Raw genomic sequence first — 230,686 nt, forward strand, 5'->3', positions numbered from 1 at the left:
TTGGGCGTAGCGGATAACAGATTCATAAATCTGTCTTACAGCTTGACAGATATGGCGAGCCGGACCTTAGGAGGATAATGTGGTCGCGACGCGAAGTGAGTATGATCTGCTGGGCACGAAGGATATTCCGGCCGAGGTTTATTGGGGGGTGCACACCGCACGCGCCGTGGAAAACTTCCAGGTAACGGGCACGCCGATCGGGCGTTACACGCATCTGATCCGCGGCCTCGCCTTCGTCAAGGAAGCCGCCGCCCTTGCCAACCATGAGCTTGGCCTGCTCGACAAGCAAAAGCTCGACGCCATTGTGCGGGCCTGCCGCGAAATTCGCGCCGGCGAGCTTCACGAGCAATTCGTCGTCGATGTCATCCAAGGCGGCGCCGGCACCTCGACCAACATGAACGCCAACGAGGTCATCGCCAATCGGGCGCTTGAGTTGCTCGGCTACACCAAGGGCGACTATGCCCATCTGCACCCGAACGACCATGTCAATCTCAGCCAGTCCACCAATGACGCCTATCCGACAGCCGTCAATGTCGCGCTGATCGAAGCAATCGACGGGCTGGCCTCGGCAATGGAGATCCTGCAATTGGCTTTCGCGCGTAAAGCCAGGGAATTCGATAGCATTCTGAAGGTCGGGCGCACGCAGCTACAGGACGCCGTGCCGATGACCCTCGGCCAGGAATTCCGGACCTTTGCCGTGATGCTCGGCGAAGACCGCTCACGCCTCATCGAATCCACAGCTCTGCTGCATGAAATCAATCTCGGCGCGACCGCCATCGGCACCGGCCTCAATGCGCCGGTCGGCTATGCAGCACTCGCCTGTAGTCATCTCGCACGGCTGACGGGCCGTCCGCTGGTGACAGCCAGCGATCTGATCGAGGCCACGCAGGATCCCGGCGCCTTCGTGCATCTCTCCGGCGTGCTGAAGCGTGTCGCGGTCAAATTGTCGAAGACCTGCAACGACTTGCGCCTGCTGTCTTCCGGCCCCCGCGCTGGCATCGGTGAAATCAACCTGCCGGCGATGCAGGCCGGATCGAGCATCATGCCGGGCAAGGTCAATCCGGTGATCCCGGAAATGGTCAACCAGGTCGCCTTCTCGGTGATCGGCAACGACATCACCGTGACCATGGCCGCAGAAGCAGGACAGCTGCAGCTCAACGCGTTCGAACCGATCATCGTGCGCTCACTGTCGGAAAGCATCACGCATTTGACGGCGGCCTGCCATATCCTTGCCGAACGTTGCGTCGACGGCATCACCGCCAACCCGGCCATCATGGCGCAGCGCCTGCAGGAATCGATCGGCCTTGCGACCGCGCTCAACCCGCTCATCGGCTATCAGGCGGCGACACAGGTCGCTCGCGAGGCGTTGGCAACCGGGCGCACCGTGCCCGAAATCGTGCTGGATCATGGACACCTGACCGCAGAGCAGCTTTTCGAAGCGCTCCGGCCAGAGCGGCTCGCCAACCTGCCCGCAGCCATCAACGGTGCGGCGGATCCTCACCTATAATGGTGGTCACCACCTGCTTGACCTGACCGAGATGGGCCTCCATCGCGGCGATGGCCTCCTGCTCCGAACCCGCCACGATCGCCTCGGCGATCTGGCGGTGCTCGACATTAGAGGCGACACGCCGTTGCGCCATCATGTTGACAAGCTCCGATTGCTGCATCAGCGCGTCGCGGGCATCCGTGACGATCTTGGCGAAGACGGCGTTTCCGGAGGCTTCCGCGATCATGCTGTGGAATTCGGAGTCGAGTTGCACCCACTTGTGAGGGTCTTCCTGGACGTCCATCTCGTCGCATAGTTCCAGCAATCGTGCCAGTTGAGCATCCGTGCGCCGCAACGCTGCCCAGCCGGCGGCCGGCACCTCGATGAAAGGCCGCGCCTCGATGAGATCGCGCGCCGAATAGCGGCCATAGTGCAATTCAGCGCTGGGTGCCGACGTGACCACGAAAGTGCCGCTGCCCGTGCGCGTCTGCGTAAGCCCCAAGGTCTGTAGCGAGCGCAGCGCTTCGCGGACGATGGGGCGGCTCACGCCATAGCGGCTCGCAAGCTGCGCCTCGGAGGGCAGCCGTGTTCCCACAGCCAACCGTCCCGATGTAATTGCCGAACGAATATCTTCGAACACCGCCTCAGCGGCGTTCTTCCGACTGATCGGACTTGTAAAAGATAACCAATCAGTCACTTCACCCATGACACTCAACCTTCATAAACATTCGATGCTTGTCAAGGATCGCGGCCGGAACTGCCGATTCCGTGGCACGCCCAACCTCAATCCGAATGATCGCCGGCATAGACGCGTTTCAGGAAACCGACAAAGGTTTTCAACTCCTTATCCGAGAAACGTTCGGTGAATTTGCGCTCATGCGCCGATATCAGCTGGCGACACGCGGTGAGCATATCCTGCCCGGCGCCTGTCAGGATCAATTGCTGGCGACGTCGATCGACTGGAGACGGCCGACGCTCCACCAGATCGCGATCTTCCAGCCGGTTGACCAGCGCCATCATCGTGGCACGGTCCATGCCGAGCGTTGCGGCGATATCGATCTGGCTCGCGCCCTCGTTCTCTGCGATCAGCTCCAGCACGGCGACCTGCTTCTGCGTCAAACCAAGCTCTTCCATGGCTTTGGAAAAGTCATGATAGAGCGCGACATTGGCCATGCGCAGGTGAAATCCAAGGACATTTTCCAGGCGGCCGAGATCGATCCGGCGCAGGTCGTCCACGCTTTCCGACCGTTGGCTTTTCTCATCGCTTTTTCCGGCCGCCATCATTCCTCCATGGCGGGTGCCGCCCGCGAACGCTGCTAGCCTTACAAGCATAATTTCATGTGCGCAGCAAATTTCCCTTGTGACGGATGGGATTATTATTGTATGTGTTACGTACAAATTTCGCTTGAGGAGAAGCGAAATGGAGGAGCACATGCAAGAGGTACCGCAACGGGTGCAGGCGGAAATCGGTCCGGTCGGATTGGAGACGGACGACCCTCTTGTCTTCCGGGCCAAAATCGCCCCAGACCATCAGGCGCTGATCGAGGCAGCGACAGGCAGAGAGTTGAGCTATGGCGAACTCGATGAGCTGGTGTCGCGCTGCGCGGGCTTCCTTGCAAAAGCCTTCCCTGACCGCGAAGACCATCCGCGCATTGCCTATCTCGGCCGCAACTCGATTGCCGAAATCGTCGCATGTATCGGTTGCCAGCGTCGTGGCGCAATCTTCATACCCCTTAATTGGCGGCTCAGCACAGCGGAGCTTCAGCAGATCCTTGCGGACTGCCGCCCGCATATGCTGATCGTCGATCAGGAATTCGGCGGTGTCGCCGGCGAGATCGGACCGACCTTGCCGCAAGTCCTGACTGTGGAGGGTGCCGAAGGGTTTCTCTCGCGCCTGAAGACTTCGGACCGCCATGCCGGCCCACAAATTCCGGCGGATACGCCCTGCATCATTCTCTACACCTCCGGCACGACAGGCACGCCGAAGGGCGTGATCATCACCCGGCGCAACGCCTTCTCCTCGTCGATCAATTTCGCTCTCGTCGGCGAGGTGACGGCGCGATCCGTGACGCTCTGCGACCTGCCCTTCTTCCACACGATCGGCATCATCGCCATCGCGCGCACGACGCTGCTCATGGGCGGACGGCTTGTGATCTCGGATCGCTTCCAGCCGGAGCGGACACTCTCCCTCCTCGCCGATCCCGCTCTCGGCGTGACGCATTATTTCGCCGTGCCACAGATGGCGTCGGCATTGCGCGCATCGCCCCATTGGAATCCCGCCGCTTTGAAAGCCTTAAGGGCCATCTTCATCGGCGGCGCCCCGCTTTCGCCTGCCCTGATCGAGGGATTTCTCCAGGATGATATTGCCCTCGTCAACGGCTACGGCATGAGCGAAGCGGGTACCGTCTTGCACATGCCGCTCGACAAGGACATGATCGCTGCCCATCGCGGCAGCGTCGGCTTTGCCGCACCACTGACCGATGTGCGCCTCGTGTCGCCGGACGGCACGGATGTTGCCGATGGTGAAGTGGGCGAGATCTGGCTGCGCGGGCCGGCCGTGACACCGGGATACTGGAACAAGCCGAAGGAGACGGCAGCCGCCTTTGTCGATGGATGGTATCGAACCGGCGATCTCGGCAGGCGTGACGAGACAGGCCTGATCTACATACCTGACCGGTTGAAAGACATGTTTATCAGCGGTGGCGAGAATGTCTTTCCGGCCGAAGTGGAAGCTGTCATCGCGACACATCCAGCCGTGCGCGATGTGGCCGTCATTGGCATTCCGGATGCGCGTTGGGGCGAGAGCGGTGTTGCTTTCGTCGTACCCGCCTCCCCCGAAACGATCGCTGAAGACATCCTCAGCCACTGCGCCGCCCGCCTTGCTACCTTCAAACGCCCGTTGCGCGTCGTCTTCGTTGAAACCATTCCGCGCACCGCATCCGGCAAGGCGCAGAAACACATCCTCAGGCAATCGCATGTCGACGCCGATCCGCGGCCGCTCTGACCGCCGGGCAAAATTCCAGAAACAACGAACATGTGCAGGAGAAACAGATGACGGAAACAGAGAAGACAACGGCCGATCCGGTGCTCGTCGAATTCGACGGCGGCATCGCCTTCGTGACACTCAATCGCCCCGATAAGCGCAATGCGATGAACCCCGCACTCAACAGGCGCATGCTCGAGGTGCTGGACGATCTCGAAGGTGACGAGCGTTGCGGTGTTCTCGTTCTGCGAGGTGCCGGCTCATCCTGGTCGGCCGGCATGGATCTGAAGGAATATTTCCGCGACAATGACGGCAAGCCGCGCGATGCGACGCTGAAGAGCCGCAGACAATCCGGCGGCTGGTGGAGCCGGCTGATGTATTTCGAGAAGCCAACGATTGCCATGGTCAACGGCTGGTGCTTCGGCGGCGCCTTCACGCCGCTTGTGGCGTGCGACCTGGCGATCGCGGCCGACGAAGCCACCTTCGGCCTTTCTGAGATCAACTGGGGCATCCTGCCCGGCGGCAACGTCACGCGCGCCGTTGCCGAAGTGATGAACCACCGCGATTCCCTCTACTACATCATGACCGGGGAAACCTTCGGCGGGCAAAAGGCCCGTGACATGGGCCTCATCAATGAATCCGTGCCGCTCGATCAGCTCGAAAGCCGCGTCCGCACCATCTGCTCGACACTTCTGGAAAAGAACCCGGTCGTGCTCAAGGCCGCAAAGGACACATTCAAACGCGTGCGCAACCTGCCCTGGGATCTGGCCGATGACTATATCTACGCCAAGCTCGAACAGATGCTGTTTCTCGACAAGACGAGAGGACGCGACGAGGGCCTCAAGCAGTTTCTCGACGACAAGGCCTATCGGCCGGGCCTTGGCGCCTACAAGCGCTAGCCGGTAGAGGTAGAATTCGCGGCGGCCAATCAGCCATTGGCCGCCGCAATTTCGTTCGCTCAGAATGGATAGTGCTGTGCCGAATCCTCGATGGTGATCCATCTGAGATCGGTGAACTCGGCAATTGCCGCCTTGCCACCGAAGCGGCCGTAGCCGCTGCCCTTGACGCCGCCGAAGGGCATCTGCGCTTCATCGTTCAGAGTCGGGCCGTTGATATGGCAAATGCCGGACTGGATGCGTCCGGCCACAGCAAGAGCCCGCTGCACATCACGGCTGAAGACAGCCGACGACAGGCCATATTCGGTGTCGTTGGCAACGCGCACTGCCTCGTCCTCGTTCGCCACACGGATGATCGGCTTTACCGGCCCGAAGGATTCTTCCGAGTAGACGCGCATGTCGGGCGTGACAAAGTCGAGCAGTGTTGCTTCGACCACGGTGCCCGTGCGCTTGCCGCCGGCCACCAGCTCGGCTCCCTTCGCCTGCGCGTCGGTGATCAGTTCTTCCATCTTCTTGGCTGCATCGAGGCTGATCAGCGAACCCAGCACCACATGGCCGCGCGGATCGCCGGCAGGCAGCGAGCTGGCACGGGCCGCAAGCTTGGCGACGAAGGCGCCGGCGATTGCCTGATGCACGATGATGCGCTCGGTCGACATGCAGATCTGGCCCTGATGCATGAAGGCGCCGAAGATCGCCGCGTTGACGGCGCCGTCAATATCGGCATCCTCAAGCACCACCAGCGGCGCCTTGCCGCCAAGTTCCAGCAGCGCCGGCTTCAGATGCTTGCCGCTGAGTTCGGCGATGATCTTGCCAACCTTGGTCGAGCCGGTGAAATTGACGCGCCGTATTGCCGGATGAGCGATCAGCGCCTCGACGATTTGAGGCGCGTCCTCCGGCGCATTGGTGATGACGTTGATGACGCCCGCCGGCAGGCCGGCTTCCGTCAGGGCCGTCGCGATCAGTCGCTGCGTGCCGGGGCATTGTTCGGAAGCCTTCAGGATCACCGTGTTGCCGCAGGCAATCGGCATGGCGATGGCGCGCGTTGCCAGGATGACAGGCGCATTCCACGGCGCGATCGCCAGGCAGACACCGGCCGCCTGACGAACGCCCATCGCAAGCGTGCCGGGCTTGTCGGACGGAATGATCTCGCCGCCGATCTGCGTCGTCATGGCCGCCGCCTCGCGCAGGATGTTGGCGGCAAGCATGACGTTGAAGCCGGCCCAGGGCGCCGTTGCCCCCGTCTCCTCCATCATCAGCGCCGTGAACTCGCCGACCTTGGCGTCCATGATATCGGCCGCCTTTGCCAAGATGGCGCGACGCTGGCCGGGGCCGGTGCTCGACCAGGCCGGAAAGGCATTGGATGCAGCTTCGATTGCTGCCGCCACATCCTCAAGCCCGGCCGCCGGCGCCCGGCTTGCCAGCTTTTCTGTGAAGGGGTCCAGGCGGTCATAGGTTCGGCCGCTAGCGGCTGGTCTGTCGACGCCATTGATGAGAAGGGAAATATTCATCTCGTGTCTCCTGATGCGAAGGATGTCTAAAAGCCGAGCACGTCGGCATTTATGGAGGCTTCCAGCCCGCCATCGGTGGGAAGATTGGCGCCATTGATCCAACGGGCGCCGTCCGAGCACAGAAACAGGACGGCCGGCGCGATGTCGGTCGACGTCCCTGCCCGACCGACGCGCGTGATGTCGCTATCGACGCGCGCGTCCCCGAGCACGGCGCGGAACTGCTTGAGGATCGGCGTTTCCACTGGCCCCGGGCTGACGGCATTGACGCGAATTCCGCGATCCCTGAAGAGAGGCTGGTGTGCGGCCCGCATGGTCCAGAGAAGCAGAAGCTCCTTGGACAGGGGATAACCCTCCTCATCCTTCAGCCCATGCTCGCTGACGAGAGAAGCGACATCGGGAAAGCCCTCGATTGCCGTCAACGCCTTCGCCCGCTCCAGATTGACCCGCCAGCCATAGCCGGCGATCGAGGCGACGTTGACGATCGCACCACCCTCGCGCAGGTGAGGCACGACGGCTTCCGATAGGGCGCGCAGGCCGTAGAAATTGACCGCGAGCGTTGCTGCCACGCCGGTATTTCCGGAAAGCCCAGCGACATTGGCCAGCGCATCGATGCGGTTGGGCAACTGCCGGGCGATGTCTGTGACGCCGCCGGCGGTCGAGATATCGCCCTTGATGAAGGAGCTGACGCCCGAGGACGGTTCGCGCATGTCTACGCCGATGACGTCGGCGCCCATTTGTCCCGCAAGTTCCGCGGTGCGCGCACCGATGCCCGAGGCGACCCCGGTAACGAGGATGGTCTTGCCGAAAAGCATAATTTCACCTTTCTCATAAAACACGACGACAGATGCCGCCGCTATTGTTTGTCCTTGAACAGATCCGAAAACGTCAGCCGATATCCCACAGGCAGCAGCTGCAGATCGAAGCGTCGCTCGATCGCGCCCCAGAGGCCCTGCGGTAGATAGAGCGAGAACAGCAGCGCTGCGGCGCCAAGGCCGACCAGATACCAGACGCCCGTTCCGCCGAAGACGGTCTCGACGACGAAGAACAGCACGGCGCCCAGGATCGCGCCCTCGAACTTGCCGATGCCGCCGACCAGGACCATGAAGATCATGTAGGCGGTCCATTGCACGCTGAAATAGGTCTTGGGTTGGAAGGTGACCGCGGTTGCCAGCCAGAGCCCGCCCGCAACGGCGATGCCGAAGGCGGCAAGCACGAAGAGCAACCGCTTGGTTGAGGCCACGCGCACGCCGACGGAGGTTGCCGCATCCTCATTGTCGCGGATCGCCTGCATCGCAGCCCCTGCCCGGCTGCGCATGAGGGCAAAGAGCGCGCCGAGCAAGGCAATCATGGCGGCAAGCGCCAGCCAGTAGATCACGACGCGACGCGTGCCGCTCTCATAGGCGTTGAGTGCGATGAGCGAAGTGCCCGTTTCTCCCTGGATGAGCCGGTCGAGATTGACAAGCAGATGGGCAAGCTCGGCGATCACCCACATGCCGATCGCAAACTCTCCGCCCTTCAGCCGCAGCATGAACCATGAAAGCGGAACGGAGAGAATGCCAGTGATAACAGCAGCCACGAAGAGCGACACGAAGGGATCGAGCCCCGCATCCGCCAGCCGGATGGTAAAATAGGCACCAAGGCCGAAGAAGACCTGTTGGCCGACGGAAACGAGGCCGCCGAAGCCTGCGAGCGCATTCCACATGGCAGCCAGGATCACGTAGATGAAGAGCGCCGTCATCCGATCGATAGCGCCGGCTCCCAGGAACGCGGGCGATGCGGCCAGCAGGATCGCCGCAATTGTCATGACAGCCAATGTCAGGCGGGACGATGCCGTCCAGCGTTCGACTGAAATTCCGGGTGCGATCACGGTCATGTCGGGCTCCGAAGAAGAGCACGGATCCTGCCGAGCCCGGGCATGCCGAACCGGTGGAGCCGAACGAAGAGAACGAGGAGAAAGGCGACATGGCCGCCGATCAGGAAGCCTTGCGGATGGATCTGTGCACCGAGGGATTGCGCCAAGCCGAGGACAATGCCGCCGACCAGAGTTCCCCACAGCGATCCCGCGCCGCCGATCACGGCCGCCTCGAAGGCGAACAATAATTGCGGGCCGCCCGAATAGGGATTGAAGGTCGCACGCATCGCCAGGAAGGCGCCGGCAATGCCGACCGTGACCATGGTGATCGCGGTTGCAACCGCCTTGACCTTGCGGGCATCGATACCGACCAGCCCCGCCGTATCCGGGTCCTCCGCCGTGGCGCGGATGGAACGGCCGAGCGCGAAACGGCTCAAGAAGAACTGAAGGCCGCCGAGGATGACGATCGCGGTCACCATCATCAGCACGGCGAGTTTGCCGACGAAGATATGGCCCGGCAATTGCCATGAGGCGTAGGACAGATTGCCAATGAATGGCGCCAGCGAGCGCGTGTCGGCGCCGAACTGCTCGAACAGCAGATTGTCGATGACGATCGACAGGCCAAAGGTCGTCAGGATCGGCAGCAGCGTGCCGCCGCGCGCACTGCGCTCGAGCACGAACCTCTGCAACAGCCAGCCGAGCACGGCCATGCCGGGCAAAACGATCAGTAGGCCGGCAAAGGGCGGGACGCCGAGTTTCGCGGCGAGCAGCCAAAGGCCGTAGGCGGCAACAACGGCAAGGCTGCCATGGGCGAGATTGATGATGCGCATGACCGAGAACATGAAGGACAGTCCACAGGCGATGACGGCATAATAGCCGCCGAGCAGAATGCCTTGAATGAGGGTGTTGATCATGAGGCATTCCTTTCAGCGGCGTGCCTGTGGAGCCCGAAATAGGCCTGAGTGACCTCCTCGCGCGTCACCCCATTGGCCGGCCTGTCGAGCACGATGCGCCCTTCGAGCATGCAGATGACACGGCTTGCGACGCCCATGGCGCGCGCCAGATCCTGCTCGACGAGAATGATCGTCGCGCCCGACGACAACAGGCTTTGCAGCTGCTGATAGACGCGGTCGACCACCAGCGGCGACAGGCCGAGCGACACTTCGTCGAGCAGCAGGATATCAGGATTGCTCATCAGCGCCCGGCCGATGGCGGTCGCCTGCTGCTCGCCGCCGGAGAGATGCCCGGTCTTGGCGTGGCGGCGCGGCTTCAGGTTCGGAAAGGCATGGAAGATCCGCTCGACAGTCCACTCGCCCTTGCGGCCGGCGCTTTTGCCGAGCAGCAGATTTTCCTCGACTGTCATTTGAGAAAACAGCCGCCTTCCCTCCGGCACCAGGGCAATGCCCCTGGCGATCCGCTTGTGCGAGGGAACTGCGGTAACATCCTCGCCATCGAGCATGATCTGGCCGCCGGCCGGAAGGTGAGCGCCGGCAATGGAGCGCAGCAGTGTCGTCTTGCCGGCGCCATTGGCACCGACGAGCGCCAGCACCTCACCCTTGGCCAGATTGAAGCTGACGTCGCGCACGGCCTGCAACAGGCCGTGGCGGACATCCAGATTGCGAATGGAAAGGATGCTCATGCGGGCGCTCCTCCAAGATAGGCGCGCACCACGTCGGCATCAGCCATCACAGCCTTTGGATCACCATCGGCAATGATCTTGCCGGCATCCATGCAGATCAGCCGTTCGACGACCTGCAGCAGAATGTGGACCATATGCTCGATCCAGACGATGCCAATGCCGCGCCGGCGTAGTTCAAGAATTGTCTCCACCAGCTCGCTCGCCTCGCCATCAGTCAACCCACCACCAATCTCGTCGAGCAGCAACAGCCGGGGGCCGGTCGCAAGCGCCCGGGCAAGCTCCAGACGTTTGCGATCGAGCAGGCCAAGCGTATCGGCACGGCGATTGGCAACGCCGAGCATGCCGCAGAGCCGCAGAGAATCGGCAACCCGTTCATAGGCCTCCTCGCGGCTTGATGTTTTGCCATGCGAGGCGGCAACAAAGACATTCTCGAAGGTCGTCATGCCGCTGAAGGGTTTCGGGATCTGATGCGTTCTGACAAGCCCGGAGCGGCAACGGTCCGCCGCCGTCAGCGCCGTGACGTTCTGGCCGCCAAAGGTGATGGTTCCCGCGTTCAGTGGAAATGCACCGGCCAGCGCGCTCAGGAAAGTCGTCTTGCCGGCACCGTTCGGACCGACAATGCCGACGGCATCGCCCTCGCCCATCGAGAAGTCGAGGTTTTCCAGAACCACAAGCGCTCCGAAGCGCTTGTGGATCCCTTTGGCTGACAGGAAATTCCGTCCCGGCCGCTGTTGTTCTCTAGCCTGCACCATGCGTTATCCGTTGTAAGCGATGAGTTTGGCGCCGACCGGCACGTTCGGATCGGTGGCGTGCTCGGTCACGACATAATCGAGCGCGAATTTCGAGCCGGCCGGCGCCTTGACCCATTGCGTGCCGATGATCGGTCCCGGAGAGACGTTGGCGACCGGCCCGCTGGTGAAATCGACCTTGCCGGCGATCGTCGTGGTCTTCAGCGTGCTCATTGCCTTAGCAACGGCCTCCTTGCTCTTGACATCGGAGGCGGCCTTCAGCGCGTCGAAGCCGGCATCAAGCAGCGACAGGCTGGCGCCAAGCTGCTGTGTCCATTGCTTGCCGCTCGCCGCCTCATAGCCGTCGGCCAGTTCGTTGCCGGAAACACCCGTCAGCGACGATTTGTAGGGGAAGGCCTTGTGCCAATAGGCGGCGCTGGCGATGTTCATGCCGAGGTCGCCCAGCGCCTCGATATCCGATGGGAAGAGGCCAGTCTTGGCGACCTGGCAGATCTTGATCTGCTGCGTCAGACCCTGCTGCGCCGCCTGCCGCCAGAAGGCCGCGAAATCCGGCGGGATCGGGAAGCTGTTGAAGATCTCCACGCCCTCCTGCCTAAAAAGCGCGATCTGCGAGGAGAAGTCGGTCGTGCCGGTCTCGTAGGCGCCGGGGTCGACGATGGTGAAGCCGGCCTTGGCAAGCGCCGGCGCCAGATTGGCGCGGATCGCATTGCCATCGGCATCGTTCGGATACATGACACCGACCTTCTTGTTGGTCTCGATCAGGTTCCACTGCGAAATATAGGTCTTGAGGAACTCACCGACGCCGAAGCCGAAATGATAGGTCCACTTGAACGGCGACGGCGCACCGGGCTTGGCGCCGCGGCCGAAGTACCAGGCTTCCCACGGCATGACTGTCGACAGGCAAGGCACGCCCGCCGCCTCGCAGGCATCTGCCACAGGATTGATTGTCTCAGGCGTCGAGACCACCAACATCAAGTCGATGGCCTGATTGTTGATCAGGTCCTTCGCCAGTTGTCCGGCGCGGGACGGATCGGATTGCGTATCGCGGTCGAGGATCTCCACCTTCCATGTCTTGCCGCCGGCCTGCAATCCGCCCGCGAGCGCCTTGCGCGCAAGCTCCAAAACATAGCCATCAGTCTCGCCGAAGCCTCCGAGCGGGCCGGTACGCGGGCTGATGAAGCCGACCTTCAGCGTGTCATCGGCTGCAAAGGCCTGCCGGCCGCCCAGGGCCATGGCGGCAGTGCCTGCTGCTGTGACGGCCATAAAGCCACGCCGTGTCATTCCACCGTTCAATATCGTCCTGTTGAAACTACCAGTCATGAAATAATCCTCCCTTGTTGTCGGAGCCCTCTTACTCCGCATGTCCCAGTCCTTTGCCGATCAGGCGCCCCGGAAGGCTCAGATCGGATATTGCCGTTTGCCCGATGCAAGCGTGATCCAGCGCAGTTCGGTGAATTCGTCGATTGCCCCTTTGCCACCGAAGCGGCCGTATCCGCTCGATTTGACACCGCCGAACGGCATTTGCGGCTCGTCGGCGACTGTGGCTTCGTTGATGTGGCAGATCCCGGTCTCGATGCGCCTTGCGACCGAAAGCGCCTGGTTTATATCGCGGCTGAACACAGCCGAAGACAGGCCGTATTCGTTGTCGTTGGCGACGGTGATCGCCTCGTCGATGCTCTCGACCCGGATGATCGCGGCGAGTGGTCCAAAGCTCTCCTCGCGGTAGATCCGCATCGCCGGCGTCACCTGGTCGATGACAGTAGCGTCGATCAGCGTGCCATGCGCCTGCCCTCCGCAAGCCACAACCGCACCTTTCTGCGTCGCGTCCTCCACCAGGGCACGAACGCGCCTTGCGGCCTCCGCAGTAATCATCGTTCCGAGCGGCGTGTTGCCATCGCGCGGATTGCCGGCAACAAGCGTCATAGCCTTTGCCTTGAACTTCTCGACGAACTCGTCGGCGATCTCTTCCATGAGGATGATACGCTCGGTCGACATGCAGATCTGGCCCTGATTCATGAAGGCGCCGAAAGCGGCGGCCCGCACCGCCTCGTCGATGTCGGCATCGGCAAGCACGATGAACGGCGCCTTGCCGCCAAGCTCCAGCAAACAGCGCTTGAGGTGGCGTGCCGACGCTTCTGCAATCAGCCGCCCGACGCGCGTCGAGCCGGTGAAATTGATCCGGCGCACGGCCGGATGCGCAATCAAGGTCTCGACGATCGCTGCCGCATCCTTGGGCGCATTGGTGATGACATTGACGACGCCCGGCGGAAAGCCGGCCTCGCGCATGACCTCGCCGATCAGGCAATGGGTGCGGGGGCAAAGTTCGGATGCTTTCAGGATAACGGTGTTGCCGCAGGCAAGTGGCAGGGCGATGGCACGTACGCCGAGGATGATCGGTGCATTCCACGGGGCGATGCCGAGGCAGACCCCGGCCGGCTGGCGCACCGCCATGGCGAGGCTGCCCGGCTCATTGGACGGGATGATTTCGCCCGCGACCTGCGTCGTCATAGCGGCTGCCTCGCGCAAGATATCAACGCCGAGATTGCAGTTGATCCCGGCCCAGAGCGCGGTCGCGCCGGTTTCACCGACCATCGCCTCGACAAAATCTGCCGTGCGGGCGGCGAGAATATCAGCAGCCTTGTTCAGAAGCGCCCGCCGTTCGCCCGGCCCTGTCTGCGACCAGGAAGGAAAGGCTGCGGCGGCAGCGCAGGCGGCGCGGGACGCGTCTGCAACGGAAGCGGCCGGCGCGATGGTTGCGACATCGCCGGTTGCCGGATCGAGGGATTCGAAGGTGGCGGCGTCGGACGCATCCAGCGCTTCATCATCGATTAGCAGTTTTGCCACGAACATGGCGCTCGTCCGCTGTTGGCAGGCTCTACCTGCATTGATCTGAATGAGAGAAAGCGCGCACGGTCAAACGCGGCCGGGATGCAGCCTTGCGTGACGAAATCTTTTGTGCGGAGGCCTCCTCCCAAAGGCTCATGGGGGAAGACTACGCCCTTGCTGCGTGCTTTGAATGTGATTTTCTGGGTTAATATTGTAATTACCTGGCAATCATGTCACGTTCTCGTCATGCCATGCAAAGGAGGATGCATTGGTTTCCGACAGCGGCATCCATCTTCATGCACGCGGAGAGTGGCGCGAGCCCTCGTTGACGCCTCGCACGATCCGTTTCCAAAATGGCCTCTACACCCAATTCCATCACCTGTTCCTGCTGCAGGTGGGGACGGCAACACTCATTCTCGAAGGTGAAGACCGAAGGGCCTTGCTTGGGCCGACCATCGCCTATCTGCCGCCTCAGTCACGCTGCGAGCTGCACATGGCGGCCGGTGCCGCCGGTTTCATCATCGGTGCCTCGCCGCAGATCGTGGTCGACGCGATCGGTGATCGGGCGGAATCCTACGCGCTTAGAATCTTCAGCGAAAAGCCCTGGTTCATGGCAGAGCCAGACGCCGCTGCCGTTGGCGAGGTGCAACCGCTCCTGGCCGGCGTCGTCCGCGAACTCGGTGATCCCGCGCGCGCATCATGGATGGCGATTGCAGCCTATATGCGCCTGATCCTGATGGCACTTTGGCGGGCCGGCGGCGCGGAAACCGCCGAGCAACGCGGACGCGGCGGAAGCGCATCGGTGCTGCAGAGATATCGGCAACTGGTGGAGACATGGTTCCGACAGCATCGACCGATGACGGATTATGCCCGCGAACTCGGCGTAACCACCGATCGCCTGCACTCCATCTGCCGCAGCGCGCTTGGCCGCTCGCCGGTGCAACTGCTGCATGAACGGCTCGTGCAGGAAGCGAAATTGCGGCTGGAGCGCTCGGCGCGAACGGTCCAGGAGATTTCCGATGGGCTCGGCTTTCGCGACCCCACCTATTTCAGCCACTTCTTCAAGAAGAAGACGGGTTTTTCGCCGGCCACCTATCGAGACGTCGCCCGTAAGAGCGAGGTCTCGGAAGGCACCCTCTCTTCGGGCTATGCCGACTGGCCGTGACGGCGGCTATCATCAAGCGATCAGCCCCTTCATGGGCAGGACATGGTCGGAGCCGGGGAAGACGTCGCGGGTCAATATCGCCGGCGAGGCACCGAGCAGATCGACGGCGATGCCCTTGATGACCGCGCGCAGATCGGTCGTGGCCGCCAGATCGCGGCCATCGCGCAGTTGCGCCTGCTTGAGGCCGGGCCAGTCGGCGATTACCCGGCCACCCTTGATCGCACCGCCGGCGAGGAATGCCGTCGTTCCCGTCCCGTGATCCGTACCCTCGGTGCCGTTGACCTGTGCGGTACGGCCAAACTCCGTCGCAACGACGATAGCCGTGTCCTTCCAGGCGGGACCGAGTTCCTGCTGGAACGCGGCAAATGAATTGTCGAGACCGACGAGCAGCTTGTTCAGCCGGTCGACCTCGCCGGCATGGGTATCCCATCCTTCAAAGGCAAGCGCTGCCACGCGAGGACCGTCATCCTGCGCCAGCAAGCGTGCGGCCCCCCTTGCCATCTGCTCCATCCCGGTGGGATCGCCGGGGCCGCCTCTTGCCTTGACATCAAGGCCGGCCGCAATTTTGCCGGTGGAAATGCCCTCGGCAAGGATCTTTGCGAACAGGGGGTCGGTGTGGTTATAGAGATCCATCAGGCGCGGCGGCAGATCGTCGCTGACGGGCTGCAGGTTGGACGGCGACCAGCCCAGCACCGGCGCCTTGCCGCGAATGACCAAAGGCGCATTGGCTCCGACAGACAATCCGCGGATGCCGGAAGAGCCGGGCGAGACCTTGTCGCCCTTGGGCAACCCTTCCAGCATCCGGTTCAACCAGCCCGAATCGACGCGACCGGGCATCTCATAACCGGATTCCAGCACATCCTGACCGTCGAAATGCGAGCGGTCGCGGTAGGGAGTGGCGCTGGCGTGAACGACGGCCGCCTGCCCTGCGCGGTAGAGGCCGTTGAAGTTCGGCATCGACGGATGCAGCGCGAAAAAGCTGTCGAGCGGCAGCGCCGCATGAGGGCCACTCGTGGTCATGGCGATTGCCTGACGCAGCGCTTCGTAGTCCGGATCGCCGACGGGTGGCACGGCCGTCAGGCCATCGAGCGCGCCACGCAGGATGATCGTGATGAAACGCGGATCGCGGCCACCGGCGGCATGGGCGAAACGGGGAATGAACGCCCAGGCAAACAAGGCGCCGGAAGCACCAAGAACGGCTCGGCGAGTGGGAGTCATGAGTTCGCAAGTCATGGTCAGCGCCTTTGAAATTCGGGGGAAAGATAGGCGATCGCAAAGCCCTGATTACGGGTCTCAGCGCGCGATACCGCCTGCAGTGTTTCATTGGAGAGAAGCGGGCCGAGACTGTCCGAGACGAAGCGCCTCGGATCGATCTGCGGCGGCACGGCATTGGCGATCATGCTGGCGACATCCATCCGCATGCTGAGGCTTTCGCTGGACGCCCACACATCGGCAGTATCGGCAAAGCCATTCGGACCGGCAGGAGCCCAAAATGGTTGGCCCATAGCAGTGAGGGTGCCGAGGATGACATTCGGCTTCGGAGTTTCACCGCTAGCCCGCAGCAGCGCCGCCATGAATTCCAGCGGCGAGCGGACCTTGACGAGAGCCGGGTTCCAGGCCTCTTCCGAGGCGAGCAAGGCCCGATAGACCGCCGAGAGATCACCGTCCGTCTTGGTGAAAGTTGCCGAAACGGTTTGCACGAGTGCCGGTGGCGGCACGTCGGCGATGAAATGCCGGACAAGCTTGGTCGCAATATGCTGGGCGGTTGCCGGATGACGGGCAAGGTCGCGCAGCGCTTCCCGCCCCTGCCCGACGCCGTTGTCGGCATAGGTCAGGCCGAGCAAAGTCTGGTCGCCTGGCTCGTGAGCCCCTGCATTGAAGACGAAGGTACCGGGCGTGCCGAGCTTTCCTTCCGCGCGTGCCACGGTCCAGCCGGTGATGATTTTCGCAAGCGTCGTCACATCGGTCTGTGTGTAACCGCCATTGACGCCGAGCGTGTGCAGCTCCAGCGTTTCGCGGGCAAGATTCTCGTTAAGGCCGCGCTTCTTGTTGGCGTTGGCTTTCGAGTTTGGACCGATCGACTGTTGATTGTCGAGGTATCCGAGCATGGCCGGATGCGTCTCGACCGCAAGCAGCATGTCGGCAAAGCGCCCGAAGACATATGGCCGGATGGCTTCGCGCTCGAAGGCACCTGCCAGAATGTGACATTCCTCGCTCTTCGATGTCGCGACGGCAAAATGATTTGCCCAGAACATGGCCAATCGTTCGCCGAAGCCGATCAGCGGTTGACGAATGGTGCCGTTGAAGCGCGCATCCGCTTCCGCCATCAAGATCTGCTGGGGAAGATAGGGCACCGAGGGTTTTTCCAGCTTCTCGACCACCTTGGTGATCGCGCCTGCCATCTCCTGAGCGGCAGGTTGTTTGGCGGCGAGCTGGGCGCGCATCGCGGCGGGGAGTTGCGGTCCCTGCTGCGGAGCCTGCCCCGGCTTGTCCGGCAGGGTGGCCGGCGCTGCGCTTTGCTGGCGGGCTTCCTTGCGTTGATCCTGGAAAGCATAGAGCGCAACAAGCAGATCAGAGGTCGACTGCAATTGCGGCCCGACCGGAACCGGGACGAAGCGCTCGGTAATTTCTTCAAGCAACGCACCGCGCGGATCCGATTGGATCGAAGCGATGCCGTTATGGTCCGCTCCTAGTCCAAACCGGGATAGAGCGAGCGCGGCATAAACATCATTCGACTGCTGAGCCATGTTCTTGCCAACTCCTGCATCAAACATGCTCCTTTAACGCAGGCGCCTTGCCGATCCGTCGGTCGGCAAGTGTGATCATTTTGTGGCAGCGGCCTTCGGCATGTTGCGGCGGATCAGGCTCCCGGCAAGCGCACGCCGTTCGTCATAGGATAGCGTTGCGGCGAAATCGACGGCACGCTGCTCTACCTTTGCCCTCAAGGCAACATCAGCATTGCGGGCCCTTGCCAGAGCCGCCGACAACGCTTCCGTATCCAGCACCGGCTGCCCAAGAAGAGACGCGGCATCGATCTTGGCCTGTTGCGCCTCAAGAATGGTTTGGCGCTCATCCCTACGCGCTTCGTTGAGGGCCGCACGCAGCGCCTTTTTCTGGGATGACGGCAGTTGCTCGCCGCCCAGGGGCATGAGGCCGGCTCCCGGCTGCGAATTGCGGATCCATGTCAATCCTCCACCGGCCAGTGCCCCGATCAGGAAGGTATTCAACACCAACAGGGATATGACCAATATTCGGAAGCTGCGGTCTGTCATTGGCTTTCCTGCGTTATGGTCACGTCGGGCCCGATATCGCCGAACATGGTGCTGGTTCCATCCGATACGACTGTTGTCTCCGATGTCAGGCTGGGTGCCAACACGGCGATCGCGACGCTACCCGCAAGAGCGCCGGCTATGCCGATGCCGACGAGGCCGACGCCGGCTGAGCCAAAGCGGAACCAGTTGCGGATCTTCGACCGGCGGGTGATCTGCGCAATTATCCGGGCGTCCAGGCCCTGATGTTTGGTTTTCACGACATAGGTATCGAGCAGCGCATCCAGATCGGCAGCGCGCGATAGCGCGCCGATCGCATCGGAATTTTCCGCATATTCGCGCGCAGCCGCGCGCTCCGTCTGCGGCCATCGGCCGATATCGCCACCATAGGCATCGGCCAATTCGGCAAACCGCTCCGCACTCATAGGACCTGCGACTTGTTCAGTCATCGCTCTGTTCCTTCAACAACAGCACCTGCAAGGAACGCCTTCCACGCGCCAGCAGGCTCTCCAACGCATCCACGCTCACGTCCATGATCGCAGCCGCTTCCGCATTCGACAGCGCCTGATAGTAAACCAGAACGATCGCCTCCCGCTGCCGGGGCGCAATCATCTGCATGGCGCGCTCCACCCGCCGCGACGGATCATCCTCATTCAGCAGCCCTGCATCCGGCGCCGGACCTTCGTATTCGATCTCGGGCGGATGTTCGGCAAGCACATCCTTGCGCCGGCGCAGCCGGTCGTAGCAAAGATTGATCGCCACGCGGTGCACCCAGGTGCTGAAGCGGGCGTTGCGCTGGCGCCAGCCGCCGGCATTTCGCCATACGCGCAGGAACGTCTCCTGGGCGACGTCCTCGGCCTCGGCGGCGTCGCCAAGCATACGGGTCGCCACCGAAAGGATCCTCGGCAATTGCCGTGTCACCATCGTACGCATCGCCGGAACGTCGCCGGCAGCGATGCGACCCAGCAAATCTCCATCCGGGTCGCCATTCTCGGGCGTGCGATCCGTTTTCATCGACAATCGCCACCGTTCCAATTTCGTGCGACATCCGCATTGCACGCCCCTTGGCCGCCGTTGACAAGAGGTCTTTGCCTATTCGTCATTTCCGGCGCATCGTACCAATCTGATCGCAGCGTCTCTTTCCTTCGACATCGAAGCATATGTTGTCGATGATTGAACGGGCCGTCTGCCGAAATCCGTCGCTCTCACATTATCGATTTGTTCATTTTTTCTGCGGCGGGCCAAACGGTTATCCGTGCCATGAGCAACGTCCGCGCGACAACCGGCCTTTTCAACACAATCCCGTGCGAGCGGGGCAACAAAAAGCCGGCACGCTTGGATGTGGAGGCCCCAACGTCTCTCGTCCAAGCTGCCGGCACATTCGCAAGGTCAGATGCGAAAGGTTTTTCGGTCAGAGTGAGAGCAGATCGCTCGTCGTCTGATCCTGTTCATTGAAGGCGTAAAGATTGTTGAAATCGGGCATCTGCGGCTGCTGCGCCTTCATAGCGGATTCGAACTGGCTCTGCGTCAGCGATCCAGAACCGGACGTATCCAGGCTCTTGAACAGGGTCGTCGCCTGATCCTGACTGACATCGGACGGACGGGCCGCCACGAATTCGGCTTCGCTTACACTGCCATCGCCGTTTGTATCCATCGAGGAAAACAGGCTGGAGAGCTGGTCATCGTTCGATTGTCCGCCATGATGTACGTGGTGACCCGACTGCATTGCGCTTGCCAGCTGCGAGTCGGTCAACGAACCAGTACCGTCCTTGTCGAAGCTTTCAAACAGCTTCTGAGCCTGGTCCTCGCTGACATTGGACGGCCGAGCGGCAACGAATTCCGCCTCGCTGATACTGCCATCGCCATTGGTATCCATGGCGCTGATTCTGTCGGTCAGCTTGCTGCTCTGCGTGGCGGTTGCCGAGGACTGCTGGGTGCTGGACGTCGAATCGACCGAATCACCACTGGAACTCGATGCAGAGCTGTCGCCGCTACCGCTGCTGCCGCCACCACTGTTCGCCTGAAGATTTAGGATGATGTTCATCAGCTGGGCAATCAGCTGCTCCGCCGCGGTGATCTGCGACTGGTCGTCCGACGAGGACGAAGAACTCGTGGTGGAAGAACTGCCGGACGAAGTGCCGGACAGTATCGAGGACGCAGAATCGTCTGACGATGACGTCGCCGAACGAGACGTCGGATACTGATAGTAATTGTTTGATAAGACCGAGGTAATGCTCGTCATGGGGCCTCCGGATACGAGCGTTGAGAGGGACTCGGATGGTTTACACATACGCGACTTGAACACATGACCGTCATGCCCGACCGCACGGATGCGGAGCCATGACTTCGATTATCGATATGAGCTGATGGAACTGCCGAACGCCGGAGACCAAATCTCTGCCGCGACCCGTCATGGTGAATGCACCACTCCGAGATGACTGGATTTACGATCGTCCGTAGCGAGCTTTCGCCCTCATGGCGCTATCGGCATCTGCACATTTTCGACTTTGCACTTCCCAACGCGTGAAAATTGCACGAGGAAACTTGCGCGTGGCTTATAGGTGCTTGACGAATACATCGCGTTGCGATTTCCTTTATCGATTTTGAGGAAACATCTAAACGCTGCTATGCTGCTGAATGTAGCCGGTATGGGGATCCCGGCTTTGACGCCGCATAGACGGAGCAAAAATATAAAAAGGGGCACAGCTTGAGAATCTGTTTCTGTGGAGAGCGGAATGAGGCGGACTAAGGAGGAGGCGGCAGAAACGAGGAGCGAGATTTTGCAATCGGCAAAAGCTCTGTTTCTCGACAAGGGCTATGAGAATGTCAGCCTCGAGGAGATAGCTGCATCCGCCGGAGTTACGCGCGGCGCGGTTCACTGGCATTTCAAGAACAAGCAGGGCCTCATGTTCGCGATACGCGATGAAGCCCAGCAGCCGTTTCAGGAATTGGCCGAGCGGATGTCGAAGGAATTGCCGCCCAATCCGCTCGATCTCGTTGCCGACGCGATTGCCGCGATATTCGAGGATGTTCAGCACGATCCGCGCAAGCGCAGCATGCTGAAGGTGATGATGCATCTCGATATGGCGTTCTGCGACGGAACCACAAGCCGCGCGAGCTCCTTCCGGCAGGACATGCACGACAACTTCGAGCGTATATTCACCTTGATGGATGCGAAGACGAAGTTGCCGGCACCCTGGACGCCGGATACGGCCGCCTCGTCGCTCACCGCCGTCATCGGTGGCCTCATCACGGAGTGGACCCTCGACAGGGGCAATTTCCAGCTCGTGCCCTGCGGGCAGATGTTCATCAAAATGGTCTTGAAGACTTGGTTCCCGTCGGCCCAGACGCGCGAAATGGCGACTTCAGCGGCTTAAGATAAAAAGCGGCTCAAAATAAAAAGGATCCGGAGGGAAAGCCGGATCCTTTCTCTTTGATCGGAGGTCAACCGATCACTGAAAGAAGCCTGACGGATTGGAACATCAGGCTTCTCTTACCCGGCACGAGGCCGGGTAATTCTTGATTAGAAGCTGCGCTCGAAGCGCATGATACCAGCCCACTGATCCTGGTTCACAGAATCGAAGTTGGTGTAGGAAACTTCCGGACGGAGCGTCAGGTTCTTAACCGGGTTCCAGGTGAGGTTCGTCGTAGCGGCGAAGATCTTGGAGTCGGTGTAAGCGAGCTGCAGGTTCCACTTCAGCTTGTCGTTGATCGGAACGCTACCGCCGCCCCAGACGGCCCAGTCGCCCCAGCCGCACTTCGAAGCATCGTTAACCGGGCAAGCCGAACGATCGAGGTTGGTGCCGGCGTACTTGTTGAGCTTGCTGCCGTCGGTGTTGTAACCGCCCATCAAGAAGGCCGAGAATACGCCGAAGTCAGCGTCTACACGAACCTTGACAGCGCCTTCTTCAACGATCGAGTCGTAACCGCCAACGACCTTGACGCCCCATGCGCCAGACTTGAAGCCGAGACCGGCGACAACGTCAGGAGCGTAATGGTTGGTCTTGTCGTCCGTCCACCAGCTCGCGCCGTAGGAAGACTTGTCCGAACCGCTGGAGTTCGAGTCTTCGAGCGAGACCATAGCCGTGAAGCCGTTGCCTGCATCGTAGTTGTAGGTCAGCTGGTTGAGTTCGTACGGGCCGTCATAGATCACGTCGTCGTTGATGACGTCGCCAGCGTAGCCGACATACAGGTTGTACTGCGAGTCGAGCTTACCAACGGTGAAGCCGCCGAGGCTGATGTTAGCAAACAGCAGCTTCGTGGAGGTCGCGCCGCCATCGTTCCAGTCCCAACGGAAAACCGTGTTGGTCTTCAGCGGGCCGTATTCGGTGTCGGTTGCGGTGTCGAGGCTCAGCTCAGCACGGGTGTGCCACAGCGTGCCAACCTTGCTGTTCGGGTTGTAAGCGTCGTACCATTCGCCTTCAGAACGGACACGTCCGCCGATCTTGAGGCAGGTCTCGGTACCCGGGATGAAGAAGTAGCCAGCACCATATGCGTCGCAGATGCGAACGTATTCCAACGGCTCCGGCTCAGCAGCAACGATAGCGTCAGCTGCATGGGCACCGGAAGCTGCAGCGAGCGCAGCAGCGGAGCCGAGAAGAAGGCTCTTGATGTTCATTATAAACTCCTGGTTGTAATATGCATTTCTTGTCTGCAGCGAGTACTGAGCTGGAATACCAACTCAGAGATCGGTTCGGCCTCAACACGAGCGGGTAGCCCGGCAAAATACGCACCTAATGTTGGCTTGAGTCCCCCCGAACCTTCATAATCGACCCCACAGCAAGGCCTTGAAATGCCTCTACCGATCCGGCCGATTACCCGACCGTAAGACAACTTATGTCCTGTATTTGACTTACAAACAGCCCGTATGTTTGTCAATTATGTGAAACCGCTTCAAGCGTTAGTCTTGATCTCTGTTGCCTAAATGCAACTGCCCTCAATAGGGCACAGGAGTTTCGCCCGCTGACGGCAGAAACGCGTCGATTCATGCCTTTAAGGAGCGAGATAGCGGCTCCGGCTGATGGCCTTGCCGTCAAAACCGGGTCTGCGCCTTCAAATTCCATGGGCCACTGACAGCCATTGGCATTGGAGCCGACGCCGGCCGACAATCTCTCTCCAGCAACATCCAGCAAACTTTCAGAAACAAAATTCAACAATTCGGTACACACAGAAATAGTGAATCTCCCTAGATTCTGGCGAATCGCACTTCCGGAAAGGAACCAACTGCGAATGACCGAGAATCGGCTGATCTTCATTGCGACTCCCTGTTTCGGCGGTCTCGTCACCAAGGATTATATGCAATCCATCTTCTCGCTCATGCAGCGAGGCGCTCAGGCAGGCATTCAGCTGACACTCGCCCTGCTCGGCAATGACGCGCTGATCACCCGCAGCCGCAACACGCTGGTGTCATCCTTCCTCAACGATACTGCGGCGACTCATCTGCTCTTCGTCGATGCGGACATCAGTTTCGAGCCCGATCAGGTCATGCGCCTGCTGGATGCCGACAAGGACGTCGTTGCCGCCATGTATCCGATCAAGGATTACGATTGGGAGACCGCCGCCCGCATCAATTCGCAGGATGGCTCGTCGCTTGCTGCAGCCGCTCTTCACTATGTCGGCACGCCCCTGGTGGGACAAAATGCGGAACGCGACGGCGATTTCGTCAGCGCCGTCTATGCCGGCACCGGCATGCTTCTCATCAAACGCGCGGTCCTGGAGCAGATGAGCGAATCCTACCCAGGGTTGCGCTACAATGCCATCCATGCCTATCCGAGCACCAAGGCTTCGCCGGGTACGCAATATGCGCTGTTCGAATGCATGATCGAGGAAGAAACCGGCCTTTATCTCAGCGAGGATTTCGCCTTCTGCCGCCGCTGGCGCGCCTTGGGTGGCAAGATCTGGCTCGATACGGCCAGCAAGCTGAACCATACCGGCCCTCATCGCTTCGTCGGCAATACCGCACCCCGCTACTGATCCGGCGCGAGATTACAACCACTCTCGGCTTTGTGCCTGCCGTGTAGCTGAAAAGCCGCTGCGCGCACTCTTGAGTTGTGGGTGGCGAAAGAGGTCGTAAGAACGACAATGGCTGCGGGGTTGACAGCAGCCGAAGAGAGAGCATAGCCTTTCGACATTCACCAGGGGGGTCCCGGCAAGGGGCTGAGATACTGCTGGACAATACGACTCTGTCGATTGTGGCGCAGTGACCCGTTGAACCTGATCCAGTTCATACTGGCGTAGGGACGGTGCAAGCGCTCGATGGCTTCGGATTCACGCGTGGAATCCATGCCGGCGTCTTTTCATCATTCCGGCTGATTGACTGGGTCTCCAACAACCACTTGGAGCCTCAAACCATGACCATTGCCGCAAAAAACCTCACCCCCACCGTTACCACCGGGCCGCTGCCGGCATCGCGGAAAATCTACATTCCGGGGGAGATCCACACCGATATCCGCGTCCCGATGCGCGAGATCAGCGTTCATCCAACCGCGGGCGAGCCGCCTGTCGTCGTCTATGATTCCTCCGGCCCCTATACGATCGAAGGCGCAGATATCCTTATCGAGCAAGGCCTCGCGCAGCTGCGGCGCGACTGGGTGCTCGCCCGCGGCGATGTCGAAGCCTATGAGGGTCGCCACATCCGCCCCGAAGACAATGGCTTCGTCAGCGCCGATCGGCTGACGCCGGAATTTCCCGCCAAACGCCAGCCATTGCGTGCCACGGGTGGCAAGGCCGTCACGCAGCTGGCCTATGCACGGGCCGGCATTATCACGCCGGAGATGGAATTCATCGCTATTCGCGAAAATCTCGGCCGCAAGGCAAAGGCCGAAGCCCTGATTCGCGACGGTGAGAGCTTCGGTGCCCATATTCCAGACCATGTGACGCCGGAATTCGTCCGCCAGGAAGTCGCTGCCGGTCGGTCGATCATCCCTGCCAACATCAACCACCCCGAGGCCGAACCGATGATCATCGGTCGGAACTTTCTGGTGAAGATCAACGCCAATATCGGCAATTCCGCCGTCACGTCGTCGATGGCGGAAGAGGTCGAGAAGATGGTCTGGGCCGCCCGCTGGGGCGCCGATACCGTCATGGACCTCTCAACCGGCCGCAACATCCACAACATCCGCGAATGGATCATCCGCAATTCGCCGCTGCCGATCGGCACCGTGCCGCTCTATCAGGCGCTGGAAAAGGTCAGCGGCATTGCCGAAGACCTGACCTGGGAGGTCTATCGCGACACGTTGATCGAACAGGCCGAACAGGGCGTCGATTATTTCACCATCCATGCCGGCGTGCGGCTGCATTACATCCCGCTAACGGTCAATCGTGTCACCGGCATCGTCTCGCGCGGCGGCTCGATCATGGCCAAGTGGTGTCTCCATCACCACCGCGAGAGCTTCCTTTACGAGCATTTCGAGGAGATCTGCGACATCTGCCGCGCCTACGACGTCTCCTTCTCGCTTGGCGACGGCCTTCGTCCCGGCTCGATCGCTGATGCCAACGACGCCGCGCAATTCGCCGAGCTGGAAACCCTCGGCGAATTGACCAAGATCGCCTGGGCCAAAGATTGCCAGGTGATGATCGAAGGCCCCGGCCATGTGCCGATGCACAAGATCAAGGAAAACATGGACAAGCAGCTGAAGGTCTGCGGCGAGGCACCCTTCTATACGCTCGGGCCGCTGACGACCGATATCGCGCCGGGTTACGATCACATCACCTCCGGCATAGGCGCTGCGATGATCGGCTGGTTCGGCACGGCGATGCTCTGCTATGTCACGCCGAAGGAACATCTCGGCCTGCCCGATCGCAATGACGTCAAGACCGGCGTTATCACCTACAAGATCGCCGCCCATGCCGCCGATCTTGCCAAGGGACATCCGGCCGCCCAGCTCCGTGACGATGCCCTGTCGCGGGCGCGATTCGAATTCCGCTGGGAAGATCAGTTCAACCTCTCGCTCGATCCCGATACGGCCCGTAGCTTCCATGACGAAACCTTGCCGAAGGAAGCGCACAAGGTCGCGCATTTCTGCTCGATGTGCGGTCCGAAATTCTGCTCGATGCGGATTTCGCACGACATTCGCGCCGAGGCCCAGAAGGAGGGCTTGGACGCGATGGCGGCAAAATATCGCGAGGGCGGGGATCTCTATATGCCCATCGAAAACCTTGCTCATCCGGCCGAGTGAGATGCGCGTCCTGATCAAAGGGGCCGGCGTTGCCGGCCTCACTCTCGCACATGAACTGAATGTCCGCGGCGCCGAAGTCACGGTCTTCGACCCGCGTCCGGAGTTCGGCAATGCCGCCTCCTGGCTCGCCGGCGGCATGCTGGCGCCATGGTGCGAACGGGAAAGCGCCGATGCGGCGGTACTCTCGCTCGGAATCGATGCCGCCGACCGGTGGGATACGATGCTGCCGGGAGAAGTCGTGCGCAACGGAACTCTCATTGTCGCGCCGACACGCGATCAGGTGGAGCTGAAACGATTCGCCGGCCGCACGAGCGGCTATCGCCGGGTCGAAGAAAGCGAAATCGCTGCCCTGGAGCCCGCTCTTGCGGGCCGCTTCAGGCATGGGTTGTTCTTTCCCGAGGAGGCCCATCTGGATCCGCGCCGGGCGTTGACCAGACTGAAAGGGGGACTTTTGGCGAAGGGTGTCGCCTTTGCCAGCGGTGATATCGACGAAAGCGGCTTCTCCGAGATCGCCGATTGCACGGGCTCCGCCCAAATCGGGCAAACCCATGATCTGCGCGGGGTGCGCGGCGAAATGCTCTATCTGCGTACGGAAGAAATCGCGCTTGCACGGCCCATCCGCCTGCTGCATCCACGCTTTCCGGTCTATATCGTGCCGCGCGGCAACGGCCTTTTCATGGTCGGTGCCACGATGATCGAAACCGAATTCGACGGGCCGATCACGGCGCGTTCGCTGATGGAACTGCTGAATGCGGCCTACGCGCTACACCCGGCCTTTGCCGACGCCGCTGTCGTCGAAACCGGCGCCGGCATCCGCCCAGCCTTCCCCGATAATCTCCCGAAAGTGACCCGGGAAGGCAACGTCACCATCCTCAACGGTTTTTACCGCCACGGCTTCCTGCTGGCGCCGGCAATGGCGGTGGAAGCTGCCGATCTCATCCTTTCCGAGCAGACGAAACAAGGGAGCTCCCTATGCGCCTGATCATCAACGGCGAAGCCCAGACGATCGCCGTTACCACGCTCACCCAGCTTCTCGTCGCACTCGACTATGAGGGCGACTGGCTGGCCACCGCCGTCAACGGCGAGCTCGTCCACCGCGAAGATCGCGACGACCATTCGCTTGATGACAATGACAGGATCGAGATCCTGACACCGATGCAGGGAGGCTGAGCCATGCTTGATCTTTATGGAAGCCAAGTCGGATCGCGGCTACTTCTTGGTACGGCTCGCTACCCCTCACCAGCCATCCTCGCCGAAGCGGTCAGGCGGTCGGGAACAGAGATCGTTACCGTCTCGCTGCGCCGTGAGACGGCGGGTGGACGCGGTGGCGGCGCGTTCTTCGACATGATCCGCGGCCTCGGCGTACGCGTTCTTCCCAACACGGCTGGCTGCCATGGTGTTTCGGAAGCGGTGCTGACGGCGAAAATGGCCCGCGAAGTGTTTCGAACCAACTGGATCAAGCTCGAGGTGATCGGCAATCACGACACGCTGCAGCCGGATGTCTTCGCGCTGGTGGAGGCGGCACGCATTCTCACCGAAGACGGCTTCGAGGTCTTTCCCTATACGACGGACGATCTTGTAGTCGCCGAACGCCTGATCGAAGCCGGTTGCAAGGTGCTGATGCCCTGGTGCGCGCCGATCGGCACGGCCGCGGGGCCGCTCAATCTCTCGGCCCTTCGCTCGATGCGCGCGCATTTTCCCGAGGTGCCGCTGATCGTGGACGCCGGTATCGGCCGCCCCTCGCATGCGACCACGGTCATGGAGCTGGGTTTCGATGCAGTGCTATTGAACACCGCCGTTGCCGGCGCGGCTGATCCCGCTGCGATGGCCGAAGCCTTCGCCAAGGCGATCGATGCCGGTAGGCAAGCATTCGGCGCGGGCATGCTGGAGCCGCGTGACATGGCGGTACCATCGACACCGGTCATCGGAAAGGCGGTTTTCGCATGAAACTCGACCCTTTCTACCTGATCGTCGATAGCGCCGCATGGATCGAAAGGCTGGTGCCGCTCGGCGTAAAACTGGTGCAGCTGCGTATCAAGGATCGCCCTCTCGCCGAGATACGCACGGACATTCAAGCTGCAAAGGCGATTTGTGCGGCACATGAGTGCCAGTTGATCATCAATGACTATTGGCAGCTTGCGATCGAAGAAGGCTGTGATTTCATTCACCTGGGACAGGAGGATCTGGCGTCGGCCGATGTCGGCGCCATCCGCAAGGCCGGTTTGAAGCTGGGGCTTTCGACACATGACGAGACCGAGCTGGCGACAGCTCTTACGGCAAGTCCCGATTATATCGCGCTCGGGCCGATCTACCCCACCATCCTCAAAGCCATGGCCTGGGCGCCGCAAGGTCTTGAGCGAATCGGCCAATGGAAGGCCGAAATAGGCAACATCCCGCTTGTCGCGATCGGCGGCCTCACGATTGCGCGTATTGCCGGCGTGTTCGAAAATGGCGCCGATATTGCCGCCGTCGTGACCGATATCACCCGCAATTCCGACCCCGAATCACGCACGCAGGAATGGATCAAGGCAACGCGTCCATGGCTTTCCAGCTGATCGATACGGCTGAAAATCATCGCCAGACGGCTGGTTTTCCGGGATTCGGCTGCGATGAACGATACATTCATAAAATATTCAGGTGAACATAATCATGCTTAGAACGTTGAATAAATGACTCGCGCATTCGCTGAGCATGAAGACTGCTTTGGAGGTAGTCATGATAAAGAAAACAGTTCTAACGGTTTTGCTGGCCGCTACGGTCGTAGGTGGCGCATTGGCGCCCGTCAGCAGCGCGCAGGCGCAGTATTACGACGGCCGGCCGCCCTATCGTGGCGACTGGCGCGGCCATGACGATTGGCGTGGCCATCGTCACCATGGCAATGGTGGCGCAATCGCCGGCGGCGTCGCCGCAGGCCTCATCGGCGGCCTGATCGTCGGTGGCGCGCTTGCCAACCGCGGTCCGGTGTATGAAGCACCACCCCCGCCGCCCAGATGCTGGTTGGAGAACCGTCAGGTTGAAAACCAGTATGACGACGGTTGGCACTACGAACGCGTCCGCGTCTGCAACTAAGCAGTCAGCCGAGTGTCGGCGACGAGCCGATGCTTGATTGGACAGTCATTTCAAATCGCCGGCGGCCAAACCGCCGGCGATTTATTTATTTGACCTCACAGATGCGAAGCGCTGCCAAACTTAAAGCCCATGCGTTCTCGGATACAGGCTGCGCTCCGGAAAGGCCCTACCCGCAAGACTTTCCGGATCAGGCCGCAAGATTTCCACCCGCAGCGGATAGCAGGGCGCCGCGTCGCTCGAATGGCCGCTTCCGCAATCGCCGCCTGGGCAGGCCGACAGCGCGCCCAGAAGATCGATCTCCGCGAAAAACTCGATGAAATCGCCTGGCCGCACCGGGCTTGCCTTCATGAAATACTGATGGGTGTCACGCGTGAACCCGGTGCACATGAAGACGTTCAGCACGTCATGAACATGCATTTCCGCTTCCTGGACGGGAATGTTCATTTCGGACGCGAGCGCCCGCGACAGGTTCGAATGGCAGCAATGATGGTAGTCGTCGCCCTTCAGCAGCCGGTTGGTATAGGGATCGCAGCGTGTGCCGATGACGTCGTGGACACCGGCTCCATCAGCGTCCCAGCCATACCAGCCGAGCGTGTCGTGGGTGATCGTCGCCATCGGCCGCAGATATGGCAGGGTACTCCACAGCCGATCGCCGAGGCCGACATGCGTGGCATGAAGAGCACGCGTCTTGCCGCTGAAAAAGCGTTCCGAAAGATCGTCGGCATTCCACAGATTGAGGTCGCCGACCTGCGATCCTTCCACGCTGATGATGCGAAAGAAATGCCCCTTCGGCACACGGAAACTGCCCGCTTCTCGCGGCGGCACGATGATCTCGCTGACCTTGGTCAAGCTTTGCCTTGCGGAATGGAGCACATCCAGATCCGCCGGAGGCAGCGTTTCATTGGGATAGACGACCACCGGCGGCTTGCCGCGCCGCTCCTCGGCATCGGGGGGAACGGGAATATCCATGGTCCTATGCATCACGATCCCTAGTCCTTTGTCAGTTCGTTTGCCGATTTCATTGTACCAATGGGGCCGCACTCTAACGAGATTGGCCTATTGCACAACGCTCATTGTTCTTGCTCTATGGCCAAGTATTACTTAGCCTTGGCCTATGCGCCAGTTTCCCCTCGCCTCCCTTCGCGCCTTTGAGGCAGCCTTCCGCCATCAGAGCTTCGTCAAGGCGGCCGCGGAACTCAATATGACGGCTACCGGTATCAGCCAGCATGTGCGGGCCATGGAAAACTGGCTCTGTGTTTCGCTATTCGTCCGCCATGCCCGCGGCGTAACGCTGACGGCGGCCGGACGCGAATTCGGGACGGCGGTGGCCAATGGGCTCGGGCATATCGAGATCGCCGCCCGGCAATTGAAGCTCGAGAGCCCGGAGCGGCCAGTGAGTGTCGCATGCATCGCTTCCGTCGCCACCCGCTGGCTAATCCCGCAATTGCCGGCATTCAGGCGAGAGCATCCAGATATCCGCATCAACATCGTCTATGCGCTCGATGCAAGAACGCCGGAAACCGCGAGCGTCGATCTGCTGATTCGGCATGGGACACAGCCCGGCACAAATGCCGTCGCTCTTTTGAGCGGCGAGACGCGACCCACCTGCTCGGCGGAATTCGCCCGACGCCACGGCCCGATCACCTCCCCCGCCGATCTGGTCGACGCCGATCTTCTGCACGATGAGACCACCGCCGCCTGGGGCCGCTGGTTCGCACTCACCGGCATCCGCCAGCCTCCAAAATCGGGGCCAATCTTTGCTGATTTCAGCTTGATGATCGGATCCGTCATGGGCGGACAGGGCATCGGCCTCTGCCCGACCGCGCTGATCGGTGACGAACTGGCCAATGGGACATTGGTCACCCTGTTCGACATGCCGCTGGACACGGAGAAATCCTATTGGCTCATCGAAGCCGCCAGGCTTTCCAGTGAGGCGGCGATATTCCGCGACTGGCTTATGACGGCAAGCTCAGCATCCCGAAACGCTCGGGAAAGCTGAGGCTTTTGCTCAGCCGAAGCGAGCCACGAGGAAATCGATCGCGCTGCGCAGCATCGCTGTGGGACGGCGATCCGACGCATAGACCAGATGCATCGGCGTCGGCTTGTAGGACCATTGCGGCAGCACCGGCTCCAGCCGCCCGGCATCAAGATCAGCGGCCAATAGCAGCTCAGGCTGGAGCACGATGCCGGCTCCGTGGAGCGCAGCAACCCGCAAGGCCCCGCCCTGGTTCGTTGTAAACCTGCCCCTTATGGCGATTTCGCGTGTTTCCCCTTCCGGGCCGACAAGATGCCAGCGTCCCTGCAGACGCCAATAGGAGTGGCCAAGGCATACGTGTTTCGTGAGGTCCTCGGGCGTTTCGGGCCTGCCATGGCGGGCAAGATAGTCAGGCGAAGCAGCAAGCATGCGCCGATACGGTTTCAAAGGCCGAGCCACCAGATTTGTATCCGTCAGCTCGCCAATATGGATGCCGAGTTCATAGCCCTCGCCAATCAGATCATGCGGATTGTTGTCGAGCGCCAGATCGACGCTGACATCGAGATTCTCGTGCAGATAATCGACAAGAGCCGGGACCAGGCTCTGGGTTCCGAAGCTGACGGGTGCGACGAGCCGAAGCTTGCCGCGCGGCGCCGATTGCAATTCCGACGCGGACGCCTCGGCCAGATCGACCTCTGTCAGTACGGTCTTGCAGCGCTCATAATAGAGCTTGCCCACCTCGGTCAGCTGATGGCGGCGGGTGGTGCGATGAAGCAATCGCGCGCCGAGGCGCTGTTCGATCGTCCGGATATGTTTGGCAACCATGGTGGCCGATACCTGGCTGATCTCCGCCGCGGCGGCAAAGCTGCCTTCCTCGACGACCCTGACAAACATCGCCATGCCAGCCAACTTGTCCATGATTGCATACCCAATGGTTCGGAATTAAGCAAATGGTAGCCTATTTATCCACCTACGGTTTTGCAAGATAGTCGGAACTGCCTAACATCAGGCTATATTCTCTCAAGGAGTCGTCATGCCCATCTTGCGCTTGGAAATGCATCCCGGACGTACACAGGACCAGAAGCGTGCCTTCATTCGTGAAGCCACCAAGGTCGTCGTCGAAACGCTGGTGTGCCCGCCGGAATCGGTGGAAATCATCATTACCGAGATTTCGAAGGATTCCTGGGCGACGGCGGGCAAACTGAAATCGGATAGCTGAGACGTTCCGATCGAACAAATCGAGCCTGACGGTGGCAGATCGGCCGTCAGGCCGGGCTTGTCGTCAAGCTTTGACGGCCCCAGGCCTCGGCCCAATCCATCAGACGGGTCAATTCCTGCTTGAGGGCGTGGGAGCGGATAATATCGGGGGCGTGATCACTATTGGTGCGCGGATTGTAAAATGCGCCGATCTCCTCGCCGCTTTCCCGCCTCGCCGCCTCAAGCCGGGTCTTTAGATCTTCCACTTCGGCCTTCACCGCAAAGTACCGCTTCATGACCTCAATAAGGTCGCGGTCGCTTGCATTCATTTCCATACATACTCCACCTTACTAAACTTAGCCCTCGGCACTGATCCGATTCGAATGGCGAAATCTAGATCGTTGTTGAGCCGGCAAGGTGGATTGCGATGAGTGTGCGGGAGCACAAAGGTGGTCGCCATCGGAATTGCGATGCGATTTTACGACCAGTTTTCCTTGACCGACTGCATCACTACATTGGTCGACGTGCTTGCCACGAAAGGCAGGCTGGAGATTTTTTCGCCCAGGACGATGCGGTAGCGCCGGATATCCGACGTGCGAACTTTCAGCAGATAATCGAAGCGCCCCGCGATCATATGGCACTCCTCAATTTCCTTGATTTTCTTGATGGCATTGTTGAAGCTGAGCAAGGCCTCCTCGCGGGTATCAGTCAGCTTCACTTCGGCGAAGGCGACATGATCGAGGCCGAGCTTGACCGGATTGAGCACAGCCTTGAAGCCATCGATATAGCCGGAATCGATCAATTTCTTCAGCCGCGCCTGGCACGGCGTCTTTGAAAGACCGACACGCTCGGAGAGCTCCGTGATCGACATGCGGCCGTCTTCGACCAGTGCATCGAGGATCTTTTGATCGAACTGGTCAATTTCACTGGATTTGATCATTTCTGTAGGCATTCCTATTTGAAATGGACGTTATTGAAGTCCAATATGACTGAAAAGCCGCAGTTTCAAGGCGGAACGCCTTTCGGGAATGAAGTATGTTCCGCAGCGAAGCAACGGGAGGGCCGCAGGGAGCGAAATCGCTCGCGCCTATGTGGTTACAGGGACCCTTGCACCTTGAGGTTATCATGACTGCTACTGTCGCACTCGCTACCGAAGAACCGTCCCCGGACGCTGCCCCGTTTTCACATTTCGCCCCTCCCATCCGTGAGCAAAGCCCACTTCGAAAGGCGATTACTGCGGCCTATCGGCGTCCGGAGACCGAATGCCTCCCCATGCTGGTCAAGGCGGCTACTTTGCCGGCACCCGTTCGTGAAGCTGCGAAGAATACGGCCAGGACGCTGATCGAGGCGCTTCGCGCCAAGCACAAGGGCACCGGCGTCGAAGGTCTGGTGCACGAATATTCGCTGTCGAGCCAGGAAGGCGTGGCGCTGATGTGCCTTGCCGAGGCACTGCTGCGCATTCCCGACACGGCAACGCGCGACGCGCTGATCCGCGACAAGATCGCCGGCGGCGACTGGAAGTCGCATCTGGGCGGTGGCCGCTCGATGTTCGTCAATGCCGCAACATGGGGACTGGTGGTTACCGGCAAGCTGACATCAACGGTCAGCGAAAGCGGGCTGTCGGCCTCGCTGACGCGGCTGATCGCGCGTGCTGGCGAGCCGGTGATCCGGCGCGGCGTCGACATGGCGATGCGGATGATGGGCGAGCAATTCGTCACGGGCGAGACGATCGACGAGGCACTGAAGCGTGCCCGCGCGCTCGAGGCCCAAGGCTTTCGCTATTCCTACGATATGCTCGGCGAGGCAGCGACGACACACGCCGATGCAGAACGCTACTATCGCGACTATGAAAACGCGATCCATGCTATCGGCAAGGCCTCGGCCGGCCGCGGCATCTATGAAGGCCCTGGCATCTCCATCAAGCTCTCCGCCCTGCATCCTCGCTATTCGCGCTCGCAGGTCGATCGGGTCATGGGCGAACTGCTGCCGAAGGTGAAAGCGCTCGCCCTTCTCTCCAAGAGTTACAATATCGGCCTGAATATCGACGCCGAGGAAGCTGACCGGCTGGAGCTGTCGCTCGACCTGCTGGAAGCACTTTGCCTCGATCCGGATCTCGACGGCTGGGATGGCATCGGCTTCGTCGTGCAGGCCTATGGCAAGCGTTGCCCCTTCGTCCTCGATTTCATCATCGATCTCGCCCGCCGCTCAGGCCACCGGCTGATGGTACGCCTCGTCAAGGGCGCCTATTGGGACGCCGAGATCAAACGCGCCCAGGTGGACGGCCTCGAAGGCTTCCCGGTCTACACCCGCAAGATCTATACCGATGTCTCCTATATCGCCTGCGCCAAGAAGCTGCTTTCGGCAACCGATGTGGTCTTCCCGCAGTTCGCCACCCACAATGCGCAGTCGCTGGCAACGATCTACCAGATGGCCGGAAGCGATTTTGCCGTTGGGAAATATGAATTCCAATGCCTGCACGGCATGGGCGAACCGCTTTACGAGGAAGTGGTCGGCGCCGAAAACCTGGATCGTCCCTGCCGGATCTATGCGCCCGTCGGTACGCACGAAACGCTGCTCGCCTATCTTGTGCGCCGCCTGCTCGAAAACGGCGCCAACTCTTCCTTCGTCAACAAGATCGCCGATCCGGCCGTTCCCGTCTCCGAACTGATCGCAGATCCTGTCGAGATCGTTAGTGCGATGCCCGTCATGGGCGCACAGCACGACAAGATCGTCCTTCCCGCCGATCTGTTCGAGGGCGCTCGGAAGAATTCAGCCGGCATAGATTTGTCGAATGAAGCGGCGCTCTCCGGGCTCTCCGCCGAACTGCACGCCTCCGCCGCCAGGAATTGGGTCGCAAAGCCGCTGCTCGCCGATGGCTCCGAGCGCGGCGAGGCGCGCCCGATCCTCAATCCCGCCGACCATTCCGACGTTGTCGGTGACGTCACCGAGCTTGGCTTGGATGACGCCGCCGACGTGATGCGCCTTGCGGCCGGCGCTGCTGGATCATGGGCGTCCGTCAGCCCGGATGCGCGCGCAGCGATCCTGGAGCGCGCCGCCGAACTGATGCAAAGCGAGATGCCCCTGCTTGTCGGCCTGACGATCCGCGAAGCGGGCAAGTCTGCAGCAAATGCCGTCGGCGAGGTCCGAGAGGCCATTGATTTCCTGCGCTATTACGCTGCGCAGGCGCGCAAAGTATTGAAGCCCGACAGCGTTCCGCTCGGTCCGGTCGTCTGCATCAGCCCGTGGAACTTCCCGCTGGCGATCTTCACCGGCCAGGTTGCCGCAGCACTGGTTGCCGGCAATCCGGTTGTCGCCAAGCCGGCTGGCAACACGCCGCTGATCGCCGCCCAGGGCATTCGTATCCTGCATGAAGCGGGCATTCCGCTCGACGTTCTCCAATTCGCGCCGGGTAGCGGCCGCATGGGGGCAGCCCTCGTCGGTGCGCCTGAAACCGCCGGCGTCATGTTCACCGGTTCGACGGAAGTCGCCCGCCTCATTCAGGCGCAGCTTGCCGAACGGCTCTCAAAATTCGGCAAGCCGATCCCGCTGATCGCCGAGACCGGCGGCCAGAACGGCATGATCGTCGACTCCTCGGCGCTCGCCGAACAGGTCGTCGCCGACGTCATCGCTTCTGCCTTCGATAGCGCCGGACAGCGCTGCTCGGCACTGCGCGTGCTGTGCCTGCAGGACGAAGTCGCCGATCGTACGCTGACCATGCTGCGCGGTGCGCTTCGCGAGCTCTCTGTCGGCCGTACCGACCGGCTTGCCATCGACATTGGGCCCGTCATCGACGACAACGCCAAGCGCGGCATCGATGAGCACATCGAGCGCATGCGTAAGCTTGGCTGCGCCGTCGAACAGCTCGACCTTCCGACAAGCGCCGCCAAGGGCACCTTCGTCGCCCCGACAATCATCGAGCTGAAGAAGCTCAGCGATCTGAAGCGGGAGGTGTTTGGGCCCGTCCTCCACATCATCCGCTATAAGCGCAAGGGGCTGGACAGGCTGATTGATGATGTCAACGCGTCCGGCTACGGCTTGACCTTCGGCCTGCACACCCGGCTGGATGACACGATCGCCCATGTCACCAGCCGCGTGAAAGCAGGCAATCTTTACGTCAACCGCAACATCATCGGCGCTGTCGTCGGTGTTCAGCCCTTCGGCGGCCGCGGCCTCTCCGGCACCGGCCCGAAGGCAGGCGGCCCGATGTATCTGCGTCGTCTGACCGCCTCATCGACTGAGCCGCTGCGCGACGAAACCGTACAAGTCGATCCGGCCGCTCAGGAGCTTCTTGCCTGGCTCGACAGCAAGGGAGCACCGACTGCAAAGCAGGCTCGCGCCGTTGCCGGCCAATCGTCGCTGAGCTTCAATGCCGAACTGCCCGGCCCGGTCGGTGAGTTGAACCTCTATGCGCTGCATCCGCGCGGCAGGGTCCTGCTCGTTCCAAAGACGGCGCTTGGCCTGCATGTCCAGGTCGCGGCCGCACTTGCGACGGGCAATTCGATCGTCATCGACGCTGCTTCGAGTCTGCAGGACGAACTCCAGAATCTGCCAGCGGTGGTTACGGCCCGCATCTCGTGGTCGAAGGATTGGGCTGCGGATGGCCCATTCGCCGGCGCTCTCATCGAAGGAGATGCCGCGCGTGTCCAGCAGGCCATCAAGACGATATCAGCTCTTCCTGGCCCGCTGCTGCTCACGCAAGCCGCCTCGAGCGAGGAAATCGCCGGGACCGCCGATGCTTACTGCCTGAACTGGCTGCTGGAAGAAGTGACGACATCGATCAACACGGCAGCCGCCGGCGGCAATGCCAGCCTGATGACGATCGGCTAACGCCGCGATATCGAATGAACTCGGCGGCCGGGATAGTCATGTCCCGGCCGCTTTTTTTGTGACTGCATCTGTCGGATCCATTCACGCTGCCTCAAACCTGATCCTTTGGCAGCCATGTGCTCATCCCTCCCGAACGTAATTTGATTGGCCGCTTAAAAAATTTTGAGAAAAGCTTTTCTCTTATTGACTCTGACGTTGAGAAAAGCTTTTCTCAAGAAAATCGAGTGGGAGAAGACATCTGGAAAATCAGCGTGCGAAAAGCGGACGCGCAACGATTCACGACGTTGCGGCGGCTGCAGGTGTGAGCATTTCGACAGCATCGAAAGCCCTCAACAATACCGGCCGCATGGGTGACGACACTCGCGAGCGGGTCAAGCGGGCCGCTGCCGAGATCGGCTTCCGGCCGAATGCTCTCGCCAAGGGGCTGCTCAGCAATCGCACCTTCACGATCGGTCTTCTGACCAACGACACATATGGCCGCTTCACGCTGCCGGTCATGGCCGGCATCACCGAAGCGCTCGTCGATCATGGGGTTTCGGTATTCCTCTGCACCATCGAGGATGATCCGGTGCTCGGAAAGGTTCACGTGGACGCGCTGCTGGACAAGCATGTTGACGGCATCATCGCCTCGGGCAAGCGGATCGACCGCCGCCTGCCGGTGGATCTGTCGAACCTGCCCGTACCCGTGGTCTACGCCTTCACAGAGGGTGCGCCTGATAGCGTCACCTTCTGCGCCGACGACTTTCAGGGAGCGGTGCTTGCCGTCGAATGGCTCCAGGGCCTCGGCCGACGCCGGATAGCCCATGTGACGGGGCCGGACAGCTTCGTCTCGGTGCGCGAGCGCGCCAAGGCCTATCGCGGCCTTGTCGGCGACGCGCTGCCGGTGATGTATGGCACCTGGTCCGAGGCCTGGGGTCACGAAGCAGTGGCTCAGCTATGGAATGCGGCCAGCGCAAAACCAGACGCGATCTTCTGCGGCAACGACCAGATCGCGCGGGCGGTCGTCGATGCGCTGCGCGAGCGCGGCGTGCGGGTGCCGGAGGATGTCTCGGTGGTTGGTTTCGACAATTGGGAGATCGTCGCCGCGCAAACAAGGCCGCCGCTGACGACGGTCGACATGAATCTCAAGGCGCTCGGAAGAGAGGCCGGACTGACGGTTCTGGCGCTCGCGGAAGGACGCAGCGTCGAACCGGGGATCAGGACATTGCCCTGCGAACTCGTCGTGCGGCAGTCGTGCGGGGGAGACCCCGAGCTTTAATCAAGAAAGGGCAATGGGAGTTGCCCCATGGGAGGAGAACATGATGAAGCGATTTCTGGCCGCAACCGGCCTCATATCCCTATGCTTGGCACCTGCCGCATCTGCTGAAAACATCTCCATGTGGGTGCGCAGCGGCATCGGCGATTCCTTCAAGAAGGTCGTCGAGGCCTATAATGCCGGCCATGACGACAAGGTCACGCTGACGGAAGTGCCTTTCGGCGAACTCGTGCAAAAATACGCGACAGCCATCGCAGGCGGTCAGGCGCCGGATGCGCTATCGATGGATCTCATCTATACGCCGGCCTTTGCCGCCGCCGGCCAGCTTGCAGATCTGACCGACTGGGCGAAAAGCCTGCCCTACTTCAACTCGCTCTCGCCATCGCATGTGAAGCTCGGCACCTATGACGGCCATATCTATGGCCTGCCACTCTCGGTCGAGACCTCCGTCTTTGCCTGGAACAAGGATCTCTACAAGAAGGCCGGCCTCGACCCGGAAAAGGCGCCGGCCACCTGGGAAGAGATCGAGCAGAATGCCGAAAAGATTCGCGCCCTCGGCGGCGACACCTACGGCTTCTATTTCTCCGGCGGTGGCTGTGGCGGCTGCATGATCTTCACCTTCACCCCGCTCGTCTGGGGCGCAGGGGCAGACATTCTTTCGGCCGACGGCAAGACAGCGACGCTCGACACGCCACAAATGCGCAAGGCAATCGGTATCTATCGCGACATGGTGAAAAAGGATCTGGTACCGGCAGGGGCGGCAAGCGATACCGGCGCCAATTTCCTGAGCATCAGCAATGGCAAGATCGGCCAGCAGAGCATCGGCGCCTTCTCGATCGGCACGCTGATCACGCAATATCCCGATATCCACTTCGGGGTGACTCTGATCCCCGGCGCTGACGGCAAGCCGTCGTCCTTTGCCGGCGGCGACAATTTCGTCATCTCCAAGGGCACCAAGAAGCTCGATGCAGTGAAGAAATTCCTCGAATACACCTATTCGCTCGAGGGGCAGAAGATCATGGCGAAATATGGCAGCCTGCCGACGCGCGGCGATATCGCTCAGCAGGTGCTTGAGGGCCTCGATCCGCGCATGCAGGTTGGCCTGAAAGCCATATCGATCGCCAAGACGCCCTATACGCTGCAGTTCAACGATCTGATCAACAGCGCCAACGGCCCCTGGGCAGGCTTTACCAATGCCGCGATCTTCGGAAGCGATGTCGACGGCGCCTTTGCCAATGCCCAATCGGAAATGCAGTCGATCATCGACACCGCCCAACAGCAATAAGCGCACGATTGCCGGGAGGCTTCACGCTTCCCGGTCCTTCCATCGCAACATCGGGAGCATTCCATGGCGGGTCCTGGAGCTATCGCAACCGCGCGGCTTCGCAAACGGCGAAGACGTGCCGGCTGGCACGGATTTCTCTACATCGCGCCGGCCATGGCGCTGGTCATCGTCTTCTTCATCCTGCCCGTTGTCTTCACCGTCTGGATGAGCCTGCATAACTGGCCGCTGCTCGGCAATCCGCGCTGGATCGGCTTCGGCAACTATATCCGCATGTTCTCCGACATACGCTTCATGGCGGCGCTACGCTTTACCGCCTATTACACGGTCGTCGTCACCATCGTGATTTTCGCCGTCGCCTTTCCGCTGGCACTCTATGTGGAGAAGCAGCGGCCATTCGTCGGCTTCTATCGGACGATCATCTTCCTTCCCGTCGTCGTCGGGCTTGCCACGGCCTCACTGCTCTGGGTCTGGCTCGCCAATGTCGATAGCGGCTTCTTCGCCCCGGTGGCGCTGGCGCTCGGTCTGGTCGACAAGAGGCCGAACCTACTTGCCGATTTCGACATGGCGTTTGCGACGATCGTCGTCATGGTGGTCTGGAAGATCGCCGGCTTCACCATGATCATCCTGCTGACCGGCCTGCAGGCGATCCCATCGGAACTCACCGAAGCCGCCCGCATCGATGGCGCGAGGCGCTGGCAGCGCTTCCGGCACCTGACCTTGCCGCTAATGCGCCGCACCATCGCGCTGGCGCTGATCATCTCCATCACCGGCTCGGTGCTCGCCTTCGACCAGTTCTACATCATGACATCAGGCGGCCCGCAGAACCGGATGATCTCCGTGGTTTACTACATCTTCAACCAGTCCTTCGTGTCCTTCAATCTCGGCTATGGCGCCGCACTGTCGATCGCGCTGCTCGTTATCCTCGTGCTGATCAGCATCGTCCAGCTCTGGCTGCTGCGCGGCGGGGAGGACCGGCCATGACTCTTGCGAGAGAACGCCGCGCAAGGCGCAAGCTCTGGGGCGGTATCGGCTATCACGGCATCGGCGTCATCATCGTCATTTTCTTCTTCGCGCCCTTTGCGATCGCGCTCCTTTCCTCATTCAGGCACGGTAGCGAAGCCAGCCTTCCGCCGTTGCCGCCCTGGCCCACGACCGGCTTCAGCTTCGATGCCTATCGCTCACTGAACGGATTCGGCGCCGGCGTTCTGCAACACACGCTGAATTCGCTGTTCGTCTCAGTCGGCACGGTAGTACTGACCGTCCTCGTCAGCCTGCTCGCCGGCTACGGCTTCTCGCGCTACCAATTCCCCTTCAAGGGCGCCCTCTTCATTCTCGTCATCGCAACGCTGATGATCCCCTTCCAGTCGATCCTGACGCCGCTTTTCATCATTCTGGCGAAGCTCGGCCTCAACAATTCGCTGATCGGCCTGACGCTGGTCTATGTGACGCTGCAATTGCCCTTCTCGGTCTTCATGATGCGCAACGCCTTCGACGCGGTGCCGAAGGAAATCGAGGAAGCTGCACGCATCGACGGCGCGCGCGATCTGAAACTCCTCTTCCGCGTGCTGTTTCCGCTGGTGCTTCCGGGCGTGGCGACAGTTGCGATCTTCGCCTTCCTGAATGCCTGGAACGAATTCCTGGCGGCGCTGATCCTTCTCTCCAGCAATGAGAAATTCACCCTGCCGGTGCTGATGATCGCTGTCAGGACCGGACGCCTCGGCGCCGTCAACTGGGGAGCGGTCCAGGCCGGCATCGCCGTCATGACCATCCCCTGCGTTATCGTCTTCCTGCTTTTGCAACGCTACTACATGCGCGGGCTGATGGCCGGCGCGGTGAAATGACCCCTTCAAACAAACGGATGAAAGCCATGTCAGACAAGCAAAGCCGCCAGTTCCGCCCCCTGCCCGTTCCAAATGTCGAGCTCGCCGGCCTGTTCGGCGACCGCCAGGATGCTATCTGCAATTCGACGGCCGCCACCCTGCTCGACCGCTGCGTCGAGGCCGGCATGATCCGCGCCATCGATGTCGGCCAGCCGAGCCCCGGCATCGTCATCCCCCTGCAGACATGGTCGGGCTCCACACAGATGTTCTGGGACAGCGATCTCGGCAAATCGATCGAGACCATCGCCTATTCGCTCTATCGCCGGCCCAATCCAGAGCTGGAGGCACGCGCCGACGCCATCATCGACATGTATGAAAAGATGCAGGAGAAGGATGGTTATCTGAACGCCTGGTTCCAGCGCGTCCAGCCCGGCCGCCGCTGGACCAACCTGCGCGACCACCATGAGCTCTATTGCGCCGGCCATCTGATCGAGGCGGCCGTCGCCTATTATCAGGCGACGGGCAAGCGCAAGCTGCTCGACATCATGAGCCGCTTTGCCGACTACATGCTGACCGTCTTCGGCCATGGCGAAGGACAGTTGCGCGGCTATTGCGGCCACGAGGAGGTAGAACTCGCGCTCGTCAAGCTCGCCCGCGTCACGGGTGAGAAGAAGTACCTGGATCTGGCCAAATACTTCATCGACGAGCGCGGCCAGCAGCCGCATTTCTTTACCGAGGAAGCGCTGCGCGATGGCCGCGACCCCAAGAACTTCGTGCAGAAGACCTATGAATACAGCCAGTCGCATCTGCCGGTGCGCGACCAGACCAAGGTGGTGGGGCATGCCGTGCGCGCCATGTACCTCTATTCCGGCATGGCCGACATCGCCACGGAATATAACGACGACACGCTAACTTCAGCGCTGGAGACACTCTGGGACGATCTCACGACCAAGCAGATGTATGTCACCGGCGGTATCGGCCCGGCCGCGTCCAACGAAGGCTTCACCGACTATTACGACCTGCCGAACGAAAGCGCCTATGCCGAGACCTGTGCCTCGGTCGGCCTCGTCTTCTGGGCCAACCGCATGCTCGGGCGCGGCCCGAACCGCCGCTATGCCGACATCATGGAACAGGCGCTCTATAACGGCGCGATGGCGGGATTGTCGCTCGACGGCAAGACCTTCTTCTATGAAAACCCGCTGGAGAGTGCCGGCAAGCATCATCGCTGGACCTGGCATCATTGCCCCTGCTGCCCGCCGAATATCGCCCGCCTGCTCGCCTCGGTCGGCTCCTACATGTATGCCGCAGCGGACAACGAAATCGCCGTGCATCTCTATGGCGAGAGCAAGGTCCGCGTGCCGTTGGCGAGCGGCGTGACCGTGACGCTTGCCCAGGCGACGCGCTATCCTTGGGATGGTGCCATCCATTTCGAGGTCAACCCGGATCGCAATGCCGAATTCGCACTGTCGCTGCGCATACCCGAATGGGCCGAGGGCGCAACGCTTGCGGTCAATGGCAAGACCATCGATCTCCCAGCGGTTACCGTCGACGGCTATGCCCGTATCGACCGCGAGTGGCAGGCCGGCGACAAGGTCGACCTCAACATTCCGCTGATCCCGCGCACCCTTTTCGCCAATCCCAGGGTCCGCCAGGATGCCGGGCGCGCCGCCCTGATGCGCGGCCCTCTCGTCTATTGCGTCGAGACAACGGATAACGGCCAAGACCTCAATGGCATTTCGTTCGCCGGCAACCCGGCATCTGCGAAGACAGCTGACATCGCCGCCCTCGAAGGTGCCGTCGCGCTCGATATTCCAGTCACACGCGACGAGGCGGACTGGGGATCGGATCTTTACCGGACAACGCCGCCGAAGAGCCGAGCCGCCATCGCACGCTTCGTGCCCTATCATCTCTGGGACAACCGCGAGCCGGGCGAAATGCTGGTCTGGATCCGCACCGAGCAAAGCCGCGGAGCCTGACATGACGAAGAACGGCATGAAGCTCACCGGCGTCCGCAAGAGCTTCGGCGGGCTGGAGGTCATTCACGGCATCGATCTCGATGTGCCGGAGGGTGCTTTCGTCGTCTTCGTCGGCCCGTCCGGCTGCGGCAAATCCACCCTGCTGCGGATGATTGCCGGGCTGGAAGAGGTCACGGACGGTGAGATCGCCATCAAGGGCCGCGATGTCACCGATCTCGATCCCTCCGAGCGCGGCATCGCCATGGTCTTTCAGTCCTATGCGCTCTATCCGCATATGAGTGTGCGCGATAATCTCGGTTTCGGGCTTAAAATGGCCCGGACCGATGCGGGCGAAATCGAGCAGCGCGTCGGCTCCGCCGCCGCGATCCTCAAGATCGATCATCTGCTCGATCGCCGGCCGGGCCAGCTCTCGGGCGGTCAGCGCCAGCGCGTCGCCATCGGCCGGGCGATCGTGCGCAAACCGGAGGTCTTCCTGTTCGATGAGCCGCTTTCCAATCTCGATGCCGAACTACGCGTCTCCATGCGCATCGAAATTGCCCGACTGCACCGCGAACTCGGCAATACCATGATCTACGTCACCCATGATCAGACCGAGGCCATGACGCTTGCCGACAAGATCGTCGTGCTGAAGGACGGTCGGATCGAACAGGTGGGCAGTCCGCGGGAGATCTATGAGGATCCGGCCAATAGTTTCGTTGCCGGATTCATCGGCTCGCCGCGCATGAACATGATCGAAGCCATATGGTCCGGCGAAGGGACAGCCAAGGTCGGCAATGGCACTGTCAGGGTCGATCTGGCGCGCCACAAGCCATCAGCCGGCGAAGACTTGCTGCTTGGCATGCGCCCGGAACATTTGATTGTGACGTCAGACCAGGAAGATGCTGTCCGGGTCACGGTCGACGTCACCGAATATCTGGGCGGCACGCGTTATCTCTATTGCCAGACGGAAGATGGCCAATCACTGATCGCCGAGTATCGCGAAGGGCCTGATATCGGGCGCGGCGACACGCTCCATCTGCGCTGCCCGCCCGAGCGGCGGCGCTATTTCGACAAGCAAGGCGAGCGGCTTCGCTAAGCCACGTATTTCCATCGCAACGACGCGCTAATCATTTGACGGACAAGGATGATTTGGAGAAGGTTGCTGATGGAGATTGCATGCCACGCACCCGCCCTATGCGGGACGATGCGCGATATCAAACCGGAGAGACCTTGTGGCGAAGACATATGATTTCATCATCGCCGGCGGCGGTTCGGCTGCCTGCGTTGCGGCCATGCGGCTCGTGCGTGACTTCGGCTTTTCGGTGCTCATCATCGAACGCGGCCCGCGCAACACCGCCAAGCTGATGGCCTTTCCCGCCGGCTACATGAAATATCTCGCCCGCGATGATTTCCTCGAAATGCATCATACGGTCGCCCAACCGCAGCTCGGTGGCCGCGGCCCGATCGTTCCGGTCGCCAAGGCGCTCGGCGGCGGCAGCGCCGTCAACGCCATGGTCTACATGCGCGGCCAGAAGGAGGATTATGATCATTGGGCCGCCCATCTGGGCAACGGCACCGAGTGGTCCTATGAAGACATGCTGCCTCATTTCAAAGGCATCGAAGGCAATACCCGCTTCAACGACGATTATCACGGCATATCAGGCAATCTGCGCGTTTCAGAGCCGCGCCATACCTGCGATACGACACAGGATTTCCTGCTCGCAGCCCAGGGCCTCGGCCACGCCTACAATCCCGATTTCAACGGCATCAGGCAAAACGGTGTCGGCATCATGCAGCACACCTACGGATTATGGGGTGGCAAGACGGAGCGTTCCGACGCGAAGAAAGCCTTTCTTGATCCGCTGGCTGACGACGAGCGACTGGATATCATCACCGACGCCCGCATCGATCGCATCGTCATCGAAAACGGCCGCGCAACCGGCGTCGGCTATGTGCAGAACGGGCAGACCTATACCGTCAGAGCCGCTCGCGAGGTTCTCGTGGCAGCCGGGACCTATAACAGCGCCAAGCTGATGATGCTCTCCGGCATCGGGCCGGCCGATCACCTTCGCGAGCATGGCATCGACGTCGCGCTCGATCTCCCCGGCGTCGGCGCCAATTTGCAGGACCATCACGAAGTCCCAGTCATCGCCACCACCAAGGGCAAATCCGGTTATTTCGGCGAGGACAAGGGCTGGCCGATGCTGCGCAACGGCCTGCAATATATCCTGTTCAACTCAGGTCCGGTAACGACGACGGGCATCGAATCCTGCCTGTTCTACGATCCCGATGGCGGCGAGCGGCCGACGATCCAGCTCTATTGCGCGCCAATCGTCTATCTCGACCGCGACGTCTCCTCGGCAAAACCGACCCACGGCGTTACCTTCACCTCCTGCCTGCTACGGCCGAAGGCGCGCGGTAGCGTCAAGCTACGCTCGGCAAACCCGGCAGACCAGCCCTTGGTCGACTGCAACTTCTTCGGCGATCCCGACGATCTGCGCCTGACGCTTGCCTCACTGAAAGTCGCCCGGCAACTACTCGAAACCGAGCCGTTCAAATCAAAGATCGCGGATGAGATCCTGCCCGGTCGGGCGCTGCAGGACGAGGAGTCGTTGGCCAAATTCGCCGGCCAGACAGTCAAGACCAACTACCATCCCTCCGGCAGCCTGCGTATGGGGCCGGAGAGCGATCCCATGTCCGTGGTCGACGGCAGGCTGCGCGTGCGTGGGATCGAGGGGTTGAGGGTTATCGATTGCTCGATCATTCCCTTCATCCCCTCGGGCAACACCAACGCGCCGGCGATGGCGATCGGCTCCAAGGCGGCGGAGATGATTGCCGGGGATTATTGACGCGCCAGGATTTCCAAGACGGCCACTTGAGTCAGTGGCCGCAGCGTCTAGCGACGTTTACGCAGCCTTGCTGATGCGCACCGGAATGGACTTATAGGAAGGCGTGCCGCTTTCCTTGTCCTGATAGTCGAGCGGGATCAGGCAGTTGGCCTCCGGATAATAGGCGGCGACGGAGCCTTCGGAGATATCATAGGAAATCGCCGTCAGCTGCAGCAGCCGCTTGCCACCGGAAGGGAGTGCCGTCTCGATCTCCACGAGATCGCCATGCTCCAATCCCTTGGCCGTCAGGTCCTTGTCATTCATGAACAGTACATCTCGGCGGCCGAAGACACCGCGATAGCGGTCATCGAGGCCGTAGATCGTCGTGTTGTACTGATCGTGGCTGCGGATCGTCGCGAGCTTGAGGATGCTGGTGTCGGAAAAGGAGATGTCCTCGTTGAGGCCGGAGAAAAGCTTGAACTCGGCTTTGCCGGAGGGCGTCTTCCAGACGCGTTCCGTCGCTGCCAGCGGCAGGCGAAAACCACCTGGCACAGCGATGCGCTCGTTGTAACGAGCAAAATCCGGGTAGACGATTTCGATCTTGTCGCGGATCAGAGCATAATCGTTGATGAGCTCCATCCAGGCGACCCTGCTTGCCGGCAAGGTGGCATGCGCCATGGCGGCAACGATGGCCGGCTCGGAACGCAGCTGGTCGGAGGCCGGTTTCAGCCTGCCTTGTGAGGCATGCACCATCGACATCGAATCCTCGATCGTCACAGCCTGCGGGCCGGTGGCCTGGACATCCACCTCGGTGCGGCCAAGTACCGGCAGCAGGAAGGATTCCTTGCCGATCAGCAGATTCGAGCGATTGAGCTTGGTGTTCATATGAACGGCGAGATCGAGCCTGCGCATGCCCTCGGCGCACAATTGCGGGTCCGGAAGCGCAATTGAAAAATTGCCGCCGAGGCTCAGCAATACCTTTGAGCGCCCCTCGGCCATCGCCTGCATCGCTGCAACCGCGTCATGGCCATGGTGAGCCGGAGACTTGAAACCAAAGGCACGCTCGATGCCCTCGATCAGCGCCGCATTCGGCTTCTCGGTGATCCCGACGGTGCGATTGCCCTGAACGTTGGAGTGACCGCGCAGCGGGCAGATGCCGGCGCCGGGCTTGCCGAAATTGCCGCGCAGCAGCAGAAGATTGGCGATCTGCTGCACATTGGCCGTGCCCTTCGCATGCTGCGTGATGCCCATGCCATAGGCTACGATCGTGGCCTTCGATTTGGCATAGGCGGCGGCGACCCGCTCCAGATCGGCGCGGGCAAGGCCTGAAACCCTCTCGATATCGGCCCATTCCGTCTGATTGAGATCTGCGACGAGAGCATCGAAGCCGCTGGTATGCTCCGCAATGAAGGCATGATCGAGCACGTCTTCCGAAGTCTCGGCAAGCGCCAGAACGCCCTTCATGATGCCCTTGAGTGCTGCCGCATCGCCGCCGATCTTCACCTGATAGTAGGAAGACGCGATGCGAGTCGATCCGAAGGTTCCCATTTCGATCGGGCTCTGCGGGTCGGCGAAGCGTTCGAGCGCCCGCTCCTTCAGCGGATTGAACACGATGATCGGCACGCCGCGGCGCGAACACTCGTGCAGCGTGCCCATCATGCGCGGGTGATTGGTGCCGGGATTATGTCCCATGGAGATAATCAGGTCGCACTCGTCGAAATCGTCGAGCGAGACCGTGCCCTTGCCGATGCCGATCGATTGCGGCAGGCCGACGCTGGTTGCCTCATGGCACATGTTCGAGCAATCGGGGAAATTGTTGGTACCATATTCGCGCGCAAAGATCTGGAAGAGGAAAGCCGCCTCGTTTGAGGCGCGGCCCGAGGTGTAGAACTCGACCATATCCGGATCGGGCATGCTGCGCATGACCTCGCCGATGCGGGCAAACGCATCCTCCCAGGTAATCGGCTTATAAGTGTCGGTTGCGGGATCATAGACCATCGGATGCGTCAGCCGACCGGAATTCTCCAGATCATAGTCGCTCCAGGTCAGGAGTTCGCTGACGGTATGTTCCGCGAAGAAATCCGGCGTCACGCGCTTGTTCGTCGCTTCCCAGGTGACAGCCTTGGCTCCGTTTTCACAAAACTGGAATGTGGACGTATGCTCCTTGTCGGGCCAGGCGCAGCCGGGGCAGTCAAAGCCTGTGGGCTTGTTGGTGCGCAGGAGCAGGCCGGGCGCCTCGGTCACGTCCATCTGGTTACGAACTGCTTTCGCAGTGGCTTTCAGCGCTCCCCAGCCGCCGGCCGGGCTGTTGTAGGGACGGATACCAGGGACTTCACGTTTCTGCACCATCGCATGCTCCTTCGGTTACCCAATGGCTTCCTCCCAAAGGCCGGGCCTTCAAGGAATAAGCGTGAGGCAGGAGGGTGTAAAGCACTACCAATAGGCACTTGACAAAACAATCGATACGCGCGGGTGTCCAAGGACATAGATATTGGGATATTCAAACTCAGTTCTTGAAGACGAGGCAGCTGCCGCCCTGCTGTCGAACCTGGGTGCAAACGGCATCCGCCTCGGCTCGCGTCTGGCGGCCGATACGGGCCGCGAAGCGGATGCGGCGGCCGAAATCGGCATTGCGCTGCCGCACGATCAACGGCTTTTCGGCATTGAGGGGAGATGGCAATTTCTGAACGTTCATTGCAAAGAGGCGACGAGCGGCATCGACTTGAAAGTGTTCAGCCAATTGAACACCCCAAGGCGCCCAGGGCCGCTCCTGTTCGAAGGGAACTTGCTTCAACCGCCGACTTCCAGCGAGTGCCACACAGGACTGAATGAAGGGCTTGCCCTTGTCCAGTGCCGGCGCGGCGACATCGGGCGGCCCATCCCGCCACTCTTCGACCGAGTGCGCGGTTATTGCACTCACATAGCTACGCGTCTCATACGGAAGATCGCCGGAGTTGAGGAAGTTCGCCAGGCCAGCCTCGCCGGCATTATAGGCAGCGGCCGCCAAGCCGAGATTACCGAAGCGGTTGCGCAGCTCATCGAGATAAGCAGCCGCCTTGCCAAGCGCCTCCAGCGCATCATAGCTGTCGCGGACGCCACGAAGCTTTGCCGTTCCCGGCATGAACTGCGCAATACCGCGTGCGCCTTTGGGGCTGATGGCATCCGAGCGAAAGGTGCTCTCACGCCAAACCAGCCGGGCCAGATAATCCGGCGGCAGGTGATTGATACCGGCGAAATAGTCGATGGCGGCGCAGAGATCGCTATTGTAGCTCTCCTTGCGGAGGCACAATGTCTCGCCGGTCTCTGTGATCATCGGGCCGGAGACGCAGACCGGCGGCGGTGCAACGCTCCATTCCGGCTGCGCGCTGGCGGGGCGAAAGGCTGAAATAGTCGCGACGCACAAAATGGCGAAGGCGACCATACCGCCGACAAAGCCTGCTCGCTGCTGCCTGCCTGCCATCCGTGCGATACCCGTCCACGCCAGTTCGATCGCAAAATTGCGATCTCTTCATAGCATCGATGGACTGTAGCGAAAACCTTTGACGGCGTGATGATGTCGCCGGCGGTTACACAGCCAGACGGCCGCCACGCATTGGCTCAGGCGCGCCGGTCGTGCCAGGGAAGCTGATCGGCAAGCCCCGCAGCACGCGCACGGCCAGAAATGCGAAGCATTCCGCTTCGACGGCATCGCCGCGCCACCCCAAATCTTCGGCAAAAATCGGCTCCACGCCGGCGCGGCTTTGCAACATCGACATGATCGTCGGGTTGTGACGCCCGCCGCCGCTGACGACGACTTTCTTTGGTCGGCGCGGCAACAGATCGAGCGCCTTGCCGACAGCACCGGCAGTGAAGGCAGACAGCGTTGCCGCACCATCTTCGGGGCTCAGGCCATCGGCCATCGATGCACCGAAATCGAAGCGGTCCAGCGACTTCGGATAGGAGGCGCTAAGATGAGGATGCTGCAGCAGCTTTTCGAGCCTCGCCTCATCGACCTTGCCGGCTCGTCCGAGCGCACCGTCGCGGTCCATTTCGCCGAGGCCATGCGACTTGATGAAATCATTGAGCGGAGCATTGGCCGGACCGGTGTCAAAGGCGACGAAATTGCCCTCTCCGTCCCACCAGGTGATATTGGCGACGCCACCAAGATTGAGGATTGCGGTCTCGCCAGCTGCGCCCGCGCCGCGCAGCAAGGCAGCGTGATAGGCAGCAGCAAGCGGCGCACCCTGACCGCCGGCGCGCATGTCGGCCGAGCGGAAATCATAGGCAACCTTGGTGCCGAGGATGGAGCGCATCAGCTCGCCATCGCCAAGCTGGCGCGTCTGTCCGAGGCGATCCTTCTGCGGCGCCCGGTGCAGCACGGTCTGGCCGTGAAAGCCGACGATACCGATATCGGCCATGGTCATGCCCTGGCTCTCGACCAGCTGCCTGACAGCCTCCGATTGCGCTCGCGTCAGAGCCTCCTCGGCTTCCTTGAAGATCGCCGGCTCCGAGCCGTCGAAATTCCAGACCCGCGCCTGCCGCAGGGTTTCTTCCAGAAGCGCGCGGATCCAATCGGGATAGGGGGCGAGAACATAGGGGCCGAATTCCTCGATCCGCTCGCCATCCGTCTTCAGCATGGCAACATCGATATTGCCGTCGAGGACGGTTCCGGTCATCAGACCGACTGCCCAGATTGGTTCCATGGTCAGGCTCCTATGCTGCATTGACGAGATCGCTGACGGTCTGACGAAGCGCCAGGATGCCGCTGTCGAAATGGCGTGTCGGATGAATGCGGTTGGTGAGCAGGGTCCAGGCCCTGCCCTTGGCGAAGTCGATCCAGAGAGCCGTGCCGGTGAAGCCGGTATGGCCGATCGTCTCCGGCGAACACAGCGCCCCGCCCGACCAGCCCTCATGGGGCCGCTCCCAGCCATGCGTCCGTGTGGCCGAAAGCGGTGCCCGCATCAGCGCGATCGAATTGGTGGAGGCTCCGCTGCCGTCGAGCAAGCCCTCGGCGAAATCGAGGACGGACGCTGCCGTTCCGAAAAGCCCGGCATGACCGGCGCCCTGAAGTGCGGAACAATTATCGTCATGAACTTCGCCAGACAGGATACGATGACGCCAGGTGCAGTCCTCCGTCGCGGCTGCCTGATCGGGCGCGGCGGAAAAGGCAAAGCCCGGCCCCGGATCCATGGCACGGATCGTCCGGCCCGACAGGCGCTCCAGCGCAAAGCCCAGCAGAATGAAGTTGATGTCGGAATAGACGGGCGGCCCTGCCCGCCATTCGCGCTGCAGGATGAAAGCGCGCAAAAGCTCCGGGTCACGGCCATAGGTGTAGATGGGCTCCACTGCCGGAAAGGGCGTCTGATGACCTAGGCACTGACGGAACGTCACTTTTCGCTCCCAGGCCTCGGCACTGTACTGGCGCAGATCCGGCAGAAGTGTCGTCAGCGGCGCATCGAGATCGATGGTGCCAGCCTCCGCCAGTGCCAGGATGCGCGGCGTCGTGAAAATGACCTTGGTGAGCGAGGCAAGATCGAACCATGTGTCCGTCAGCATCGGCCTGACGCTCGGGATCTTCTGCGCCGAACCGACCGCGCGCACCAGCCGATTGCCATCGAGATCGACCATGCCAAGCACACCGCCTGGAATGCGCGCGGACGCTATCGTCTCTTCGAGGGGCGCAAAGGCCCGATCGAAACGCTCTTCAAACTGCATGCTCCCCCCAGATGCCATGCTTGCCTCTCCACGCCCTTGCTTCAGGCTTCCGCCAGAGCGATGTGATCCGGCGCGAACCGGCGCCATTCAGGGGCGGCAGGCTCGAAACCGAGCGGACGCACCAGCGACGGCACCTGCCGCGTATCGAGCGTGAAATGTTCCTTTCGCCGCGCGACCGTCGGCACCGCCGAGATCAACCGCCTGGTATAGGAATGCTTCGGCTGCGACAAGATTGAGGCCGCGTCGCCGATCTCGACGATCTGCCCGGCATAGAGCACGGCGATGCGGTGGGCGATCCGCTCCACAACAGCCATGTCATGCGAGATGAACAGATAGGCAAGGCCATATTCCCGCTGAAGCTCGATCAGAAGGTTCAGAACCTGCGCCTGAACGGAGACATCGAGTGCGGAAACCGCCTCGTCCAGCACCAGCACGGACGGGTTCAGCATCAGGGCGCGAGCGATGCACAATCTCTGACGCTGGCCGCCCGAAAACTCATGCGGATAGCGCTCAAGGGCGTTTTCCGGCAATCCCACGCGCTTCAGCAGCATGGTCATTCGCTCTCGCGTATCTGCCGACAGACGACCGCCGGCGGCGATCACCGGTTCGGCGAGAATATTGTCGACCCTAAGCCGCGGATTGAGCGAGGCGTAAGGGTTCTGGAAGACCATCTGCACCGCGCTGGTGCGATCCGCGGCCTTGCCGCCACTGGTGGTGAACGTGCCGCGTGTCGATTTGACCAGCCCGAGGATTGCCCGCGCGGTCGTGGATTTGCCCGAGCCGCTCTCGCCGACGATCGCCAGCGTCTCGCCCGACATCAGATCGAATCCGACCCCTTCGACGGCGTGGACAGCGCCTGTCGTGCGGCGCAGGAAACTGCCCGACACCGCAAAACGAACGGTCAAGCCATCCACCTTCAGCGCCGGTTTGGCCTGTGCTTCATCGCGCTGGAAATCCGTGCGCGCGGCACTCCCCGCCGCGAAATGCGGAACGGAATGCAGCAAGTGCTGCGTATAGGGATGGGTGGGATTGTCGAGGATCTGGTTGAGTTCGCCCTGCTCGACCGCCTCCCCGGCCCGCATCACCATCACCTTGTCGGCGATGCCGGCGACAAGGCCGATATCGTGGGTGATGAAGATCATCGACATGCCGGTCTCGCGTTTCAACTCGGCGAGCAGCGCCATGATCTGCGCCTGCACGGTGACATCGAGCGCCGTCGTCGGCTCATCGGCGATCAGCAGGCGCGGATTGCAGGCAAGCGCCGTCGCGATCATCACCCGCTGCAGCATGCCGCCGGAAAGCTGGTTCGGGCAATAGGTCAGCCGTCGCGCCGCATCAGGAATGCGCACGCGATCGAGCGCATCCTTGGCGGCGGCCTTTGCCTGACTGCCGGTCAAGCCGCGATGCAGCCGGAACGATTCCTCGATCTGCGTGCCGATCGTCAGCACCGGATTGAGCGAGGTCATCGGCTCCTGGAAGATCATGCCGATCTCGCCGCCACGGATCTTCGTCAGCTGAGCTTCGCTGGCCTCGGTGAGGTCAAGAATGCTGTTGTCGGCACGTTTGAGCCGGATCGAGCCGCCGACGATGCGGCCGCCGCCGAAATCGACGAGGCGATTGATGGAGAGCGCCGTGACGGATTTGCCTGAACCGCTCTCACCAACGATTGCCAGCGTCTCGCCGGCTTCGACATCGAAGCTGACACCGCGAACGATAGGATTGGCCTGCGGATTGCGCCCGAAACCGACGCGAAGATCAGAGACCGATAGCAAAGGGTTCATGCCGTCGCCCTCCGCATTTTCGGATCGAGAATATCGCGCAGGGCATCGCCCAGCAGGTTGAAACCAAGAATGGAGATCATGATGATCACGCCGGGGAAGATCAGCAGCCAGGGCGCCGTCTCCATGAGGTTGCGGCTGTCGCTCAGCATCAAGCCCAATGAGGAGGCCGGCGGCTGGGTTCCAAGCCCGAGAAAGCTCAAGCCGGCTTCCGTCAAGAGCGACCAGGCAAGCGCCAGCGTCACCTGCACGGTCAGCGGTGCCACGAGATTGAGCAGCAGATGCCGCGTTAGGATATAGGATCGGCTGCTACCGAAGGTGCGGGCAGCGTCGACGAAATCGCGTCCCTTCAACGACAGCGCCGGACCGCGCACGACGCGGGTGAAGATCGGCGTATAGACGATGGCGATCGCCGCAACGCTGGTCCAGGTCCCTGGCCCGACGATGGAGATGATCAGAAGCGCGAGAAGGATGGCGGGGAAGGCCAGAAGCACATCCATCATGCGCATGATCACACCGTCCCACCGCTTGCCCGACCAGGCGGCGGTCAGGCCGAGTACGGTGCCGATCAAGGTCGCGGTGGCCACCGAAAGGAAGGCTACGGTGAAAGATTCGCCGATGCCGCGCATCAGACGGCTCGCCACGTCGCGGCCGAAGAGATCGGTGCCCATCCAATAGGTAAGGCTCGGGGCATGCAGGCGGTCGATGCGGTTCTGCATCAAGGGATCGTGCGGCGTCACGCCCAGCGTGCCGAGAATGGCAAGCACGATGTAGATGAGCACGATAACGCCGCCGATACGGCCGCTCATGTGTCCGAAAATCGCTTTGACGATCCGCATCAGCCTTCTCCCAGCCGCACGCGCGGATCGAGTGCGACATAGGCAAGATCGACGAGCAGATTGACGATCATGAAGTTGAAGGCGATGAACAGCACACTGCCCTGCACCAGGGCATAGTCTCGCTGCAGGATGGCGTCGAGCACCATGCGCCCCAGGCCGGGCAGAGCATAGATCTGCTCCACCAGCACCGCGCCGCCGAGCAGATAGCCGAATTCGACACCGCTCAGCGTCACCACCGGGATCAAAGCATTCGGCAAGGCATGCCGCCAGATGACACCACGCGCCGGCACGCCGCGACTGCGCGCCGTGCGGACATAATCATCGCTCAGAACATCGAGCATGGCCGAACGTACGACGCGCGTGACCGAGGCTGCGAAGGCAAAGCCGAGTGTCAGCGCCGGCAGGATCATCTGGCCGAGATTACCGAGCGGATCCTGCCAGATGGGCGTAAACTCACCCATGGTCGGCAGGACGCCGAAACCGGCCGACAAGGCATAGATCAGCAGGAGCCCGAGAACGAAATTCGGCGTGGACTGCCCGATCATGGCGACGATGCGCACAAGAAGATCGGACAGCTTTTCGTTTCGTGTCGCGGCAAAGACGCCCGCCGGCAGGCCGATGGCAAGCGCTATCACCATGGAGAGCAAGGCAAGCTCGAGCGTCAGCGGAAAACGCTCGAGGATGATATCGAGCACCGGCTTGCCGTAAGTGACGGAGAGGCCGAGATTGCCCTGGAACAGGCCGAGCAGCCAATGCCAGTACTGAACGGGCCAGGACTGATCGATGCCGAAATAGGCGGCTAGGGCCTGCCGCTGCTCTGGCGTCAGCAGGCCCGCATTGGTTCCGAGCATCGCCGTGATCGCATCGCCCGGCACCAGCCGGATGGCGACGAAGACGAAGATGGATACGCCCAGCATGATCAGCGGGAATATCATCAGCCGGCGCGTCAGGTATGCCATGGAACTTCCCTTAAATCTCGACTGCTGTCACTTGATCGAGACTTTGGCGAGGCCGAACAGCGAGCCAGTCGGCGTCGGCACGAAGCCTTCGACGTTTTTCTGCTCTGCCGTGTAGCCATAGGCCGTGTAGAGCCAGATCCAGGGCGAGACTTCGGCGATATGCTTCTCGAATTCGGCAAAGATCGCCTTACGCTTGGCCGGATCGGTTTCGGCGCGGCCCTTCTGCATCAGGCTGTCGAGCGTATCGTCGATGTAGTTGGCGACCTTCTGCAGATTGCCGGTCTTGGTCCAATAACGATTATACATCGAATAGGGATCGGCACTGCCGCCGTTGAGCGCCACTGCCATGTCGAAATTGCCCTTCAGCCAGGTATCGACGTAGACATTGAGTTCCATCACCTTGATGTCGAGCTTGATGCCGATTTCGGCGAGCTGCGATTGGATGACCTGCGCTTCGGCGGTGGCGGTTGGCGGTTCGCCGGTAGCGGCGATCACGGTCGCCGAGAAACCACTGGCAAGGCCGGCATCGGCCATCAGCTTCTTGGCCTTGGCCACATCGCGCGTATAGCAGAACAGTTGGCTAGGGTCGGTCGCATAGAGCGGCATCGTCAGCGGGCCGGTCACCTTGCCTTCGCCGAGTGCTGCGGTATCCATCACGTCTTTGCGGTCGATGGCGCAGGAGATCGCCTGGCGCACGGCAAGCTGATCCATCGGCTTTCGCGAGGGGTTGAGCTGCAGGACGTTATAGGACAGGACCGGCGTGCGGGTAAGCTGCAGCTTTGGCTCCTTGGGCACCAATGTTGCCACGAGCGGATCATTCAGAAGCGCAAAATCGATCTGGCCGGTGCGTAACGAGGCGAGGATTGCGGTTTCGTCCGGCAATACGCTGATGTTGATGCCATCGACGCCGACGGCGCCGCCAGCCCAATCCTTGTTGGCGCTCAGCACTTCCTTGGAGTTCGGAACCCAGCTGTCGAGCTTGAAGGGGCCAGAGCCGATCGCCTTCGTGCCGAGGGTGCCGGCGGTAATTTCGCTTGCCGGAACAATGGCGGCGTTGAGGCTCGTCATCGCCGTCAGCAGCGGAACGTCGGGCTGAGATAGGTTAAAAACTACGGTAGTGGCATCGGGCGTATCGATGTTCGCGATCGACAGGAAGTTGGCACGGGCAACGGCGCCGGTCGCCTGATCGAGAACGCGCTGGAAGGAAGCCTTCACGTCAGCCGACGTGACTGGGGCGCCGTTCTGGAACTTTGCCTTGGCGTTGAGCTTGAAGGTCAGCTGCTTGCCGTCGGCCGAAAACTGCCAGCTGTCGGCGATGCCAGGCACGATCTGCAGATTGCCGTCGAGGCGAACGAGCGGTTCGTAGATCAGTTCCAGCAAGCGGATGGAGGAGAAGGCCGTCTGCTTGTGCGGGTCGAGCCCGGTCGCATCCTGCGACCATGCCATGCGCAACGTCGCTGCTTCCACAGGCATCGCGACCGTCGCCAGGCCAATCCCCACGGCCAGCGCCATTCCCGAAATCAGCGTCTTTCCAAAATTCCCCTTCATTCCAATTCCTCCGAATTTTTTTAAATGTCCCCGGCCGATTTTGGCCCATTGATTGCCATCGCGGCTTGCCGCGACGTTCGTTCAAGCAGTTTTCGCATTGATGGCCTTGCGCAGGAATCCATCAGCGTTTTGCAATGCCGCGCGGGCTTCTTCAATGCCCATTCCGGTTATTTCCATGAGAATGGCAAGCTTGACGTCATTTCCCGTCAGGTCGAGGACGCGACGCGCCTCCTGCTGCGAAGAACCCGTCGCCTGCATGACGATGCGCGCGGCGCGCGCCACCAGCTTCTTGTTGCTGGCGCTGACGTCAACCATCAGATTCTGATAGCTTTTGCCGATGCGGATCATGCTGGCCGTCGTCAGCATATTGAGAATGAGCTTCTGTGCCGTGCCAGACTTCAGGCGCGTCGAACCCGTGAGGATTTCCGGTCCGACAACCGGGGAAATGGCCAGATCGGCAATGCCGGCGATGATGGAATTCGGATTGCAGGACAGGGCGACCGTAAAGGCGCCGATGCTTTTCGCATAATTCAAGCCGCCGATGACATAGGGGGTGCGGCCGCTGACGGCGATGCCGACGACGACATCAGCCTTCGTCAGCTTGATCTCTTCCAGCGTCTGGCGGCCCTGCTCCGGATCGTCCTCTGCCCCTTCGATTGAGCGCCGCAGCGCATCCGGACCGCCGGCAATCAGACCGACAACCATATCCGGAGGCACACTGAAGGTCGGGGGGCATTCGGAGGCATCGAGCACGCCAAGGCGGCCGCTGGTCCCCGCGCCCATATAGATCAACCTGCCGCCCTTCTGAAAGGCGGCGACGATCTGGTTGACGGCAGCGGCGATTGCCGGAATGACCTTTTCGACGGCAATCGGCACCGTCTGGTCCTCGTAATTCATCTCGCGCAGGATGTCGAAGGTCGGCAGCAGATCGATATGCATCGTATTCGGATTGCGGCCTTCGGAAACCAACTGCTCCAGTTCGGATATCAACTTCTGCTCTGTCATGGGACTGCTCTCGAAATGACGCTTCGATACCAATAGGTCAGGGATGGCGAGCTCGACCAATGGGGCGTCGGGCCTGCCGCGGCAAAATTCGGTTCTCAACACATCGGAAGGCTGACATCAGCCATGGCGCAGCAGCCCTTTTCGGCTTTGTTCCGCGCCCATTCCCTGTTTACCTAGGTTAACATTATGGCCATTTATTCCTTTCGTCAATCCAGAAAGGAATAAAATATTCCATATCGGCCGTGCGAAAATTCCAGCCCCGATCGTATCGTTCAATGTTGGCAAATCGCCCTTCTGGCAAGGATGATGGCACCCGATACGGCATCGCCGTCGATCGGCTTGAGACTGCGGCGCACATCCGGCGCAAGCCAAGGCTCCAGTGGGCTTGCAAGCCCGCCAAGCAGGCAGACGCGCGGCGCCCCCTTCTCGAACAGGGTGCGCACCAATGTGTCGATATGCCCAGCCGCATTCTGCACGATGCGCCGCGCCACGGAATCTCCCTGGTCTGCATGACGCAGAACCATGGGTGCGAGCGCGGCGTAATCGGTGGCGGAAGCGCGATCCATCCAGGCGACAGCCTCCGCCGGATCATTCTGGAAACGCTGCATGATCTCGGCCAGCAACGCCGTCTTCTGCTCGCGACCGTCATGAGCGCGCAGGGCAAGCTGCACGGCTTTCAGCCCGAGATAAGCGCCACTGCCTTCGTCCGAAATCGGAAAGCCGTAGCCGCCAACGCGCAATTGCCGACCCTCGACGAGACCGAGCCCGATGGACCCCGTGCCGGCAATGACGATCGCGCCATCGCGGCCGGAATGAGCGCCGAGGCAAGCCCCCTCGCCATCGCTGACAAAATCTATGCTGGCGAAGGGATGTTCTATGGCTCGAAGGGCAGCCAGAGCACCTTTGCGGCTGATCCCAGCCAGGCCGACGCCTGCATGGATATGCCTGATATCCGCTGCACTCAGACCTGCCTCCTCGATTGCCGCATCGAAAGCCCTCGTGATCGAAGCCCACGCCTGCTCAATGCCGAGACGGGTCGTCGCGGGGCCGGACAATCCCTGCCCCAATACCGTGCCGTCAGCATCCTCGATGCGGGCGCGGCAACCGGTGCCGCCGCCATCGACGCCAAGGAAATAATGGGCGCTTTTGGCTACATCGCTCATGACGTCAATCGCTCGATATCGGCGCCGCAAAGGCGAAGCTTGCGATCGAGCTGTTCGTAGCCGCGATCGAGATGATAGACGCGATTGACGATGGTCTCGCCCTCAGAGACGAGCGCCGCCAGCACCAGCGAGACCGAGGCGCGGAGGTCCGTCGCCATCACCTGCGCGCCCTTGAGCGGTGGACCGCCCCGCACGAGAGCCGTCGTGCCCTGCAGCGTGATATTCGCGCCGAGCCGCATCAGCTCCGGCACATGCATGAAGCGGTTTTCGAACACGGTCTCGCGGATCAGCGACGCACCCTCTGCGCAACAGGCAAGAGCCATGAATTGCGCCTGCACATCCGTCGGGAAACCCGGATAGGGTTCGGTGGTGAGGTCAGTGCCCTTGAGCGGCCGGTCGCTTGAGACAACAAGGCCGCGGTCGCTCGGCCAAACGCTGACGCCCATGGCTTCCAGCGCCTGCACGACCGAGGCCAGGTTTTCAAGGCGGGCATGGATAAGCTCCAGCTGTCCGCCGGTAATGGCCGCAGCCACGGCATAGGTGCCGGCCTCGATACGATCGGGGATGCCGTGGTGTTTGGCAGCACGCCAGCTGGTATCGCCGTCAATCAGGATGCGATGCGTGCCCGCCCCCTCGATCCGCGCGCCCATGGCGCTGAGGCAGGCGGCCAGATCCGCAACCTCTGGCTCGCGCGCGGCATTCAGGATTTCCGTCTCGCCCTTGGCGGCGCAAGCGGCCATCATGGCGGTCTCCGTCGCGCCGACCGATGGCGAGCTCAGTACGATGCGGGCGCCCTTGAGCCCATTCGTGGCAGAGGCGACGATCACGCCGCCTTCGATCGCAATATCGGCGCCGAGGGTTGCGAGCGCCTTGATGTGCATATCGACTGGCCGGGCACCGATGGCGCAGCCGCCGGGAAGGGAGACACGCGCCTGACCGAAACGGGCCAGCAGCGGCGCCAGCACCAGAACCGTTGCCCGCATACGCCGAACCGTATCGTAGGAGGTCTCCTTTGAAACGATGGCGCTCGAATCGATCATAGCGCTGTGTCCCGCGCGGGTGATCGTCGCGCCATGAAGCGCGATGACGCCAAGCATGTTCTCGACATCACTGACGACAGGCAGGTTGGTGAGTTCCAGTGGATGCGGGCTTAGAAGTGCAGCCGCGATCTGCGGCAAGGCGGCATTCTTGGCGCCGGAAATCGTTACGGCACCCTGCAACCTTTTGCCGCCAGAGATACGAAGTCTATCCATGATCAGAAACCCGTTGGGGAGAGGTGCGAAATCCCAAAGATAACCGCCGCCTGCTTCCCAACAAAGACTATTCACCCATTCCATCTTGTCAACGAGAATTGGAATTTTTTATTCCAACCCTCTGTGATAAAGTCGATTGCGCAGAGCATGGTTGCCCGGCTTCGCTCAAATGCTATTTTCGCGGTGCTTGTAGAGATGCGTGAATCGGCCTCGGCGGCCCGAAGGAACAGATGTCTATCCTGAAGAAAATCAGCGCGCAGCTCGAGACCATGGCGCCGGCCGACCGCCAGATCGGGCAATTCATCGTCGACAAACCCGACCAGATGCTGCGGCTCTCATCGGCGGCTCTTGCCGTCGAAACCGGCCGCAGCCAATCGAGCGTCGTCAAGTTCAGCCAAAAACTCGGCTATGCCGGCTATCAGGAACTGAAGCTCGCGGTCAGCGAGGCGAAGGCCCAGGAATGGCCGGCGCCCGCGGGCATGATCCACGGCACGATCGAAGTGGACGACGGCTATCTGACCATCCTGCAAAAGCTGCTTGGTAGTAAATTGCAGGCCATGCAACAGACCATCTCGGTCAACAACGAGGCCGATATCGAAAAGGCGCTGGAAGCCCTTCACGATGCCAGGCGCATCCACCTAGCCGGTGTCGGCGCCTCGTCCCTGGTCGCCCGAGACTTTTCTTATAAGCTGATGAAGCTCGGCCGCAATGTCCTGCACGATAGCGACAGCCATGTGCAGATGGCCAATGCGTCGACGCTCGGGCCGGACGATCTGCTCTTTGCCCTTTCCTATTCCGGCGCCAGCATCGAGACACTGCGGATCGCCGAGCTGGCAAGCCAACGCAAGGCGACCGTCATCGCCGTGACCGGACTTCAGGACAATCCGCTCGCCCGTGTCGCCGATATCCGCCTTCATACCGTCGGCGATGAGGACCGCGTTCGCTCTTCGTCGATCACGGCGCGCGATGCTCAGCTGATGCTGACGGATTTGCTGTTCATTCTGCTGGTACAGCGCCAGCCCGATGCCCACGACTACGTCCACAACAGCGAAACGGCCGTCTCCGTGCTGAAGGCCAAGCGCCTTTCATAGAGGCCGGTAAACAAGCTGTGACGGCGGCAAGTCTATACGCCACGGATTTACGGACGTAGCTTGCGAGCCCTTTCGCAATGCACCCGGAGATAGCTCATGGACCTCGGCCTCAAGGATAAAGTCGTTCTGATCACGGGCGGCTCGAAGGGCATCGGCTATGCCTGCGCCGAACTCTTCCTGTCGGAAGGCGCACGCGTTGCCATCTGCTCACGGTCGCAAGCCAATATCGACACGGCGCTTTCGAAACTCTCCGGGGCACGTGGTTATGCCGCCGACCTGATATCCGACGAGCAGGCACTCGCGGTCGTTGACAAGGTCGAGGCCGAAATCGGCCCCATCGATATTCTCGTCAACAGCGCAGGGGCTGCGGCACGCACGCCGGCAGACGAACTGACCCCCGCCATCTGGCGCGCCGCGATGGATGCGAAATACTTCTCTTACATCAACGTAATCGACCCCGTCATCAAGCGCATGGGCACGCGCGGCTCGGGCGCCGTCATCAATATCATCGGCAATGGCGGCAAGATCGCCTCGCCCTTCCATCTGGCCGGCGGCTCGGCCAATGCCGCCTTGATGCTCGCAAGCGTCGGGCTTGCCAATGCCTATGCCGGCAAGGGCGTGCGTGTCGTCGGCCTCAATCCCGGCCTGACGGAAACGGACCGCGTCGCCGAAGGCCTGAAGGCTGCAGCCAAAGCCACCGGCTCGACCGAGACGGAAGCACTCGCGGATGCCTTGAAGCGCATCCCGATCGGCCGCATGGCCGATCCGACCGACATTGCCAATGTCGTTGCCTTCCTGAGTTCGGCCAAGGCAAGCTACGTCACCGGCGTCGTCATCAGCATGGACGGCGCGCAGGTGCCCGTCGTGGTTTAGGAAGCCAGACGGCGGCTCAGGCCACCGCCTTCCAGTCCAGACCGATATCGAGCGTCGGCGCGCTATGCGTCAGCCATCCCGCGGAAATGAGATCGACGCCGGAGGCGGCGATGGCGGCAGCGGTTGCTGGCGTGATGCGGCCTGATGCCTCGGTGATGGCACGGCCGGCGACGATATCGACAGCAGCACGTAACTGATCCGGCGTCATATTGTCGAGCAACACGGCATCCACACCCTCGGCCATCGCTTCGCGAAGCTGTTCCAGCGTATCGACCTCGACTTGGATCTTGACCATATGCCCTACGCCCGCCTTGGCGCGGCGGATCGCCTCGACAACACCGCCGGCAATGGCGACATGATTGTCCTTGATCAGGACCGCATCATAGAGCGCGAAGCGATGGTTCATGCCGCCGCCGGCGCGGATTGCATATTTCTCCAGCGCCCGAAGACCCGGTGTTGTCTTGCGGGTGCAGACGATCGTCGCCTTCGTGCCCGCAATCGCCTCGACGATACCGCCCGTCACGGACGCAATGCCGGAGAGATGGCCGAGGAAGTTGAGCGCCGTGCGTTCCGCCGTCAGCAGACCGCGCGACGGTCCCTCGATCGTTGCGATCACTTCACCGACGTCAACCTTGGTCCCGTCTGGCACATGACGGGTCATGACGATCGCCGGATCGACGAGCTGGAAGGCGAGTTCGGAGGCATCAAGGCCGGCAATCACGCCCGGCTGGCGTGTCACCATCGCTACACGGGACCGATGTGTTGCGGGGATCACGGCTGTCGATGTGACGTCACCAGCAAGGCCGAGATCTTCGAGGAGCGCATTGCGCACCAGCGGCTCGACGATGAGGCGAGGAAGGGGAGCAAGGGTCATGTCAGGCACTCCGGGCAAGGGAATAAGGAGGAACGGATCTGGCGATATCGAGCGTATCGGACAGGCGCATGGTGCGGCGCTGCGCATGCGGCAACTTCAGCGGGAAATCCGTGCGGGCATGGGCCCCGCGCGATTCCGTCCGAAGGCTGGCAAAGACGGCGATCAACAGCGCGACAAGAGCCGGATCGGCTGACGCCCCGTCCGCATCGAACAATGGCAGGAGGGCCGCGATCGCGCCGTGAATGGCGCCAGCATTGCGCAGCACGCCGAGATGGCGCGAGACGATGGGCCGAACGAGCGACAGATCTGGCGCCGCAATGCTCGGATTGTCTCGCGGCAATTTCGCCTGGCTCGCATCGGCTTCGGCAATATCCCGCGCCGCCCGTATGCCCATGACGGCAGCTTCCAGCAAAGAGTTGCTGGCAAGACGGTTCGCGCCATGAAGACCGGTGGAAGCGGCTTCGCCGACAACCCAAAGGCCCGGCACAGAACTGCGACCAGCCTCATCCGTCGCAACGCCGCCCATGTGATAGTGAACGGCAGGGCGCACGGGGATAAGCTCGTGTGAAGGATCGACACCGGCCTCACCGCACAGCGCATCGATGATGGGGAAGCGCTGTGCAAAGTTGTTGCCAAGCGCCTGACGTGCATCGAGGAAAACCCGGCCGCCCCGCGCGATCTCCGCGCTGATGGCGCGCGCGACGACATCGCGGGGTGCAAGTTCCGCACCGTCGACTTCGGCCATGAAGCGCTCGCTCTTTTCATTCAGGAGCAAGGCACCCTCGCCGCGAACCGCCTCGCTGACGAGTGCCAGCGGCCACCGGCGGCTATCGAGCGCCGTCGGGTGGAACTGCACGAACTCCATGTCGGCCAGCAGCGCTCCGGCGCGGGCGGCAAGCGCGATCCCTTGACCGAAATTGCCGACCGGATTGGTCGTGGCGTCGTAAAGGCCGCCTATGCCGCCCGTCGCAAGCACGATGCGGGAGGATGGCAGGATGACCGTGCCCTTCTCCGTTACGCACAGGAGACCGGCAACATGATCGCCATCCAGCAACAGGCGTCTTGCTTCATAGCCTTCGAGCACCGTGATCGATGGCGTGCGGGCAACCGCTTCGACGAGCGCGCGAACGATGGTCGCGCCCGACCCGTCACCCTTGGCATGCACGATGCGGCGCAATGAATGAGCTGCTTCGAGACCCAGGGACAACTCGCCTGCACTATCGCGATCGAACTCGACGCCGGCCCGCTCAAGAGCCGCAATGGCCGAAGGTCCCTCCGCGAGGATTCTGGCCGCGACCTTCGCGTCGCAAAGACCATCGCCTGCGGCAAGTGTATCCGCCAGATGCAGCGCTGCGCTGTCATCTCGGCCGACGCAGGCAGCGATGCCGCCCTGTGCCCAACCGCTCGACGTTTCCGCGCCGACCGCAGCACGCGTTACGATTACAGTCGGCTCCGGCGCCAATGTCAGCGCCGTCATCAGCCCGGCAAGACCGCTGCCGACGATGACGATACGACCGCTTAATTCCTCAAGGATCTCGCTCATATCGCCAGCATCCTCTCCACTGCGCGCCGCGCGTCGACCGCAATGGCCGGATCGACGGTCACTTCATGCTGACCCTGTTCCAGCGCCTTGCGGATATTGCCGAGCGTGATGCGCTTCATGTGCGGGCAGAGATTGCAGGGCCGGATGAATTCCACATCCGGATGATGCACGGCGACATTGTCGCTCATCGAACATTCGGTCAGAAGCACGACGCGTGCCGGGCGCTTGTTGCCGACATAATCGGACATGACGGCGGTCGAGCCGGCGAAGTCTGCCGCTTCGACGACATCGGGCGGGCATTCGGGATGTGCAAGCACCGTCACGCCGGGATAGTTTTCGCGAAGCTGGCGAATATCATCGGCGGTGAAGAGTTCATGGACCTCGCAATGCCCATGCCAGGCAATGAGCTCGACATTGGTTTCGCGCGCGACGTTACGCGCCAGATATTCGTCGGGGAGCATCAGCACTTTCGGCACGCCGAGCGATTCCACCACTTGCTTAGCATTGCCCGAAGTGCAGCAGATATCCGAGGCTGCCTTAACGGCCGCCGACGTATTCACATAGGTGACGACGGGAACACCCGGATGCGCCTGCCGCAGTAGGGCGATATCCGCTGGCGTAATCGATTCCGCCAGCGAGCAACCGGCCTCCATATCCGGGATCAGAACTGTCTTGGTCGGGTTCAAGAGTTTCGCCGTCTCGGCCATGAAGTGCACGCCGGCAAGCACGATGACGTCGGCGTCCACTTCCACAGCCTTGCGGGCAAGAGCCAGACTGTCGCCCACGATATCAGCAACGCCGTGGAAGATTTCCGGCGTCTGGTAGTTGTGCGCGAGAATGACGGCATTGTGCCGTCGCTTCAGCTCGAGGATGGCCTCAACGTCATCCTGAAACGTCAGCCATTCGGCTTTCGGGATAACGCGGCTCACGCGCTCGTACAGGGAAGATGCGGATACGGGAAGATTCATGACCGGCTCCTTATTATACTCATTTTGAGTATATCATGCGCAAATAGATATTCTCGATATGAGCATATGTCAATTGCGGGAGAGCGGTAATTTCGTTCCGGAGAATTCGCGTTCTTCAAGGATGGCGCGGCGGAAGCGGAAGAGCTTGGCCGGACGGCCGCCAGTCTCGCTTTCAGTGCCGCCGGTCTCTTCCACGAGTTCCTGCTGTTCGATCAGCCGACGGAAATTCTGCTTGTGCAGCGTGAGGCCCGCCAATGCCTCGACGGTTTTCTGCAGTTGCAGAAGCGTGAAATTTTCGGGCAGGAGCTCGAACACAACGGGGCGATACTTGATCTTGGCCCGCAGCCGCGCCATGCCGGTGGCAAGGATACGGCGATGATCGGCAAACATCGTCCGGCCGAACGTCCGTGACCCGTCGCAACCCGCCTCTGCAACGAGACGCGCCTCGTAAAGCAGCTCATAGCGCTGCAGAACAAGATCTTCGTTCCATCCAGCCCCATTCATCCCGAAATCGAAGTCGACGCGGCGGCGGCGCTGACCGCTCCTTGCTGTATCCGCGTCGACCCATGCGGCCAGACCGGCAGCGATATCATCGAGAATGGCCGGACGGCCCTTGCGGTGGTCTTCCCAGGGTAGATATTCGTACCAGCCATGCCAACCCGGCAGACCGCCGCCTGGCGCCGCTTGCTCCCGCACGAGACCGAGATAGCTGATCGAAATCGTCCGTCCGCCAAGGATTTCGTTGTTCCGGTCGCGATCGGCGAAGGTGTAGAGCTGTTCGAGATAGCCGACCGGATGGGCCGTCTGCTCCCTGATCCATTCGCGCAGCCCGCTTTGCAGCGTTCGATGCCCAAGCTCGAACGGACCGGACGGCAAGGCTTCGCCCGAACGCACCGTCATCACCCGGGGATCATTCCCCGTAACGGCCGTCAGAACCGCGATCAGTTCGGCATGCGCAAGCCCTATGGTCAAGCGAACTCCATCATTCGTTTCACTATGGATGTTCTCGCATGAAGCGAGGCTCAAGCCAATGCGGGCGTTTGCGCACTCCACATCTGGCGAGAATGGATCGCGCTTAACGGCTCACATAGTCGGGATACTGCTCGCAGATCAGATCGATGATCGACAAGGTGCCGGATAGATGCTGGCGCAGCGCGGCCACGGCCGCCTCAGGATCGCCCAGGCGAACGGCATCGACGACGGCCTGATGATCGACGATGATCTGCTCCAGCTTGCCCGGCATCGGCAGGTTGAGCATGCGCAGCCGGTCGATATGCACGCCCTGGCGCCGGACAGTCGCCCACAGGCCGAGAATGTCCGCCCTCTCGTAAAGCACCCGATGAAAATCCTTGTCGAGCGTGTCGAAGAGATCATAGGTCTCCGGCGACACGACATGCTTCTGGCGAGACAGAACCGTTTCCAGAGCTGCTGCCGTCTCATCGGGCGACTCCAGCGTCAGCCGGCGGACCGCTTCAAGCTCGATCGACAGCCGCAGGAAATGCGCCTCGATCGCATTGCGGACATCGATCCTTGAGACAACCGTCGCATATTGCGGATAGACTTCGACCAGCCCTTCCTCCTCCAACCGGATCAGGGCATCGCGCACGGGCGTCTGACTGACGTTGAATTCGCTTTGCAGCGAGATGCGCGACAGAACAGTCGTTGGCGGCAAGCTCATGGAAAGAATACGGGATCGCAGGATTTCCAGGATCTGCGGCGCAACCTGCCGGGAACGGTCCAGGGCGAATTCTTTCGGGTTGAGCTTCACTGGCGGCCTTTCTGATCGAGAGCGTCGATCCATTAAGCACAGTTTGGGGCTTGATGCACTGATACATTAGTGCTTTAGTCTGATGAAACCAACTTTCTTTCTCAAGAGTTGGATCAATCGGGAGGGATAAATGAGAGGACTTCTTCACTGTCTGACTGCGGCCGGCATCTTCATTGCTGGCGCTTTTTCAGCAAGCGCCGCCGAGAAGACCACCATTTCGATCACGCGCCAGCCGGGCATTCTTTATCTCGCCAGCCACGTCATGGAGACGCAGAAGCTGATCGAGAAGCATGCGGCTGCCGATGGGCTGGCCGGTGTTGCAGTGGAATGGCGCACCTTCAGCGGCGGCGGGGCGCAGACCGATGCGCTACTGTCCGGCAATGTCGACATCGTCAATACCGGCACCGGCAATCTACTGCTGCTCTGGGACCGCACCAGGGGCAAGGTCAAGGGCATCGTTACGAATTCCGCCCAGCCGGTCATCATGGTCTCGCGCGATCCGCGGGTTCAGTCGCTGAAGGACATCCAGCCGGGCGACAAGATCGCGGTGCCGACGGTCGGCGTTTCGACACAGGCGATCCTGTTGCAGATGGCCGCCGCGCAGATGTATGGCAATGATCAGGTTCATAAATTCGATGCCAATACGGTGCAGCTCGGTCATCCCGATGCGATGGCCGCGCTCGCCAACCAGCCCCATGAGGTCAAGAACCACTTTTCCGCCCCGCCTTTCCAGTATCTGGAATTGAAGCAGGCCGGCGTCCACAAGGTCATCGATTCCCGCGACATCATCGGTGGCGAGCTGACCCAGGGCACCTTCTTCACCACGACACAGTTTGCCAGCGCAAATCCGACGATCATCAAGGCAGTGCGCGAGGCGACGGCGGAAGCGATCGATTTCATCAAGAAGGATCCGAAATCGGCGGTGGAGGCCTACAAGACCGTCAGCGGCGACAAAACGAGCGTCGAGAACCTGCTGGCGATCCTCAACGAGCCGCACATGATGGAATTCCGCATGGACCCGCAGGGCACCATGAAGTTCGCTGATCATCTCTACAAGACAGGTGTGTTGAAGACGATGCCCAAGGCCTGGACGGATTATTACCTGCCGGAAGCGGCCGATCTTAACGGCAACTGACGCTCGCGGGCGGCTTCAATGCCGCCTGCAAGCCATCTCTTGGAGGAGCCTTCATGCTTCAGGCAAACATTCCTGTCGATAGGCCGATGACAGAAACGACGATCGCCAAGCCTCTGTTGAATGTCGAGAAGGTGACGCTGCGTTACAAGACGCCGAACCTCCTCATCACTGCGACCGAAGACGTCAGCTTCTCGGTGGCCCAATCCGACCGTTTCGTGCTCCTCGGACCCTCGGGTTGTGGGAAGTCGACGCTGCTGAAGGCCATCGGTGGCTACATGACGCCGACGGCGGGCCGGATCGAGATCAAGGGGCAACAGGTCAGGAAGCCCGGCGCCGACCGCATGATGGTCTTCCAGGAATTCGACCAATTGCTGCCTTGGAAGACAGTGCTCGAAAACGTCATGTTTCCGCTGACGACGGCGCGCCGCCTTCCACGCAAGGAGGCGGAGATCATTGCCCGCGATTACATCGAGAAGGTGAAACTGACGCGCGCGGTGGACACCTATCCGCACATGCTTTCCGGCGGCATGAAGCAGCGCGTCGCGATTGCCCGCGGCATGGCGATGCAGCCCGATATACTCCTGATGGATGAGCCCTTTGCCGCGCTCGATGCCCTCACCCGTCGCCAGATGCAGGACGAATTGCTGCAGCTCTGGGAAGACACCCGTTTCACCGTCATCTTCGTGACCCATTCGATCGCCGAGGCGATCAAGATCTCCAACCGCATCCTGCTGCTGTCGCCACATCCCGGCCGCGTCAAAGCCGAAGTGCGCGATGTGGAATCGGTCCGTGACGATGCCGCGGCTGCCGCAAAGCTCGAGCAGGAAATCCATCACATGCTGTTTGCCGAACAGGGACACAGGGAGTGAGACCATGAGCGCACCGCAGATCATCCTTGCTCCTCAGGCAGCCGAAACGGCTGGCCATATCGCCGCCGTCGAACAGAAGCTCGGCACGCTCGAACTCCTCTGGCAGTCGAGCCTGTTCCGCAAATCCTTGCTGATCGTCGCCCTCGCCATCATCTGGGAAGCCTATGCCAGGCATCTCGACAATCCGCTGCTGTTCCCGACGCTCAGCGACACGCTGACCGCACTCTACGACCGTTTTGCCGATGGCGTCCTGCCGGCACGCATCTGGACGACGCTGAAGGTTCTGGTGACGGGTTACGTCTCGGGAACGGTGCTCGCCGCCGTCCTGACAGTCGTTGCGATCAACACCCGTATCGGCACCGATTTTCTGGAAACCATGACCGCAATGTTCAATCCGCTGCCGGCAATTTCGCTGCTGCCGCTCGCGCTCATCTGGTTCGGCCTCGGCCCGGCAAGCCTCGTTTTCGTGCTTATCCATTCGGTTCTTTGGGCTGTGGCGCTCAACACCCATGCCGGCTTCCTCGGCGTCTCCCGCACCCTGCGCATGGTCGGCGCCAATTATGGACTGACCGGGCTCTCCTATGTCTTCCGCATATTGATCCCCGCCGCCTTCCCCTCGATCCTCACCGGCTTGAAAATCGGCTGGGCCTTTTCCTGGCGCACGCTGATTGCCGCCGAGCTTGTGTTCGGTGTTTCCTCCGGCCAGGGCGGCCTTGGCTGGTTCATCTTCGAAAACCGCAATCTTCTCGACATTCCCTCGGTCTTTGCCGGCCTGCTGACTGTGATCGTCATCGGGCTTATTGTCGAAAACCTGGTCTTCCAGACGATCGAGCGTCGGACACTGCAAAAATGGGGCATGAAGGAATGACGCGGCACATCGATTTCTCGCTTCCACCAACATTCGGATATAAGGCTGGAATATAATGAGCAGCAGGAAAAAGCCCTCGGAACTACGCAGCGCCAGATGGTTCGCACCGGACGATCTTAGAAGCTCTGGCCATCGGTCGCGCACCATGCAGATGGGCTATGCGCCCGAAGAATGGGCAGACAAGCCCGTTATCGCCATCCTCAACACCTGGTCTGATGCCAACCCTTGCCATGCGCATTTCAAGCACCGCGTCGAGGATGTGAAGCGCGGCATCCTGCAGGCCGGCGGCTTCCCGTTGGAACTGCCCGCCCTGTCGCTTTCGGAAAGCTATGTGAAGCCGACGACCATGCTTTATCGCAACATGCTGGCGATGGAGGCGGAAGAGTTGCTGCGCTCACATCCGGTCGACGGCGCCGTGCTGATGGGCGGCTGCGACAAGACCACGCCCGGTCTGGTCATGGGTGCGCTTTCCATGGGTCTGCCGATGATCTATCTGCCGGCCGGCCCGATGCTGCGCGGCAACTATCGCGGCGAATATCTGGGCTCCGGCTCCGACGCCTGGAAGTTTTGGGACGAACGCCGCGCCGGCACCATTTCGGAGAAGGAATGGGTCGATGTCGAGGCCGGCATCGCCCGCTCCTACGGCCACTGCATGACCATGGGCACGGCGAGCACGATGACGGCGATCGCCGAAGCACTCGGCCTCACCCTGCCCGGCGCCAGCTCTATCCCCGCACCGGATGCCAACCATATCCGAATGTCCTCGGCCGTCGGCCGCCGCATCGTCGAGATGGTGTGGGAGGATCTCGTTCCCTCCAAGATTGTCACGGAAGCCGCTGTCAACAATGCCGTTGCTGTCGCGATGGCGACGGGCTGTTCCACCAATGCCGTCGTCCACCTCATCGCCATGGCGCGGCGAGCCGGCACCAATCTCTCGCTCGACGACCTCGACAGGGCCGGCCGCACCACTCCGGTACTCGCCAATATCCGACCAACCGGCAAGACCTATCTGATGGAGGATTTCTACTATGCCGGCGGCCTGCGGGCCTTGATGGCGAAACTTTCCTCCAAGCTCGATCTGTCGGCCCTCACCGTATCGGGCTTCACCCTCGGCGAAACGCTGGAGGGTGCGAAATGCTACAATGACGACGTCATCCGATCGCTCGACAATCCGGTCTATCATGAGGGTTCGCTTGCGGTGCTGAAGGGCAATCTCGCCCCGACAGGCGCCGTCATCAAACCCGCCGCCTGCGATCCGCGCTTCCATAAGCATCAGGGACCGGCGCTGGTCTTCGACACCTATCCAGAGATGAAGGCGGCAGTGGACGATGAAAATCTCGACATCACGCCCGACCACGTCATGGTGTTGCGCGGCGCCGGCCCACAAGGCGGCCCCGGCATGCCGGAATGGGGTATGCTACCGATCCCCAAGGCACTCTTGAAGCAGGGGCACCGCGACATGCTCCGCCTCTCCGACGCCCGCATGAGCGGAACCAGCTACGGCGCCTGCATCCTGCATGTCTCGCCTGAATCCTACGTCGGCGGCCCGCTGGCGCTTCTGCGCAACGGCGATATCATTCGTCTCGATCTCGAAGCACGCCGTATCGACATGCTTGTCGACGAGGATGAGTTGCAATGGCGGCGCGACGCGTGGGTCAAGCCGGCGGAAAAATTCGGCCGCGGCTATGGCTGGATGTTCTCGCGCCATGTGGCGCAGGCCGACACCGGCTGCGACTTCGACTTTCTGGAAGCCAGCTTCGGCCCGACGCCGGGCGAACCCGACATCTACTGATCACAGAGGATACATCGCATGAGCAATTACGTGCTGAGCAACGAGACGCGCGACAAGCTGAAGGGTGTCGCGACGCCGACGATCGCAACCGCCCTCTTCAGGCGCGGTCTGCGCAACCAGTTCATCCAGGATGTCCGGCCGCTTTCGCCGAAGAAGGCGAACATGGTCGGCCAAGCCTTTACGCTGCGCTATATTCCGGCGCGCGAGGACCTGAACACGCTTGAAGTCTTCCGCAACCCGGAACATCCGCAACGCGCCGCCGTCGAACAATGCCCGCCCGGTTTCATTCTGGTCATGGATAGCCGCAAGGATGCGCGAGCAGCCTCGGCGGGCTCGATCCTGATCTCGAGGCTGCAGGTGCGTGGCGTCGCAGGCGTCGTCACCGATGGCGGTTTCCGCGACAGCCCGGAAATTGCCGCCCTCGACATCCCCTCCTATCATCACCGCCCGTCCGCCCCGACAAACCTTACGCTGCATCAGGCAATCGAGATCAACGGCCCAATCGGCTGCGGCGATGTCGCAGTTTTCCCCGGCGACGTTCTGGTCGGCGACAATGAAGGCGTTATCGTCATTCCCGCCCATATCGCCGACGAGATTGCCGACGAGACGGTGGAGATGACGGCCTATGAGGACTTCGTCACCGAAGAGGTCTTGAACGGCGCCACGATCATCGGCCTTTATCCGGCGACCAGCGACGCTCCGAAGCTGAAATTCGCCGAATGGCGGAAAAAGAACGGTCGCTAATCCCTCATCGAACAAACGCAGCCGGCCGCACCGCCGGCTGCGTTCCTCACAGCCTATTCTTCCCTGACCAGTTTCAGAACGAGCTGCTGGAGATTGCCGCCGTCGCTGAATTCGACCTTGTCGAAGTCGACATTGCGCTGCCGCTCCTTTTTGGAAATCTCGCCGAGCCGCTTCGTCAGTTCCACGCGGATCTTGCTGCATTTCGGATCGTCGGGCACGGAAAAACCGACGCTCATGGCCTCGATCTCCTTGACCATGTCCTTGATATATCCGCCATGCACCCGCTCATGCGCCTCGACGCCGGCGATGAATTTCTGCCAGCTTCTGCGGGTCGAGGCAGGCAGCTGCCCGGTGGGTTTCGGTAAGGTGTAGGTGATGATCACCTTGGGAATGTTGGTGGTGATGGTGCAGGCACCATCCGGCTGCGGCTCGTATTTGCGGGTCCAGGTGAGCTTGAAATCCGTGTGGGCGATCGCCCTTATCTTAGGACCAAGCAGCGGACCGCGCTCGCCGATCGAATCATAAAGTTCGGCGCCGGACGTTCCGGTAATCGCATAGGTCTTGATAATCTCGATCGGCTGCCAATCGGCATAGGCAGTCATCGGCAGAAAAGCGATGCATAGCGCCATCGCCGGCAATCGAATAGCTGATCTCACAAACTTCCCCGTGCACGCTGCTCAAGCGCGGCAAGCTAGCTGGTGACCCACGCCATTTCAATGAGTGTCAGGCCTCAGAATGCCGAGGCAGAGTACAGCACCTCTTCTGCGTCCTCTCGCTCCATATCGAAAACCCGTTTGCCGATGGCGAAGCTGAAGCCGTTGCGGGCGAAGGCAGAGAGTTCCTTCGCCTTGCGCTTCTCGTCGAGATCGCCACGGCGAAAAGGCCCGAAACCACGCTTCCTGGCAAAGATGACGGCGGATTGGAGATCATCGACCTCCTCCACTGCCGCGACGACCGTCTCGCCGGCAATGCCTTTGGAGGCGAGCCTGAAGGCAATGGCTTTCTTCGACTTACCGGAGCGAACCGCCGAACGCGTGCTGATCTCGGCAAAGGCGACATCATCGAGCACCTTCAGCTCATAGGCGAATTTGACGGCAAAATCGGCAAGCGCCTTGATCTGGGTTTCGCTGATCTCCTCGAACTTCTGCTTCGCTTTCTTGGCGATCGCATCGAACAGCTGCTTCTCGGTCATCATCCGGCGTTCAAGACGATAGATCGTGGAGTTGCGCGCCCAGGAGAGCATGCGGCTGGTGGGCGGTGTTTCATCCATGAAAGAAGGCATTCGGCGAAAGAGGAATCATCACGGAGAATTTTACGCAAGCCATACCGTTCAGGCAATGAATGCCCTTGGTTATCATGGGATGATTGGTTAAGTTGGCGCTGCGGCGCTCGGCAGGAACATGTCGAGCGCCCAACCCCATCGACGGTGGAGGCCGTCTCAAGCATCACATTGCTATGGATTACGGAGCCTGCGGCTCTCCCGGCCGCGTTGCCGATCAGGCATCGGTGCTCCGTCAGAGGAGACAGAAATGGATTATCGCAAGCTCGGCCCAAGCGGGGCCGTCGTCACCGCCTATTGCCTTGGCACCATGACCTTCGGCGCGGAAGCGGACGAGGCCGCGTCCCACAAGCTGCTGGACGATTATTTCGCCTGGGGCGGCAATTTCATCGATACCGCCGACGTCTACAGCGCCGGCAAATCGGAAGAGATCATCGGGCGCTGGCTGAAGGCACGTCCGACCGAGGCTCGACAAGCCGTGGTCGCCACCAAGGGCCGTTTTCCTATGGGCAAGGGCCCGAACGATATCGGTCTGTCGCGCCGGCATCTGGGCCAAGCCCTGGACGACTCGCTGCGCCGACTCGGCATCGATCACATCGATCTCTACCAGATGCATGCCTGGGATGCCCTGACCCCGATCGAGGAGACGCTGCGCTTTCTCGACGATGCCGTGCGTGCCGGCAAGATCGGCTATTACGGCTTCTCCAACTATGTCGGCTGGCACATTGCCAAGGCGGCCGAGATCGCCAAAGCGCACGGATACACGCGGCCGGTGACGCTGCAGCCGCAATATAATCTGCTCGCCCGCGAGATCGAACTTGAGATCGTCGACGCGTGCCTGGATGCTGGCATGGGCCTTCTGCCGTGGTCGCCGCTCGGCGGTGGCTGGCTGACCGGCAAATACAAGCGCGACGAGACGCCAACAGGCGCCACCCGTCTCGGCGAGAACCCAAATCGCGGCAACGAATCCTATGCCGCCCGCAATGCACAGGAGCGGACCTGGGCGATCATCGATGCCGTTGCAGAGATCGCTAGGGCACGTGACGTCAGCATGGCGCAGGTGGCGCTTGCCTGGACGGCAGCGCGTCCAGCCGTGACCTCTGTCATCCTCGGCGCCCGTACGCGCGAGCAGCTTGCCGACAATCTCGGCTCGGCAGAACTGAAACTGTCGGAAGCGGAGATGGGCAGGCTGAACGACATCAGCGCACCGCAGGCAGCGGCCTACCCCTATGGCGAAGGCGGCAGGAACCAGCGCCACCGCAAGATCGAGGGTGGCCGGTAACACGAACTTGGCGGCGAAGATTGCTCTTCGCCGCCAGTTTTTTCACTCTGATATCGGAGTGGCGCAAGAATCTCCGGTCAGACCAGCGGCGGGTTGAGCCTGGCAAACCCTTCCTGCCGCCGATAGGGAAAATAGGGATAGGGCGCGGTCACGGCGCTCACCTGGTCCAGTTTTTCGATCTGCTCCCTGGAAAGCATCCAGCCGACGGCTCCGAGATTCTGGCGCAACTGCTCTTCATTGCGCGCGCCGATGATGACGCTCGATACCGTCGGGCGGCTCAAGAGCCAATTAATCGATATCTGCGGCACGCTCTTGCCGGTTTCGGCGGCAATCTCATCCAGCACTTCGACAATATCGAACAGCTTTTCGTCATCGACCGGCGGACCGAAGGTTGCGGTCTCGTGCAGGCGGCTTTTCTCCGGCAGCGGCTGACCACGGCGGATCTTGCCCGTCAGCCTGCCCCATGCAAGGGGGCTCCAGACCAGGGCGCCGACATTCTGATCAGCGCCAAGCGGCATTAACTCCCATTCATAATCACGGCCAGCAAGCGAATAATAGACCTGATGGGCGACGTAGCGCGCATAGGAATGCTGGTCGGAAATGGCGAGCGATTTCATCAGCTCCCAGCCAGCAAAGTTCGAAGCGCCGATGTAGCGGATCTTGCCCGCCTTCACGAGGGTGTCGAGCGTCGAGAGCGTCTCCTCGATCGGCGTCGAGGCATCGAAAGCATGTAACTGCAACAGGTCGATATAATCGGTGCCGAGGCGGCGCAGGGCAGCATCGACTGACTTGATCAAGCGGGAACGCGAAGTGCCCCAATCCGCCGGTCCGTCGCCCATCGGCAGAGCGGTCTTGGTCGAGATCAGCACCGCATCGCGCCGACCTTTGATCGCCTCGCCGAGGACTTCTTCCGAGGCACCGGCCGAATAGACATCGGCGGTGTCGAAGAGATTGACGCCGGCCTCGAGGCAGATATCGACGAGGCGCCGCGCCTCCGTCGCATCCGTCGAGCCCCAGGCGCTAAAGAGCGGCCCGCTGCCGGCAAACGTTCCAGCTCCGAAGCTGAGTACGGGGACCCTCAAACCGGAAGCACCAAGATTTCTGTAATCCATCGTCTGTCTCCTTTGCTTTCCCAATAGATAGACGCTCCCGCGCCGTTGATATAGATTGCCGACAAGAAACTGATTTGTGATTTCAATTCATCATGAGCCGTCAAGATATCAATCGCTCCGGTGAGATGGAGGTCTTCGTCCGCGCCGTGGAGCTCGGTGGCTTCACCGCCGCGGCCACAGCCTGCCGCATGACACCCTCAGCCGTCAGCAAACTGGTGGCAAGGCTGGAAAAACGCCTCGGCACGCGCCTCATCAACCGCTCGACGAGACGTCTGCAACTGACGCCCGAGGGGTGCGGCTTCTATGAGCGCAGCGTCGCAATTCTGGCCGACATGGCCGAGGCGGAACGTCATGCTTCGGCAGGTGAACGAGTAGCAGGGCATATCCGCATCAACACCAGCGGTTCCTTCGGTAATCATTTGCTCGCCCCGCTCATTCCCGCCTTCATGGCGCTCTATCCGGATGTCTCGCTTGAGGTCTTTCACACCGATCGTGTCGTGGATCTGATGGAAGAGCGGGCGGATGTCGCAATCCGCGCCGGCCCGCTGAAGAGTTCCAGCCTCACCGCACGCAAGCTCGGCACGACGCGCAGCATGATCGTCGCATCACCGGACTATTTGCAGCGGCATGGCGTCCCCCGCTCGCCGGAAGAGCTGAAAAAACATAGCCGCATCGACTTTTCTTATTCTCGGGCGATTGAAGGCTGGCCCCTGCGGCTCGGCAATGAGATGATGACGCTGCCCGCCCTGCGTGGCCTGCAGGTCGGCGACGGCGAAGCTATGCGCCATCTGGTGCTCGAGGGGGCCGGCATTGCGCGCCTTGCCACCTTCACCATCAAAGCCGATCTCGAAGCTGGACGGCTGCTTCCGATCCTGGAAGAGTTCAATCCGGGTGATGTCGAAGAATTCTACGCCGTTTATATCGGCCAGGGCGGACCGCTACCGGCTCGGGTGCGGGCGCTTCTGGAATTCCTGCGCGACAATGTCAGGCTATGAAAACGCGATGCGGCCCCTTGGGAGCCGCATCGCTCAATTTGAAAGCAATAGCCATCTATTCCTGATCAAGCCGCCGGTTGACGGGTCTTGCGCAGATAGGGCAATACCGTGTCGAACGAGCCGAAACGGGTGATTGCATCTTCGTTGGAGACGGCAGCCGTGATGATGACGTCTTCGCCCTGCTGCCAGTTTGCCGGCGTTGCCACCTGGTGCTTTGCCGTCAGCTGGATCGAGTCGATGGCGCGGAGAATTTCGCCGAAGTTGCGGCCTGTCGTCATCGGATAGGTGAGGATCAACTTGATCTTCTTGTCCGGGCCGATGACGAAGACGGAGCGAACGGTGGCGTTGTCAGCGGGCGTGCGCCCTTCCGAGCTTTCACCGGCACCTGCCGGCAGCATGTCGTAGAGTTTGGCGACCTTGAGATCCTTGTCGCCGATCAGCGGATATTCGACTTCGAAGCCGGTTGCCGTCTTGATGTCGCTCTTCCACTTGCTGTGGCTTTCGACCGGATCGACGGAAATGCCGATAACCTTGACACCGCGCCCGGCGAATTCCTGCTCCAGGCCAGCCATCGCCCCCAGTTCGGTGGTGCAGACGGGCGTGAAGTTCTTCGGGTGAGAGAACAGCACGGCCCAGCCGCCGCCAATCCAGTCATGGAACTGAATCTCGCCCTGCGTCGTCTCAGCGGTGAAATCAGGAGCAATATCGTTGATACGCAAACTCATTATAGTACCTCCAAAATGTGAGCCTCGCCGCATGCCTTGAAAGCTGGGCGAGAAACAGCACGGTCAAAAAAGTCGGCCGCACAATGACGTCGAATGCCTCGCATGAAAAGCCCTCTTTCAGGCGGATGCGGCGATCGCTGTCGAAAATCCGTGCGGCCTGCGATGCCTGGCACGCGCCTTCACCATTTCGAGGAAAGCGTAGCCGCTGGGCCACCGTCCAAAGCCGCTGGCGACATTGATATGGCCGGCCAGGCCAATATTGCGGATATCGGAGTTCCACAGCCGCCCGAACATTGTGAGACGATCCAGCCGCATATAGATGTCGTTCAGGCTGCCGATCGTCATGCTCGGGAAAGGCAGTGTTTCCGTCGGCATCGTTCCGAAGGAAAGATGGCCCGGATGAAGCGTCTCGGTCGCGGGAATATCGCAAGGCGCGACGAGAAGCGCACCCTTGATCCTTCGCGCAGCCGGGCGACCGGCCAACCTGGCCGTCAGCAGGCAACCGAGGCTGTGGGCGACGATATAGGCTTCGCCTGCCTCTTCCAGCGCTGCTTCCAGCCTTTCCCTCCAAATGCCGAGATTGGGAAAATCCCAATCATCCTGCTCGACAAGCCGTGCGTCAGGCTGGTCCTGCAGCCAATGGCGCTGCCAATGGCCTTCGCCCGACCCGAACAATCCCGGCACGATCAGCACTCTGGTCATGATACCCCCGCCGCCGATTTAAGCGAGAACCGTAGCTCGCGACACGAAACCAAAGGCAGCCCCTTCAATACCAGAGCGCCGGCATGGAGCACCAATAGTAGAGTTCATAATCGCGGGCTGAAGGCTCCCGGTCGTGAGAGACCGGCGCCGCCGCTTGCACGGACACGTCCCTCTTTCCATCCAACGGGAAGAAACCGAAAATCGTCTTCAGGCGACTGATGATATTAGATCTCATGCAACCCTCCATCACGTTGAATTCCGGCCCGATGCTCGCAGACCGCATCTCTCCAGGCACTATTCCGCAGCGACCAGCGCCGCTGCCCGATGCGGAAAGAAGGCGGCGAGCTCGCCGACAACCTCGTTGATCCGGTTGGCGAGCGGCTCCGAGGAAACTTTGTAATTGGTGAAATCGCGATCCGAGGCATAGACCGCGGTCGGCAGCGTATGGGCCATGAAGAAACCGAAGAGCGGCCGCAGCTGGTGCTCCACCATCAACGCGTGGCGATCGCCGCCGCCGGTGGCGGTGATGATGATCGGCTTGGCGCGCAGTTCATGCGGATCGATAAGGTCGATGAGATGTTTGAACAGGCCCGGATAAGATCCCTTATAGGTCGGCGAACCGATGATCAGCGCGTCCGACGAGACGATATCGTCGATCACACGCTTCGCCCGATCGTCAAGATCCTGGCGCGATAGCGCAAGGCCGAGCGAAGGGCCGACATCGTGCAGGTCGTGGACCTTGGCTGAGAACCCGTATCGGTCGCTCGCCAGATCGGCGACGGTCTGGACCAGTGCGTAGGTCTTCGATGGCCGGTTGAAGCTGCCGGCAATGCCGACCAGTTTAGGCGCACTCATTCTCATCCCTTTCAGAACGTCGGGCATGTTTTCGATAATGCGAATATTGTCCATAAAAATGGTAGATTAAAAGAAATAGCGATCTCTGAACGCACCGAAAACGAGAAATCTCTTTCCCGCGTCGCGGCGTCTGAAATCAGCGGGCCTTCCGTTCGTCAGGCTCAAAATCCAGAGGAAACCAATCGCAACAGGTCATTTCCTGTGGGAAAACTGCAAACTTCATCCGTCCAACACATGATGCCGGTGCACATGTGGCAGTAGTCCCCACGCATCCCGACCCCGATAGTGGATCGGGTTTACCCGGCGTAGCCTTACGCATCCGGGTATCGCAAAAGCGAATGGAGACAGTCCATTGGGTTCGCCCGTGGCAGCCTTCCAGAACAGCAACATCAGGACCTGGAGGTCTTAAATGAAGAAGCATATCGCTGCCGCCTTATTCGCCGCAGCACTCTATACCTTTGCCGGCGCCGCAAATGCCGATTGCGGCTCGGTATCGATTGCCGAAATGAACTGGGCGTCGGCGGGCGTCGCGGCAAATGTCGACAAGATCATCCTCCAGGAAGGTTATGGCTGCTCGGTAGAACTCGTCACCGGCGATACGTTGCCGACCTTCACCTCGATGAACGAGAAGGGACAGCCCGACATCGCTCCCGAGCTTTGGATCAATGCAGTCCGCACGCCGCTGGATCAGGCCGTCTCCGAAGGGCGTTTGGTCATCGCCGCCGGCATTCTCTCCGACGGCGGCCAGGACGGCTGGTGGATTCCGAAATTCCTCGCCGACGCTCATCCCGATATCAAGACCGTTCAACAGGCCCTGGAACATCCCGAACTCTTCCCCGCATCGGACGACCCGAAAAAGGGCGTCATCTACAATTGCCCGCCCGGCTGGCAGTGCCAGGCATCGCTCGGCAATCTCTTCAAGGCACTCGATGGAGAGAAGAAGGGCTTCGAAATCGTCGAGACCGGCTCCGCCGCGGCCCTTGACGGCACGATCGCCAACGCATTCGAGAGAAAGACCGGCTGGCTTGGCTACTATTGGTCGCCGACATCAATCCTCGGCAAGTACCCGATGGTTCGCCTCTCCTTCGGCGTACCCCACGACAAGGCGGAATGGGATGCCTGCACATCCGTCATCGACTGCGCCAATCCGAAGGTCAACTCCTATCCCGTCTCGGAAGTCTACACCGTCGTCACCAAGAAATTCGCCGAAAAGGCCGGGGTTGCGATGGACTATCTGAAGAAGCGGAAATGGGCCAACGACACGGTGAACAGCCTCCTTGCCTGGCAGACGGACAACCAGGGCACCAACGAAGACGCGGCCAAATATTTCCTGAAGACCCATGAAGACATCTGGACGACATGGGTGAGCCCGGAAATTGCCGCCAAGGTAAAGGCTTCCCTTTAAAAACCTCGAACATTGGCGACGCGATGAACGATCGCGTCGCCAGCCCTCGCCCCATGCTTGCGCACGCCCCAATCCCCTCTCGAATGGTGTGATGAAAAAACTTGTTCCAGGGGGTGGCAAAAAAATAAAGCACGCTATGTAACGCATATAAGTGGAGAGAAATATTAAGTCGGTGGAGGAGACAGCCCGGCACAAAGGAAGAGGTTTGCGATGCCCAATTCAGTTTTGAATGCCCTAGGCCAGCCACTCTACTATAGCGACACCTCGACGGGGTTCTTCTCCGCGACCGGTTCAGGCCCGACGCTCTACGGCACCAGCGGCAATGACTCCATGTGGGGCGACAGCTCCGTCAACGTGACCATGGTGGGTGGCACCGGCGACGATATCTACTACCTCTATTCGAGCCTCAATCACGCCTACGAAGCCCCCAATGCCGGTGTCGACACCATCAACACCTGGATGGACTATACCCTCCCCGAAAACTTCGAAAACCTGACGGTGACCGGCAACAACCGCCATGCCTATGGCAACGATGCCGATAACATCATCACCGGCGGCAGCGGCAGCCAGACCATCGACGGCGGCGCCGGCAACGATGTGCTGACGGGCGGCGGCGGGGCCGATACCTTCATCATCTCCAAGGGCAATGGCAGCGATCTCATCACCGATTTCAGTGATGACGACAAGGTGCGCCTCAACCAGTATGGCCTGACGTCCTTTGATCAAGTCATCAGCCATTCCAGCCAGGAAGGCGCGAATGTCCGTCTTGATCTCGGCAATGGCGAAAGCCTGGTTCTCGCCAACAAGACCGTTGCCGATCTGCACGAGGATCAATTCCAGCTCGGGCTGGACAGGTCTTCGCTGACGCAAACCTTTTCGGACGATTTCAACTCGCTCTCTCTGCATGAGGGAACACAGGGCACCTGGGATGCGAAATATTCCTGGGCGCCCGACAAAGGCAGCAGCCTGAACGACGAGCTGCAATGGTATATCAACCCGTCCTACGCGCCGACCGCATCGGCAAACCCGTTTTCCATATCTTCCGACGGTGTCCTGACCATCACGGCGAAACCGACGCCCGACGCATTGAAGACAATCGTCGAGGGCCATGACTATACATCCGGCATTCTGACGACCTATTCCTCCTTCTCGCAGACCTATGGCTATTTCGAAATGCGGGCCGAGATGCCGCATGACCAGGGCGTCTGGCCGGCCTTCTGGCTGCTGCCGGAGGACGGCTCCTGGCCGCCGGAACTCGATGTCGTGGAAATGCGCGGCCAGAATCCGAACACCGTCAACGTGACTGCCCATTCGAACGCCACCGGCGAACACACGATGACGTCCATTCCAGTCGAAGTGCCAAGCACGGACGGCTTCCACAATTACGGCGTGCTCTGGGAGAAAGATCAGATCACCTGGTATTTCGACGACGTCGCCGTCGCCCATGCCGCGACGCCCGCTGACATGCACAGCCCCATGTACATGATCGTCGATCTCGCCGTCGGCGGTGTGGCGGGCACGCCGTCAAATGGGCTTCCGAACGGGTCGGAGATGAAGATCGACTACATCAAGGCCTATTCGCTGGATGACCACGCGTCACAACTCGCCGCCTCGGCTCAAACAGCCCATACGTCGGACTGGCACATCTGAGATCCGGCAGTCAAATCCACGACGGGGGTGCCTCGCGGAGGCACCCTAATCCTCCTTGAATGCCCGCCGGATCTGATCGGTCATGGGCTTTGTCAGATAGGCCAGAACGCTTCTCTGGCCTGTTTGCATGAAAGCCTCTGCCGGCATGCCGGGCAGCGGCGTCAATTTCCCCAACCGATCCCACTCCTGCTTCGGCACCCTCGCCCGCACGATGTAGTAGCTCTGGCCTGAACGCTGATCCGTCGCCAGATCGGCAGAGACGGTTTCCACACGCCCGTTCAACTCTGGCGTAATCCGCTGATTGAAGGCCGGAAATCGCAGCGAGACCGGCTGTCCGACAGAAATCTGATCGATATCCTGGGGTGAAAGTTTCAGCTCGGCCACGAGCGCATCCTTGTCGGGGACGATCTGCATGACAGCTTCGGCAGGTGAAATCACGGCTCCCTCGGCGTGGATGCCCAGTTGATCAACGACACCGGCCTGCGGCGCCCTGATGTCCACCCGCTTCAAATCATCTTCCGCAGCAACCAGACGTTCCGAATATTGTCCCGTATCACTCTCCGCCTGTCGCAGCTGATCGGAAACCTGCGAACTCTGATCGGCGTCGATCTGGAGGATCTGCAGCTCGGTTTCCGCGATCTTGCCACGGGTCTGGGCGATCGACGAAACGACATTGCCGAGGTCGCCGTTCAGCGAAGCACTCTCCCTTTGCAACGAATAGACCTTGGTCGCCGAAATGATACCCTGGCTGAGCAGCCCTTCAAGACTGCCAAGCTCCTTGCCAATCAGCGCGATCTCGCTGCGTTTGCCCTGCTCCTGCGCCAGAAGTCCCTCGATCTCCTGCTGCAGCTGCTGGATTCGCTCGCGCAGCTGCGATTTCTGGCCATTGCGCGAAGTCTGGCGGTCTTGAAAGAGCCGCCGCTCCCCTGCCAGAATGGCTCCAACGTCTTCGTCGCTGGCGGAACGAAGCAGATCGGCCGGAAAGGCAATATCATCCTTGCCGTCACGCTCGGCGACCAGACGCGCGGTGCGGGCGGAGAGTTCATTTAGGCGCTTGCGAATGATCGCAAGATTTGCCCTGGTCTGCGTGTCGTCGAGCCGCACCAGCACCTGGCCTGCGTAGACATGGTCGCCGTTCTTCACGAAGATCGTCTTTGCGATGCCGCCCTTGAGATGCTTCACCGGCTTTACATAGCTGTCGACAACCAGGCTGCCGGAGGCAATCACCGCGCCGGAAATTTTCGTCGCGGCGGCAAGGCCGCCCATCACGCCGAACAGCAGTAATATCGCGGCTACGATCAGAAGGGACAGGCGGCGTATGGCGCGTTCGGTTGAGGGTGAAGGCCTGTCGTTCATCGTGCTTCTCCCCCGGCGATCGCGAGTGCCGCTGACCCCGCATGCTTGGGCGGCAACCCAAGGATCTCCTTCTTCGGACCGAATGCCTGCACCTGGCCGCCGGCAACGATCATCACCGTATCGGCAGCAGCAAGTGCGCTCGGCCTGTGGGCAATGACGATGGCGATGCCGCCACGCTCCCTCACGCCCGTCAGCGCCGCGCTCAGGCACGCCTCTCCTTCCGCATCGAGGTTGGAATTGGGCTCATCCAGCACCACCAGAAACGGATCGCCATAAAGTGCGCGCGCCAATGCGATGCGCTGCCTCTGGCCGGCCGAAAGCCGTGAGCCGCTTTCACCGATCACCGTATCGAACCCTTCGGGAAGCTTAACGATCATGTCGTAGACGCCGGCAGCCCTGGCGGCCGTTATGATTGGTTCGGGCGCCATATCCCTGGCGAAGCGGGAAATATTATCCGCGATCGACCCTTCGAGCAGACTGACATCCTGCGGCAGATAGCCGATATGCCGGCCGAGTTCATCCGAATCCCATTGCGACAGCGCTGCCTTGTCGAGCCTGACGCTGCCGATCGCAACCGGCCAAAGGCCGGTGATCGCGCGTGCCAGTGACGATTTTCCCGATGCACTCGGGCCGATGACGCCCAGCACCGTTCCCGCCGATATCTTGAACGAGACATTACGCAGGATGAGATCACGGCCACCGGGAGATGCCACACTGATGTTCTCGACGCTGAGCTCCTGCATTGGTGCCGGCAGCGTGAGCACGTGCTGCTCGACGGGTGCGACATCGATGAGTTTCGCAAGCCGCGCCCAGCCCTGACGCGCGGCAATGAAACCCTTCCATTGCCCGATTGCAAGCTCGACGGGCGCCAGCGCCCGCGTCACAAGGATAGAGCTGGCGATGATGATGCCGCCCGTCGCCTCTTGGCGAATGACGAGGATCGCGCCGACGGCCAGCACTGCGGATTGAAGCATCATGCGCGCGATCTTTGCCGTAATCGTCAGCGCGCCCACGATGGAGCCCGCGGCCGCTTGATGCTTCAGATAGTCATCATTCATGGCGACCCATTTCTCGGTCAGCCGGCCGGCAAAACCCATCGAGATCGCCGCCTCCCAGTTTCGCCGAGCAGCCTGGGCAAAACCAAGGCGCTGCGCTGAGGATTTGGCCGCTTCGAGCGCCGGCCGCCGCGACAATATTTCCGCGAGCAGGGTAATGCTGACCAGTAAAACAGCGCCACACAGGGCGGTGACGCCGATCCAGACATGGAACAGCGAGCAGAGGATCAGATAGAACGGCACCCAAGGCAGATCGAAGAGCGCCGTCGCGCCGCTGCCGGATAAAAACGTGCGGATCTGCTCGAGATCGCGGACAGACTGCAGCCCGTCATCCGTTGTCTGTTTCTGGGTCGGCAGAAACAGAAGCGAGCGGAAAACTTTTCTGTTCAAGCGCTCGTCCAGAGACATGCCGATGCGCGCAAGCAACATCGTGCGCAGCAGCTCCAGTGCCCCCTGGAAAAGGAAGAGGGTCGCCACGATGATGACGAGCCCCGACAGCGTGGGCAGGCTGTGGCTCGGAATGACCCGGTCGTAAACCTGCAGCATGAAGAAGGAGCCGGTCAGTGCCAGCACATTGATGGCGGCGCTTGCGAGCGCAATGCTGAAGAAGGCCTTGCGCAGCGACGACAGCATCAGCGAGACGAATGTCTGCGGCGGTTCTTTCGGGACGGCAAGCATCTCGCTTCGTTCCTCAATATTGGCCGTCGCATGCGGCAGGGGTTTGCGTGATGTTCGTCAGCATCGCCTCCCGCTCGACGCCTGGAACCTGCAAGACGATCGGTGGTGCTTTCTCCACCGTTTCCGTCACGCACCTAACCTTCGGCGATCCCACGCAATTTAGGAAGTCGAAATCTGCCCCGATTTCAGTCTCGGTGAACCCAATCTTAGCATCGAGCCCCTCGTCCATTTACGGCACAGTTGTGCCATGAGATGGAGCAGCAGGATTGGCCGGCAAGATCTGCCGGTCTTCACATTGCGATTGGCGGGCGGTTTTTCATATCCGCCCGCCATATCAACGCTTATTCGAACTTTTCTGTCGTATCGGCCTTGCCCTTCACCCAGTAGCCGGATGCCTTGATCCAGCTCAGCGGATAGCCACGCTCTTCGACGAGATAGGCGCGCAGCGCCCGCGTCACCGAGGCCTCGGCGGCAATCCAGACGAAGGTGCCGGGCGCCAGCTCGATTGACCGGAGAACGGCCAGCAGCGCCGACGCGTCGGTCGCTTGCGACAAAGGCCGATACGCCCAATGGGTTTTCAGTTGGGCATCGGTCTGAAAGACCTGATGTTCGGCGCCATCCGCAACCGCGACGATCGCCGTGACGTGTACATCGCCACCCGTCTCCTCGATGCGGCGGCCGATTGCCGGCAAAGCCGTCTCGTCGCCGATGAGCAGCCAGTTCTTGATGTCGCTGGAAATGACTGCGGATCCGCGGGGACCACCGATCTCCAGCCTATCGCCGAGACGAGCATCGAGCGCCCATTGGGTAACGGGTCCTGCTTCATGAATGGCAAAATCGATGATCAGCGTGCGAGCGTCGTTATCGTAACGGCGAGGCGTGTAGTCGCGCCGTTCCATCTCCTCGCCTGCGCCGGCGACGAAGATCTTGATGTGATCGTCAGGCGCCAGGCTGACGAAATCGGCAAGGTCTTCACCAGCAAGCTCGATGCGCAGCATGCCCGGCGTGATCTTTTCAAGACTGGAGACGGTGAGGGAGCGCCGCTTCAACTCATGACGCACGCGCTCGATCTTCGGAGCCGAGCTATTCGGATTTGATGTTTGGGGGTTATCCATCTGTACCCTTTCGAGGCTCTCGAACCTCGATCTGCAGGACACAGCCGCGCAGATCGAAGCCGCAAAGCCGTCCGATCATACGCGTTGAGTGACGTTAACGCTTACGTGGCCGGACATAACCAGGCCAATTGGGGCCTTCTATAGAAGAAGAATTCTCATCTCGCAACAAAAGATGATAATTTGAGACAAGATTTTATTACGGCGAGTTGATCTAACGGCCTGATCATTTCATGGACAGGCCGGCACGGCTCTTTCGAACCGTGCCAACCGCATTGACTACTGAAGAGCCTTTTCCATCACCCGTACCAGACGCTCGGCAAAAGCGCGCGGATCGGCCGGCTTGTCGCCATCGAGCACACGCGCCTGGTCGAGGAGCAGGAATGCCGCATCGTCACGCAGCGACGGTGCATCGATCTTGGCGGCGATCGCCTTGACGACAGGGTGATCCATGTTGACTTCCAGGATCGGCTTGGCACCAGACTGCAAGCGGCCGGCGCCCTGCAGGATCTTTTCGAGTTGGCGGTCGTAACCCTGCTCGGAGGCGACGAGGCAGACGGCGCTTTCGATCAGGCGATCGGATGCGCGCACGTCGGATACTTCATCGGCAAGCTTTTCCTTGGCGAAATCGATGAAGGCCTGCACTTCGGCAGGAGCGCTCGTGCTTTCCGCCTTGTCCTCCTCCAGCTTCTTGAATTGCGCGAGATCGGCGGAACCCTGGGTGATCGACTTGAAGCTCTTGCCTTCGAACTCAGGCGCATTCATCACCCAGAAGCTGTCGACGGAATCCGACAACAGCAGCACTTCGATGCCACGGGCGCGGAAGCCTTCGAGCTGCGGCGAAGCCTTCAGCTGTTCCAGGCTGCCGCCAACGAGATAATAGACCGCCTCCTGACCTTCCTTGCCATCCTTGACGTAATCAGCAAGCGAACGATAGCCCTCGCCGGAGGCCGTCGTGCGGAAGCGTGACAGCGCCAGCAATTGCGAGCGCCGCTCGAAGTCCTCGTGGATGCCTTCCTTGATCAGACTACCGAAGTTTTCCCAGAGCTTCAGGAAAGCATCCTGGTCGCTTTCGGCCAGCTTCTCGATCGCCGTGATGATGCGGTTGGTGACACCCTTGCGGATTGCCGACAGGATCGCGCTTTCCTGGATCATCTCGCGCGAAACGTTGAGCGGCAGGTCGTTCGTATCGACAAGGCCGCGCACGAAACGCAGGTAGCGCGGCAGCAATTCCGCCTCGTCGGTAATGAAGACCCGCTTCACATAAAGCTTCATGCGGCCCTTGCGATCCGGATCGAAGAGATCGAACGGCTGCGAGCCGGGCACGAAGGCAAGCGCCGAATATTCATGGCGGCCTTCGGCGCGGAAATGAACCGTCAGGGCCGGCTCGTCATATTGGCCGGACATACCGCGATAGAAATCGGTATATTCTTCGCTGGTGATGTCGTTCTTCGACTTGGTCCAGAGCGCCGTGCCGTCGGTCAGCTGCGTGGCTTCGTCACCCGGCTTTTCGGCGATCTTGATCGGCACCGGCACATGGCCGGATTGCTCCTTGACGATGCGCTCGACACTCCAGCGCGATGCATAGTTCTTGGCGTCGTCCATCAAATGCAGCGTGATGCGCGTACCACGGGCGGGCGCCTCGGCCGCATCGATCGGAGCGACGCTGTAGCCGCCCTTGCCGTCCGACGACCAGATCCATGCATCGTCGGCACCGGCGCGGCGGGAGACGACATCAACCCGGTCGGCAACCATGAAACAGGAATAGAAGCCGACACCGAACTGGCCGATGAGCTGGGCGCCCTCGCCCTGCTTCTGGGCCTCGATGCGTTCCATGAAGGCGCGCGTGCCCGAGCGGGCGATCGTACCGAGCGCTTCGATCATTTCCTCGCGGCTCATCCCGATGCCGTTATCCTCGACGATGAGCTTGTTGGCATCGGCGTAGAGCGTCAACAGGATGCGGCTTTCGGGGTCCTTGGCCAGCAGCGCCGGTGCGGCGATCGCTTCATAGCGCAGCTTCTCGCAGGCATCGGCCGCATTCGAGATCAACTCGCGCAGGAAGACGTCCTTGTCCGAATAAACCGAGTGAACCATCATGTGCAGAAGGCGGGCAACGTCAGCCTCAAAGACGTGGCTCTCGGCGGTATGTTCTGCGGTGGTGGCTGTCATATGCGTCTAGTCTCCTGGGAATAACAAATGTCGCGCCGGACAGGTGGCGGAAGACGAGGCAAATTTCAAGCGGACGTTGTTGCCTCATTGCATGATGGCGGGAGATTTCCGTCGCATCAGTCCAATTTTTCAGCCGCGAAATCAGTCCATCCGCACAGCCTGCGACCCTTAAACAAGCCATCTTGCCATCCAAAGTCGGGAACTATAAAGCCCGCAATCGCCGGATTGCCAGCGGCACAGCTCTGCTATAATAACTTGAGTTTGATCTGAAGGATTATCGCACGGAGCAACATCGGAAGCTGCAAATGACGTTTCAGCCCAGAATGCAAAACAAGATCGGCGGCTTTTCCGTCATTGGTGGCGTTCATCGCCGCCAATGGAACGGCATCGTCGCCGATATATGGAACGTCAATTGCGCGGCGCAGGCTGGCGGATACTATGTTGCCCAGGATCCAAGGCTGTTTATCCTGCTCGATCAACGCGGTTCCGGAGCGACAAACGTCCGGCTGTCGCCACGCGCACAGGCCCGCCCGCAAGATTATGATCACGGCAGGATCTCCTACATCCCTGGCGGCATGGAGCTCTGGGCCGATCTCACCGGCATCGAATTCGTGCGCCATCTCGACATCCATTTCGACGCCGCGATCATCGGCCAAAGGCTGATGGAAGACATCGATCCCGCACGGATCGACCATCCGCGACTGCACTTCAGCGATCCACGCCTGATCGCGCTTGCCGAGCTGATCGCCGCCGAATGCGAGAACCCCGAGCCGCTCCACGATCTCTATGGCGATGGCCTGACGCTCTCGCTGCTGATCGATGTGCTGCAATTGCGTGCGCCGCAGCCGCGTCGGCGCAGCGCGCTCGCCGCTTGGCAGCTCCGCCGCGCCGTCGATTACATCGAGGAGAATTGCGTTCGCAACATTCGGCTCGAAGAACTGGCCTCGCTCACCGGCCTGTCGCAATCGCACTTCAGCCACGCCTTCAAGGCGTCGACCGGCCTGCCGCCGCATCAATGGCAGACGCAAGCGAGGATCGAGCGGGCCAAGCACCTGTTGTTGAAGAGCGAGATGCCGCTGACCACGGTTGCCGTCGAAACCGGCTTTGCCGATCAGGCGCATTTCACCCGCGTTTTCCGCAAGAATGTCGGCGCGGCTCCGGCCAACTGGAAACGCAGCATGCTTGCCTGAAAACCACAGTTCGCGAGCAATTGCATGCACCGCGGAGAATTGCCCAAAAACGTACAATTTTCCCAGTAACGGACAAGCGCCGCCGTTAAATATGAGTTAACTGCTCATCTTATTGAGGGATCGGCCGCCCTGGTCGAGCAGGCGTAAAATCGGGACAGATGACGGAAATGCTGGGATTGAAGCAAGACGTATCACGGGCGTGGATATTGGCGACGGGCGTAGCCATTACCGCATTGCTGGCTGGTTCGCAGGTAGCGGCACAGGAAAAGGCCACGGAATTGCAGCCGCTGGTCATTCAAGGCGGCGGCGGCTCGCAGCAGAAGGGTGAAGATAGCGGCACTGCTCCGGTCAAGGGCTACGTCGCCAAGAAAACAACCTCCGGTTCGAAATCCGACACGCCGATCACCGAAGTCCCGCAATCCGTCTCCGTCATCGGCCAGCAGGAAATGCAGGATCGCGGCATCACCAACAAGGTCGATGAAGCCCTGCGCTATACGCCGGGCGTCACCACGCAGCCTTTCGGCAATGACGGCGATACCGACTGGTTCTATATTCGCGGCTTCGACGCGACGCAGAGCGGCGTCTTCATGAACGGCTTGACGCTCTACAGCTACGGTTTCGGCGGCTTCCAGATCGATCCTTACATGCTCGAGCGCGTCGAGGTCCTGAAGGGACCTGCCTCCGTGCTTTACGGCGGCGCCAATCCGGGCGGCCTGGTCAACATGGTCCGCAAGGAGCCGACCGACACTCCGCAATATTCCACCGAGATCGGCATCAACAATCTCGGCAACGCTTTCGTCGGCTTCGATTTCTCCGACAAGCTCTCGGCCGATGGCGTCTTTCGCTACCGCGTGACCGGCAAGATCGCCGGCGGCGATACCTATAGCGACGGCACGCACGACCTGCGTGGCTTCATCATGCCGCAGGTGACAATCTCTCCCGACGAATCCACCAAGCTCACCGTTTTCGGCATGCTGAGCGGCCTCGATGAGATCCACAGCGGCAACGGCTTCTTCCCCTATGTCGGCACCGTGGTCGACGCACCTTTCGGCAAGATCAAGCGCGATGCCTTCTATGGCGAACGCAGCATCGACAACCTGAAATACGCCCAGCAGATGCTCGGCTACGAGTTTTCGCATGACTTCGACGGCGGCTGGACCGTGTCGCAGAACGCGCGCTACGGCCATCTCTACAAGCGCGAGGAAGGCCCGTATCTGAACGGCTATGTGGACGGCAATCCACTCAGCCCAGGCTATAACGACCCGAATTACATGCTGAACCGCATCGGATTCTTCGAGCGCTCGAAGGTGGACACCTTCTCCGTCGACACCCGCGCAGAGAACAAGTTCGATACCGGCCCCATCAGCCACGACTTCCTGATCGGCACCGATTATTCGATCTACCGCCTCGACCAGATCCAGTCCTGCTGCGGCTCCAATCCGATCAGCGCCACCAACCCGGTCTATGGCACACCGCAGGGAACCAACTTCGTCTACCTCAATCAGGTCATGACGCAGCAGCAACTCGGCATCTATACCCAGGACCAGATGCGCTTCGGCGACGGCTGGCTGGTAACACTCAACGGCCGTTACGACTTCGTCGATACCGATTCCGACTCCAAGGTCGGCACGAGTTACAAGTCGAACGAAAATGCGCCGAGCGGCCGTGCGGGCCTCGCATACGAGTTCTCCAACGGCATCACGCCCTATGTCAGCGCCGGCACTTTCTTCAATCCGCTGATCGGCACCAGCGTCACCGGCGGCGGGCTGACACCTGAAAAGGGTGAGCAATACGAAGCCGGCGTCAAGTACCAGCCTGACTTTATCGACGGCCTGTTCACCGCCTCCATCTTCCAGATCGACCGAAAGAACATGGCGCTGACCGATCCGACGACCTTCCTGCAGCGCCAGATCGGCGAGGTCCGTTCGCGCGGCGTCGAATTCGAAGGCAAGGTCAATCTCGACGACAACTGGAAGGTGCTTGGTTCCTATTCCTATACGGATTTGGAAGTCATCAAGGATCTGAATACCGCCATCATCGGCAATTCGCCCTACCTCGTGCCAAACTCGACCGCCTCGCTCTGGCTCGACTACGCCTTCACCAGCGAAGCGCTTGACGGCCTCAGCATCGGTGCCGGCGTACGCTACCAGGGCAAGTCGTGGGCAGATCAGGCCAACACGCTGCGCGTACCTTCCGCAACACTGTTCGACGCCGGCATTCGTTACGAGAAGAAGGGCTGGGGCGCGTCGCTCAACGTCGCCAACCTGTTCGACAAGGACTATGTCTCGGGTTGCGCGGGAGAGAACGTCTGCGGCTATGGCGAAGCACGCACGGTCACCTTCAAGCTCACCAAGAAATGGTAAGTTGAGATTAAAAGTATACTTTTGTTCTCGATCATGGCAAAGAGCCGGGGATTGCCAAATGGCAATCCCCTTACCCGTTTGAAACCAAAGGCGTCGTGATGAAGACGGCTGGACAGCTACAGCGAATTTTCCCCGTCGATATGGACGTGCTTTCCCGCCTGCCGCGTTGCGAAACCATCAGCTATCTTCCATGACTGCGCGACGCGAACATACTCTATCACGCCGGCAATTGCTGGCGACGGTTGCAGCCGGCGCGGTTGCCGGTTTTGCGCCGGCGCAGGCAGCAACGAGCCCGCGCGTCGCGACGCTCGATTGGGCGATCCTCGAAACCCTGTTCGCCATTAATGCCAACGTCGTCGCCGGGACCGAGCTTTTGCAGTTCAGGGACGTCGCGGTCACGCCTCAGGTGCCTCCCGGCGTCGCCGATCTTGGCCTGCGCGGCACCCCGAATTTCGAAGTCCTCTACACCACCAAGCCCGACCTGATCTTCAACTCCAATTTCTATGCCTGGGCCGATGAACGCTTGCGCCTGATCGCGCCGGTGGAGAGCCATGCCGTCTATCAGCCGGGCGGTAGCCCCTATCAGCTCTCCGAGCAAATGACCCTCGCGCTGGGTGATCGGCTTGGGCTGACCGCCGGCCGGGCGCTGGTCGATGCCACGCGAGCAAAGCTCGAAACCTATCGCAGCCAGTTCAGCAAAGGCGACCGTCGGCCGATCCTGCTGATCAACCTCGGTGATGCCAGGCACTTCCGCGTCTTCGGCTCCGACAGCATGTTCGGCGAAGTTCTCACCCGCACCGGCCTCACCAATGCCTGGCCTGATCTTACCAGCTATTCGGCGACTGCCCCGGTCGGGATCGAACGTCTGGCCGCTATGCCGGAAGCATGGATCGTGCTGATCCCGCCGCATCCGGTGGATGCCTTTGCCGAGCTGCAGCAAAGCGCCTTCTGGAAGGCGTTGCCACCGGTGCAGGCCGGCCGTGTACTCCTGCTCGGCTCGATCAACCCCTATGGCGCATTGCCGGCAGCCGGACGTTTTGCCGATCTCCTTGCAGGAGGGCTCTCCCATGCATGGAACGGTTGAGCGGCCAGGCATCGTCAGACGCAGACCGCTGGGCCTAAACAGCCTCGTCCTTGGCCTTGCCTGCATCCTCGCCTTCACTCTGCTGGTCGCCCTGCGTCCACAGCTCACTCCGGATTTGACCGGTGCGGCGGTTCTCAATCGCATCCTGCTTGTCGACAGCCTGTTGCCGCGCTCGGCCATCGCGCTCATCGCGGGCGCAGCTCTCGGCCTATCCGGCGCGCTGCTGCAGAGGGTTCTGCGCAACCCCATCGCCGACGCATCGACACTCGGGATCGCCGCCGGCGCGCAACTGGCGATGACGATCACCATCGGCTTTTTCCCGCTTCTGGTCGGCTTGCCACGCGAGATCGCGGCGTTTGCCGGCGGACTAGCGGCTGTCCTGATCGTGCTGGCGCTGAGCTGGCGCCGTGGTCTTGATCCGGTGACAGTAGCGCTTTGCGGCATGATGGTGACATTGGTCGCCTCGGCACTCAGCGTGACCATCATTCTTGCGCGCGGCGAATATGCCATGTCGATCTTCATCTGGGGTGCCGGCGCCCTGAACCAGCAAAGCTGGGATGGCATCATCACACTTGCCCCGCGCCTCGCCATAGGCTTCATCGCCGCTGCCGTGCTGATCCGTCCGCTTGCTATCATGAGCCTAGACGACACGAGCGCGAAGAGCCTCGGGCTCGGCCTCCACAGCACGCGCTTCGCCATTCTGGCGCTTGCAGTCTGGCTCTCGGCCTCGGTGACGGCTGAGGTCGGGATCATCGGCTTTCTCGGGCTTGCCGCACCACATCTCGCCCGGTTTTGCGGCGCACGCCGCACCGGCCAGCTGTTGATCGCCGCACCGTTTGCCGGGGCCGGCCTACTGTTCCTCACGGATTGCGCGGTACAATTGCTCTCGCCCGGCTTTTCCGACCTTGCGCCGACCGGTGCGGCAACGGCGCTCCTCGGCGGCCCGCTGCTGCTTCTGCTTTTGCCACGGCTGCGTTCCGTCAGCGCGCTTCACACCCAAAGCGCGCCGCGGGTAAGGCAAAATCTAGCCAAGCCGCACCGAACACTGGCCCTCCTCGCCGTCGCTTTCATTCTCCTGCTCCTGTGGGCGCTGTCGGTCGGTCGCGGCATGGATGGCTGGCATGTGGCAATTGGCAGCCAATTCTCAGAGCTTCTGCCGTTCCGCCTGCCGAGGACCGTAGTCGCCGGTGCAGCCGGCGCGATGCTCGCGGCCGCCGGCTTCATCATGCAGCGCCTCACGGGCAATCCGCTCGCCAGCCCCGAAGTGCTCGGCGTCAGCGCCGGTGGCGGCGCGGGCCTGACGGTGGCCCTGTTCCTGTTCGCCTTCCCCTCGCCTGCGATCATGATCACCGCCATGACGCTCGGCGCGCTCATTGCCTTCCTCGTGATGTTGACGATCAGCGCGCGTGGCGGCTTCGGGCCGGAACGGCTGCTGCTCTCGGGAATTGCGATCGGCGCGCTATCGATGGCGATCGTTACCGTCGTTCTCGCCCGTGGCGACCTGCGCGGCTATCTGCTGCTGACCTGGCTGTCGGGCTCCACCAATCGCGCCGGGTCTTTTGAAGCCTGGACAGGGGTCATTTCGGCCGCCATCCTCATTCCGCTGCTGCCACTATTGCGGCGATGGTTCGACATTCTGCCGATGGGCGGTGGCGTCGCACGTTCGGTCGGCCTATCGGTTGCGATAAGCCGGTTCGTTCTGGCGGTGCTGGCCGCCCTCTTGACCGCCATTCCCTCTTATCTCGTCGGCCCTCTGAGCCTGACGGGACTGATCGCGCCGCATCTCGCCCGTCTGATCGGGTTTCGCAGCACCCCCCATCAGCTGATCGCCAGCGTAGTGCTCGGTGCGATGCTACTGACCATCGCCGACTGGCTGTCGCGAATGGTGATTTTTCCCTACGAGGTGCCGGTTGGCCTTTTTGCGGCCCTGATCGGCGGCCCGTATCTCATCTGGTTCCTGACCCGCAAGGAGACAAAGCAATGATGCATGCAAGGGACTTCACAGCGTCCGGCGTTGCCACCCCACATCAGGATGCCGGTCAGTTGCTGGAGCAATTCTGCGGGCGTTTTGCCGAGCACGTCAAAGTCACACGAAGCCCATCCGGCGCTTGCCTGGAGACCGTCATCGGCAGTGCCGACATTGCTATCTCCGAAAATCGCCTCGACATCAAACTGCGCTGCCCGACGGCGGCGATGCTTTTCACCGTGCGCAGCATGGTGGCCGAAAACCTTTTCGAACTGTCTGCCGGCAATGCACTCGATCTCACCTGGGCCGATGGACCTCAGCCTTCGGTCATTCCGAACCTTCGCGAGATTACCGTCGTCAACGCCTATAACGTTACCCCGCATATGCGCCGCGTTGTGGTCGCGACCGATGACGTCAGGCATTTCTCCGAAGGTGGCATGCATGCCCGCCTCCTCATTCCGCCGAAGGGCCGCGAGCCGGTCTGGCCGCATACGGAGCCGGACGGCCGCATCCATTGGCCCAAGGGCGATGACGCGCTGACCATCCGCGCCTATACGATCCGCAGCATCGATCTTGTTCGCGGCCAGATGAACATCGACTTCGTCGTGCATGAAGGCGATGACGTCCCCGGCGCAACATGGGCGTTGAAGGCCCAGCCCGGCGACCGCGCGGCTCTTATCGGCCCCGGCGGCGGCGGCGTTCCTGCGGCGCGCAAGCTCATTCTGGCCGGCGACGAAACGGCCCTGCCCGCTATTGCCCGCATCGCCGCCGCCGTGCCCGCCGAAGCTGATCTGCGCATTTTCCTGGAGGTCGCCGACAGGCTTGAGGAGCAGCCTTTGACCTCCAGTGCGCCGATGAACATCACCTGGCTTCACCGCAACGGTGCCGATGCGGGAACGACGGATACGCTCGAGCGCATCCTGAAAGACATCGTGCCATCAGCCGATCCCGAAACCTTTGTCTGGGCTGCCTGCGAGCAGCAGCAAGCCCGCACCATCCGCGCCTTCATGAAAGGCGAGATGGCCAGAGATGCGGGCACCTTCAGCATTGCCGCTTATTGGCAGCGCTGAAAGATGCATACCCTCGAATAGTCATATCGCATAATATTTAGGCATATTACATTTCGCCTAATATTTTAGCGCATGGCTTGCCCGTTTTGCTGCATTGCGTCATAAAGGCGCAATGAGCCGTCTCGATCTGACCATTCTTGTGATCGATGAGAACACCATCCGCGCCTCGATCATCGAAGAGGGCCTGCGGGAGGCTGGGCACGAGCGCGTGACCGTCATCCATGAAGTCCATGGCGTGGCACGCACCATTGATACGCTGCGGCCGGACGTCATCATCATCGATCTCGAAAACCCCAACCGCGACATGATGGAGCATCTTTTCCAGCTGACGCGGACTGTGGGGCGCCCGATCGCCATGTTCGTCGACCGCTCCGACACGGCCTCGATCGAGGCAGCGGTCGATGCCGGTGTCTCCGCCTATATCGTTGATGGCCTCAGAAAAGAGCGGGTGAAGCCGATCCTCGACATGGCTGTCAGCCGCTTCAACGCCTTCAGCCGGCTGCAGCGGGAACTCGCGGATGCCAAGTCGGCCCTTGAGGAGCGTAAGATCGTCGAGCGCGCCAAGGGTATTTTGATGAAGATGCGCGGCCTGTCGGAAGAAGAGGCCTTCGCCCTGCTTCGGCAAACGGCGATGAACGAAAAGAAGAAGATGTCCGACATCGCACAAAGCGTGGTGACGGCAGCGGGGTTGCTGATGTGATCGCGCATTGCCTTATCTCGTCCACCCGTAAAGGGGAGACATCGGAGTGAACATGAGAGCGCAAGACGGCAGTAAGCTGGCCGCACCTTTGCGTACCAATGGCGAAGGCCCGCGCACGCTGCGCGCCGGCTTTATTCCGCTGGTCGACGCATCCGTACTGATCGCCGCGGCAGAATTCGGTTTTGCCCGCAAGGAAGGCATCACGCTCGATCTCGTCAGGGACGTGTCCTGGGCAAATGTCCGCGACCGCCTCGCCTTCCGCCAATTCGACATCGCCCACATGCTCTCGCCGATGCCGGTCGCCGCGATGCTGGGGCTGGGGTCGAACCCGTCACCGACGATTACGCCTTTTTCACTCGGTCGCGGCGGTAGCGCCATCACCCTGTCGACACGGCTGTTCGACCGCATGAGCAACGAGGCCGGCCTTTCCGACCACGCAAGTGCGTTGGAGAATTCAACCGCCTTGGCCAAGGTCGTGGGAGCGATGAAGGAGCGTGGCGCGCAGCCGCCGACGCTCGGCATGACCTATCCGTTCTCGTCGCATAACTACGAATTCCGCTATTGGCTGGCAGCTGGCGGCATCGATCCGGATCGGGACGTGAAGCTCGTCGTCGTGCCGCCGCCACTGACGTCAGACGCGCTAGCGGCAGGTGCCATCGACGGCTTCTGCGTCGGCGCACCATGGAACATGGTCGCATCCGAGCGTGGCGTCGGCCGCATCGTCGCCGCCAAGCAGGATATCTGGCCTTCCGGACCGGAAAAGGTGATCGGCATGCGTCCAGAATGGGCCGAAAGCCACCCCGAGACCGTGTCACGCCTGATCGTGGCACTGGATGCCGCCGCACGCTGGTGCGATCATGCGGAAAACCATACCGCCCTTGCCGAGGCGCTGGCCGATCAGCGCTATATCGCCGCCCCCGTCGAGATCATCCGCCATGTGCTGGCGGGGGAATTCAACCTCGATGCCAAGGGTCACCGCCGCGTGATCGATCGATATTTCAGCTTCCATGGCGGCTTTGCCAATTATCCGCGCCCGAGCCAGGCTCTTTGGATTCTCAGCCAGATGGTGCGCTGGGGCCAGACCGCTCTCTCCGAGCAGAATATGAAGATGGCAGCCTCCGCCTACCGCTCCGATCTCTATCGGCTGGCGCTAGGAAACGAGGCATCGCCTGATGATGCCGATATACGCATCGAAGGTGACAAGGACGGCGATCGATTCATGGACGGCCACGTCTTCGACCCTGTAGACATGGCAGGTTATGTTGCCGGCTTCGCAGTGAAGGCGAAGACTGTCGGGCCAGCTTCCAGCGACGAAATCTGACGCCTCAATACGCTGCGTTGCACAAAATCGACGCAACCAGCAAAGCCCGGCGTCGCCTATTAGCTCAAAATATTTGCATTCGCGCTGACTGCCCACGCAATACGCAGTCGCATGAAATTGCAAAATAACAAAGACATTACAATGCCGTAGCCTCCCCATCGAAAACTGGCACACGGTTTGCTTTGTTAAATTCGCTTCGGTCAATGGCGATCGAAGCACGCAATGCGCGGAAAACGCGCTCGCAAAGACATTGACGTCGCAAGGTTCTTGCCCCCGGGGACTCTCTTCCTGTTCCGGGCCGCATCGACCGATGCGGCGTTTTTTTATGTCCGAATTTCACCCGTCACGAGCAAAACAAGGGGAACTGCAAGTGAAGAAGATCCTGTCCGGTGGCGTTACCCGCCGAAACCTTTTGAAGACGTCCGCTACCGCAGCCCTGATCAGCGCTGTGAGGGCGGCCTTCCCCTCCGGCGCCTTTGCAGCGAGCGCCGGCCCGGAAGTATCGGGGGTAAAGCTCGGCTACATCGCTCTGACGGACGCAGCCCCGCTGGTCATAGCCAAGGAAAAGGGTCTGTTCGAAAAGCATGGCCTTGCCGATGTCGACGTCGCCAAGCAGGCATCCTGGGGCGCAACTCGCGACAATCTCGTGCTCGGCGGCGCCGCCAATGGCATCGATGGCGCGCATATCCTCTCGCCTCTCCCCTACCTCATACACACCGGCAAGGTGACACAGAACAATCAGCCTGTGCCGATGGCGATCCTCGCCCGCCTCAACTACGACAGCCAGGGCATTTCGGTCGCCAAGGAATATGCCGACACCGGCGTCCAGCTCGACGCCTCCAAATTGAAGGCCGCCTTTGACGCGAAAAGAGCCGCGGGCAAGGAAATCAAAGCCGCGATGACCTTCCCTGGCGGCACGCATGATCTGTGGATCCGTTATTGGCTCGCCGCCGGCGACATCGACCCGGACAAGGACGTATCCACAATCGTCGTGCCGCCGCCGCAGATGGTGGCGAACATGAAGGTCGGCAATATGGACGTCTTCTGTGTCGGCGAGCCCTGGAACGAGCAGCTCGTCAATCAGGGCATCGGCTTCACGGCATGTACGACCGGAGAGATCTGGAAAGGCCATCCGGAAAAAGCGCTCGGCATGCGCGCCGACTGGATCGAGAAGAACCCCAATGCCGCCAAGGCCCTGCTGATGGCCGTCATGGAAGCCCAACAATGGTGCGACAGCATGGACAACAAGGAGGAGATGGCGACCATCCTCGGCAAGCGGCAATGGTTTAACGTGCCGCCCAAGGATGTGCTCGGCCGCCTTAAGGGCGACATCAATTACGGCAACGGCCGTGTTGCCAAGGGCACCGATCTCTACATGAAATTCTGGAAGGGCGGCGTTTCCTATCCCTATCAGAGCCATGACGCATGGTTCATCACCGAGAACATGCGCTGGGGCAAATTCGCTCGCAGCACCGACATCAAGACCCTGGTCGGGCAAGTGAACCGTCAGGACATCTGGCGCGATGCCGCCAAGGATCTCGGCGTCGCCGCATCGGACATTCCCGCCTCGACTTCGCGCGGCAAGGAAACATTCTTCGACGGTAAGGTCTTCGATCCGGAAAACCCGTTAGCCTACCTCGAAAGCCTCTCGATCAAGGTGGCGTCGTGATGTCCGCACTCGCTCGCAAACAAACACCCAATCCGGCAGCACCAACTGTGCCCAAGAGCCAGGTTGTCACCCTCTCGGCCCGCCCCGCCCGCCGCATCGACATCCGTCAGATCGCTTTTGCGATCCTGCGGGCCGTCGTGCCGCCGCTGGTGGTTCTCATGATCATGCTCGGCATCTGGCAACTGCTCTGTGAGCAGCCGGGCGCCAGCCTGCCGCCGCCATCGGTGGTCTGGCAGGAGAGCTACGACCTGATCGTCAATCCGTTCTTCAATAACGGGCCACAGGATATCGGGCTTGCCTGGCGTGTGCTCGTCTCGCTGCAGCGCGTCGCCTATGGTTTCGGCCTTGCCGCTGTCACCGGCGTGCTGATCGGCGCACTCATTGGGCAATCCATCTGGGCGATGCGCGGGCTTGATCCGATCTTCCAGGTGCTGCGCACGGTGCCGCCACTCGCCTGGCTGCCGCTGTCGCTTGCCGCCTTCCAGAATTCCAACCCGTCGGCGATCTTCGTGATCTTCATCACCTCGATCTGGCCCGTGATCATCAACACGGCGGTTGGCGTACGTAACATTCCGCAGGATTATCGCAATGTCGCAAGAGTACTACGGCTGAACCAGATCGAATTCTTCTTCCGCATCATGGTGCCTGCCGCCGCGCCTTACATCTTCACCGGCCTACGCATCGGCGCTGGGCTGTCGTGGCTTGCCATCGTCGCCGCCGAAATGCTGACCGGCGGTGTCGGCATCGGCTTCTTCATCTGGGACGCGTGGAACTCGTCGCGCCTGCCCGACATCATCGTGGCGCTGGCCTATATCGGCGTCACCGGCTTTGTCCTCGACCGACTAGTCGCTGGGCTCGGCGCCATCGTCACCCGCGGTATGACCAGCAATTGAGGAGAACAGGATGAGCGCCTATCTGAAGCTCGATCATATCGACAAACATTTCGATCGCGGCGGCCAGCGGGCCGAAGTGTTAAAGGGCATCGAACTCACCATCGACAAGGGCGAATTCGTCTCGATCATCGGCCATTCCGGCTGCGGCAAGTCCACCCTGCTCAACCTCATCGCCGGCCTCACTCGGGTCTCCGCGGGGGCGGTGCTCCTAGAAAACCGCGAGGTCAATGAGCCAGGCCCCGAGCGCGCCGTGGTCTTCCAGAACCATAGCCTGCTGCCGTGGCTCACCGTCTACGAGAACGTCAATCTCGCCGTCTCGAAAGTGTTTCGTGGCAAGAAAACCAAGGCCGAGCGGCATGAATGGGTGATGCGCAATCTCGATCTCGTGCAGATGGCGCACGCCAAGGACAAGCGCCCCTCGGAAATCTCCGGCGGCATGAAGCAGCGCGTCGGCATCGCCCGCGCGCTCGCGATGGAGCCGAAGATCCTGCTGCTCGACGAGCCCTTCGGCGCGCTCGACGCGCTCACCCGCGCCCATCTGCAGGATGCCGTCATGGAAATCCATGCCCGCCTCGGCAGCACGATGGTCATGATCACCCATGATGTCGACGAGGCCGTGCTGCTCTCCGACCGCATCGTGATGATGACCAACGGTCCTGCCGCTCATATCGGCGACGTCCTTGAGGTACCGATGCCCCGGCCGCGAAGTCGCCTCGAGCTCGCCTCCGACCGAACCTACCTCAAATGCCGCGAAGCCGTGCTGAAGTTCCTCTACGAACGCCACCGCTTCGTCGAAGCTGCGGAGTGATCTCCATGACCCACAAACTCGTCATCATCGGCAATGGCATGGCGCCCGGTCGCATGCTGGAGCACCTTCTCGAAAAGGCGCCCGACCTCTATCAGGTCACGATCTTCAACGCCGAGCCGCGCGTCAACTACGACCGCATCATGCTGTCGCCGGTACTGTCAGGCGAAAAGAGCTATGAGGAAATCGTCATTCATGGCGACGGCTGGTACATCAAGAACAACATCACCCTCTACAAGGGCCACAAGATCGTCGCCATCGATCGCGTCGCCAAGACCGTAACCTCGGATCACGGCGTCACCGAGAGCTACGACAAACTGGTCATCGCCACCGGCTCCGTTCCCTTCATCATCCCCGTTCCCGGAGCAAACTTACCTGGCGTCCTGAGTTATCGCGATCTGGATGATGTCAATGCCATGTTGCTGGCAGCGCAATCGCGCGCCAAGGCGGTGGTCATCGGTGGTGGCCTGCTTGGCCTTGAGGCGGCCGCCGGCCTCAATCTGCGCGGCATGGATGTCACCGTGCTGCACGTCAATGCGACCCTTCTCGAGCGTCAACTCGACCCCGCCGCCGGCTATCTCCTGCAGAAGGCGATCGAGGAGCGCGGCATCAAGGTCATCACCAAGGCCAATACCAAGGCCATCGTCGGGCACGGCAAGGTCGAGGGTCTGGAACTCTCCGACGGTACGATCATACCTGCAACGCTGGTGGTCATGGCCGTCGGTATCCGCCCAAGCGCTGGGCTTGCGAAGGAAGCCGGCCTTGCTGTCAACCGAGGCATCGTCGTCGATGCCGGTATGGGCACCTCCGATGGCGATATCCTTGCGCTGGGCGAATGCGCCGAAGTCGGCGGGCAGGTCTATGGCCTTGTCGCACCACTCTACGAGATGGCGCGCGTTGCAGCCGCGCAGCTTGCCGGCGACACCTCCGCCAGCTTCGTGCATTCGGATACACCAACCAAATTGAAGGTCACCGGCATCGACCTGTTTTCGCTTGGCGACTTCGCCGATGGCGACGACCGCGAGGAGATCGTCCTGCGCGATGCGGCAGCCGGCGTCTACAAGCGACTGATACTCAAGGACAACCGCATCATCGGCACCGTGCTTTACGGAGAAACGGCCGATGGCGCCTGGTTCAACGATCTGAAGAAAAAGGCGACCGACATCTCCGAGATGCGCGAGACGCTGATCTTCGGGCAGGCATATCAGGGAGGGTCGCCGCTGGACCCTATGGCGGCCGTTGCAGCCTTGCCGGATGACGCGGAAATCTGCGGCTGCAACGGCGTCTGCAAGGGTAAGATCACCTCGACCATATCGGCCAAGGGCTTGACCTCGCTCGATGACGTCAGAGCCCATACCAAGGCCTCCGCCTCCTGCGGCTCGTGCACCGGTCTCGTCGAGCAACTGATGTCGATTACGCTTGGCGATGCCTATAATCCAAAGGCTGTGCAGCCGATGTGCACCTGCACCGAGCTTGGCCATGACGATGTGCGCCGCCTGATCAAGGCCAAGAAGCTGAAGACCATACCGGCCGTCATGCAGGAGCTGGAATGGAAGACATCCTGCGGCTGCGCCAAGTGCCGGCCGGCACTGAACTATTATCTCGTCTGCGATTGGCCGGACGAGTATGCCGACGACTACCAGTCGCGCTTCATCAACGAACGCGTCCACGCCAACATCCAGAAAGACGGCACCTATTCGGTCGTGCCGCGCATGTGGGGCGGCGTCACCAATTCCGGTGAACTGCGCGCCATCGCCGATGTCGTCGACAAGTTCGAGATCCCGATGGTGAAGGTGACCGGCGGCCAGCGCATCGATCTGCTCGGCATTCATAAGGAGGACCTGCCGGCCGTCTGGGCCGACCTCGGCAAGGCCGGCTTCATCTCCGGCCAGGCCTATGCCAAGGGCCTGCGTACGGTGAAGACCTGCGTCGGTTCCGACTGGTGCCGTTTCGGCACGCAGGATTCCACCGGCCTCGGCATCCGCATCGAGAAATTCATGTGGGGCTCCTGGACGCCGGCAAAGCTCAAGCTGGCTGTGTCAGGGTGTCCGAGAAACTGCGCCGAAGCAACCTGCAAGGACATCGGCGTCATCTGCGTCGACAGCGGCTTCGAGATCCATTTCGCCGGTGCTGCCGGTCTCGACATCAAGGGCACGGAGGTGCTCGGCCTCGTCAAGACGGAAGACGAGGCACTGGAGCATATCGTGGCGTTGACGCAGATGTACCGCGAACAGGGCCGCTATCTCGAACGCATCTATAAATGGGCCAAGCGCATCGGCCTTGACGAGATCCGTCGCCAGATCATGACTGACCAGGAAAAGCGCGAAGCCTATTACCAGCGCTTCGTCTTCAGCCAGAAATTTGCGCAGGTCGATCCCTGGTCCGAGCGCGTCTCAGGCAAGGACAAGCACGAATTCCGGCCGATGGCGACGGTCGGCTTCCATCAGGCGGCCGAGTGAGGAGATGGACATGAACTGGATCGAAATCGGTGATATCTCGGATATTCCCTTGCGTGGCGCGCGGTGTGTGAAAACCCCGCAGGGCAAGATCGCCGTCTTCCGCACCGCCGAAAACCAGATCTTCGCCATCGAGGATCACTGCCCGCACAAGGGCGGCCCGCTGAGCCAGGGCATCGTTCATGGTGCAGCCGTCACCTGCCCTCTGCACAATTGGGTGATTTCGCTCGAAACCGGCGAGGCACTTGGTGCGGACAAGGGCGCGGTCAGGACCATTCCAGTGCGCAACGAGAATGGGGTACTGTCGATCGCGCTCGACAGCCTGATGATGGCGGCGGAGTGAGCGGCGCGACCATGCCCGTTGAGACCAAAACCACCTGCCCTTATTGCGGCGTTGGCTGTGGCGTTGTCGCCAGCGTTGGCGGTGACGGCAAGGTCTCCGTCAAGGGCGATCCCGATCATCCGGCCAATTTCGGCCGGCTGTGTTCCAAGGGATCAGCGCTCGCCGAGACCATCGACCTCGACGGTCGTCTGCTCCATCCGGAGATCAACGGCGAGCGGGCGAGTTGGGACCAGGCACTCGATCTCGTCGCGAAACGCTTCGGCGAGGCGATTGCCGAGCATGGCCCGGATTCCGTTGCCTTCTATGTGTCCGGCCAACTGCTGACGGAAGATTATTACGTCGCCAACAAGCTGATGAAGGGCTTCATCGGCTCGGCCAATATCGACACGAACTCCCGGCTCTGCATGTCATCTTCCGTCGCCGGGCATCGCCGCGCCTTTGGCGCTGATACCGTGCCAGGCACTTATGAAGATATCGAGCTTGCCGATCTGGTGATCCTGACCGGCTCCAATCTCGCCTGGTGCCATCCGGTCATCTACCAGCGGCTGGCCGCAGCCAAAGCGGCGCGACCATCCATGAAGATCGTCGTCATCGACCCGCGCCGGACGATGAGCTGCGATATTGCCGACCTGCATCTGGCGATCCGTCCGGATAGCGACGTCGCACTCTTCCTCGGCCTCTTCGCGCATCTGATCGCAAGCAATGCCGTCGACCAGAATTATGTGGCCGAACATACCAACGGCTTTGCCGAGGCATTTGCCACCGCATGCGCCGTGTCGTTCAACGAAGTACTTGACCTCACTGGCCTGCCCGCGATGCAGCTTCGCGAATTCTACCGACTATTTGCCGCAACGGAGAAAGTCGTCACCTGCTACAGCCAGGGCGTCAACCAATCCTCGTCCGGCACGGACAAGGTCAACGCCATTATCAACTGTCACCTTGCCACCGGCCGCATCGGCCGGCCCGGCATGGGACCCTTCTCCTTGACGGGACAACCGAATGCCATGGGCGGCCGCGAAGTTGGCGGCCTCGCCAACATGCTTGCCGCCCACATGGCGATTGAGAGTGCAGAAGACCGCAACCGGGTACAGCGCTTCTGGCAATCGCCGGGAGTTGCCGCCAAGCCGGGACTGAAGGCTGTCGACATGCTCCGCGCCGTCGGCGATGGCCGCATCAAGGCGCTGTGGATCATGGCCACCAATCCTGTGGTCTCGATGCCGGATGCCGACGCAGTCAAGGCCGCGATCGGGGCCTGCCCCTTCGTCGTCGTCTCCGACATACTGAGAGAGACCGATACGACGCAGCATGGGCATGTGTTGCTACCCTCGCTTGGCTGGGGCGAGAAGGACGGCACCGTCACCAATTCCGAACGGCGGATCTCCCGGCAGCGGCAATTTCTTTCCGCACCCGGTGAAGCCAGGCCTGATTGGTGGCAGATGGCCGAAGTCGGCTGCCGCATGGGTTTTTCTGCGGCATTTTCCTTTCGGACTGCCGCGGACATCTTCGCCGAACATGCCGGCCTCTCCGGCTTCGAGAACGATGGCAGCCGCGACTTCGATATCGGCGTCCATGAGGCGATCGGTGAAGAAGAATATGACGCCCTAGTGCCGTTCCAGTGGCCGCAGCCGGCAGGATCGGCGCAGCAGACGACCCGCTTCTTCGCCAAGGGCGGATTCTATCACACCGATCGCAAGGCGCGTTTTGTTGCCGTCGAGGCGCCGGTGAGTGATCGAACCAACAGCCAGTTTCCGTTGACACTGAATACCGGCCGCATTCGCGACCACTGGCATACGATGACCCGCACCGGCAAGAGCGCCCGCCTGTCGCAGCACATCGCCGAGCCCTTTGCCGAGATCCATCCCCGCGACGCCATGGAGATCGGCGTCGGCGACGCCGGCCTGGTCGAGATCGAAAGCCCGTATGGCGGGGTGATCGTTCGAGCCCTTGTGACGGAGCGGCAGGCACGCGGCAGCCTGTTCGTGCCGATGCACTGGAACGACAATTTTGCGGCAAGAGCACGCATCGATATCGTCGTTGCGCCCGTCACCGACCCCATTTCCGGCCAGCCGGCTTCGAAAAATGTCGCCGTCCGCGCCCGCCCCTTCAAGCCAGCACATTATTGCTTTGCGGTCTCGGCGGCAAAACCGCGTCATCTGGATAGCGCCTACTGGGCGCTTGCCAAGACCGACGGCGGATGGCGCACCGAGCTTGCATTCAATGCGACGCCGGATGATTGGGTCGGCTGGTGTCGCACAACGTTTGACATACCCGACCGGCTGGAGCCGCTCGGCTACGCTGACCGGGCCTCCGGCGACCTACGCCTTGCCTTCTTCGACGGTGAGCGGCTGCTTGCAGCGCTGTTTGTCGCCAGCCAACCTGTCGCCGTCGCCCGAAACTGGGCGATCGCACAGCTATCCGCGTCGCATGGCAATCTGCGCAAACGCTTCGCACTTGTCGCCGGCAGGCCCGGTGCCGATACCGTCGATGCGGGTGCAACGGTCTGCTCCTGCTTCAGCGTCGGCGTCAATCAGATCGTCATCGCCATCCGCGGTGGCTGCCACAGCGTCGAGGCAGTCGGCAAGGCCCTGAACGCCGGCACCAACTGCGGCTCCTGCCGCGCCGAGATCCGGGGGATCATCGATGGATGTCTCACCGCTGCCGCCGAATGAACCACCCCAGAGCTACGTCTTGAGCCACCATCAATCATTCGTCGAAAACCCCTGTTTCGCCTGATTGACCGTAATGTTAGGCTTTTGGAAAGCAGCCTTATGATTTCGATTGCTTTTTGCACTCGTGGGGGATGAGGGCAGATGGAGGCAGCAGGCCAAAAAGTTCAGTTGAGTTATGGGGTCGAACCCGGAATTCGCTTCGCCCTGCTTCTTGACGGCAATGGCGGCTGCCGTGAAATCAGCAGTACAGGCTTGCGGAAGTGGAAGCCTGCAGACGGGATCCTTTGGGTTCATCTCGAGCGCGATCATGACGCGGCAGCGGCATGGGTAGCCGACAATGGCGGTTTCGATCCTCTCGTTGCCGACGCACTGCTTGAGGATGAATCCCGCCCGCGCGTGGAGCCGGTCGACGACGGTTTGCTGATCATCCTGCGCGGGGTCTGCGCTTCGCCTCCCGAGGACGCGGAAGGAGCAGCGGCGGAACTGGATCTCGTGCCGCTTCACGCCTGGGTGGACGAAAACCGCGTCGTGACGCTTCGTGACAGCGGGCATTACATCACAGCGCTTCGCGACATCCGGCTGGTGCTCGAAAAGGGTAAGGGTCCGAAACGCACCGGCGAATTGCTCGCCCTTGTCAGCGACAAGCTCGTGAGGGACCTGGAACCGGTCCTTGACGGGATGGACGAGGAAGTGGACGAACTGGATGAGCTGATCTTCCACGGCGAAGCAGCCGAAGTTCGCGAGCGCCTGAAGCTGCTCCGCAGGCAAGCCGTGCAGCTTCGCCGCTATCTCGCGCCGCAGCGCGATGCGCTTAATCGTATCGAACATGACGATGCGCCCTGGCTTGCCGAACGCGACAAGTTGCGCATGCGTGAGGTCATCGACAAGCTGATGCGCTGCATCGAATATCTGGATGCGATCCGCGACCGGACAAGCATTCTGCACGACGACCTCTCGACCGTGATCAGCGAACGGATCGCGCGCAATTCCAACCGGCTTGCAGCACTTGCCGCCCTCCTCCTGCCGCCAAGCGTCGTCGCCGGCCTTTTCGGCATGAATGTCGGCGGCATTCCGGGTGTCAACGACACCTGGGCTTTCATCATCATCGTCGCCCTTGTCGCTGCAACCTCCGCCGTTACCCTCTACATCATGAAACGCATACACTGGCTCTGACGGCGGCGGAACCGCCGGGGCCGCAACAGCGTTCCCTATCAATTCCGCCCAGGAGATTGAGATGATGCGCCGCCAAGCATGCCTTCTTGCAATCCTCGCCGCACTCTGTGCCGCGGCTCCTGCCTCCGCGGATGAGAGCGGATTTCTGAAGCCATTGAACGGCACTTGGATTGGGACCGGCAATGTACTGCGCAAGATCGGAGGCTCGCCGATCAACGTCTCCTGCAAATTCACTATCAGCGCACCCGGATCTTCTATTGCGATGAAGGGCAATTGCCGCGGGCTTCTGGTCATCAACCGAGCAATTTCGGCGAACCTTACGGCGCGGGGAACCCGCTATTCGGGCACGTACACCGGCCCGTCCGGTGCGTCGTCGCAACTATCCGGGAGCAGACGGGGTGATGTGATCAGTCTGGCTGTGCGCTGGGCACGCTTGGTCAATGGCGACCGGAATGCCAATATGGCCATCCGCAAACAAGGCAGCAACCAACTGACAATCCAGACAATCGACAAGGACCTGTCATCAGGCAAATCTGTCGTTACCAGCGATATCAACCTGCGTCGCCAATGATGGCTCGGGCAAGCCGATGCTGTCAGGCCATTTTGAATGAACCGCCTAACTGACACCACTTCTATGATCGTCGTCGCTCATGGCAAGCCCACCGCGCCAAAAAATGCAGCCTTGCCTTTGCCCTATTTCATCCCTATATTATAAACTGTCGATCTTGCTTGATGATCTTTGTTTGCCCGGAAGCGTGGCGCGAATTTTCTTTCAATTTCGGTTTTGTAATACTGCGGAAATTCTTTTCCACAGAACGAAATTCTATGTCTAATTGAAAGGAATTCCCTATGACTTCAGGGACCGTAAAGTGGTTTAACAGCGCCAAGGGTTTTGGCTTCATTCAGCCTGAAGACGGCGCTACGGATGTGTTCGTTCACATTTCTGCTGTCGAGCGCGCTGGAATGAACTCTCTCGCCGAAGGTCAGAAGCTGAGCTACGAGCTGGTGCGCGATCGCAAGACCGGCAAAAGCTCTGCTGACAATCTGCGAGCAATCTAATTGTCATTCGTCATGCTGACCACGGATGTACTGGCAGCGATGAACTGAGTGACGGGGAAGGTCGGGTTAAAGCCCGGCCTTTTGTATTTCTGCGACCCACCGATAAGGGGATGCCATGAGCAGAATGACGTATTCGACTGGAGACTTGGTGGTCTTGAAAGCGGATCTCACTCGGCTGAAGGCAGCTCCGAGGATGTGTCGCATCATCAGTATGCTGCCTTCCGACACCGTCGAGGCCTACTACCAGGTTCGCTTCACGCACGAGAATTTCGAGCGGCGGATCGCAGCAACGGAAATCGAAACGCTCTGCGAAGATCCACATGCCGACGGAGAAGGATCTCCCTCTCAGCGATCGGAACCTTGGCTAAAGCCTCTCGCCAAGGGAGCCAAAAAGCAGGTCTCCCGATAGGCCGTAGCGCGGCGCGTTGAAAAGCGAAAATGCATGCTCGCAGTTCTCGCAGCCAGCAATGATATTGATCAAGCATGGTGCGCATTCAATAAAGATATGACCCGAAAGGGTATATCCCAAGAGACAAAAATGCGTAGAGCCCGTACAAAACAGTTAAAGCTGTGCGTTAAAGATGAGGCATGAGCCAGTCCACGATAGCACAGCTTGATAAGAACCACAGAGATATGGCTTGCTACCCCAGAGCGACCGAAGCCGGACTCAAAATCGTTAGTCTTCGGACATTCGTCCGTATTTGTCCTTACGCAAAAAGGAGCGATCATGTCAGCTACCAAAGAACAGTTTTTCAAGAAAACCGCATCTCTCGGCAGTGATAAAGCCACGATTACCGACAATGCAGCAAAGAGCATCGTTGCAGCAGAAAACATCGCCCGTGAGAAGAAAACCGAGGCCCTGCGAGCCCTTCGCCTGCAACAGGAAGCCACGGAAGAGCCCAAGGCCGCAAAGCCCGTAAAAGAAAAGAAAAAGACTGTCAAACGCGGCCGGGCATAGGATGGCCGCCTCACCAGGCGTGGCACATACATTCGGACAACAAGTTTAGCGGACAGCTTGCGACATGGCTCTAGAAGCCAAGTCGTTCACGCCTTTCCATGTCCTTGACGTTGAGAATGGCGCAATAGGTCTTTGCTTCCTTCTCCGTCAGAACATTCAAGATCCAATGCGTGGGTTCTGCCGCCCTTCCCGTGAAAATATCATACACGGTCCAGGTACGATCGCATTCCCGGCGAATGGCGTACCTGAATGTGAGCTTCGACATGGGCCACCGCGAAGGATAGCGGCGGAGCAATTTCCGTGTCGCATCGATCGCAAGTACTTTACCAGTCATTCGGTTACCGGAAAAGATGGATTGCTCGGCGAGCCTTTGCAACGTCAAAAAATACTTGCTGTTACGCTGGATAGACGACCGAAAAATGGAAGCAAGATTCTCCACCCCTTGAATTCAACGAATAATGGACTATCTCTTTGTTAGCAGCATTGCTGGTGAGCGCTAAACTGGCGCTCGCAATGTTCTAGTCGCTTTCCTCTTCTGACCACGGATGTACTGGCATTGGTGTGGAGGCGACGTCAGGAAGGTCGGCGCGGTTTCGCTCCGGCCTTTTTTGTTGCCGATGGCTCTAGGCGTCATCCGCAAAGGCTGCACTTCTCTAAAATCGAAAAGCCCCAGCTACCGCGATCTCATTGAGCATCGAAGTTCATGGGAGATTATAGTCGGCGACGCGGTCGGCGCATGCGATTGGCACGGAACTTCAGGCCGTTCGTGACGTTACAATATGAGTATACTGTACAGACCGATTTCAGTACGGCGGCTCAGCGCGTGAGCATAGGAGCGCGACGGGCGCTTATACGTCATGAGCTTGACTTTGAGTTTTCAATATGAGAACATAAAGTGAACAAATGGAGATATCCATGAGCAAAGCAGAGCAAGTCATTGAACGTGCCATGACCTTTGTCGCGGTCTCGAAGGCCCTTCGGGAGCGGGAGCAGGAGCGGCTTGCCAATTGGAAACGCCGCGTCGACATCAGCCGACCGCTACCGCCCTTGCCGCGCGCTGTTCAGCTTTCATTGAAACTGGATAGCTGAGGCGGCGGAGGTGGTAACAGCACTCGGCCGGCTGTGGGCGCTCGCCTGCCGGCGGGCGCCCTGTTCTTTAAATCCTATCAAGCCTTGAAGAAGGCCAGCAGATCGGCATTGATGACGTCTGCATGCGTCGTGGCCATGCCGTGCGGGAAGCCCTTATAGACTTTCAGCGTGCCGTTCTTCAGCAGCTTGATGGAGAGAAGAGCCGCATCTGCGATCGGAACGATCTGGTCGTCATCGCCATGCATGACGAGCGTCGGCACTTCGATCTTCTTCAGATCCTCGGTGAAATCGGTTTCCGAGAAGGCCTTGATGCAATCATAATGCGCCTTGGTGCCACCCATCATGCCCTGGCGCCACCAATTGTCGATGATGCCCTGCGACACCGCCGCACCGGGGCGGTTGAAGCCGTAGAACGGTCCCGACGGAATATCGCGGTAGAATTGGGCGCGATTGGCGGCAAGAGCAGTCCGAAAGCCGTCGAATACTTCCAGCGGCAGGCCGCCCGGATTCTTGTCGGACTTGACCATGACTGGCGGCACGGCACCGATCAGCACTGCTTTCGCAACCCGGCCGTGATGGCCATACTGGCCCACATAGCGGGCGACTTCACCGCCGCCGGTGGAATGGCCGACGTGGATGGCACCTTTCAGATCGAGATGCTCGGCAAGGGCGGCCACGTCAGCGGCGTAAGTATCCATCTCGTTGCCGGTCGCTGTCTGGCTGGAGCGGCCGTGGCCGCGGCGATCATGCGCGATGACGCGGTAGCCTTGATTGAGGAAGAACAACATCTGGGCATCCCAGTCATCGGCGCTCAAGGGCCATCCGTGATGGAAAACGATCGGCTGCCCTGTTCCCCAATCCTTGTAGAAAATCTCGGTTCCGTCCTTGGTGGTGATCGTGCTGCTGCTCATTGTGTCCTTCCCTTTCGAAGATTGCTTTGTAGAGGCTTGCGCAGGTTGAGCGAAAGGCGTGATGGCGGCGGCGGCAAGGCCGAGCCCGGCTGTCATGACGCCCCGGCGGGTAGCTTGATGCATCGACTGGCTCATTTCAATCTCCACTAAAAATATATCGTGCGATTTATTATCGCGACATTCATATCTGTAGAGAACCGTTTCACCCTTGTCCATATAAAAATTTATTTTGCGATTATTTATCGCGATATATAATTCCACCAACGAAGTCGAAGGCCTTGCTTTCGCCAAAACCACGCCCTTCGGAGCCGCCTGCCCCACAGACGACCGGGCGTTCCAACATCATCCGCGTCGATTATTGCGCCGGCTTATCCGCGAAGTGCGAAAGTGCAAACTCGGCCACTCTCGCAACCGACCTCCTGGCATCGTCGAGCCAGAACGGAAAAATCTGCCATTGATGGATCATGCCGGGCCAGATCTCCAGGCTCACATTGCCGCCCGCCTGCTCCACCTTGTCCGCCAGACGCGTACTGTCGTCGAGCAATGTTTCCCGCGAGCCAACTTGTATCAGCAGCGGCGGAAATCCGCCGAAATTGGCATAGAGCGGTGATATATCGGGATCAACCGCGGAGTGACCACGCGCGAAGGCGTCTCGGATGACCGTCAGCTCGGCCTTGCCCATGAACGGATCACTCGCAGCGTTGGTAACCAGCGACGCTCCCGTTGCCGCAAAATCGGTGACAGGGCTCATGGCAATCACGGCTGCGGGAAGCGCACCCCTCAGGCGAAGCTGGTTCAGGACGACCTCGATAGCCAGCGTCGCCCCCACGGACTCGCCGGCGATCACGATATTTCCGGCCTTGTATCCCGACATCAAAAGCCAGCGATAGGCAGCGATCGCATCGTCTGTCTGGGCCGAAAAGCCATAGTCCGGTGCGAGACGATAATCGATGATCAGCACGTCGGCTGACGCCGCCTTGGCGAGCGAGGAAGCGATGTTGCGATGCGTCCTGAGCGAGCCGCTGTAGAAGCCGCCTCCATGCAGATAGAGGATCGCCCGCCTGCCGATTGGATGATGGAGCCTTGCCGGCCACATGAGATCGGCATCGACGCCATTGGCGTCGACACGGCGAATCTGCACCCGCGTCGCATCCGGCGTCGCCGCCATCAATGTTTCGAAATCGGCGCGACGGTGTAGCAGGTCCTTGTCGGACATGGCGCCGTTTTCGCGTATGACACCGATCAACTTCTCGATCTGCTCGCTCGACGCCTTCGTCTGCGGCGGCAAATCAACCACCTCTGCCGCAAATGCCGATGCGAACGGCACAAAGCCAAATACTGTCACAACAACCATCGTCATGGCAAAGAGGATTGTGCAGCGAAGTGACCGGAACTCGTTCATAAGATAAGCCTTTTCCCTCAAGGCCGAACAGGATGTCGCAACGCTACGGTCGCAGAAATGCGCTTTGAGTCAAGCAGAGCAGAGAACGAGATGGATTGATTGGCGGTTGATGGCCAAGCGGCGCGGGCTTGGCCATCAGCTGTAATGTACGCCCTTGTACATCACATAGCCGACCGGATGATGCGTGAAATGAAGAACAGGCAATACCGGATTGCTGTTATCGTCCGTGGGGTAAGCAGAAGCGATCGGGATATATTCGCCCTGCAGCTCGATCGGCTCGCCCGCCTTCAGGTCGGGAATCTCGTGATCCAGCCCCTCGTCGTCGCCAAAGCGAACGGCGACGAAAACGGTCTGCCCATTGATATCCTCGTCGCCACCGTCGAACTTCAGCACTGCGCTGATTGTGACGGTAAAATGCTGATGGTTTGCCCCGTGGTGATTGTCCGGGGCCTCGAACACATGGGCTATGGTGCCCTGGACGCGCGCCAGCGGCGCGCCCAGCGAGTGCGAAAACCGGTGGTGGGGCAGGATCTTGGTCGCGCGATTGCTCATGATCACCTCGATGGGAATGCCGATCGGACCGGCGGTATGATCGACTGATTATCGATCTTCCATTGCAATGAGGTGACAGACGGGATGTGAGAAACCCCGGAAGCTCAATCGGCCTGTCGCGCCGCCGCCAAACGAGCCATGATCGCCTCACGCGCCGTCCGTGAGCCGGCAAGACGTGCCTTCGTCTTTGCCAAGACATCGGCGCTCGCCTCTTCCGGCAGACCGGAATGAAACGGCGGCTCAGGCGCATATTCCAGCGACAGCTGAATTGTTTCCGCCTCTTCTCGATCCCGCAAGGCTGCAACGATGGTCAGTCCGAAATCGATGCCGGCTGTAACGCCGCCCGCGGTGAAGATATTGCCATCCCGCACGACGCGCCCCGGCGTGGCGATGGCGCCGAAGCCCGCGAGAAAATCCTTGGCGTTCCAATGGGTCGTCGCCTTCTTGCCTTTTAGCAGACCGGCAGCGCCGAGCACCAGGGCGCCGGTGCATACCGATGTCACGAAGCGTGCTTGCTCCGCCTGCTTGCGGATGAAAGCCAGAACTGTTTCATCCTCCAGCAGCGCGTTGACACCGCTGCCGCCGGGCACACAGATGACGTCGAGCTGCGGGCAGTCGGCGAAAGTCGTCGTCGGCTGCAGTACCAGCTTCGTTGCCGAAATGACGGGCGATCGATCCTTCCAGACAAGATGAACTTCGGCATCGTCCATCGATGCGAATACCTCATAGGGCGCCGTCAGATCGAGTTGCTGGACGCCTGGGAAGGCGAGCAGGCCGAAGCGAATGGTCATGATACGTCTCCAGTGATTGACTTTGCCAATCTTATGCGAAAACAATTTGGCGCATTTGCCAATCAACCCTCATTTCTTGCCAATCATGCGCCGCATCGAGATACTCGCCTTCGAGAATGCCCAGCTGCTGGATATCACCGGTCCGCTGCAGGTTTTCACCAGCGCCAATGAAACCGCGTCCAACAATGGCCTGCCTCAGCCCTACGAGGCCGTCGCCGTCGCGGCCGGCACACAAACCAGGACCAGCGCGGGTCTTGTGCTGCTGACGGAGCCGCTCGGCGACACCAGTGGCTCGCTCGACACTTTGCTGATCGCCGGCGGCTGGGGCGTCAACAAGGCTTGCGAAGACTTGGAGCTGGTCGAATGGATACGACGGCGATCAGCCAGCGCCCGGCGAACCGCCTCCGTCTGCAGCGGCGCCTTTCTGCTTGCCGAAGCCGGACTTCTCGACGGGCGACGGGCGGCAACCCATTGGAACCGCATCGAGGAATTTTCGAAGCGCTTCCCTCGAGTGAAGCTCGAACCTGATCCGATCTTCGTTCAAGACGGGCAGATCTGGAGCTCGGCCGGTGTCACCGCAGGTATCGATCTTGCCCTTGCGCTCGTCGAGGCGGACCTCGGGCGCAAGCTGGCGCTTTCGGTGGCGCGAGAACTCGTCGTCTTCCTGAAGCGACCGGGTGGCCAGGCGCAATTCAGCTCGGCACTGCGCCTGCAGCAAAGCGACGAACGCTTCGACCGTCTGCATGCCTGGATCATGGACAATCTGCGCGCTGACCTTTCCCTGCCTGCCCTTGCTGAGCAGGCGAATATGAGTGCGCGCAGTTTCTCCCGTCATTACGTGAAAGGCACGGGGCGCACACCGGCCAGAGCCGTGGAAGACATTCGCATCGAAGCTGCGCGCCGCCTTCTCGAAGAAGGGTTAACGGTTCATCAAGCACGGACGCGCTGCGGCTTCGCGTCGGAAGAGACAATGCGGCGCAACTTCATGCGGAAATTCGGGACGACTCCGCAGGCATTTCGCGATCATTTCGGCTAGGCAGCCGCCGTCCGATGATGAACGCAAAATCGCCATCAACCCGGCAATAGTCATCTGACGATCCCGCCGCAAACACCCATCACAGGTCAGGTGTCAAATGTCTCGCTTCGATGCCATCGTCCGAAAGTCTGCAGTCGTGGCCATGTCTCTCCTGTTGGCGGATGTCGCCCAGGCGCAGGCCGCCGACCTGCGAAGCCCGTGGGACACGCCTGTCTCCGCGCAAAAGACCGAGCCATTCACGTGCCCCACGCCACCCAACCTGCCGACGTCTATCAAGGCCGCCGATTATTATAGCGACGCGGCACATTCCATCGTCGATCCCGTGCGCAAGAAGGCCTATGACGAAGCGACCGGCAGTCTGCGTGCGGCAATGCGAACCGTCAATGCCATGGCCGACCGCTATCGAGCCGGAGACGGTGAAGCCAGCGCGACCTGCGCCGCACATTTCCTCGACAGCTTTGCCACCAGCGGCGCGCTGACCGGCGCCACGGCGACGAACCAGGCAGTCTATGTGCAGGGTTGGGTGCTTGGCTCCTTCGCGGTCACCTGGCTCAAAATCCGCTCCGATACCAACATCCCCTCAGATCAACGCTCGCGGATAGCGGGATGGCTCGCCGACGTCGCATCGCACAACATCACCTACTACCAACAGCGAGACGATAAGAGCGACGGACGCAACAATCATCGCTACTGGGCCGGGTTTACCGCCACGGCTGCCGGCATTGCGGCAAATCGAAAGGATCTGTTCGATTGGGGCGTCGGCAGCTTCAAGATCGGCGCGAGCCAGATCCAACCGAATGGAACCTTGCCGCTGGAAATGGTGCGGCGATCCAGAGCGCTCCACTATCATATTTTCGCCGCCGCTCCTCTCGTGACAATAGCGGAATTGGCCTCCGCCAATGGTATCGATCTCTACGCGGCCGATGACAATGCCTTGCCTCGTCTCGTTCGGGCGGTCGTTGCCGGGATTGACGACCCTTCCTCCTTTGCCGCTGCAGCCGGGGCTCAACAGGTAGGAATGCACCTTCAGGCGGACGACATCGCCTGGGCAGTCCCCTTTGAACGCCGCTTTCCAGCCCCTGCGCTTGATGCGCTGCTGAAGAAGCTGCCATCACGCAGCATGCCTTATCTTGGCGGCCTGCCGCCGAACTAATGGTGATGATCGATCGGCACCGACCGTGTTTGACCTTTTCCTCGTCATGCGAGCCACCTAAGGTCAGGCAAATCAAGAATACACAAGAGGCCGCAGACGCAATGACAACACATCGCTTCGTTCCAAACACCTACCACAATGTCATCGGCTCGTTGCCGCCCGCCCTGCACATCGCCGATGGCGATACCGTCATTACCGAAACGCTCGATGCGGCCGGTTATGACAAGCACGATATCAATCGCATCTCGGGCCCCAATCCGATGAACGGCCCGATCTTCGTCGAAGGGGCGGAACCGGGCGATTCTCTCAAGGTCGAAATTCTGACCATGGTGCCGACACGCGATACGGGATTCACCCGCAGCGTCGTTGCCGGCAATGTCGTCGATCCGCGCGATGTGAGAGCCCTGCCGGAGAGCAAGAAGGTGATCTGGCAAATCGATCGTCAGGCCCTGGCGACCAGGCTTGCAGAGCCGGTCGCCGGCCTTGAGGCACTCACGCTGCCACTCGCGCCGATGATCGGCTGCTTTGGGGTGGCGCCTTCGCTCGGCCAGGCGATCTCGACCGCCACCAGCGGCGAGTTCGGCGGCAACATGGATTACCGGCTGCTCGGACCGGGCACGACCGTCTGGTTCCCGGTATCGGCGCCGGGCGCCCTTTTCTTCCTCGGTGATTGCCATGCGGTACAGGGAGACGGCGAGATCGTCGGCACGGGGATCGAGACCACCTTCGAGGTGACGGTGCGGCTGAGCGTGGAGAAGAGGAAGACCATCATCTGGCCGCGCGGCGAAACGGCCGACGACATCTTCACCATCGGCAATGCCCGGCCACTCGACCAAGCGCTACAGCACGCCACGAGCGAGATGCTGCGCTGGCTCGACTCTGATTATGGTCTCGACAAGACCGCTGCCAGCCACCTGCTCGGTCAGGTCGTGCGTTACGATGTCGGCAATGTCTTCGACCCGGCCTACACCATGGCCTGCCGGGTTTCGAAATCCTGGTTGAAGCGGCGCTAACCCTCAGCCCGCATCCTGCGCCTCGTCGCGCCGTTGGCGCGACACGTTGCTTTCCTGCCGTTCCCGCGCCATGCGGCTGACGGCGGCACGCAATTGCGGGTGTCGCGACATGAACAGGTTGAAATCGCGGCGTTCCAGCACGAAGAGCTGACAGAAATCGACGGCGACCACATCGGCGGTGCGGCGCGCGCCCGTCAATAGAGCCATTTCGCCGAAGAAGGCGCCTGCGCCGAGCGGAATCTCGTCCTCCTCGAGTTGCACTTCCACGGCGCCGGAGGCGATGAAGAACATGCTGTCGCCGCGGTCGCCTGTGCGGATAACGCGATCACCCGGAGAGGCCGATCTCGGCCGGAAAAGCAACAGAAGCTCTTCATGCGCATTGTCATCCAGCTCGGCAAACATCGGAAAGGTTTCGATCAGCTGCTCGATCTCGAGATGATGCTGCTGATCCCGTTCTTCACGCTGCTTGCTGATAATGGTCAGCTCGCGGCGCAGCCCATCCTGCTTTGCCATGCCATATTTGTTGGCCAGCGATGGCCACCGCGCAAACGTCCAATTCTCGATTTTCTCGACCGCGAAGAAGGCCAACGGATTGAGCGTGATCGACAGGATCGCACCTGCGAGAATGAGATCCTGCCCCTCTCGCGATAGCAGGCCGAGCGAAACACCAAGTCCAGCCAAGATGAAAGAAAATTCGCCGATCTGCGCCAGACCGGCGGCAACGGCAAATCCCATGCTCGCCGGATAACGCAGCAGCAACACCACACCGAAAGCGATCAACGACTTGCCGAGCATGATGAGCGCGAGCACGCCCCCAACCATCAACGGTTCGCGCACCAGCACCGAGGGATCGAACAGCATGCCGACGGAGACGAAAAACAGCACCGAGAAGGCGTTCTGCAACGGCAGGGAATCGGCCGCCGCCCTATGGCTGAGATGCGATTCACTCATCACGAGCCCGGCAAAGAAAGCCCCGAGCGCGAAGGAAACGCCGAAGATCTCCGCCGCCCCGAAGGCGATGCCAAGCGCGATCGCCAGAACCGACAGCGTGAAGAGCTCACGCGAGCCCGTGCGGGCAACGGATGTCAGCAGCCAGGGGACGATGCGCGGACCTATGAAGATCGCGACAAGAGCAAAGGCGGCAACCTTGACCAGTGTCATGCCGATCGTCAGCCAGATCGAACCGGATGCCGCATGCTCGCCGGCATCCGTGTGGCCGCCCATGACACCGGCAAAGGCCGGCAGCAGCACGAGCGCCAGCACCATGACCAGATCTTCGACGATGAGCCAGCCGACTGCGACGCGGCCATTCGTCGAACTCACCAGATTGCGCTCTTCCAGCGCTTTCAGCAGTACGACCGTACTGGCGACGGCAAGGCTCAGTCCCAGCACTACGCCGGCACCGACGCCCCAGCCCCAGAGGGAGGCCAAGCCGATGCCCAACAGGGTGGCTATCAGGATCTGGCCGATGGCGCCTGGAATGGCGACACCGCGCACCGCGAGCAGATCAGCCGCCGAAAAATGCAAGCCGACCCCGAACATCAGCAGGATGACGCCGATCTCGGCCAATTGCGATGCGAGCGAAACATCGGCGACAAAGCCCGGCGTCGACGAGCCGATGATCACGCCCGCAACCAGATAGCCAACCAATGGCGGCAGGTGCAGCCTGTCGGCCAGATAGCCGAAAACAGCCGCGAATACGAAGCCAGCGGCAATCAATGCGATCAATGCAACGTCGTGCGGCACGGCAGTCCTTCCCGTTTCACGGCGTTAAGCCCGTTTCTCTTTGTTTCAGGCTACCTAAAGCATTTTCGCTCTTCTTCGAATAGCGAAAGGGCTCTGCCGCTTTGTTTTTACGCATTCCGGACGGAAACCGCTGCGCACTTTTCCTGGAAATGCTTGCATCGCTTCTGCCGGGCCGTCTACGGGATCGTGCAAAATGGAAGAAAACGCCGCCTCGTGCCAGCAAGGCGACGTCGATAGATATCTTACTGATCGAGAACGATCTGCAGCTTTACATCCGTGGGCCGTGCTTCGACGGCGCGGTCGAAGGCCTTGACGGACTCCTCGAAGGCGAAGGTCTCCGAGATCAACGGCTTCAGATCGACGCGACCCGAGGCAATCAGCGCGATGGAGCGTTCATACTGGTGGGCATAGCGGAACACCGTCTCTATGCGGATTTCCTTGGTCGATGCCGTCGAAACATCGAAGCCGACCGGATTGACCGGCAGGCCGACGGCAACGACGGCGCCACCTGGACGCGGCAGCGCCATGAGAGTTTCCCAGGCCTTGGGTGAGCCAGAGCATTCGAAGACGACATCCGCACCCCAGCCATCCGTCAGGCGATTGATCTCCTCGACCAAGTTCTTCTCGCGAATATTGACCGGAATGACGCCCTGATATTGGGCGGCGATATCGAGTTTCGGCTGGGCAAGGTCGGCAACGACCGCCCGCGCGCAGCCGCCGGCAAGCGCTGCGATCGCCACCATGATGCCGATCGGGCCGGCGCCGAGGACGACAGCCGTATCGCCTGGGGTGATGCGCGCCTTGGTCGCCGCCTGCATGCCGACAGCAAAGGGCTCGATCATCGCCCCTTCTGCAAAGCTGACATTGTCAGGCAGCTTGAAGGTATAGTTGGCCGGATGAACGACGAAGGGCGTCAGCACACCATGGATCGGCGGCGTGGCCCAGAAGGTGACGGCGGGATCGACATTGTACAGGCCGAGGCGGCTGGCCTTGGAATTCGCATCGGGAATACCCGGCTCCATGCAGACACGATCGCCGACCTTCAGATGCGTGACACCCGCGCCGAGTTCGACCACCGTACCCGCGGCTTCATGCCCGAGCACCATCGGCTCGTTAACGATGAAGGGGCCAATCTTGCCGTGGGTGTAATAATGCACGTCGGAGCCGCAGACACCGACCGTATGGATCTTGATCTTCACCTCGCCCGGCCCGACCTCCTGCGGCAGATCGATATCGCGGATCGCCAGTTCATGCTGACGCTCCAACACCAGGGCACGCACCTTGCTCATCACGTTCTTCCTCTTTTCAAAGCAACCAGTAGTTCCGCCGCCGCGGAAACGAATGTCTCACCCGTTATATCGCCAGGGTGGGTACCGCAAAATAACCTTTGCACGGATGCAAGCTGGATCGCTCAACGGATGTAGCAAAACAATCCAACACCTGAGATTATTAGAAAAATCTAATTATTTAACATCCTATTGCCAATATTGACTGGAGTTCCATTTCTTGCCTTTCTAATAATCGAGGAAAAAAGGGAGGGCTCATTATGGCAGTATACGATTGGAGCGGGCACCGCGTCCGCCGGATGAAAGTGCTGCGCACCGCAAGCTTTGCGATGCTCTTGATCATCCTGATGGCCATACCGGCAATATTGTTGCACTATAATCTTATCCAATACCCACATTGAACGAACCTGCAATACACACCGCTACGCCGCCTTCTTCACGCCGGCCTTCGGTTTGCGTGACACATTATCGCCAGCCTTGCGATCAAGCGGCAGGCAGTCCAGCACGGCGAGCAGCGCAATAATCCCGAGCAGGACAAAGGCGAGGCGAAACTCGATGGCGACGATGCCGCCCATGCCAAGCGGCGCGCTCACGGCCTGACCGATACGGATACCGATCGCGCCCACAGCGATACCCATACCCATCGTCAGCTGAAAAACAGTGCTGAACAGCGTATTGGCGCCCGTCATCTGTCGCGGCGGAATGTCGGCGAAGGCAATTGTGTTCAATGCCGTGAAATGCATCGAGCGGCACATGCCGCCGATGAACAGCACCGGCACGATGAACCAAAGTGGCGTATCGGGCGAAAACAAAGCGCAGGCGGCAATGAAGACGGCATTCAGGATGCCATTGACGATCAGCACCGGTTTGAAGCCGAAGCGGCGCAGGATCGGTGTCGTTGCCGGCTTCATCGCCAGATTCCCGGCAAAAACCGCCAGCGTCAGCATGCCGGCATGAAAGGCGCTGAGCCCGAAGCCGACCTGAAACATCAGCGGCAGCAGGAACGGCACCGCGCCGATGGCCGTGCGAAACAGCGACCCACCGGAGATGGTGACTGCAAAGGTCGGCAGCTTCAATCCGGAGAGATCGATGAGCGGATGCTCTGTCCTTCGGAAATGAAAAACGGATAGGGTCAGAAGGACCAGTCCGACCGCCACATAGGCTCCAGCTTCCAGCCAGACAGGATCGGGGCGACCGATCAATTCCAGTCCATACATCAGGCTTGCCAACCCAACGCCGCTGACGATGAACCCGACCCAGTCAAAAGGTGGTCGCGCCGTGCTCTTGGTTTCGGGAATGAGCATGAGCGAAAAAACGAATGCCAAAATACCGAGCGGCAGATTGAGGAAGAAAATCCAGCGCCAGCTCGCATGGTCGGTAATGAAGCCGCCGAGCGGTGGTCCCAGCACCGGCGCGACCAGCGCCGGCCAGGTGATAGTCGCAATTGCCGAAATCAACTTGTCCTTCGGAGTGTTGTTCAGGACGACAAGCCGGCCCACCGGCACCATCATCGCCCCGCCAATACCCTGCAGGATACGCATGGCGACAAACGAGCCAATGCCGTTGGCAAAGCCGCACAGGACCGAGGCGAGTGTGAAGATGACGACAGCCGTGGTGAACACCAGCCGCGCGCCGAAGCGATCGCTGATCCAGCCGCTGATCGGAATGAAGACCCCAAGCGTCAGAAGATAGGCGCTCATGCCGATATTGAGATCGACCGGACGGGCACCGAAGGACACCGCCATCTGTGGCAGCGCCGTCGCGATGACCGTGCCATCCAGATTTTCCATGAAAAAAGCACCGGCCACGAGCAAGGCGATCAACAGCGGCCGCGAGCTCGCCACTGTCTGCTTTTCCTCCCGCTGTCCGCGCGTGGACATGTCATTCATTCGTCAGCCACTCCGAATCCTCCCGGCATTTCACCGCATTTAAACGCTTCGGCAACGTTTACGATAGATCGAAATCGTCCCATCAATCGCTCTGCCGATCACGTTTCGCCTATTGAAGGGGGCGCAATTTGATCGCTGTTCCACTCAGCCTCACGGTGCGGACAAGTGCGGAGCGTCGTGCGCCCAAGCATTGCATCGGTAAACGGAGTGGTCACAGCGGGCCAGTAGGCATTCACGCACAAGACATGGTAGGGTTTTTCGTCGAAACATGCCGCATGAAGAACGACAGGATCGATATCGGAACACTATGGAACAGCCTCAAACAAGCCGAGACATCAGCATGAAGCCTCTCAAGCAAGTATAGACTGATGATTATTCTCTCGATGGCGCAGCAATAGGAATGAGAGCCCCGCATAATGAAACAAAGCCTTGACGCAATGCCCACTCCGCCCACCCCGGAGTCGAAACTGATCGTAACGCAATCACCATTCGATGCCTTTGTGCGAAAATACGGTACGATCCCTCGGCGCGGCGTCTTCGGCTATTTCGTCCACGAGCTTGGTCGCCGCATCGTCGGCGGGCACTATCCGGTCGGCACGACATTGCCGAACGAGCCAGACCTCGTCGAACAATTCGGCATCAGCCGCACCGTCATCCGCGAGGCGATGAAATGCCTTGCCGGTAAGGGGCTGGTGGAAATCAAGACCCGTGTCGGCACACGCGTCAAGGAACGCTCCAACTGGCATCACCTCGATACCGATGTCATGGTCTGGTATTACGAGACCGGGCCTTCGGTGGAAATCATGCGCGCGATCAAGGATCTCCGGCTTGCACTGGAGCCGGAAGCAACGGCCCGCGCGGCTGCGCGCTGCACCGAGCAGGACATTGCCGCCATTCGCTCCGCTTACGAAGACATGGCTTCCAGCATCGGTGACATCAACACCAATGCCGATGCCGACCTGCGCTTTCATACGGCGATTTTCGCCGCCACCCACAACATGATCTATTCGCAGTTGATCGACCTGATCGCAGTCGGGATCTATGCCAATCGCACGCTTTCAGGTCTCGAGGATATCGCGGAGGGCCAGAAGCGCGCCCTGCCCTTTCACAAGGCCATTCTCGATGCGATCGCCGCGCGCGATTCCGAGGCAGCGCTTCAGGCCTCCCGGCGCCTGCTCGAATCCTGGCTTATGACCTACGACGACACCTGATCCGCTTGCCCCGACGCAGAACAGATACCGGCGCCCGAAGCAAGTGCCGGTATCGTTCCATCAATGCGTCATGGCATCCTGCGCATCCGTCTTGACTGCCGCCCGGCGACCGGCGTCGTGAGCCACCGGAATGAGCCAGATGGTTGCGAAGGTCGTGACGGCGACAACGACGACTGCCCAGAAGCTCCAATGCAGAGCGGCGTCAAAAACACCCCTGATGGCCGGATCGCCGCCGAGATCGGAAAGCCCGGTTGGCTGGTTCAGAAGGTCGTGTAGCCTGGTAGCCAGTTCGCCGCTGCCGTAATGCGCGATGCCGACATTCATGATCGCACCCAGCGCCGTGGCGCCAAGCGTATTGCCGAGGCTGCGCGAGAAGATGATCGACGCGGTCGCGCTGCCGCGCATCGACCACTCGACGCTCTCCTGCACCAGCACGACACTGGTGAGGCTGATGAGGCCCATGCCGAAGCCCATCAGAAACGAGCCGACTCCGGCGATGATCGGGCTGCTTTCCGGGGTGAGGAAGAGGAGAAAGAGAGCACCGAACGGAAACATGAAGCTGCCGGCGCGCAATGTCCTGCGGATGCCGAACATGCGGAAGAACCGGCTGGCTAACATCACCGCCAGCGGCCAGCCGACGATCAGCATGGTCAGGGTGAAGCCGGCCTCAAGTGGCGAACGGCCAAGGACACCCTGAACATAGATCGGCAGAACCGTCGTCAGGCCGATCAAGGCCATGCCGGCAAGTAGGGTCGCGGCATTGCTGGTTGCGATCAATCGCTGGCTCCAGAGCGTGATCGAGATGATCGGCTCAGGCGCCCGCCTTTCCTGCCAGATGAACAGGATGCCGCTGACAATAAAGACGATCGCTAGCGGGCCAAGAACGGCAAAGCCGGAATCGGTCTCCGTCAGAATGATCAGCAGCGATACGATCGAGATCGAAAACAGGAACGTGCCGAGATAGTCGATCTTCGCTTCCCGCGGCGTGATGCGCTCATGCAGGAAGAATATGAAGCCGGCGATGGAAAGGACGCCAACCGGCAGGTTGATCCAGAAGATCCACGCCCAGGAGAGATTGTCGACGATGATGCCGCCGGCGAGCGGACCGATGACGGCCGACACCGCCCAGACACTGGCAAGCGCGCCCTGCACCTTGGCACGCTCTTCCAGCTTGTAGAGATCGCCGACCACCGTCATCGTCACGGGCTGGATGGCGCCGGCGCCCAGGCCCTGCAACAGCCTGAAAGCGATCAGCGATGCCATCGACCAGGCAAAGCCCGCAAGCGTCGAGCCGACGAGAAAGATCAGTATGCCGCCGATCAGCATGGGCTTGCGGCCGAAAATATCGGAAAGCTTGCCATAGATAACCGTCGTGGTGGACTGCGCCAGCAGAAAGGCCGAGAAGACCCAACTGTAATAGGTGAACCCGCCGAGCTGACCGACAATGCGCGGCATGGCGGTCGCGACAATCGTCGCTTCGACGGCAACCATGAAGGTCGCAAGCATGATCGAGACGATGACCAACGGGCGTCTCGAGCGATCGACCGTGCTGGACATGGTATTCCTTTCTGACTGCTGCACCCGGCATCGAATACGCACAGACCGTCGAGGCGGCATGGTTGAGCGTTTGATTTTTGGAATCGGCGCCGGAAGACGAGGCGACTGAGGGGGATTTTGCCTAAATTGTTATGATAAGCATTGCATACTGATATGGGGCGGTGTCAACTGTTTAAACGCAACTGCAGATCGCGTGGATTGACTGAATCCATCGATTGCGATGTACGCAAATAAGCTCTCCGCTAAATTTATTTCCGTTGATTTGTTTATTTTCTGAACTTATTGTCGGAAAAACAGACTAAAATCTGAGGCGGAACGTCGAATTGCTCACCTCTTCCCAGCAGCAGCTTCTGCGCGTGATCAGCCAATCAGGCCCTTTGAGCCGCACTGTTCTCGCAGCATCCATGGGTTTGAGCAAAGCTGCCATGAGCGGAATTGCCCGCGACCTGATCTCCCTTGGCGTCCTGCACGAGACGGAGACAATCTATGGCCAGGGCCGCCCGTCGATCCTGTTGGATCTGCACCCGGAGGGCGCCTTCTTCGTCGGTATTTCATTGCTTGAAGACCCCGCGCCGATGGTGCTCAGCGATTTCAACGGTAACATCGTCGCACGCCAGACCATGCCGCGATCGCGCGATCCGGAGGTTATCGCCGAATCGATAGCCGAGATGCTGCCGAGACTGCTGACGGAACGTGAGGACGCTCTCCGCAAGCTTTACGGCATCGGCATTGCGCTCTCGGGCTTTGTTGACGAGAAACAGGCAAACTGCGTCCAATCAACATTGCTCGGCTGGAAGGACGTGCCGTTCGCGAGCATCGTCAGACAGAAGACTGGCGTCGACACTTTCATCGAGAACGATGCCAAGGCAGTCGCCGTCAGCGAAAAGCTGTTTGGCAGCACGCGCGATGTGCAGAACTTCAGCGTCGTCTCATTCGATGAAGGCATAGGCTGCGCGCATTTCATCGGCGGCAATCTCTATCGCGGCAATCACGGCGGCGCCGGCGAGATTGCCCATTGCACCATCGAACCCAATGGCTCGCCCTGCCGTTGCGGCAAGCGCGGCTGCCTCGACACAGTCGCCTCGATGAAGGCGATCAAGGAAATGGCGAAGGCCGAAGGTCTCGCCTGCAATTCTCTCGACGATCTGGAAGCCGAGGCTTCGCTCGGCAATGCAGCCGCCATCCGCATCCTGCATCGCGCCGGCAATGCGCTTGGCCTGGCAATTGCCCATCTGATCCAGTTCAACGATCCCGGCATGATCCTGATCACCCATGTCGAGGGCCGCTTCGACGGCCTCTTCGGCACCGTCATGCGGCAGGCAGCCGAGGCGAACGTATTGCCGCGCTATGCCGGCCAGACGCCGATCCGCACGCAGCGCGTCGATGGCGATGTCTGGGCGCGCGGCGCCGCCAGCATTGCCGCCCATAATTTTCTGATTGGCCCCACCCCGAATTGAGGTTCCCATGCGCATTGCCGTCGGAGGCATTCACATCGAATGCAGCACCTATAATCCCGTCCTGAACGAGGAGAAGGATTTTCGCGTCCTTCGCGGCGAAGAACTGACAGCCGCGCCCTACTTCGCCTTCCTTCGGGATTATGACGGCGAATTCCTGCCGACCATCCATGCCAGGGCCATCGCCGGCGGTCCGGTCGCCCGTCATACATATGAAGCCTTCAAGGCGGAGTTCCTGGAGCGTCTGAAGCCATTGCTGCCGCTCGACGGGCTCTATCTTGCCATGCACGGCGCTATGTATGTCGAAGGCATGGAAGATGCCGAGGGCGACTGGATCAGCGCCGCACGCGCCCTTGTCGGCGACGATTGCATGGTTTCCGCCAGCTATGACCTGCACGGCAACGTCACCCAGCGCATCATCGATGGGCTCGACATGTATTCCACCTATCGGACCGCACCGCATATCGACGTCGAGGAGACAATGCGCCGCGCCGTCAAGATGCTGACGGAAAGCCTCAAGACCGGCGTGAAGCCGATCCTGCTCTGGGCGCCGATCCCAGTGGTGTTGCCGGGTGAGCGCACCAGCACGGTCGATGAACCGGCCAAAAGTCTCTACGACATGCTCCCCGGGATCGATGCCATTGATGGGGTCTGGGATGCCTCGCTGATGGTCGGCTATGTCTGGGCCGACGAGCCGCGCGCCACGGCCGCCGCCATCATGACCGGCACGGATCGTGCAGTTCTCGAACGGGAAGCGAAACGTCTCGCGCAGGCCTATTGGGATGTGCGCAAGGATTTCGTTTTCGGCTGCGAGACCGGCACCATCGAGGAATGCGTCGCCAAGGCGATCGTCAGCCCGACCGCGCCTGTGGTTCTGGCCGAATCCGGCGATAATCCCACAGGCGGCGGCGTCGGAGATCGCGCCGATGTGCTCGCTGAGCTTATCGCCAACAATGCGAAGGGCGTCATATTCGCCGGTATCGCCGATAAGGCAGCCACGGAAGCCTGCTACGCGGCCGGCATTGGCGCCACCCTCGATCTCTCGGTTGGCGCATCGCTCGATACGAAGGGAAGCAAGCCCGTAAAAGGCAGCTTCACCGTCAAATTCCTGTTTGAAACCTCAGACCCGATCGAGGCACAGGCCGTGGTCTCCATCAGCGGCATCGATCTTGTGCTGTCGGCAAAACGCCGCCCCTACCACAACCTCTCCGATTTCACGCGCCTTGGCCTCGATCCGCACAGTGCAAAGATCATCGTCGTCAAGTCAGGCTATCTCTCGCCGGAGCTGGCGCCGATCGCCAATCCGAACCTGATGGCGCTTTCGCCGGGGGTCGTCGACCAGTTCGTCGAACGCTTGCCACGTCTGCGCAAGACGAAGCCGACCTATCCCTTCGACAAGGACTTCGAGTTCACCCCCGAGACGGCGATCTCGGCGCGGGCCATCGGTCGCTGAACCTCAAGCCCGGCGGCAATACGCCGGGCAAAATCCATCCAGAATTGCACTCAGGCGGCCCTATTTCGCAGGCCGCTTCGATGCATTGCGCACAAACATTGTGCATTGCAGAAATTGCACAAAAAAGAGCTTGACGGCAGAGTTGTGTTGAACTTTTATTGAACCAATTGGAAATTGGTTCACACCCTCAACATGGTGATCAACAGCCTTCCGGAGAATTCGGTCTACGCCCTGGAAAAGCTCCGGGGCCTTTTGAATTCGGATGGACTGCCGGCGGACGGAAAACTTCCGACCGAACGCGCCCTGTCGGAAACCTTCGGCATCAGCCGCCGCGCGATCCGGCGGGCGCTGGAGGTACTGGAGGCCGAGGGTCGCGTCTGGCGGCGCCAGGGTTCTGGAACCTACGCAGGACAACGCCCAGACGGCTGGAGCGAGCATGTGAGCTCGCTGGTCGCCGGCACCGACCTCATGGAAGTCATGGAGGTGCGCCTGCGCATCGAGCCGCAATTGGCCCAGCTAGCAGCCATGCGCGCCAAGCCCGATGACATCGACCGCATGTATGAATTGACGAAGAAAATCACCGCCAGCGATGATGCCGACAGCCGCGAACTTTGGGATGGCGCGCTGCATCGACTGATCGCCGAGAGCGCCGGCAACCAGTTCTTTCTGACCATCTTCGACGTCATCAACCATGTCCGTCAGGACGAGGCATGGCAAACCATTCGTGAATTGGCCCGCAGCATCAATAAGACGCGCCCGGTCTCCTATGCGCAGCATATGGCGATCATCGACGCCATTGCGGCGCGCAACCCGATGCGTGCAGCCGAAGCCATGCGCGAACATCTGCTGATGCTCCAGGAAAGCCTGATCCGCATCACCTCGCTCGATGCGCGCCACCAGCAGGAACCGCTGACTGAAGAGGTAGGCTGACCAAAGGCCTGCTTGCACCAGACCACGGCCGGAGAGGAAACCGGCCGAAACTGCAAAAAACGAAAACTATAATCAGGAGAACAAGATGAAGATCGCCAAATTCCTGACATCGCTTGCCGCCGGTGCCTTGGTTGCATTGCCGGCTTTCGCTGTCGAACTCAAGATCGGCCTGCAGGATGACGCCGATGCGCTGGACCCGGCCCAATCGCGTACATTCGTCGGCCGCATCGTCTATACCGCGCTGTGCGACAAGCTTGTCGATGTCACGCCGGATCTGAAGTTCGTGCCGCAGCTCGCCACCTCGTGGAAGTGGTCGGCTGACGGCAAGCAGCTGATCATGGAACTGCGCCAGGGCGTCAAGTTCCAGGACGAGACGCCGTTCAACGCACAGGCGGTGGTCGATAATATCCAGCGCTACCAGACCTTGCCGGAATCGCGCCGCAAAAGCGAGCTCTCCTCCGTCGCCAAAGTCGAGGCATCGGGCGAATACCAAGTCACCTTCACCTTAAAGGCACCTGACGTCACGCTGCTCGCCCAGCTTTCCGACCGTTCCGGCATGATGGTCTCGCCGACGGCGGCGAAAGCCACCGGAGCGAAGTTCGGCGATCATCCCGTCTGCTCCGGGCCGTTCAAGTTCGTCGAACGCGTACAACAGGACCGCATCGTGCTTGAGAAGTTCCAGGATTACTGGAACAAGGACAATATCTTCATCGACAAGGTCACCTACCTGCCGATCCCCGACACGACGGTTCGCTTGGCAAACCTGCGCTCCGGCGATCTCGACATGATCGAGCGTGTGGCGGCATCCGATGTCGGCACGGTGAAGGCTGACCCCAATCTGGTCTATGCCGATGCGATCGGCACCGGCTGGCTCGGCGTTTATGCCAATGTCGGCAATGGTGCGCGCGCCGACAATCCGCTCGGCAAGGACAAGCGCTTGCGCCAGGCCTTCTCGCTGGCGATCGATCGCGAAGCCGCGATGCAGATCGTCTTTGACGGCACCGGTCTTGCCGGCAATCAGCCATTCGCGCCCAACAGCCCGTGGTTCGACAAGGACGTGCCGGTTCCCGCCCGAGACGTCGACAAGGCCAAGGCCCTCATCAAGGAAGCCGGCTTCGACCGGATCCCCGTCGAGCTTGCGGTCGCCAACAATCCCGTCTCGATGCAGATGATGCAGATCATCCAGTCTATGGTCGCCGAGGCCGGTTTTGACGTAACGCTGAAAACCACCGAATTCGCGACGCTGCTGGACGCGCAGTCGAGCGGCAACTACCAGCTCAGCCGTTCAGACTGGTCCGGCCGCTCCGATCCCGACGGCAATATCCAGCAGTTCGTGACGACGGGCGCCGGCCTCAACGATTCCAAATACAGCAATCCCGAGGTCGACAAGCTGTTGCTCGAGGCTCGCCAGTCGCAGGACAATGCCGTGCGCAAGCAGAAATACGATGCGGCAGAAGCCATCCTCGACAAGGACCTGCCGATCATCTTCCTCGGACATCAGGCCTGGATCTGGGCCTACAACAAGAAGGTATCCGGCTTCACTCCGTCCCCGGACGGGATGATCCGCCTTGTCGGCGTGAAGAAGAGCAACTGAGCCAAGACCGCCATGCGGGCTCTCCCCGCATGGCTCTTCCGGCATTCGACATCGCGGCGAGGATCTGCCCATGTATAGCTATATCGGAAAGAGGCTGCTCGTCGCGATACCGACGCTGCTGATCATTTCGATCTTCGTCTTCTCCCTGCAGAAGCTTCTGCCCGGCGATCCAGTGCTCGCCATGGCAGGCGAAGAACGCGATCCGCAGGTTCTCGAGCTGCTGCGCGAGAAGTATCGGCTCAATGACCCGGTCATCTATCAATATGGCTACTGGCTGCAGGGTGTCGCCAAGGGCGATCTTGGCGTTTCGCTGCGTACCAACCAACCGGTGCTGACGCTGGTCGCCGAAAAGCTGCCGGTCACCATCCAGCTTGCCGTCATGTCGATGATCTTCGCCTTCGTCATCGGCATTCCCATGGGCATATTGGCGGCCGTGAAGAAGAATACCTTCATCGATTTCCTCGCCAATATCGTCGCGCTGTGCGGCCTCTCCGTGCCGAATTTCTGGCTCGGCATCATGCTGATCCTGCTGGTTTCCGTGAAGCTCCGCTGGCTACCGGCCTCGGGATACCTACCCTTCTTCGAGGACCCCTGGCGTTCGATCCAGACCATGCTGATGCCCGCTTTCGTGCTCGGCAATGCACTGGCGGCAACGTTGATGCGTCATACCCGTTCGGCGATGCTGAGCGTGCTCAGTGCCGACTATATCCGTACGGCTCGCGCCAAGGGTCTGCCGGAGGCGGCCGTGGTCCTGCAGCACAGCTTCCGCAATGCCGTCCTGCCCATCGTCACCGTCAGCGCCCTGCTCTTCGGCGAGCTTCTGGCCGGCGCTGTCCTGACCGAGCAGATCTTCACCATCCCAGGCTTCGGCAAGCTGATCGTCGATGCCGTCTTCAACCGGGATTACGCAGTCGTCCAGGGCGTCGTGCTTTGCACGGCCATCGGTTTCATCCTCATGAACCTTATCGCCGACATTCTCTATGTCCTCCTCAATCCGCGCATGAGGGCTGCCCTATGAGCACGATCGTTCAGACGGCCGCGGCGGCCCCTTCGGCCAAGCGCGCTCCCAATCGGGCCTGGCGAAAGCTGAAGGCCAACAAGGGGGCCTTGGTCGGGCTTGGCATCATCCTGTTCTTTACCGTGCTCGCCGCGTTCGCGCCGCTGCTGCCCATCCCGGACCCGGTCGCAACCAGCTGGTCGGCGATCCGCAAGGCGCCATCGGCCGCCCATTGGCTAGGCACCGACGATCTCGGCCGGGATATTCTCTCCCGCATGATCTGGGGCGCCAGGGCATCCTTGATGGCCGGCATCTTCTCGGTCGCCATCGCCGTCGCGATCGGCGTGCCCTTCGGCCTCGTCTCCGGCTATTACGGCGGCTGGATCGACCAAATCATCTCGCGCATCACCGAAGCCTTTCTGGCGATGCCGTTCCTGATCACCGCGATTGCGCTTGCCGCCTTTCTCGGACCGAGCCTCACCAATGCGATGATCGCGATCGGCCTTTCGGCAACACCTGTTTTCGTGCGGCTGACGCGCGGCCAGGTGCTCGCAGTCAAGACGGAGGAGTATGTCGAAGGCGCCCGCTCGATCGGCTTGCGCCATTTCAGTATCATCACCCGCTATATCCTGCCGAACGTGTTTGCGCCGATCCTGGTGCAGGCGACGCTCACCATCGCGACCGCCATCATCGCGGAAGCCAGCCTCTCCTTTCTCGGGCTCGGCCAGCAGCCGCCGGCTCCGAGCTGGGGCTCGATGCTCAATGTCGCCAAGAACTATCTCGAACAGGCGCCCTGGATGGCCATGTGGCCGGGTGCCGCCATCTTTCTCGTCGTGATCGGCTTCAATCTCCTCGGCGACGGCCTGCGCGATGCGCTCGACCCGCGCGAAGCATGAATAAACTGAAAAGGTGCCCCCAATGACCGCATTCACCACACGCCCTGAAATCCTCGGAACCTTCGGCGTTGTCACGTCGACGCACTGGATTGCCTCGGCCGTCGGCATGAGCATTCTCGAAAAGGGCGGCAACGCCTTCGACGCCGCCGTCGCGACCGGCTTCGTGCTGCAGATCGTCGAGCCGCATCTCTGTGGGCCGGGCGGCGATATGCCCGCCATCCTCTATTCGAAGAAAAAGGACAAAGTTGAGGTCATCTGCGCTCAGGCGCCGGCGCCGGCCGGCGCGACGATCGAGCATTATACGAATGAAGGGCTGAAACTGATCCCCGGCGACGGCCTGCTCGCCACCGTCATCCCCGGCGCCTTCGACGGCTGGATGATGATGCTGCGCGATTACGGCAGGCTCACTGTCCGTGACGTTCTGGAACCGGCGATCCATTATGCCGAGAACGGCCACCCCATCCTGCCGCGCGTTTCTGCCACCATTGCGGGGCTTGCCGATTTCTATCGCGAGGAGTGGCCGACCTCCTATGAGACCTGGCTTCCCGGAGGCTCAGCCCCGGAACCCTGGTCCAATTTCAAGAATCCGGTGCTTGCCGAAACCTGGAAGCGTGTAGTCGCCGAGTCGGAGAGCAAGAGCGGCCGCGAAGACCAGATCGAGGCAGCCCGCAACGCTTTTTATCGCGGTTTTGTCGCCGAGGCGATCGAGAGCTACGTCAGCAAGGCCGAAGTGATGGATGCAAGCGGCCAGCGCCACAAGGGCGTGCTGACGGCCGACGATATGGCCAATTGGCACGCCACGATCGAAGAGCCGCAGACCTACGACTATCACGGCTGGACCGTCGCCAAGATCGGTCCGTGGGGCCAAGGGCCAGTCTTTCTGCAAGCTTTGTCGCTGCTCAAGGGCTTCGACATTGGCGGTATGGATCCGGCAGGCGCGGACTTCGTTCACACGGTCACAGAAGCGATGAAACTCGCCTTTGCCGATCGAGAAGTCTATTACGGCGATCCGAATTTCACGGCCGTGCCGCTCGATACCCTGCTGTCGGATGCCTATGCCGATGAGCGTCGCAAGCTCATTTCCCCTGAGGCCTCACTTGCATTGCGCCCGGGCAGGCTGCCGGGCTTCGAGAGCCAGTACGATCTCACCATGAAGATGCTCGAAACTCCCGAAGCCAAGGGCGGCGCGGTCTATGAACCCACAATGTCGCATCTGACCGAGAAGCGCGGCGACACCGTGCATATCGACGTGATCGACCGTGAAGGCAACATGGTCTCCGTCACTCCCTCCGGTGGCTGGCTGCAATCCTCACCGATCATCCCCGGCCTCGGCTTCTGCCTGAATTCGCGTGCGCAAATGTTCTGGCTGAAGCCGGGCCTGCCCTCCTCGCTTGCCCCGGGCAAACGCCCGCGTACGACGCTGACCCCGACGCTGGCGCTGCACGAAGGCCGGCCAACGCTCGCCTTCGGCACACCCGGCGGCGATCAGCAGGAGCAGTGGCAGCTTTCCTTCTTCCTGCGCTATGTCCACCACGGACTGAACCTTCAGGAAGCGATCGACAAGCCGCTGTTCCACAGCACGCATTTCCCGAGCTCCTTCTATCCGCGCACCCGCGAGCCCGGCGGCCTGACGGCGGAGGCGAACTTCAACACCGAAGTGCTCGATGCCCTCCGCAGGAAGGGCCATCAGCTGACGGTCGCGGCCGAATGGACGGTGGGGCGACTTACCGCAGCGCGGCGAGATAGAGATGGCCTCTTGCGCGCTGCAGCAACACCGCGTTTGATGCAAGCCTACGCCATTGGGAGATAGAGCCGATGACCTGGTCGATCGTTGCCCGAGAGCCGGAAACTGGAAATCTCGCCATCGCCGTCACCACGCGCTTCTTTGCCGTCGGCAGCATCGTGCCGCATGTTCGCGGCGGCATAGGCGCTGTCGCGACACAGGCCTTCGCCAACCCGCTTTACGGCATCGATGGACTGGCGATGCTGGCCACCGGTCATACTCCCGGCGAGATTGTCGAAACGCTGAGCGCCCGCGACGAGGGGCGCGAGCAACGGCAGTTCCAGCTGATCGACGGCAAGGGCAACAATGCCGCCTTTACCGGTGCCAAGTGCGTCGACTGGGCAGGCCATCTGGTCGATGACAATGTCTCGGTTGCTGGCAATATGCTGGCGGGTCCGCAGGTGATTGCCGAGACGCTTGCGACCTTCAAGAAGACCGAGGGAAAGCCGCTGGCCGAACGATTGCTCGAAGCCATGCGCGCCGGCGAATATGCCGGCGGCGACAAGCGTGGCAAGCAATCGGCCGCGCTCGTGATTTGCCGCGATCAGGACTATGCCTGGCTGAACATCCGCGTCGATGACAGCGCCGATCCGCTCACCGAACTCGAACGGCTCTATGCTGTCGCGCAGGAACGCTATCTCCATGTCGGCGAAACCATGCCGACACGGCAGAACCCGAGTGGGATGACCGACCGCCGCGAGATCGACGAGAAGATTGCGGCTCTCGACGCCGCAAGGATTGCCGAGGGGCGTCTTTCGGCCTCCTTCGCCACCCCACCGACACCATCATGAACAGCGTCGATTGAAATCTGGCCAGCGCGTAAGATCATAAAAAGGGAACTCTATGCCGACCGTTACAACGCAACAGAACGATCCGAGTGTGCAGCCCGTTCTTTCCGTCGCCAATCTGACGACCTCGTTCCTGGTTGACGGCGAATGGCGTCAGGTGGTCAAGAACATCTCCTTCGACGTCATACCGGGAGAAACGGTTGCCATCGTCGGTGAAAGCGGCTCCGGCAAGAGCGTCACCTCGCTCTCGATCATGCGGCTTCTCGCCAAGGGCAGCAGCCGTATCGAAGGTTCCGTCCGGCTCAATGGCCACGACATCCTTACTCTTCCGGAGGGCGAGATGCGCAAGGTCAGGGGCAAGGACATCGCCATGATCTTTCAGGAGCCGATGACTTCTCTCAATCCGATCTTCACCATCGGCCGGCAGATTTCCGAAGCGCTCACCTGCCATGGCGACATCTCCAAGGCTGAGGCCAGAGCGGAAACCATTCGCCTGCTCGAGAAGGTGCGCATCCCCAACGCATCCTCGCGCTTCGATGAATATCCGCATCAGTTTTCCGGCGGCATGCGCCAGCGCGTGATGATCGCCATGGCGCTTGCCTCGCGCCCGAAACTCTTGATCGCCGACGAGCCGACGACGGCGCTTGACGTCACCATTCAGGGGCAGATCCTCGACCTCATCAAGGTGCTGCAGGAGGAGGAAGGCATGTCCGTTCTCTTCATCACCCACGACATGGGTGTCGTCGCCGAGATTTCCGACCGCACCATCGTCATGTATCGCGGCGAAGCGGTGGAAACAGGCAAGACCGATGACATCTTCCATCGCGGCCAGCATCCCTACACTCGTGCGCTGCTGTCGGCCGTACCGCGGCTCGGCTCGATGAAGGATCAGGCCCAGCCTTTACGTTTTCCCGTCGTGGACGCGCAGACTGGCGAGCGCAGCGAACCCAAGGCACTTGCCGACACGGTCGACCATGGCAAGACGCCGGTTCTCGAAGTCAAGAATCTCGTCACCCGCTTCGAACTTCGCGGCGGCCTGCTCGCCCGCCCCACGGGCGCCATTCATGCGGTCGAGAACGTCTCCTTCGACCTGGCTCAGGGAGAAACCCTGTCTTTGGTGGGCGAATCCGGCTGTGGAAAGTCAACGACGGGGCGCTCCATCATGCGTCTCATCAATCCCAAATCCGGCGAGGTTCGCCTCGACGGTTATGACGTGATGAAGCTCAATACACTTGATCTGCGCCGCATGCGCCGCAGCATCCAGATGATCTTTCAGGACCCCTTCGCCAGCCTCAATCCGCGCATGACGATCGGAGCGGCTGTCGCCGAGCCCTTCATCGAACATCGCCTCGGTACGCGCGCCGAGGCTCGCGAGAAAGCCGCCGACCTTTTGGAGCGTGTCGGCCTGAAAGCTGATATGATGAGCCGTTACCCACATGAATTCTCGGGCGGCCAGCGCCAGCGCATCTGCATTGCCCGCGCGCTTGCCCTCGACCCGAAGGTGATCGTTGCCGACGAAAGTGTGTCGGCGCTAGATGTTTCGATCAAGGCGCAGGTCTGCAATCTGCTGATGGACCTGCAACAGAGCCTCAATCTCTCCTATCTCTTCATCTCGCATGACATGGCCGTGGTGGAGCGTGTCAGCCATCGCGTTGCGGTGATGTATCTCGGCGAGATCGTCGAAATCGGCCCCCGCGCTTCCGTGTTCGAGAACCCGCAGCATGCCTATACGAAGAAGCTCATGGCGGCGGTTCCGGTGCCGGATCCGTCGCGCCGCGGGATCAAGCGCAATCTGGCTGTCGATGAATTGAAGAGCCCGGTGCGGCCGGTGGGATACACGCCGCCGACGCGGCACTACCGCGAAGTCTCAACCGGCCATCTCGTCAGAATGGAAGAGGCCGCCTGAGCCGGTTTCTGACCTTGACGTCCGTCAAATCCAGGCAAATATCAGCATCCTGTTTCCCGTCTTACTTGGAGTGAATGAAATGACCGATAGCGTGCTCGATATTCCGGTAAAGAGGATCGACGGCAGCGATACGACGCTTGCCGACTATCGCGGCAAGGTGATCATGGTCGTCAACGTCGCCTCCAAATGCGGGCTGACGGTCCAATATGAGGGATTGGAAAAGCTTTACGAGGACAAGCGCGATGAAGGTCTCGTCATCGCCGGCTTTCCCGCTAATGATTTCAAGGGCCAGGAACCCGGCACGAACGAGGATATCCTGAGCTTCTGCACACTGACCTATGACGTGCAGTTCCCGATGTTTTCCAAGATCGCTGTCACGGGCGAGGAGCGGCATCCGCTCTATAACAGCCTCATCAACTCCGGCGTCGAAACGACGGGTGACGGGCCGATGCGCGAGCGCCTGGCAAAGCACGGCCTTGAAACCGGACAGGATGGCGGCATCGTGTGGAATTTCGAGAAATTCCTGATCGGCCGCGACGGCAAGGTCGCCGCTCGCTTTGCGCCTGACGTGACAGCGGATGATCCGCGTCTTCTGTCTGCTCTCGACAAGGAACTGGCCCGCTCATAAAGCGCTTCCAGACGGAAGACCTCCGGGAGTTACTTTAGAGTCGCTGCCCATCCTCGCCGAACAACGATGCGAGAGCCGGCTGGAAATAGACCGGCTGCTCGCTGTTCAGCGCGACCTCTTCATCGGCATCGATACGCACCGACACAGTTTCATTGCCAACCTGGCCCCAGATCAGATTGTCCGACCCCATCGGCTCGACGATCGTGAAGGTCGCCGGCAGGCTTGAGGCGCGATCGCTGGCCGCGTTGAACTGCATCTGCTCGGGCCGCACCCCAAGCGTCGCCTTGCGGCCCTCGCCGGGCGTGCCGGAAAACTCATAGCCGTTGAGATCGATCGTCCGGCCATCTGCAAGCCGAAAGCCCGGCACGCCGTTACTGCTCGTGACTTGCCCCGACAAGAAGTTCATCGAGGGCGAGCCGACGAAGCCCGCAACGAAGCGATTGACGGGGCGCCGATAGATCTCCTTCGGCGAGGCGAATTGCTGGATGACGCCGCCGCTCATGACCGCGATGCGGTCGGCCAGCGTCAGCGCCTCGATCTGGTCGTGCGTGACATAGATCATGGTCGAGCCGAGGCCGCTGTGCAGTCGTTTCAGCTCGACGCGCAGTTCGGTTCGAAGCTTGGCGTCGAGGTTGGAGAGCGGCTCGTCGAACAGGAAGACATCGACATCGCGCACCAGGGCCCGGCCGATTGCGACGCGCTGGCGTTGGCCGCCTGAGAGTTCGCCCGGCCGACGCTTGCGCAAGGGATCGATCTGCAGGATCTGCACGGCACGATCGACGCGCTGGGCAATCTCCTCCTTCGCCATACCGGCAATGCGCAGCCCGAAGGAGAGATTTCCTTCGACCGTCATCGTCGGATAGAGCGCATAGGATTGAAACACCATGCCGATGCCGCGATCCTTCGGCTCCTCCCAGGTGACGTTCTTGTCGCCGATCCAGATCTGGCCGTCACTGATATCGGTAAGGCCGGCAATGGCATTAAGCAGGGTCGACTTGCCGCAACCGGAGGGGCCGAGCAGGACGATGAATTCGCCCGAATTCACTTCGAGATTGAGCGATTTCAGCACATTGACAGCGCCGAAATTGATTGCAAGTTCGCGAATGGAAACATTGGCCATGAACTATCCCTTGACTGCGCCCGCGGTGATACCGCGCACGAACCAGCGACCCGAACCGAAATAGACGATCAACGGAATAAGGGCGGTCAGAATGGTTGCCGCCATGTTGACGTTGTAAAGCTTCTCGCCCTGGGTGGAGTTGACGATGTTGTTGAGCTGCACGGTCATGGGGAAGTTTTCCCTGCCGGCGAAGACGACGCCGAAGAGGAAGTCGTTCCAGATGCCGGTCACCTGCAGGATCCCCGCAACGACGAGGATGGGGATCGACATGGGGATCATCAGCCGGAAGAAGATCTGCCACAACCCTGCCCCATCGATGCGCGCCGCCTTGAACAGTTCCATCGGCAGGCTGGAATAGTAGTTGCGAAACAGCAGCGTCAGCACGGGCAGGCCGAAGACCGTGTGGGTGATGATGATGCAGGGCAGCGTCGAATAGATGCCGATGTCGCGGTAGATCAGCACCAGCGGGTAGATGAATACCTGATAGGGAATGAATGCCCCGAGAAGGAGGATGGCGAACAGCACATTTGCGCCCCTCACCCGCCAGAAGGACAAGGCATAGCCGGTCAGCGACGAAATGAAGATCGACAGGATCATGCTCGGGATCAGGATCTTTACCGAATTCCAGAAGCCGACGCTGATACCGCCGCATTCAAGGCCGGTGCAGGCCGTGCTCCATGCCTGCACCCAGGCATCGGCAGACCACGCTTGCGGAAAGGCGAAGATATTGCCCTGCCGGATCTCCGGCATGGATTTGAACGAGGTGACGAGCATTACATAAAGCGGTAGCAGGAAGAACAGTGCCGCCATGACCAGAAAGGCATAGAGGCCGATGCGCCCGGGCGTCAGATGCTGCGGCTTGCGCCCGGTCGGACCCTGCATGGTCGCTGAGACGGAAGATGGTATCGTCATCAGTTGCCCCTCGGTTTTTCACGGAAATATTCGTAGTAGAGCCAGGGCGTCACCACGACGACGACGGTCGCGAACATGACGGTCGATGCCGCGGTCGCCAGCCCGATATTGCCGCGGCCGAACAGGTAATCCATGATGAATTTCCCGGGCACTTCGGTCGAAATCCCAGGCCCGCCGCCGGTTGTCGCCAGCACGAGTTCGTAGACCCTGACCACGGCGATCGCCAGAAGCACGCTGGCGGTGATGATGGTCGGCCTCAAGATCGGGATGACGATGTGGAGATAGACTCGCCAGCTCGGAATGCCGTCGATGCGCGTCGCCTTCCATAGTTCGCGGTCGACGCCGCGCAATCCCGCCAGCATGATCGCCATGACCAGGCCCGTCGATTGCCATATGCCGGCCAGCACGATGACGTAGAGCGCCAGATCGCTCTGGACGATCCAGTCGAAGCGGAACCAGGTGAAGCCGATGCTGTCGGCGACCTTCTGCAGGCCAAGCGTCGGATTCATGATCCACTGCCAGACGAGGCCCGTGACGATGAAGGACATGGCAAAGGGATAGAGGAAGATCGTCCGGAACGTGTTTTCGAAGCGAACCTTCTGGTCGAGAGCAACCGCCAGAAGAAAGCCGAGGATCAGACAGCCGGCGATGAAGAGAATGCCGAAAACCACGACGTTCTGCAGCGATATCTGCCAGCGCGCGGTGTCAAACAGCCGCTCGTACTGCTTGGTTCCTACGAAAATATTGACCGGCAGCACCTTGCTGTCGGTGAAGGATATCCAGATGTTCCAGACGACCGTCACGACATAAGCCAACAGCACGATGACGAAGGCCGGGAACAGGGCGATATAGGGCGAAAAACGCATTTTCCTGCGGGTTGCGCCCGGCTTTACGACGGTCGCACCGACAACGGCAGCGCTTGTTTCAGGTGTGCTCATGGCGCTCCTCCTCAGCATTCATGAAAACCGGCGGCAGGCGAACCTGCCACCGCATGGATGTCGATTGAAGCTTACTTCGCCTGGTCGATGACCTTGGCGAACTGATCGGCGAACTGATCTGCCGTCATGCTGGGGGTCGTCCAATATTGGGCGATCAAGTCGCCTTCCGTCTGGACGATGTCCTGCGGCGTCAGCACGTCAGAGGTCAGGATCTGACGGGTCGGATCCTTGAGGGCGTTCAGGCCCTTCTGCGCGCAGGCATCGAGCTTCGACGTATCAACATCGAGACGAACCGGCACGGAGCCCTTCTTGGAGTTGAAGGCCAGCTGACCTTCCTTGGACATGATGACCGTTGCCAGCAGCGTCTGGGCATCGACCGCCGTCTTGTCCTTCAAGACTGGGAAGACGAAGATGTCGCCACCCATCATGAAGTTGGATTCGCCCGGTCCGAGGATGCAGCCGAAATCCTTGTCGGCGACGAGGCCGGCATGGATGAATTCGCCCTTGGCCCAGTCTCCCATGAACTGGATGCCGGCCTTGCCGTCGATCAGCATGCCGGTCGCGACGTTCCAGTCGCGGTTCGGGCTGCCCGCATCCTGGTAGTTGCGCAGCTTGGCGAAGACTTCAGCGACATGCTTGAACTTGTCGGACTTGACGGCATTGGTATCGAGGTCTTTCCAGACCTTGCCGTAGAGGTCCTTGCCGCCTTCACCGAGAAGGATGGCGTTGAACATCAGCTGTAGCTGCCAGGGCTGGCCACCGACGGCGACCGGGGTCAGGCCTGCAGCCTTGATCTTGTCGAGCGCGGCAAACATTTCATCCCAGGTTTTCGGCTCTTCGGTCACGCCTGCCTTGGCGAAAACGGGCTTGGAGTAGAACAGCCAGTTCTGACCGTGGTCGTTGATCGGCGCGCCGTAGATATGGCCCTGAAACTGGATGGCCTGGTAGAAGGCTGGGGTCAGGACGGATTTCCAATCCTGTTCCTTGGCGAGATCGTCAAGCGGCCGCAGCAGGCCTTGCTGGGCGAGATCGTTCATCTGCGTACCGGTGTTGAACTGCATCGCCGTCGGCGGGTTGCCGCCGATGATGCGGTTGATGCCTATCGGTCTAGCCGTCGAGCCGGAGCCGGCGATCGCGGTATCCACCCAATCGCCGCCGGCAGCGTTGAAGGCCTTGGCCAGTTCCTTCACTGCGGCGGCTTCGCCACCGGACGTCCACCAATGCAGGACTTCGGCTTTCTTGCCTTCGGCCAGAGCGCCGGTCACGCTTGCCGCGACCAACGCCGTGGCGCCGACCAATGCCATCATCAATTTACGCATATGTTCCTCCTCCTTTGAAAACGTTCTCCAAACGCTTGTGCTCAGCGACCGTAGTCCCCCCGGACATCGACCGCCGAATTTTGTAATCCTCCAAAGCTATGCCGCCGGGCCTCCGTTCCCTGCGGCAAGTGGGCAATGCTTCCTCAGGCATTGCCCCTTCGTCAAGTCCACAGTCCAAAAGGACTGCATTTTCCTAAGCTATAGCGCAGCCTATGCGAAACGTCCCTCATTAATTGTACGTTGTATCGGGTCCGGACGGCCGCAGCTACTATGGATTGCAACCACGCTGCGTGATTGAGACGAGCGCTCGAATGCCGTCATGACTTCCAGGGCATGGAAGGCAAGTTCGGACGATACCCGATGCTGGCGCCCGGAGCGAAGGGAATCAACCATTTCCGCCGCGCCCAAACCGCGCAAGCCCAGATGACCGGGCACGCCTTCGGTATAGGGATGGTCGACCGCAATCTCTTCCCAGGCCTCGCCGCCATCGCGGAATATCTCGACCTTGCCGCTAAAGTTGTTCGGGTCCGGGGTCACCATGGTTCCCTCGGAACCATAAAGCTCGATCTGGTTGTGCTTGTGCTTGATGACATCGAAGCTGGTGGCGATGGTCACCGTGGCGCCACTGTGGAACTCCATCACGCCGGTCAGATGCGTCGGCACCAGTACCTTGATCGTTTCGCCGCGATGCGGATCGGTTTTCACCGTCCGCTCGATGCGGGTGATCTTTGCCGTTCCGAAGACTTCGCGCACCGGTCCGAGCAGGGCAATCAGGTTGGTGACATAATAGGGACCGACATCCAGCATCGGCCCCCCGCCGCGACCATAGAAGAAGGCGGGGTTGGGATGCCAATGCTCATGGCCGGGCAAAAGCAGCATGGCGGTAGCCGAGATCGTCTTGCCGATGCGGCCTTCGTCCAGAAGCCTCCGCGTCAGCTGATGGCCGCCGCCAAGGAAAGTGTCGGGAGCGCAGCCGAGCCGCAGGTCGCCTGCCCGTGCGAGCGACATCAGCTCCTCCGCTTCGACCATTGAGACGCCGAGCGGCTTTTCCGAATAGACATGCTTGCCGGCAAGCAGCGCCTTCTTGCTGATGGCATAATGCGACACCGGCGTCGTCAGATTGATGATCAGGCCGATTTCCGGATCAGCCAGCATCGTGTCGAGCGCCACGGCCTCGATACCGAACTGCGCGGCCAGCTTTTGCGCCGATGAACCGTAGAGATCGTAGACGGACTTCACGCGGATGAAATCGAACATGTGCAGGGTTGCGACATAGGTGGCGCTGATATTGCCGGCGCCGACAATGCCGACTTTCATGGGTTCGTTGCTCATTGGGCAGCCTCTAGGAAATGGTGATATCGAGTTCGGCGGCGGCGCCGCGCAGATAGCTCATGCCACGCCGCATTTCCTCATCGAATTCGGGTGTCGCCTCGCGGAAATGCGTCCAGTGCGACGCACCCGGCGCATCCTCCAGCTCCAGCGTGATCGGGCCGGAATAGCTGATCGCCTGCAGCGCCGCGAAAATGGCCTTCCAGTCGATCTTGCCGCGCCCCGGTCGCCAATGGGCGTTGGTATGGCCCTCATTGTCGGAAAAATGCGTGTTGTAGATGCGATCGCCGAGCGCCAGCACGACGTAATGCGGCATGTCGCCGGCGGGAAAGAGGTGGCTCGGATCGAAATTCAGACCGAGGTTGGGAGCGCCGGTACGTTCGATCAGGCGCAGCATGCCCTGGCCGGAACTGACCCAGCGATAGGGATGCGGCTCGATCGCAACCCGCAAATTGACCGCAGCGGCAATCTCGCAGGCCTTGGCAAAGCCGTCGACCACCAGATCATATTCACCCGTCCAGTCCCATTGCGGCTCGACGACTGCACCCCACTCCTGCGAAATCGGGCGCTGGAGGATCGGCTTGACGTCGGATTGAAAGGGATAGGGCGTCATGCTGGTAACGATAGGCGTGCCGATCTCAGCTGCCACATCCATTCCGCGCTTGTAGCCCTCGAGATCGACTGTCGAAACCGGAGCATTCGCGGCGCGGCTGAAGGGCAGATTGAAGAAGAAGTTGGTGAGCACCAGCCCCTCGCCATCGGCGATGTGCTTCAACTCGCGAATGGTCTCCGGCGTATAATAGGCCAGCATGTCGACCGACCATGCCGTCAGCTCGAAGCCTTTACAGCCGGTGCGGGCCAGCCGCCGCAATGGTGCGGCGTAAGGCGGGTTCCAATTGAACGTCCAGATTGGTGATCCGAAAAAAAGCGAGCCCTGGCTCACGTCATCCTCCCTTGGAATATGATTGCCCGCCTGCGGCGAGGCTTTCATCTTCTTGCCGATCGGAGCCTCTATCCCCTCCAAACAGCAATTCGTAACGTTACGAATGATAGATAATAACGCAGCTGTCAAGCCGCCGCTTGCGCCACAAAACAGTCAGCTTACCGACGAAATACGAAAATCGTAACGTTACGAACGGCTTGCCAGGATACATGATCCCCGCTCAGTGCCGCAAAGATCAGACTGATAACTTCTGGCTATTGTGATCGACGAATTCGGCCTGGACGATTTCACGCAATTCGCCGGGATCGTCACCGGCGATTGCCCGGCTTAGAAAGGCCGCCAGTCGCTCACCGATCGCGTGGTTGGAGTAATAAAAAGTGCTGAGCGGCGGATTGAAGAAATCAGGGAGTGCCGTGCCGCCGTAGGTGATCAAGGCGAAATTCTGTCCGGCTTGGCGCCCGATGTCGCGAAGACCGGCAAGAAAACCGAGAGCAGCCTCTTCGCTCGCAACGAAGGCGGCCGTTGCATCCGGATTTCGCGCCGCCACGTGCCTCGCCATCTCGCGACCGCTATCGGGTGTTGCACCTGTGAAATGGATGAGATCATCTGCGACTTCGAGATGGCGTTCGGCAAAGGTTTTTCGCCAGCCCCGGACGAATTGCAGACCATAGGTGAACTGGTTGCTGGGCGCGATCAGCAGCGGCTTGCTATGGCCGGCATCGAGAAGCAGGCGCGCGGCTTGTGCCCCAATCACCTCGTGATCGAGATCGATGCTCGGATGCAAGCTCAACAGTTCGGTACGGCCGAAGGTGACAAAAGGCATGCCGACCTCAAGCAGATACTTCACCCGATCATCCTGCGGTGTCGTATGCGTGATGATGATGCCGTCGACGGACCCCTCCTCGACGATATCGCGCACGGTCGCCAGCGGATCATCGGCCTGCAATTGCGGCACGATGGTCGTGCGGTAACCCCTAGCCTTCATATAGCGCGATGCGCCCTCGATCAGCGAGGCGACGACAATGTTCATCTCGCCTTCGCGGCCAAATGGCAGCACGATTCCAATCGCATGCGTCTTGCCGGTACGAAGATTGATGCCGCCGAGGTTGGGGCGATAGCCGAGTTCACCCGCAACACGCTTGACCAGCTCAATGGTTTCGCGATTGACCTCCGGTCCCTCTTTCAAGGCCCGGCTGACAGTTGTGACCGAGAGGCCGAGCGCCGTCGCAACGGTACGCAAGGTCACCCGCTGGCCCGCTTCGCGGCGCAAGCCACGTCCTACTGCCAATGCATGCACTTTCGCCAAATCGTTTCGCTCCGCCATGTCGACGCGAGAATGCCCGCAGCTGATTGGCGACGCAAGTGCGCTACGGCACTCCTTGACCAGGGAAAGGCGGGAATTCCTTGGCGGGCGCGCTCGCTAACAGAAAGCCGCCAGATGCAACTTTTTGTAATTGACTTTTATAAAAGCAATTTTAAAGTGCATAACATTGCAGCACCACTTTTGAAAGAATGGCTCATGGACAGATATACCAAAACTGTTTTGACAATCATCGCCGTCGCACTCGCGGCAATCGCTATCCAAAACACAATTACACCGGCGCAAGCCGTCGGTGGCGGCTGCGGTACGGAGACCTACCGGCCCTGCTACGTAAAGCTGGTGAACTAGCGCAACCCATCGCTCGCTGCCCGTGGAATACCCCGGGCAGCTTTTATCCCGGCCGATTATCAATCAGCGCTTTTTCGCGCAGCCTGAATGGCCGCGCGGGCACCCGCGCGCAGTTGCGCTGTATCCGTGCCGGCGATCACCAGATCGAGGCCGAGCTTCAGATATTGCCCGGCGCGCTCGCCATCACCAGCGAAGGCGCAGATGACCTTGCCGTGGGCGCGGCAGCGTGCGAGCGCGGTGGCGAGTGCCTGATCAATCGCAGCGCTATCGGGCGCAAGCCGCGCGCCATTCGAAAGCGCGATGGAAAGATCGGACGGACCGACGAAGATGCCATCGATGCCGTCGACGGCAAGGATCTCGTCGATCGCATCCAGAGCCGTGCGGGTTTCGATCATCGCAATGGTAACGGTCAAGCTGTTGGCGCTTTGCAGATAATCTTCCGCCGGCAGGCCAAAATGATTGAGGGCGAGCGAAGGCCCCCAGCTGCGCTCGCCAAGCGGCGGATATTTCGTTGCCTTCACCAAGGCGCGGGCGTCGTCGGCAGAATTAATCATCGGCGCGATGATGCCCGAAGCGCCTGCGTCCAGGAGCCTCGACGCGGAGGCAAAATCGCCGACGGGGATGCGGGCAATGGCCGGCTTGCCGGTCAATCTGACATAGGCAATGCCGTTTGCAGCCGACGTCATGTCCCACATGCCATGCTGCATATCCAGCACGACGCTATCGAAATCTTCCTGGGCAAGGTGATTGACGAACATCGGGTCGGGCGTGCCAACCCAGCCGGAGATCATGCCGCCATTTTCGCGGCGCTTCAGGCGCCCGGCAAAGCCGTTAATGTCAGTCGTCATATTGAATTTCCTCACCTGATCGAGCGCAAGCTCTGTCTTTCGCGATCGCCATCAACGTTCAAATCATGGCCACCATTGCCATCGACAATACTCAATTCCCAGAGTCGGGCCACCCTAAAGTGACCATTCGGAGCACAGGCATCAAAAAAGCAGACGCTGCCACGATCGTCGTGACGACAATGCCAGCTTCATCTCGAATTTGGCAGATGAACATGACAAATATCCGGACATCTTCGCTACTTAGCGACCCGATCACACGCTGCGCAGATGAAAGGCCTCTGAAAAACGCAAGGCCACAAGGCTCAGCACTTCCATGACGATGAAAACCCCTTAAAACACTATCGACACCGCGCCCTGCGCGGATGGGCGCAAGGCAGATAGAGGACGTCGACGACATGCAGCAGCGAGATTTTTTCAAGCCCGGCCGTTCGGTCGCCATTTCGGACAAGGGCATGGCCGCAACCTCGCACCCCCTGGCAACGCTCGCCGCCGTCGACATCCTGCGCGCCGGTGGCAATGCCGTTGATGCCGCGGTTGCCGCAGTCGCGCTACAATCGGTCATCGATCCCCATATGACCGGCATTGGCGGCGACTGCTTTGCCCTTTACAGCGCCGGTGGCGGCATGCCTATTGCGCTCAACGGCTCCGGCCGCGCTCCGCAAAAGGCCAAACTCGATTATTTCCTCGAACAGGGCTTCACTGCGATCCCGGACGACAGCCCGCACGCCGTCACTATTCCCGGCGCGATAGACGCATGGTGCCACCTGATCGGCTCCTATGGCCGGCTCGGCATGGATCGCGTCCTGGCGCCGGCCATCGCCGCCGCCGAGGAGGGCTATTGCATCACGCCGCGCGTCGAACTCGACTGGCATCGCTATAGCGACCGCGTCGCCAAATATCCGGGGGCAGCCGCTTATTTTCTGCCGAATGGCCGCGCGCCCCGAACCGGCGAACGCATCACCAATCCCGCTCTTGCCGCGACGCTGAAAGCCATCGCCAAGGATGGTCGTGACGCCTTTTATCGCGGCCCGGTGGCCGAAGAGATCACGACGCTGCTCAAATCGCTGGGCGGTCTGCACGAGGAAAGCGACCTCGCCGACTTCAGGGCATTCGAGACCAAGCCGATCTCGGGCAAATTTCGCGGCCATGATCTCGTGGAATGCCCGCCAAACGGCCAGGGTCTAGCGGCTCTGCTGATCACCCGCATCCTCGACGGCTTCGATCTTCGCGACCCCAAGCTTTCCGAAGCCGACCGCATCCACCTGCATGCCGAAGCGACCAAGGCCGGCTATGCCATGCGTGACCAGCTGATCTGCGATCCGGACCATGTGACCTTCGACATCGACGCCCTGCTGTCGGATCGCTCGATCGAAGCCATGCGGGCAAAGATCAGCCTCGAGCGCGCCGTTGACACCAGTATCTGGGATGGTCCGGAGCATCGCGACACGGTCTATGTCTCGGTCGTCGATCGCGACGGCAATGCCATTTCGCTGATCAATTCAGTTTTCATGGCTTTCGGCAGCGGCATTTACGCACCGCGCTCGGGCGTGCTCCTGCAGAACCGCGGCGCCGGCTTCGTTGTCAAGCAGGGTCATCCCAACGCCATCGGCCCCGGCAAGCTTCCCTTCCATACGATCATCCCGGCCATGCTGATGGAGAACGGCAAGGTGCGCATGAGCTTCGGCGTCATGGGCGGGCAATATCAGGCAGCCGGCCATGCACATATGCTCACCCAGATCCTCGACCGCGATCTCGATCCGCAACAGGCAAGCGACCAGCCGCGAAGCTTCTCTTTCGGCGGCAAGCTGTCGCTCGAGCCGACGATATCGGAAGAAACGAAGCGAAATCTCGAACGCCGCGGCCATATCGTCGAATGGGCGGACGAGCCGATCGGCGGCGCGCAGGCGATCATGATCGACCACGAACGCGGCATCCTGCTCGGCGGTTCCGACCACCGCAAGGATGGGATCGCGCTGGGTTATTGAGAGCAGAGATTGACGGGATTTCACTAGGCGCCTACATTATGACCATACTAGTCATATAGGTGACCCGTGAGAGAAATTCAGTTGAAGGACGTGAAGGCAACACTTTCCGCCGTTGTCGATGATGCTCTCGATGGCAATGGCGCTGTCATCACTCGCCATGGACAGCGCGCAGCTGTCATCATTTCCTATGACGAATATCAAAAGCTGAAGCAGGTTCCGTCCTTTGGCTGGTTGCTCACCAACGCCCCATTGGAAGACGACGATCTGCCCGCACGCAAGCCGGGCCGATCGCTGCGCGACGCCGACATCTGATGTATCTCCTTGATACGAATATCATTTCGGCAACATCGCCGTTGCGGGCGCAAGATCTATTGTCACAGGCGGTTCGGGCTTGGATCGCGGCGCATGCCGATCAATTTTTTCTGTCCGCCGTCACCGTTGCTGAAATAGAAGCAGGCATCGCGAAGGCCCAACGCACAGGCGCCAGCAAGAAAGCCAGTCTGCTTGGTGAATGGCTCGAACTTACTCTTCATCTCTATGGTGAACGTATCCTGACGCTCGATACGGCGACCGCGCGCATTGCCGGCCGCCTATTCGATCAAGCAGTCGGGCGCGGTGGAGACCCTGGGTTCGAAGATGCAGCCATTGCCGCAGCGGCGCTGCGGCACGACTACACGGTTCTCACCCGGAACCTGAGGCACTTCCAGCTAATGGACGTCCGATCACTCGATCCGTTTGCCAATCCGCCGGAACTATAAGGCTCTCAGATAATCCCCCCGCTGCCACCAACCGAGGCCGGGCGTTCGCCGGCAACCTTCTGGCGATAGCCGCTTGCCCGATAGGTCGCGACCGGGTCGATGGCACCGCCGGCGCGGCGGCGGGCTTCGGCCAGGATCGGCTCGACATCGGCGCGATAGGCGCGCTTCAGCGTTTCGGATGCCATCAGCGCGTCATTGGCATCCTGATAGCCAGAGAGCGCCTTGCGGTCGACAATGAGAGCCTGTGCATAGGCGCGGCGGATCTCGTTGGCGCTGGAAATCAGGCTTTCGATCGGATCGGTGACATTGTGCGACTGGTCGATCATATGTGCCGGATTGAAATCGTTGACCCCGCGCCGTTCGGCGTCGACCAGCTCGTTGAAAACGAGGAACAGGCGGTAGGGCTCGATGGCGCCGGCGTCGAGATCATCGTCGCCATATTTGGAATCGTTGAAGTGGAAGCCGCCGAGCTTGCCGAACTGGATGAGGCGGGCGACGATCATTTCGATATTGGTGTTCGGCGCGTGATGGCCGAGATCGACCAGGCAGTGAGCCTTCGGGCCAAGCGTCTGCGCGATCAGGTAATTGGTGCCCCAATCCTGCACGATCGTGGAATAGAAGGCCGGCTCGTACATCTTGTGTTCGGAAAACAGCCGCCAATCGTCGGGCAACGCCTTGTAGATATCGGCCATGGCGGCAAGATAACGCTCGAACGCCTTGGTGAAATTGCTCTGGCCGGGGAAGTTCGAACCGTCGCCGATCCAGACTGTCAGCGCCTTCGAGCCGAGCGCCTTGCCGATCTCGATGCACTCAATGTTGTGCTCGACGGCTTGGGCGCGGGTTGCAGCGTCGACATGGCTGAGCGAACCGAACTTATAGGAATGTGCTTGGCCGGGCGCGTCGGAGAAAGTGTTGGAATTCATGGCATCGAAGCCGAGGCCGAGTGACTCACCCTTCGCCTTCAGCTCCTTCACGTCTGCCTTGTCCCACGGGATATGCAGCGAGACTTTCGGCGTCGCTCGCGTCAACTGCTGAATGACGGCGCAATCATCGAGCTTGTCGAAAATGCCGCGCGGCTCGCCGGTGCCGGGAAAGCGCGCAAAGCGCGTACCGCCGGTGCCGACCCCCCAGGATGGGACGGCGACGAAGAATTCGGAGACCTTCTTCGTCACGGCTTCGACGTCGACGCCACGGCGGGAAAGCGTGGCGCCAAGCGCCTCATAGTCGGATTTCAGCGCGGCGGCGCGCTTGTCGTTTTCGGCGGCGACCAGATCGGTCGCAATTCTAAACTCGGCCATTCTTTCCTCCCAAATACGTCATTCGAAATCTTATAGTGCGACCACCTGCAAGCCATGACTCGCCCTCGCCCTTCGAAGGCCCTGCGGGCCACCTCAGGGTGAGGGCTGACCTTCCCATCAGTTGGCGCAATCGCTACCCCACCCTCATGGTGAGGTGCGCTGCCGCAAAAGCGAAGCGATGGCGGCAAAGCCTCGAACCACGAGGGTGGCCCTGAGGCTGCCACTTCCCCATCCGTTACCGCGTAAAGCTTTGCGCGTTGCCGGCATCGACATTGATGATATTGCCCGTCGACTTGGCGGAGAGGTCCGAAGCCAGGAAATAGATCGCCTCGGCAATGTCCTCGGGGAACACATTCAGCTTCAGCATCGAGCGCTTGCGGTAATGCTCTTCCAGCTCGTCCACCTCGATCTTCGAGGAGGCGGCCCTCTGCTCGCGCCATTCGCCGTTCCAGATCTTCGATCCCCGCAGGACCGCATCCGGGTTGACCGTGTTGACGCGGATGCCCGCGTCCGCGCCTTCCAATGCCAGGCAACGTGCCAGGTGAATTTCGGCGGCCTTGGCCGTGCAATAGGCCGCTGCATTCGGAGACGAGGCAAGGCCATTTTTCGAGGCGACGAAGACGACGTTGCCGCCGAGGTTCTGGCGGCGGAACAGCCGGAAGGCTTCGCGCGAAACCAGGAAATAGCCGGTCGCGAGAATGTCGATATTGCGGTTCCACATCGAAAGCTCGGTGGTTTCGATCGGCGCCGACGAGGCGATGCCGGCGTTGGACACCAGAATATCGATGCCGCCGAATTCGACACAGGCCTCGGCGAAGGTGAAAATGACCGCGTCTTCCTTGGTGACGTCAAGCTTGACGCTGCGCACCGCATCGGCGCCGAATTTCTTGATGAAATCCTCGTGCGTGCCCTTGAGCGCCGTCTCGTCGATATCCGCCAGCACCACGCAGGCACCCTCGCCCACCAGGCGCGCCGCCGTGGCGCGGCCAATGCCGCCGGCGCCGCCAGTGACGAAGGCGACCTTGCCCGCCAGGCTCTTCGGCTTCGGCATGCGCTGCAGCTTTGCCTCTTCCAGCAGCCAATATTCGATATCAAAGGCCTCCTGCTCCGGCAGGCCCTGATATTCGGAAACGGTGGATGCGCCGCGCATGACGTTGATGGCGTTGACGTAGAATTCGCCGGCGATGCGGGCGGTCGCCTTGTCGCGGGCAAAGGACAGCAAGCCGACGCCCGGCACCAGGAAGATGACAGGATTCGGATCACGCATGGCGGGCGAATTGTCGTGTTTGCAGTCGTTGTAATAGCGGGCGTAGTCGGCGCGGTAATCTTCCAGCGCCTTGTCGAGGCCGGCGATGACAGCATCGACGTCGGGCTTGGCCGGATCGAAATCAACGATCAGCGGGCGGATCTTGGTGCGCAGGAAATGGTCCGGGCAGCTCGTGCCGAGCGCGCCGAGCGGGCGAAGATTGTTCGAATTGACAAATTCGAGCACGGCGGCCTGATCATCGAAGTCGCCAAGCTTACGTTCCGCCTTGCCGATGCGGCCGCGGATCTCGGGCATCAGCCGCGCTGCGATCGCACGGCGCTCCGCCTGTGGCAGGCTCTGAACGGCGGCACCACCGAAAATGGTCTTGCCTTCCGTCTTGGCGGCAAACCATTCAATCGCCTTGTTGATGATGGCAAGCGTCAGCTCGTAGCAGGCCTTGGCATCATTGTCCCAGGTGAACAGGCCATGGCTTTCGAGCACGACGCCCTTGGCATTCGGATGCGTCTTGACGAAGGCTTCGAGATCGAGGCCGAGCTGGAAGCCGGGGCGGCGCCAGGGCAGCCAGCCGATGTCGTCGCCGAAAATCTCCCGCGTCAGTTCGCGCGAATTCTTCGACGCAGCAATGGCGATGATGGCATCGGGGTGCATGTGGTCGACATGGGTGAACGGCACGAAACCATGCAACGGCGTATCGATGGAGGCAGCGCGGGCATTCAGATTGAAGGTGCAATGCGGCAGGAAGCCAACCATGCGGTCTTCGTCGGCGACGCCTTGGTAGATGCTCTTCAGGCTGTCGAGCTTGTCCTGATAGAGCGTGGCGAAGCCGTCGAGCTTGATGGTGCCGACATCGCCGCCGGAACCCTTGACCCACAAAATCCTGACCTTCCCTCCGGTCAGCGGATCGGTTTCCATGACCTTGGCCGACGTATTGCCGCCACCGTAGTTGGTGATACGCTTGTCGGCACCCAGCAGATTCGACCGGTAAAGCAGTTTGCCCGGCTCATCGAGGCCAGCAGCATATGCATCATCCCAACGGTTCTTCAGAAGCTGAACGTCAGCCGCCATGTCATCCTCCCTTGAAAATCAAGTCTTGCGGACGGATCGGATCATGAGTGGAACCGCCCTTTGTGAGCAGGGTATCGCTCACGTATACTCACCTTGTCAATCGAAAACGATCATATTTGACAATGTTGCGATGCAATATGAAAGTTTATGATCGTTTATGATTGACACCTTGTCATATTTACGAAATAACCGCCACCAAGGAGGAACCGATGCACGAACGTGAACGCCACCGCATTATTCTGAGCGCCGTACAGGAAAAGCCTGTCGTGACGATTCAGGATATTTCCGAGCTGACGGAGGCTTCGGAGGCGACGATACGCCGTGACATCGCAGCCCTGCACGTGCAGGGAAAGATCCGGCGCGTGCGCGGCGGGGCGGAATCGATCCATCCTCCGCAGCTTGGCAATCTCGTCGGCCGGCCCTTCCGCGTCTCAGAATCCGTAAATATCAACAAGAAACGCGCAATTGCGCGCAAGGCGGCGGAACTCTGCAGCCCCGGCGATGCCATCATCATCAATGGCGGCACGACGACGTTCCAGCTCGTCCATTACATCTCGGCCTTCCGGCTGCAGGTGATGACCAATTCCTTCGCGATCGCCGAGCATCTGGTCAAGCATTCGAAAAATACGGTGACGGTGCCGGGCGGCGCGATCTATCGCGAGCAGAGCCTCATCCTTTCGCCCTTCGACAACGATACGACCCGCAATTTTTATGCGCGCCGCATGTTCCTCGGCGCGCAGGGTGTCGGCCCGCTCGGCATCATGGAAGCGGATGGACTGCTGATCCAGAGCGAGCAGAAGCTGATGCGGCAGGCGGACGAACTCGTCCTGATGGTCGACTCCAGCAAGTTCCGTCAGCGCTCGAGCCTGATCCTTTGCCCGCTCGAACAGGTAACGACGATCATCACAGATGACGGCATTTCGGCAGACACGGTGCGGATGATCGAGGGAGCCGGCGTGTCGCTGATTATCGCAAATGTTTCGGCTGAGGCCGAGGAGGAAGATTCCCCGTCGGTCGCATAAGGGACGCGGCTCAGATGGGGTGAGCAGAGCCTATCAACTTGGGAGGAAGAGACATGAATATAGCAAAGAAATTGGCGATCGGCGTCGCGCTCGCCGCGACACTGATGGCCGGGACCGCCAGTGCCAAAGACATCAAGATTGGCCTCGTGGTAAAATCGTTGGGCAACGGCTTCTTCGAAGCCGCCAACAAGGGCGCGCAGGAAGCCGCCAAGGATCTCGGCGGCGTGCAGGTGATCTACACCGGCCCGACCTCGACGACGGCCGAAGGCCAGATCGAAGTGATCAACTCGCTGATCGCACAGGGTGTCGATGCCATTGCAATTTCCGCCAACGATCCCGATGCCGTCGTCCCCGCACTCAAGAAGGCGACCCAGCGCGGCATCAAGGTCATCTCCTGGGACTCCGGCGTCGCCAAGGCTGGCCGCATCCTGCAGCTGAACCCATCCTCCAATGAGCTGATCGGCAAGATGTGCCTGACGCTCGCCAAGGATCATCTCGATGGCGGCAAGGGCGATTTCGCCATCCTGTCGGCCACCACCACCTCGACCAACCAGAACATCTGGATCGGCGAGATGAAGAAGCAGCTGAAGGACTTCCCAGGCCTCAATCTGGTCACGACAGTCTATGGCGACGACCTTTCGGACAAGAGCTATCGCGAGGCACAGGGCCTCCTGACCTCACATCCGGAAGTCAAGGTCATCGTCGCTCCGACCACCGTCGGCGTGCTCGCCGCTTCGCAGGCCGTCAAGGATGCCGGCAAGATCGGCAAGGTCTACGTGACAGGCCTCGGACTGCCGTCTGAAATGGCCGGCGCCATCAAGTCCGGCGCGACGAAGGAATTCGCGATCTGGAACCCGATCGACCTCGGCTATTCCGCAACGCAGATCGCCTATCGCCTCGTCAAGGGTGAGACCGACGGCAAGCCGGGCAGCGAGATCAATGCCGGCCGCATGGGCAAGATCAAGGTCGACGCAAACGGCGAAGCCGCCATGGCCGACCCGTTCGTCTACAACGCCACGAATATCGATCAGTTCTCCAAGGTTTTCTGATCGAAAATCGTATCCACAGCTCTCCGGCGGCGTCAGCCGCCGGACCTGGTTTCATTGATCCGGTATATTGCTGATGTCCACTGTCCTTCAACGACCCGTCACGAACGCAGCAGCCGCAAGTGACACGGCCATTCTGGAAATGCGCGGCATTTCGCAGATCTTTCCCGGCGTCAAGGCGCTGGATGGCGTCAGCATTTCTCTCTACCCTGGCAAGGTCACCGCTCTCATCGGTGAAAATGGCGCCGGCAAATCGACGCTCGTCAAGATTCTCACAGGCATCTACCGCCCGAACGAAGGCGAGATCCTGATCGACGGCAAGCCGACGACCTTTGCCAATGCGCAGGCGGCCATCGATGCCGGCGTTACCGCCATCCACCAGGAGACCGTGCTCTTCGACGAGTTGACGGTCGCCGAAAACATCTTCCTTGGACACGCGCCGCGCACGTCCTGGCGCACTATCGACTGGAAGACGATGAACAGCCGCTCGAGGGAGTTGCTGGAATCGCTGGAAAGCGCCATCGACCCCTCGACCCGGCTGAAAGACCTTTCCATCGCGCAGCGCCATCTCGTCGCGATCGCCCGTGCGCTGTCGATCGATGCCCGCATCGTCATCATGGACGAGCCCACCGCCGCCCTCTCACGCAAGGAGATCGACGATCTCTTCCGCATCGTCGAGGGCTTGAAGGCCAAGGGCAAGGCTATCCTGTTCATCAGCCACAAGTTCGACGAGCTTTATGAGATCGCCGACAATTTCGCCGTCTTCCGTGACGGTCGCGCCGTCGGCCAGGGTAAGCTCAAGGAAACGCCGCAGGACGAGATCGTCCGCATGATGGTCGGGCGCGATGTCGGCAACGCATTTCCCAAGGTTGCCGTAGCACTCGGAGAAGCTGTTCTCGAAGTCGATAGATACTGTCATCGCACGGAGTTCCGCGATATCTCCTTCAAGCTCAGGCGCGGCGAGATTCTCGGTGTTTACGGCCTGATCGGGGCTGGGCGTTCGGAGCTTTGCCAATCACTCTTCGGCATCACCAGTCCGCTTTCCGGGCGCCTGACGCTCGACGGTCGTGAAATCCAGGTACGCTCGCCGCAGGACGCCATTCGCGCCGGCATAGTCTACGTGCCGGAAGAGCGCGGCCGTCATGGCCTAGCACTGCCGATGCCGATCTATCAGAACATGTCGCTGCCTTCACTCGGGCGCACCTCGCGCAAGGGTTTCCTGAAGGCGGCCAATGAATTCGCGCTGGCGCGCAAATATGCCGAAAGGCTCGATCTGCGCGCGGCCGCCCTTTCCGTACCGGTCGGCACGCTCTCGGGCGGCAACCAGCAGAAGGTGGTCATCGGCAAATGGCTGGCAACTCAGCCGAAGATCATCATCCTCGACGAGCCCACCAAGGGCATCGACATCGGCTCGAAAGCTGCCGTCCACGGCTTCATCAGCGAGCTGGCGGCGGAAGGCCTCAGCATCATCATGATCTCCTCAGAGCTGCCGGAGATCATCGGCATGGCGGACCGCGTGCTTGTGATGAAAGAGGGGCTTTCGGCCGGTCTGTTCGACCGTGAGGAACTGACACCGGAAACGCTGGTGCGTGCCGCCACAGGAAATGCATAGGGAGAGCCGGATGCCACGCATCCTCAGAAGACGAGAAACATTGCTCTTCGTCATCATCGTCGTGATGATCGCGGGCTTTGCAACGCGTGCCCCCGGCTTTGCCGAGCCCGGCAATCTCGCCAATATCTTCAACGACACCTCGATCCTCATCATCCTCGCCTTGGCGCAGATGACCGTGATCCTGACAAAGTCAATCGATCTTTCGGTCGCAGCCAATCTCGCCTTCACCGGCATGGCCGTCGCTATGCTGAACGCCGCCTATCCCGACCTGCCGCTGATCGTTCTCGTCTTGACGGCGATCGCCATGGGCGCGGTGCTCGGCGCCATCAACGGCTATCTCGTCTGGGCGTTGGAAATCCCGCCGATTGTCGTCACTCTCGGCACGCTCACCATTTACCGCGGCATGGCTTTCGTGCTCTCCGGCGGCGCCTGGGTCAATGCGCATCAGTTCACCCCGAATTTCCTCAGCGTGCCGCGCACGCCGCTGCTTGGCCTGCCGGTGCTCGCCTGGATCGGCATCGCCATCGTGCTGATTATGTATTTCGTGCTGCGCTACACGCGGTTCGGCCGCTCCACCTATGCCAGCGGCGGCAATCCGGTCGCGGCCGTCTATGCCGGCATCGATGTCGGCTGGACCCGCTTCCTCGCCTTCGTCCTATCGGGCGCGCTTGCCGGCCTCAGCGGCTATCTCTGGGTATCGCGCTATGCCGTCGCCTATGTCGATATCGCCAACGGCTTCGAACTGGATAGTGTTGCGGCCTGCGTCATCGGCGGCATTTCGATTGCCGGCGGCGTCGGCTCGGTGGCGGGCGCCGTGCTCGGGGCACTCTTCCTCGGCGTTATCAAGAACGCCCTTCCGGTCATCGGCATCTCACCGTTCACGCAGATGGCGATCTCGGGCACCGTCATCATCCTTGCCGTCGTCTTCAATGCCCGGCGCGAGCGCAACCGCGGCCGCATCATTCTCAGGGATCAGGCGGCGAAGGACACCGCCAGCCATGGAGCAAGCACATGAGCACCGTTTCGCAAGCACCGACGGAAAAGCGCGCCATTCCCGACCGTTTGGGAACACCTTTCAAGCGCATCCTCGCAAGCTGGGAGACGCTGCTGCTTGGCGTCGCAGTCGCGATCTTCATCTTCAATTCGCTGGCCTCGCCCTATTTCCTCGATCCCTTCAATCTCTCCGATGCCACCTTCAATTTCACCGAAAAGGCGATGATCGCCTTTGCCATGGCGCTGCTGGTCATCGCTGGTGAAATCGACCTCTCGGTCGCAGCCATCATCGCGCTCGCCTCGACAGCGATGGGCGCTGCGGCGCAGGTCGGCGTCGACACCGTCGGCCTCGTTGCGATCGGCCTTGGGGTCGGGCTGCTCTGCGGCCTCTTCAACGGCTTCCTCGTCTCCGGCATGAAGCTGCCGTCGATCGTCGTCACCATCGGCACGATGAGCCTCTTTCGCGGCATCTCCTACATCGTGCTCGGCGATCAGGCCTACGGCAATTATCCGGATAGTTTTGCCTATTTCGGCCAGGGCTATGTCTTCTGGGTCTTCTCCTTCGAATTCGTTCTCTTCATCGTGCTGGCGATCGTCTTCGCGATCCTGCTGCATGCGACGAATTTCGGCCGGCAGGTCTATACGATCGGCAATAATGACTTCGCCGCGCGCTTCTCCGGCATTCCTGTGGAGCGGGTCAAATTCATCCTGTTTCTCCTGACCGGCCTGATGAGCGGCATTGCCGCCGTCTGCCTGACCTCGCGGCTCGGCTCCACCCGTCCGTCGATCGCACTCGGCTGGGAACTCGAAGTGGTGACCATGGTGGTGCTTGGCGGCGTCTCGATCCTCGGTGGTTCAGGCACGATCGGCGGCGTGGTCATCGCCGCCTTCGTCATGGGCCTCGTCACCTTCGGCCTCGGCCTGCTCAATGTTCCCGGCATCGTCATGTCGATCTTCATCGGCCTCCTCCTCATCATCACCATCGCCCTGCCGATCGTCGCAAGGCGCATCAGGACCATGAGTTCCAAATGACCCCAACCCTCGAGCGCCACGCCTTCAAGATGAAGCTCAATCCCGGCATGGAGGCGGAATACCGGAAACGCCACGACGAGATCTGGCCCGATCTGGTGGACCTGCTGCATGAGGCCGGCGCCAGCGACTATTCCATCCATCTCGACCGCGAGACGAATACGCTCTTCGGCGTTCTGACGCGCCCGAGGGATCATAGACTGGCGAGCCTGCCAGACCATCCCGTCATGAAGAGATGGTGGGCGCACATGTCAGACATCATGGCCACCAATCCCGACAATTCGCCGGTGCAGAGCGATCTCGTCACGGTCTTCCATCTGCCATGACCGCCGTATCAGCCTATCGCCGCATTGCCGTCATTGACATCGGCAAGACCAACGCCAAGGTCGTGGTACTCGATGCCGAAACCGGTGGCGAAATCGCCGTCGTCAAGACGAGCAATGGCGTGCTGAAGACCAGCCCCTATCCACACTACGATGTCGACAGGCTTTGGGATTTCATCCTCGGTGCTCTGAAGGGCTTTGCAACAGCACCCGGCTTCGACGCCATATCGATCACCACGCATGGCGCTTCGGCGGTGCTGCTCGATGCAGACGGGCACCTTGCCCTGCCGGTGCTCGATTACGAGCATCTCTATCCGCAAGCCATACAGGATGCCTATAGGCAGTTGCGCCCGGCCTTTGCCGAAACCTTTTCACCACGGCTATCCGGCGGGCTGAATGTCGGCGCGCAGATCCACTATCAGAAGAGCACCTTTCCCGAAGAATTCGCCCGCGTCGCGGCGATCCTGACCTATCCGCAATATTGGGCCTTGCGCCTGACCGGCGTCGCCGCCAACGAGGTGACTTCGCTCGGCTGCCACACGGATCTCTGGAATCCGACCACCGGAACCTATTCCTCTCTCGTGGACACTCTAGGCATTCGCACTCTGATGGCGCCGGTTCGCTCCGCTTTCGATACGCTCGGGCCGGTGCTGCCGGCGCTTTCCGCCAATATCGGGCTTGCGGCGCCGGTCCCGGTCTATTGCGGCATCCATGATTCCAATGCCTCGCTGCTGCCGCATCTGGTCGAGAATGAAGCGCCCTTCGCCGTGGTGTCGACGGGAACATGGGTGATCAACTTCGCGGTCGGCGGCGATCTCTTGCATCTAGATCCGCAGCGCGATGCCCTTGCCAATGTCGATGCCTATGGCCGCGCCGTGCCCTCCTCCCGCTTCATGGGTGGTCGCGAATTCGAGATCCTGGCCGCGCAAATCGGGACCGCAACTCCGGAGGCAATCGAGGCCGCTCTTCAAGCCACGATCGAGAAGGGCATCATGCTGTTGCCCAACGTCGTCGAAGGCTCAGGACCCTTCCCGGGCAAAAAAATGCGCTGGATCGGCGATGCCTCGGCGACGGATGCCGAGCTTCTCGCCGCCGTGAACCTCTATCTTGCCCTGATGACGGAAGCCTGCCTCGGCCTGATCGGCGCCAAGGGACCGATCTTCGTCGAAGGGCCCTTTGCGCTCAATCGCCCCTATCTCGTGACCTTGTCCGCACTGACGAATACCGACGTCATCGCTCTGGCGGGCTCGACGGGAACCAGCCAGGGCGCCGCCCTGCTGACCGGCATCCGCCCGCCGATTGCTGCAGGGAATAAGCCGGTCCGTTCCGAGCTGGCCGGATTGATTCGCTATCGGCAGGCATGGCGCGATGGAGTGTAGAGGTGAGCTTCGGCTGCCGTTTCGAGATTTTGCGAGTAGCAAGCCCGGTTCGCAACCCATGCCTGTAATATTATAGCAACCATCCCTCGACGAAAAATCGCGAAAAATCGTCAAAATTGTCTTCACGACGGTTATTTTCTTGCGGAATCGTCGCAATATTCCTACAGAAAATACCCTTATGAACGCTTTCGAGGTCAAAAATGTCCGAAAGCGGGTCATCGGCTTCGATGTCAGTTCTGTCTTCTTTAGGAGAAGCGCCTTACGGCAGTTTGCGCGTCGAGACAGGCGATTGGGCGGGTTCAAAGGGCGCTGCCGCGCCCATCCAAGGAGAGATAATATGAGTCTGAAGACATTGACGGCCGCGACCTTCGTCGCTTCGCTGGCCTTTGCACCTCTCGCACATGCCGACATCACGATCGGCCTTATCGCACCGCTGACCGGTCCGGTCGCCGCCTATGGCGAGCAGGTCAAGAACGGCGCGCAGACCGCCATCGAGGAAATCAACAAGAGCGGCGGCGTTCTCGGCCAGAAGCTGGTTCTGAAGCTCGGCGACGACGCCGGCGATCCGAAGCAGGGCGTATCGGTTGCCAACGGCTTCGTTGGTGACAGCATCCGCTACGTCGTCGGCCCGGTCACCTCGGGTGTTGCCATTCCGGTTTCGGATGCGCTTGCCGAAAACGGCATCCTGATGGTCACGCCAACGGCGACCGCTCCGGACCTGACCAATCGCGGCCTGACGAATGTCTTCCGCACCTGCGGCCGTGACGACCAGCAGGCTGTCGTTGCCGGCGAATACGTGGTGAAGAACTTCAAGGACAAGAAGATCGCCATCCTCAACGACAAGGGCGCCTACGGCAAGGGCCTGGCGGACGCCTTCAAGGCAGCCCTCAACAAGGGCGGCGTGACCGAAGTCCTCAACGACTCCCTGACCCCGGGCGAAAAGGACTACAGCTCGCTGACGGCAAAGCTGAAGCAGGCCGGAGCCGAAGTCATCTATTTCGGTGGCTATCACCCGGAAGCAGGTCTGCTGGCTCGCCAGCTGCATGACATCTCCGTCAAGGCTCAGATCATCGGCGGCGACGGCCTGTCCAACACCGAATACTGGGCAATCGCCAACGACGCCGCGGCCGGCACGATCTTCACCAACGCCGCAGACGCCCTGAAGAACCCGGCGTCGCAGAGCGCCGTTGCAGCCCTGAAGGCTCGCAACATTCCGGCAGAAGCCTTCACGCTCAACGCCTATGCCGCCGTTCAGGTCCTCAAGGCCGGCATCGAAAAGGCTGGCAAGGCGGATGATGCCGAAGCCGTCGGCGCTGCGCTGAAGAAGGGCGAACCTGTCGATACCGCCATCGGCAAGGTCACCTATGGCGAAACCGGCGACCTCACCTCGCAGAGCTTCTCGCTCTACAAGTGGGAAGGCGGCAAGATCGTTTCGGCCGAATAAGCCGCTGCATCTAACACGCTTTAAAAAATTCAGCCGGGCCAGATAATGGCCCGGCTTTTTTGTGCCTGATCGGTGTCAATTGCTTTCGCCTAGCAAACGGTACGAAAACGATCGACACAGGTGGACAGAACCTCCTCGCCGGGCTGCTTCCACCAATTATTCTGAGAGAAGATTTCCACTTCCTGCAGACCGAAAAAGCCTGCCTTCTCGATCTCGGCACGGATCGCTTTCAGGTCGATGACGCCATCGCCCATCATGCCGCGATCGAGCAGCAGATCGGTCGTCGGGACTAGCCAGTCGCAAATGTGATGCGCCAGGATCCGCCCGCCGGCGCCGGCGCGTGCAATCTGCTCATAGAGCTTCGGGTCCCACCAGACGTGGTAGACGTCGATGGCAACGCCGATACCGTCACCCAGCAGATCGCAAATATCCAGCGCCTGTTCCAGCGTGTTCACGCAGGCGCGGTCGGCGGCATACATTGGATGCAGCGGCTCGATCGCCAGCGGAATGCCAGCGCTGCGGGCATGCGGCAATATCGCCGCGATACCGTCGGCCACCATCTCGCGGGCATGCAGGATATCTCTCGATCCTTCAGGCAAACCACCAACGACGAGCACGAGGCAATCCGCATTGAGCGCCGCCGCCTCATCGATCGCGCGCTTGTTGTCGTCGATCGCGGTCGCCCTGCCTTCAACGCTTGCGGCAGGAAACATGCCGCCGCGGCAGAGACCGGTGACCTTGAGCTTGTTGTCAGCGACGATTTTTGCGGCTTCCGAAAGCCCGATCTTGTGCACCTGATCGCGCCAGGGTGCGATCGCGACGATATCCTGCTTCAAGCAGGCTTCCACCGCCTGGCGCATGTCAAATTGCTGGCGCACCGTCGCCAGATTGATGGATAGACCTTCTACGGCCATTATGATGATCCTCCCCGATCCCTCGTCCGTTAATCGATGCCGACCGTGGCAAGGATCGTCTTCATCCGGCGCACCGCTAGGTCCGGGTCACGCAGGACGCGGGCAGCATCCGAGAGCCGGAAGAGCTCCGAGAGATGCTGGATCGAACGCGTACTCTGCTGGCCGCCAAGCATCTGGAAGTGATCCTGAAAGCCGTTGAGATAGGCTAGAAAAACGACACCGGTCTTATAGAAGCGCGTCGGCGCCTTGAAGATATGGCGTGACAGAGGAACGGTCGGCGCCAGGAGCTGATGGAAGGCATCGAGATCGTTCTGGGCGAGCTTCGCCAGGGCGGCGCTTGCTGCCGGTGCGATGGCATCGAAGATGCCGAGCAGTGCGTGCGAATAACCCTGCTCATCGCCGGCGATCAGTTCTGCATAGTTGAAGTCATCGCCCGTATACATCTTCACGGCCGGATCGAGCCGGCGGCGCATGATAATTTCCTTCTCGGCCGAGAGCAGCGAAATCTTCACGCCATCGACCTTGGCAGCGTTCTGGTTGATGATCGCGACGGCTGTGTCCATCGCCCGCAGATCGTCGACCGACCCCCAGTATCCGGCCAGTGCCGGATCGAACATCGAGCCGAGCCAGTGGATCATGACAGGCTCCTTCACCTGTCCGAGAATACGGTCGTAGACGCGGATATAGTCGTCCGGGCTCTTGGCGGCTGCGGCAAGCGCACGGCTCGCCATCAGAATGATCCGGCCGCCCTGCCCTTCCACATAAGCAATCTGCTCTTCATAGGCACGAATGACATCATCGATGGTCACATCCGGCCCGGGTTGCAGATGATCGGTGCCGGCGCCATAGGCGATCAGCGAATCCGACCTGTTGCGGGCAGCCGATTGTGCATGGGCGATCAGTTCCTTCGCGCCGGCCCAGTCGAGGCCCATGCCGCGCTGCGCCGTGTCCATGGCCTCCGCCACGCCGAGACCGAGATCCCAGAGATATTCGCGGAAGGCGATGGTGCGCTCCCAGTCGATATTGCGATCGAGCCAAGGATCGTTATCTGCCAGCGGGTCGACGACAATATGAGCGGCGGCATATGCCACGCGATTGAACCTGTGACCGCTGGCCGGCTTTTCCGGAGCGCTCAGAGGCGCATTGCTGATCGTGAAGTCGGCAAGCGTGCCACCGACGGTTGGCAGGCGAAGGCTTCTTGTCATGATCCTATCTCCCTATCACTGGCTTAGCTTCGGCACATCGACCCATCGGCGTTCTTGCCAGCTCTGTTGGGCGAGTTCTGCAAGCTGCACGCCCTTGGCGCCCTCGCGCAGGCTGAACTTCCACGGCGCATCCTCGGCGACATGGCGCAGGAAACCCTCCCACTGCACCTTGAAGCCATTGTCGAATACCTGCGTGTCGGGAACCTCGTCCCAGGTCTCGAAGAAGTTGATCGGCTGCGGCTGGTCCGGGTTCCATACCGGCTTCGGCGTGTTGACCCGATGCTGCGTCCAGCAGCGCATCAGCCCGCAGACCGCAGACCCATGCGTGCCGTCGACCTGGAAGGTGACGAGATCGTCGCGACGGACGCGAACCGCCCAGGAGGAATTGATATGGGCGATGATCCCGCCCTCGAGCTCGAAGGTGGCATAGGCCGCATCATCGGCATCGGCGGCATAGGTCTTGCCGCTCTCATCGACACGGCTTGGAATATGGGTGGCGCCAAGGCAGCTCACCGACCTGACCTCGCCGAACAGATTGTCGAGCACATAGCGCCAATGCGGCAGCATATCGAGGATCATGCCGCCGCCGTCGGCCTTGCGGTAGTTCCACGACGGACGCTGCGCCTGCACGCCCCAATCGCCCTCGAACACCCAGTAGCCGAACTCGCCGCGCACCGACAGGATTTTTCCGAAGAAGCCGCTGTCGCGCAGCATGGCGATCTTGCGCAGGCCCGGCAGGAATAGCTTGTCCTGCACCACGCCGTTCTTGACGCCGCGCCGCTCGGCGGACGCTGCCACCGACAGCGCTTCTTCCAGCGTCTCGGAGATCGGCTTTTCGCAATAGACATGCTTGCCGGCGGCAATCGCCTTCTCCAGCAACTCGACGCGCATCTGCGTCGAGCCTGCATCGAAGAAGATCGCATTGGCGGGATCGGCCAGAGCGGCATCGAGATCGGTCGTCGTCTTCGACAGGCCGTGCTTGCGGGCAATGGCCTCGATCTTCTCGGCATTGCGGCCGACAAGCACCGGCTCTGGCATCAGCCTGTCGCCATTCGACAGCAACACCCCGCCCTGCTCGCGGATCGCCAGGATGGAGCGCAGCAGGTGCTGATTGTAGCCCATGCGTCCGGTGATGCCGTGCATGATGATCCCGATTGGCCTTGTCGCCATAAGCCATTCCTCCCGTAAATAACCATATAGTTACATAACTGACATGCCAATGCACACCTGTCAACGCCAAGAAGCAAGAGCGCGAAGCAGGGATTACGGAGAGAGTGGCTGAAAGGCGCTTAGGGGCGCAGATAAGCGAAAATGACCTCGACGATATGCTCGCCCCAGGCCTCGATTTCCGCCCTGTCGGAGAGATTGCGCCGGAAGATCGTCGACAGTGTCCAGCGGTTCGTCAGGAAGAACGAGCCAAGCGCGGCGATGCTCATGTATATCTTCACCGGATCGCAGCCGGGACGGAAATCACCGGAGGCCGCGCCTCGATCCAGCAGGCCGGAAATTTCCGCGACCAAGGGGGAATGCAGCTCGAAAATGCGGGCCGACCGCTTCAGGAAGCGGGCCTTGTGCATGTTTTCCGTGCTGAGAATGCCAAGGAATTCAGGGTGATCCAGGAAATATTGCCATGTGAAAACAACAAGCTCGCGCATGCCATCCCTGGGCGAGCGATGCGTGAGATCAAGCCTGGCCTCGGCCGAGCGGATGGCGATGTAGCTGCCTTCGAGAACGGCGACATAGAGCGCATCCTTGCCACCGAAATAATGGTAAAGCATCCGCTTGTTGATCTTGGCACGCTCGGCAATGGCATCAACGCGGGCGCCGCCATAGCCGCGCTCGGCAAACTCCTTCGTCGCTGCAGCCAGGATCGCCTTGCTCGTGCGCTCTGCGTCCCTCAGACGCGGCCGTTCTGCAGTCGCCCGCGATGCCCCTTCATCGGCATTCGCAGCGTCTGCGCTCTTGGCACGGCGTTTCACGGTTCTGGCTTCCGACATCATGGCTCCCGGCGACATCTCACAAGGCTTAAAGGCCCTTCCTGTCGCCGATAAGTAACCGATCATCGCATCAGTTGACAGCCCCCGGCGATTCGCGGGCGGTAGTAACCAGACGGTTATATCGATTTAAATGTGGATATGTCATAATGAAGGCCGTTGCTTGAGGCAGGAGTTTCCTTGAATCTGGATGGAACGATCTTGCTTTCGTGACCGGTCCGGCCCAAGAGAACGAATGGTAATTGGCACCGGATTGGCCCATGGCTGAAAAGCAGATCGCAATCATCGGCGGCGGCCCCGCCGGGCTCATGGCGGCAGAAGTTCTGTCTACTTCGGGCCATCGTGTCACCGTCTATGACAGCATGCCAACGGTTGCGCGCAAATTCCTGCTGGCCGGCAAATCCGGGCTGAACATCACCCATTCGGAAGAGTTCCGTCTCTTCGCCGACCGCTTCGGTACGACCTCACCCCGGCTGCGCGCCGCGCTCGATTGCTTTGGACCGTACGACGTCAGGGCCTGGGCCGAAGGATTGGGCACGGAGACATTTATCGGCTCCTCCGGCCGTGTGTTCCCGAAGGCCATGAAGGCGTCGCCCCTGCTGCGCGCCTGGCTCGCGCGGCTGGAGGCCCAAGGTGTGAGGGTTATGACGCGGCACCGTTGGTCCGGTTTCGCCGATGGCGGCCTGGTTCTGGAGACACCACAGGGACGCGAGATCGTCGACTATGACGCCGCTTTGCTCGCGCTTGGCGGTGCCAGCTATCCTCGATTGGGTTCGGATGCGGCATGGGTCGACTGGCTCGAAGACAAGGGGATCGATATCGCCGCCTTCCAGCCGGCCAATTGCGGCTTCGACGTCGCCTGGAGTGTGCCATTCAAGGAACGCTTCGCCGGCGCGCCGCTGAAAGCGGTCACAGCCACTTCCGAGGCGGGAACGGTTCCCGGTGAGTTCGTCATCTCGCAGACCGGCATCGAAGGCAGCCTGGTCTATGCCCATGCCGCCGCGTTGCGCGACCGGCTGGCACGCGGAGACAAAGCTGTTCTCGTCGTCGATCTTGTACCTGGACGCACAACCGAGCGGCTCGCACGGGACCTCGCCCGGCAGGACGCTAAGATCAGCCTTTCCAACCGCCTGCGCAAGGGCGCGGGGATCGAAGGCGTGAAGGCCGGCCTGATCCGTGAACTGGCAGCGCCGCCTATCCTTTCAGATCCAGAAAGTCTCGCGCGGCTGATCAAGGCCTTGCCGATCCCGCTTTTGCGACCAAGGCCCATTGCCGAGGCCATCTCATCGGCCGGCGGCATCCGCTGGAGCGAGCTCGATGAGGGCTATATGCTGAAGAAGCTCCCCGGCCTGTTCGTCGCCGGGGAAATGATCGATTGGGAAGCGCCGACGGGCGGCTACCTGCTTACGGCCTGCTTTGCCACTGGGCGAGCGGCGGCCGAGGGTATGGAGGCTTGGCTCAGGCGATGAAGGCCCGAAGTCCGGCTCGTCAGCTGATCCGGCCATTCGCCATCAGCCATGCGGCCGATTCCTGAACTGCCTCCAGCGATGTATAGCGCGGCTGATAACCAAGCAATCTCTGCGCCTTGGCGATCGAGCAATTCGGGCTCCGGGCGATGTGCTCCCAGGTGGCCTGCGCATCCTCGGGCGTCTGGTCCTTTGCCCAAGCCTCATAGGGCAGGAACTCAAGCTTCGGTTCATGACCGAACCACCGTGACATCGCCTCGGCATAGCCCCTGAGCGTCAGCGCGCCGCTCGAAACCGCGTGAAACGCCTCCCCGGTCGATACACTCCAGTTGGCGATCGCGCCCATGAACATCTGCGCGACATCATCGGCATGGACATGGTGAACCGTCTCGAGGCCGAAATTCGGTAAAGCAAGCGTTTCGCCGCGCGCCAATGTCGAAAACGCTGAGAGATTGAAATGGCCGGCCGGATTAAGGGGAGACCAGCCTGGGCCGACGATATGGCCCGGGTGGATCAAGGTCGCGGGAAATGCCCGGCGGCGAGCCTCTTCCAGAAGATGCGTCTCGATTGCCGCCTTCTGCGTACCGTAGTCACCAAACGGCCGCTTTGGCGCCTCCTCCGGCGTCGGAACCACGGTCGAGAAGCCGTGCGTCCAGATCGTGCCCGTATGCAGGAAGTGGCTGACATGTCCGGCAAGCGCTTCGGTCAGGTGCCTGGCGCTATCCAGCGTGAAACAGATCATGTCGATGACGATATCTGCCTTCAATGCGCGGATCGCCGGGCCGAAACTGCCGTCTTTCTCCAAACCTGCGCGGTCCATGGTCAGCATTTCGACGTCGTCCCAGGCCCGGTTCGGCGAATAGGGCTTCGCCTGGCCTCGGCTGATTGCCACCACCTGGTGCCCCGCCTCGACCAGCCGAGGGACGAGATATGTCCCGACATGGCCGGTCGCGCCGATAACCACTACACGCGTCATGATGTCCTCCCACCAGCCGCCATCATGATTGGCCGGTCTCAAAATTCAAAAAACTGTGTTGAGAATAGGAGCCCGTGCCGGTTTGTCATCCTTCGATTGAAGGACGCGGCGATTTTCTATGGTCGCGTGCCGATGAGCTGCTTTTGCCCTTCCCGCTCTTGCTCATCCTCCGAGCGAATATAGACCTGCAGCGTGTAGCCGATGTGCTCGGTCATCAGCGCCTTGGCGCGATCGAGATCGCGGTCGAGGGCTGCTTCCATCAGTGCGGTATGGTGCTCGATCGCCATGGCATCCTGCAGGGCCGCTGCCGCCTTTTCATAGCCGATCGTCAGGCCGGCAGCAGCTCGCTGTGTCGGCGCCAAGCCGAGGAAGCGGTGATGGCGGCGAAGCTGGTCGCTGATAGTGGCCTGGAAACGCTGGAGCCAGTTCGATGTTGCCGCGCTGACGAGCGCGGCATGAAAGGCCGTATGCTTCTCGTCCCATTCGTCGGCCATCTCATCGGAGGCATCGTCCGGCACGATCTTGCAGCGCGACAGGCGGTAATGCGCTGTGACGACGGCGGACTCCCAGTCCGGGCCGCCCTTTTCGATCGACTCCAGAAGGAGCGGCACTTCGACGACCATGCGGGCCCGCATCAGGTCTTCCAGTTCCGCACGCGATACGGGTGCTACTGCAAAGCCGCGATTGCTGACGGCCGTCACCAGCTTCTCGGCCTCCAGCCGCGACAGCGCCTCGCGAAGTGGTGTCCAGCCGACACCGTAAATATCCCGGAGAGCGCCGAGCCGCAAAGATGCGCCGGGTCTCAGCCTCGTATTGAGGATATCGCGCCGCAACAGCCAGTAGGCTGCCTCAGTCTTGCTCAACGCATCCTTGTCCTGCATGACCTCTATCCCAGCCCTCTTCCGGCCCGGATTATATATAAAATCGCCGTAACGGGAAATTATATATTAAAGGCGCGTGCGGTGCATATCATATATCGCAAATTGACAGGCTTGCAGCAGTCGCTATGATCCCCGTCAAGAGAGCCGAGGGAACATGGCTCCTTGACACATTCGGGAGGAAAATATGCGTAGCTTTACGTCCAAATGGCTGTCCAGCCTCGTGGTTGCCGGTGCCTTCATGGCAGGCGTCGCCTCGGCATCGGCCGAGCCCATCAAGATCGCAATCGCCAACTTCGGCGAGCATCCGCAGCTCAACGCCTCGATCGCCGGCTTCAAGAAGGCACTCGCCGATAATGGCTTCGTCGAAGGCAAGGATGTCGTCTATTCCGAAAGCAATACGAGCTTCGACGCTTCGCTCGTGCCGCAGATGATCGCCAAGCTGCAATCCGAACATCCGAAGCTGATGTATACGGTCACGACACCGGTATCGCAGATCGCCAAGAAGGCGCTCGCCGGCTCCGGCATTCCGATCGTCTTCACCGCAGTCACCGATCCGGTCGCCGCCAAGCTCGTCCCGTCGTGGGATTCGGGTGACGTCGGCATTACCGGCTCGAGCGACCTGCAGGACATTTCCGCGATCCTGACCTTCACCAAGAAGCTGCTGCCGAATGCCAAGCGTCTCGGCGTGCCCTACAATCCGGGCGAAGCCAATGACGTTGCGCTGATCGACAAGGTCAAGGCTGCCGCTCCGGCTGCCGGCTTCGAGGTCGTGCCGGTCGGTGTCGACAACGTCAACGACATCCAGCAGCGCATTGCATCGCTCGCCGGCAAGGCCGACGTGATCTACACGCCGGCTTCCAACCTGCTGCAGCCGGCAATTCCTGCCGTTGCCGCCGCCGCCCGCCAAGCACAGATCCCGATCGTCAATTCCGACGATGCCGCCGTTCGCAGTGGCGTCGTCCCGGCCAGCTTCGCCGTCAACTACGAGCAGGTCGGCGAAAATGCCGGCAAGATCGCTGCCCAGATCCTCAAGGGTGCCGATCCGGAGACGATCAAGCCGTCCGTTCCGGCTTACAAGGACCATGCGCCGCTGATCAACAAGGCCGTTCTGAAGGCTTTCGGTGCCGAAGTCCCGGCTTCGCTTGCCGATTGCAATTGCTTCACGAAGTAATCGGCGGCATCTTCTAGCGATCATTCGGATCCATGGCGGCGTCATGAACGCCGCCATTTTCTAAGCCTACATTGCAGGGAGGCACGGATGCTGGACATCAAATCCGCGCGCAAGGTTTTCTACAGAGGCCAGCCGGACGAGAAAGTCGCGCTCAACGGCCTGACACTTTCCCTCAAATCCGGTGAGTTCGGCGTCGTCATCGGCTCGAACGGCGCGGGCAAGAGCAGCATGCTCAACGCGATCTCAGGCGCACTCAGCCTCGACTCCGGAGAGATCCTCATCAACGGCAACGACGTGACCAACATGCCGGTGCACAAGCGCGCCGCCCGTCTGGCGCGCGTGTTTCAGGACCCGATGAAGGGAACTGCAGCGAGCATGACCGTCGGCGAGAACATGCTTCTGGCCGAATTGCGCGGCAAAACGCGAGGATTTCGTCCCGGGCTGAACGCTGCGCGCCTTGCCGCTTACAAGGAGCGTCTCGCCGTTCTCGGGCTCGGCCTGGAAAATCGGCTCGATACCAAGGTGGAGCTGCTTTCCGGTGGCCAGCGGCAATCGCTCTCGTTGATCATGGCGGTTGGCGGCTCGCCCGATGTACTTCTGCTTGATGAACACACCGCCGCGCTTGATCCGCGCACCGCCGATATCGTCATGCAGGCAACGGTTCGCACGGTCGAGGCGCTGAAGCTAACGACGCTGATGGTGACGCACAACATGCAGCATGCTGTCGACTTCGGCGACAGCATCATCATGCTCGACGCCGGCCGCCTTCATCTGGAAATCACCGGGGAAGGAAAGCGGCGCATCACCGTGCCCGAACTCATCGGTCATTTCTCCGTCAAGACCGACCGAATGTTGCTGGTGAGCTGATATCATGGATTTCATTCAGACAACCGTTTCGAGTTTCGTCTCGCTCATCCCGGTCACGCTGGCACAGAGCTTCATCCTGAGCTTCGTCGTCCTCGGGATCATGATCCCCTTCCGCATGCTGAATTTTCCGGATCTGACCAGCGAAGGCGCATTTCCGCTCGGGGGCTGCGTCTGCGGCGTCCTGCTCGCCGCCGGCGTCGCTCCACCACTCGCCATTATCGTGGCCTTCGTCATCGGCCTTGCTGCCGGTTGCTGCACGGCATTCATTCACCTGCGCTTCCGCATCCACACGCTGCTCGCCGGCATCCTGATGTCGACGATGCTGTACAGCGTTAATCTCGCCATTATGGGCAAATCCAACCTGTCCGTCTTCGGCTCGCCGACCGTGTTCGACTGGGTGCCGTTTGCAGAACCCGGCTTCCCGGCAAGCAAGATCGTCGTTGCCGGCTTGATCGCCATTATCGTCCTCATCGGCCTCAATCTTTACTTCAAGACGGAAAAGGGCACGGCCATGCGCGCCGTCGGCTCCAATCCCGACATGGCCGAAGCACAGGGCATCAATGTCTGGGCCGCCACCATCGGCGGCGTCGGCATCGCCAGCGCTTTTTCCGCCGCCGGCGGCGCATTGATGGTGCAGTCTCAGGGCTTTGCCGACGTCAATATGGGCATCGGCATCCTGATCAACGGCCTCGCCGCTCTAATGATCGGCGAAGCCTTCACCGGCAAGCAGACCGTATTGCGGCAGTTGCTTGCGCCTTTCGTTGGCTCAATCGTCTACTATCAGCTCGTATCGCTCAGCCTTGCCGCCGGCATGCCGCCGCCGAACCTGAAACTCGCCACGGGCCTCTTCGTGCTCATTATGCTGGCGCTACCGAGCATCCGCCGCAGCCGCGGCGGAGCAGCCACCCGGGAAACCATTCGCGAATAAATCAAGAGGCCATACAATCATGGACAGCCTTCCCGATCTCGCCGCCATTGAGGCTATGGACGAGAACGACCCACTGCGCGCCTTCCGCAGCCGTTTTGCCCTGCCAGCCGGCGTTATCTATCTCGATGGCAATTCGCTGGGCGCGGCCTCCCACGATGTCTTTGCCGAAGTGCGCCAGGCGGCCATGGAGGAATGGGGCAACGGCCTGATCCGCAGCTGGAACAGCGCCGGTTGGTTTCATCTTCCGCTCGAACTCGGTGATCGCATCGGCCGGTTGATCGGCGCGGCTGAGGGCCAGACTGTCGTCACCGACTCCACGTCGATCAATATCTACAAGACGCTGCATGCAGCCCTGACGATGCGGCCGGATCGGAACGTTATCGTCGCCGAAGGCGACAGCTTCCCCACCGATCTCTATATGGCCGAAGGCGTGGCTTCGACCCGTCCCGGCGTTACGCTTCGCCTCGAAGGCCGCGATGCCGATAGCATCGAGGAACTGATCGACGAGAGTGTCGCCGTCGTGCTCGTCAATCACGTCAACTACAAGAACGGCGAACTGCGCAACATGGCAGCGCTGACCAAGCGTATCCAGGCGGCAGGCGCGCTTGTCATCTGGGATCTGTGCCATAGCGCCGGCGCGCTTCCTGTCGATCTCGATGGTTCAAACGCGGATTTCGCCGTCGGGTGCTCCTATAAATATCTGAACGGCGGCCCGGGTGCCCCGGCGTTCATCTATGCCGCGCGCCGCCACCATGCATCGATCGTCCAGCCGCTTAGCGGCTGGTGGAGCCATGCCCGGCCTTTTGCTTTCGAGCGAGGCTTTGATGGCGACGCCGGCATCAAGCGCTTCCTCTGCGGCACGCAGCCCATCCTTTCGCTGAGGGCGCTAAAGGGTGCGCTTTCGCTGTGGGATGAAGTGGACATGAATGCTCTGCGCCAAAAGAGCATCGCCCTCACCGATCTCTTCATCCGGCTCGTCGAAGCGAAATGCGGCCAATATGGCGTCATGTTGGACACCACGCGCGACAGCGAGCGGCGCGGCAGTCAGGTCTCTTTTACCCATAGCAACGGCTATGAGGTCATGCAGGCATTGATCGACAGCGGCGTGATCGGCGATTTCCGCGCGCCCTCGACGCTGCGCTTCGGCTTCACTCCGCTTTATGTCAGTTATCGCGATGTCTGGCGCGCCGCGGCGGTGCTGGAAGAGATCTTGCGCAGCGGCTCATGGAAGGATGCACGCTTTGCCGTGCGCTCGGCTGTAACCTGACCGATCGTCGCCGAGCGCCGAAACGGAGGAGTTGGAAATGAGCTATTTCAAGCTGACCGATTGGGAGAGCGCCTATACCAACGGCGCGTACATCGTTGACGGCAATCGATGGCCGGATGCCTGGGTGGAGCCAGCCAGGTCTTTCCGCGAAAGCCTTTCCGCAGCGGCGCGCGCAAAGCTTGATCTCGTCTATGGTCCCGCTGAGCGCAACCGCTTCGATCTCTTCCTGCCCGAAGGCCACCCAAAGGGATTGGTGGTTTTCGTGCATGGCGGCTACTGGCTGCAGCTGGACAAGAGCTATTGGTCACATCTCGCGGCCGGCTCGATTGCGGCCGGCTATGCGGTGGCAATCCCCTCTTACACGCTTTGCCCGGCAAATCGCATCGGCGGCATCGGCAGGGAGATCGCGGCGGCGATCACCAAGGCAGCGGAGATGGTGGACGGCCCCATCATTCTGACGGGGCATTCGGCCGGCGGTCAGCTCGTCGCCCGCATGATGACGACGACGTCGCCGCTAGACGAGGCGATCCTCAAACGCATACGCCATGTCCTTGCGATCTCCGGCTTGCACGACCTGCGCCCGATCATGAAGCGCAAAATGAACACGGAACTTCGTATCGATGCCGCCGAAGCAATGACCGAAAGCCCGGCATTGCTGGAGCCAGTGACCAATGTCCGCCTCACATGCTGGGTGGGCGGCGCGGAGCGTGCGGAATTCATTCGCCAGAATGCTTTGCTTGCTAATATCTGGACCGGGCTTGGCGCCGCAACGGAAGCGATGATCGAGCCGGACAAGCACCATTACACGGTCTTGGATGGGCTTACCGATGCCTCTCATCCGCTGACGCGGAGCTTGCTCGCTGAATAGGCCAACGGCCTAGGGAGAAGCTCTCGGCGCGCGTATTCCGCGCCGAGAGCTTGCAGACGTTATGCGTTGACGGGCGCATTCATGGCCCAGGTGACGCCGAAGCGGTCGCGAAGCTGGCCCCAGCGATCACCCCAGAACATCACCTGCGGCTCGACGATGACCTCAAGCCCGGCATCGACGGCGCGCTTCCACCACGCATCGAAGTCCTCGACGACGAGCTGCATGACGAAAGACTGCGGCTTTTCCAGCGCATGGCCGTATTCCGGATAGGCATCTCCCAGCATGACGGAGCTGCCGTTGATGTAGAGATGGATGTGCATGGTCCGGCCCTTTTCGTCGACCGGGAACATGAAGGCCTCTTCGGCGCCGAAGGCATGCTTGTAAAACTCGGCTGCCTTCGTCGCGCCATCTACCGTCAGATAGGCCACGACACCACCACGCACCGGCACGCGCGGTTGAGAAGCCTGGGTCTGTTCTGTTGTATCGGTCATGTTCGTCTCTCCTTGGGGACGGGTTTATGGGTCGTGCCCTTGCGATGGGCTGCCCCAAGGACGTCAGCCGGAGAGACATTCCGACAGAGGAGATCGATTTTTTTCAAATATTTTTGGCAGCCCGGTGAGGCGTCATCGTTCAGGCTTTATCCATGCACCGGCTGCCGGGCGCGAATGACCTTTGGGGGATAGATCTCGCTGAAAATACGCGCCTCGGCCTCCGCACGTGGCATCGGTCGTCCGAGCAGGAAGCCCTGCACCTCGTTATAGCCTTCGGCGCGCAGCTTCGCCAATTGCGCCTCCGTTTCGATGCCCTCGGCGAGCGTCACCGCATTGAAGCCGGAGGCGATGCCAACGACGGCGCGCACGATCGCCAGGTTACCCGGATCGGTTTCCATGCCGGCGACGAAGCTGCGATCCAGCTTTATCTTGTCGAAGGAAAAGGAGCGCAGGTAGCTAAGCGACGAATAGCCGGTGCCGAAATCGTCTATGGCGATGCGAATGCCGAGCTCCTTCAGCGCGCGCAGCAGCGACAGGCTCTGTTCGACCTCGGAAAGCAGGACGGATTCGGTGACTTCTATCTCCAGCCGCCCGGGACTGAGGCCGGTTTCATCGAGAACCGCGACGACGCTGGCAAGCAGGCTTGCATGGCGGAACTGATAGACCGACAGGTTGATGGCGATTTTCAGATTGTCCGGCCAATGTGCGGCAGTCCGGCAGGCTTCCCGCAGCACCCAGTCGCCGATCGGCACGATCATGCCGGTCTCTTCGGCAACGGGGATGAACTCGGCCGGCGCGATGAGGCCGCGCCTGGGATGGCGCCAGCGGATCAGAGCCTCGAAACCCGACAGGCCGTCATTGTCCAGCCGGATGATCGGCTGATAGTGGAGTTCGAATTCGCCGTTCTGCAGGGCTTCCCGAAGCTCGAGGGTAAGCTGATGGCGCCGCTCCGCCTCCAGTCGCATGTCGGCCTGGTAGAAGCGATAGGTCGACCGACCGCTGCCCTTGGCGGCATAAAGTGCCAGATCCGCATCCCGCATCAGCACGTCGGCATCGCTGCCATGCTCCGGCGCCATCGCGATGCCGATGCTGCAGGTGACATGCTCGCGCACGCCGTCGAGATCGAAGGGCACGGAAAGCGAGAGCAGCAGCAGATCCGCAAAACGCTGGGCCCGCCCCGCATCGGTCATTTTCAGCACCAGCGCGAACTCATCGCCGCCGAGGCGCGCGACCAGATCGCTCTTCTCGGCAAGCTGCAGGAGGCGTTCGGCGACCTGACGCAACAGCATGTCGCCGGCGGCATGGCCCTTGCTGTCATTGATATGCTTGAAATGATCGACATCGATATAGAGCAGCGCAATAGGCTTTTCCGGCGTCGCGGAGGCTACCTGCCGCACGATGCTCTCTGAAAAGAAGGCCCGGTTCGGCAGGCCTGTCAGGGAATCGTGCATGGCAAGATGCGCAAGCTTCGCCTCGACGCTGCGCTCCTCCGTGACGTCCTGCGAGATGCCGAGAAGATAGCGCGGCGCCTGCCCCTTCGGAGCCGGGAGCACACGCTTTGCTGTCTTGATGATGCGCGGGACGCCATCCAGCGCATGGATAGTCTCTTCGAACCCGACGGTTGAGCCGGTGTCGAAGGCAAGCCTGTCCTGCTCCCGAAAAATCGCGGTCTGCTCGTCCGAAAATACGGCCTCATCCGGCTTGCCGACGACATCTTTCGCGCGTTGCCCAATGATGCCGCCACAGGCTTCGTTGAACAGGATGTAGCGGCCTTCCCTCGCCATATCCTTGACGAAGACGCCGACCGGAAGATTGTCGACGATACTGTCGAGCAGCGACTGCGTGGCATCGACCTGACGACGGGCAGCGTTGACCTCGGTGCGATCCTGGACAATCGCCAGGATCGCGGCCTTGCCGTCGAAGCAGATCTCACGGCCGTAGGTCAAAACCTCGAACGTCTGGCCATCGGCCTTCAGATGCGTCCAGCGCTGAGCCATCTCCATATCGGTGCGCTGATGCACGGCATCGAGCATGCGCTCGCGCTCTTCCTCAGGCCGGATATCAAGCACGGTCATGACGGCGAAAGCAGCGTGGGTGTAGCCATAGAGATCGCGCGCTGCGTCATTGACGATCAGGAATTTCAGCGTCTGCGGATCATAGACCCACATCGGCGAAGGATGCGTCTTGAAAAGCGATCGAAAATCATCGTTCGGGGCGTCCGGCCAGACGGAATTCATGGACAGGTCGACCTTGCCAATTCGAGTTGAAATATTAGCGAATTGCAGATTTATAATCGAAAAAGTTAAATAAAATCAAAATACTAGACTAGCTTAAACTTTAAGCAAAAGCCTATCGAATATGCAACCAGCCGCTTTATTTTCGCGATAACTCGGCAGCGAAACGAGTGTTCTTGCAAACATGCCGTTTGATTGATCAGAACGATGCCGACCTTGCCGATCTCTTGGACATTAGGTGATATGACCTCGATCCGGGCATAAGACAATCGGCGAGGCTTGCCGACAATCATGCGCTGTCACAAGTCTATGGCATTCTGTAGCCATTGTTACGGCCACTGATGGAGGCAGCAAAGCTTCGCAAAAACCGTCGACACCGCCTATGGTGAACAGTGCGACATCATGGAAGCGTTGGAACAACGGGATCGAATCGCCTAAGCTCATCATATGAACCGCCACCTGCGGGCCCGGCCGCAACTCATCGCGCCGAAGGCCATTTGAGACATCCATTTCATCACGGATCCATGACATGAAAAGACAGACGCTCGACACCGGCTGGACCATCTCGCGCCTTCGCGCGCCCTCCAGCGCACCGTCGCTGCCGAACAGCATTGCGGCGGCCGTGCCCGGCAACGTGCATCTCGACCTGATGGCGGCGCAGCTGATCACCGACCCCTATCTCGACGTCAACGAAATCTCGCAGGACTGGATTGGTCGCTCCGCCTGGCGCTATCGGCTCGCCTTCGACTGGGACGGTGAAGAGGCCGATCGCGTCGATCTGTCGTGCCTGGGGCTCGACACTGCGGCGCGCCTGGAGCTGAACGGCAAAGTCCTCGGCGAAACCCGCAACATGCACCGCAGCTACCGTTTCGATATCGGCGACAACCTCAAGAGCGGCCGTAACGAGCTGATCGTCAACTTCCAATCCGCCTATGAACATGGCGAAGAGGTCCGCAAGCAGCTCGGCAGCGCCGCCGATATTCCCCAGAACTATCCCGGCCCGAGCAATCTCATCCGCAAGATGGCCTGCAATTTCGGCTGGGACTGGGGTCCGACCGTCGTCACCTCGGGTATCTGGCAACCGATCGCCGTGGAAAGCTGGTCGAAAGCACGCCTCGGCAGCATTCGACCGGAAATCACGCTGCAGGGAGGCCAGGGCGTCGCGCGCCTGCATGTCGAGATCGAATGGGCGGCGAAGGGTACGGATAGCGTAGCCCTGGTGCTGTCGGTCGACGGCAAGCGATCGGAAGTCCGTGTTGCGCAGGGAGAAACCCACGCGCAGATCGAGTGCCGCATCGACAATCCGCAAGTCTGGTGGCCGCATGGGCTCGGCGACCAGCCGCTCTACGACCTCGAGCTGCAACTGCTCGGCTCCGATGGTGCATCTCTCGACGACTGGACTCGCCGCGTCGGCTTCCGCTCCGTGCGGCTCGACACGACGCCGGATGAGATCGGCTCTGCCTTCACCCTCGTCGTCAACGACGTGCCGGTCTTTGCCCGCGGCGCCAACTGGATTCCGGATGACTGCTTCCTGCCGCGCGTGACGCGAGAGCGTTATCGCGAGCGGATCGCCCAGGCGCGCGATGCCAACATGAATTTGCTGCGCGTCTGGGGCGGTGGCATCTATGAGACCGATACGTTCTATGAAGAATGCGACGCCGCCGGTATCATGGTCTGGCAGGATTTCCTGTTTGCCTGCGCCACCTACCCCGAAGAAGAGCCTGTCTACAGCGAGATCGAGGCGGAGGCGCGCGAAGCCATCACCCGGCTCATGCCCTACGCCTCGCTGGTGATCTGGAACGGCAACAACGAGAATATCTGGGGCTATTTCGACTGGGGCTGGCAGGACGTGCTCGGCAATCGCCCCTGGGGCGCCGGCTATTACCTCGATCTGCTGCCGAAGCTCGTGGCGGAAATCGATCCGACACGGCCCTATTGGGCGGGAAGCCCCTATTCCGGCTCGATGGAGATCGCGCCGAATGCCGACGAACACGGCTGCAAGCACATTTGGGACGTCTGGAACGAGGTGGGATACGAGACCTACCGCAACTATATCCCCCGCTTCTGCTCGGAATTCGGCTGGCAGGCGCCATCGACCTTCGCGACATTGACGCAATCCGTGCGCGAGGCGGATCGCGCACCCGCCTCCCCCGGGGTCCTGCACCATCAAAAGGCAACCGGCGGCAACGACAAGCTGCTGCAGGGGTTGGAAGGCTGGTTCCCTCACCCGCAGAATTTCGATGACTGGCTCTTCGTCACCCAGCTCAATCAGGCGCGCGCCATCGGCTTCGGCATCGATCACATGCGCTCGCACCGGCCGACCTGCATGGGCACGATCGTCTGGCAGCTCAATGATTGCTGGCCGGTGACATCATGGGCGGCCATCGACGGCGCGGGGCGCAAGAAGCCGCTCTGGTACGCGTTGAAGCACAGCTACGCCCCGCATCTCCTGACCATCCAGCCGCGCGGCGATGGGCTTGCCGCTGTCGCCGCCAACGATGCGACCTTGTTCTGGCGCGTGCCTTTCACCATCGAGCGCTTCGATTTCAACGGCAAGCTGCTTGCGCATCATTCCGTCTGGCGCGTCCTCTGCGACCGCTTCGAGAATGCCGACATCGCGATCCCGGACGACGTGGCAACGCCGGGCGATCCCCGACGGGAATTTCTGCGCGCCCGCCTCGGTGATGCCGAAGCCTGGTGGTTCTTCGAGAAGGATATGGAGCTGCGCTATCCAAATCCGCGCTTCGATATTCAGACCGTCGAGACCGGCGATGGAATTGCGGTGACCATCACGGCGCATACGCTGCTGCGGGACCTCTGCCTGTTCGTCGATCGCATCAGCCCGAATGCCGAGGTCGACGACATGCTCGTCAACCTGATGCCCGGTGAAGACAGGACCTTCCGCATCAGCGGCGTCTCGAAAGAGGCCTTTGAGGAAGCCGATTTGTCCGCGGTCATCCGCACGGCCAATCAGGTCGCGGAGACCTCGACGCATCGATAGGCCGGCATTGTTTACGGCTAAAAGATCCGGCGCCCGGCGCCGGGTCGGATCTGATGTTTTCCGTCTTTCTCCGGCAAGCCGTCACAAAAGATTGCGCTCGCGAATGGCGAAATGCCTCCTATATTCAGGCTCTACCTTATGCTTTAGTGCGCCCATCCGATCCATGAATCAGCGAGACCTAGCTTATGTCCTCGGACTTCAATCGCAACTTTCAGACGCCCCGTCGCGAAGAACTCGGTCTTACCACGCTTACCAATAGTGCCGGCCTTTCGGCTTCGGCGCTGCCGAACGGCACGCTGTTTTCGATCGATTTCGCCGATCAGCAGGGCGGCGGCGTCATGATCAACCAGGTGCTGGGATCGCCTATCTATGGCGGTATCGGAAGGCTTTATCTGCGCGTCGGCGGCGCCAAGCCTGAAACGGTCGAGATCGTTGGCCCGAAGGCTGCCGTGCGTTTCGGTCATGCCGAGGGCGGCTTCTCCTGGAGCGGCGAGACGGCTGAGATCAAGCACACGGTCAGCCTTCGGCTGCATCCGAGCGAAACCGCATGGTTCTGGCAGGTATCGCTCGAAAACACGACCGGCGCGACGCTCGCGGCAGATCTCATTCTCCTACAGGATGTCGGCCTTGGCGATCGCGGCTTCCTGATGAACAGCGAGGCCTATGCCTCGCAATATATCGACCATCACATTGCCAGCCATGCCGCCTTCGGACCCGTGGTCATGAACCGGCAGAACCTCCAGCAGGGCGGCAAACGCAACCCGTGGCTGGCACAGGGATGCCTTGAAGGTGCGGCAGCCTTTGCGACCGACGCTATCCAGCTTATCGTGCCGGCGAAAGACAATGATGGCGCCATGGTGCCGGATTTCGGCACCAACCTGCCGAGCCTGCGTCGACAGCACGAGGTTGCCTGCCCGGCGATCCAGTCGAAGCCGCTTTCGCTCGCACCGGCTGCGGCCGCCACGACGACCTTCTTCGGCCTCTTCGTTGCCGATCATCCGGCTGCTTCCAGCGACGCCGATCTTGCCCGCCTCGATGGCCTCTCAACGCTGAAGGGTGAACTCGGCAGGGACGCAATTGCCGCCGAGCCCGCAGCCCGCAGCTTTGTGCAGGATGCGCCTTTTGCCGTCAGCGAAAGCCTCGGTCAGGCGGATATCGATGCGCTTTATCCCAAGCGCATGCTTGACGAGCATGTGGACGGAAAGCTCATTTCCTTCTTCGTGCCGGATGGGCCGCATAACAGGCACATCGTGCTACGCGAAAAGGAGCGCGTTGTGGCGCGCCGCCATGGCGCCATCATCCGCAGCGGGCAAAACATGCTGCTCGACGACAAGACCCTGGCCGCGACCTGCTGGATGCAGGGCATCTTCGCCGCGCAGTTGACCATCGGCAACACCTCCTTCCACAAGCTCTTTTCCGTTTCCCGAGATCCTTACAATCTGACGCGGGCAAGCGGCCTGCGCATACTCGTCGATCTCGGCGACGGCTGGCGCCTGCTGGGCGTGCCCGCCGCCTTCGAAATGGGCCTGAGCGACACCAGCTGGATCTACCGGGTGTCCGACCGCACCATCACCGTCTCGGCAATCGCCGATGGCAACGATCCAGCCATGCAGTGGAGCGTTTCGGTGGAAGGGGATGCCTGCCGCTTCCTCGTCTTCGGCCATATCGTGCTCGGTGAGCGTGATTATGAAGCCGTCGCCAATATTGCGATCGATACGGACGGCAAGCGGATCTCCTTCCGCCCGCAACCCTCTTGGCTGTGGGATCGCTACCCGAACGCGGCCTACCATCTCGTCACCTCGACCCCGGATGCTTTCGAGACCTTTGGTGGCGATGAGCTGCTTTATGATGACGGCAAGTCCCGCAACGGCCCGTTCATCGCGCTGAAGTCGCATTCCACGAAAGGGTTGCGCTTTGCCGTCACGGGCTCGATGGCCGATGCGGCTGCAGGCGAGGCTTTTGCCAAGCGCTATGCCGCGGGTGTGACGAGCGAAGAAATGCTCGTGCCGGCGCAACGCTTCTGGAGCCATGTGACGCGCAACGCGCGCATCGAGGGTGATGACCCGGATGTTTTGGCGCAGGCCGTCATGGTGCCCTGGATTGCCCATGATGCGATCGTGCATCTGAGCGTGCCGCATGGGCTCGAGCAATATACCGGTGCTGCCTGGGGAACGCGCGACGTCTGCCAGGGTCCGGTGGAATTCCTGCTGGCTTATGAGCATGACGAGGAAACCCGAGAAATCCTCAGCACGCTCTTTTCCGAGCAGTATCGCGATCGTGGCGACTGGCCGCAATGGTTCATGCTGGAGCCCTATGCCAATATCCGCGCGGGCGAAGCCCATGGCGATATCGTCGTCTGGCCGCTCAAGGCGCTGTGCGACTATATCGAGGCGACAGGCGACATTGCCTTCCTCGCCGAAACCGTGCCGTGGCGCGCCGACGATACGATGCTGCTGACCTCGGAGCGCGCAACGATCTCCGATCACGTCGAAAAGCTGCTCGACACCGTGCGCAGCCGCTTCGTGCCGGGCACAAGCCTCATCCGCTATGGCGAGGGAGACTGGAACGATAGCCTGCAGCCGGCCGATCCGCACCTGCGCGACTGGATGGTCAGCAGCTGGACCGTCTCTCTGCTGTACGAGCAGCTGGTGCGCTACGCGAGCATCCTCACGCTTGCCAGCCGCAATGAAGAAGCGCAGTCGCTTCAGGCAACCGCGGTCGCCATGCGCGCCGACTTCAACCGGCTGCTGATGCGCGACGGCATCGTCGCCGGCTACGGCGTCTTCGATCCGAGCCATGATGGCGTCGAGCTGCTGCTACATCCTGAGGATACCCGCACCGGCCTGCATTACTCGCTGATCGCGATGACCCAGCCCATGATCGGGGGCCTGTTCACGCCGGATCAGCGCCATGCCCACATGAAGATCATCCGCGACAATCTCCTCTTCCCGGATGGCGTGCGGCTGATGGAAAAGCCGGCGACCTATTCCGGGGGTCCGGAAAAGCTGTTCCGTCGCGCCGAATCTTCCTCCTTCTTCGGCCGCGAGATCGGGCTGATGTATGTGCATGCGCATCTGCGCTACTGCGAAGCCCTTGCGCTCGATGACGACGCAGAAGCGGTCTGGGCCGCCCTGGCGCTCGCCAATCCGATCGCCGTCAGTGGCCGGCTGGACCATGCCTCGCTGCGCCAGCGCAACACCTATTTCAGCAGCAGCGACGCCGCTTTCGACGATCGCTATAAGGCCTCGTCCGATTGGGGCCGCGTCAAGGCGGGCGATATTGCTGTCGACGGTGGCTGGCGCACCTATTCGAGCGGCCCGGGCCTCTATACCAAGAGCCTGATCGGCAATGTCTTCGGCTTCAAGCGGCAATTCGGCCAGCGCATCCGCAAGCCGCTCTTGCCGGCGTCCGTTGGCGCGTGCGAGGTCAAGCTCGACTTCAAGGCTTGACCCCAGGAACGCAGAAAGGGAGCCGTTGATCCGGCTCCCTTTTTATAATTAAGCTGCCTGGTCCCAGACCGGGGCAAGGCCATCAGGGCTGACGATGCGGCCATCCGGCCGGGCAAGTGCATGGATTGCCGCCATTTCGCCCTGCGTCATTACAAAATCGAAGATGGCGGCGTTTTCCATTGCGCGGCTTTCGGACACGGTCTTCGACAGAACAACCAGACCCTGCTGCACGATCCAGCGCAGAACGATCTGCGCAACCGATTTTCCGTGCCGGCCCGCGATCTCCTTCAGCACCGCGTCAGACAGGACCTTCCCGTCAGCCATGGCATAATAGCCAGTCACCGACATGCCGAGATCCCTGGCCGTCCCGATGACAGCGGACTGATCGAGATAGGGGTGGAATTCGACCTGATTGGTGACGAGCGGCAGATCGCTCAACGTCACGGCCTCGCGCATCAGCGCCCGGTTAAAGTTGGAAACGCCGATATGGCGCACCTTCCCTGCCTTGGCCACCTGGTTCAAAGCGCCGATCTGTTCGGCAAGCGGCACGGCATCGTTCGGCCAGTGCAGAAGCAGGAGGTCGACATAGTCGGTCTTCAGCTTTGTCAGGCTTTCGTCGACCGAGGCGATGAAAGCGTCGTGGCGATAGTTCTCGACCCAGACTTTCGTGGTCAGGAAGAGATCGCCGCGGGCAATGCCGGAATGCTTGATGCCATTACCGACTTCTGCTTCGTTGCCGTAGATCTGGGCGGTGTCGATGTGCCGATAGCCGTTGCGAAGTACATGCGCCACCATGCGTTCAGTATCGGGGCCCGGCACGCGGAAAGTGCCGAAGCCGAGAGCGGGAATGGAAGCGCCGTTGGCGTTAACGATTTGCATGGATTGTCCTTTCAATTACAAAATCTGATCAGGCAGCGCAGGAAACGGCTTGCGTTGCGGAGGCCGAGCGGCGGTCAAGCGCGCCGCTCCAGAGAGTGAACACCAGGGCAGCGACGACCAGGATCGCACCGACCCAGGGCGTGGCACCAAGGCCAAGCGAAGATTCCACCACCAGCCCGCCGACCCATGCACCGGCGGCAATGCCGAGATTGAAGGCGGCGATGTTAAGCGCCGAAGCGACATCAACGGCGGCCGGGCGAACTTCGCGGGCAAGCTGCACGACATAGAGCTGCAGTCCAGGCACGGTTGCGAACGACAGGAAGCCAAGGGCTGCGAGCGTCGGAATGGTGAGCCAGGGCGAGACGGCCGTGAAGGTAAAGAGCGCCAGCACAATCGCCTGAGCAACGAAAAGCCATGTCAGCGTGCGGACCGGATTGCCGTTGGCAAGGCGACCACCGACGACATTGCCGATAGCTATGGCGATACCGTAGAGCATCAGGATGAGGCTGACGGCAGAAGCTTCAAAGCCGGTCACTTCCTGCAGGATAGAAGCCAGGAACGTGAAGGTGACGAAAGTACCGCCGTAACCGAGCGCGGTCATGGCAAAGACGATCAGCAATCGGCCGCTTGCAAGCACGCGGACCTGTTCGCCGATAGTGGCCGGCGGGGCCTTCTTCAGGTTCGACGGCAGCAGAAGCGCAATACCGGCAAAGGCGATGACACCGAGAGCTGCGACGGCGGCAAAGGTAGCGCGCCAGCCGAAGGTCTGGCCAATGAAGGTGCCAAGGGGAACACCGGTGACGATGGCAACCGTCAGGCCCATGAACATCATGGCAATTGCCGAGGCACGGCGGTTTTCCGGCACGAGATCGGCAGCGATGGTCGAGCCGACGGAGAAGAAGACACCATGAGCAAAGGCCGAGAGCACGCGGGCGACCAGAAGCGGCGCATAGGACGGGCTCAAGGCGGCCATGCTGTTGCCGATGATGAACAGCGCCATCAGGCCGAGCAGCAGCGGCTTGCGCTCGATGCGACCGGTGAGCGCGGTGAGGATCGGTGCGCCGAAGGTGACGCCGAGCGCATAGACGCTGACGATGAGGCCGGCGAGTGGCAGGTTGATATGAAGGTCGTTCGCCACGGTGGGCAGAAGACCGACGATGACGAATTCGGTTGTTCCGATCGCATAGGCCGCGATCGTCAACGCAAAGAGAGCGAGAGGCATGGGATCACCCAATCGAAAAGGCACCCGGTAAATTCCGGCTGCATTGGTTCTTGTTCGGATGGGAATATGGGGCCAAGACATTCAATCGATAATCGCCTATATAAACTCAACACTTGTGAACTGAATTCAAAGCCGGGAGGAAGAGATGGACAATCGTGCCGGCGAGATGGACGTCTTCGTTCAGGTGGCGACGCTTCGCAGCTTCTCGGCGGCCGGGCGGAAACTGCGCCTGTCCCCGTCCGCCGTCAGCAAGCTCGTGACCCGGCTGGAGGAGCGGCTGGACACCCGTCTTGTCGTGCGCACAACGCGCTCGCTGCAATTGACGCCGGAAGGCGAGATCTACCTCGAAAAAGCGCAGGCGATTCTCGCCGCTATTCAGGAAGCAGAGCGGATCGTGGCAGCGGGCGGAGCGGCCGCCCCACGCGGGCTGTTGCGCGTCAGCTCCTCAGTCGCCTTCGGGGTGAGCTGCATCGTGCCGCTGGTACCAGATTTTCTGGCGCGCTATCCGGAGATCGAGCTCGACCTCTCACTCACCGACAGCATCATCGACATTGTCGGCGAGCGCGCCGACGTCGCCATTCGCTCAGGCGTGTTGCGGGACAGCTCGCTGAAGGCTCGCAAGCTGCTGGAAAGCCGCCGCGTCGTCATCGCATCGCCCTCCTATATCGAAAGGCGCGGCCTTCCAAAGACACCCGAGGATCTGGCGCACCATAATTGCCTGACCTTCAATTTTCGTCCAACCGCCGAAGCTTGGCCCTTTCGCGATCCGGCGACAGGCGCGCATTTCGTCATAACCGTCGAGGGTAATCTCCAGGCCAATAATGGCCCAACAGTGCGCAGCCTCTGCCTGGAAGGCGTGGGGCTTGCCCGTATCGGGCAATTTCACGTGCAGCCGGATCTCGATGCAGGACGGCTGGTGGCCGTGCTGGAGGACTTCAATCCGGAGGATATCGAAAACGTCCATGCCGTCTACGCCGGCCACGAACATCTGGCAGCACGCATCCGGGCGTTTATCGACTTTCTGGTTAACCGAATCGGATAAACTCAAACCGGATATCCCCAGGCCGGACAGCATTATTTGGAAACTGAACTCTATCTCCCGATCAAGACATTTCTCGAAGCTGCCGGCTATGCCGTGAAGGGCGAGATCGGCGGCTGCGATCTTGTCGGGCTCAATGATGACGAGCCTCCCGTTGTCGTCATCTGCGAGCTGAAGCTCTCTTTCAATCTCGAACTGATCCTGCAGGCCGTCGATCGCGCCGCCGCCAGCGATGAAGTATGGATTGCCGCCCGGGTCTCGGCGAAGGGCAAGGGCCGGGAAAGCGACCGGCGCTTCCGCGACCTCTGCCGTCGGCTGGGTTTCGGCATGCTCGCCGTATCTGATAATGGCAGCGTCGACATCGTCGTCAGCCCGATCGCGCCGATGCCGCGCAAGAATGCACGTCGCAGATCACGCCTTGTTGAAGAACATCGCCGGCGAAAGGGTGATCCCGCTCTTGGCGGCAGCACGCGCAAACCGATCATGACCGCCTATCGCCAGCAGGCCCTCGTCTGTGCCGCTGCGCTCGAAAATGGCGTGCAGCGACCCAAGGACATGCGCGCGTCAGCGCCAAAGGCGCCGCAAATTCTGAGAGATAACGTTTATGGCTGGTTCGAGCGCGTCGATCGCGGCATTTACGCTCTGACAGAACTCGGAGCGGAGGCTCTCAAGCGCTGGCCGGTGCAGCAACCTTAAATAAGGAAAAATTCGGGCTAAAAAACATTAAATTCATGTAATATCTTAAAATTTCGCAATATAAACATGATCAATATTTAATTTGTAAAAGTCAATTGGCGGATCATATTAACTATCAGCGCCAGTTCATTTTTATACTTTGCTTCCCGTAGTAAAGACGGGAACAAGGCTCCCGGAACGAATTGACGCAGACCGTTCGACGCCTGTCCCTGAGATGGACAAGACGCCAATTTTCCAACGATCTCGCAAGGGACTTTTGCTATGTCATCTCTTCTCCGCAAGCACCGCACTGCCGCCATTGTTGGTGCCGCCATCATCGTTGGCGCGGGCGCATTGCCTTTTGCCTTCACCTCCGCAACCGTCGCCTCGGCAGCTGAACCCGCCGGCATCATCGCACCCGGCGGCTCCTTCGCCCCGATCGTCGATGCGGACAAGCCCGCCGTCGTCACCGTTACCACCACGATGAAGGCGACCGATACGAGCGCCGACAGCAGCAACTCGACGATGGACGAGCAATTCCGCCAGTTCTTCGAGAACCAGGGCATTCCCTTCCCGAAGCAGGCACCGCGCCAGCAGCAGAGCCAGCGCGCCATGGCGCTCGGCTCGGGTTTCATCATCAGCCCTGATGGCATCATCGTCACCAACAACCACGTCATCCAGAACGCCGTCGACATCAAGGTGACGCTCGACGACGGCACCGAACTGCCTGCCAAGCTGCTGGGCGCCGACGCCAAATCGGACCTTGCCGTCCTGAAGATCCAGGCACCGAAGCCGTTGGCTACCATCGCCTGGGGCGATTCCGACAGGCTGAAGCTCGGCGACCAGATCCTGGCGATCGGCAATCCCTTCGGCATCGGCACGACGGTGACCGCCGGCATCGTCTCGGCCCGCGGCCGCGATCTGCATAGCGGTCCCTATGACGATTTCATCCAGATCGATGCTCCGATCAACCACGGCAATTCCGGCGGCCCGCTCGTCGACCGCGAAGGCAATGTGGTCGGCATCAACACCGCCATCTACTCGCCCAACGGCGGCAGCGTCGGCGTCGGCTTTGCCATCCCCTCTGACGAGGCCAAGACGATCGTCGCCAAGCTGGAAAAGAGCGGTTCGATCGACCACGGCTACCTCGGCGTGGCCATTCAGCCGGTAACCTCGGATGTCGCCAATGCCATGGGTCTGTCGCAGACGCAGGGTGCGCTCGTTGCCAGCGTCAATGACGACACGCCGGCTGCCCGTGCAGGCATCAAGAGTGGCGATATCGTCACTGCTGTCGGCAACGAAACCGTCAAGACGCCGAAGGATCTGTCGCGGCTCGTCGCCGACCTGTCTCCGGGCGACCAGCGCTCGGTCACTCTGTGGCGCAACGGCAAGAGCTTGGACGTCAACGTCACCATCGGCGGCAATGACGACAGCAAGCAGGCTGCAAACGATAGTGGCGACGGTAAGGTGCAGCCTTCCAACCAGCCGAGCATCGGTGTCGGCCTTGCCAACCTCACCCCCGATGTGCGTCAGCAGCTGAACCTGCCACGCAGTGTCGAGGGTGCCGTCGTTGCCAACGTCAACCCGGATAAGCCGGCGGCTGCCGCCGGCATTCAGACCGGCGACATCATCGTCTCGGTCAACGATCGACCGGTCCGCAATGCTCATGAGGTGCAGACCGCCGTCGTGCAGGCAAACAAGGATGGCCGCAAATCCGTCCTGCTCCTGATCGAACGCGACGGTGCCAAGACATTCGTAGCCGTGCCGTTCTCGGCTGCCTGAAGCCTGAACAAGACCAAACAAGCCGGCCCGTCTCTCACTCCGGAGGCGGGCCGGCTGTTTTCATGTCACCAGCAGCCCCTGCCGTTCGGCAAGACCGATGGTCGCCAGCGTTCCGGCGTTGAAGGGGAGAAAATCGGCCTCGATGCCATCGCTGAAGATGACGCCATGCTCGGCCATTTCGGAAACAACGGCCATCGGCGTCTCGGCCGCGATCTGCCCCGATACCAGGGAGACGCCGGTCGTCCGGCTCGGAAAAGGCTCCCGCACGAAATAGTGCAGGAACTCGGCATCCCAGGGAAATGTCGCATCGGCAAGCCCGGCCGGTACCTCCATGCCGAAACTGGCAGCCGCTCCCGTCCAGCCCGCATAGAGGCTCTTCAGCCATCCCGTCGACCCCATGCCTGTGGAAACGATGATCCCACTCGACGATTGCTTTTCGTGCGCCTCGCCGATCCGGAGATCATAGCGGGCGGAGACGTGGCTTCGCGGACCGATGAAGAGGTCGTTGACCGCATAAAGCACCTCACCGGTATTCAATGACGCCTTCGCCATGCTGACGCGCTTGAGTGTTCTGCGCTGCGCCAGAGCCTCCGGCATCACCTTGCGAACGTCGCCCACACGGAACGGCAGCAGCACGCCATCCCAGCGCTTCGGATCGGGATTAACGCCGAGCACATGCTGCCCATCGAGATATTTGAGCGTGTTGGCGACAAGGCCGTCCTGCCCCAGCACGACGACGATATCATCGGCGCCGAAGATGAAATTGCCGAGATAGCGCCGGTTGAGCGTCTGCACCCGCGCGACTGCGCGAAGGCTGACTTCGACCTCCTGCACGGCCGCCCGGTAATGCTGCTGTTCAGCCAGATAATCACCGAAGTCCGCGCCGAGATGCTCGACATAGAACTGCGCCTGCTGGACGGTGTTGAACCGTACGATCAACTCGTCCAGACGCGTGTCACGCACGATCAGGACGATCTTTCTGTCGTCAGCCCGTCTATCCTCTGCGGCCGGCATCACTTAACCCCTTGGCTGCGGCTGCATGATTTCACGCAGGAGATCAGGCGTGACGTTGAGTTGACCGATCTTGGTGGCGTTGTCAGCAAGATCGCGGAAGGCGAGTGCCATCAACTGGGCGGGATCCATGCCGACCGATGCCAGCGCCTGCAGCACTTTCGGATCGGCATCGCCGAACGACTTCATCATCGCGGCCAGACCGTAGGCCTTTGCATCGGCCTCTTCACGCGCATTGGCCGAGGCAAGCGCAACGAACGACTTGTTCTGCTCTTCCAGGGCGATCCTGCCGGTCATCTCCTCGGCCCGGATCTGCAGCTGCCGCTCCTGAACCGAACGTTCCGCATCCATCTGAGCTTCACGGACCTGGCGTTTCTTGTTTTCAACGGCAATTTCAGTGGCGAGCTCATTTTCCTTGATGGTGCGCTCATGCTCGACGGCAGCGTTGCGGCGCGCATAGATCGCCTCGTCGGCGCTGCGCAACAGCGCCTCGCGGGCACTTGCCTCCAGAGCCTTGGCGGTCTCCGGCTTCGGCTTCACAGCCAGGATCGACAGGCTCAGGAGTTCCAGACCCAGCGCCTGCAGCGCCGGGTGACCATGCAGCGTGTTGGCGACGCGACCGACCAGCAATTCGCCGGCGGCCAGCACCTCCTTCAGCGACAAGGCTTGTACCTCGGCTCGCATCGCCACCTGAACCTGGTCGATCAATCGCTGCGACAGTTTCTGCGGATCTTCCGAACCATAGACACCCTTGGCGTTGAGCGAGAAATCAAGCAGTTCTCCGGTTCGCTTCGGATCGGCGATACGGTAGGTGATCTGGCCCTGGACAGTCACTTCCTGAAAGTCCGACGTCACTTCCGGAAAAATGAATGGTTCGTTGACGCTCGCAGTCGGCACCACGACCAGCGAGGTCGACGGCGCGAAGTACCAGAAGGAGAGCCCTGCGCCCTCACGCTGGGGCCGACCATTGCGATACTGGATCACATACTGGGTCGGCTGCGCCTTGATGAAACGAAATCCGAACATGACTGCCTCCTGAGCGAACAAGACGGCCTTGCAAGCCGCCGCAACGCAAAGAAATACCACTTAGTGATTAGTGTCAACTAAGTTAGTTGAAACTTTACACTAAGAGGATGGCGCGCTATGTTCCACAGCATGAGCAGCTTCGAAGACTCCTATCAAAGACCGATCGTCTCGGTCGATCTTGCCATTTTTGCGCTGACGACGGCCGGGCTTGAGGTTTTGCTGGCGCGTCGCGGCGCAGCACCCTTCGCCGGCGATTGGGCGCTACCTGGCGGATGGGTTCATGTCGATGAAGACGATAATCTGGAGGCAGCGGCCCGGCGCGTGCTTCGCGACAAGACCGGCGTCGCCACGCCCTATCTTGAACAGGTCGGCGTCTACGGAAGCGACGCGCGCGATCCTCGCGGCTGGAGCCTGAGCGTGACCTATATGGCGTTGATTTCGCTGGACGCGATCACCCTGCGACAGGGTGGCAATGTCGTTGATGTCACCTGGTCGCCGATCAATGCCGAGGCCGTCGCAGAACCCCTCGCCTTCGATCATGCCGCCATCCTGAAGGCCGCGATCGTAAGGCTGCGAAACAAGGTCGAATATTCGACGCTACCGGTCCATCTGTTGCCGGAAGCCTTCACGCTGGGAGAATTGCAGGCCGTCTATGAGTGCCTTTTGGGCCGAAGCCTTGATAAATCCGCCTTCCGAAAGCGCATGGCGGAGGTGGATTTCATCGAGCCCATCGAGGGAGAAATGCGCCGCGCCAGCAACCGCCCGGCCCAGCTTTATCGGCTGAAACAGGCTCGCACGACCGTCTTCTTCGACAGGACGATCTAGGGCGATCAATTTCCACAGAAGAGACACTTCACCTTTGACACATGATCGTTTTTGTCCAAACTCTGCCGTTGTGATGGTACAAAGACGTCGTGGACGGATAGGAAAGAGCCGACGGCGAGCCTCTTGCCTGCCGGTGAAATAAGCGGCAAGGGGCTTCGACCCCCAACAGGATTAAGCGGCGGCAGGAGTTGGAGTGACTGATCCATACGATATTCTCGGCGTTGAACGCGACGCGAGCGAAGAGCAGATCAAGGCTGCCTATCGCAAACGGGCCAAGGCCGCTCATCCCGACTCCGGCGGCGACACCGAGGCCTTCTCGCGTTTGCAGAAAGCCTACGAGCTGCTTCTGGATCCCGTGCGCCGCAAGGTCTTCGACGATACCGGCTATGATGTCGAATTGACCGACGCCGTCGACCTGCAGGCCCTGGTTGCCATCGAGAAGCTTATTACCGACATGGTTCTCGACGAACGCGAACCAGGTACATTCGATCCGGTTGCCAAGATGCGCGCGGCTCTGCTCGAGGAGATCCGCAAGGCGCATTTCAGCAAAAGCGAGCTGGAACGGCACTCCAGCCGCATCAGCCTTCATCTCGACCGCCTCGGCAAGCCCTCCGGCAAGGATGTCGTTGGCCATATGCTGCGCGCCCGCATCAAGGCGATTGCCACCGCGATCGGTGAAACGGAAGCGAAGATCGGCGCCAATGAGCGCGCCTGTGACATGCTGGACGGCTATCTCTATGTCATGGACGAGCTCTCCGACGAGGTGGAATTGGCGTCCGATATCGAATGGGCCGATGCGCCAAAGGTTCGCTCTGCCGCCCAATGACTTCGAAAGCGCCCGATCTTCCGCGCTTACTTCGATCGCAGCAGCTTTTCAGCAACGTAATGTTGCAATGCAATAATCATCCCTAGACAAATCGAAAGCCTGGCCTAGATCAAGCCTCCAGTGTGCCGCTCGGCTCTATCGAAAGATGACGGCGCGGCAACTGGCCGGCGTCGGGAGACGCCTGCGCCAGTTGAAAATCTAAAAGGCGAGGTATGCGGTTGCTGGCTTCCGAAGCGGATGAAATCGTCTTTGAACATCTGAGCGAAAACCGATCGCGGGCCGCATTGAGAGGTGCATTCTGGTCGGCGCTCGATACGTTGATCCCGACAGCGCTCAACAGTCTCGTCTTTGTCGTCACTTCACGTTTTCTTCTGCCGCAGGATTTCGGCCTGGTGGCGCTCGCCTTCGCTATTGTCAGTTTCACAGCCGGCTTTGGCCCAACCGCTTTCGGCGAAGCGCTGATCCAACAGAAATCCATCCGCCGCAGCCATCTCGATACCGTTTTCTGGCTGTCCTTCTTCTCGGCGGCGATCCTCTATGCCGCACTCTTCCTCCTTTCCCCGACGCTTGCCCATTGGGTCGGCCATGACGAGATCGTCAGCCTGCTGATGATCATCGGATTGAAGATCTTCTTCGACATGATGATCATCGTTCCCAACGCTTTGATCGGGCGGACGATGTCCTTCCATCTCGCCGCCGTGCGCACCGCGATTGCCACCTTCGTATCGGCCACCATCTGCCTGTCGCTGATATTTGCCGGCTTTGGCCTGTGGGCCCTGGCGATCGCCCAGATTGCGGCACCGGCCGCAGCCTGCGTGGCCGCCTTCTGGGGCGCTAGGTGGCTCCCTGGCGTCAGGATCAAGCTCTCGAGCCTGCGCGAGCTACTGCATTACGGCGTCTTCGCGTCCGGCAATCGCTTCCTGCAGACCATGAACCTCGATCAGCTGATCATCGGCACCCTGGTGAGCCCGGCCGCGCTCGGTATCTATAACTTCGCGCGCCGTCTCTACGAAATGCTCAACAACGTCGTCGCCGGCGGCTTGACGTCGGTGAGCCATGTCCTGCTCTCCTCGCTGCAGCACGATCAGAAAAAGGTCCGCGAAGCCTTCCTCATGGCGACCTTCGGCTGCTCGCTGATTTCGTTTCCAGCTTTCATGGGGCTCGCGGCTGTTGCCGATGACGCCATACCGTTGATCTTCGGCCCACACTGGACGGCGGCGATCTGGCCGGTGCGTTTCTTCTGCGTGATAGGCCTGATGGCCGGCATCGGCGTCATCCAGGCCTCGCTGATAACGAGCCAGGGCAAGTCCGACTGGTGGTTCTACTACCAGCTGGTGCGCAACATCGTCGCGATCCTTACCGTCTTTTTTCTTTACGAATACGGCGTGGCGACTGTTGTCTTCGGGCTCATGCTCGGCGTCATCATGCTATGGCCGCTGACGCTATGGATGGTCTCGAAATTGATCGGGCTCAGCATCCCCGAATATTTCGGCCAGTTCCTGAGGCCGATAGCCGCTTATCTCGGAATGCTCGTGGTGGTGCTGGCAACATCGACTGCCCTCAGCGACTCCTCCCTTGCCGTCCGGCTGATCTGCGAAATCCTGGTCGGCGGCCTCACCTATTCAGCTCTCATCTTCCTTCTATGCAGAGAAAGGATCCTCTTCCTGGTGCGCACGACGCTGCAAGGTCGTCGCGCAAAGGCATAATCACTGCCATCGCAAACAATGGATAGAAAGGGCCCGTCCCCCACGGCGCCCCTTCGATCCCAGCGATGAAAATACCAACTGTCAGAAAGGGCGCGTTTATGACACTGGTTACGTTCATTATTCCTGTTCGTCATCAGGCCAATTCCAATGATTGGCCTTCGTTGAAAAGCAGGCTATCGCAAACGATAGCCTCTATCTCCGGGCAATCCAACGGCGACTGGCGCGCCGTGATCGTCGCCAATGAAGGCGCCGATCTGCCCGATCTGCCACCGAAATTCTCGGTCGAGCGGGTGACCTTTCCGCCGAACCTGCTGCACGATATCAATGCTGCCGATCGCGAAAAGGTCTATGACGCCTTCCGCCTGGACAAGGGCCGGCGGGTGCTGGCCGGCATGCTATCTGCCCGCGACACACGCTTCTTCATGATTGTCGACGACGACGATTTCGTCAGCGCCGGTATCGTCGAATTTGCTGGAAAGAACAGCGATGCCAATGGCTGGAAGATCGACCGCGGATATCTCTGGAACGAAGGCGGCCGGCTACTGCTGCACCACAATGACTTCGCCAATTACTGCGGCACGTCGCTGATCATCCGATCGGACCTCTACCGGCTGCCGGCAAGTTTCGAGGAAGCCGATATCGACTACATCAAGTCGATGCTGGGCAGCCATGTGCGCATCGGCAAGATGCTCGCCGAGGCAGGTCATCCGCTAGCATCGCTTCCATTTCGCGGCGCAATCTATCGCGTCGGGCATAGCGGCGCCCATAGCAAGTCCTCCAATCTCCTCCGGACCCATTTCCTGAACCCATCGGTGCTGCGTCATCCCCGCCAGCTGCTGGGCAATCTGTCGCGTGTCCGCCCACTCGATCGCAACCTGCGAAACGAGTTCTTCGGTGCCCGCGCTGCCGGATAGGGCAGCGCGTCATTTTCGCTCAACGAGGTCTCGCCCAATGATGGCTGACGCACCGAAACATAGATATGCCGCACTCGATGCCATGCGTGGCCTCGCGGCACTGGCCGTCGTGGTATACCATCTCGACAGGCCCTATGCGCCGTCGGCCTATGTCGCCGTTGACTTCTTCTTCGTCCTCAGCGGGTTCGTCATCGCCCGGGCCTATGGCGAGAAGCTTGCCGGCGGCATGACCGTGCTGGCCTTCATGAAGGCCCGGTACGCGCGGCTCTATCCGCTCTTCCTGATCGGCAGCGTCTACGGCCTTATCCAGTTGCTGCTGCATTGGCAGGGATCGGGTGTCGGGCGAGCCGATCTTGGCGCAAGCATTCTTTCGACCATATTCATGCTGCCTTCGCCGAGCTTCCTCACGCGATCGGCCGGCGACCTCTGGCCACTCTATCCCTTGAACGGGCCGGCCTGGTCGCTGTTCTGGGAGCTGCTGGCGAACCTGATATTCGCGCTGGTCCTGTTCAGGTTGAAAACCCGGAGCCTGGTGGCTGTCGCCGCTATTTCTTTGGCAGCTTTGATCGCTTCGGTCTTCTTTCACAAGTCGCTCGACCTCGGCTGGGAATGGCACTCGGTGGACGGTGGGCTCTCGCGGGTGCTTTTCTCCTTCACCCTCGGCATGATCATCTACCGGCTGCGGAGCAATTCCACGTTTGGGCGGACCGCTAACACCTATGCGGCCATCCTGCCGATCGCGGCAATCTGCATTCTGCTGTTCCTGCCGACCTATTCGCTGAAATACGCGCTGATATTCTGCGTGATGATCTCGCCGCTCATCGTCCTTGCGGGCACAATGCTTGAGCTCCCGGCGAGGCTGCAGCGGACCGGCATTTTCCTCGGCTATCTCTCCTACCCGATCTACATGTGCCATCGCGGTTTTACCGAGATCTATGGCCATGTCTTCCGCGAGATGCAGTCGCAGCCTCTCGTCTATATTCCCCTCTATCTCGTCCTCATCTCGATCATCGCATTTGTCACGGCGCAGTTGGCGACCGTGCTCGTCCGATATGCGTCATCCTGGAAAAGCGAGAGCAAGACGGTAAGCGCGAACGCGCCCGGCGAATAGCCGCCGGCCGGTCAGGTATGGACGGCGGCCAGCGCGACGGCGTCCGCGACCTCATCGCGACGCTCCGAGAGATTGGCGGTTGCGACGCGCAAGTGGCTGCTGCTCAGAATAGAGAATTTGGCACCCGGATGCACGGCGATACCGCGCGCAGCAAGCGTGACGATCGCGAAAGGTTCTGAGGAAACCGGTATCCAGGCGCATAGGCCGCCTCCATGCTGTGCCATCACACCCCGCTCGCCGAGCGCGTCGATCAGGCCATCGCGACGCTCCCGATATATTTTGCGGGCATGGTCCAGACAAGCCGCCGTCGCGGGATCGCGCAGCAGCCAGGCGGCTGCGGCCTGCAGGATACGGCTGGTCCAGCCGGAACTGAAGCTGCGATAGGACTGGATCTGGTCGATGATCGCGCGCGAGCTCGACAGCACCGCAAGGCGCAGATCCGGGCCGTGCGTCTTCGAAAACGAGAGAATATGGATGACGCGGTCGGGGAAGAGATGTCCCATCGAATGGCGCGGCGCCGTCGAGATATCGGCAACGCCGTCGTCTTCGACGATCAGCGTATCCTTGTCGCGAAGAATCTCGGCAAGCCTTCCCATGCGTGCTGGGCTGACGCTCTGACCGGTGACGGAATGGATGCGCGGCTGAAAGATGAAGGCGACCGGGCGATATTTCAGCGCCTCCTCCAGCGCCGATGGCAGCGGCCCCTCCTCGTCGCATTTTACCGGAATGATGCGGGCGCCGCGATCCTCCAGAATATCCAGTAGTCGCATGCCTGTTGGGTCTTCGATGGCGACGGAAGCGCCCGGCATGACGAGAGCATTGATCAGCGTATAGACGGCATTATAGCCGCCATTGGTTGCAAGGAAGGCTTCAGGCTCATAGGGCCAGCTCTTCCTGACCTCTTCCTCCAGCTCCGGCAGGATACGGCTGCGCTCATAGCTGTTGAGGCTCTCGGCCGAAGCCCCATAGGTCATTGCCGCCTCCAGCTTCGGCAGCAGCCGGACATCGGGAACGGCTGCCGTCAGGTTCAATGCACCGTCGCCATAGTCGCCGACGCTTGCGAGACGGGCCGGCTTGGCAACGAAACGATCACCACTGACCCATGTACCGTTTCTGCCGCGACCGCTGATGATCTTTTGTCGCCGGAGCTCGCTCCACGCCTCGGACAGCGTTGCCGGGCTGATGCCGAGCGCAAAGGCCAGATCGCGGATCGGCGGCAGCTTGGTGCCGACAGGAAGCGCGCCGGCGCGGATCAACGCACTGGTTTCGATCGCGATTCCGCGAATCGTCCGATCGTTCAATTTTTCGGCAAACCACTTCGCGTCCCGATTTTCGCTCATTTCCGCGCCATCTTTTAATGTTCAATAACGTAATAACATTTGATCGACCCATATTGAACATTTAACCATTGTGAAAACAAGTTTTCTCGCGAGTGAATATTCATGCCCCTTACTCTTCGCCTTGCCCTTCGTGACTGGGACTACATGACGCCGCTGGTCCTGGGAGACGTCTCCTCCCCCAAGCTCGACCTGAAGGTGGATCGGGTCGGCACGCTCATCTCACATATCGGCAAGAGCGATGCCTATGACGCCGCCGAAACCTCGTTCAGCCGCTATACGCAATTGCGCATCGACGGCGACGAGAGCGTCGTTGGCATTCCGAATTTCATCATGCGCGGCTTCCGCCACCGCTGCGTCATCACGGCCAAGGACAGCCCGATCACGAGCTTTGCGCAGCTGGCCGGAAAGCGCATCGGCGTCACCGGCTGGCGCGACTCCGGCAATACCTGGACGCGCGCCGCACTCCGCCGCGAAGGTGTCGGCGTCGAGGATGCCATGTGGTATGCCGGTCGCCTCACTGAAGCCCATCCGATCACCGACCGTCTCGACGGCTTCGGCCGCCCCGGCCGCATCGAGGCAGCGCCCGGCGAAAGGCCGATGGTCGATCTCCTGAAGGAAGGCGGCCTCGACGCGATCTTCACGCCCTTCATGCCGGACGGCTATTTCGCCGGCGGCTCTGCCTTCCGCCAGCTCCTTTCCGATTTTCGCAGCGCCGAACGTCGCTATTTCGAGGATGTAGGCTATGTACCGGGTATGCACCTGATCGGATTGAAGGCGGAAATCGTCGCCGAGCATCCCTGGGTCATTGCCGAGCTGAGCGCCCTGATCGATGAATCGCAGCGTGTCTGGCTCAGCAAGCGGCGCAAATATGCCGATACCACGCCCTTCATGCTCGACGAATTGCTGAAATCGGCGGCCGAGCTGCCGGAGGGCTGGGATGCAAGCGGCTTTGCGGCCAATCGCAAGATGATCGCAGACTTCGCCGGCGAGCTGCACATCCAGGGCATCCTGCCGCGGTTGATGACGCCGGAACAACTCTTTCCGTTCGACGTCGATGGCAGCCGGACGAGCGCCAGGTAACCATCGACGGAAACTCAGAAATGCAAAGCAAAAAAAGGGAACACATATGTCACTGAAGAAAATGACCTACGTTGCCGTGGCAGGCCTGATGATCTCGGGCTCGGCCTTCGCGCAAGACGCCGGCCTGCCGAAACTTTCGGTCAACGCCGATCTGCACGCCAAGCTGCCGGAAGCCCTGCGCACCTCCGGCAAGATGATCTCCGTCAACAATGGCTCATTTCCTCCCTATGAGATCGTCACCGGTACCAAGCTCACCGGCGCCAGCGCCGATCTGACCGACGCCATCGGCGAGATCCTTGGCGTGAAGATCGAGCACGAAAGCGTCAGCGGCCTGCCGGCAATCCTCGCAGGCATCAATTCCGGCCGCTACCAGTTCGCCTTCGGCCCGATCGGCGATTTCAAGAGCCGCGAGGAGGCCAATGATTTCGTCGACTGGGTGCAGGAATTCGTCGTCTTCGCCGTCCAGAAGGGCAATCCGAAAGCCATTACCTCGCTCGATAGCGCCTGCGGCCAGCGCATCGCCGTCATGGCCGGCGGCTCGGCGGAAAAGGTGATCCAGGTCCAGGCGGAAAAGTGCAAGACCGACGGCAAGGGTGCGATCGAAGTCCAGTCCTTCACCGATCAGCCAAGCTCGATCCTCGCCGTCCGCTCCAAGCGCTCGGACGCGTTCTTCTCTTCACAGGCGCCGCTCACCTATTTCGTATCGCAGGCAAACGGCCAGCTGGAACTGACCGGCGTCGGCCAGAAGAACGGCTTCGAGGATCTCTATCAAGGCGCCGTCGTGCCGAAGGGCTCGCCGCTCGGACCTATTCTCAAGGACGCCGTCAAGGTTTTGATTGATAATGGAACCTATGCCGCCATCATGAAGAAATGGGGCCTTGAGAACAACATGATCAAGGAACCCGGTATCAACCTTGGCGGGACATTGCCGAAATGAGCACGAATACCGGAGATATCGCATCGCCCTCCGGCGATGCGGCCGAGCGGGATGTGGCGAATGCCCACAAACCGTTCCCGAAGGGTCGCCTGGCAGCCTGGGTCGTGACACTTGCGATTGCGGCCTATTTCGCCTGGTCGGTCGCTAACAACGAGAACTTCGGCTGGCATGTCGTCGGCCAGTATTTCTTCGATCCAGTCGTCATCAGCGGCCTCTATGTCTCGCTTGGCCTGACTGTCGTCGCCATGGCGTTCGGCATCGTGCTCGGCCTGCTCTTGGCGGTCGCCCGCATGTCGAAGGATACGCTGGCAAGCTCGCTTGCCTCGCTATTCATCTGGTTCTTCCGCGGCACCCCGCTGCTCGTGCAGCTGATCTTCTGGTACAATCTCTCGACGCTTTTCCCGACACTTTCGATCGGTATTCCCTTCGGCCCGACCTTCGTCAGCTGGGACACGAATTCCGTCATCAGCCCGATGACAGCAGCCATCGCGGGCCTTGCGCTCAATGAAGCGGCCTACATGGCGGAGATCATCCGCGGCGGCCTGCTTTCGGTCGAAAGGGGTCAGTTTGAAACAGCCGAGGCCTTCGGCATGACGCGAGCCCGCGCGCTCCGCCGCATCATAATCCCGCAGGCGATGCGCTCCATCGTGCCGCCCACGGGCAACCAGCTCATCAGCATGATCAAGGCGACCTCGCTCGTCAGCGTCATCGCCATGGCCGACCTGCTCTATTCCGTGCAGTCGATCTACAATCGCACCTTCGAAGTCGTGCCGATGCTGCTCGTCGCCGTCATCTGGTATCTGCTGATCACCTCGGTTCTGAATATCGGCCAGAGCTATATCGAGCGCCATTATAGCCGCAGCGACCGCCGCACCGGCACAGTAAAAGCCATGAAGGAAGATGCGCCCGCCCTGGTGCCCGCACAGGAGGCAGGCCAATGAACGCCAACGTCAACCTGCCGCCGCTCGTGCGCGCCCGCAATGTCCACAAGTACTTCGAACATCTCGAAGTGCTGAAGGGCATCGATCTCGATGTCGCGCCGGGCGAAGTGGTCGTCATCCTCGGCCCCTCTGGCTCCGGCAAATCCACCTTCCTGCGCTGCATCAACCACCTCGAATCCATCAATCGCGGCTCGATCGAGGTGGATGGCGAGCAGATCGGCTATCGCATGAACAGGGGCCGCCTCGTGCAGCTTTCCGGTCACGCGATCGCCCTGCAACGGCGCAAGATCGGCATGGTGTTCCAGCAGTTCAATCTCTATCCGCATATGACGGCACTACAGAACATCATCGAAGCGCCGGTTGGGATTCACGGCGAAAGCCGCAAACAGGCGACGGATAATGCGCGGGCGCTGCTCGACCGTGTCGGTCTTTCGGCCAAGGCAGACAATTACCCTCGGCAGCTATCCGGCGGCCAGCAGCAGCGCGTGGCAATTGCCCGAGCCTTGGCGATAAAGCCGAAACTGATGCTGTTCGACGAGCCGACCTCGGCGCTCGATCCGGAACTCGTCGGCGAAGTGCTCGCCACCATGCGCGACCTCGCCAAGCAGGGCCTGACGATGATCGTCGTCACCCACGAGATCGGCTTTGCCCGCGAAGCGGCCGACCGGGTCGTCTTCATGGATGGCGGCAAGATCGTCGAAGAGGGCAAGCCGGAGGATGTGATCGGCAACCCGCAGCATCCCCGCACCAGAAGCTTCCTGTCGCGCTTCATCTAGCGCGACAGCATTCGACCTTTTTTGACGCGCCCCCACGCAAGCAAACCACTGGAATGGCCATGACCCTCGACAACGATTTCGCCCGCCTTTCGGATTTCGAACCGATGAAGGCCGAATTGACCGGCATCCGGCAGCATCTGCATGCCAATCCCGAGCTTTCCTATGAGGAGGCGGAGACAGCCCGCTTCGTCGCCGAGAAGCTGGAAGGCTGGGGTTACGAGGTGACGCGCAATGTCGGCGGCCATGGCATCGTCGCGCGCCTTACCGTTGGGGCCGGCAAGAAGAGCATCGCCATCCGCGCCGATATGGACGCCCTGCCGATCGCCGAGCAGACGGGTCGCCCCTATGCCAGCAAAGCACCAGGAAAGATGCATGCCTGCGGCCATGACGGCCACACGACGATGCTGTTGGGGGCGGCCGAATATCTCGCTCGCACCCGCCGCTTCAATGGCACCGTTAACCTGATCTTCCAGCCGGCCGAGGAAGGCGGCGCCCCAAGCGGCGCCCAGGCCATGATCAATGACGGCTTGTTCGAGCGCTTTCCCTTCGACGTCATCTTCGGCCTGCACAATCATCCCGGCGCCGCGGAGGGCTCATGGCTGATGCGGTCCGGCCCGCTGATGGCAGCGGCCGATACCGCCGAGATCACGATCATTGGCAAGGGCGGCCATGCCTCCCGTCCGCACCTGACAGTCGATCCGATCGTCGTCGCCTGCAACCTCGTCATGAGCCTGCAGACGATCGTCTCCCGCAGCATCGACCCGACACAGACAGCCGTCGTCACCGTCGGCTCCATCCATGCCGGCGAGGCGTCAAACGTCATCCCCGAAAGCGCAAAGATGCTGCTCAGCATCCGCTCCTTCGATCCGACGATACGCGGATTGCTCGAAACTCGCATCCGCACACTGGTTCAATCCGTCACAGAAGGTTACGGCGCCAGCGCCGAGATAGATTACATCCGTGGCTATCCAGTCGTCGTCAATTCCGAGGCGGAAACCGCGTTCGCGCGCACGGTCGCGGAAGAGCTTGTCGGCGCCGACAAGGTCACCACATGCAATCTCATCCCCGGCAGCGAAGATTTTTCTTACTTCCTGGAGCACAAGCCCGGCAGCTTCCTGCGCCTCGGCAACGGCGTCAATTCGCCGATACTGCACAGCGCAAAATATGACTTCGCCGACGAGAGCCTCACCGTCGGCGCCGCCATGTGGGCACGTCTGGCCGAACGCTACCTCGACGCCTAGACAGCACCACAGGCGCCTGTCCGAACCCCAACAGCAAGTCGGCAGCCCTGACCACGGTCGGGGCTGTTCCGAATTTCGCTGTGGGAATTGCTAAGGCATGTCGGTGCCAGGCACCGCCCGAAAATCTCGTCGTGTCAGGGCGCGGCGAAAGCCGAGCCCTCAAGGCCCATCACTTATCCTGCGAGCCGAAGCTTTCAGACGCAGCAGGCGCGGTGTTTTCGGGGCGCGCCGTTTGCAGGCCGGCCTTCAGCTGCGGGTCCTGAGGCTGTACCATCCGCCATTCGCTCTCGAGACGATCAATCACATACGTAGGAATTTCATTTCTTACGTTTTCGAACTCTTGCATCACGACCTCCATTGCCATGCGATATTGGCATGACATGGAAGAGATTCTTTGTAAATCAAGGTATTAAAAAATTTAAACGATTAAAATTACTTTAATCGTTTGAAATTCCTTCGTCTGTGGACAAGGTCTCGCTCCCACCCATGGGTCGCGCTATTTCGAAGCGGAATCATTGCCCTTGCCAGCCGCAGAAGCACTGTTGCGGTAACGAGAGGCGGGTGACTGCCTCCGATCGTCGAATTCGAAATCCTGCGCACGCCACATCGAATCGTGTTGCTCGCGCATGACGTCAGCCGATTGGCGAACCACCTCGGAAATGCGCATAAGCTGCTTGGCCAGGGGGCTCGTCTTGCGCCAGATCATGCCGATCGTGCGCGACGGCTGCGGGCTTTGGAAACGGACAGCGGATACCGAGGCGGAACGAGTCTCCACCGCCACCGCCATTTCCGGTATCAAAGTAACACCGATGCCGGCGCTGACCATCTGCACCAGGGTCGATAGCGAGCTGCCGTCCATAAGCTCGCGCGGCAACGCCGACTGAATGCTACAGAACGACAAAGCTTGGTCGCGGAAACAATGCCCCTCTTCCAGCAGCAGCAATCGCATCTCGCGCAGCGCCTCTCGATTGGGTACCGGCTTGCCTTCATCCTCGCTTGGCCGCACCAATACGAAATTTTCCGCAAACAGCGCCACCTCCGTCAGCGAGGGCTCGGATACGGGCAGGGCAACGATGGCCGTGTCAAGCCTTCCTTCCGCCAGCTCCTCCACAAGTTTTGAGGTCAGCGTCTCGCGCACATGAATATCAAGCCCATCATACATGCTGGTGAGATTACCGATGATGGTGGGCAACAGATAAGGCGCGACCGTCGGGATCACGCCGATCCGCAGCCGCCCGACGGGCTGGTTTCGTGAAGCGCGCGCCAGATCTCCCAGTTCATCCACCGAGCGCAGAATCTCGCGGACACGCACGGCAAACGCCTCTCCGAAATTGGTCAGGCGGACCTGCCGCGCGCCCCTTTCGAACAGATCGGTCCCGAGCTGCTCCTCCAGTTCCTTGATCTGCATCGACAGGGCCGGCTGGGAGATCGCGCAGACATCCGCCGCCCGCCCGAAGTGACCGTGCTTTGCCAAGGCCTCGAAATACCGAAGCTGTTTGAGGGTGAGATTTGTCATAAGCTCATCTTATAGCGTCGATCAGGAAATCCAACTTAAATTAATGGAACGGCTTGACTATAGTGCGCAGGCCGGAAATGAAATGCCGCCGCGATGTCACACGACGCTCACATTGAGGGCATTGACTGCGGTGGTTGATTGATGCCCTGGACCGGTTGAAATGCCAGGCGCCAAATATGATTTGCCTCCGGACGGCCCGCTTCGCGGGAGGTCAGAATAGTTAGAGATTCCACGCGCGTGACATGTCGTCATTGCGCCAGACGCGAAACCGAACTGCTTCCCAAGGGGTGACGACACCTTCAGGGCGGCATGCTTCAAGCCATCATAAGGGAGAAAATTATGGACAATAAAGTCGAAGGCGCTGGCAAGTGTCCGTTTCCGCACGGCAACACGACCGTGTCGGCCAGATCGAACCGTGACTGGTGGCCGAACCAGCTGAACCTCAAGATTCTTCACCAGAATTCCGCACTGTCCAGCCCGATGGGCAAGACATTCAACTACGCCGAGGAATTCAAGAAGCTCGACCTCGAGGCCCTGAAGAAGGACCTCACCGCGCTGATGACAGATTCGCAGGAGTGGTGGCCGGCCGACTTCGGTCATTACGGCCCGCTCTTCATCCGTATGGCATGGCATAGCGCCGGCACCTACCGCACAGCCGATGGCCGCGGCGGCGCATCGTCGGGCACGCAGCGCTTTGCGCCGCTCAACAGCTGGCCGGACAACGTCAACCTCGACAAGGCACGCCGCCTGCTCTGGCCGATCAAGCAGAAATACGGCAACAGCATCTCCTGGGCCGACCTGTTGATCCTGACCGGTAACGTCGCGCTGGAATCCATGGGCTTCAAGACCTTTGGCTTCGGCGGCGGCCGTGAGGACGTCTGGGAACCGGAAGAAGACATCTACTGGGGCGCTGAAGACACCTGGCTTGCCGACAAGCGCTACACCGGCGACCGCGATCTGGAAAACCCGCTCGCAGCAGTGCAGATGGGCCTCATCTACGTCAATCCGGAAGGCCCTAACGGCAATCCGGACCCGATCGCTTCGGCCCGCGACATTCGCGAAACCTTCGCCCGCATGGCCATGAACGACGAAGAAACCGTCGCCCTCATCGCCGGTGGCCACACCTTCGGCAAGACGCATGGTGCCGGCGATGCCGCCCATGTCGGCCCGGAGCCGGAAGCAGCCGGCATTGAAGAACAGGGCCTCGGCTGGAAGAACAGCTTCCGCAGCGGCAAAGGCGGCGACACCATCGGCAGCGGCCTGGAAGTGACCTGGACCTCGACGCCAACCAAGTGGAGCAACAATTTCTTCTGGAACCTGTTCGGCTACGATTGGGAACTGACAAAGAGCCCGGCTGGTGCACACCAGTGGACCCCGAAGCATGGCGCAGGCGCCAACTCTGTGCCGGACGCACACGACAGCTCCAAGCGTCACGCACCGGCCATGCTGACGTCCGACCTCGCTCTGCGGCTCGACCCGGCCTATGAGAAGATCTCGCGGCGGTTCTTCGAGAACCCGGATCAGTTCGCGGACGCCTTTGCCCGTGCCTGGTTCAAGCTGACGCACCGTGACATGGGCCCGCACGCCCGCTATCTCGGCCCGGAAGTTCCGACGGAAGAGCTCATCTGGCAGGATCCGATCCCGGCAGCCAATCACGCTCTGATCGACGCCAACGATATCGACGCGCTGAAGGGCGAGATAGCAGCCTCGGGCCTCAACATCCCGCAGCTGGTTTCGACAGCCTGGGCTTCCGCATCGACCTTCCGCGGTTCCGACAAGCGTGGCGGTGCCAATGGCGCTCGCATTCGTCTTGCGCCGCAGAAGGATTGGGAGGCCAACCAGCCGGCCCAGCTCGCTTCCGTGCTCAGCACGCTCGAAGGCATCCAGAAGAAGTTCAACGATGCCCATACCGGCGGCAAGCAGGTTTCTCTGGCCGATCTGATCGTCCTCGGCGGCTCCGTTGCCGTCGAACAGGCTGCGAAGAAGGCCGGCCACGATGTGGTCGTTCCCTTCGCACCGGGCCGTACCGATGCATCGCAGGAACAGACCGACGTAGAAGCCTTTGCCGTTCTTGAGCCGATCGCCGATGGTTTCCGCAACTATCAGAAGCGTGCCTACACGGTCTCGTCCGAAGAGCTGCTGATCGACAAGGCCCAGTTGCTGACGCTAACTGCGCCTGAAATGACGGTGCTGCTCGGCGGCCTGCGTGCGCTGAACGCCAATGTCGGCCAGACCCAGCATGGCGTCTTCACCAAGCGTCCGGAAACACTGACCAACGACTTCTTCGTCAACCTGCTCGACATGGGCACGGAGTGGAAGGCCGTTTCGGATGCAAAGGACGTGTTCGAAGGACGCGACCGCGCAACCGGCGAAGTCAAGTGGACCGCCACGCGCGCCGACCTCGTCTTCGGCTCCAACTCGCAGCTGCGCGCTATCGCCGAAGTCTACGGCCAGGGCGATGCCACCCAGAAGTTCGTACGCGACTTCGTGGCTGCCTGGACCAAGGTGATGAACGCCGACCGCTTCGACATCGCCTGATGTGAAGTAGAAAAACATTCAGACGCGGCCCGTTTCAGGCCGCGTCTGGATCATTCTGTCACGTTACAGGATGCTGCTGCGTAATAGCTTTCTCGTGGCTAATACTGATTGCGGTTGGACGCCGCGGCCCAGGCTGCACCGATCCAGGAAGCGGCGATCGCAAGAACGAGAGAGATGCAGGCGACGAAGGCACCCGTCGAGACGATTTTTGCCGTGACGGAAGCTGCCTGAATAGCCTTTGCCTTGGCTGCATCGACGGCCTGGTGATATTGCTGCTCGTATTGAGCCACTTCATTCTTCGCCTGATCCGCCGGAATATTCTGGGCACGCGCCAAAGCATCCGCGGCACGGGCGCGGGCTTCGTCGGCCTTGGCGGGATCGCCGGTGAGTACGGCCTGGACGGACGAAATCGCTGCCTGACGAAGTGCTTGCGGATCATTGCCGGTGTTGCGGATCTGCTGTTCGATCGCATCCATCGGACTAGGCATATTGCCAATGGCGGGGGCCGCGCTGACTGCGGCGGTTTGAACGGTCTTGCCCGCACCTGACAGCAGTTCCGTGGCGCCGTTGAAGGCGCCGCCTACCACTGCACCGACCGATGTGGTCAAGAGATAGACGACGATCAGGGTCGATACAGCCCAGGCGGCGATCCCATGCAGGACCCCGACGGCGGTCGATATCGTCCCGGAAAGACGGCTCGCGACATAGCCGCCGACGAAAGCCGCCAGCAGGCCCGACACGATGAACCAGGCTGCCCCGGAAATCGAGGCGGCGAGACCGGGCGCGCTCTGGCTGTTGCTTGGGTTGACGATTGCAGCTCCGATACCGACGCCGAGGAGGTTCAGCACGATCTGAACGGCAAGGGCGATGGCGCTCGCCGCAAGGATCGCGCCCCAGGATGTTCGCCGCATGAACGGCATATCTGCGGATGTTGGATAACTGGTGTTATAGCTCATGGATTCACTCACGGGACTAACCTCGCGACACGTTTATGGGAGCGAGCCGCTTGCGCTGGTCCGCTGATTTTGAAGATCACAATGGGCATGCGGGGAACGACAACGGCGCGCATCCGGATGGCGGGCGCCGTTGTCGATCGCTTGTCAGCGAGCCGGGCTCAACTGCAGACGCGAAACACCCGCCGCGACGTTGAGGCCCGTTCCGGCCTCGGCGCTCAGCGGCTGCAGCGCAAAGTTCTTCGAGTTGCCGCCGATCAGGACGTTGGCGCCAAGCCCGAGTCCGACGGAAGCGCCCGCGGAGGCGCCGACATAGGTACCGGCAAGAGCGCCGTCACCGATACGAGCAGGCGCAGTGTTGACGACCACCCAGCTCAGATAGGACTTGCCGGTAATCCCGATATCGATACCGAGCTTGCCGATAGTTCCGGTGTAGCGCTCCAGTTTGCCAGAGCTCTGCTTGAAGGTGCAGCTGACCGTCTTGCTGGAACCGATGAGCATGCCGACGCCGCCGGCAACCTCGCATGAGAGCGTTCCCAGGCGTTCCTTAGGCTCGGACGCGACCTGCGCCGGGTGCTTTTTCGGATGATGATGCGTGCTGGCAGCGGAAGCTGCCGAACCAAAGGCAACGGAAATGGCCGCAGCCGCGATAATGGTTTTGTTCATGATGTCTCCTTGCGGAAATTGAGCGCGGCCGTGAGGTCGGCCTGCGCCCTATGCCTAGGCACCGATCTCGGACTGATCTGACGATCCTTGATCGGCGCTGAGGGCGATATTGTTGATGATGCGAATGCCGGCATATTCGCCGGCAATCCCGAGCGCCCGCTCACGCGCTTCGTCTGATGATGCGATGCCAGAAAGGACAATCGTGCCCTCGACGCTGGCAACCTCGATATGCGAGTCTTCGAGCCCATCGGCATAGGCAATCAGGCACCGGATAGCTGCGCAGGTCGCGCAGCTATCGGACGACGCCGTCAGCGATGAAAGCTTGGCCAGAAAGAGCATCGGGACGCCTCGGGGATCGCAAGAGCGGACGCGCGCTTCTTAGCGAAGCGCATCCTTGATGGCGTCCTTGGCCTTGCCGACCTTGGCCTGGATTTTTCCTTCGACCTTTTCGGCAGCGCCTTCGGCTCTGAGCTGGTCGTTGCCGGTCAGCTTGCCCGCGGCCTCCTTGATGGAGCCGCTTACTTCCTTGGCTGCACCCTTGATACGGTTCTTATCCATGGTCTTGTCTCCTAGCTTGTTCAAAAGCAGCGGCCTCGGTTTTGACCGAAGCCATGAACAAGGAAGTAGGGCGGGGCGGCTTGGGCTTTCAGAGCGGAAAATACTATTGGCGCTAGTACAAATTAGCCTTTTTGAGGCCTGCAATGCCGATTCTTAAGCGGGGCGTTCCGATGGAGCCCGAACGAGGCTGCCTTTGGCCTATTTTCGAACCTTCGCCGATGCCGACATGCCCGTGAAACCGCGTTCTCTTGCCCATATGACAACGGCCGAGCGCCGGTTGACGCCGATCTTCGCGTAGAGCGATGCGACGTGGTTGCGGATCGTATTTCTGGAAAGATGCAGCGTCTCGCTCATCTCGGCATCGCTCTGGCCACGGCAGATCAAAGCAAGCACTTCCCTCTCCCGCTCGCTAAGATCGAGGAGCTGCGCCGTGGAGCCCTTGCCGTTCGAGACCTGCCGCAAGGTTGCAAGCCGGTCGACGATGGAGCGGCTGAACCACGACGTGTCGGTCATCACGCTTTCGATGGCTTCGATCAATTCCGCTTCGCTGCGCCTGCGCTCGGTGACGTCCTGCAACGACCAGATGACACATTGCTGGTCGTTGATCTCCACACGCTCGGCAGACACCAGGCAATCAGCCAGCGAGCCATCCTTCTGCTTCATGCGCAAGGCTTCATCGCGGAGCGGCGCATTGTCGGTCAATTTCTTTTCCATCGCTCGCCGGGCGGCGATGTCATCCCACAGACGCAGCTCGCTCGCAGTTTTCCCGATGACCTCCTCGATCCCGTAGCCCGAAAGCTGAACGAAGGCGTCGTTGACTTCGGTGAAAACAAAATCGTCCAGCCGGGAAATGGCCGCTGGCGCCGGCGAGAGCCTGAAGGATTTCGAAAACCGCTCCTCGCTTTGGCGAAGCGCATTCTGAGCCTTTCTCCGTGCATCGAGATCGGCGAAGGTGAACAGCATGCATGGCTCTTCACCGACGGCGATCGGCTCTCCCGCAACGATGACGAGCCGGTCGCCACCGCCTTGCAGGGGGATCAGCGCCTCGCGCTGACGGATCAGCCGGCCTTCGACAAGTTTCGACAACGCGTCCTCGCCGGTATCGCAATTGGCAAAGAGGCCGATCTCATCAACGGTTTTTCCGATGACATCTTCCTTGGAATAGTCCGTCATCTCGACAAAACCCTGGTTGACGCGGATGAAGCGCAGGTCATCGAGGCGGCAAATCAGGCCCGGCGCAGGGTTGGCATTGAAGGCGCGCTCGAAACGTTCTTCCGCCTCGAACAGCGGCGTCTCGTCACGAATGATGAGTGCCAGCACGTCCGGCCGCGCACCAGCATCGGCAATGATCAGGCTGCGAACGGTATGCACCCAGATGAGATCGAGATCCGCCGCAGGCGATATCTCGACCGTCACTTCGTCGACAGTCTCTCCGTTCAGCAGCCGCTCGATCGGATACTGCCCTTCCTCCAGCAGATGATTGTTGCGGTAGCGCAGCGTAAAAGCCTGCCGATAGCCGGCGGCATCATTGCCAAGCTCCTCAAGCGCGGAGACCCGGTGCATCTGCAATGCAGCACTATTTGCCCAGGAAATCGCGCCCTCGGGATCGAGCAGGATGATGCCGTCACTCAACCCCGCAACGAGCTCGCGCAATACGTTCCGATTCACATTCGGCGGCTGCGGCGCATCGCTCATGCTGTTCCTCTTCCTGACACTTAGAGCTTACATAGGAAGATAAGGCGATAAGAGAAGCCAGAAGGGCGAGTCACTCGGAAATCAGGAGAGCCGCTGATTCATCATGGAATAATCCACGCAGCTGGGCGGCGCCGCATTCTGCAATATGACCGGCAGGACGAGCGAGTGGACCGGAATGGTCAGAGCGTCGAGCGTTGTCGTTTGCTCGGGCGAGAGCTGAACATCGAGCGCACCAAGATCATCATCGAGCTGTGCCAAGGTGTGTACGCCGATAATGGTCGAGGAAACGGCCGGCCGCGCCAATACCCAGGCAAGGGCTACCCGCGCGGTAGTGGTGTCGAGTTCGGCGGCAATGCGGATGAGGGCGTCGACGATTTCGAGACGTTGTTCATCGGGGTGCTGCGCCAATGGCGACGCGCCGTCAGAGGTGAGGTTTCCGATGTTCTTTCGTGTATATTTGCCGCTGATAAGCCCGCCATTTAAGGGCGAATGCGAGACGACGCCAAGCCCCATCCCGCGCGCCATGGGAATGAGCTCGCTCTCGAACAGCCGGGCTGCCAGCGAATATTCGATCTGCAGACCGATGAATGGCGCCCAACCATGAAACTGCGCGATCAGCTGCGCATGCGCGACCTTCCAGGCAGGGGCATCGGAGATGCCGAAATAGCGCAGCTTTCCCGATTGGATGAGATCGTTCAATCCCGCCAGTATCTCGTCGAGAGGGACCTGCATGTCCCAATTATCGAGCCAGAAGAGATCGAGATGGTCCGTGCGCAGCCGCCGCAGGGTTCGCTCGCATTCCGCTATGATGGCTTCGCGACCACGGCCAACATCTTCCTGGCTGACACCGAACTTTGCCGCCATCACGAGGCGGTCGCGCTGGCTCGAGTTCTGTGCGAGGTAATTGCCGACAACCGTCTGGGCACCCGGTTTTTCGTCTCCCCTACCCGTATCGAGATAATTGCCGCCGAGGCCGACATAGCGATCCAGGATCACCGCGGGCTTGTTTACGCGCGCCTGCCAGGCGACGCCCTCGCCGAAGGTCATGGTTCCCAAGCCAAGTGGGCTGACGCTCAGTCCCGATCGGCCGAGCGCAACAAATTCGTCAAGATGCATTCCCCTGTCCCCCGACCGGCCTGAAACTTATATATACATAAATCCTTATGTATATGTAATATCGGCAAAGAAAAGGAATAAGACGCGAATTTATGATTTTACTGTTCGGGAATCCGGATAATGGGTCGGACGTTCGGTCGTTTGCTTGAAAGCGGCTGATTGCCTTCCTTTCAGGTCTTCTCCGCAAGCATTCCACCTTGAGGATATTAAGGACCGGGCGCCGATTGCAACAGCGGTCAGTCATTCATGAATGATCGACATGATTGCTATCGAAGCCAGCCCTATTAACGCCATGCCTAGCCTCGGTTAATCTTCGTCGGATAATCGAGACCTGCAGCACAGCAAGTTTCGAGACAACCAAATAACAGGGATGAGGACATGAGGACCATTGGCTATGCATGCACTTCGGCGGAAACACCACTAGAGCCCTATACTTTCGAACGTCGCGCACCACGAGCGAATGACGTTGTGATGGAAATCGTCTATGCTGGCATCTGCCATTCGGATGTCCATATGGCGCATAATGACTGGGGTTTTACGCTCTATCCGCTGGTTCCGGGCCATGAAATCGTCGGCCGCGTCATCGAGATCGGCAGCGACGTCACCAAGTTCAAGGTGGGTGACCACGGCGCAGTCGGCTGCATGGTCGACAGCTGCCAGCATTGCGATCAGTGCCGCCGCGGCGAGGAACAGTTCTGCCGCGAGGGCAATACCGGCACCTACAGCACCCCCGATCGCATCGACGGTTCGATCACCAAGGGCGGTTATTCCAAGCATATCGTCGTGCGTGAGGAGTTCGTCTGCACCGTGCCCGAGGGCATGGACATCTCCCGCACCGCTCCGATCCTTTGCGCCGGCATCACGACCTACTCGCCGCTGCGCACCTGGAATGTCGGCCCGCATAGCCGCGTCGGCGTCATCGGCATGGGCGGCCTCGGCCACATGGCCGTCAAGCTCGCGGCAGCCATGGGTGCCAAGGTGACGATGATTTCGCGCTCGCCCGACAAGGAGAAGGCGGCCCGCGAAATTGGCGCGGACAATTTCCTTGTCTCGAGCAATACAACGGCAATGCAAGCCGCAGCCAACGCCTTCGACCTGATCATCGATACTGTCCCGGTCAAGCACGATCTCGATGCCTATATGCCGCTGCTCGACGTCGACGGAACGCTTGTCATTGTCGGCCAGGTCGGCCCCTGGGGCGAAGTCAACGGCCTGCCTTTCCTGGTCGGCCGCCGTCGCGTTGCCGGATCGCCGATCGGCGGCATGCGCGAGACTCAGGAAGTGATCGATTTCTGCGCACGAAAGGGCATCCTGCCCGAGTGCCGGATCATCCGCCCAGAACAGATCAACGAGGCATTCGCGGCCTTGCAGCGAGCCGATATTCCCTATCGCTTCGTCATCGACATGGCGTCGCTTTCCGTTCCGGAAGCAGCCTGAGACAATACGCCGATCCCGGTCGCCCAAGGCGACCGGGATGGTGATATGCAGCGATCGGCACGATCAGCCTCGGTAGCGCAATGCCTCGACCAAAAGGGAGAAGGCAGCCGAAGGTTGCCGGCGGCTCGGATAATAAAGGTGGTAGCCGGAAAACGGCGCGCACCAATCCTCGAGAACCCGGACGAGCTGGCCGCTTGCCAGTTCCTCCGCAATATGATCTTCCATCACGAAGCCGAGCCCCAAGCCGGCCTTCGCCGCACGCGTGATCATACCGATATTGTTAAAGACGAGCTGGCCGTCCACCCGGACGCGGACCTCGCGCCCCTCCTTTTCCAGCTCCCAGGCATAAAGGCCACCGGCGCTGAGCAAACGTAGATTGATGCAGTTGTGATCCGATAGATCGTTCGGCGTTCTCGGTTCCGGATGCCTCGCGAAATAGTCCGGAGAGCCAACGATGACCATTCTTACATCGGGGCTGATCTTGACCGCGATCATATCCTTGGCAACCGCCTCGCCGAGCCGGACGCCGGCATCGAAGCGATCTGCGACGATGTCCCGCAGTGCGGAATCCATGCTGAGTTCGACGTGAATGTCTGGATATTGCCGCAACAGCCCTTCGAGTGCGGGCCAGAGGATGGTTATGGCTGCATGCTCCGACGTGGTGATGCGGATGGTGCCGGCCGGCTTCTCGCGCAATTCGCTTAACGAGGCGAGCTCCGTGCCGATGCTTTCGAGCGCCGGCAGAAGCGTGGCCAGAAGCCGCTCTCCCGCTTCCGTCGGCGCCACGTTGCGCGTCGTGCGCGTCAACAGCCGCACGCCGAGCCGCGCCTCCAGACGCCGGATCGTATGGCTGAGAGACGACTGGGAGGTGCCGAGCTTGGCGGCCGCACGGGTAAAGCTCTTCTCCTCGGCGATGACGGCAAAGGCATTCAGATCAACCAATTCCTCCCGCTGCATTCATGAACCCCCGATATGATTGTGTACCAGTTATACCGGGGGTTCTCAGAATGCGGCAAGATGTGCCGGCGGGAGGCCGCCGGCAATCAGCGTTGGGCTCAGCGACCGGTGGTCTTCAGCCATTGTTCCGGATAGCGCTCGCCTTCAATGGCGATCTCTGCGAGGGCACGCTGGATTTCGGCAAGCTCGGACGCGCTGAGTTCGACATCCGCCGCCGCCAGATTTTCCTCCAGCCGATGCAGCTTGGTGGTGCCGGGGATCGGAACGATCCAGGGCTTTTGTGCCAACAGCCAGGCAAGTGCGATCTGCGCGGGTGTGGCATTCTTACTGCCGGCGATCTGCTGCAGCAGGTCGACGAGTGCCTGGTTCTTCTCCATCGCTTCCGGCGTGAAGCGCGGCAGAAGCTTGCGAAAGTCATTCTCGCTGATCTTCGTATCCTTGCCGATCGCGCCGGTCAGGAAACCCTTGCCGAGAGGGCTATAGGCAACGAGGCCGATGCCCAGCTCCTCGCAGGCCTCCAGGATGCCGTTGGTTTCAGGCCCGCGCGTCCACAGCGAATATTCATTCTGCAGTGCCGCTACCGGCTGCACCGCATGGGCGCGGCGCACTGTCTGTGCACCGGGTTCGGAGAGGCCGAAATGTCTGACCTTACCGGCGGCGATCAGATCCTTCACGGTGCCGGCAACATCTTCGATCGGCACTTCGGGATCGACGCGGTGCTGATAGAGGAGATCGATCACTTCAATGCCCAGTCGCTTCAGCGAAGCATCAGCCGCCTCGCGAATATGTTCGGGGCGGCTATTGAGGCCGCTCATCTTGCCGTTCTCGATGTTGAAGCCGAATTTCGTGGCGATTACCACCTGATCGCGGACAGGCCGCAGGGCCTCGCCGACGATTTCCTCGTTGGTGAAGGGGCCATAGACTTCGGCCGTGTCGAAAAAGGTAACACCACGCTCGACAGCATCACGCACCAGCTTGACGCCTTCATCCCTGCTCAACGCATGGCCATAGCTGAAATTCAGGCCCATGCAGCCAAATCCGAGGGCCGAGACCTCAAGGCCGCTATTTCCAAGCATACGCTTCTTCATCGCATTTCTCCTGCTCTTGCGAGCGTTCCGGTTTAGATGGGGAGAAAATATGTGAGGTGACACCTAACGATTAGGCGGCATAATCGGCATGAAGTTATATCCCGATTACATGAGTGAGAGTCCGGAAGAGATCAATGCTGGGGTTGGAAGACCCGCCCTTAGCTTTCTCATGCAACCACAGATGCCGGCCAGGGATTCCGCCCCTCCTGTAGCCATGACAGCGTATTGGTCCAGAAGCCGGCCGTGTGGCTATCGTGGAACAGGCCGAAATGGCCGATTGTATCGCGACCGAAGTCGGATGGGGCCAACAACACGGCCGTGCGTTGCGCGCCAGTATAATAGTCCAGTGTCCGGCGGACCGCCGGCACGGTGCCGAGTTCATCATCGGAAACCGCGACCGCCAGGATCGGCGCTTTGACCGCAGCCATTCGGCGCAACACCTCTTTCCTCTCGCCCTTCGGATGGCTGCGCTCGAACCGGCGTCCGCGAAAGCTCCATTCGTTCGCGACGCCCCTCGGCAAATCCTCCAGCCAGCCAAGCCGGCGGCCCGGAAAATAACCGTAGAAGGCGGTCATCGCAGGCATGGCAATATGCCATTTCACGAACAGGCGGAGACGCCGGCGTGGAGCATAGTTTCCCCACCAGGCATATTGGGCGCCGACAGTCAGCATTCGGTCGATCATCTCGGCACTTGCAGCCAATCCCGGCAGAAAACCGCCGATGCTGTGGCCGACGACCATAAGCGGACCATCGCTGCGATGCTTAGCCATGAATTGGAGCACGGCCTCGAAATCCCGCTCGCCCCACTCTCGCCAGCGATAATGGCAGCCGCGGAGCTGCTGCGGACGCGATTGGCCGATGCCGCGATAATCGCAGGTCAGGACATTGAAGCCGTGCCTCGCCAGAAATTGCGCATAGCGGTGATAGTAGCGTGCGGGGACGCCGGTTGCCGGATTGATAATCACGTCACCAACCGGGGCACTCCTCTCCGCGCGCCAGAGATGACCACCAAGGACAACGCCGTCTTCGCAGTGAATGGAAATCGGCAGACCGCTGATGGTCGATGAAAGGATCGCTTCGTCGCTCATGGCCGGCAGCATGGGATGATTGCCGCGTTGTGTATATTCACTACCCGGTATACTTTGAGGTCATGAAAGATAAAGCCATGCCGACACGCGACCGCATTCTGCAGGCCGCCGCGAAGCTGTTCCAGCAGGACGGCATCCGGGCCGTCAGCGTCGATGCGATCGCGGAAAAAGCCGGGGTGACCAAGCGCACCCTCTACTATCATTTCCGCAGCAAGGATGACCTGATCGCCGCCCATCTGGAGGCGCGCGACCAGCCGAATCTTGCCGTCTTCAAACGCTGGTTTGACGAAGCGGAAGGCAGCATAGCCGAGAAGGTCGCCGGCATTTTTCGCCATCTCGCCCGCTCCGCACAGAGTGGAAAATGGAAAGGCTGCGGCTTCCTGCGCACCTCTGTCGAGCTGGTCAACCTTCCCGGGCACCCCGCCCTGGTTGTTGCGCGCGCTCACAAGAAACGTGTCGAAGACTGGCTTTCGGGAGTTTTTGCAGAGGCCGGAGCTGGCGCTGAAGCCGCTTCCCTTGCCCGGCAGATCATGCTGCTTCTCGATGGCTCGTTTGCCGTCGTGCTGCTGCATCGCGACCCAAGCTATATGGAGACTGCGGCGGAGGCGGCGGCCCGGCTTATCGACGGTCGCTTAGACTTGAACTAGTAGAACGACAGGAGGCCATAGAGGCCGGTTTTATCCAAGCCGATTGCCGTCACCTGACCGGTCTGACCGTCATCCTTTTTGTCTCTGCCCTGGTTGAGTTGCCTTTCGAGGGCTCGTGTCACCTTGTCGTTGTTCTCGCCATCCTTGGCACTGTTGATAACGTCTTCAAGCGACAAACCAAGCTTATCGAGGCCGAGGTCCTTCTCAATCGCGTGAATGGCGCCGGGATCATTCTTGATCTTGTTGAAGGCCTCCTTCATGGCGGCGATGAAGTCATCCATCGAAACGAAGCTATCCTTTTCAACACCGAGCGCCTTACCGGTGCGCTCGATGAGATCCATCTTCAGCTTCGTGATGTTGACCTTACCGTCTGTTCCAAAGAACGCCTCGGAAACTTTCGACTGCGCCTGCGTCGGCTGTCTGGAGACCGCAACCTTGTCCGCCTGACCGTGGGCAACGGCAATGAGATTGTCCGTGCTCGATTGCGGCGGCTGCGGTGCGGACGTGGCAGCATTGATCTGTTGAAGAATGGCGAGCGCTGCCGAAGGTGCGTTGAAGATCGACGTCATTGCAAACTCCCGACGCGCAACAGCTTCTCCCTCATGGAAGCCTGGCGGAAAACACACTATGCGTCATGCGATAGTTGGCAGCTACATCACTACCATAGGTTAGTTAAGCATTGGATAACCTGGGATATACCACCAGATAGAAATTATCCTTTATAGTTGCATTTCGCAGCAAAAAGCCGACCGAACCCGTCATCCTGCCGACACCGAACGTTGGCCCCCAAAAATGGCGATTGCCGCTGATCTTGTTGCATGTATCACTATCCGCCGGCTTCCCCACATAGACACGGATGGCGAAAATGGGCCTTTGGGACTTGTTCACCGGCAAAAAATATCCCGAGAAAGGTGTGGGGCGCCAACCGATCGCCATGCTCCGAACCGCCCTCATCTCGCTCAACCAGGATTCAGTACCCTTTGTTGTTCGGGACGGTAGCGCCGAAGGAGTGGACCTTGTTGCCGAATGGAAGATCGTTGACGCGCAATGGTACGAGTTTTTCGCGAAGGCCGGCATCAAGCGGCTCTTCAAGGTATTGATGCGGTTTGACGAACAAAAGGGAGAGGTTCGGTCGGTCGACCAGGAATGGTCCGTCGAATGGAGTGCGGGCGTTCCGACGATTGCTCTCTCAGCCTCGGCCTTTCGTGGCCAGACGGCAGAAAAGAGCTTCGGAAAATCCTATGGCTTTCGCGAGGACGGATCCTTCGGCGTGATCTACGACTACGCCTTCGACACGACCGCCATCAAGGCGCCCTTGCAGAAGACGGCACTGGAGGCGGGATGGATCTGGAGAAGCGTGGCCTTCGCCAAACTTTAGGCGGCTGGGCAAGGAACCGTGCTCTCCGCCGCGTGGGGCACGGCGGAGAGCACGCCGGAATCAATGATATTTCAGGCGCTCCCGGTCGAGGATCGCCGGGGCATCGAGCCCGGCGATGGGTTCGGAGAGGTCGCTTGAAATATCTCCGGCAAGCTGCAGGTCGAGATAGCGTGAGCAGCAGACCCGGAGGAACGATGTGAAATTGCCGAGATCATGTCCGGCATCGATCGACTCGTGATGTAGCTTCGTGATCAGCTGCACCACATTCATGCCGTCGCGCCGGGCAATTTCCTCAAGCTTAGACCAGAAGAAATTCTCCAGCCTCACGCTGGTCACCATGCCATCGATGCGCAGGGATCTCGTCGTGCTTTCCCAGAGCCTGGCATCGGCCTTGATGAACAATTCGCACATGCATGCCTCCCAGTTTTGCCTCAAGCTGCGTTGGCTTCCAACAGGGCGCTCGCATCGAGAACTGCCATGAACTGGCGCAGCCAGGATGGATGCGCAGGCCAGGCGGGCGCGGTCACTAGGTTGCCATCGGCTACGGCATCGTTGATGGCGATATCGGCATAGATGCCGCCGGCAAGCTCGACTTCCGGGCGGCAAGCGGGATAGGCCGAGCAGGTCCGTCCCTTGAGAACACCGGCAGCCGCCAGCAATTGCGCGCCATGGCAAATGGCGGCGACAGGCTTGCCGGCTTCGAAGAAATGCTGCACTGCCTTGATGACATCGGGGTTCAGGCGAAGATATTCCGGTGCGCGGCCGCCTGGGACCACCAGCGCATCATAGTCCTCGGCACGGATGCTGGCGAAGGTGGCGTTCAACGCGAAATTATGACCGCGCTTCTCTGAGTAGGTCTGATCGCCTTCGAAATCATGGATGGCAGTCGCCACCGTCTCGCCGGCATTCTTGCCGGGGCAGACGGCGTGCACTGTGTAGCCGCAGGCAAGCAGCGTCTGAAACGGCACCATGGTTTCATAGTCCTCGGTGAAATCACCGGTGATCATTAAAATCTTTGCTGCTGGCATCGTGTTCCTCCCTCAAAACCAACAGGCATAGTCTAGCAAAGGAATGTGCTGCGCGGGTATTAGGCAAATACTACAAGCACCATCCGCGCAGTTTATTGCGCGGGCGGGCGGCCGATATCCGGAATTGCACAAGCCTCACCACCGCCGAAAAGCCGCGAGCGGGTGAGGAACCGCTTCTCTCGACCATTGTCGAGGGAGAACATGCCGCCACGGCCGGGCACGACGTCGATGATCAGTTGCGTGTGCTTCCACGCCTCGAACTGGCTGCCGCTGATATAGACAGGCACGCCGCCGATCTCGCCGAGTTTCACATCGTTGTCGCCGATCATGAACTCGTTCACCGGATAGCACATGGGCGACGAGCCGTCGCAACAGCCTCCGGACTGATGGAAAAGGATATCGGGATGATCCTGCTGTATCTCGCGGATGAGGTCGAGCGCCTTGTCCGTCGCCAGCACCCGCGGCTCCGTGCCTATGTCATCCATGATCATCCTCCTTGATTGGCTTACAATGCACGAAGGCCCCCAGCCACAGCTGGGAGCCTCATTGGCTTCGTTGGGAGGTCTCAGAAGAACCCGAGCGCCTTCGGGCTGTAGCTCACCAGCATGTTCTTGGTCTGCTGGTAGTGATCGAGCATCATCTTGTGCGTCTCGCGCCCGATGCCGGATTGCTTGTAGCCGCCAAAGGCCGCATGGGCCGGATAGGCGTGGTAGCAATTCGTCCAGACGCGACCCGCCTGAATCTCGCGGCCGAAGCGATAGGCGCGATTGCCGTCACGCGTCCAGACACCGGCGCCGAGGCCGTAGAGCGTATCATTGGCGATTTCGAGTGCTTCCTTTTCGTCCTTGAAGGTCGTCACCGAAACCACCGGGCCGAAGATCTCTTCCTGGAACACACGCATCTTGTTGTGCCCCCTGAAGATCGTCGGCTTGATGTAGTAGCCGCTCGACAGCTCGCCGCCGAGATCGGCGCGCGCGCCGCCCGTCAGCACTTCCGCGCCTTCCTGCTTGCCGATGTCGAGATAGGAGAGGATCTTCTCCATCTGCTCGCTCGAAGCCTGTGCCCCGATCATCGTTGCGGAATCGAGCGGGTTGCCCTGCTTGATCGCTTCCACACGCTTGATCGCCTTTTCCATGAAGCGGTCGTAAACCGATTCCTGGATCAGCGCGCGGCTGGGGCATGTGCAGACCTCACCCTGGTTAAGGGCGAACATTGCGAAGCCTTCGAGCGCCTTGTCGAGGAAATCATCGTCCTCAGCCGCAACGTCGGCAAAGAAGATGTTCGGCGACTTGCCGCCAAGCTCAAGCGTGACGGGGATCAGGTTCTGGCTGGCATATTGCATGATCAGCCGGCCGGTCGTCGTTTCGCCGGTAAAAGCGATCTTGGCGACACGTGGGCTGGTGGCAAGCGGCTTGCCGGCCTCGAGGCCAAAGCCGTTGACGATGTTGAGAACGCCCGGCGGCAGGAGATCGCCCACCAGTTCGGCCCAGACCAGCAGCGAAGCCGGTGTCTGTTCGGCAGGCTTGATGACAACGCAATTGCCGGCCGCAAGCGCCGGCGCAAGCTTCCAGGCTGCCATCAGGATCGGGAAGTTCCACGGAATGATCTGCCCGACGACGCCGAGCGGCTCATGGAAGTGATAGGCGACCGTGTCATGGTCGATCTCGCCGATCGAACCTTCCTGTGCGCGGATGCAGGAGGCGAAATAGCGGAAGTGATCGATGGCGAGCGGAATGTCGGCGGCCATGGTTTCGCGGATCGGCTTGCCGTTATCCCAGCTTTCCGCCTGCGCCAGCACTTCCAGCTTGTCCTCCATGCGCTGGGCGATCTTCATCAGGATATTGGAGCGCTCGGCGACGGAGGTCCTGCCCCATTTGTCCTTAGCCGCATGGGCGGCATCGAGCGCGGCATTGATATCCTTTTCGTCGGAGCGCGGTATTTCGCAGATCTTGCCACCGGTGATCGGTGTGAGGTTGTCGAAATATTTGCCGCCGATCGGTTCGCGCCAGGCGCCACCGATGTAATTGCCGTATTTCAGCTTGAACGGAGATTCGACGATCTTCTGATGCAGCATGCCATCCTCCCTTGGTCGGCAGGTCCGGGATAGGGACCCAATGGGAGAAATCTGCGTCCATCCTCTTTTACTTGGTAGTGTTGGCGAACAATACCGCAGCGCACAGTGTCGCAACTCTGCGACAGCTGCGCCAGACAAATGCCGGTCATGGGTAAATCAATGCAAATTGAGCCGTTTCATCTTCCGATGCAGCGTCGAGCGGCTCATGCCGAGTGCCGTGGCTGCCTGTGAGACATTGCCGTCTGCGCGCGAAAGCGCACGCAACAACGCGGCGCGCTCGGCCTCCTGCAGGTCTTCGCCCGCCCCTCCTTGCTGCTCGCGCAACACGTCCGAGGCGGGAATCCCAGCGGCAATGCGATGATCGTCCAGCTTCAGCGCAAGACGGGCCGCCTTGGTCGCCCCGAGCACGAGATCATTGCGATCAACGGCCAGAAGCGCCGATGTGGACGCCGTATCCGTGGGAACCATGACAAAGCGGGCACCGGCGAAGGCGCTCCTGAACAGGTTTAGCTCTATGCGCAGCGCCGCATCGCGAACGGTCTGCGAGAGGATCGCCAAAGTCACATCGTTGACGTCATCACGGCAGGTGGAAATGTCGAGCGCTCCGGCCAATTGCCCACGATGATCCCGGATCGGCGCGGTCGTGCAGCTCAGATCGATATTGGCGCAAAGAAAATGCTGATCGCGGAAAATCGCCACGGCCCGATCATCCGCCAAGGCGGTGCCGATGCCGTTGGTGCCCATGCTTGCCTCGGTCCAAATCGTGCCTGTCCATAGGCCGAGGTCATGAAACTCCTTGTCGTCTCCAACAGCGCCACGGCGCTCGAGCGCTATGCCGTCCCGGTCGGTGAGCAGCAGGCAGCATCCAGCTTTGCCGACTGTGAGAAAGAGGCGATCCAACTCGTTGGAAGCTTCCGCAATCAGACGCTCGGAGCGCTCCATGGCGGCCGCGAATTCCTGACCTGTCAGCCGCATTGGCAAACGTTTCTCTTCCGGCGCGAGACGGTGCATCGTCATGCAGCGGCGCCAGGAGGCAACGACCGAAGAACTGGCCGCGGCCGACTGTGCTGACGCGTAGACCTGATCCGCATGCGCGGAATATTCGTGCATCTGGCTCCTCCCACCGAACGCAACATCGATTGTCGCTAAAAAAGCCATGTAACGCAATCCTTCGCTGGCTCTTTTGGCGTCTACCAGCTGTCTTGCTCGCCATCCCCTTGGCAATTCATCCCTTTTCAGCCTCGCCGCAGCCGAGCTCTCAAGCAGGATGACCTCGATATCGAGCATTGCTGCCCGATGGAGGGTGATGTGGCACGCCGCTTACCGGATTCCGGGCACTTCGATCGGCTGCGTCATGCATAGGCAATCTCAATGCCTGTAGAAACGCAAGTGCGGCGCGAACGCCCTTTCAGGCGGTTGTCAGCGTGTTCTTGTAGCAATGATGCGCGAAAAGACGGAGCTTGAGACCCAGTTTGATGAAGGCCAAATCTATCAACGAACATATTGCCCGCGACGGGCAATTGGCCTTCTGCGCGTACGCCTGCATGGTTCTCAGCCCATGAAGGAAACACCAGCAAATATCGCCGGCAACTGCCGCGTACGCCTGGTCAATGGTGTCAAGCGCTTCTTCGAAGCGCCAACGCTCTCGCCCCCGGCAAACCGCGCTCTTCTTGAGCGTCCGATTGCAATCATCCTCATTTTCCTCACCCTGTCGCTGCTGGTGATGGTGACCGCCGACTATCCGCTGGGCGTCTGGATGAAATCATTCCCGCATCAGCTGCGCGGGGCGGCAAAGTGGATCAGCAGCTTCGGCACCGGACTTCTGGTTTTGTCATTCAGCGGCGCCCTGCTGATATTCGCCATCCTCGCCCCGGCGCATAAATTGCGTAAATCCGCACGGACGGGCACCGATCTCATCGCGACTGCCGCCGCCTTCATCTTCCTCTCCGTCGCCGGCGGTGGCCTTGTCGCATCGCTGCTCAAGAACACCATCGGCCGCGCCCGGCCGGAACTCCTGCAGACGAATGGCGCGTTCTATTTCCAGCCTTTCGCATTTCACGCGGACTTTGCATCCTTTCCATCCGGGCACTCAGCGACTGCAGGTGCCATGGCTATGTCGCTGGCACTGGTCTTTCCGCGTCTGCGTCCGGTTTTCATGCCGGCCGGTGTATTGATCTGCCTGTCGCGCCAATGGGTGGGTGCCCACTGGGCAAGCGACACCCTGATGGGCTGGGGCGTTGGAATAGCATTTGCCCTGTGGCTCGCCCATATATTCGCCCGCCGCCAGCTCTTGTTCGCATACGGCTCCGACGGGCATCTATGTCTTGGGGAGCGATACAAGACCGTGCCCATGACCTTGCGCGCATTGCTGCGAGGGAAACTTATCAGAGAGACAAAGCTGGAAGCAGCGGTAGAGAAAGCATGTCCCGCAAAGTCCAACCTTCCATCCCAGACAATGGAAACGCAATCCTGACGCAGGCCGAGGCTTAACACTCCTCCCAGGCGTTTCGTTTGAAGCACCTCCGATGATCCGGCTATGGCATCCAGACGGCACCGACTTTCCGGTCGCGGCCGCGCTCCATCGACAATCGAATGAAAATATCGAAAGGCTGCGACGGATTTGCCGATCGCGGCCGTTCAAGTGCTGAAGGGATAATAATCAAGCTCTTTAGAGGACATCATGAGAAAGATTACCTTGCTGGCCCTGGCGGCCACAGCCTGCTTCGCAACGATCTCACAAGCCGAAGCCGCCGACGGATGCGGCTACGGTTTCCACCGCGGCCCCTATGGCTATTGCCGCCCCAACGGCCGACCTGTCGTCGTCGTGCCCGTTGGCCCAGCCTATGGCGCCTTCTATCCGGGACGCGGCTATTGGGACGGGCATCGCTACTGGGTGCACCGCGAGTGGTGGCACGGCGGCTGGCGTTACCGCTAAGCCCAACATCCGACCCGATCGTCGCGATCGGGTCGGATCTACTCAGCAGATAGGTAGAGCATCGGTCTCTGCGCCCCGTCATGATCCGCATCACACGCTTTTGTGCGCTCGCGAGCGGCCGCTTACGATCCTGCAATTGACGCATAGCTCGTAGCCGGGCAAAGCTGTCGGTAGAACCCGCCGCAGGAACTCCGACGCGCGCATGAGCGACAGCAATACCAGCCAATATCAAGGCCCTATCATCGTTTTCGATGCCATGTGCGTCCTGTGCTCGGCCAATGCCCAGTTCGTGCTGCGCCATGACCATGTCGGCCGCTTTCGCCTCGCCTCCATGCAAGATGAGACCGGGGCGGGGCTCTATCGGCGTTTCGGCATCGACCCCGCCGATCCGGACAGCATGATCGTCGTTGACGGTGCGCAGGTGCTGCGAGACAGCGATGCCGTGCTTGGCATCTATGCCGGCCTCGGCTGGCCCTGGAAAGCATTCTCCCTGCTGCGCCTCGTTCCAAAAGGGCTACGCGATCCCGCCTATCGCTGGCTGGCCCGCAATCGCTACCGCATCTTCGGCAAGCGCGAGACCTGCTGGCTGCCGACAGCAGAGCAGGCGGACCGCATCCTTTGAAGAAAGTCCTCGTTCTTGGCGGCTATGGCGGCTTCGGTTCGCGCCTGTCACGACGGCTGGCGGGCGACGGTTTCGAGGTTCTGGTCGCCGGGCGTAACTATGATGCGGCGGACGCCCTTGCCCGGCAGCTGCCGAATGCTAGCGCATTGCGCGCCGACCGCAATGGCGACATGGCCGCCGTGCTCCGCGCGCACAAACCATTTCTGCTTATCGATGCCGCAGGCCCGTTCCAGCAGAGCGACTACCGGGTTGCCGAAGCCTGCATCAATGCCGGCGTCCACTATATCGACCTCGCCGATGCCCGCGAATTCGTCGGCGCGATTGGCAAGCTCGATGAACAAGCCCGAGCGGCCGCGATCTGCATCATCTCAGGTGCATCGAGCGTTCCTGCCTTGTCCAGCGTCGTCGTCACCGAACTTACCCATGACATGGACGAGGTACGTTCGATCGAGATGTCTATCGGCGCTTCCAACCGCGCAACGGCGGGAGCCTCGGTCGCATCCGCGATCTTGAGCTATGTCGGCAAGCCGGTGCGTGTGTGGCGCGGCCGGCGCTGGCAGGACAAGATCGGCTGGCACATGCTGAAGCGGGAAACCTACGCCATTTCCGGGCGGCCGAGCTTGCAGCGACTGGTCGCGCTCGCCGACGTGCCGGATCATGATCTGCTGGTCAGCGAGGCAAAGGGGCGGCCGAGTGTCATCTTTCGGGCCGGACCGGAATTTGCCTTCCAGACCTTGGCATTGTGGCTGCTATCCTGGCCGGTCGCTTGGGGCTGGATCGCGTCGCTGCGCGGATTTGAGCGTTTGCTTCTGCCGCTTCAGGGTCTCACAGCGCGATTCGGCACCGCGCGTTCGGCCGTTACGATAGAGGCAAAAGGGATTGCGCGAGGTGCGATGAAGGCCAGGCGCTGGACGTTGATTGCCGAGAATGGCGATGGCGTGGAAATCCCGACCCTTCCCGCGCAATTGCTGACGCGCGCCTTGCGAGACGGCCGGCTTTCGCCCGGCGCCCGGCATGCCGGCGGTCTCTCGCAGCTTGCCGAGTTCCGTGAACTGTTTCAGGCACTGACAATCGCCGACGAGACCAGGGAATTGTCCTATACACCGCTTTATCAGCGCGTCATGGGCCAAGCCTTCCCTCTGCTGTCACCGCCGGTGCGTGCCATGCATGAAGTCTTCGGCGACGGCGGGGCGGAGGGTGAAGGAGTCGTCAGTCGCGGAGCCTCCCTTGCCGCCCGCCTGGTCGCCAAACTGTTCGGATTTCCCCCAGAGGGAATTCATCCTCTGCATGTCTCCTTCGAGGAAGAGAGCGGCACCGAGTGTTGGACCCGCGACTTTTCGGGATTGCGTTTTTCCAGTTACTTAAGCGAGGACAAGGGTCATCTCGTCGAGCGCTTCGGTCCGCTTCGCTTCGCATTCGATCTCCTCCTGCGCGGCAACGGGCTTAGCATGGAGATCCGCGGATGGTCATTTCTTGGCGTTCCTCTGCCGCTCTTTCTTGCGCCGCGCAGTACGGCCTATGAATGGTCGGAGAGCGATCGTTTCCACTTCGATGTCTCGATCGCCCTGCCTGTCATCGGCTTGATCGTCCACTATCGCGGCTGGTTACAGCAAGTCGATTGATCCGGCACCTGCTACCGCTGCATGACGATTGCCGCTACCGGCCGGTTTCTCGACCGATAGCGAACGATGCCAAGCGTCGTCACTCGGCCGCGCTTGCTGCGTTGAGGACCGCTTTGACCGTTGCCATTGCAACGTCGTCGTCTATGCCGACGCCGAAGACCTGCCTGCCGTCCGGCCAGGCGCATTGCAGATAGGCGGCTGCCTTTGCGTCCGCTCCGCGACGAAGCGCGTGCTCCTGATAGTCGATGACGCTCAACACCACGCCAAAGGCTTCAGCAAGCGCCGCTAGCACCGCCGAGACGAGACCATTGCCGCGACCCGAGACGCCAATCTCTCGATCCCGATTGTGGATGCGGCCGGTGAAGATGCGTTCCGACCCGGAGCCTCGGCGAAAACCGCCTTCATAGTCGACCAAAGTGAAGCTGCCGGTATCATCGAGGCGATAGGCGCGGACGAATTCCGCCCAGATATCCTCGGCGGTCAGCTCCCGCTTGGTTTCGTCGGCGAGAAGTTGCACGTGCCTGCTGAAATCGACCTGCATGGCGCGCGGCAATTTCAGCCCCTTGTCTTGCTCGATCACCCAGGCGACGCCACCCTTGCCCGACTGGCTGTTGACGCGGATGACCGCCTCGTAGCTCTCGCCGATATCGGCGGGATCGACGGGCAGATAGGGCATTTCCCAAATGCCGTCGTTGCGGCGTTCGTGGGCGGCAAACCCTTTGCGGATGGCATCCTGGTGCGAGCCCGAGAAAGCCGTGTGTACCAATTCGCCCGCATAGGGATGGCGCGGATGAACAGGCAGGCCGTTGCAATATTCCACCGTGCCAACCACCTCGCGAATAGAAGGAAAATAAAGCTCGGGGTCGATGCCCTGCGTGTAGAGGTTCATCGCCAGCGTCACCAGATCGACATTGCCTGTGCGCTCGCCATTGCCGAAAAGGCAGCCCTCCACGCGGTCGGCGCCGGCAAGCAGGGCCTGTTCGGCTGAGGCCACTGCCGTGCCCCGATCATTATGCGGATGAACGCTGATCACGACGGCTTCTCGGCGAGAAATGTTGCGGCAAAACCATTCGATCTGGTCGGCATAAACGTTCGGCATTGCCACCTCGACCGTGGCGGGCAGGTTGAGGATAGCCGGGTGATCCACTGTCGGCTGCCAGACGTCGAGAACGCGCTCGCAAATCTCAAGCGCGAAATCCGGCTCGGTGAAGCAGAAGGTTTCAGGCGAATATTCGAAGGTCCAGTCGGTATCCGGCTGCTTGAGGCTTTCCTCCAGCATCGCTGTCACACCGTTGACGGCGAGATCGACGATCTCGTGCCGCTCCATGCCGAAAACCACGCGGCGGAAGAGCGGCGCGGTGGCGTTGTAGAGATGAACGATGGCTTTGCGGGCGCCAATCAAGGATTCGAAGGTGCTGGCGATGAGATCGCTGCGTGACTGAGTCAGCACCTGGATCGCGACATCCTCGGGAATCCGATCTTCCTCGATCAAGGCGCGGACGAAATCGAACTCGATCTGCGAGGCCGATGGAAAAGCGACTTCGATTTCCTTGAAGCCGGAGGCGAGCAGCATGTCGTAGAAGCGCAGCTTGCGCTCGACATCCATCGGATTGGCAAGTGCCTGATTGCCATCGCGCAGATCCGTGGACAGCCAGCGCGGCGCCTTGGCGAGCCGTCTGCTCGGCCATTGCCGATCAGACAATTCGATGGGCGAGATAAAGGGACGATATTTGGTTTCGGGG

General features: G+C 60.6%; 203 protein-coding genes and 1 riboswitch (1 of these 204 only partly in view). Of the genes, 106 read left to right on the forward strand and 97 right to left on the reverse strand.

Annotated features, from left to right (window positions below):
• The first annotated feature begins 79 nt into the window (after positions 1–79).
• Complete coding sequence (locus tag ACQZ6F_RS03625) at positions 80–1,507, forward strand: aspartate ammonia-lyase (RefSeq protein WP_449092689.1); 1,428 nt, start codon at positions 80–82, stop codon at positions 1,505–1,507.
• Here ACQZ6F_RS03625 and ACQZ6F_RS03630 read toward each other — a convergent pair.
• The gene (locus ACQZ6F_RS03630; protein WP_068393676.1) at positions 1,479–2,192 is read right to left on the reverse strand and encodes a FadR/GntR family transcriptional regulator; all 714 of its coding nucleotides are present in this window, start codon (positions 2,190–2,192) and stop codon (positions 1,479–1,481) included. The genes ACQZ6F_RS03625 and ACQZ6F_RS03630 overlap by 29 nt on opposite strands.
• A gap of 77 nt (positions 2,193–2,269) precedes the next feature.
• A complete protein-coding gene (locus ACQZ6F_RS03635) occupies positions 2,270–2,767 on the reverse strand; it encodes a MarR family winged helix-turn-helix transcriptional regulator (protein ID WP_141683727.1) in 498 nt (165 codons plus the stop codon).
• 151 nt (positions 2,768–2,918) lie between these two features.
• On the opposite strand from ACQZ6F_RS03635, the gene ACQZ6F_RS03640 reads away from it, so the two are divergent.
• Positions 2,919–4,490, forward strand: coding sequence for an AMP-binding protein (locus ACQZ6F_RS03640; RefSeq protein ID WP_449092690.1), 1,572 nt, complete (start codon positions 2,919–2,921; stop codon positions 4,488–4,490).
• A gap of 47 nt (positions 4,491–4,537) precedes the next feature.
• Complete coding sequence (locus ACQZ6F_RS03645) at positions 4,538–5,368, forward strand: p-hydroxycinnamoyl CoA hydratase/lyase (RefSeq protein ID WP_077467828.1); 831 nt, start codon at positions 4,538–4,540, stop codon at positions 5,366–5,368.
• Positions 5,369–5,427: 59 nt separating this feature from the next.
• Here the strand turns inward: ACQZ6F_RS03645 and ACQZ6F_RS03650 are convergent, their stop codons facing one another.
• From ACQZ6F_RS03650 to ACQZ6F_RS03685, 8 genes are all read right to left on the reverse strand, one after another.
• Positions 5,428–6,873, reverse strand: a complete 1,446-nt coding sequence (locus ACQZ6F_RS03650; RefSeq protein ID WP_449092691.1) for an aldehyde dehydrogenase — start codon at positions 6,871–6,873, stop codon at positions 5,428–5,430.
• Positions 6,874–6,899: 26 nt separating this feature from the next.
• Entirely contained in the window at positions 6,900–7,685 is a 786-nt protein-coding gene (locus ACQZ6F_RS03655; RefSeq protein ID WP_449092692.1) for a coniferyl-alcohol dehydrogenase, read from the reverse strand.
• Positions 7,686–7,726: 41 nt separating this feature from the next.
• A complete protein-coding gene (locus tag ACQZ6F_RS03660; RefSeq protein WP_449092693.1) occupies positions 7,727–8,746 on the reverse strand; it encodes a branched-chain amino acid ABC transporter permease in 1,020 nt (339 codons plus the stop codon).
• Entirely contained in the window at positions 8,743–9,639 is an 897-nt protein-coding gene (locus tag ACQZ6F_RS03665) for a branched-chain amino acid ABC transporter permease (protein WP_449092694.1), read from the reverse strand. The genes ACQZ6F_RS03660 and ACQZ6F_RS03665 overlap by 4 nt, the downstream gene beginning before the upstream one ends.
• On the reverse strand, positions 9,636–10,364 hold the full coding sequence (locus ACQZ6F_RS03670) for an ABC transporter ATP-binding protein (protein WP_449092695.1): 729 nt from the start codon (positions 10,362–10,364) through the stop codon (positions 9,636–9,638). The genes ACQZ6F_RS03665 and ACQZ6F_RS03670 overlap by 4 nt, the downstream gene beginning before the upstream one ends.
• Entirely contained in the window at positions 10,361–11,116 is a 756-nt protein-coding gene (locus ACQZ6F_RS03675) for an ABC transporter ATP-binding protein (RefSeq protein ID WP_449092696.1), read from the reverse strand. Before ACQZ6F_RS03675 ends, ACQZ6F_RS03670 begins: the two co-directional genes overlap by 4 nt.
• 3 nt (positions 11,117–11,119) lie before the next feature.
• On the reverse strand, positions 11,120–12,433 hold the full coding sequence (locus ACQZ6F_RS03680; protein WP_449092697.1) for an ABC transporter substrate-binding protein: 1,314 nt from the start codon (positions 12,431–12,433) through the stop codon (positions 11,120–11,122).
• Positions 12,434–12,511: 78 nt separating this feature from the next.
• Positions 12,512–13,963: an aldehyde dehydrogenase gene (locus ACQZ6F_RS03685; RefSeq protein WP_449092698.1), complete on the reverse strand. Its 1,452-nt coding sequence runs from the start codon at positions 13,961–13,963 to the stop codon at positions 12,512–12,514.
• A gap of 244 nt (positions 13,964–14,207) precedes the next feature.
• On the opposite strand from ACQZ6F_RS03685, the gene ACQZ6F_RS03690 reads away from it, so the two are divergent.
• Positions 14,208–15,104: a helix-turn-helix transcriptional regulator gene (locus ACQZ6F_RS03690; RefSeq protein ID WP_449092699.1), complete on the forward strand. Its 897-nt coding sequence runs from the start codon at positions 14,208–14,210 to the stop codon at positions 15,102–15,104.
• 12 nt (positions 15,105–15,116) lie between these two features.
• Here ACQZ6F_RS03690 and ACQZ6F_RS03695 read toward each other — a convergent pair whose 3' ends face one another.
• The 6 genes from ACQZ6F_RS03695 to ACQZ6F_RS03720 all read right to left on the reverse strand — a co-directional run bounded on the left by ACQZ6F_RS03695 (position 15,117) and on the right by ACQZ6F_RS03720 (position 20,615).
• The gene (locus tag ACQZ6F_RS03695) at positions 15,117–16,337 is read right to left on the reverse strand and encodes a DUF1501 domain-containing protein (RefSeq protein WP_449092700.1); all 1,221 of its coding nucleotides are present in this window, start codon (positions 16,335–16,337) and stop codon (positions 15,117–15,119) included.
• 2 nt (positions 16,338–16,339) lie between these two features.
• Positions 16,340–17,851 carry a DUF1800 domain-containing protein gene (locus tag ACQZ6F_RS03700; protein ID WP_449092701.1) on the reverse strand — a complete coding sequence of 504 codons (1,512 nt, stop codon included), beginning with the start codon at positions 17,849–17,851 and terminating at the stop codon, positions 16,340–16,342.
• Between the two features lie 75 nt (positions 17,852–17,926).
• Entirely contained in the window at positions 17,927–18,376 is a 450-nt protein-coding gene (locus tag ACQZ6F_RS03705) for a periplasmic heavy metal sensor (RefSeq protein WP_077467818.1), read from the reverse strand.
• The gene (locus tag ACQZ6F_RS03710; RefSeq protein WP_077467817.1) at positions 18,373–18,822 is read right to left on the reverse strand and encodes a hypothetical protein; all 450 of its coding nucleotides are present in this window, start codon (positions 18,820–18,822) and stop codon (positions 18,373–18,375) included. The genes ACQZ6F_RS03705 and ACQZ6F_RS03710 overlap by 4 nt, the downstream gene beginning before the upstream one ends.
• On the reverse strand, positions 18,815–19,387 hold the full coding sequence (locus ACQZ6F_RS03715) for an RNA polymerase sigma factor (RefSeq protein WP_449092702.1): 573 nt from the start codon (positions 19,385–19,387) through the stop codon (positions 18,815–18,817). Before ACQZ6F_RS03715 ends, ACQZ6F_RS03710 begins: the two co-directional genes overlap by 8 nt.
• A gap of 397 nt (positions 19,388–19,784) precedes the next feature.
• A complete protein-coding gene (locus ACQZ6F_RS03720) occupies positions 19,785–20,615 on the reverse strand; it encodes an EF-hand domain-containing protein (RefSeq protein WP_449092703.1) in 831 nt (276 codons plus the stop codon).
• A 493-nt stretch (positions 20,616–21,108) separates the two neighbouring features.
• Here ACQZ6F_RS03720 and ACQZ6F_RS03725 point away from each other — a divergent pair, with 493 nt between their 5' ends.
• Complete coding sequence (locus ACQZ6F_RS03725; RefSeq protein ID WP_449092704.1) at positions 21,109–21,750, forward strand: TetR family transcriptional regulator; 642 nt, start codon at positions 21,109–21,111, stop codon at positions 21,748–21,750.
• Positions 21,751–21,896: 146 nt separating this feature from the next.
• On the opposite strand, the gene ACQZ6F_RS03730 is transcribed toward ACQZ6F_RS03725, so the two are convergent.
• Positions 21,897–22,991 (reverse strand): porin, encoded by a 1,095-nt coding sequence (locus ACQZ6F_RS03730; RefSeq protein WP_077467813.1) that lies wholly within the window; start codon positions 22,989–22,991, stop codon positions 21,897–21,899.
• A gap of 611 nt (positions 22,992–23,602) precedes the next feature.
• Between ACQZ6F_RS03730 and ACQZ6F_RS03735 the strand changes: the two genes are divergently transcribed.
• From ACQZ6F_RS03735 to ACQZ6F_RS03765, 7 genes are all read left to right on the forward strand, one after another.
• Entirely contained in the window at positions 23,603–24,346 is a 744-nt protein-coding gene (locus tag ACQZ6F_RS03735) for a hypothetical protein (RefSeq protein WP_068393713.1), read from the forward strand.
• A 153-nt stretch (positions 24,347–24,499) separates the two neighbouring features.
• Positions 24,500–24,631: riboswitch (TPP riboswitch) on the forward strand.
• 92 nt (positions 24,632–24,723) lie between these two features.
• Entirely contained in the window at positions 24,724–26,550 is a 1,827-nt protein-coding gene (gene thiC / locus ACQZ6F_RS03740) for a phosphomethylpyrimidine synthase ThiC (protein ID WP_449092705.1), read from the forward strand.
• 1 nt (position 26,551) lies between these two features.
• Complete coding sequence (gene thiO / locus ACQZ6F_RS03745; protein WP_449092706.1) at positions 26,552–27,532, forward strand: glycine oxidase ThiO; 981 nt, start codon at positions 26,552–26,554, stop codon at positions 27,530–27,532.
• Positions 27,523–27,720, forward strand: coding sequence for a sulfur carrier protein ThiS (thiS, locus tag ACQZ6F_RS03750; protein ID WP_077467812.1), 198 nt, complete (start codon positions 27,523–27,525; stop codon positions 27,718–27,720). Before thiO ends, thiS begins: the two co-directional genes overlap by 10 nt.
• A gap of 3 nt (positions 27,721–27,723) precedes the next feature.
• Positions 27,724–28,497 carry a thiazole synthase gene (locus ACQZ6F_RS03755; RefSeq protein ID WP_449092707.1) on the forward strand — a complete coding sequence of 258 codons (774 nt, stop codon included), beginning with the start codon at positions 27,724–27,726 and terminating at the stop codon, positions 28,495–28,497.
• A complete protein-coding gene (locus ACQZ6F_RS03760; RefSeq protein WP_449092708.1) occupies positions 28,494–29,105 on the forward strand; it encodes a thiamine phosphate synthase in 612 nt (203 codons plus the stop codon). The genes ACQZ6F_RS03755 and ACQZ6F_RS03760 overlap by 4 nt, the downstream gene beginning before the upstream one ends.
• Before the next feature lie 160 nt (positions 29,106–29,265).
• Positions 29,266–29,619, forward strand: coding sequence for a hypothetical protein (locus ACQZ6F_RS03765; protein ID WP_083196870.1), 354 nt, complete (start codon positions 29,266–29,268; stop codon positions 29,617–29,619).
• Positions 29,620–29,739: 120 nt separating this feature from the next.
• Here the strand turns inward: ACQZ6F_RS03765 and ACQZ6F_RS03770 are convergent, their stop codons facing one another.
• Positions 29,740–30,600 (reverse strand): urea carboxylase-associated family protein, encoded by an 861-nt coding sequence (locus tag ACQZ6F_RS03770; protein ID WP_449093130.1) that lies wholly within the window; start codon positions 30,598–30,600, stop codon positions 29,740–29,742.
• A gap of 133 nt (positions 30,601–30,733) precedes the next feature.
• Here ACQZ6F_RS03770 and ACQZ6F_RS03775 point away from each other — a divergent pair, with 133 nt between their 5' ends.
• Entirely contained in the window at positions 30,734–31,618 is an 885-nt protein-coding gene (locus ACQZ6F_RS03775; RefSeq protein ID WP_449092709.1) for a LysR substrate-binding domain-containing protein, read from the forward strand.
• A 9-nt stretch (positions 31,619–31,627) separates the two neighbouring features.
• On the opposite strand, the gene ACQZ6F_RS03780 is transcribed toward ACQZ6F_RS03775, so the two are convergent.
• Positions 31,628–32,512 carry a LysR substrate-binding domain-containing protein gene (locus ACQZ6F_RS03780; RefSeq protein WP_449092710.1) on the reverse strand — a complete coding sequence of 295 codons (885 nt, stop codon included), beginning with the start codon at positions 32,510–32,512 and terminating at the stop codon, positions 31,628–31,630.
• A 115-nt stretch (positions 32,513–32,627) separates the two neighbouring features.
• On the opposite strand from ACQZ6F_RS03780, the gene ACQZ6F_RS03785 reads away from it, so the two are divergent.
• Entirely contained in the window at positions 32,628–32,813 is a 186-nt protein-coding gene (locus ACQZ6F_RS03785) for a 4-oxalocrotonate tautomerase (RefSeq protein WP_449092711.1), read from the forward strand.
• Positions 32,814–32,859: 46 nt separating this feature from the next.
• Here the strand turns inward: ACQZ6F_RS03785 and ACQZ6F_RS03790 are convergent, their stop codons facing one another.
• Both ACQZ6F_RS03790 and ACQZ6F_RS03795 read right to left on the reverse strand, forming a co-directional pair.
• A complete protein-coding gene (locus ACQZ6F_RS03790; RefSeq protein WP_449092712.1) occupies positions 32,860–33,126 on the reverse strand; it encodes a hypothetical protein in 267 nt (88 codons plus the stop codon).
• Positions 33,127–33,269: 143 nt separating this feature from the next.
• Positions 33,270–33,731, reverse strand: coding sequence for an Lrp/AsnC family transcriptional regulator (locus tag ACQZ6F_RS03795; protein ID WP_077467804.1), 462 nt, complete (start codon positions 33,729–33,731; stop codon positions 33,270–33,272).
• 185 nt (positions 33,732–33,916) lie between these two features.
• On the opposite strand from ACQZ6F_RS03795, the gene putA reads away from it, so the two are divergent.
• The 8 genes from putA to ACQZ6F_RS03835 all read left to right on the forward strand — a co-directional run bounded on the left by putA (position 33,917) and on the right by ACQZ6F_RS03835 (position 46,782).
• Positions 33,917–37,618, forward strand: a complete 3,702-nt coding sequence (putA, locus tag ACQZ6F_RS03800; RefSeq protein WP_449092713.1) for a trifunctional transcriptional regulator/proline dehydrogenase/L-glutamate gamma-semialdehyde dehydrogenase — start codon at positions 33,917–33,919, stop codon at positions 37,616–37,618.
• 301 nt (positions 37,619–37,919) lie between these two features.
• On the forward strand, positions 37,920–38,876 hold the full coding sequence (locus ACQZ6F_RS03805; RefSeq protein WP_449092714.1) for a LacI family DNA-binding transcriptional regulator: 957 nt from the start codon (positions 37,920–37,922) through the stop codon (positions 38,874–38,876).
• Positions 38,877–38,916: 40 nt separating this feature from the next.
• Positions 38,917–40,158, forward strand: a complete 1,242-nt coding sequence (locus ACQZ6F_RS03810; RefSeq protein WP_449092715.1) for an ABC transporter substrate-binding protein — start codon at positions 38,917–38,919, stop codon at positions 40,156–40,158.
• 63 nt (positions 40,159–40,221) lie between these two features.
• Positions 40,222–41,139: a carbohydrate ABC transporter permease gene (locus ACQZ6F_RS03815; RefSeq protein ID WP_449092716.1), complete on the forward strand. Its 918-nt coding sequence runs from the start codon at positions 40,222–40,224 to the stop codon at positions 41,137–41,139.
• Complete coding sequence (locus ACQZ6F_RS03820) at positions 41,136–41,999, forward strand: carbohydrate ABC transporter permease (RefSeq protein ID WP_449092717.1); 864 nt, start codon at positions 41,136–41,138, stop codon at positions 41,997–41,999. Before ACQZ6F_RS03815 ends, ACQZ6F_RS03820 begins: the two co-directional genes overlap by 4 nt.
• 26 nt (positions 42,000–42,025) lie before the next feature.
• Positions 42,026–43,954, forward strand: coding sequence for a glycoside hydrolase family 127 protein (locus tag ACQZ6F_RS03825; RefSeq protein ID WP_449092718.1), 1,929 nt, complete (start codon positions 42,026–42,028; stop codon positions 43,952–43,954).
• A 1-nt stretch (position 43,955) separates the two neighbouring features.
• Positions 43,956–45,029: an ABC transporter ATP-binding protein gene (locus ACQZ6F_RS03830; protein WP_449092719.1), complete on the forward strand. Its 1,074-nt coding sequence runs from the start codon at positions 43,956–43,958 to the stop codon at positions 45,027–45,029.
• 136 nt (positions 45,030–45,165) lie between these two features.
• Positions 45,166–46,782 (forward strand): GMC family oxidoreductase, encoded by a 1,617-nt coding sequence (locus ACQZ6F_RS03835; RefSeq protein ID WP_449092720.1) that lies wholly within the window; start codon positions 45,166–45,168, stop codon positions 46,780–46,782.
• Between the two features lie 57 nt (positions 46,783–46,839).
• On the opposite strand, the gene ACQZ6F_RS03840 is transcribed toward ACQZ6F_RS03835, so the two are convergent.
• The 11 genes from ACQZ6F_RS03840 to murA all read right to left on the reverse strand — a co-directional run bounded on the left by ACQZ6F_RS03840 (position 46,840) and on the right by murA (position 61,000).
• Positions 46,840–49,110, reverse strand: a complete 2,271-nt coding sequence (locus tag ACQZ6F_RS03840; protein WP_449092721.1) for an FdhF/YdeP family oxidoreductase — start codon at positions 49,108–49,110, stop codon at positions 46,840–46,842.
• A gap of 157 nt (positions 49,111–49,267) precedes the next feature.
• Positions 49,268–50,221, reverse strand: coding sequence for a transglycosylase SLT domain-containing protein (locus tag ACQZ6F_RS03845; RefSeq protein WP_449092722.1), 954 nt, complete (start codon positions 50,219–50,221; stop codon positions 49,268–49,270).
• A 106-nt stretch (positions 50,222–50,327) separates the two neighbouring features.
• Positions 50,328–51,443 (reverse strand): anhydro-N-acetylmuramic acid kinase, encoded by a 1,116-nt coding sequence (locus ACQZ6F_RS03850; protein ID WP_449092723.1) that lies wholly within the window; start codon positions 51,441–51,443, stop codon positions 50,328–50,330.
• A gap of 10 nt (positions 51,444–51,453) precedes the next feature.
• Positions 51,454–52,473: a serine hydrolase domain-containing protein gene (locus ACQZ6F_RS03855; protein ID WP_449092724.1), complete on the reverse strand. Its 1,020-nt coding sequence runs from the start codon at positions 52,471–52,473 to the stop codon at positions 51,454–51,456.
• Between the two features lie 23 nt (positions 52,474–52,496).
• Positions 52,497–54,236 (reverse strand): ABC transporter ATP-binding protein, encoded by a 1,740-nt coding sequence (locus ACQZ6F_RS03860; protein ID WP_449092725.1) that lies wholly within the window; start codon positions 54,234–54,236, stop codon positions 52,497–52,499.
• Positions 54,233–55,072, reverse strand: coding sequence for an ABC transporter permease (locus ACQZ6F_RS03865; protein WP_449092726.1), 840 nt, complete (start codon positions 55,070–55,072; stop codon positions 54,233–54,235). Before ACQZ6F_RS03865 ends, ACQZ6F_RS03860 begins: the two co-directional genes overlap by 4 nt.
• Positions 55,072–56,031 carry an ABC transporter permease gene (locus tag ACQZ6F_RS03870; RefSeq protein ID WP_449092727.1) on the reverse strand — a complete coding sequence of 320 codons (960 nt, stop codon included), beginning with the start codon at positions 56,029–56,031 and terminating at the stop codon, positions 55,072–55,074. Before ACQZ6F_RS03870 ends, ACQZ6F_RS03865 begins: the two co-directional genes overlap by 1 nt.
• Before the next feature lie 27 nt (positions 56,032–56,058).
• Positions 56,059–57,579, reverse strand: a complete 1,521-nt coding sequence (locus tag ACQZ6F_RS03875; protein WP_449092728.1) for an ABC transporter substrate-binding protein — start codon at positions 57,577–57,579, stop codon at positions 56,059–56,061.
• An 81-nt stretch (positions 57,580–57,660) separates the two neighbouring features.
• Positions 57,661–58,584, reverse strand: a complete 924-nt coding sequence (murQ, locus tag ACQZ6F_RS03880; protein ID WP_449092729.1) for an N-acetylmuramic acid 6-phosphate etherase — start codon at positions 58,582–58,584, stop codon at positions 57,661–57,663.
• A 272-nt stretch (positions 58,585–58,856) separates the two neighbouring features.
• Positions 58,857–59,747 carry a glucosamine kinase nucleotide-binding domain-containing protein gene (locus ACQZ6F_RS03885; protein WP_077467787.1) on the reverse strand — a complete coding sequence of 297 codons (891 nt, stop codon included), beginning with the start codon at positions 59,745–59,747 and terminating at the stop codon, positions 58,857–58,859.
• Positions 59,744–61,000 (reverse strand): UDP-N-acetylglucosamine 1-carboxyvinyltransferase, encoded by a 1,257-nt coding sequence (gene murA, locus ACQZ6F_RS03890; protein WP_449092730.1) that lies wholly within the window; start codon positions 60,998–61,000, stop codon positions 59,744–59,746. Before murA ends, ACQZ6F_RS03885 begins: the two co-directional genes overlap by 4 nt.
• A 230-nt stretch (positions 61,001–61,230) precedes the next feature.
• Here murA and ACQZ6F_RS03895 point away from each other — a divergent pair, with 230 nt between their 5' ends.
• Positions 61,231–62,091 (forward strand): MurR/RpiR family transcriptional regulator, encoded by an 861-nt coding sequence (locus ACQZ6F_RS03895; protein ID WP_068393762.1) that lies wholly within the window; start codon positions 61,231–61,233, stop codon positions 62,089–62,091.
• 96 nt (positions 62,092–62,187) lie between these two features.
• Entirely contained in the window at positions 62,188–62,964 is a 777-nt protein-coding gene (locus tag ACQZ6F_RS03900; RefSeq protein WP_449092731.1) for an SDR family oxidoreductase, read from the forward strand.
• Positions 62,965–62,980: 16 nt separating this feature from the next.
• Here the strand turns inward: ACQZ6F_RS03900 and nadC are convergent, their stop codons facing one another.
• The 5 genes from nadC to ACQZ6F_RS03925 form a co-directional block, all read right to left on the reverse strand.
• Positions 62,981–63,838, reverse strand: a complete 858-nt coding sequence (nadC, locus tag ACQZ6F_RS03905) for a carboxylating nicotinate-nucleotide diphosphorylase (protein ID WP_449092732.1) — start codon at positions 63,836–63,838, stop codon at positions 62,981–62,983.
• A 1-nt stretch (position 63,839) separates the two neighbouring features.
• On the reverse strand, positions 63,840–65,381 hold the full coding sequence (locus tag ACQZ6F_RS03910) for an L-aspartate oxidase (RefSeq protein WP_449092733.1): 1,542 nt from the start codon (positions 65,379–65,381) through the stop codon (positions 63,840–63,842).
• Positions 65,378–66,349, reverse strand: coding sequence for a quinolinate synthase NadA (nadA, locus tag ACQZ6F_RS03915; protein WP_267549058.1), 972 nt, complete (start codon positions 66,347–66,349; stop codon positions 65,378–65,380). The genes ACQZ6F_RS03910 and nadA overlap by 4 nt, the downstream gene beginning before the upstream one ends.
• Positions 66,350–66,418: 69 nt before the next feature.
• On the reverse strand, positions 66,419–67,321 hold the full coding sequence (locus tag ACQZ6F_RS03920) for an NUDIX hydrolase (protein WP_267549059.1): 903 nt from the start codon (positions 67,319–67,321) through the stop codon (positions 66,419–66,421).
• A gap of 103 nt (positions 67,322–67,424) precedes the next feature.
• A complete protein-coding gene (locus ACQZ6F_RS03925) occupies positions 67,425–68,117 on the reverse strand; it encodes a GntR family transcriptional regulator (protein WP_449092734.1) in 693 nt (230 codons plus the stop codon).
• A 130-nt stretch (positions 68,118–68,247) separates the two neighbouring features.
• Here ACQZ6F_RS03925 and ACQZ6F_RS03930 point away from each other — a divergent pair, with 130 nt between their 5' ends.
• Genes ACQZ6F_RS03930 through ACQZ6F_RS03950 form a run of 5 tightly spaced genes read left to right on the forward strand, consistent with a single transcriptional unit; the run spans position 68,248 to position 73,525 of the window.
• Positions 68,248–69,252: an ABC transporter substrate-binding protein gene (locus ACQZ6F_RS03930; RefSeq protein ID WP_449092735.1), complete on the forward strand. Its 1,005-nt coding sequence runs from the start codon at positions 68,248–68,250 to the stop codon at positions 69,250–69,252.
• A 53-nt stretch (positions 69,253–69,305) separates the two neighbouring features.
• Positions 69,306–70,121, forward strand: coding sequence for an ABC transporter ATP-binding protein (locus tag ACQZ6F_RS03935; protein ID WP_449092736.1), 816 nt, complete (start codon positions 69,306–69,308; stop codon positions 70,119–70,121).
• Between the two features lie 4 nt (positions 70,122–70,125).
• A complete protein-coding gene (locus tag ACQZ6F_RS03940) occupies positions 70,126–70,989 on the forward strand; it encodes an ABC transporter permease (protein WP_449092737.1) in 864 nt (287 codons plus the stop codon).
• A 55-nt stretch (positions 70,990–71,044) separates the two neighbouring features.
• The gene (gene araD / locus ACQZ6F_RS03945) at positions 71,045–72,781 is read left to right on the forward strand and encodes an L-arabinonate dehydratase (protein ID WP_449092738.1); all 1,737 of its coding nucleotides are present in this window, start codon (positions 71,045–71,047) and stop codon (positions 72,779–72,781) included.
• 18 nt (positions 72,782–72,799) lie between these two features.
• Complete coding sequence (locus tag ACQZ6F_RS03950; protein WP_077467776.1) at positions 72,800–73,525, forward strand: ribonuclease activity regulator RraA; 726 nt, start codon at positions 72,800–72,802, stop codon at positions 73,523–73,525.
• A 53-nt stretch (positions 73,526–73,578) separates the two neighbouring features.
• On the opposite strand, the gene ACQZ6F_RS03955 is transcribed toward ACQZ6F_RS03950, so the two are convergent.
• Together ACQZ6F_RS03955 and recX are read right to left on the reverse strand one after the other, a co-directional pair.
• Positions 73,579–74,154, reverse strand: coding sequence for a DUF922 domain-containing Zn-dependent protease (locus ACQZ6F_RS03955; RefSeq protein ID WP_077467775.1), 576 nt, complete (start codon positions 74,152–74,154; stop codon positions 73,579–73,581).
• Between the two features lie 101 nt (positions 74,155–74,255).
• A complete protein-coding gene (gene recX / locus ACQZ6F_RS03960) occupies positions 74,256–74,795 on the reverse strand; it encodes a recombination regulator RecX (protein ID WP_449092739.1) in 540 nt (179 codons plus the stop codon).
• Positions 74,796–75,054: 259 nt separating this feature from the next.
• Here recX and ACQZ6F_RS03965 point away from each other — a divergent pair, with 259 nt between their 5' ends.
• Positions 75,055–76,086 (forward strand): aldo/keto reductase, encoded by a 1,032-nt coding sequence (locus ACQZ6F_RS03965; protein ID WP_449092740.1) that lies wholly within the window; start codon positions 75,055–75,057, stop codon positions 76,084–76,086.
• A gap of 77 nt (positions 76,087–76,163) precedes the next feature.
• Here ACQZ6F_RS03965 and ACQZ6F_RS03970 read toward each other — a convergent pair whose 3' ends face one another.
• Entirely contained in the window at positions 76,164–77,198 is a 1,035-nt protein-coding gene (locus tag ACQZ6F_RS03970) for an aldo/keto reductase (protein WP_449092741.1), read from the reverse strand.
• A gap of 92 nt (positions 77,199–77,290) precedes the next feature.
• On the opposite strand from ACQZ6F_RS03970, the gene ACQZ6F_RS03975 reads away from it, so the two are divergent.
• Positions 77,291–78,193 (forward strand): LysR family transcriptional regulator, encoded by a 903-nt coding sequence (locus tag ACQZ6F_RS03975; protein ID WP_449092742.1) that lies wholly within the window; start codon positions 77,291–77,293, stop codon positions 78,191–78,193.
• 65 nt (positions 78,194–78,258) lie between these two features.
• Here the strand turns inward: ACQZ6F_RS03975 and ACQZ6F_RS03980 are convergent, their stop codons facing one another.
• The 4 genes from ACQZ6F_RS03980 to msuE all read right to left on the reverse strand — a co-directional run bounded on the left by ACQZ6F_RS03980 (position 78,259) and on the right by msuE (position 80,475).
• Positions 78,259–78,918 carry a peroxiredoxin gene (locus ACQZ6F_RS03980; protein WP_068393793.1) on the reverse strand — a complete coding sequence of 220 codons (660 nt, stop codon included), beginning with the start codon at positions 78,916–78,918 and terminating at the stop codon, positions 78,259–78,261.
• A gap of 117 nt (positions 78,919–79,035) precedes the next feature.
• Positions 79,036–79,620 carry an RBBP9/YdeN family alpha/beta hydrolase gene (locus tag ACQZ6F_RS03985; protein ID WP_077467770.1) on the reverse strand — a complete coding sequence of 195 codons (585 nt, stop codon included), beginning with the start codon at positions 79,618–79,620 and terminating at the stop codon, positions 79,036–79,038.
• A gap of 64 nt (positions 79,621–79,684) precedes the next feature.
• Entirely contained in the window at positions 79,685–79,855 is a 171-nt protein-coding gene (locus ACQZ6F_RS03990; RefSeq protein WP_449092743.1) for a hypothetical protein, read from the reverse strand.
• 59 nt (positions 79,856–79,914) lie between these two features.
• Positions 79,915–80,475: an FMN reductase gene (gene msuE / locus ACQZ6F_RS03995; protein ID WP_077468257.1), complete on the reverse strand. Its 561-nt coding sequence runs from the start codon at positions 80,473–80,475 to the stop codon at positions 79,915–79,917.
• A gap of 409 nt (positions 80,476–80,884) precedes the next feature.
• Here msuE and ACQZ6F_RS04000 point away from each other — a divergent pair, with 409 nt between their 5' ends.
• Together ACQZ6F_RS04000 and eglC are read left to right on the forward strand one after the other, a co-directional pair.
• Positions 80,885–81,880, forward strand: a complete 996-nt coding sequence (locus ACQZ6F_RS04000) for an ABC transporter substrate-binding protein (RefSeq protein ID WP_449092744.1) — start codon at positions 80,885–80,887, stop codon at positions 81,878–81,880.
• Between the two features lie 210 nt (positions 81,881–82,090).
• A complete protein-coding gene (gene eglC, locus ACQZ6F_RS04005; RefSeq protein ID WP_449092745.1) occupies positions 82,091–83,530 on the forward strand; it encodes an endo-1,3-1,4-beta-glycanase EglC in 1,440 nt (479 codons plus the stop codon).
• A 45-nt stretch (positions 83,531–83,575) separates the two neighbouring features.
• Here the strand turns inward: eglC and ACQZ6F_RS04010 are convergent, their stop codons facing one another.
• From ACQZ6F_RS04010 to htpG, 4 genes are all read right to left on the reverse strand, one after another.
• Entirely contained in the window at positions 83,576–84,886 is a 1,311-nt protein-coding gene (locus ACQZ6F_RS04010; RefSeq protein WP_449092746.1) for an HlyD family type I secretion periplasmic adaptor subunit, read from the reverse strand.
• Positions 84,883–86,619 (reverse strand): type I secretion system permease/ATPase, encoded by a 1,737-nt coding sequence (locus tag ACQZ6F_RS04015; RefSeq protein WP_449092747.1) that lies wholly within the window; start codon positions 86,617–86,619, stop codon positions 84,883–84,885. Before ACQZ6F_RS04015 ends, ACQZ6F_RS04010 begins: the two co-directional genes overlap by 4 nt.
• Positions 86,620–86,960: 341 nt before the next feature.
• On the reverse strand, positions 86,961–87,734 hold the full coding sequence (locus tag ACQZ6F_RS04020; RefSeq protein WP_449092748.1) for a siderophore-interacting protein: 774 nt from the start codon (positions 87,732–87,734) through the stop codon (positions 86,961–86,963).
• A 276-nt stretch (positions 87,735–88,010) separates the two neighbouring features.
• Positions 88,011–89,900: a molecular chaperone HtpG gene (gene htpG, locus ACQZ6F_RS04025; RefSeq protein WP_449092749.1), complete on the reverse strand. Its 1,890-nt coding sequence runs from the start codon at positions 89,898–89,900 to the stop codon at positions 88,011–88,013.
• A gap of 305 nt (positions 89,901–90,205) precedes the next feature.
• Here htpG and ACQZ6F_RS04030 point away from each other — a divergent pair, with 305 nt between their 5' ends.
• From ACQZ6F_RS04030 to ACQZ6F_RS04115, 18 genes are all read left to right on the forward strand, one after another.
• Positions 90,206–91,090, forward strand: a complete 885-nt coding sequence (locus ACQZ6F_RS04030; protein ID WP_449092750.1) for a helix-turn-helix domain-containing protein — start codon at positions 90,206–90,208, stop codon at positions 91,088–91,090.
• 167 nt (positions 91,091–91,257) lie between these two features.
• Positions 91,258–93,453 (forward strand): TonB-dependent siderophore receptor, encoded by a 2,196-nt coding sequence (locus ACQZ6F_RS04035; protein WP_449093131.1) that lies wholly within the window; start codon positions 91,258–91,260, stop codon positions 93,451–93,453.
• Positions 93,454–93,643: 190 nt separating this feature from the next.
• Positions 93,644–94,537: an ABC transporter substrate-binding protein gene (locus ACQZ6F_RS04040; RefSeq protein WP_449092751.1), complete on the forward strand. Its 894-nt coding sequence runs from the start codon at positions 93,644–93,646 to the stop codon at positions 94,535–94,537.
• Complete coding sequence (gene fhuB, locus ACQZ6F_RS04045) at positions 94,521–96,521, forward strand: Fe(3+)-hydroxamate ABC transporter permease FhuB (RefSeq protein WP_449092752.1); 2,001 nt, start codon at positions 94,521–94,523, stop codon at positions 96,519–96,521. Before ACQZ6F_RS04040 ends, fhuB begins: the two co-directional genes overlap by 17 nt.
• Positions 96,518–97,573 (forward strand): DUF2218 domain-containing protein, encoded by a 1,056-nt coding sequence (locus tag ACQZ6F_RS04050; protein ID WP_449092753.1) that lies wholly within the window; start codon positions 96,518–96,520, stop codon positions 97,571–97,573. Before fhuB ends, ACQZ6F_RS04050 begins: the two co-directional genes overlap by 4 nt.
• Before the next feature lie 112 nt (positions 97,574–97,685).
• Positions 97,686–98,273: an ANTAR domain-containing response regulator gene (locus ACQZ6F_RS04055; RefSeq protein WP_449092754.1), complete on the forward strand. Its 588-nt coding sequence runs from the start codon at positions 97,686–97,688 to the stop codon at positions 98,271–98,273.
• Positions 98,274–98,325: 52 nt separating this feature from the next.
• On the forward strand, positions 98,326–99,594 hold the full coding sequence (locus ACQZ6F_RS04060; protein WP_449092755.1) for a CmpA/NrtA family ABC transporter substrate-binding protein: 1,269 nt from the start codon (positions 98,326–98,328) through the stop codon (positions 99,592–99,594).
• A 325-nt stretch (positions 99,595–99,919) separates the two neighbouring features.
• On the forward strand, positions 99,920–101,263 hold the full coding sequence (locus ACQZ6F_RS04065) for a CmpA/NrtA family ABC transporter substrate-binding protein (protein WP_449092756.1): 1,344 nt from the start codon (positions 99,920–99,922) through the stop codon (positions 101,261–101,263).
• The gene (gene ntrB, locus ACQZ6F_RS04070; RefSeq protein ID WP_449092757.1) at positions 101,263–102,156 is read left to right on the forward strand and encodes a nitrate ABC transporter permease; all 894 of its coding nucleotides are present in this window, start codon (positions 101,263–101,265) and stop codon (positions 102,154–102,156) included. Before ACQZ6F_RS04065 ends, ntrB begins: the two co-directional genes overlap by 1 nt.
• A 10-nt stretch (positions 102,157–102,166) precedes the next feature.
• Positions 102,167–102,964, forward strand: a complete 798-nt coding sequence (locus ACQZ6F_RS04075; RefSeq protein ID WP_077467753.1) for an ABC transporter ATP-binding protein — start codon at positions 102,167–102,169, stop codon at positions 102,962–102,964.
• A 5-nt stretch (positions 102,965–102,969) separates the two neighbouring features.
• Positions 102,970–105,420, forward strand: a complete 2,451-nt coding sequence (nirB, locus tag ACQZ6F_RS04080) for a nitrite reductase large subunit NirB (protein WP_449092758.1) — start codon at positions 102,970–102,972, stop codon at positions 105,418–105,420.
• 4 nt (positions 105,421–105,424) lie between these two features.
• Complete coding sequence (gene nirD / locus ACQZ6F_RS04085) at positions 105,425–105,760, forward strand: nitrite reductase small subunit NirD (protein ID WP_068393820.1); 336 nt, start codon at positions 105,425–105,427, stop codon at positions 105,758–105,760.
• An 11-nt stretch (positions 105,761–105,771) separates the two neighbouring features.
• Positions 105,772–108,429, forward strand: a complete 2,658-nt coding sequence (locus tag ACQZ6F_RS04090; protein WP_449092759.1) for a nitrate reductase — start codon at positions 105,772–105,774, stop codon at positions 108,427–108,429.
• 141 nt (positions 108,430–108,570) lie between these two features.
• Positions 108,571–109,602: a zinc transporter ZntB gene (locus ACQZ6F_RS04095; RefSeq protein WP_449092760.1), complete on the forward strand. Its 1,032-nt coding sequence runs from the start codon at positions 108,571–108,573 to the stop codon at positions 109,600–109,602.
• Positions 109,603–109,666: 64 nt separating this feature from the next.
• Complete coding sequence (locus ACQZ6F_RS04100; protein WP_449093132.1) at positions 109,667–110,173, forward strand: hypothetical protein; 507 nt, start codon at positions 109,667–109,669, stop codon at positions 110,171–110,173.
• A gap of 278 nt (positions 110,174–110,451) precedes the next feature.
• Positions 110,452–110,661, forward strand: coding sequence for a cold-shock protein (locus ACQZ6F_RS04105; RefSeq protein WP_068393822.1), 210 nt, complete (start codon positions 110,452–110,454; stop codon positions 110,659–110,661).
• Positions 110,662–111,388: 727 nt separating this feature from the next.
• A complete protein-coding gene (locus ACQZ6F_RS04110) occupies positions 111,389–111,619 on the forward strand; it encodes a hypothetical protein (protein ID WP_077467748.1) in 231 nt (76 codons plus the stop codon).
• Between the two features lie 915 nt (positions 111,620–112,534).
• Complete coding sequence (locus ACQZ6F_RS04115) at positions 112,535–112,708, forward strand: hypothetical protein (RefSeq protein WP_169055465.1); 174 nt, start codon at positions 112,535–112,537, stop codon at positions 112,706–112,708.
• 77 nt (positions 112,709–112,785) lie between these two features.
• Here ACQZ6F_RS04115 and ACQZ6F_RS04120 read toward each other — a convergent pair whose 3' ends face one another.
• The 4 genes from ACQZ6F_RS04120 to ACQZ6F_RS04135 all read right to left on the reverse strand — a co-directional run bounded on the left by ACQZ6F_RS04120 (position 112,786) and on the right by ACQZ6F_RS04135 (position 116,364).
• Positions 112,786–113,619, reverse strand: a complete 834-nt coding sequence (locus ACQZ6F_RS04120) for an alpha/beta fold hydrolase (protein ID WP_136687288.1) — start codon at positions 113,617–113,619, stop codon at positions 112,786–112,788.
• Positions 113,620–113,974: 355 nt separating this feature from the next.
• Positions 113,975–114,973 (reverse strand): alpha/beta hydrolase, encoded by a 999-nt coding sequence (locus tag ACQZ6F_RS04125; protein WP_449093133.1) that lies wholly within the window; start codon positions 114,971–114,973, stop codon positions 113,975–113,977.
• Between the two features lie 183 nt (positions 114,974–115,156).
• Positions 115,157–115,573, reverse strand: coding sequence for a hypothetical protein (locus tag ACQZ6F_RS04130; RefSeq protein ID WP_449092761.1), 417 nt, complete (start codon positions 115,571–115,573; stop codon positions 115,157–115,159).
• 104 nt (positions 115,574–115,677) lie between these two features.
• Complete coding sequence (locus ACQZ6F_RS04135) at positions 115,678–116,364, reverse strand: DJ-1/PfpI family protein (protein WP_449092762.1); 687 nt, start codon at positions 116,362–116,364, stop codon at positions 115,678–115,680.
• Between the two features lie 85 nt (positions 116,365–116,449).
• Between ACQZ6F_RS04135 and ACQZ6F_RS04140 the strand changes: the two genes are divergently transcribed.
• The 3 genes from ACQZ6F_RS04140 to ACQZ6F_RS04150 all read left to right on the forward strand — a co-directional run bounded on the left by ACQZ6F_RS04140 (position 116,450) and on the right by ACQZ6F_RS04150 (position 119,566).
• The gene (locus tag ACQZ6F_RS04140; protein WP_449093134.1) at positions 116,450–117,400 is read left to right on the forward strand and encodes a GlxA family transcriptional regulator; all 951 of its coding nucleotides are present in this window, start codon (positions 116,450–116,452) and stop codon (positions 117,398–117,400) included.
• A 97-nt stretch (positions 117,401–117,497) separates the two neighbouring features.
• Positions 117,498–118,553 (forward strand): alginate lyase family protein, encoded by a 1,056-nt coding sequence (locus ACQZ6F_RS04145; protein WP_449092763.1) that lies wholly within the window; start codon positions 117,498–117,500, stop codon positions 118,551–118,553.
• A 101-nt stretch (positions 118,554–118,654) separates the two neighbouring features.
• A complete protein-coding gene (locus ACQZ6F_RS04150; protein ID WP_449092764.1) occupies positions 118,655–119,566 on the forward strand; it encodes an acetamidase/formamidase family protein in 912 nt (303 codons plus the stop codon).
• A gap of 3 nt (positions 119,567–119,569) precedes the next feature.
• Here the strand turns inward: ACQZ6F_RS04150 and ACQZ6F_RS04155 are convergent, their stop codons facing one another.
• The 3 genes from ACQZ6F_RS04155 to ACQZ6F_RS04165 all read right to left on the reverse strand — a co-directional run bounded on the left by ACQZ6F_RS04155 (position 119,570) and on the right by ACQZ6F_RS04165 (position 124,487).
• Positions 119,570–121,312 (reverse strand): cation:proton antiporter domain-containing protein, encoded by a 1,743-nt coding sequence (locus tag ACQZ6F_RS04155; RefSeq protein ID WP_077467742.1) that lies wholly within the window; start codon positions 121,310–121,312, stop codon positions 119,570–119,572.
• A 242-nt stretch (positions 121,313–121,554) separates the two neighbouring features.
• On the reverse strand, positions 121,555–122,601 hold the full coding sequence (locus ACQZ6F_RS04160; RefSeq protein WP_267549094.1) for an NAD(P)-dependent alcohol dehydrogenase: 1,047 nt from the start codon (positions 122,599–122,601) through the stop codon (positions 121,555–121,557).
• Positions 122,602–123,020: 419 nt separating this feature from the next.
• Positions 123,021–124,487, reverse strand: coding sequence for a DHA2 family efflux MFS transporter permease subunit (locus ACQZ6F_RS04165; RefSeq protein WP_449092765.1), 1,467 nt, complete (start codon positions 124,485–124,487; stop codon positions 123,021–123,023).
• 416 nt (positions 124,488–124,903) lie between these two features.
• Between ACQZ6F_RS04165 and ACQZ6F_RS04170 the strand changes: the two genes are divergently transcribed.
• A complete protein-coding gene (locus ACQZ6F_RS04170) occupies positions 124,904–125,698 on the forward strand; it encodes a FadR/GntR family transcriptional regulator (RefSeq protein ID WP_449092766.1) in 795 nt (264 codons plus the stop codon).
• A gap of 60 nt (positions 125,699–125,758) precedes the next feature.
• Here the strand turns inward: ACQZ6F_RS04170 and ACQZ6F_RS04175 are convergent, their stop codons facing one another.
• Entirely contained in the window at positions 125,759–127,255 is a 1,497-nt protein-coding gene (locus ACQZ6F_RS04175) for an MDR family MFS transporter (RefSeq protein ID WP_449092767.1), read from the reverse strand.
• 323 nt (positions 127,256–127,578) lie between these two features.
• On the opposite strand from ACQZ6F_RS04175, the gene ACQZ6F_RS04180 reads away from it, so the two are divergent.
• The 10 genes from ACQZ6F_RS04180 (at position 127,579) to ACQZ6F_RS04225 (ending at position 139,684) form a co-directional block, all read left to right on the forward strand.
• Positions 127,579–128,712, forward strand: coding sequence for an ROK family protein (locus ACQZ6F_RS04180; protein WP_449092768.1), 1,134 nt, complete (start codon positions 127,579–127,581; stop codon positions 128,710–128,712).
• Positions 128,713–128,719: 7 nt separating this feature from the next.
• The gene (locus tag ACQZ6F_RS04185) at positions 128,720–130,162 is read left to right on the forward strand and encodes a M81 family metallopeptidase (protein WP_449092769.1); all 1,443 of its coding nucleotides are present in this window, start codon (positions 128,720–128,722) and stop codon (positions 130,160–130,162) included.
• A gap of 192 nt (positions 130,163–130,354) precedes the next feature.
• Positions 130,355–131,092, forward strand: a complete 738-nt coding sequence (locus tag ACQZ6F_RS04190; RefSeq protein ID WP_449092770.1) for a FadR/GntR family transcriptional regulator — start codon at positions 130,355–130,357, stop codon at positions 131,090–131,092.
• Positions 131,093–131,177: 85 nt separating this feature from the next.
• Positions 131,178–132,686: an ABC transporter substrate-binding protein gene (locus ACQZ6F_RS04195; protein ID WP_449092771.1), complete on the forward strand. Its 1,509-nt coding sequence runs from the start codon at positions 131,178–131,180 to the stop codon at positions 132,684–132,686.
• A 70-nt stretch (positions 132,687–132,756) separates the two neighbouring features.
• Entirely contained in the window at positions 132,757–133,704 is a 948-nt protein-coding gene (locus ACQZ6F_RS04200; protein ID WP_449092772.1) for an ABC transporter permease, read from the forward strand.
• The gene (locus tag ACQZ6F_RS04205; protein ID WP_449092773.1) at positions 133,701–134,579 is read left to right on the forward strand and encodes an ABC transporter permease; all 879 of its coding nucleotides are present in this window, start codon (positions 133,701–133,703) and stop codon (positions 134,577–134,579) included. The genes ACQZ6F_RS04200 and ACQZ6F_RS04205 overlap by 4 nt, the downstream gene beginning before the upstream one ends.
• Before the next feature lie 22 nt (positions 134,580–134,601).
• Positions 134,602–136,389, forward strand: a complete 1,788-nt coding sequence (locus ACQZ6F_RS04210) for a gamma-glutamyltransferase family protein (protein WP_449092774.1) — start codon at positions 134,602–134,604, stop codon at positions 136,387–136,389.
• A gap of 5 nt (positions 136,390–136,394) precedes the next feature.
• Positions 136,395–137,153 (forward strand): DUF1028 domain-containing protein, encoded by a 759-nt coding sequence (locus tag ACQZ6F_RS04215; RefSeq protein ID WP_449092775.1) that lies wholly within the window; start codon positions 136,395–136,397, stop codon positions 137,151–137,153.
• A 52-nt stretch (positions 137,154–137,205) separates the two neighbouring features.
• Positions 137,206–139,056: an ABC transporter ATP-binding protein gene (locus ACQZ6F_RS04220; protein ID WP_449092776.1), complete on the forward strand. Its 1,851-nt coding sequence runs from the start codon at positions 137,206–137,208 to the stop codon at positions 139,054–139,056.
• Positions 139,057–139,135: 79 nt separating this feature from the next.
• Positions 139,136–139,684 carry a glutathione peroxidase gene (locus tag ACQZ6F_RS04225; RefSeq protein ID WP_449092777.1) on the forward strand — a complete coding sequence of 183 codons (549 nt, stop codon included), beginning with the start codon at positions 139,136–139,138 and terminating at the stop codon, positions 139,682–139,684.
• A 34-nt stretch (positions 139,685–139,718) separates the two neighbouring features.
• Here ACQZ6F_RS04225 and ACQZ6F_RS04230 read toward each other — a convergent pair whose 3' ends face one another.
• The 7 genes from ACQZ6F_RS04230 to ACQZ6F_RS04260 all read right to left on the reverse strand — a co-directional run bounded on the left by ACQZ6F_RS04230 (position 139,719) and on the right by ACQZ6F_RS04260 (position 147,533).
• On the reverse strand, positions 139,719–140,804 hold the full coding sequence (locus ACQZ6F_RS04230; RefSeq protein ID WP_068393868.1) for an ABC transporter ATP-binding protein: 1,086 nt from the start codon (positions 140,802–140,804) through the stop codon (positions 139,719–139,721).
• Between the two features lie 3 nt (positions 140,805–140,807).
• Positions 140,808–141,716, reverse strand: a complete 909-nt coding sequence (locus tag ACQZ6F_RS04235) for a carbohydrate ABC transporter permease (RefSeq protein WP_449092778.1) — start codon at positions 141,714–141,716, stop codon at positions 140,808–140,810.
• Positions 141,716–142,654, reverse strand: a complete 939-nt coding sequence (locus ACQZ6F_RS04240; protein ID WP_077467726.1) for a carbohydrate ABC transporter permease — start codon at positions 142,652–142,654, stop codon at positions 141,716–141,718. Before ACQZ6F_RS04240 ends, ACQZ6F_RS04235 begins: the two co-directional genes overlap by 1 nt.
• A 71-nt stretch (positions 142,655–142,725) precedes the next feature.
• Complete coding sequence (locus ACQZ6F_RS04245; RefSeq protein WP_077467725.1) at positions 142,726–143,973, reverse strand: ABC transporter substrate-binding protein; 1,248 nt, start codon at positions 143,971–143,973, stop codon at positions 142,726–142,728.
• 210 nt (positions 143,974–144,183) lie between these two features.
• The gene (locus tag ACQZ6F_RS04250; RefSeq protein ID WP_449092779.1) at positions 144,184–145,305 is read right to left on the reverse strand and encodes a Gfo/Idh/MocA family protein; all 1,122 of its coding nucleotides are present in this window, start codon (positions 145,303–145,305) and stop codon (positions 144,184–144,186) included.
• 10 nt (positions 145,306–145,315) lie between these two features.
• On the reverse strand, positions 145,316–146,245 hold the full coding sequence (locus ACQZ6F_RS04255; protein ID WP_449092780.1) for a sugar phosphate isomerase/epimerase family protein: 930 nt from the start codon (positions 146,243–146,245) through the stop codon (positions 145,316–145,318).
• 235 nt (positions 146,246–146,480) lie between these two features.
• Entirely contained in the window at positions 146,481–147,533 is a 1,053-nt protein-coding gene (locus tag ACQZ6F_RS04260; protein WP_449092781.1) for a LacI family transcriptional regulator, read from the reverse strand.
• 48 nt (positions 147,534–147,581) lie between these two features.
• On the opposite strand from ACQZ6F_RS04260, the gene ACQZ6F_RS04265 reads away from it, so the two are divergent.
• Complete coding sequence (locus ACQZ6F_RS04265) at positions 147,582–147,914, forward strand: hypothetical protein (RefSeq protein WP_449096323.1); 333 nt, start codon at positions 147,582–147,584, stop codon at positions 147,912–147,914.
• 59 nt (positions 147,915–147,973) lie between these two features.
• Here the strand turns inward: ACQZ6F_RS04265 and ACQZ6F_RS04270 are convergent, their stop codons facing one another.
• A complete protein-coding gene (locus tag ACQZ6F_RS04270; protein ID WP_068393877.1) occupies positions 147,974–148,762 on the reverse strand; it encodes an HpcH/HpaI aldolase family protein in 789 nt (262 codons plus the stop codon).
• A 395-nt stretch (positions 148,763–149,157) separates the two neighbouring features.
• Between ACQZ6F_RS04270 and ggt the strand changes: the two genes are divergently transcribed.
• From ggt to ACQZ6F_RS04285, 3 genes are all read left to right on the forward strand, one after another.
• Positions 149,158–150,747, forward strand: a complete 1,590-nt coding sequence (ggt, locus tag ACQZ6F_RS04275; protein ID WP_449092782.1) for a gamma-glutamyltransferase — start codon at positions 149,158–149,160, stop codon at positions 150,745–150,747.
• 81 nt (positions 150,748–150,828) lie between these two features.
• Positions 150,829–151,059 (forward strand): type II toxin-antitoxin system Phd/YefM family antitoxin, encoded by a 231-nt coding sequence (locus ACQZ6F_RS04280; RefSeq protein WP_449096324.1) that lies wholly within the window; start codon positions 150,829–150,831, stop codon positions 151,057–151,059.
• A complete protein-coding gene (locus ACQZ6F_RS04285) occupies positions 151,059–151,505 on the forward strand; it encodes a PIN domain-containing protein (protein WP_449092783.1) in 447 nt (148 codons plus the stop codon). The genes ACQZ6F_RS04280 and ACQZ6F_RS04285 overlap by 1 nt, the downstream gene beginning before the upstream one ends.
• Positions 151,506–151,510: 5 nt before the next feature.
• Here ACQZ6F_RS04285 and rhaI read toward each other — a convergent pair whose 3' ends face one another.
• Both rhaI and ACQZ6F_RS04295 read right to left on the reverse strand, forming a co-directional pair.
• Positions 151,511–152,803, reverse strand: coding sequence for an L-rhamnose catabolism isomerase (rhaI, locus tag ACQZ6F_RS04290; RefSeq protein ID WP_449092784.1), 1,293 nt, complete (start codon positions 152,801–152,803; stop codon positions 151,511–151,513).
• A 235-nt stretch (positions 152,804–153,038) separates the two neighbouring features.
• Positions 153,039–155,135, reverse strand: coding sequence for a bifunctional rhamnulose-1-phosphate aldolase/short-chain dehydrogenase (locus tag ACQZ6F_RS04295; protein ID WP_449092785.1), 2,097 nt, complete (start codon positions 155,133–155,135; stop codon positions 153,039–153,041).
• Positions 155,136–155,344: 209 nt separating this feature from the next.
• Here ACQZ6F_RS04295 and ACQZ6F_RS04300 point away from each other — a divergent pair, with 209 nt between their 5' ends.
• The 8 genes from ACQZ6F_RS04300 to ACQZ6F_RS04335 all read left to right on the forward strand — a co-directional run bounded on the left by ACQZ6F_RS04300 (position 155,345) and on the right by ACQZ6F_RS04335 (position 163,983).
• Positions 155,345–156,157, forward strand: a complete 813-nt coding sequence (locus ACQZ6F_RS04300) for a DeoR/GlpR family DNA-binding transcription regulator (protein WP_077467715.1) — start codon at positions 155,345–155,347, stop codon at positions 156,155–156,157.
• Positions 156,158–156,210: 53 nt separating this feature from the next.
• Positions 156,211–157,206, forward strand: coding sequence for a rhamnose ABC transporter substrate-binding protein (gene rhaS / locus ACQZ6F_RS04305; RefSeq protein ID WP_449092786.1), 996 nt, complete (start codon positions 156,211–156,213; stop codon positions 157,204–157,206).
• 73 nt (positions 157,207–157,279) lie between these two features.
• A complete protein-coding gene (locus ACQZ6F_RS04310) occupies positions 157,280–158,815 on the forward strand; it encodes a sugar ABC transporter ATP-binding protein (RefSeq protein ID WP_449092787.1) in 1,536 nt (511 codons plus the stop codon).
• A 10-nt stretch (positions 158,816–158,825) separates the two neighbouring features.
• Positions 158,826–159,830, forward strand: a complete 1,005-nt coding sequence (locus ACQZ6F_RS04315; protein WP_449092788.1) for an ABC transporter permease — start codon at positions 158,826–158,828, stop codon at positions 159,828–159,830.
• On the forward strand, positions 159,827–160,840 hold the full coding sequence (locus ACQZ6F_RS04320; protein ID WP_068393889.1) for an ABC transporter permease: 1,014 nt from the start codon (positions 159,827–159,829) through the stop codon (positions 160,838–160,840). Before ACQZ6F_RS04315 ends, ACQZ6F_RS04320 begins: the two co-directional genes overlap by 4 nt.
• Positions 160,837–161,163 carry an L-rhamnose mutarotase gene (gene rhaM / locus ACQZ6F_RS04325; RefSeq protein WP_077467713.1) on the forward strand — a complete coding sequence of 109 codons (327 nt, stop codon included), beginning with the start codon at positions 160,837–160,839 and terminating at the stop codon, positions 161,161–161,163. Before ACQZ6F_RS04320 ends, rhaM begins: the two co-directional genes overlap by 4 nt.
• Positions 161,160–162,539, forward strand: a complete 1,380-nt coding sequence (locus tag ACQZ6F_RS04330) for an FGGY-family carbohydrate kinase (protein ID WP_449092789.1) — start codon at positions 161,160–161,162, stop codon at positions 162,537–162,539. The genes rhaM and ACQZ6F_RS04330 overlap by 4 nt, the downstream gene beginning before the upstream one ends.
• A gap of 337 nt (positions 162,540–162,876) precedes the next feature.
• Positions 162,877–163,983 (forward strand): branched-chain amino acid ABC transporter substrate-binding protein, encoded by a 1,107-nt coding sequence (locus ACQZ6F_RS04335; RefSeq protein WP_068393895.1) that lies wholly within the window; start codon positions 162,877–162,879, stop codon positions 163,981–163,983.
• Between the two features lie 89 nt (positions 163,984–164,072).
• Here ACQZ6F_RS04335 and ACQZ6F_RS04340 read toward each other — a convergent pair whose 3' ends face one another.
• From ACQZ6F_RS04340 to ACQZ6F_RS04355, 4 genes are all read right to left on the reverse strand, one after another.
• Positions 164,073–164,897, reverse strand: a complete 825-nt coding sequence (locus ACQZ6F_RS04340; RefSeq protein ID WP_449092790.1) for a sugar phosphate isomerase/epimerase family protein — start codon at positions 164,895–164,897, stop codon at positions 164,073–164,075.
• Between the two features lie 29 nt (positions 164,898–164,926).
• On the reverse strand, positions 164,927–166,102 hold the full coding sequence (locus ACQZ6F_RS04345) for a dihydrodipicolinate synthase family protein (protein WP_449092791.1): 1,176 nt from the start codon (positions 166,100–166,102) through the stop codon (positions 164,927–164,929).
• 15 nt (positions 166,103–166,117) lie between these two features.
• A complete protein-coding gene (locus tag ACQZ6F_RS04350) occupies positions 166,118–167,272 on the reverse strand; it encodes a Gfo/Idh/MocA family protein (RefSeq protein WP_267549120.1) in 1,155 nt (384 codons plus the stop codon).
• A 119-nt stretch (positions 167,273–167,391) separates the two neighbouring features.
• The gene (locus ACQZ6F_RS04355; RefSeq protein ID WP_449092792.1) at positions 167,392–168,099 is read right to left on the reverse strand and encodes a TetR/AcrR family transcriptional regulator; all 708 of its coding nucleotides are present in this window, start codon (positions 168,097–168,099) and stop codon (positions 167,392–167,394) included.
• 257 nt (positions 168,100–168,356) lie between these two features.
• On the opposite strand from ACQZ6F_RS04355, the gene ACQZ6F_RS04360 reads away from it, so the two are divergent.
• Positions 168,357–169,565 (forward strand): TIGR03862 family flavoprotein, encoded by a 1,209-nt coding sequence (locus ACQZ6F_RS04360; protein ID WP_449092793.1) that lies wholly within the window; start codon positions 168,357–168,359, stop codon positions 169,563–169,565.
• 19 nt (positions 169,566–169,584) lie between these two features.
• On the opposite strand, the gene ACQZ6F_RS04365 is transcribed toward ACQZ6F_RS04360, so the two are convergent.
• A complete protein-coding gene (locus ACQZ6F_RS04365) occupies positions 169,585–170,538 on the reverse strand; it encodes an NAD-dependent epimerase/dehydratase family protein (protein ID WP_449092794.1) in 954 nt (317 codons plus the stop codon).
• A 116-nt stretch (positions 170,539–170,654) separates the two neighbouring features.
• On the reverse strand, positions 170,655–171,419 hold the full coding sequence (locus ACQZ6F_RS04370) for a GntR family transcriptional regulator (RefSeq protein ID WP_449092795.1): 765 nt from the start codon (positions 171,417–171,419) through the stop codon (positions 170,655–170,657).
• Positions 171,420–171,603: 184 nt separating this feature from the next.
• On the opposite strand from ACQZ6F_RS04370, the gene ACQZ6F_RS04375 reads away from it, so the two are divergent.
• From ACQZ6F_RS04375 to ACQZ6F_RS04395, 5 genes are all read left to right on the forward strand, one after another.
• A complete protein-coding gene (locus ACQZ6F_RS04375) occupies positions 171,604–172,590 on the forward strand; it encodes an ABC transporter substrate-binding protein (RefSeq protein WP_449092796.1) in 987 nt (328 codons plus the stop codon).
• Between the two features lie 87 nt (positions 172,591–172,677).
• A complete protein-coding gene (locus ACQZ6F_RS04380) occupies positions 172,678–173,457 on the forward strand; it encodes an ABC transporter ATP-binding protein (protein ID WP_068395150.1) in 780 nt (259 codons plus the stop codon).
• Between the two features lie 4 nt (positions 173,458–173,461).
• Entirely contained in the window at positions 173,462–174,385 is a 924-nt protein-coding gene (locus ACQZ6F_RS04385) for an ABC transporter permease (protein WP_449092797.1), read from the forward strand.
• Between the two features lie 19 nt (positions 174,386–174,404).
• Positions 174,405–175,652 carry a kynureninase gene (kynU, locus tag ACQZ6F_RS04390; protein ID WP_449092798.1) on the forward strand — a complete coding sequence of 416 codons (1,248 nt, stop codon included), beginning with the start codon at positions 174,405–174,407 and terminating at the stop codon, positions 175,650–175,652.
• A 37-nt stretch (positions 175,653–175,689) separates the two neighbouring features.
• Positions 175,690–176,520: an alpha/beta hydrolase gene (locus ACQZ6F_RS04395; RefSeq protein ID WP_449092799.1), complete on the forward strand. Its 831-nt coding sequence runs from the start codon at positions 175,690–175,692 to the stop codon at positions 176,518–176,520.
• Positions 176,521–176,579: 59 nt separating this feature from the next.
• Here ACQZ6F_RS04395 and ACQZ6F_RS04400 read toward each other — a convergent pair whose 3' ends face one another.
• Positions 176,580–177,011 (reverse strand): VOC family protein, encoded by a 432-nt coding sequence (locus ACQZ6F_RS04400; RefSeq protein ID WP_449092800.1) that lies wholly within the window; start codon positions 177,009–177,011, stop codon positions 176,580–176,582.
• Positions 177,012–177,157: 146 nt separating this feature from the next.
• Positions 177,158–179,248 (reverse strand): putative bifunctional diguanylate cyclase/phosphodiesterase, encoded by a 2,091-nt coding sequence (locus ACQZ6F_RS04405; RefSeq protein WP_449092801.1) that lies wholly within the window; start codon positions 179,246–179,248, stop codon positions 177,158–177,160.
• 526 nt (positions 179,249–179,774) lie between these two features.
• Here ACQZ6F_RS04405 and ACQZ6F_RS04410 point away from each other — a divergent pair.
• Both ACQZ6F_RS04410 and ACQZ6F_RS04415 read left to right on the forward strand, forming a co-directional pair.
• Positions 179,775–182,246: a glycoside hydrolase family 2 protein gene (locus ACQZ6F_RS04410; protein ID WP_449092802.1), complete on the forward strand. Its 2,472-nt coding sequence runs from the start codon at positions 179,775–179,777 to the stop codon at positions 182,244–182,246.
• 185 nt (positions 182,247–182,431) lie between these two features.
• Positions 182,432–185,695, forward strand: a complete 3,264-nt coding sequence (locus tag ACQZ6F_RS04415) for a GH36-type glycosyl hydrolase domain-containing protein (RefSeq protein WP_449092803.1) — start codon at positions 182,432–182,434, stop codon at positions 185,693–185,695.
• Between the two features lie 48 nt (positions 185,696–185,743).
• Here ACQZ6F_RS04415 and ACQZ6F_RS04420 read toward each other — a convergent pair whose 3' ends face one another.
• Together ACQZ6F_RS04420 and ACQZ6F_RS04425 are read right to left on the reverse strand one after the other, a co-directional pair.
• A complete protein-coding gene (locus ACQZ6F_RS04420; protein WP_449092804.1) occupies positions 185,744–186,574 on the reverse strand; it encodes an aldo/keto reductase in 831 nt (276 codons plus the stop codon).
• Between the two features lie 28 nt (positions 186,575–186,602).
• On the reverse strand, positions 186,603–187,796 hold the full coding sequence (locus ACQZ6F_RS04425; RefSeq protein WP_449092805.1) for an MFS transporter: 1,194 nt from the start codon (positions 187,794–187,796) through the stop codon (positions 186,603–186,605).
• A 145-nt stretch (positions 187,797–187,941) separates the two neighbouring features.
• Between ACQZ6F_RS04425 and ACQZ6F_RS04430 the strand changes: the two genes are divergently transcribed.
• The 3 genes from ACQZ6F_RS04430 to ACQZ6F_RS04440 all read left to right on the forward strand — a co-directional run bounded on the left by ACQZ6F_RS04430 (position 187,942) and on the right by ACQZ6F_RS04440 (position 191,292).
• A complete protein-coding gene (locus tag ACQZ6F_RS04430; protein ID WP_449092806.1) occupies positions 187,942–188,838 on the forward strand; it encodes a LysR family transcriptional regulator in 897 nt (298 codons plus the stop codon).
• 36 nt (positions 188,839–188,874) lie between these two features.
• Positions 188,875–189,531, forward strand: coding sequence for a DUF2161 domain-containing phosphodiesterase (locus tag ACQZ6F_RS04435; protein WP_449092807.1), 657 nt, complete (start codon positions 188,875–188,877; stop codon positions 189,529–189,531).
• 261 nt (positions 189,532–189,792) lie between these two features.
• On the forward strand, positions 189,793–191,292 hold the full coding sequence (locus ACQZ6F_RS04440; protein WP_449092808.1) for a DegQ family serine endoprotease: 1,500 nt from the start codon (positions 189,793–189,795) through the stop codon (positions 191,290–191,292).
• A gap of 60 nt (positions 191,293–191,352) precedes the next feature.
• Here the strand turns inward: ACQZ6F_RS04440 and ACQZ6F_RS04445 are convergent, their stop codons facing one another.
• Positions 191,353–192,306, reverse strand: a complete 954-nt coding sequence (locus ACQZ6F_RS04445; protein ID WP_449092809.1) for a sugar kinase — start codon at positions 192,304–192,306, stop codon at positions 191,353–191,355.
• 3 nt (positions 192,307–192,309) lie between these two features.
• Positions 192,310–193,329 carry an SPFH domain-containing protein gene (locus ACQZ6F_RS04450; protein WP_449092810.1) on the reverse strand — a complete coding sequence of 340 codons (1,020 nt, stop codon included), beginning with the start codon at positions 193,327–193,329 and terminating at the stop codon, positions 192,310–192,312.
• Between the two features lie 117 nt (positions 193,330–193,446).
• On the opposite strand from ACQZ6F_RS04450, the gene ACQZ6F_RS04455 reads away from it, so the two are divergent.
• From ACQZ6F_RS04455 to ACQZ6F_RS04475, 5 genes are all read left to right on the forward strand, one after another.
• A complete protein-coding gene (locus tag ACQZ6F_RS04455; protein WP_449092811.1) occupies positions 193,447–194,154 on the forward strand; it encodes an NUDIX hydrolase in 708 nt (235 codons plus the stop codon).
• Positions 194,155–194,347: 193 nt separating this feature from the next.
• On the forward strand, positions 194,348–194,980 hold the full coding sequence (locus ACQZ6F_RS04460; protein ID WP_449092812.1) for a J domain-containing protein: 633 nt from the start codon (positions 194,348–194,350) through the stop codon (positions 194,978–194,980).
• A gap of 212 nt (positions 194,981–195,192) precedes the next feature.
• Positions 195,193–196,686 carry a lipopolysaccharide biosynthesis protein gene (locus ACQZ6F_RS04465; RefSeq protein ID WP_449092813.1) on the forward strand — a complete coding sequence of 498 codons (1,494 nt, stop codon included), beginning with the start codon at positions 195,193–195,195 and terminating at the stop codon, positions 196,684–196,686.
• 98 nt (positions 196,687–196,784) lie between these two features.
• Positions 196,785–197,600, forward strand: coding sequence for a galactosyl transferase (locus ACQZ6F_RS04470; RefSeq protein ID WP_449092814.1), 816 nt, complete (start codon positions 196,785–196,787; stop codon positions 197,598–197,600).
• Positions 197,601–197,637: 37 nt separating this feature from the next.
• The gene (locus ACQZ6F_RS04475) at positions 197,638–198,711 is read left to right on the forward strand and encodes an acyltransferase family protein (RefSeq protein ID WP_449092815.1); all 1,074 of its coding nucleotides are present in this window, start codon (positions 197,638–197,640) and stop codon (positions 198,709–198,711) included.
• An 11-nt stretch (positions 198,712–198,722) separates the two neighbouring features.
• Here ACQZ6F_RS04475 and ACQZ6F_RS04480 read toward each other — a convergent pair whose 3' ends face one another.
• Positions 198,723–200,051 (reverse strand): aminotransferase-like domain-containing protein, encoded by a 1,329-nt coding sequence (locus tag ACQZ6F_RS04480; RefSeq protein WP_449092816.1) that lies wholly within the window; start codon positions 200,049–200,051, stop codon positions 198,723–198,725.
• 102 nt (positions 200,052–200,153) lie between these two features.
• On the opposite strand from ACQZ6F_RS04480, the gene ACQZ6F_RS04485 reads away from it, so the two are divergent.
• The 5 genes from ACQZ6F_RS04485 to ACQZ6F_RS04505 are packed head-to-tail and all read left to right on the forward strand — an operon-like array spanning position 200,154 to position 205,026.
• A complete protein-coding gene (locus tag ACQZ6F_RS04485; protein ID WP_449092817.1) occupies positions 200,154–201,131 on the forward strand; it encodes an ABC transporter substrate-binding protein in 978 nt (325 codons plus the stop codon).
• Positions 201,132–201,177: 46 nt separating this feature from the next.
• Positions 201,178–202,068, forward strand: coding sequence for an ABC transporter substrate-binding protein (locus tag ACQZ6F_RS04490; RefSeq protein ID WP_449092818.1), 891 nt, complete (start codon positions 201,178–201,180; stop codon positions 202,066–202,068).
• Positions 202,065–203,009 (forward strand): amino acid ABC transporter permease, encoded by a 945-nt coding sequence (locus ACQZ6F_RS04495; protein WP_449092819.1) that lies wholly within the window; start codon positions 202,065–202,067, stop codon positions 203,007–203,009. The genes ACQZ6F_RS04490 and ACQZ6F_RS04495 overlap by 4 nt, the downstream gene beginning before the upstream one ends.
• The gene (locus ACQZ6F_RS04500) at positions 203,006–203,785 is read left to right on the forward strand and encodes an amino acid ABC transporter ATP-binding protein (RefSeq protein ID WP_449092820.1); all 780 of its coding nucleotides are present in this window, start codon (positions 203,006–203,008) and stop codon (positions 203,783–203,785) included. The genes ACQZ6F_RS04495 and ACQZ6F_RS04500 overlap by 4 nt, the downstream gene beginning before the upstream one ends.
• Before the next feature lie 59 nt (positions 203,786–203,844).
• The gene (locus ACQZ6F_RS04505) at positions 203,845–205,026 is read left to right on the forward strand and encodes a M20 aminoacylase family protein (protein WP_449092821.1); all 1,182 of its coding nucleotides are present in this window, start codon (positions 203,845–203,847) and stop codon (positions 205,024–205,026) included.
• A 169-nt stretch (positions 205,027–205,195) separates the two neighbouring features.
• Here the strand turns inward: ACQZ6F_RS04505 and ACQZ6F_RS04510 are convergent, their stop codons facing one another.
• Together ACQZ6F_RS04510 and ACQZ6F_RS04515 are read right to left on the reverse strand one after the other, a co-directional pair.
• Complete coding sequence (locus tag ACQZ6F_RS04510; protein WP_449092822.1) at positions 205,196–205,372, reverse strand: hypothetical protein; 177 nt, start codon at positions 205,370–205,372, stop codon at positions 205,196–205,198.
• Between the two features lie 150 nt (positions 205,373–205,522).
• Positions 205,523–206,542 (reverse strand): LysR substrate-binding domain-containing protein, encoded by a 1,020-nt coding sequence (locus ACQZ6F_RS04515; RefSeq protein ID WP_449092823.1) that lies wholly within the window; start codon positions 206,540–206,542, stop codon positions 205,523–205,525.
• Positions 206,543–206,881: 339 nt separating this feature from the next.
• Here ACQZ6F_RS04515 and katG point away from each other — a divergent pair, with 339 nt between their 5' ends.
• Positions 206,882–209,080 carry a catalase/peroxidase HPI gene (gene katG, locus ACQZ6F_RS04520; RefSeq protein ID WP_449092824.1) on the forward strand — a complete coding sequence of 733 codons (2,199 nt, stop codon included), beginning with the start codon at positions 206,882–206,884 and terminating at the stop codon, positions 209,078–209,080.
• Between the two features lie 98 nt (positions 209,081–209,178).
• Here the strand turns inward: katG and ACQZ6F_RS04525 are convergent, their stop codons facing one another.
• From ACQZ6F_RS04525 to ACQZ6F_RS04550, 6 genes are all read right to left on the reverse strand, one after another.
• Positions 209,179–210,036, reverse strand: a complete 858-nt coding sequence (locus ACQZ6F_RS04525) for a PhnA-like protein (protein ID WP_449092825.1) — start codon at positions 210,034–210,036, stop codon at positions 209,179–209,181.
• Positions 210,037–210,180: 144 nt separating this feature from the next.
• On the reverse strand, positions 210,181–210,699 hold the full coding sequence (locus tag ACQZ6F_RS04530; protein WP_174073870.1) for a DUF992 domain-containing protein: 519 nt from the start codon (positions 210,697–210,699) through the stop codon (positions 210,181–210,183).
• A 54-nt stretch (positions 210,700–210,753) separates the two neighbouring features.
• Positions 210,754–211,038 carry a BON domain-containing protein gene (locus ACQZ6F_RS04535; RefSeq protein WP_449092826.1) on the reverse strand — a complete coding sequence of 95 codons (285 nt, stop codon included), beginning with the start codon at positions 211,036–211,038 and terminating at the stop codon, positions 210,754–210,756.
• 39 nt (positions 211,039–211,077) lie between these two features.
• Positions 211,078–211,257, reverse strand: a complete 180-nt coding sequence (locus ACQZ6F_RS04540; RefSeq protein WP_068395212.1) for a CsbD family protein — start codon at positions 211,255–211,257, stop codon at positions 211,078–211,080.
• Positions 211,258–211,455: 198 nt separating this feature from the next.
• Positions 211,456–212,952 carry a PAS domain S-box protein gene (locus ACQZ6F_RS04545; RefSeq protein ID WP_449092827.1) on the reverse strand — a complete coding sequence of 499 codons (1,497 nt, stop codon included), beginning with the start codon at positions 212,950–212,952 and terminating at the stop codon, positions 211,456–211,458.
• A gap of 81 nt (positions 212,953–213,033) precedes the next feature.
• Positions 213,034–214,068 carry an aldo/keto reductase gene (locus ACQZ6F_RS04550; protein WP_449092828.1) on the reverse strand — a complete coding sequence of 345 codons (1,035 nt, stop codon included), beginning with the start codon at positions 214,066–214,068 and terminating at the stop codon, positions 213,034–213,036.
• A 378-nt stretch (positions 214,069–214,446) separates the two neighbouring features.
• Here ACQZ6F_RS04550 and ACQZ6F_RS04555 point away from each other — a divergent pair, with 378 nt between their 5' ends.
• A complete protein-coding gene (locus ACQZ6F_RS04555; RefSeq protein WP_449092829.1) occupies positions 214,447–215,505 on the forward strand; it encodes an NAD(P)-dependent alcohol dehydrogenase in 1,059 nt (352 codons plus the stop codon).
• Positions 215,506–215,568: 63 nt separating this feature from the next.
• Here the strand turns inward: ACQZ6F_RS04555 and ACQZ6F_RS04560 are convergent, their stop codons facing one another.
• From ACQZ6F_RS04560 to ACQZ6F_RS04570, 3 genes are all read right to left on the reverse strand, one after another.
• Complete coding sequence (locus ACQZ6F_RS04560) at positions 215,569–216,462, reverse strand: LysR family transcriptional regulator (protein WP_449092830.1); 894 nt, start codon at positions 216,460–216,462, stop codon at positions 215,569–215,571.
• Between the two features lie 98 nt (positions 216,463–216,560).
• Positions 216,561–217,550 carry an aldo/keto reductase gene (locus ACQZ6F_RS04565; RefSeq protein ID WP_449092831.1) on the reverse strand — a complete coding sequence of 330 codons (990 nt, stop codon included), beginning with the start codon at positions 217,548–217,550 and terminating at the stop codon, positions 216,561–216,563.
• Positions 217,551–217,717: 167 nt separating this feature from the next.
• Positions 217,718–218,638 (reverse strand): alpha/beta hydrolase family protein, encoded by a 921-nt coding sequence (locus tag ACQZ6F_RS04570; RefSeq protein ID WP_449092832.1) that lies wholly within the window; start codon positions 218,636–218,638, stop codon positions 217,718–217,720.
• 62 nt (positions 218,639–218,700) lie between these two features.
• On the opposite strand from ACQZ6F_RS04570, the gene ACQZ6F_RS04575 reads away from it, so the two are divergent.
• Entirely contained in the window at positions 218,701–219,285 is a 585-nt protein-coding gene (locus ACQZ6F_RS04575; protein WP_449092833.1) for a TetR/AcrR family transcriptional regulator, read from the forward strand.
• Here the strand turns inward: ACQZ6F_RS04575 and ACQZ6F_RS04580 are convergent.
• Positions 219,282–219,854 (reverse strand): hypothetical protein, encoded by a 573-nt coding sequence (locus tag ACQZ6F_RS04580; protein WP_077470325.1) that lies wholly within the window; start codon positions 219,852–219,854, stop codon positions 219,282–219,284. The genes ACQZ6F_RS04575 and ACQZ6F_RS04580 overlap by 4 nt on opposite strands.
• A 296-nt stretch (positions 219,855–220,150) precedes the next feature.
• On the opposite strand from ACQZ6F_RS04580, the gene ACQZ6F_RS04585 reads away from it, so the two are divergent.
• Entirely contained in the window at positions 220,151–220,663 is a 513-nt protein-coding gene (locus ACQZ6F_RS04585) for a hypothetical protein (RefSeq protein WP_449092834.1), read from the forward strand.
• A 60-nt stretch (positions 220,664–220,723) separates the two neighbouring features.
• On the opposite strand, the gene ACQZ6F_RS04590 is transcribed toward ACQZ6F_RS04585, so the two are convergent.
• The 5 genes from ACQZ6F_RS04590 to ACQZ6F_RS04610 all read right to left on the reverse strand — a co-directional run bounded on the left by ACQZ6F_RS04590 (position 220,724) and on the right by ACQZ6F_RS04610 (position 224,875).
• Positions 220,724–221,074 (reverse strand): ribbon-helix-helix domain-containing protein, encoded by a 351-nt coding sequence (locus tag ACQZ6F_RS04590; protein ID WP_077470323.1) that lies wholly within the window; start codon positions 221,072–221,074, stop codon positions 220,724–220,726.
• 20 nt (positions 221,075–221,094) lie between these two features.
• The gene (locus ACQZ6F_RS04595; RefSeq protein ID WP_449092835.1) at positions 221,095–221,691 is read right to left on the reverse strand and encodes a DJ-1/PfpI family protein; all 597 of its coding nucleotides are present in this window, start codon (positions 221,689–221,691) and stop codon (positions 221,095–221,097) included.
• Positions 221,692–221,783: 92 nt separating this feature from the next.
• Complete coding sequence (locus tag ACQZ6F_RS04600; RefSeq protein WP_449092836.1) at positions 221,784–222,176, reverse strand: DUF779 domain-containing protein; 393 nt, start codon at positions 222,174–222,176, stop codon at positions 221,784–221,786.
• Between the two features lie 80 nt (positions 222,177–222,256).
• Positions 222,257–223,765 carry an aldehyde dehydrogenase gene (gene adh / locus ACQZ6F_RS04605; RefSeq protein ID WP_449092837.1) on the reverse strand — a complete coding sequence of 503 codons (1,509 nt, stop codon included), beginning with the start codon at positions 223,763–223,765 and terminating at the stop codon, positions 222,257–222,259.
• Between the two features lie 156 nt (positions 223,766–223,921).
• On the reverse strand, positions 223,922–224,875 hold the full coding sequence (locus ACQZ6F_RS04610) for a helix-turn-helix domain-containing protein (protein WP_449092838.1): 954 nt from the start codon (positions 224,873–224,875) through the stop codon (positions 223,922–223,924).
• A gap of 448 nt (positions 224,876–225,323) precedes the next feature.
• On the opposite strand from ACQZ6F_RS04610, the gene ACQZ6F_RS04615 reads away from it, so the two are divergent.
• The 4 genes from ACQZ6F_RS04615 to ACQZ6F_RS04630 all read left to right on the forward strand — a co-directional run bounded on the left by ACQZ6F_RS04615 (position 225,324) and on the right by ACQZ6F_RS04630 (position 228,944).
• Positions 225,324–226,238 (forward strand): phosphatase PAP2 family protein, encoded by a 915-nt coding sequence (locus ACQZ6F_RS04615; protein WP_449092839.1) that lies wholly within the window; start codon positions 225,324–225,326, stop codon positions 226,236–226,238.
• Between the two features lie 207 nt (positions 226,239–226,445).
• Positions 226,446–226,700, forward strand: a complete 255-nt coding sequence (locus ACQZ6F_RS04620) for a GCG_CRPN prefix-to-repeats domain-containing protein (protein ID WP_449092840.1) — start codon at positions 226,446–226,448, stop codon at positions 226,698–226,700.
• 202 nt (positions 226,701–226,902) lie between these two features.
• Positions 226,903–227,322, forward strand: coding sequence for a thiol-disulfide oxidoreductase DCC family protein (locus tag ACQZ6F_RS04625; RefSeq protein WP_449092841.1), 420 nt, complete (start codon positions 226,903–226,905; stop codon positions 227,320–227,322).
• Positions 227,319–228,944, forward strand: coding sequence for a DUF4166 domain-containing protein (locus ACQZ6F_RS04630; RefSeq protein WP_449092842.1), 1,626 nt, complete (start codon positions 227,319–227,321; stop codon positions 228,942–228,944). Before ACQZ6F_RS04625 ends, ACQZ6F_RS04630 begins: the two co-directional genes overlap by 4 nt.
• 79 nt (positions 228,945–229,023) lie before the next feature.
• Here ACQZ6F_RS04630 and leuA read toward each other — a convergent pair whose 3' ends face one another.
• Positions 229,024–230,686: the 3' portion of a 2-isopropylmalate synthase gene (leuA, locus tag ACQZ6F_RS04635; protein WP_449092843.1), read on the reverse strand. 11 nt of this gene lie beyond the right edge of the window; only the last 1,663 of its 1,674 coding nucleotides appear in the window; its start codon lies off the right edge, out of view; its stop codon occupies positions 229,024–229,026.

The sequence above is a fragment of the Rhizobium sp. A22-96 genome, assembly GCF_053521805.1.

Bases quoted from the DNA above. Each gene is read 5' to 3' on its own strand.
- ACQZ6F_RS03630 (WP_068393676.1), bottom strand. From the start codon at position 2,192: ATGGGTGAAGTGACTGATTGGTTATCTTTTACAAGTCCGATCAGTCGG.
- ACQZ6F_RS03635 (WP_141683727.1), bottom strand. From the start codon at position 2,767: ATGGCGGCCGGAAAAAGCGATGAGAAAAGCCAACGGTCGGAAAGCGTG.
- ACQZ6F_RS03640 (WP_449092690.1), top strand. From the start codon at position 2,919: ATGCAAGAGGTACCGCAACGGGTGCAGGCGGAAATCGGTCCGGTCGGA.
- ACQZ6F_RS03645 (WP_077467828.1), top strand. From the start codon at position 4,538: ATGACGGAAACAGAGAAGACAACGGCCGATCCGGTGCTCGTCGAATTC.
- ACQZ6F_RS03650 (WP_449092691.1), bottom strand. From the start codon at position 6,873: ATGAATATTTCCCTTCTCATCAATGGCGTCGACAGACCAGCCGCTAGC.
- ACQZ6F_RS03655 (WP_449092692.1), bottom strand. From the start codon at position 7,685: ATGCTTTTCGGCAAGACCATCCTCGTTACCGGGGTCGCCTCGGGCATC.
- ACQZ6F_RS03660 (WP_449092693.1), bottom strand. From the start codon at position 8,746: ATGACCGTGATCGCACCCGGAATTTCAGTCGAACGCTGGACGGCATCG.
- ACQZ6F_RS03665 (WP_449092694.1), bottom strand. From the start codon at position 9,639: ATGATCAACACCCTCATTCAAGGCATTCTGCTCGGCGGCTATTATGCC.
- ACQZ6F_RS03670 (WP_449092695.1), bottom strand. From the start codon at position 10,364: ATGAGCATCCTTTCCATTCGCAATCTGGATGTCCGCCACGGCCTGTTG.
- ACQZ6F_RS03675 (WP_449092696.1), bottom strand. From the start codon at position 11,116: ATGGTGCAGGCTAGAGAACAACAGCGGCCGGGACGGAATTTCCTGTCA.
- ACQZ6F_RS03680 (WP_449092697.1), bottom strand. From the start codon at position 12,433: ATGACTGGTAGTTTCAACAGGACGATATTGAACGGTGGAATGACACGG.
- ACQZ6F_RS03685 (WP_449092698.1), bottom strand. From the start codon at position 13,963: ATGTTCGTGGCAAAACTGCTAATCGATGATGAAGCGCTGGATGCGTCC.
- ACQZ6F_RS03695 (WP_449092700.1), bottom strand. From the start codon at position 16,337: ATGACTTGCGAACTCATGACTCCCACTCGCCGAGCCGTTCTTGGTGCT.
- ACQZ6F_RS03700 (WP_449092701.1), bottom strand. From the start codon at position 17,851: ATGGCTCAGCAGTCGAATGATGTTTATGCCGCGCTCGCTCTATCCCGG.
- ACQZ6F_RS03705 (WP_077467818.1), bottom strand. From the start codon at position 18,376: ATGACAGACCGCAGCTTCCGAATATTGGTCATATCCCTGTTGGTGTTG.
- ACQZ6F_RS03710 (WP_077467817.1), bottom strand. From the start codon at position 18,822: ATGACTGAACAAGTCGCAGGTCCTATGAGTGCGGAGCGGTTTGCCGAA.
- ACQZ6F_RS03715 (WP_449092702.1), bottom strand. From the start codon at position 19,387: ATGAAAACGGATCGCACGCCCGAGAATGGCGACCCGGATGGAGATTTG.
- ACQZ6F_RS03720 (WP_449092703.1), bottom strand. From the start codon at position 20,615: ATGACGAGCATTACCTCGGTCTTATCAAACAATTACTATCAGTATCCG.
- ACQZ6F_RS03725 (WP_449092704.1), top strand. From the start codon at position 21,109: ATGAGGCGGACTAAGGAGGAGGCGGCAGAAACGAGGAGCGAGATTTTG.
- ACQZ6F_RS03730 (WP_077467813.1), bottom strand. From the start codon at position 22,991: ATGAACATCAAGAGCCTTCTTCTCGGCTCCGCTGCTGCGCTCGCTGCA.
- ACQZ6F_RS03735 (WP_068393713.1), top strand. From the start codon at position 23,603: ATGACCGAGAATCGGCTGATCTTCATTGCGACTCCCTGTTTCGGCGGT.
- thiC (WP_449092705.1), top strand. From the start codon at position 24,724: ATGACCATTGCCGCAAAAAACCTCACCCCCACCGTTACCACCGGGCCG.
- thiO (WP_449092706.1), top strand. From the start codon at position 26,552: ATGCGCGTCCTGATCAAAGGGGCCGGCGTTGCCGGCCTCACTCTCGCA.
- thiS (WP_077467812.1), top strand. From the start codon at position 27,523: ATGCGCCTGATCATCAACGGCGAAGCCCAGACGATCGCCGTTACCACG.
- ACQZ6F_RS03755 (WP_449092707.1), top strand. From the start codon at position 27,724: ATGCTTGATCTTTATGGAAGCCAAGTCGGATCGCGGCTACTTCTTGGT.
- ACQZ6F_RS03760 (WP_449092708.1), top strand. From the start codon at position 28,494: ATGAAACTCGACCCTTTCTACCTGATCGTCGATAGCGCCGCATGGATC.
- ACQZ6F_RS03765 (WP_083196870.1), top strand. From the start codon at position 29,266: ATGATAAAGAAAACAGTTCTAACGGTTTTGCTGGCCGCTACGGTCGTA.
- ACQZ6F_RS03770 (WP_449093130.1), bottom strand. From the start codon at position 30,600: ATGCATAGGACCATGGATATTCCCGTTCCCCCCGATGCCGAGGAGCGG.
- ACQZ6F_RS03775 (WP_449092709.1), top strand. From the start codon at position 30,734: ATGCGCCAGTTTCCCCTCGCCTCCCTTCGCGCCTTTGAGGCAGCCTTC.
- ACQZ6F_RS03780 (WP_449092710.1), bottom strand. From the start codon at position 32,512: ATGGACAAGTTGGCTGGCATGGCGATGTTTGTCAGGGTCGTCGAGGAA.
- ACQZ6F_RS03785 (WP_449092711.1), top strand. From the start codon at position 32,628: ATGCCCATCTTGCGCTTGGAAATGCATCCCGGACGTACACAGGACCAG.
- ACQZ6F_RS03790 (WP_449092712.1), bottom strand. From the start codon at position 33,126: ATGGAAATGAATGCAAGCGACCGCGACCTTATTGAGGTCATGAAGCGG.
- ACQZ6F_RS03795 (WP_077467804.1), bottom strand. From the start codon at position 33,731: ATGATCAAATCCAGTGAAATTGACCAGTTCGATCAAAAGATCCTCGAT.
- putA (WP_449092713.1), top strand. From the start codon at position 33,917: ATGACTGCTACTGTCGCACTCGCTACCGAAGAACCGTCCCCGGACGCT.
- ACQZ6F_RS03810 (WP_449092715.1), top strand. From the start codon at position 38,917: ATGATGAAGCGATTTCTGGCCGCAACCGGCCTCATATCCCTATGCTTG.
- ACQZ6F_RS03815 (WP_449092716.1), top strand. From the start codon at position 40,222: ATGGCGGGTCCTGGAGCTATCGCAACCGCGCGGCTTCGCAAACGGCGA.
- ACQZ6F_RS03820 (WP_449092717.1), top strand. From the start codon at position 41,136: ATGACTCTTGCGAGAGAACGCCGCGCAAGGCGCAAGCTCTGGGGCGGT.
- ACQZ6F_RS03825 (WP_449092718.1), top strand. From the start codon at position 42,026: ATGTCAGACAAGCAAAGCCGCCAGTTCCGCCCCCTGCCCGTTCCAAAT.
- ACQZ6F_RS03830 (WP_449092719.1), top strand. From the start codon at position 43,956: ATGACGAAGAACGGCATGAAGCTCACCGGCGTCCGCAAGAGCTTCGGC.
- ACQZ6F_RS03840 (WP_449092721.1), bottom strand. From the start codon at position 49,110: ATGGTGCAGAAACGTGAAGTCCCTGGTATCCGTCCCTACAACAGCCCG.
- ACQZ6F_RS03845 (WP_449092722.1), bottom strand. From the start codon at position 50,221: ATGGCAGGCAGGCAGCAGCGAGCAGGCTTTGTCGGCGGTATGGTCGCC.
- ACQZ6F_RS03850 (WP_449092723.1), bottom strand. From the start codon at position 51,443: ATGGAACCAATCTGGGCAGTCGGTCTGATGACCGGAACCGTCCTCGAC.
- ACQZ6F_RS03855 (WP_449092724.1), bottom strand. From the start codon at position 52,473: ATGGCATCTGGGGGGAGCATGCAGTTTGAAGAGCGTTTCGATCGGGCC.
- ACQZ6F_RS03860 (WP_449092725.1), bottom strand. From the start codon at position 54,236: ATGAACCCTTTGCTATCGGTCTCTGATCTTCGCGTCGGTTTCGGGCGC.
- ACQZ6F_RS03865 (WP_449092726.1), bottom strand. From the start codon at position 55,072: ATGCGGATCGTCAAAGCGATTTTCGGACACATGAGCGGCCGTATCGGC.
- ACQZ6F_RS03870 (WP_449092727.1), bottom strand. From the start codon at position 56,031: ATGGCATACCTGACGCGCCGGCTGATGATATTCCCGCTGATCATGCTG.
- ACQZ6F_RS03875 (WP_449092728.1), bottom strand. From the start codon at position 57,579: ATGAAGGGGAATTTTGGAAAGACGCTGATTTCGGGAATGGCGCTGGCC.
- murQ (WP_449092729.1), bottom strand. From the start codon at position 58,584: ATGACAGAGCAGAAGTTGATATCCGAACTGGAGCAGTTGGTTTCCGAA.
- ACQZ6F_RS03885 (WP_077467787.1), bottom strand. From the start codon at position 59,747: ATGAGCGATGTAGCCAAAAGCGCCCATTATTTCCTTGGCGTCGATGGC.
- murA (WP_449092730.1), bottom strand. From the start codon at position 61,000: ATGGATAGACTTCGTATCTCTGGCGGCAAAAGGTTGCAGGGTGCCGTA.
- ACQZ6F_RS03895 (WP_068393762.1), top strand. From the start codon at position 61,231: ATGTCTATCCTGAAGAAAATCAGCGCGCAGCTCGAGACCATGGCGCCG.
- ACQZ6F_RS03900 (WP_449092731.1), top strand. From the start codon at position 62,188: ATGGACCTCGGCCTCAAGGATAAAGTCGTTCTGATCACGGGCGGCTCG.
- nadC (WP_449092732.1), bottom strand. From the start codon at position 63,838: ATGACCCTTGCTCCCCTTCCTCGCCTCATCGTCGAGCCGCTGGTGCGC.
- ACQZ6F_RS03910 (WP_449092733.1), bottom strand. From the start codon at position 65,381: ATGAGCGAGATCCTTGAGGAATTAAGCGGTCGTATCGTCATCGTCGGC.
- nadA (WP_267549058.1), bottom strand. From the start codon at position 66,349: ATGAATCTTCCCGTATCCGCATCTTCCCTGTACGAGCGCGTGAGCCGC.
- ACQZ6F_RS03930 (WP_449092735.1), top strand. From the start codon at position 68,248: ATGAGAGGACTTCTTCACTGTCTGACTGCGGCCGGCATCTTCATTGCT.
- ACQZ6F_RS03935 (WP_449092736.1), top strand. From the start codon at position 69,306: ATGCTTCAGGCAAACATTCCTGTCGATAGGCCGATGACAGAAACGACG.
- ACQZ6F_RS03940 (WP_449092737.1), top strand. From the start codon at position 70,126: ATGAGCGCACCGCAGATCATCCTTGCTCCTCAGGCAGCCGAAACGGCT.
- araD (WP_449092738.1), top strand. From the start codon at position 71,045: ATGAGCAGCAGGAAAAAGCCCTCGGAACTACGCAGCGCCAGATGGTTC.
- ACQZ6F_RS03950 (WP_077467776.1), top strand. From the start codon at position 72,800: ATGAGCAATTACGTGCTGAGCAACGAGACGCGCGACAAGCTGAAGGGT.
- ACQZ6F_RS03955 (WP_077467775.1), bottom strand. From the start codon at position 74,154: ATGGCGCTATGCATCGCTTTTCTGCCGATGACTGCCTATGCCGATTGG.
- recX (WP_449092739.1), bottom strand. From the start codon at position 74,795: ATGGATGAAACACCGCCCACCAGCCGCATGCTCTCCTGGGCGCGCAAC.
- ACQZ6F_RS03965 (WP_449092740.1), top strand. From the start codon at position 75,055: ATGGATTATCGCAAGCTCGGCCCAAGCGGGGCCGTCGTCACCGCCTAT.
- ACQZ6F_RS03970 (WP_449092741.1), bottom strand. From the start codon at position 77,198: ATGGATTACAGAAATCTTGGTGCTTCCGGTTTGAGGGTCCCCGTACTC.
- ACQZ6F_RS03975 (WP_449092742.1), top strand. From the start codon at position 77,291: ATGAGCCGTCAAGATATCAATCGCTCCGGTGAGATGGAGGTCTTCGTC.
- ACQZ6F_RS03980 (WP_068393793.1), bottom strand. From the start codon at position 78,918: ATGAGTTTGCGTATCAACGATATTGCTCCTGATTTCACCGCTGAGACG.
- ACQZ6F_RS03985 (WP_077467770.1), bottom strand. From the start codon at position 79,620: ATGACCAGAGTGCTGATCGTGCCGGGATTGTTCGGGTCGGGCGAAGGC.
- ACQZ6F_RS03990 (WP_449092743.1), bottom strand. From the start codon at position 79,855: ATGAGATCTAATATCATCAGTCGCCTGAAGACGATTTTCGGTTTCTTC.
- msuE (WP_077468257.1), bottom strand. From the start codon at position 80,475: ATGAGTGCGCCTAAACTGGTCGGCATTGCCGGCAGCTTCAACCGGCCA.
- ACQZ6F_RS04000 (WP_449092744.1), top strand. From the start codon at position 80,885: ATGAAGAAGCATATCGCTGCCGCCTTATTCGCCGCAGCACTCTATACC.
- eglC (WP_449092745.1), top strand. From the start codon at position 82,091: ATGCCCAATTCAGTTTTGAATGCCCTAGGCCAGCCACTCTACTATAGC.
- ACQZ6F_RS04010 (WP_449092746.1), bottom strand. From the start codon at position 84,886: ATGAACGACAGGCCTTCACCCTCAACCGAACGCGCCATACGCCGCCTG.
- ACQZ6F_RS04015 (WP_449092747.1), bottom strand. From the start codon at position 86,619: ATGCTTGCCGTCCCGAAAGAACCGCCGCAGACATTCGTCTCGCTGATG.
- ACQZ6F_RS04020 (WP_449092748.1), bottom strand. From the start codon at position 87,734: ATGGATAACCCCCAAACATCAAATCCGAATAGCTCGGCTCCGAAGATC.
- htpG (WP_449092749.1), bottom strand. From the start codon at position 89,900: ATGACAGCCACCACCGCAGAACATACCGCCGAGAGCCACGTCTTTGAG.
- ACQZ6F_RS04030 (WP_449092750.1), top strand. From the start codon at position 90,206: ATGACGTTTCAGCCCAGAATGCAAAACAAGATCGGCGGCTTTTCCGTC.
- ACQZ6F_RS04035 (WP_449093131.1), top strand. From the start codon at position 91,258: ATGCTGGGATTGAAGCAAGACGTATCACGGGCGTGGATATTGGCGACG.
- ACQZ6F_RS04040 (WP_449092751.1), top strand. From the start codon at position 93,644: ATGACTGCGCGACGCGAACATACTCTATCACGCCGGCAATTGCTGGCG.
- fhuB (WP_449092752.1), top strand. From the start codon at position 94,521: ATGCATGGAACGGTTGAGCGGCCAGGCATCGTCAGACGCAGACCGCTG.
- ACQZ6F_RS04050 (WP_449092753.1), top strand. From the start codon at position 96,518: ATGATGCATGCAAGGGACTTCACAGCGTCCGGCGTTGCCACCCCACAT.
- ACQZ6F_RS04055 (WP_449092754.1), top strand. From the start codon at position 97,686: ATGAGCCGTCTCGATCTGACCATTCTTGTGATCGATGAGAACACCATC.
- ACQZ6F_RS04060 (WP_449092755.1), top strand. From the start codon at position 98,326: ATGAGAGCGCAAGACGGCAGTAAGCTGGCCGCACCTTTGCGTACCAAT.
- ACQZ6F_RS04065 (WP_449092756.1), top strand. From the start codon at position 99,920: ATGTCCGAATTTCACCCGTCACGAGCAAAACAAGGGGAACTGCAAGTG.
- ntrB (WP_449092757.1), top strand. From the start codon at position 101,263: ATGTCCGCACTCGCTCGCAAACAAACACCCAATCCGGCAGCACCAACT.
- ACQZ6F_RS04075 (WP_077467753.1), top strand. From the start codon at position 102,167: ATGAGCGCCTATCTGAAGCTCGATCATATCGACAAACATTTCGATCGC.
- nirB (WP_449092758.1), top strand. From the start codon at position 102,970: ATGACCCACAAACTCGTCATCATCGGCAATGGCATGGCGCCCGGTCGC.
- nirD (WP_068393820.1), top strand. From the start codon at position 105,425: ATGGACATGAACTGGATCGAAATCGGTGATATCTCGGATATTCCCTTG.
- ACQZ6F_RS04090 (WP_449092759.1), top strand. From the start codon at position 105,772: ATGCCCGTTGAGACCAAAACCACCTGCCCTTATTGCGGCGTTGGCTGT.
- ACQZ6F_RS04095 (WP_449092760.1), top strand. From the start codon at position 108,571: ATGGAGGCAGCAGGCCAAAAAGTTCAGTTGAGTTATGGGGTCGAACCC.
- ACQZ6F_RS04100 (WP_449093132.1), top strand. From the start codon at position 109,667: ATGCGCCGCCAAGCATGCCTTCTTGCAATCCTCGCCGCACTCTGTGCC.
- ACQZ6F_RS04105 (WP_068393822.1), top strand. From the start codon at position 110,452: ATGACTTCAGGGACCGTAAAGTGGTTTAACAGCGCCAAGGGTTTTGGC.
- ACQZ6F_RS04110 (WP_077467748.1), top strand. From the start codon at position 111,389: ATGTCAGCTACCAAAGAACAGTTTTTCAAGAAAACCGCATCTCTCGGC.
- ACQZ6F_RS04115 (WP_169055465.1), top strand. From the start codon at position 112,535: ATGAGCAAAGCAGAGCAAGTCATTGAACGTGCCATGACCTTTGTCGCG.
- ACQZ6F_RS04120 (WP_136687288.1), bottom strand. From the start codon at position 113,619: ATGAGCAGCAGCACGATCACCACCAAGGACGGAACCGAGATTTTCTAC.
- ACQZ6F_RS04125 (WP_449093133.1), bottom strand. From the start codon at position 114,973: ATGGTTGTTGTGACAGTATTTGGCTTTGTGCCGTTCGCATCGGCATTT.
- ACQZ6F_RS04130 (WP_449092761.1), bottom strand. From the start codon at position 115,573: ATGAGCAATCGCGCGACCAAGATCCTGCCCCACCACCGGTTTTCGCAC.
- ACQZ6F_RS04135 (WP_449092762.1), bottom strand. From the start codon at position 116,364: ATGACCATTCGCTTCGGCCTGCTCGCCTTCCCAGGCGTCCAGCAACTC.
- ACQZ6F_RS04140 (WP_449093134.1), top strand. From the start codon at position 116,450: ATGCGCCGCATCGAGATACTCGCCTTCGAGAATGCCCAGCTGCTGGAT.
- ACQZ6F_RS04145 (WP_449092763.1), top strand. From the start codon at position 117,498: ATGTCTCGCTTCGATGCCATCGTCCGAAAGTCTGCAGTCGTGGCCATG.
- ACQZ6F_RS04150 (WP_449092764.1), top strand. From the start codon at position 118,655: ATGACAACACATCGCTTCGTTCCAAACACCTACCACAATGTCATCGGC.
- ACQZ6F_RS04160 (WP_267549094.1), bottom strand. From the start codon at position 122,601: ATGAGCAAGGTGCGTGCCCTGGTGTTGGAGCGTCAGCATGAACTGGCG.
- ACQZ6F_RS04165 (WP_449092765.1), bottom strand. From the start codon at position 124,487: ATGAATGACATGTCCACGCGCGGACAGCGGGAGGAAAAGCAGACAGTG.
- ACQZ6F_RS04170 (WP_449092766.1), top strand. From the start codon at position 124,904: ATGAAACAAAGCCTTGACGCAATGCCCACTCCGCCCACCCCGGAGTCG.
- ACQZ6F_RS04175 (WP_449092767.1), bottom strand. From the start codon at position 127,255: ATGTCCAGCACGGTCGATCGCTCGAGACGCCCGTTGGTCATCGTCTCG.
- ACQZ6F_RS04185 (WP_449092769.1), top strand. From the start codon at position 128,720: ATGCGCATTGCCGTCGGAGGCATTCACATCGAATGCAGCACCTATAAT.
- ACQZ6F_RS04190 (WP_449092770.1), top strand. From the start codon at position 130,355: ATGGTGATCAACAGCCTTCCGGAGAATTCGGTCTACGCCCTGGAAAAG.
- ACQZ6F_RS04195 (WP_449092771.1), top strand. From the start codon at position 131,178: ATGAAGATCGCCAAATTCCTGACATCGCTTGCCGCCGGTGCCTTGGTT.
- ACQZ6F_RS04200 (WP_449092772.1), top strand. From the start codon at position 132,757: ATGTATAGCTATATCGGAAAGAGGCTGCTCGTCGCGATACCGACGCTG.
- ACQZ6F_RS04205 (WP_449092773.1), top strand. From the start codon at position 133,701: ATGAGCACGATCGTTCAGACGGCCGCGGCGGCCCCTTCGGCCAAGCGC.
- ACQZ6F_RS04210 (WP_449092774.1), top strand. From the start codon at position 134,602: ATGACCGCATTCACCACACGCCCTGAAATCCTCGGAACCTTCGGCGTT.
- ACQZ6F_RS04215 (WP_449092775.1), top strand. From the start codon at position 136,395: ATGACCTGGTCGATCGTTGCCCGAGAGCCGGAAACTGGAAATCTCGCC.
- ACQZ6F_RS04220 (WP_449092776.1), top strand. From the start codon at position 137,206: ATGCCGACCGTTACAACGCAACAGAACGATCCGAGTGTGCAGCCCGTT.
- ACQZ6F_RS04225 (WP_449092777.1), top strand. From the start codon at position 139,136: ATGACCGATAGCGTGCTCGATATTCCGGTAAAGAGGATCGACGGCAGC.
- ACQZ6F_RS04230 (WP_068393868.1), bottom strand. From the start codon at position 140,804: ATGGCCAATGTTTCCATTCGCGAACTTGCAATCAATTTCGGCGCTGTC.
- ACQZ6F_RS04235 (WP_449092778.1), bottom strand. From the start codon at position 141,716: ATGACGATACCATCTTCCGTCTCAGCGACCATGCAGGGTCCGACCGGG.
- ACQZ6F_RS04240 (WP_077467726.1), bottom strand. From the start codon at position 142,654: ATGAGCACACCTGAAACAAGCGCTGCCGTTGTCGGTGCGACCGTCGTA.
- ACQZ6F_RS04245 (WP_077467725.1), bottom strand. From the start codon at position 143,973: ATGCGTAAATTGATGATGGCATTGGTCGGCGCCACGGCGTTGGTCGCG.
- ACQZ6F_RS04250 (WP_449092779.1), bottom strand. From the start codon at position 145,305: ATGAGCAACGAACCCATGAAAGTCGGCATTGTCGGCGCCGGCAATATC.
- ACQZ6F_RS04265 (WP_449096323.1), top strand. From the start codon at position 147,582: ATGCCCGCAGCTGATTGGCGACGCAAGTGCGCTACGGCACTCCTTGAC.
- ACQZ6F_RS04270 (WP_068393877.1), bottom strand. From the start codon at position 148,762: ATGACGACTGACATTAACGGCTTTGCCGGGCGCCTGAAGCGCCGCGAA.
- ggt (WP_449092782.1), top strand. From the start codon at position 149,158: ATGCAGCAGCGAGATTTTTTCAAGCCCGGCCGTTCGGTCGCCATTTCG.
- ACQZ6F_RS04285 (WP_449092783.1), top strand. From the start codon at position 151,059: ATGTATCTCCTTGATACGAATATCATTTCGGCAACATCGCCGTTGCGG.
- rhaI (WP_449092784.1), bottom strand. From the start codon at position 152,803: ATGGCCGAGTTTAGAATTGCGACCGATCTGGTCGCCGCCGAAAACGAC.
- ACQZ6F_RS04295 (WP_449092785.1), bottom strand. From the start codon at position 155,135: ATGGCGGCTGACGTTCAGCTTCTGAAGAACCGTTGGGATGATGCATAT.
- ACQZ6F_RS04300 (WP_077467715.1), top strand. From the start codon at position 155,345: ATGCACGAACGTGAACGCCACCGCATTATTCTGAGCGCCGTACAGGAA.
- rhaS (WP_449092786.1), top strand. From the start codon at position 156,211: ATGAATATAGCAAAGAAATTGGCGATCGGCGTCGCGCTCGCCGCGACA.
- ACQZ6F_RS04310 (WP_449092787.1), top strand. From the start codon at position 157,280: ATGTCCACTGTCCTTCAACGACCCGTCACGAACGCAGCAGCCGCAAGT.
- ACQZ6F_RS04315 (WP_449092788.1), top strand. From the start codon at position 158,826: ATGCCACGCATCCTCAGAAGACGAGAAACATTGCTCTTCGTCATCATC.
- ACQZ6F_RS04320 (WP_068393889.1), top strand. From the start codon at position 159,827: ATGAGCACCGTTTCGCAAGCACCGACGGAAAAGCGCGCCATTCCCGAC.
- rhaM (WP_077467713.1), top strand. From the start codon at position 160,837: ATGACCCCAACCCTCGAGCGCCACGCCTTCAAGATGAAGCTCAATCCC.
- ACQZ6F_RS04330 (WP_449092789.1), top strand. From the start codon at position 161,160: ATGACCGCCGTATCAGCCTATCGCCGCATTGCCGTCATTGACATCGGC.
- ACQZ6F_RS04335 (WP_068393895.1), top strand. From the start codon at position 162,877: ATGAGTCTGAAGACATTGACGGCCGCGACCTTCGTCGCTTCGCTGGCC.
- ACQZ6F_RS04340 (WP_449092790.1), bottom strand. From the start codon at position 164,897: ATGGCCGTAGAAGGTCTATCCATCAATCTGGCGACGGTGCGCCAGCAA.
- ACQZ6F_RS04345 (WP_449092791.1), bottom strand. From the start codon at position 166,102: ATGACAAGAAGCCTTCGCCTGCCAACCGTCGGTGGCACGCTTGCCGAC.
- ACQZ6F_RS04350 (WP_267549120.1), bottom strand. From the start codon at position 167,272: ATGGCGACAAGGCCAATCGGGATCATCATGCACGGCATCACCGGACGC.
- ACQZ6F_RS04355 (WP_449092792.1), bottom strand. From the start codon at position 168,099: ATGTCGGAAGCCAGAACCGTGAAACGCCGTGCCAAGAGCGCAGACGCT.
- ACQZ6F_RS04360 (WP_449092793.1), top strand. From the start codon at position 168,357: ATGGCTGAAAAGCAGATCGCAATCATCGGCGGCGGCCCCGCCGGGCTC.
- ACQZ6F_RS04365 (WP_449092794.1), bottom strand. From the start codon at position 170,538: ATGACGCGTGTAGTGGTTATCGGCGCGACCGGCCATGTCGGGACATAT.
- ACQZ6F_RS04370 (WP_449092795.1), bottom strand. From the start codon at position 171,419: ATGCAGGACAAGGATGCGTTGAGCAAGACTGAGGCAGCCTACTGGCTG.
- ACQZ6F_RS04375 (WP_449092796.1), top strand. From the start codon at position 171,604: ATGCGTAGCTTTACGTCCAAATGGCTGTCCAGCCTCGTGGTTGCCGGT.
- ACQZ6F_RS04380 (WP_068395150.1), top strand. From the start codon at position 172,678: ATGCTGGACATCAAATCCGCGCGCAAGGTTTTCTACAGAGGCCAGCCG.
- ACQZ6F_RS04385 (WP_449092797.1), top strand. From the start codon at position 173,462: ATGGATTTCATTCAGACAACCGTTTCGAGTTTCGTCTCGCTCATCCCG.
- kynU (WP_449092798.1), top strand. From the start codon at position 174,405: ATGGACAGCCTTCCCGATCTCGCCGCCATTGAGGCTATGGACGAGAAC.
- ACQZ6F_RS04395 (WP_449092799.1), top strand. From the start codon at position 175,690: ATGAGCTATTTCAAGCTGACCGATTGGGAGAGCGCCTATACCAACGGC.
- ACQZ6F_RS04400 (WP_449092800.1), bottom strand. From the start codon at position 177,011: ATGACCGATACAACAGAACAGACCCAGGCTTCTCAACCGCGCGTGCCG.
- ACQZ6F_RS04405 (WP_449092801.1), bottom strand. From the start codon at position 179,248: ATGAATTCCGTCTGGCCGGACGCCCCGAACGATGATTTTCGATCGCTT.
- ACQZ6F_RS04410 (WP_449092802.1), top strand. From the start codon at position 179,775: ATGAAAAGACAGACGCTCGACACCGGCTGGACCATCTCGCGCCTTCGC.
- ACQZ6F_RS04415 (WP_449092803.1), top strand. From the start codon at position 182,432: ATGTCCTCGGACTTCAATCGCAACTTTCAGACGCCCCGTCGCGAAGAA.
- ACQZ6F_RS04420 (WP_449092804.1), bottom strand. From the start codon at position 186,574: ATGCAAATCGTTAACGCCAACGGCGCTTCCATTCCCGCTCTCGGCTTC.
- ACQZ6F_RS04425 (WP_449092805.1), bottom strand. From the start codon at position 187,796: ATGCCTCTCGCTCTCTTTGCGTTGACGATCGCGGCCTATGCGATCGGA.
- ACQZ6F_RS04430 (WP_449092806.1), top strand. From the start codon at position 187,942: ATGGACAATCGTGCCGGCGAGATGGACGTCTTCGTTCAGGTGGCGACG.
- ACQZ6F_RS04440 (WP_449092808.1), top strand. From the start codon at position 189,793: ATGTCATCTCTTCTCCGCAAGCACCGCACTGCCGCCATTGTTGGTGCC.
- ACQZ6F_RS04445 (WP_449092809.1), bottom strand. From the start codon at position 192,306: ATGCCGGCCGCAGAGGATAGACGGGCTGACGACAGAAAGATCGTCCTG.
- ACQZ6F_RS04450 (WP_449092810.1), bottom strand. From the start codon at position 193,329: ATGTTCGGATTTCGTTTCATCAAGGCGCAGCCGACCCAGTATGTGATC.
- ACQZ6F_RS04455 (WP_449092811.1), top strand. From the start codon at position 193,447: ATGTTCCACAGCATGAGCAGCTTCGAAGACTCCTATCAAAGACCGATC.
- ACQZ6F_RS04465 (WP_449092813.1), top strand. From the start codon at position 195,193: ATGCGGTTGCTGGCTTCCGAAGCGGATGAAATCGTCTTTGAACATCTG.
- ACQZ6F_RS04470 (WP_449092814.1), top strand. From the start codon at position 196,785: ATGACACTGGTTACGTTCATTATTCCTGTTCGTCATCAGGCCAATTCC.
- ACQZ6F_RS04475 (WP_449092815.1), top strand. From the start codon at position 197,638: ATGATGGCTGACGCACCGAAACATAGATATGCCGCACTCGATGCCATG.
- ACQZ6F_RS04480 (WP_449092816.1), bottom strand. From the start codon at position 200,051: ATGAGCGAAAATCGGGACGCGAAGTGGTTTGCCGAAAAATTGAACGAT.
- ACQZ6F_RS04485 (WP_449092817.1), top strand. From the start codon at position 200,154: ATGCCCCTTACTCTTCGCCTTGCCCTTCGTGACTGGGACTACATGACG.
- ACQZ6F_RS04490 (WP_449092818.1), top strand. From the start codon at position 201,178: ATGTCACTGAAGAAAATGACCTACGTTGCCGTGGCAGGCCTGATGATC.
- ACQZ6F_RS04495 (WP_449092819.1), top strand. From the start codon at position 202,065: ATGAGCACGAATACCGGAGATATCGCATCGCCCTCCGGCGATGCGGCC.
- ACQZ6F_RS04500 (WP_449092820.1), top strand. From the start codon at position 203,006: ATGAACGCCAACGTCAACCTGCCGCCGCTCGTGCGCGCCCGCAATGTC.
- ACQZ6F_RS04505 (WP_449092821.1), top strand. From the start codon at position 203,845: ATGACCCTCGACAACGATTTCGCCCGCCTTTCGGATTTCGAACCGATG.
- ACQZ6F_RS04510 (WP_449092822.1), bottom strand. From the start codon at position 205,372: ATGCAAGAGTTCGAAAACGTAAGAAATGAAATTCCTACGTATGTGATT.
- ACQZ6F_RS04515 (WP_449092823.1), bottom strand. From the start codon at position 206,542: ATGACAAATCTCACCCTCAAACAGCTTCGGTATTTCGAGGCCTTGGCA.
- katG (WP_449092824.1), top strand. From the start codon at position 206,882: ATGGACAATAAAGTCGAAGGCGCTGGCAAGTGTCCGTTTCCGCACGGC.
- ACQZ6F_RS04525 (WP_449092825.1), bottom strand. From the start codon at position 210,036: ATGAGCTATAACACCAGTTATCCAACATCCGCAGATATGCCGTTCATG.
- ACQZ6F_RS04530 (WP_174073870.1), bottom strand. From the start codon at position 210,699: ATGAACAAAACCATTATCGCGGCTGCGGCCATTTCCGTTGCCTTTGGT.
- ACQZ6F_RS04535 (WP_449092826.1), bottom strand. From the start codon at position 211,038: ATGCTCTTTCTGGCCAAGCTTTCATCGCTGACGGCGTCGTCCGATAGC.
- ACQZ6F_RS04540 (WP_068395212.1), bottom strand. From the start codon at position 211,257: ATGGATAAGAACCGTATCAAGGGTGCAGCCAAGGAAGTAAGCGGCTCC.
- ACQZ6F_RS04545 (WP_449092827.1), bottom strand. From the start codon at position 212,952: ATGAGCGATGCGCCGCAGCCGCCGAATGTGAATCGGAACGTATTGCGC.
- ACQZ6F_RS04550 (WP_449092828.1), bottom strand. From the start codon at position 214,068: ATGCATCTTGACGAATTTGTTGCGCTCGGCCGATCGGGACTGAGCGTC.
- ACQZ6F_RS04555 (WP_449092829.1), top strand. From the start codon at position 214,447: ATGAGGACCATTGGCTATGCATGCACTTCGGCGGAAACACCACTAGAG.
- ACQZ6F_RS04560 (WP_449092830.1), bottom strand. From the start codon at position 216,462: ATGCAGCGGGAGGAATTGGTTGATCTGAATGCCTTTGCCGTCATCGCC.
- ACQZ6F_RS04565 (WP_449092831.1), bottom strand. From the start codon at position 217,550: ATGAAGAAGCGTATGCTTGGAAATAGCGGCCTTGAGGTCTCGGCCCTC.
- ACQZ6F_RS04570 (WP_449092832.1), bottom strand. From the start codon at position 218,638: ATGAGCGACGAAGCGATCCTTTCATCGACCATCAGCGGTCTGCCGATT.
- ACQZ6F_RS04575 (WP_449092833.1), top strand. From the start codon at position 218,701: ATGAAAGATAAAGCCATGCCGACACGCGACCGCATTCTGCAGGCCGCC.
- ACQZ6F_RS04580 (WP_077470325.1), bottom strand. From the start codon at position 219,854: ATGACGTCGATCTTCAACGCACCTTCGGCAGCGCTCGCCATTCTTCAA.
- ACQZ6F_RS04585 (WP_449092834.1), top strand. From the start codon at position 220,151: ATGGGCCTTTGGGACTTGTTCACCGGCAAAAAATATCCCGAGAAAGGT.
- ACQZ6F_RS04590 (WP_077470323.1), bottom strand. From the start codon at position 221,074: ATGTGCGAATTGTTCATCAAGGCCGATGCCAGGCTCTGGGAAAGCACG.
- ACQZ6F_RS04595 (WP_449092835.1), bottom strand. From the start codon at position 221,691: ATGCCAGCAGCAAAGATTTTAATGATCACCGGTGATTTCACCGAGGAC.
- ACQZ6F_RS04600 (WP_449092836.1), bottom strand. From the start codon at position 222,176: ATGGATGACATAGGCACGGAGCCGCGGGTGCTGGCGACGGACAAGGCG.
- adh (WP_449092837.1), bottom strand. From the start codon at position 223,765: ATGCTGCATCAGAAGATCGTCGAATCTCCGTTCAAGCTGAAATACGGC.
- ACQZ6F_RS04610 (WP_449092838.1), bottom strand. From the start codon at position 224,875: ATGCACGAATATTCCGCGCATGCGGATCAGGTCTACGCGTCAGCACAG.
- ACQZ6F_RS04615 (WP_449092839.1), top strand. From the start codon at position 225,324: ATGAAGGAAACACCAGCAAATATCGCCGGCAACTGCCGCGTACGCCTG.
- ACQZ6F_RS04620 (WP_449092840.1), top strand. From the start codon at position 226,446: ATGAGAAAGATTACCTTGCTGGCCCTGGCGGCCACAGCCTGCTTCGCA.
- ACQZ6F_RS04625 (WP_449092841.1), top strand. From the start codon at position 226,903: ATGAGCGACAGCAATACCAGCCAATATCAAGGCCCTATCATCGTTTTC.